This window comes from Pseudomonas sp. S3_C06 (assembly GCF_054667675.1).
The window spans coordinates 4,250,687-4,481,372 of the sequence record NZ_CP162747.1; the positions used below are offsets into that span (position 1 = coordinate 4,250,687).

Sequence of the window (230,686 nt, forward strand, 5' to 3'; positions counted from 1 at the left end):
GGCGGCTTTCAGCGCGTGGCCCGGCAACTCACCCACCGCGCTCAACTCAGCCGACAACGCCGCCAATGAGGCGAACGGCTCCGGCGCATCAGCAAGATCAGCAGGTTGGTTGTGAGCGTTTTCTGCGTCTTCCAGCGACCGTCCGCGTAGCCACAAGGCCAGCTCCGGGTAGGACGCTTCCCAGGCAAGCGAAAGATGAGTGAACGGTCGAGGTTTCCACAGCGCTTGATGGGCTGTGAGAAAATCATCCAGCGCCGTGAAACGGGCGAGTAAGTCCTCGCCCGTCAGCACGTGGGAAATGTCAGCGCCCTTGGCAGGCATCGACGCGCAGCCAGCGCTCCAGCAGCTTGAAGCCGCGTACGAGAACGTAAGCCATCAGCAGATAGAACACGCCAGCAGCGAAGAAGATCTCTACCGGCAGATAGGTGCGGGCGATGATTGTGCGTGCCATGCCGGTCAGCTCCAGCAAAGTCACGGTGCTGGCCAGCGCACTGGCCTTGAGCATCAGGATCACTTCGTTGCTGTAGGCCGGCAGGCCGATGCGCGCGGCACGCGGGAGGATGATGTAGAACATCGCTTTGGGCTTGGACATGCCCAAAGCCCGCGCCGCTTCGATTTCGCCGGGTGGAATCGCCTGAATCGCCCCGCGCAGAATCTCGGCGATGTACGCCGCCGTGTGCAGGGTCATGGTCACGGTCGCACACCAGAACGGATCGCGCAGGTACGGCCACAAGGCGCTTTCGCGCACCGCGTCGAACTGCGCCAGGCCGTAGTAGACCAGGAACAGCTGAACCAGCAACGGCGTGCCACGGAAAAAGAAGATGTAAGCGTAAGGCAGCGAGCGTACGTACCACAGCTTCGAAGAGCGGGCGATGCCCAGTGGAATTGCCAGCAACAGACCGGCAATCACGGCGATGGCCACCAGTTCCAGGGTCAGGGTCGCGCCCTGCGCCAGTTTCGGCAGCCACTTGATGATGACTTCCCAGTTCATTAAGCGCTCCTCGCAAAGCCGCGAGCGGCGCGTTTTTCCAGGAAGTGCATGCCGGTCATCGCCAGCACGGTCAGGCCCAGGTACATGATCGCGGCGACCATGTAGAAGGTGAACGGTTGTTTCGACACGGTCACGCCGATTTGCGCGTGACGCATGATTTCTTCCAGGCCGATCACCGAGACCAGTGCGGTGTCTTTCATCAGGATCATGAACAGATTGCCCAGGCCGGGCAGGGCGATGCGCCACATCTGCGGCATGATCAACCGGGTGAAGATCCGCCATTTCGATAGACCCAGGGCCTGGCCGGCCTCACGGTGGCCTTTGGGAATGGCGAGGATCGCACCACGGAACACTTCCGTGGCGTAGGCGCCGAAGCACAGTCCGAGTGCGATCACACCGGCGGCGAAGGCGTTGAGTTGCAGGTCGGGGTTGCCGAAGAACTCACCGAGGGCGCGCATCAGGTTGACCGTACCGAAGTAGATCAACAGCACCCAGAGCAATTCCGGGACGCCACGCACCAGGGTCGAATAAGTGCCGCCAAGCCATTGCAGCGGCTTGTACGGGGAAGTCTTGGCCAAGGCGCCGAGCAGGCCGAGCACCAGTCCCAGGCACAGGGCGGTGAGAGCCAGTTGGACGGTCATCAGCGCGCCGGCAGCGAGGGCCGGGCCGAATCCGTAGAGGTCGATAATCATGGGTTTCTGTTCAAATTGCGGCAGGCAAAGTCGGGAGATGGCGCCGTTGCATCACGGCGCCAGTCCCACAGGTCAGGATCAGTAGATGCTGAACGGGAAGTACTTGTCGTTGATCTTCTTGTAGGTACCGTCGGCGACGATTTCCTTCAGGGCGGCGTTCAGCTTCTCACGCAGTGGGTCACCTTTACGCACAGCGATGCCGATCTTGTCGCTTTCTACGACCGGGTCGCCTTTGAACTCGTAGTTCTTGCCGGCGTCGCTTTTCAGCCAGTCATAGTTGGCGTACTTGTCGGCGAGGATCGCGTCGACGCGACCGGAGGTCAGGTCGAGGTAGGCGTTTTCCTGAGTGTCGTAGAGGCTGACCTTGATGTCATCTGCGTAGGTGTCTTCCAGCCAGGTACCGGCCAGGGTCGCACGCTGGGTACCGATGGTCTTGCCTTTCAGCGAGTCCTTGTCGGTTTTGAAGTCGACGTTTTTCGGCGCGATGAACTGCAGCTTGTTCGAGTAGTACGGTTCGGTGAAGTCGACCGCGCCTTTGCGCTCGTCGGTGATCGACAGCGAGGAGATCAGGAAGTCGAACTTCTTCGCGTTCAGGGCCGGGATGATGCCGTCCCAGTCGGAAGTGACCACGGTGCACTCGACTTTCATCTTCGCGCATAGAGCGTCGCCGATGTCTTTGTCGAAGCCGACCACGTTGCCGCTGGCATCTTTATTGTTGAACGGCGGATAGGCCGCTTCAATGCCCATCTTCAGGGTTTCAGCCATGGCACCGGCGCTGAACGCGAGGGTGACGGCGGCGGCCAGGAAGACCTTCTTGAAATTCTGCATGCATGTTGCTCCGTTAGCGGTTGCTGGACATGAATTGTTTGCAGCGCGCCGAAAGCGGGTTTTCGAACACCTGCTGAGGCGATCCTTGCTCTTCTATAAGGCCTTGGTGAAGGAACACCACTTCGCTGGAAACCTGACGGGCAAAGCCCATTTCGTGGGTCACGAGCAGCATGGTGCGGCCTTCTTCGGCCAGTGCGCGGATGACACTAAGTACTTCCTGAACCATTTCCGGGTCAAGCGCCGAGGTGGGCTCGTCGAACAGGATAACCTTCGGTTGCATCGCCAGCGTGCGGGCGATTGCTGCGCGCTGTTGCTGGCCGCCGGACAGTTGCGCCGGGTAGGCGTGGCGCTTGTCGGCGATGCCGACCTTGGCCAGCAGCGCTTCAGCGACTTCGATCGCTTCGGCTTTGCTCTGGCCGAGCACGCGGCGCGGTGCCTCGATGATGTTGTCGAGGATGCTCATGTGCGGCCACAGATTAAAGTTTTGAAACACAAAACCAATCTCGGAGCGCAGGCGGTTGATCTGTTTGCCATCAGCGGCAACCAGTTCGCCATTCTTGGCGGCCTTGAGCTTGAGTTCTTCACCGGCCACCAGAATCTGGCCCTGGTGCGGGTTTTCCAACAGGTTGATGCAACGCAGGAACGTGGACTTGCCGGAACCGGAGGAACCGAGGATCGAGATCACATCGCCGTCGCGGGCGGTCAGCGAGATGCCTTTGAGCACCTCCAGCTGTCCGTAGCGTTTGTGCAAGTTGCGGATTTCAAGCGCGGGCGTGGCCTCAGCCATGTGCGTTCCTCATATATGTTGCGCTCCTGCTGTTGGATGGCCTTCCTGGCGAGGCGGCCAAGCTAGCATAGCGTTTCAATGGCAGCCAACAGCGCTACGAGCGGTTAACGGGTGGCATGTGGCAGGTTGTCGCATCGGCACAGCAGACTGTCGCCCCATCAACAACCGAACGGGTGTTTGATCGTGCAAACCCGTGGGTGTCGCGTAAAAAAAGGCGCGATGTTGCCAGCTTTGGCGGGGTGTTGGAAGCGCTATCCGGCCGAACGTTCCGGATTCGCCCTTTTATTGTGCATCCCACACTTTTTCAGTGTGTTTCTGGTGCGCGAATTCGTCTTGAAAGTGAGTCGCAGGGTAACGCTCTGGCGAATAGCCATTAATCTCAAGGACTTGCGATGACCATCCGGTCGCGCGCAAAGCCGCGAGCCAAAAGACTTTGAAACATTTTGGCGCATTTATTGCGTGCAGAATCCGGAACGCCCTGTTGGTTTCTTTTTACGAGAAAGAACACACCAGGCAGGACGGACTGAATCGCTTTCCTTGCAAAGGTAGTTTCGATGAGCAGTACCCCAAGCTCCAATGGCCTCGAACAGGGGCTCAAACCGCGTCATGTGACCATGTTGTCGATCGCCGGTGTCATCGGCGCCGGTCTGTTCGTTGGCTCCGGCCACGCCATCGCTGCCGCCGGCCCTGCCGTGCTGCTGGCTTACGCCGCCGCTGGTACCTTGGTGGTGTTGGTGATGCGCATGCTCGGCGAAATGGCCGTTGCCTCGCCGGACACGGGCTCCTTCTCGACGTACGCCGACCGTGCCATTGGGCACTGGGCGGGTTTCACCATCGGCTGGTTGTACTGGTGGTTCTGGGTGTTGGTGATTCCGCTGGAAGCCAACGCCGCTGCGACCATCCTGCACGCATGGTTCCCTGACGTCGGCATCTGGGCGTTCGCGCTGGTCATCACCATGCTCCTGACCATCACCAACCTGTTCAGCGTGAAGAATTACGGCGAGTTCGAATTCTGGTTCGCGCTGATCAAAGTGCTGGCGATTATCGGCTTCATCATCCTCGGTCTGGCGGCGATCTTTGGCTTTCTGCCGAACAGCCAGGTCAGCGGCGTTTCGCACCTGTTCGACAGCGGCGGCTTCCTGCCAAACGGTATGGGCGCGGTGCTGGGTGCAATCCTGACCACCATGTTCTCCTTCATGGGTACCGAAATCGTGACCATCGCGGCCGCGGAATCGAAGAACCCGGGCAAGCAGATCTCCAAGGCCACCAACTCGGTGATCTGGCGGATTGGCTTGTTCTATCTCGTGTCGATCTTCATCGTTGTCGCCCTGGTGCCGTGGAACGATCCTACGCTGGCCAACCTCGGTTCCTACCAGACCGTGCTTGAGCGCATGGGCATCCCGAACGCAAAAATGATCGTCGACATCGTGGTGCTGGTCGCCGTGACCAGTTGCCTGAACTCGGCGCTGTACACCTCGTCGCGCATGCTCTTCTCCCTCGGCAAGCGTGGCGATGCCCCGGCCATGGCGACGCGGGTGAACAAAAGCGGTACGCCTTACTGGGCGGTGATGCTGTCCACCGGCGCAGCGTTCCTGTGCACCTTCGCCAACTACGTGGCCCCGGCGGCGGTGTTCGAATTCCTGCTGGCCAGCTCCGGTGCAATCGCTCTGTTGGTGTATCTGGTGATCGCATTCTCGCAGCTGCGCATGCGTAAACAGCGTATGGCGCGCGGCGAGAAAATCGTCTTCAGCATGTGGCTGTTTCCGGGCCTGACCTACGCGGTGATCATCTTCATCGTCGCGGCTCTGACCATCATGCTGTTCCAGGAAGCGCATCGCGTAGAGATTCTCGCGACTGGCCTGCTGAGCCTGTTGGTGGTGGCAGCCGGTCTGCTGGTGGCACGCCGTCGCAAGCTGGAAAAACGTGGTGCGGTGGTGTTGAACTGATCCGTAACACGTAATGCAAAACGGCCGCTGTCAGTGATGACGAGCGGCCGTTTTTGTTTGTGAGCGTGGTTTATTCGCTCTTGTCTTCCTGCGCTTCCACCGACTTGCCATAAGCATCCAGCGCAACCCCGAAATCGGTGATGAACTGCGGTTCGCTCAGCCAAGCCTGGGCCTCTTCGATCGTTGCGCCTTCAGCCCACATGCGGTAGTCGATCAGCATGTCGGCGGCCAGGTGGGTGGCGGCCATGCCTTCGTTGTCGGCGTTTTCCATGTCCAGCAGCTCTGGATGGTCAACGATGACGAACGCCAGTTCGCGCAGCAGGGTCAGCAGCATTTCGTTGCGGCTGACGGCTTCGGCGTCGCGCATTTTGCTGAACATCGCCAGGACGTATTCCGGCACCGGCTCAGCGAGGTGGTCGAGGTCTTCGTCCTGCTCCAGCGGCTTGCGGCCGACCATACGGATTTGCTTGGCTTTGGCCTTGGCGCGTTTGGCGCGTTTCTGTTGCTTGTTCAGGGATGCCATGGGAACTCAGTTCTTCTGTTGGGTTTGCGCGGCGATCGCGTCGGACGCCGCTACATAGTCGGCCTGGAAGGCCGGGGATTCGATCCACGCCAGCGCGCCGGCCTCGTCGGTTTCCTGCGACCACTGGCGATACTCGATCAGCGCGGCGAGGATGAAATCCATCGCGCCTTCTTCGCCTTCCTGTTCGTAAACCAGTTCCAGCAGCGGGTCTTCGAGAAAGGCGGTGCACAGCGCTTGCTGGCTGATCTTCTCGGCGTCGATCATTTTCTTGAACAGCTCGGTCAGGTCTACCGATTCGAAATCAATGCGGTCGTCGTTCGGGTCCAGCTCGACCGGCGCCTCGGCGCGCTTGGTGCGGTTCTGCTTGGCCTTGGCTTTGGCCCGGGTGGCGCGTTTTTGCTGCTTGTTGGCGGAGGCCATGATGTGTTCCGTCGTGCGTTGAGAGGGCTCAGCTGCGCGGGACTTGCCGCCCCGGTGTGTCGGGGGCCAGTGCGCCGGTTTGCAGCCAGGTCAGAGCGATGGGCCATAGTGTGGCTTGGTATGCGCTGCGAAAAAAGGCGAAATGTCCGACTTGTTGTTCGCCGATGTCCTGCGGCTCGATGCGCAAGTGGGTTTTGGCTGCGTTGCTGAAGTAACCGAGCAGGCGTTCGATCGCCGCAATTGTGCCGTAGGGATCGTCGCTGATGCTGATCGCCAGTGTCTGTGCGCGGACGTTGGCGAAGGGCAGGGCGCCGCTCTTGTTCATCAGTGCGCGACCACTGGGGCGCCGTTCGTAACGTGCAGCAGGCGTGCTCCAATCGCGTACAACGCCGGTCGGCGTATCTTCCAGCCAGCCGAGTCGCTTGCCGGGGAAAAAGCCGCAGAACAGCGTCAGCAACGGCATCACGACGTGCCATTTGCCGAACATCCGCCAGCGATGTTCCGGCGCGTAGTCGCGCCAGTAAGCGAACTGCGCGCCGACTGTTACCAGCCGTCGGATAACCTGCCCGGATTCGCCCAGCCCCGCCGCGCAACCGCCAAAACTGTGGCCGACGACGTCAATTGGCTGACCGGGAAACTCCCGTTGCGCGCGTTTGAGCATCGCTTCGAAATCCAGTGCGCCCCAATCTGTCCACGAGGCGTTCAAGCCTTTGATCGACGCGGATCGTGATTCGCCGATGCCGCGGTAGTCGTAGGTCATCACGTCGAAGCCGTTTGCGAACAGATAAGCCGCGAAACGCGAGTAGTGGCGGCAACGTACCGACGTGGCGGCGCTGATGATCACTACCGGGCGTTGGCTATCAGGCAAGAACTGACGCCAGGTGAAACCGCCAAGTGCAAAACCGTCGGCGGCAGCTTCTTTGAAAGGCTCACCTTGCTCAGCAGTCAAGGTTGGCGACCCTGACTGCATGTCTTGCCTTGCGGGCGTGTCCTGACAGCTCATGACGCTCGACCTTGAAGAGTAAGCTGACAACGATAGTCTCAGCGCCGCCCGGCAACAATCCGCAAGTTTTACTCGGTGGATTGAGTGAGCCTGCGCTCTTCGATCAACGCCTGCTCGCGATTGAGTTCCGCGCGTAACTCGTCTTCACTCGGCAGGATCGTCTTGTAACTGCTGGCAAACAGTTGCTCATTGCCCTTGAGCATTGAGTAGCGCGCCACCGAGTCGTTGCTCTCGGCAGACAGAATAATCCCGACTGTCGGCTTGTCGCCCTCGCTGCGCATGAGTTCGTCGTACATGCGCACATACATGTCCATCTGCCCGACATCGCGGGCGCTGAGCTTGCCGCGCTTGAGATCAATGATCACAAAGCATTTGAGCAGGTAGTTGTAGAACACCAGATCGATGTACAGATCGACGCCGTCGGTACTGATGCGTTGTTGGCGGGCGACAAAGGAAAAGCCTTTGCCCAGCTCGAGAAGAAAGCTCTGGAGATGGTCGATGAGGGCTTGTTCGAGACCGCTTTCCCTGACCTTGCCTGCTGAGGGTAGACCGAGAAATTCGAGCATGACGGGGTCGCGAATGAACTCGCGTGGGTTGCATTTCAGCGCTTCGATGTTGGTGGTGGCTTCTTCGATCACATCGGCTTTGTCGCGACTCATGAGAAGCCGCTCGTAGTAGAGCGTGAGGATCTGGCGGTCGAGGGCGCGGCTCGACCAGTTCAGGTTGGCGCATTCGTCCATGTACCAGTGGCGGGCTTTTTCATTGGTCACACCCAAAAGCCGACGATAGTGGGTCCAACTCAATTCGGAACGCACTGCGTTCCAAATTGGAAACAACTGATAAAAGCTGCGCATGTATCGCAGATTACGATCGTCAAATCCTTTACCAAACTGCGCCGTCAGATTCTTCGCCAACAACGCTAGTAACTGTTTTCCATACCCCGCACGCTGGGCTCCCTCTTGTTCAAATTCGACAATATGCCTGCCGATCTGCCAGCAGGTCTGCACTTGAATCGTATCCACCGCACGCAGCACTTTTTGCCGCGCCTGGCGAATCAGTTCGCCCAACTCCCCCAGCAATGAATCGATTTTCGGGTCTTGCGTATCAGCAGGTTTTAGCGGGCTCATTGGCTCTTCCACATCGTTGGAAACAGGCGTCAAAGCATGCCAAGAGTCGCTGCGTGGGTATGTCGGGCGAGCCGGTGAAGTCGGAAGGAAGAGGGGATTGGTATTGCAGGACGTTGCCGGTGAAAGAGGCGTCAGACAGAAAGGGTCTGTAGTCCTTTTCGTACATGCTCGTGAGTCGTGGTGATTGCAAAGCCTAGGCGCGGGTACAATCCCGCGCCTCATCTTTTGTGACGTAGGGAAGTGCTGGTTTGAAAGGGATTTTGCGTGTTGTTGGTGTTGCAGGCCTCATGTTGCAGTTGGCCGGCTGCGGAACGTTTATCGGGCGTTTGAATGACGGTTTGTCCGATGCTCAGTATTACCGAGGCGTTGATGGCAACCTTCATCTACTGGGTGTGCGTGGCGGCGGCAGCGATGGCATGCCGGCGGCGATCGTCTGTTACATGATGATTGTCTGTCCGGTCATCACCGTCGTATCCCTGCCAGTGGATGCCGCGCTGGATACGGTTCTGCTGCCGATCGATTACATCAATACGCTTTAGGTTTTCTTTGCGCGGCGTTTGCTTTTCGGCGTGTGCACGGGCTCTTGAACCTTGCGATAGATCCACACGCCGAACACACCCACTGCCAGCAGAAACACTGTGCCAACGCTCTGCCAGACAAACTCGAACCAGAACAGCCGCGGTTGCAGGGCCAGGGTGTAAGTGCTGCGCGGGCCGCGATTATTGGTGGTGATAGAGCCGGTGATCCAGCTGTCGACCAGCATCCAGATCGACAACCCGATGGCTAAAGTGATCAGTAGAGCAACGAGAACAGTCAGCCAGTAAGTCACCCGACTTGGGCGATAGGGTGGCGGATGGGGCAATGGGATGCGCGTTTTCCTTTGGTTCATGACGCTTGTGACCTGTTTCCGGGATTGATGAACCGCGCTATCTCGCTTGCCAACTCCACTGCGCGCGGCGGGTTTTCCCTGAGCCACGTTGATACCGCGTGGTCGCAGCCTGGCAGGACGATTTTTTTCAACTGATCAGGTGCCAGGCTCTTTTCAATGGCCTCGATGACTTCGTACGGAATCGCGCTGTTGATCGCGCGAGCGCCCATTTGCTGCATCCCGGCAGACGTACCAGCGATCCCGCCAAAAGTGGTTGCCTGAAGACCATCGTATTCGCCGATCACCAGCAAGACTTCCCCGTCGAACGTGCGCAGGAACTCCAGCGATGGCGAGTCAAGAAAACCGTAAGGCACCGAAATGGCGCTTTTGAAGGGTGACCCAAACGCTTGCTGCCAGGCTGCCTCCGCGTACAGGGCGGGACAGAACAGCACGATGCGTCTGACTGAAGCGCGATGTGCTTGCGCTACCTTGAGCGCCAGTGCGCCCCCCAGACTGTGACCGATCACTGTGCTGAGTTCGGCGCCAAGATGATCGGCAAACTGCAAAGCCTCCTGAAGGTTCTGCGCCAGTGAAGTGTCTTCAAGGGCAACATCGGCGCTGGGGCCGTGGCCGGAAAGATTGAAGCTCAGGCTGGCAATTCCCTGCGCCTGCAAGGGATACAGGATGGCGTTGAGTCGCGAATAGTCAGAGCGGGCACCGTGAATGGCCAGCACTTTCGGCGTTGACGCTGCTGCGGCGGAACCGGCCAATACGCGACCTTCCAGTTGGTAGCCGGCGAAGGTTTGCGCAAAGAAAAACTCAGGGCCGGTTGGCGCCTCGTCAAACTGCAACCGAGAGCGAAGTCGCGACGCGCCGGTCAGCGCCAACCGATTGATCACAGGGCAGCCAGGGTGTGCAGGACTGCAACACGCAATGGATTGGTCTCCACACTCAGCAACTTGATCGCCAGGGCGCAGCAGACCACGATCAACATGGGTTTGATCAAACGTGGGCCGACGCGGACAGCCGCTCTGGCGCCCAGTTGTGCACCGAGGAAAGCTGCCAGAGCCATGGCAATCGCAATCGGCCAGATGATCACGCCTTTGGTGATGAAGACTGACAGCGAGCCCAGGTTGCACGACGCGTTGGCCAGTTTGGTGAAACTCATGGCCCGCATCATGCCAAGCCCGCAGAGCAGCACGAAACCGACGATAAAGAACGAGCCTACGCCCGGGCCGAAGATACCGTCGTAGAAGCCCAGGATCGGCGCCACGGTGAACGAGAACAGCAGAATGCCGATTCGCTTGCGTCGATCCTCATTGGCCAGTTTCGGCGAGAGCGCAAAGTAGATCGCCACCAGAATAAGCATGACGGGCACGCACACTTCCAGATAGCGCTTATCAATCGAACTGACCAACAGCGCCCCGCTGGCGCCACCCAGGAATGCGCAGATAACCAGGAAGCGTCCTTCGCGCCATTCAATCATTCCCTTGCGAGCGAAAGTGACAGTGGCCGAGATAGTGGCCGAAGCAGCCTGGAACTTGTTTGTGGCTATCGCACTGATCGGGTCGACACCGGCCAGAAACAGGGCAGGCAAAGTAATCAAGCCGCCACCCCCGGCAATCGCATCAAAAAAACCGGCGCAAAATGCCACAAGCGCCAACATGCCAATTACATCCCAAGCCATTACGTTTTCCCTTTTATAGTTATTGGCCAGTCATCCACATGACTGGCCATTCAACAGCCTTGCCGTGCGGTGAATATCAGCCCTGTATCAGCAGCGGATCGTCTGAAATGACAATCGGAGACGAGAACTTCGACAGGCCGAAGATGCGCACCAGCACACGTCGGTTGTCTTTGATGACATCGCGACAATGCAGCGCCCGGACGTTATTGATCACCATGGCCGACTCTTGCGTCAGTGTGTATTGAACCGGTGTTGCTTTACCCACGCTTTGGCAAAGTGCGGAATAAGCCTCTTTTACAAAATCCGAGGCGTTGTCGTTGACCGAAAAACGGTACGAGTTGAATCGCGCGGCGAATCCGACGTTGTCATCGAACTCCAGAATCGAAACATTGCGGCCATCCTCGCCCTTGCCGTTGACGAAAGAATCACTCCGTGTGAACTGGAAGCTGCCCGTTGTGAGTGCGAGGCATCCGGTGACGCCGATTTCATCCAGCAAGGGTGGCAATGGAATCACCGAGGTGGGCTCCAGGCTTGGATTCCATAGCGCCGACAGTATCAACGACGAGGGCGAGGGCGAATGCCCGTCCTGCGCGTTCACAGCACACCAGTACGGCGCTTCGGTGTGGGGGCCGAGGGCGAGACCGGAATGGGAGCTCAGCTCTTTGATTTCCGGTTCGTCATTGATTTTGGTCAGTCCGCCGCCCTTGAAGTTAGCGACGATTCGGACCAGTTTGCCTTCGTTGTCCATGTCGTAGGCAAAGGAGCTGTTATCCACCAGTTTCAACAGAATCTGATTGCGTGCCGCCAGACAAAGTACGTCGTAACGATTTTCCAGAGCGGCCAGCTCGGGCAGTTCATCCGGAGGGCTGGTGTCAGTGAATTTTTCCATGCCCTCAAAAATCAGCAGGGAAACGAGGCCGTCGGAGTACGCGCCAAGCAGTTCACACTGATCCTTGGAAAACGAAAACTTCAGCTCGGTCGCTGCCAGCGAGGCCTTGGACTTGGCGCCTGCGGCTTGTGGTCCGCCCATGGCTGCCAACGCTTCAGAGAAGGTGTGCAGCAGTTTTGCTTGTTGCTTATCAAAACTGAAAGTTCTGACTTCCTGTTCAACTAAAGACTCAACGGTTTTATTAGTGTGTTGTAGGACTTCGGTCATTGTTTACATCCCTGTCGTATCCGCTCCCCTTATATTTTTTGTGGGAGCTGTTGGCTGTTTCGATGCTGCAATGCGTGCCGAGCGCACGCAATGATGCGGACGTGGGCGAGTTGATACAGGTTTGGTTTTTTCAGGAGGGCACAGGGCGCTGTGACGCGACAGTTCAAACAAATGCTGAATGCCTGGTCAGTGTTTGCTGTCGCTTGCCTGACAGCTGAAACAACAGCAGATGACCTGCGCTGAGGTCTTGTCCTCCATGACAACTTTTTGATGGGTGTTAGTTCTGCGAGCGTTCCTGCTCGCAGACGCAACTGTCCGGGTGCCTGCAACAACCTCGGTAGATTCCCGATGCTGGAGGGCGCGGAGTGCGTTAATTGGGTGATGCGTTAAATGCTGATCGTCAGGGCTGAAGTGCCCGGCGATTATTCCGGGCAGTCAACAATGACCTGCCGGAAAAGCTGACGGAGCCTAACATCAAAATAATGGCCAGCAAAAGCACTGCAAGAGGGGGTGAGGGACGGCTTATCAAATCGCAGGCATAAAAAAACCCTGAATCTTGCGATTCAGGGTTTTCGGTATTTGGTGCCCAGAGACGGAATCGAACCGCCGACACGGGGATTTTCAATCCCCTGCTCTACCGACTGAGCTATCTGGGCAACGGGGCGCATTAAAAGGGTTTTTCGGATTTACGTCAACGACTTTTTTAAAATTTCTTAAATTAATTCCGTCGCTTACGATCCGACCCCCGATTTTGCAGGTTTTACTCTGCAGGCGGAACGTAGCCTTCGGCCTTGGCGTATTCCTCGCCGGAGAAGTACTTGTCCATTTCGCCCTGAAGATATTTGCGGTCTTCGGCGTTCATCATGTTCAGACGCTTTTCGTTGATCAGCAGGGTCTGGTGTTTCTGCCAGTCAGCCCAGGCCTTGGCCGAGACGTGGTCAAAAATGTCCTGACCTTTGGCGCCCGGGAAAGGGGCGCGTTCCAGCGCGGGCAGTTCTTCTTTGTACTTGCGGCACATTACGGTGCGGGTCATGGCGACACTCCTGCATTCAAGACGGCGGCCGCGCGTTCGAGCAAGGTTTTGACCGGGGCGGCGAGGCCCAGGCGCGGCGGGGTGGCGAGGTTATACCAGAGCCAGTCGGCCTCGGCCACGTGATGGGCGGCCTCCTGCACCTGAACCAGCCAGGGTTCGATGGACAACTGGAAATGGCTGAAGGTGTGGACAAGGCTCGGCAGCGCCTGCTGCTCGCCCATGGTCAGCGAGTGCTGAGCGGCGAGATGTTGCAGGTCGTTGAGGTCATCAAGTTCCGGCAGGCTCCACAGACCGCCCCACAAACCGCTCGAGGGGCGACGGTAAAGCAGAATCGCGCCGTCGCCGTTGGCGAGCATCGGCATCAGCGTGCGCTTCTGCGGGATCGTTTTGCGCGGCTTGGGGATCGGGTAGCGGGTTTCGAGGCCGAGCATGTGCGCCTCGCAACCCCGTTCCAACGGACACAGCAGACAACTCGGCTTGCTGCGCGTGCAGAGCGTGGCGCCGAGATCCATCATCGCCTGTGTGTAGGCGTTGACCCGATCGTGCGGCGTAAAGCGCTCAGCGTTGGCCCAGAGCTGTTTGGCGACCTTCGGCTCGCCGGGGTAGCCCTCTTGCGCGGTAAAGCGTGCCAGCACGCGCTTGACGTTGCCGTCGAGGATCGGCGCACGCAGGCCCATGCTGATGCTCGCGATGGCGCCAGCGGTGGACAGGCCAATGCCCGGCAGATCGGTGAGCTTTTCAACGTCACGCGGAAACTCGCCGCCGTACTGGCTGACGACGATTTTTGCGGTCTTCTGCAGATTGCGCGCACGGGTGTAGTAACCCAGCCCCGTCCACAGGTGCAGCACTTCGTCTTCCGGCGCTTCGGCCAGTGCTTCTACCGTTGGCAGCGCGGCCATGAAACGGTCGAAATAGTTGAGCACGGTGCTGACCTGGGTTTGCTGCAACATGATCTCCGACACCCACACCCGATACGGGTTGATGTCCTGCTGCCAAGGCAGATCGTGGCGGCCGTGGCGGTCGAACCAATCCAGCACCGCCGTGGAAAATTGCTCCGCTCTCATCGCTTGAACAGCCCCTTCAATGCGTTTTTCAGTTCCGGGCTGACCTTGTCACCGAGTTTCTCGTCGATCTTCTCACTGAGCTTGTCGCCGGCCAGTTTGGTCGCGACCTGACCGAGGCGATCGTTGTCGACGCGGCAGGCTTTGGCGCCCAATTCGAGCGGGCCACGGCAGCGCAGCGGCCATTCGACTCCGACGAATTTTTCGCCGACCTGACACGCCGGATCCGGCATGGCGCTGGTGTCGCCTTCGACGATGATGCCGACGCGGTAATCCATGCCGAGCACACGCAGGTCGATGTCGCCGTCACCGTTGACGGTCATGCCGGGGATGCGCACTTTCAGATCCGGGTTGCTGGCGACGCCGTTGCGGAAGGTCAGGTTGCCCTTGAGTTCCTGGAACGGTGTGTCCTTGCCGCGTGGCTCGCCGCTGAGGGTTTTGCGATTGAGCGTGGCGATGCCTTTGCACAGTTGCTGTTCAAGGTTGGCGTTGAGCAGCACGCCGTTGTTGATCACGAAACTGGCGTTGCCGTTGAGGGTGTCAATCAGCGCCTGCTGGCTGTTGCCGCTGCCGGTCACGTTGCTGGTCAGGGTCACCAGACCTTTGACCGGCGGATTCTTGCCTTGGCTTTCGAGAATTTTTTCAACAGGCACGCGGTTGAGTCTGGTCTGCAAATTCAGCACGGGTGCGTTCGGACGCACATCGAGGGTGCCGTTGGCTGCAAAACCACCGTTGTACAACTCGCCGCTCAGGTTGGTCAGGGTCAGCAAGCCGCCCTGGCCGGTAGCCTTGAGCGCTGCGTTCTGGATCGGCAGTTTGTCGAGGGTCAACTGGCCGAAGGTCAGGTCGGCGTCCACGTCGAGTTTGGCCAGGCGTTCAACCGGCAACAGGCGCTCGGTGCTCCAGGCGGTTTTGCTTGGTTTGTCCGGCAGAGGCGTGGAGCCCGCGCCGGCCATGGCATCGGCTTCAGTGCTGGCAACTTCGGCCTGACGCACCTGCGTGGCGCTATTGGCCTGCGCCGATTTTGGCGGCAGGTAACGGTCAGCGTTGAACGTGTCAGCCTTGAGGATCGCGCGCAGTGACTGCTTGGCGAAGTCTTCGACGGCGATGCGACCGCTGAAGCTGCTGTCGTCGAGTTTCAGGTTGATGTTGTCGAGTGCGATGCTGGTCGGCGTGGCGGCCACACGGCTGACCAGTTCGACCTTGCTCAGACTGCCTTCGGCCATGGCCGGGAGTTTCTGACCGATGCTGTCGACAAATTTCGCCAGGTCGAACTGGGCGATGGAGATGCCGCCGGTGATCTGCGGCGTCTTGTCGAGGTCGTTGACTTTCAGTTCGCCCAAGGCACGCAATTGGTTGGCCGAGATCTTGATGCCAGTCCATTCGGCGACGTTCGCCGCTTTATCCAGTAATAACTGCCCCTGGGCGGCAAAGGTCATGGTCTTGCCTTGTAGCGGGTCGCCAGCCAGTTCGCCGGACAGCTTCAGGTCTTCCAGCTTGTAGCGTTGCAGGGCGCGTTCAATGCGCAGTTCGCCGGTAAGCTCGGTACGCACGCGCAGAACGGGTTGATTGGTGCCGAGGAATGCGGTGGCTTTTACCGGGATATTGGTCGAATCGTGTACCGGGCCGGTGCTCAACTGGATGCTTTCGGCGCTGAACTGCTTGCCGGTCTTCTCGTCGTTGTACTCAACGCGGGCGTTGTTGACAGTCAGGCTGTCGATATCGAGGCGGATCGGCTGCGGTGGTTTTTCCACCGCAACAGGAGCTTCGCTGGCCGGTTGGCCAGCCGTAGCGGCTGGCGGCGTTGCACCCGCCGGGGCAGGCACCTTGCCGATGTCTTCCCAGTTGCCATGGCCGTCCTTGTCGCGATTGAGGCGCAGGTTCAGACCTTCGACGCGCACGTCGCTCATTTGCACTTCACGGCGCAGCAGCGGTAGCACGCGCACGGACAGGCCGAGCATCTGCAAGTCGGCGAACGGTTCGGCAGGTTTGATCAGGGTGGCGACGCTGGCCTCGTGCAATTCCAGGCCAAGCCATGGGAACAGGCTCCAGCCGATATCGCCATTGAGCGTCAGCTCGATGTGGGCCTTGTCGCGGGCAATCTGGCGAATCTCGTCTTTGTAGTCGTTGGGATCGAAGAGGTGGGTCAGGGCAAAACCTGCCGCCACAATGATCAGCAACAACCCGAGAAGTACCAGACCCAGGATTTTGCCGAACGCTTTCATGGGCGAGTCCTTGTAATTAGTCGAATTCGTAATTTAGCCGGGGAGTATAGCGCTGCAACCGCCCGGTTCGCTGTGACGTCATGTTGCCAGAACCTCCAGCGGCACCTGCAACCTGGCGGCGAGTGCCTGAGCTTCAAAATGCCCTTCAGGCGCCAGCAGACGCAGTTCGGCCCCCGCTTGCGACGCCATTTTCTGCGCTTGGTTCACCAGCCGTTCGGCTACCCCACGGCGACGGGTAACTTTTCGTACGCATAAATGGGACAAGTACCAAACGTTGTGGTGCCTTTGCAGAAGCGCTGCGCCAAGCAGGCGATCATTGAAGCGTCCGGCAATCAGAGTCCCGTCCGCGAGGGCGCTTTCAATCAGTTCAGCCTCCCCGGAAAACGGCGCAAACAGCCATTCTGGCGCATCGCGATAGATCTTCTGCAAATCCTGCTGATCCTGATAACTGGCGTCTTTCACGGCTTCAACAACGATCGGCATGGCGTTTTCCTGAGTGGTACGAGAACAGATGACATAAAAAAGGTGATATCAGTTTGGTTTTTCTGTCACGTGCAAATGGTAACCTTCGCCCGTTCGTCCGTCCTTCTGCGACTTAACGTCGCGCCTTCAAGGAGCTTCACCCAAAAAAACGGTCATGCCTGCGTGCATAAAGGCCGGGGGTGAACAGTGGCTGGCGAACCATACTAATAATTGGGGGATACACAATGAGCACGAGCATCACGGCGGACGGCCTCAGAGCCGATCAGCCCGCGTTCCTGTCCAAGGAACGCATCATCGCCAAGCCCGGTTTCAATCGTTGGCTAGTCCCACCGGCCGCTCTGGCCATCCACCTGTGCATCGGCATGGCCTACGGCTTCTCGGTGTTCTGGTTGCCGCTGTCCAAGGCGCTGGGCGTTACCGCTCCGGTGGCTTGTGCACCGGACATGAGCTTCATCGCACAAGTGTTCTCGTCGCAATGCGACTGGCCGATCTCGATGCTCGGCTGGATCTACACGCTGTTCTTCATCTTCCTCGGCTGCTCGGCAGCGATCTGGGGTGGCTGGCTGGAACACGCCGGGCCACGCAAGGCTGGCGTGGTATCGGCACTGTGCTGGTGCGGCGGTCTGCTGATCTCGGCGCTGGGTATTTATACCCATCAGATCTGGCTGATGTGGATTGGCTCCGGCGTGATCGGCGGTATCGGTCTGGGTCTGGGCTATATCTCGCCAGTATCGACCCTGATCAAGTGGTTCCCGGACAAGCGCGGCATGGCCACCGGCATGGCAATCATGGGCTTCGGTGGTGGCGCGATGGTCGGTGCACCGCTGGCAACCGCGCTGATGAGCCACTTCGGTTCGGCTGAAGGCGTTGGCGTCTGGCAGAGCTTCGTGGCCATGGCCGCGATCTACTTTGTGTTCATGATCGGTGGCGCACTGTCGTACCGCGTGCCACCAACCGGCTGGAAACCGGAAGGCTGGACCGCTCCGGCGAAAAAGGCTTCCAACTCGATGATCACTCATCGCCATGTGCACGTGAATGTGGCGTGGAAAACCCCGCAATTCCGTCTGGTCTGGCTGGTGCTGTGCCTGAACGTTTCTGCTGGTATCGGCATTCTCGGCATGGCTTCGCCACTGCTGCAGGAAGTGTTCGGTGGCAAGTTGTTGGGTGTTGACGTGCCATTCGGTCAGCTCGACGCCGGGCAACTGGCTTCGATCGCCGCGATCGCTGCCGGTTTCACTGGTCTGCTGAGTCTGTTCAACATCGGTGGTCGCTTCTTCTGGGCCTCGTTCTCGGACTACCTGGGCCGCAAAAACACCTATTTCGTGTTCTTCGCCCTGGGTTTTGCCCTGTACGCGCTGATTCCGAACATGGGTCACCTGGGCAACGTTGCGCTGTTCGTGGCGGCGTTCTGCATCATTCTGTCGATGTACGGCGGTGGTTTTGCCACTGTGCCGGCGTATCTGGCCGACCTGTTCGGTACTCAGATGGTCGGTGCAATCCACGGTCGTCTGCTGACGGCGTGGGCGGCGGCTGGCGTGCTCGGTCCCGTGCTGGTGAACTACCTGCGTGAATATCAGCTGAGCATCGGCGTTGAACGCGCTGCCGCTTACGACATCACCTTGTACATCCTCGCCGGCCTGCTGGTGTTGGGCTTCCTGTGCAACCTGATGGTGCGTCCGGTGGCCGACAAGTACTTCATGACTGACGCTGAGCTGGCTGCCGAACAGGCGCTGGGCCACGACAAGGGTGCTGACGCCAGCACCGTTCTGGAGTGGAAAGCGGCGCCGGGCAGCAAGCCGCTGGCAATCGCTGCCTGGCTGGCTGTAGGTATTCCGTTGGCGTGGGGTGTGTGGGTGACCCTGCAGAAGACGGCGGTACTGTTTCACTAAGGTGTTAGCTGAATAAACACCGAACCTGTGGGAGCGAGCCTGCTCGCGAAGACGGAATATCAGTCAACTTAATTGTTGGCTGACCCACCGCATTCGCGAGCAGGCTCGCTCCCACATTTGTTTTTGCGCTGCCTGTAATGGCTTGTATGGACATGTCTACCCGCGACAGCCGGGCGTTCTATCCGTCAGTCATCTCACCTCTCGTGTTTCTGTTTCGGCCCCGCGTGCCTATAATGGCTGCCTTTTTCGCCCAATGATTTTGCGGAGCTGGTGATGGCCGAACGTAAGGCGTCTGTCGAGCGCGACACTCTGGAAACCCAGATCAAAGCCTCGATCAACCTTGATGGCACCGGAAAGGCCCGATTCGATATCGGTGTTCCTTTTCTTGAGCACATGCTGGATCAGATCGCCCGTCACGGGTTGATCGACCTGGATATCGAATGCAAGGGCGATCTGCATATCGACGACCACCATACGGTGGAAGACGTCGGTATCACCCTTGGCCAGGCATTTGCCAAAGCCATTGGCGATAAAAAAGGCATCCGTCGCTACGGTCATGCCTACGTGCCGCTCGATGAAGCGCTGTCGCGCGTGGTGATCGACTTCTCCGGTCGTCCAGGCCTGCAGATGCACGTGCCGTACACCCGCGCTACCGTGGGCGGCTTCGACGTTGACCTGTTCCAGGAATTCTTCCAGGGCTTCGTCAACCACGCGCTGGTCAGCCTGCACATCGACAACCTGCGTGGCACCAACACCCACCACCAGATCGAAACCGTGTTCAAGGCTTTCGGCCGCGCGCTGCGCATGGCCGTCGAGCTGGATGAGCGCATGGCCGGGCAAATGCCATCGACCAAAGGCGTTCTGTAATGCAGACGGTTGCAGTTATCGATTACGGCATGGGTAACCTGCACTCGGTGGCCAAGGCCCTCGAGCACGTCGGCGCCGGCAAGGTGCTGATCACCAGCGATGCTGCGGTGATTCGCGAAGCTGACCGCGTGGTGTTCCCCGGTGTTGGCGCGATTCGCGATTGCATGGCGGAGATCCGTCGCCTCGGCTTCGATTCGCTGGTGCGTGAAGTCAGTCAGGATCGTCCGTTCCTCGGTATCTGTGTCGGCATGCAAGCGTTGCTCGACACCAGCGAAGAGAACGACGGCGTCGACTGCATCGGCCTGTTCCCGGGCGCGGTGAAGTTCTTCGGCAAAGACCTGCATGAAGACGGCGAACACCTGAAAGTCCCGCACATGGGCTGGAACGAGGTGAAGCAGAAGGTCAGCCACCCGCTGTGGCATGACATTCCGGACATGGCGCGTTTTTACTTCGTGCACAGCTACTACATCGCTGCCGCCAATGCGCGGCAAGTGGTTGGCGGCGGTCACTACGGCGTCGATTTCGCTGCAGCGCTGGCCGACGGCTCGCGTTTCGCCGTGCAGTTCCACCCGGAGAAGAGCCATACCCATGGCCTGCAATTGCTGCAGAACTTCGCCGCGTGGGACGGTCGCTGGTAAATGGCTGCCAAGAAGTCCAGACCGCCGATCCTGACCCTCACTCCCGAACAGGAGAACGAGGCCAATCGCAAGATCCAACGGTTCATGGAAGACCGTTTCGAACTCGACCTGGGTTCGTTCGAAGCGGCGGAAATTCTTGAACTGTTTACCCGCGAAATTGCTCCGCACTATTACAACAGGGCGATTTTCGATGTGCAGACCCACCTCAAAGAGCGGTTTGAAAGCATCGAAAGCGACCTGTGGGCGCTCGAAAAAAACTGATTTCCGAGCCAAGCTGAACATTCAAATTTGAAGGTTTGCCAGATGCTGATTATTCCCGCTATCGATCTTAAAGACGGTGCCTGCGTACGTCTGCGCCAGGGCCGCATGGAAGATTCCACAGTGTTCTCCGATGACCCGGTGAGCATGGCTGCCAAGTGGGTGGAGGGCGGTTGCCGCCGTCTGCATCTGGTCGATCTGAACGGTGCGTTCGAAGGCCAGCCAGTCAACGGCGAAGTCGTCACCGCAATCGCCAAGCGCTACCCGACATTGCCGATCCAGATCGGTGGCGGCATCCGTTCGCTGGAAACCATCGAACACTACGTCAAGGCTGGCGTCAGCTACGTGATCATCGGCACCAAAGCCGTTAAAGATCCGGCGTTCGTCGCTGAAGCGTGCCGCGCGTTCCCGGGCAAGATCATCGTCGGTCTGGATGCCAAAGACGGTTTTGTCGCCACCGATGGCTGGGCTGAAATCAGCACCGTGCAGGTCATCGATCTGGCCAAGCAGTTTGAAGCCGACGGCGTGTCCTCGATCGTTTATACCGACATCGCCAAAGACGGCATGATGCAGGGCTGCAACGTACCGTTCACCGCTGCGCTGGCCGCCGCCACCAAGATTCCGGTGATCGCGTCCGGCGGTATCCACAATCTGGGTGACATCAAGTCGCTGCTCGACGCCAAGGCGCCAGGCATCATCGGCGCCATCACTGGCCGGGCGATTTACGAAGGCACCCTCGACGTCGCCGAAGCGCAAGCTTTCTGCGATTCGTACCAAGGCTGAGGACTGACCATGGCGCTGGCCAAACGCATCATCCCTTGCCTGGACGTGGACAACGGCCGGGTCGTCAAAGGTGTGAAGTTCGAAAACATCCGCGACGCCGGTGACCCGGTGGAAATCGCTCGTCGCTACGACGAGCAGGGTGCCGACGAGATTACCTTTCTCGACATCACCGCCAGCGTCGATGGCCGTGACACCACGCTGCACACCGTCGAGCGCATGGCCAGTCAGGTGTTCATCCCGCTGACCGTCGGCGGTGGCGTGCGTACCGTGCAGGACATTCGCAATCTGCTGAATGCCGGCGCGGACAAGGTGTCGATCAACACTGCGGCCGTGTTCAACCCGGAATTCGTTGGCGAAGCAGCGCAGCATTTTGGCTCGCAATGCATCGTCGTCGCCATCGACGCGAAGAAGGTTTCTGGCCCGGGTGAAACCCCGCGCTGGGAAATCTTCACCCACGGCGGGCGCAAGCCAACCGGCCTCGACGCGGTCGAGTGGGCGAAGAAAATGGAAGGCCTCGGTGCCGGTGAAATCCTGCTGACCAGCATGGATCAGGACGGCATGAAAAACGGTTTCGACCTCGGCGTGACTCGCGCAATCAGTGATGCGCTGGGCATTCCGGTGATCGCGTCCGGTGGTGTCGGCAACCTGCAGCATCTGGCCGATGGCATTCTCGAGGGCCATGCCAGTGCGGTGCTGGCGGCGAGTATTTTCCACTTCGGCGAATACACCGTGCAGGAAGCCAAGGCCTATATGGCGCATCGCGGGATCGTGATGCGTTAGATGGTCGTCGGTGCTGTGGCGGACTTCGCGTCGAGCGAGACCCGCCACATGATTCATTCTGCTATCCGGGATTGCGTAGGGTGCAGGTGATCAGTCCGAACCTCTGAAACACTCAGGTTTCGATCCATCGTGTAACTGCATAGCGTCAATGGCAGCGCCTGAACGGGGGTGTAAAACCCGTCGTCGACTTTGCTGTAGTGCTCAGGATTGATCTCGGAGCAATTGGTTTCTTCTGCCGGGCCCGTGTAGATCTGGGTCCAGAGATTGCGATCTGCCTCTTCACGGTACTTTATAAAAAGATAATTTCCGTCTGGCTCAATGGTGAGCGTCGGCGCGGGTAGTTGCATCGGAACGGGCGTTACGACTCTTGCTGCGAGGATTTGGGCGTTTCCAAGCAGTCGGCTATCGGCTTGTTGATCGATTGAGTTCACGCCAATCAAGCATAAATAATGCAGTCCGGCTTCTCGGCCAATCTCTGATTGCACTTTTGCGCTGGTTGTATTGATTCGGTCGCTGTAGTTGTCAGGTGAATAACAAGCCTGTGCATCACGAACAGTCTTGAAGCGATAGAACTCGGTACTCATGGAAAAGTTGATATCCCACTTGGGTGTTGGTTGGCTGGTGCTGGTGGGCGCTTTGTGCAGTCCGATATCTGTAATTGCTCTTGAGTTTGATCTGAGCTGAAAGTTTGAGTTTGGAGTGAGTGCGCAGTTTTCTGTGTCGAGACGAAATGTTCCATTGGCGAAACAACCAGTCAGATAGTCGACAGGGAAACTTTGGCTCGCCTGATGCGGCAATAGAGATGGTGTCTTTTTATCGCCACACAGACCATGCCAGAAACACAAGTCATCCGAAGGAATACCGTAAGTAGTGCCGGATAATATGCCGGTCACTTGTCCCGTTTCAGCATCGATCACCGGGGCGCCCGATGAGCCAGGCTCAATTCCTTTGCAGTTCTGCTTTTGGTAGTCGGTGTGAATGTTCAAATACTTGATCAGGGTGGTGTGGGTCGGCTCTTGTGTGCAGGTCGAAAGCCTCAGGCCGGCTGCATTGGCGGGCGCGCTTACCAGGTTCACCTGACTGACGTTGCGGGGCGCTGCCGCCGCGAGCTTGAGTGGGGTTATTCCGTCTTTCAGCAGGCTGTCCAGTGAGGTGCCTAACTGCAATATTGCGATATCCGTACTGGCGAAACTGGCCCAGTTGACCTTGTCGATGTCATAACGCTTGGCGCCTGCGAGCGTGTCATGGAAAAAATTGAACTGCATCTGACCTTGATAAGCAATGTCAGCAATTGTGCCGACTCTGATGGAAGTGCAGTGCGCATTGGTCATTACGTAAGCAGGCCCGTTTGCTTCTTTACCTGTTCCGCGAGTATCGAGCAGGAATGCGCTGCAATAAGGCCTATCGTCTTTGAAGATCTTGCCAACACCGTTCCAGTGATTGAAGTCGCCACCCGCGTTACTTAGCAGAATTGCTTCCGGCGCTTCGGCTGTAGTGCCTGCGCAGGAGATTAAGGGAAGTGCCAGTGCTATTGTTGAGCACGCAAAAAATATTCGGACTTTATTAGTCATGATCAATCCTTGACCGTATTTCAGGAATTAATGGAGCAGCTGTGTTTCGCAGGTGAGTTTAATTCGTTGTGCTGTTCGGTATGTGCTGGCTAATGTGACTTGTTGTGAGTGCTGTTATCTGCAAGTTAAAAGTGTGAGGTCGGTGAATGCCGCAGGCATCTCTGATACGGCTGAAAACTGTTCTTTCGCATGCTCTTTTTTTGATTCTTCAGCACGTGCTGGTGCTTTTTAATCGGGTCAGGATGGAAAACCATACAGGCCAGTGGACAGCATGGCGCACCCAAGGCACTCTTGGGCACGCCATGGATTTCGGTAGCCCGACATGATCAAACGCCTGCTTCTTGTTCTCGCCAGCACATCAATGTTGCTCATCAACACTGTCCGCGCCGAAAACAGTCCCGACACCGATCTGGTGCTCCTCACCGAAAACTTCCCGCCCTACAACATGGCGAAAGATGGCAAGAACTTCGCCAAAGGCGAAAACATCAACGGCATCGCCGCCGACATCGTCCGCGAGATGTTCAAGCGTGCTGGTATCACCTACAGCCTGACGTTGCGTTTCCCATGGGAGCGCGTCTACAAACTCGCTCTGGAAAATCCTGGGTACGGCGCCTTCGTGATGGCGCGCCTGCCGGATCGCGAAAAACTCTTCAAATGGGTCGGCCCGATCGGTCCGGACGACTGGATCATGCTGGCCAAGGCTGACAGCAAGATCACCCTCGAAACCCTCAATGACGCGCGCAAGTACAAAGTTGGCGCCTACAAGGGCGATGCAATTGCCGAGACATTGGCCAAACAAGGCCTGAAGCCGATCGTGGTGCTGCGTGATCAGGATAACGCGAAGAAACTGGTCAATGGCCAGATCGACCTGTGGGCCACCGGTGATCCTGCCGGACGCTATCTGGCACGGCAGGACGGTGTCACCGGCCTCAAAACGGTGTTGCGCTTCAACAGCGCGGAACTGTATCTGGCGCTGAACAAGGACGTCTCCGACGACGTCGTTGCGAGGCTTCAGGCCGCGCTGGATCAGCTACGCAAAGAAGGCGTGGTGGACGAGATCATGGGGCGCTATCTGTAGCGCTCACGACGTCCTGCTCAGTCGACGCAGGGGTGGGTGTTTGCTCCATTTCGGCAATATCTACGGGCGTTTCTGTTGCGACCGGCTGCGTGGCAGGGACAATGTTTTCGGGTACCTCGGATGTGTATTGGCTGATGTGCAGGCTGCTGCCGGCGGTATAGCTGAAAAGGTTTGCCACGGCTGTGCCGTCGGCACGCAGCAGTCGGTAGTCGCTTTGAATCAGATAGGCCGCCACTGACTTTCCGCCGTCGACCACCGCGACGACTTCAATGGCCGCCGTGTTGAGCCATTCGTTCGAGTGCATTTCGCATTGTGTGAACTCATGCCCCAGCCTTGCCGAAAACAGGAAAGGAGTGCGCACATTGGTTTGCCATTGGGCTCCAAACTCGACTGAAGTGCTGTTGGTAAATGCGCGCAGGCCGTCGGTTCGCTGCTCGCGGTACGCCGTCCAGCGAAATGTCTGGCTGGTGCTTTCGCTGTTGTGAGCATGACCGACAAGCACGTATTTATCGGTGCGCTGCAGTGTATAGAACGGCGACGTGTGCAGTTGCTCAAGGGGGGCCAGCAGCGGGTCCTTCACCGTGAACCACGGTAGGCTGGCCATGAAGGTAGGCTGCTGCGGCAGGTCCAGTGCAGTCGGTGTTATCCCGCAAAGCAAAGGTGCCACAGGCCGTGGATTGATGATGAGCGGAATCTGCAGACGCAGCGAGTGGACCTGAAGATCCGCCGGTTTCGAATAACCATTGAATCCCACGAAAGTGCCGGGAGCCAGGTAGATCTCACCGGATGCTGCTGCTGGTGGCAGCGCGCCCCAGGCGCTGATGCTTTGTCGTGCGCCGCTGCCCTTGTCGTTCCACAGTGGGTCGCTGGCGCTCGAGGCAATCACCAGATCGGCGCGAACACAGCGAATCGAATTGAGCGAGGGTTTTTCGTGACCGTTGGAGCATACCGATCCCAGTGCCACGTACCCTGCGGGCGGAATCGGGCGCCAGACAGCGCCGTCCTTTTTCGATCCCGAACCGGAATCCCGCCAGATCAACTCAAAATCATCGGGGCTGCGCAAGGCTTTACCTTTGCCAGCGTCGACACTGGGCGTCGGCGATTCGCACACCACGGCCACCACTTTGTTGCCATTGATGTTGCCCAGACCTGGCGCAACCACGTCGCCCAGCGGGAAGTAACCGGGAAGCAAATCGGGGGCGGGGGTGGGGCGCCAGAACGCAGCAGGCTTGGCTCGCGAACCATCGGTATCCCACATGCGCAGAAATTCGCTCGTGAAATTGATCAGCAGGTTGTCGAGCCTGATCGGTTCCATTTGCCTGGCAGGCAATGGAGTAGTGTCAGTTGTGGTCATAGTCATTCCTGATAGTAAAAAACGACTCGGGGTGAGTCGCGACCTGTTGCAGGTCTTACTATCCGGAAAGGGCGAGGGTTTCTTGCGGTAACTATGTATGAGTCAATGTGACCGGGTATTACCGATAGATGCCGTCTTTACCATGCCCGAGCATGGCGCGATTGCTGCGCAGGCTGATCATCTGTCTGATATCGATCCACTCGATTCCCTGAGCTTTCAGCTTCGGCAGTTCGCGCTCCAGCACTGCCAATGTCTGTGGATACGGGTGCCCGATCATCACCGCCGAACCCTGTTTGTGCGCCAGGTTGATCGCCGTCTGCAACTGTGCGGAGATCGCTGCTTCAGTGCGTTCGTCATCCAGAAACACATCCCGCGACACACTCGCTAGGTCGATCTTCTGCGCCTGCTGCGCGGCGACAGTCTGTGCGCTGGTGCGGCTGTCGACGAAGAACTTGTGCCGGCGCTGCAATTCGCCCATCAACCACGCCATCGCTAGGGGTTGCGCAGTCATGCGGCTGCCCATGTGATTGTTGATGCCAGCGGTGTAGGGGACCATTTTGAACGCCGCGTTGAGGCGTTTTTCCAGCTCTTCGATCGGCAGTTCCGGATGCCAGGCATAAGGCCCGGTGGCGGGGTCCATCGGCATGTGCAGGATGACGATCTTGCCGGCGCGATGGGCTTCGCGGGCAAATTCAGTGGCGTGCGGGGTATCAGGCATGATCGCCGTGGTCACCGGGCCGGGCAGGGCCAGCACGCGGCGATCCCGGGGCAGGTTCTGCCCCAGGTCGTCGATGATCAGTGTCAGGTAGGCTTTGTGTGGTTTGGTGCTGGCGGGCTCTGCATGAACAGCACCCGCCAGACAGCACAACAGAACGAAGACGAAACGCAAAGACATCCTCAACGGCCGGAGGTGATGCTCAGCCCTTTGAGCAGGCTCAAGGCCTGGGCCAATTGGTAATCGTCATCCTGTGGCATGGCCTTGGCCTTGCTGCCAGACCCGGTCGGTTTGTCCGCGCCGCCGTTGCCGTTGCCCAAGTGTCCTTGCAGGTCGGCTTCCTTGAAGTATTCGCCATCGGCCTCGCTGGTGATCTTGGCCTTGCGTACTTCGATGTCCGGGACAATGCCCTGAGCCTGGATCGAGCGGCCATTCGGCGTGAAGTACAACGCGGTGGTGATCTTCAGTGCGCGGTCGTTGTTCAGCGGCAGCACGGTTTGCACCGAGCCTTTGCCGAAACTGGTAGTGCCCATGACTACCGCGCGTTTCTGATCCTGCAGGGCGCCGGCGACGATTTCCGAGGCCGAGGCGCTGCCACCGTTGATCAGCACCACCATCGGCACCGCTTCGCTTTCGTCTTTGCCGGTGGCCGAGAAGCGCAGTTCGGAGTTGGCGATCCGGCCTTTGGTGTAGACGATCAGGCCTTTGGTGATGAAGTGGTCAACCACTTCCACCGCTGCCTGCAACACGCCGCCCGGGTTGTTGCGCAGGTCGAGGATGATGCCGTTGAGTTTCTTGCCGTTGTCCTTGCGCATCTTCGCCAGGGCCTTGGAGACCTCATCGCCGGTCTTGACCTGGAACTGGGTGATGCGGATGTAGCCGTAGCCCGATTCAAGCAGCTGCGCCTTGACGCTCTTCACCTGAATCACCGCGCGTGCCAGCGTCACGTCGAACGGCGTGCCGCCATCGCGTACCAGCGTCAGGGTGATTTTCTGGCCGATCTTGCCGCGCATCTTGTCGACAGCTTCGGTCATGGTCTGGCCGCGCGTCGGCTGGCCGTTGATCTTGACGATGAAGTCGCCGGCCTGGATACCGGCCTTCGACGCCGGGGTGTCGTCGATTGGTGAAACGACTTTGATGAAACCGTCTTCGGCGCCGACTTCGATGCCCAGGCCGCCGAACTCACCGCTGGTGCTTTCCTGCAGCTCGGTGAAATCTTCAGGGCCCAGGTAGGCCGAGTGCGGGTCAAGGTTGCTGAGCATGCCTTTGATCGCGTTTTCCAGCAGGGTCTTGTCGTCCACCGGCTCGACGTAAGCGGCTTTGATCCGGTCCATGACCTCGGCAAAGGTGCGCAATTCTTCCAGCGGCAGCGGTGCCTTGGAGGTTGCGGCTGTGCCTGCCGGAGCGACGGCCGGGGCCGGTTGCGCGGCGAACGCCAGAGGCGCGCCGATCACCAGAGCGATCGTCAGGGCCAGCGAGGTAAGGCGGGACAAATGCAGCATGTCGAACGAACTCCTTAATTAGGCGGTGCGCTTATCCTTGCGCACGACACCATTGCGCCGGATCACTCGGGTGACCCTGCTGACGAATTGCGAAATACAGCGCTGATGTGTCCTGGCCGCCACTGTTACCGACAGTGGAGATGGACTCACCGGCTTTAACCACATCACCGGCCGACTTGAGCAGCGTCTGGTTGTGACCGTAAAGACTCAGAAAACCGTTGCCGTGGTCGAGGATCACCAGCAACCCGGCGCCCCGAAGCCAATCGGCGAACACTACGCGCCCCCCGTGTACGGCATGCACCTGGCTGCCGGCAGAGGCGCTGATCATCACGCCGTCCCACTTGGTGCGGGCGTCGTCGCCACGGCTTTCGCCGAAGCGTGCCAATAGTCGACCATCAACCGGCCACGGAAGTTTTCCCCGGGTTGCAGCAAAAGGGCCACCGAAGGTCTCGCCGCTGCTGGACACCAGCGCGCCGGGAGTAGATTTGACTGGTTTCCGTGGGGCGTCGCTGTTTTCAGCCTGCGCCTCACGCAAGCGCTTTTTTTCCGCTTCCTGCTGGGCGATCAGCGCTTTCTGCCGCGCTTCTTCTGCCTCACGGGCCTGGCGGGCCAGGGTTTCTTCAATGGTTTTAAGGACTTTAGACAGGTCTGCCTGATCCTGCTCGCGGGCGGCGAGTTTCTGATCGCGGGCTTTCACGTCATCGTTGAGCTTGGCGAGGACTTGCTGGCGTTCCTTGCGAACATTTTCCAGTTCGTCGCGCTGGGTGTCGAGGCTGCTTTTCTGCACCAGCAATTGTGCTTGCTGGGCGGCAATGTCTTTTTCGACATTGGCCAGCTGGCGCAGGGTTTCGTTGAAGTTCTTCAACTGCTCCAGGCGGGCCTGGCTCAGGTAATCGTAATAGGTGAGGGTGCGGGCGAATTTCTCGGGATTCTGCTGGTTGAGCAGCAGCTTGAGGTATTCCTGCCGGCCGTTCTGATAGGCCGCACGGGCTTGAATGGCGATCAGTCGCTGCTGTTCAGTGCGCGCGCTCTGGAGTTTTTTTTCTCTGCATCGAGTCGCTGTAGCTCGGATTCGCTTTTCTGCAGTTCTTTCTGCAGCGCGTCGACCTGCTTCTGCAGCTTGCCCAGCTCGGTTTCAGTGCCCTTGAGTTCTTTCTGTACGCCGGATTTTTCTTCCTGGACTTTGCTCAGCAGCTTTTTCAGCTCGGCAATGTCCTGACGCGTGGCGTCCAACTGCTGTTGGGTTTGCGCGCGCTCGTCAGCGAAGGCCGGTTGGAGCAGGCAGGTCAGAGCGAGGGCGATCAGGACGCGGAGCATAGAGGCGGGCGGCACCAGGGTAATGGACGGCCTAGTATGCCCGCCCGAGGCTGCAAAAAAAACGCCCAATTGGGGCTGTGTGATAACTGGCCTGAAAAACACCACAAACCAATGTAGGAGTGAGCCTGCTCGCGATGGCGTACTTACATTCAACAGAGTAGTCGACTGTCAGATGGCTATCGCGAGCAGGCTCACTCCTACAGGGTTTTGCGGTGTTTTCTGGACCGGGTCAGACCAGAATCGAGGTGCCGGTCATTTCCGCCGGTTTTTCCAGACCCAGCAGTTTCAGCATGGTCGGCGCCACGTCCGCCAGCACGCCGCCTTCACGGACTTTCAGGTCACGCTTGCCGACATAAATGAACGGCACCGGCTCGGTGGTGTGCGCGGTGTGCGCCTGGCCGGTGGATTCATCGGCCATCTGCTCGACGTTGCCGTGGTCTGCGGTGATCAGCGCTTCGCCACCGACTTTTTCCAGGGCGTCGACAATGCGACCGACGCAGGTGTCGAGGCATTCAACAGCCTTCACTGCCGCGTCGAACACGCCGCTGTGGCCAACCATGTCGCCGTTGGCGTAGTTGACCACGATCACGTCGTAACGCTGGTTTTCGATGGCGTCGACGATGCGGTCGGTCACCTCAGGTGCGCTCATTTCCGGCTGCAAGTCGTAAGTAGCGACTTTCGGCGACGGGATCAGGATGCGCTCTTCACCCGGGAACGGTTCTTCACGACCGCCGGAGAAGAAGAAGGTCACGTGCGCGTATTTCTCGGTTTCTGCGATGCGCAGCTGGGTTTTGCCGTTTTTCGCCAGATAGTCGCCCAGCACGTTTTCCAGGCTGCCCGGGGCGAATGCCGACGGTGCCGGAATGCTTGCCGCGTATTGGGTCAGCATGACAAAACCGGCCAGTTTCGGCTGGCGTGCGCGTTCGAAATCCTTGAAGTCGTCTTCGACGAACACGCGAGTCAGCTCGCGGGCACGGTCGGCGCGGAAGTTCATGAACACCACGGCGTCGCCGTCTTCAACCTTCACCGGCTCGCCGATGGACGTGGCTTTGACGAATTCGTCGCTCTCGCCGCGCGCATAAGCGGCCTCGAGACCTTCCTGCGCAGTGGCCGCGTTGAACTCGCTGTTGCCGTCGACGATCAGGTTGTACGCCTGAGCGACACGATCCCAACGGTTATCACGGTCCATGGCGAAGTAGCGACCAATAATGCTGGCGATGCGGCCCTTGCCGAGTGCCTGAAAGGTCGCATCGAGCAGTTCGATCGACGAGGCGGCGCTTTTCGGCGGTGTGTCGCGGCCATCGAGGAAGGCGTGCAGGTAGATTTTTTCGGCGCCGCGCTTGAAGGCCAGTTCGGCCATGGCGATCAGGTGATCCTGGTGGCTGTGCACGCCGCCATCGGAGAGCAGACCCATGAAATGCACGGCCTTGCCGGCGGCCACGGCTTTATCCACCGCGGCGCAGATGGTCGGGTTTTCGAAGAATTCGCCGTCGCGGATCGACTTGGTCACGCGCGTGAAGTCCTGATACACCACGCGGCCGGCGCCGAGGTTCATGTGACCGACTTCAGAGTTGCCCATCTGGCCGTCCGGCAGGCCGACGTCCATGCCGCTGCCCGAGATCAAGCCATTCGGCACGCTGGCCCAGAGGCGATCGAGAACAGGCTTCTTCGCCGCGAAAACGGCGTTGGATTCGGGGCTGTCGCTGTGACCGAAGCCGTCGAGAATCATCAGGACCAAAGGTTTAGGCGTAGTCGTCATGGAATCCACTCGTGGCTAATAAAGAAGAGGGCGATGGAAAAGGGAGTTGGAGTTTAAAGCTAAGTTCCGACCGCGTCACCGCCGGACGGGGTTTGGCCGACCATAGTGGCTGTGTATACTGGCCGACATTTTAACGCCCTGGAACCTCCTTCGATGGTTGCTCACCTGATTGAATTTGCCACTAACCACTACATTCTTGTCGGTATCTTCGTCGTACTGCTGGCTCTGCTGCTGGCGCACACGATGCAGGGCGGCGGTAAAAGCCTGAGCACCGGCGAGCTGACCGCGCTGGTCAACAAAGATGCAGGCGTGGTGGTGGACATCCGTCCGGCCAAGGATTTCGCTGCCGGCCATATCGTTGGCGCGGTGAACATTCCCCAGGACAAACTGGCTGCGCGCGTTGCCGAGCTGGAAAAGCACAAGGCCAAGACCATCATTCTGGTCGACGCCCTGGGCCAGACCGCCGGCACCCACGCCCGCGAACTGATGAAATCCGGCTTCACTGCCGCCAAGCTGTCCGGCGGGATTTCCAGCTGGAAAGGCGACAACCTGCCGCTGGTGAAGTGATATGAGCGAAGTCATCGTCTACTCCAGCGATTACTGCCCTTATTGCTCGCGAGCCAAGTACCTGCTCGAGAACAAAGGCGTGGCCTTCAAAGAGATCAAGGTCGATGGCAAGCCGCAGGTGCGCGCCGAAATGACCCAGAAAGCCGGACGCACGTCCGTGCCGCAGATCTGGATCGGCAGCCAGCACATCGGCGGTTGTGATGATTTGTATGCCCTGGAGCGCGCCGGCAAGCTCGACGCGCTGCTCAAGGCCTGAACGGCTGCACCCACGTACAGCACTCCCTAAAAGACCCAAGATCGATAAGGATCTGAGATGACTGACCAACAGAACACTGCAGCCAGCGAAGAAGAAACCGCACCGCAATTCTCCTTGCAGCGCATCTACGTACGCGACCTGTCCTTTGAAGCCCCGAAAAGCCCGGCGATCTTCCGCCAGCAGTGGGATCCGGCTGTCGCGCTGGATCTGAACACTCGTCAGAAAGCGCTGGAAGGCGATTTCTACGAAGTTGTGCTGACCCTGTCGGTTACCGTGAAAAACGGTGAAGAAGTGGCCTTCATTGCTGAAGTGCAACAGGCCGGTATCTTCCTGATCAAGAACCTGGACGCGGCTTCGATGAGCCACACCCTGGGTGCGTTCTGCCCGAACATTCTGTTCCCGTACGCGCGCGAAACCCTGGACAGCCTGGTGACCCGTGGTTCGTTCCCGGCCCTGATGCTGGCCCCGGTGAACTTCGACGCCCTGTACGCGCAAGAGCTGCAGCGCATGCAGGAAAGCGGCGAGACGCCAACCGTTCAATAAGACGGTTTAGCAACACCCCATGTGGGAGCGAGCCTGCTCGCGATAGCGGTCTGTCAGACACATCAAAGTTGACTGACACTCCGTAATCGCGAGCAGGCTCGCTCCCACATTTGTTTTGCGGTGTTACTTGAAGTCGTTCTGGCGCCAGGCTTCGTACACAGCGACCGCCACGGTGTTGGACAGGTTCAGGCTGCGGCAGCCTTCGCGCATCGGCAGGCGCAGGCGCTGTTCCGGCGGCAGCGCGTCGAGCACTTCCGGCGGCAGGCCACGGCTTTCCGGGCCAAACAAAAACGCATCACCCGGGACGAACGCGGCATCATGAAACGGCCGCGAGCCTTTGGTGGTGAACGCGAACAGCCGTGGATTGCCCAGGCTCTCCAGGCAACTGGCCAGATCCGCATGACGTTGCAGCGTGGCATATTCGTGGTAGTCGAGACCGGCACGGCGCAAGCGCTTGTCGTCCATCTCGAAGCCCAACGGTTCGATCAAATGCAGGTGGCAGCCGCTGTTGGCGCACAGCCTGATAACGTTGCCGGTATTCGGCGGAATTTCTGGTTGAAAAAGGATGACGTGAAACATGCACGGCTCCGAAGGTAAAGATGAGCGGCATTCTACGCCGCCTGTGGACAACCGTTCGAAACTATTCCCGCGGGTGATCGGTTCGCTGGCGATTGTCGGCGTGATGATCGGTTTGATGATCGGTCGCCTGACCACGCCGGACCCAAGCGTGCTGCAGCAAGTTGAAGTGCGCGATGGCGGCCTGGTGGTGTGGTTCAACAACGAGCCGAAGCTGCACGGCGAAATCATCGATGGCACCGTGGCGCTGCTGTTTCAGGCCGAAGGCCCGGCGCAGAACGGCCAGTTCAAACTCAGTGGCAAGGACGTGAACTGGCGCACGCGCAAGAGTGACGGCGGCTTGCTGTTGACGGTGCTGGCGGCGCGGCCGCTGCTGGGCGAGTGGGTCGGCAGCGAAGTCGATGATCGCTGGCGCCTGGAAGTCCGCTTGCAAGAACGCTAGCAGCGTCATTTTTTACAGATGTTCGCTCCGACGCTCTTGGGTGTCGTTTCCCACTGAGACTGTCTACTTTTCCGATCTCCATTCAACACCAGCGCACGCTATCGTTCGCACTTTCAAACGGCAGGATGCCGACCCCCTTCGTCTCTTGCCTGGATGCCAGGGACGTCTTTTCAAGGATGAAAATATGCCATTAAAACCACCTCGCGGTGGCAGCACTCGCGCGGATACGGATGTTCACACGCAGCCGAATCGAAGTGCGGACAAGGATTTTTCACAGGCTGACACGCTCGGCCGCGATGGCACGACCCCTTGGGCTCGCGTCGATGATCCGAAGCTGCGGAACAGCTCACCTGGCGATGATGCCGGCCGCGATACCAGCATGCCGGTGCCGATGGTCGAGATTCGTCCGGCGCCGCTCCCTGCTGAAACCCCTCCGGTCATGTACAAGTCGCTGGAGAATTACGGGATAAAGTCAGTGGCCGTGCTGCCGGACGCCGACAGCGACGGCTTCAGGGTGTACAAAAATCGCCAGTATGTGAATGTGCCTGACGGCGGCATCGTGTTGGTCGGGGTAGACCCGGACACGGGATTTCATCGCGCTCGACTGGCAAGCGAGTTACTGCCGTCCGGACCATTGCTGTTGCGTGACATCGAGAGCGGCATCTGGCATCCGCACAACGACTTTAACGCACACACCACTCCTCTGGCCGACGCAAGCTTGCAGGTCTTTCGTACCGGGCTTGATCTGCGCGGCGTAGCCCCCGGCAGCGACGGCCTGATACATCACGATGGCAAACTCTACGTAGCCATCGACGAACAGGTGTATCAGGTGATGCAGGATCTTGATGCATCCCGTCCCGAATACAGGGTGTGGCGTCTGGTCAATCCCAAGGATCCTGTTGCCACGGACAGCGCCAATATTTACCGCGCCAGTCGCAGCGGTGAAACCCGAGCCATCGTTCGAAACGAGCAGGGTACTTGGGTATCCATCCTCACTGGATTGAGGGGGGGCATGCAGCGAAATCCCGCCCCCGCCAACCCGCTCAACTTTCATCGACCCTGGCTCGACAGCCCCGGCCCCTCGGCAATCCTGCCACCGGCGGTTGCAACCACGCGGGCACAGGTCAAACGCTACTTTGCCGATGCAACCGATCAACATGCCGATGACTTCATTGCGCGTTTCGGTGAATCGACGGCGGCAGAGGTGGAGCTCAAGCGAATGCAGCTCGAGTTCCCGCTATTGGACCGTGAGATAACTGCGTGGGAGAGTGCTTATAAGGGTAACGACAGCGCCGAGCGCACTCGACGACTGGATATCGGTGCTCGCATGCGTCGGCTGTATAAATGGCAGGGGGAAGCTTCGGAAAAGGTCTACCGAGACGGACGGCTGGTCGGTTTCAGGCTGGATTTGCACTTGGGGCACCGCGGAAACCTGACGCTTCCCGTTTTCGTCACGCGACTTGGCTCTGTGGTTGCTCTTCGGCTAGAGGGGACCACATCGAACAACCTGGGAAATCTGTTTTCGAGGTTTTCGCACATTGAAACCCTCGAAGTACACGGACTCAGCGGTAAGAACAATGGGCTGCTTGCCGAGATCAACGTACTCGCAGCATTGCGAGTTCTGGAAATACGCGAAACCTCCCTCTGGCTGCCGTCGATCAGTCAGCAACATTTCACCGGTTTGAGCCGTTTGCAGGAATTGAGCCTTTCCAATTGCAGTATCTGGCCCAGGCTCTCAGTGATGGGGATGAACGAGTTGCGGGTACTGCGCCTGCGCTCCTGTGATCTGGAACTGTTTCCCTCCGGACTGACCTTCTTGCCCGTCGCGTCGCGTTTACGGGTGCTGGATCTGTATCACAATCCGAAGTTGCGGGATGCACCCAACGTCACCTTGATGTCCGAATTGCGCGAATTGAATTTGTCGCATACCAGTATACGTCAGCCGCCCGTCGGGCTTGGTCTTCCCAACGGTCCGACGCGGCTTGAGGTACTGAACCTGTCGCACAACCCGCTTGTCGTGGCGCCGACGCTCAGAGGAATGCCCGCATTGGTGGAGGTGGATCTCAGCCGGACGTTCATCCAGCATTTCCCGGAAGGCGTCACCTTCGAGGTGCCGAAAACACGGCTGGATCTTTCCTTGACCTCGATCCTGTCGATCCCCGAGACCGTTGAACTGAGGACGGGTATTGAGCTGGATGGCGCGCGGATATCCGATCCGACCTCCCTGCGACGACTGATTGCTGCGCGTCGACAGACAGACCGCGATGTTTGGCTTGATAGAGGACATCCAGGTGTGGGGATCAATCACTGGTTGCACAATGTTCCTGCGGCGCAACACTTTACAAAAATTGCCCTGTGGAACTCACTTGCCGATCAAGAGAATTCGACAATGATGAGACGCTTCGCTGAGCTGGTGCGCACACCGGAGTTTGTGGTCGAACGTCCGCTTTTACAGCGTCGCGTCTGGTCGTTTCTCGCGCATTTCAAAAAGACCAGTCTCGGCGAGCAGGAAGTTTTGCGGGACATGGCGGTCACCGAGCCCAGCCCAGGAAAGATGCTGGACAGGCTGGAAGAGGAAATAAAGAAGTTTGACCCGACGTGGCAGCATCAGCCGCTCCATCAGTTGCCAAAACACCCAAAACTTGGATGACGCTGAAGTGACGGCCTGAATGAAAGCGGAAATCCGAGAACTGCGTTTATGCGGGAGCTCGACAGAACGCTTGAACGGGATCAGCGGTCAGCAGTTTTGAAAAGAAGCTGGCCAGGACCACTAACCGGCAGGATGCCGAAACCATCGTCCCTTGCGTGAATGCCAAGGGCGAGTTCTTCAAGGATGAAAAACATGCCAGTAAAACCACCTCGCAGTGGCAATACCCACGTGAATGTTCCCGGTAGCCCGAGCCGCCCCGGTGATGTGGATACTTCGCTCCCCGATCCATCGATCCGCAGAAGCGTCGACTCAGGTCTTGCGCTCGATGACCTGCAGCTGCGAACCGGGCCATCCCGCGATACACACGCTGATGTCGTCCGCCCGGAGCCGGCCGTGCTGGTTCAAATGACTGCCGTTGACCTCCCATATCCGGTAGCCGCGCCGCTACTGGAGAATTACTTGATCGGCGCCGGGATAACGCTTCCAGATGCCGACAGCCGTGGCCTCAGGGCGTTTAACAAGCGTTATTACGTCGATCTGTCAGAGGGCGGCACTGTTCTGGTCGCAATGGATCCGGTCGATGCAACGTATCGAGCACGGTTGCCCAATGAGCGGCATCCTTCCGGCCCCGAGTTGGTGCGCGACATTGACAGCGGTTTCTGGCATCCACGGGAGGGCGTTGACTTGACCCTTCGAGCGCAGGTGAAAAAAAACCTTCCGGAACTGTCCGATCGACAAGCGGATGACGTTGTATCCCGGTTTGGTGACAAGGAGACGTTAGAGACTGAACTCAAACGCATTCAACTGGGTTTGCCGCAGTTGGAGCGTGAGCTCAGCACCTGGACGAATGCCCTCAAGGACTCTCCCGGCGCCGATTACGCGAGTCGACTGTCACTGAGTGCCAAGCTGATTCAACTGTACAAGTGGCAAGGCAGCAAGCTCGACCCTTGGGGGCGAATCTATCGCGGCGGGCGAATGGCGGGTTTCAGGATGGATATCGATCTAAGCGAATGGCCGATGCAAAGGGCCCCACTTTTTTCTACACCCATCAATTCCGTTGTTTCTCTTACTCTGAGAGGTTCTTCGTCACAAACACCGCAGGATTTCTTCGCCGGTTTTCCCAGCCTTGAAACACTGAGGACGTCAGGCCAAATGATGTATGGACTGCCCGACGGAGTCGGACGGCTCACGGAGTTGCGCGTGGCGGACTTGAGTAACCCTCTGCTCCACCTTTCGCGAGCCGATATTGAACAATTGAAACAGCTGTCACGTTTGCGCGAGCTGAACCTGGAAGGCCATCCCCTCGGGCATGGTTTTTCGATACGCGATATGACTGAGTTGCGGGTGTTGAAACTGGGTAATACCAGTCTTGTCGGCTTGCCTGCCGGACTGAACGAGTTGGCCGGATGGTCGCGGTTACAGGTATTGGATCTTCAACGAAATCCTTTTTTAGGGCGTGCGCCTGACGTTACCGGGATGTCCGAGTTGCGGGTTTTGAATCTGACGCAGACCGGTATCAGCCAGCTCCCTGACGGGCTGGGCGCCGAGAATGGCCCCAAAGGGTTGGAAGTATTGAAACTCGGCGAAAATTTGCTGTTTGATGCGCCTTCGCTCGAAGGAATGAGCAAATTGCGGGAACTAGATCTTTCCAGCACAGATATCGACAAGTTTCCCGAAGGCATCACGTCTGAAATTCCCGGGACAGTATTGAATCTCGCGAACAATCGAATCAGATCGATTCCCGAATCAGTGGAACTTCGAGCAGGCTTCAACTTGACCGGAAATCCTATTACAGACCCAGCGTCCCTGCGGCGATTGATATTTGCGCGTCGACAAACGGGCACCGATATCTGGTTGGGAGTAGAGAGCGTCGATACGTCGGCGGATCTCTGGCTACGATATGTGCCACACGCGCAAACTCCAGAGAAACTGGCGCTTTGGGACAGGTTGAACAGCTTTTCTGAAAGCAGTTTGTTCTCGCGGATTCGAAATCTGAGCCGTACGCCTGAATTCTTCGTAGAACGTCAGCTATTAGAGCGCCGGGTCTGGGCGTTTCTCGAAAGTTTCGAAAAGGCAGGCGCTGTTGAACGGTCTCGCCTCAGGGACGTAGCCAGGAAGGAAACGAGTCCAGGAAAGATGCTGGAAAGGCTGGAGGAGGAAATAAAGGCACTTGATCCCGGGCGACAGAATCAGCCCTTGCATCATCTACCCAAGCGTCCGAGGCTCGACTGATCCCGGGACTGCGGTGTAAAAGCGGGAATCCCTGACCTGCCTGTATCAGGGTTCCCAAAACGGGCGGACTTCGCTATGCGCGTCGGTCCGGTGTAAAGAGGGAACCCCCGGCCTGCCTGTACCAAGGATCCCAAAAGGGTGGACGCATCGCGTTGCGGTGTGCGCCCGGTGTAAAGAGGGGAATCCCCGGCCTGCCTGTACCAAGGTCCCCGAAACGGGTGGTGAATCGAATCACCTGTGAGAGGTATTGCAGGGGGCGTGCCAGGTTTTAAAATGTTGAAACAAAAAAGCTGATCAGAAACGCGAAAGCCCCGGAATTCGGGGCTTTCGTGTTTTTGAATAAAGGGTTCTTCAGTGTTTTCAGGAGTGGTTGTGGCGATACGGCTGTGCGCGATCACGGGTCATTGTGCATTGATGCGGTGCACGGTGGCCCTCACCCTGAACCTCTCCCAGAGGGAGAGGGGACTGACCGGGTCGCCCGGTCAAGTTACGCCGACCTGAGATACCGAGCCGAACTCAGGTTTCGAAACCACCCGAGATCGGCTCCCTTTCCCCTCTCCCCCTTGGGGGCGGTCCGACGTTTCGGGAGGGCTGGAGTGAGGGGGATCGATCCTGAGTACACGACAATCCTTAAGCGTTAACCCTCATCTCCCTCATCATCATCCCCACCATCAACCTTCATACCCAATTCCTTGATCTTGCGCGTCAGGGTATTGCGCCCCCAACCCAGCAACACCGCGGCATCACGCCGACGTCCGGCGGTATGCTTCAACGCCGTCTCGATCATGATCCGCTCAAACGCCGGCACCGCACTGTCGAGCAGGCTCGACTGACCGCGCGCCAATGCCTGATCCGCCCACTGACGTAGCGCCTGTTCCCAGTTGGTTACTGGTGCGGAGTCCTGTGGCAGGCTCAACAGTTCCGGCGGCAAGTCGCTGATATGTACCTCGCGCCCGGACGCCATCACGGTGATCCAGCGGCACGTATTCTCCAGTTGACGCACGTTGCCCGGCCACGGCAGATTTTTCAGGTATTCCTCGGTTTCGCTTTTCAGCAGTTTCGGCTCGACCGCCAGTTCCTGCGCGGCGCGGCTAAGGAAGTGCTTGGCCAGGGTCGGAATGTCTTCGCGACGATCCGACAGGCGCGGGATGTGGATGCGGATCACGTTGAGGCGGTGGAACAAGTCCTCACGGAATTTGCCGGCGTGCACCAGGGTTTCCAGATTCTGGTGCGTCGCCGCAATGATGCGCACGTCGACCTTGACCGGTACATGGCCGCCAACACGATAGAACTCGCCGTCGGCCAATACGCGCAACAGTCGAGTCTGTGTGTCAGCCGGCATGTCGCCGATTTCATCGAGGAACAATGTGCCGCCATCAGCCTGTTCAAAACGGCCGCGACGCAGGTTCGCCGCGCCGGTGAACGCGCCTTTCTCATGGCCGAACAGCTCGGATTCCATCAGATCCTTGGGGATCGCCGCCATGTTCAGTGCAATGAACGGCGAGGCCGCGCGTGGGCTGTGGCGGTGCAGAGCGTGGGCGACCAGTTCTTTACCGGTGCCGGATTCACCGTTGATCAGCACGGTGATGTTGGAGTGGCTCAAGCGCCCGATGGCGCGAAACACTTCCTGCATCGCCGGCGCTTCGCCGATGATTTCCGGGGTGCGGGTCAACGCCGGCACGACTTCCAGGCCTTGCTGTTCTTGGGCGTGCTGATTGGCACGCTTGACCAGCGACACCGCCTCATCGACGTCGAACGGCTTCGGCAGGTACTCGAACGCGCCGCCCTGATAGGAGGCGACAGCGCTGTCCAGATCGGAATGAGCGGTCATGATGATGACCGGCAACCTTGGGTGTTGCTCGCGGATTCGCGCCAACAGATCCAGACCACTGGCACCCGGCATGCGAATGTCGGAAATGATCACGTCAGGCTGCTGACGGGCCAGACGACTCATCACACCGTCGGCACTGTCGAAGCTCTGGGTGGTCATGCCTTCCTGCTGCAAGGCCTTTTCCAGAACCCAACGGATAGAACGGTCGTCATCGACGATCCATACGGTTTCACTACGGCTCATGTCGATGTGGCTCCTTGTTCCAGTGGCAGAAAGATCGAGAACGTGGTGTGGCCTGGGTGGCTGTCACACTCGATCAGGCCCTGGTGCTGGCTGATGATGTTCTGGGTAATGGCCAGACCGAGCCCGGTACCGTCCGGGCGTCCGCTGACCATGGGAAAGAAAATGGTTTCCTGAAGTTCCGCCGGGATCCCGGGGCCGTTGTCGATGATCTCGATCTTGGTCACCAGGCGATGGCGGATGTGGCCGATGGTGAACTGGCGCATGGCGCGGGTGCGCAGGCTGATGCGGCCCAGACGCAGCTCGTTCTGGCTGCTGATCGCCTGCATCGCGTTGCGCACGATGTTCAACACCGCCTGAATCATTTGCTCGCGGTCGATCAATACGTCGGGAATGCTTGGGTCGTAATCGCGCACCAAGGTGATGCAGCCCTGACTTTCCGCTTCGACCAGTTGGCAGACGCGCTCGAGCACTTCGTGGACGTTGCACATCGCCAGCGACGGCAGCTTGTTCGAGCCGAGCATGCGGTCGACCAGATTGCGCAGGCGGTCGGCTTCTTCAATGATCACGTTGGTGTAATCGCGCAGGCTGTCTTCCGGCAGCTCGCGGGCCAGCAATTGTGCTGCGCCGCGGATGCCGCCGAGCGGATTCTTGATCTCGTGGGCGAGACCGCGCACCAGCATCTTGCTGGTTTCCTGTTTGGACAGCTGCGCTTCTTCCTTGGTGATCCGCAGCAAGCGGTCACGCGGATGGACTTCCAGCAGAAGCATGGTCGCGCCATTGCTGAGGATTGGCGTCACTGCGTAATCCACGGTCAAGGTCTGGCCGGTGAGGGCAGTGAGCATCGCTTCGCGTTTAGTGAACGGATGCGCCTGTTCCACCGCCTGGCGCAGGGAATTGAGCGCCTCGGTGGATTCGGTGAACAACTCGCTGATGAATTGCCCATGGCTGCGCTGCCCGCTGATGGCGAGCAGCATCTCCGCCGCCGGGTTCATGTACTCGAGGCGCAATTCGGCGTCGAGCAGGATGGTGGCGGTGGTCAGGTTGTCGAGCAGCAAACGGTGGATTGCGTCGCTAATGGTCATCGGAGCCTCTTTTGGGGGCGGAGCGTGCGCAACAAGCAAGCGTCGGTGAACGGAAAATGCAAAAACCAAACCAAGGCTCTGAAAAGAAGCGTCAAACGCCTGAAACAGGCGTTTGACGCTCGTTTGAGTGGCAGGGTGCCAGCTCGAACGGGAAGTTTCGAACCAAAATGGGTTGGATTGTGGGTACGGTGCAATCTATTGCACCAATATAGTGCGCAAAGCTGAGCGGCGTTAGAAGAAACGCAGGAAGGGGTTTTTCGGCTCAGGCGGTTTGTCTTTCAGTGGGCATTCCGGGCGCACGCCGTAGTCTTCGGCGACGCAGGGTTTGATCTGGCGTTTTTGCGCGAGAGAAATGCGCTGCATGTGGAAAGGCTGGTTGGCGGTGCGTTCGACCGTTCGCCCCTGTGCATCGAGGATTTCCACTGAAAGGTTATGGCTGCCACGATCAATGTTGTTCAGCGGGAACACCGGACTCAGACCTGGTTCGCCGGTGGCCTGTCCATCCAGCAACAGCCGGTAGCGATGGCCTTTTTGCAGGCCCGGCTCGCTGGTGACGCTGACGATGATTTCGCCGGCACTGCTGCGAATCGTGGCATCGGGCTCGGGCACCAGAATGCGCAGCATGTCGTAGTGGAAGGGCGGCTGTTCCGGGGATTTTTTCGCCGTGGAAATCGGCGCAGCGGCGCTGGGATTGGCCGACATGCGATTGCTGGTCGCGATGGGCACCCGTTTGGCGTTGCTGCGGGGCTGGTCGGTGTAGACACGATTGCCCTGAGCATCGGTATAGGTGAAGACCTCTGCTGAGGCCAGCAGCGTCATCAGCGCCAACACGACGAACAAACATGCGCGGATCATGGCTTGTGCACCCGCTGCACGCTGAGAGGTACTGGTGGGCTCTGCTGGATGATCGTCTGTCCGTCGATCACCTGCACCGCGAGGCGATGTTCGCCGCGATCGACGTTCACCAGTTGCAGGATCGGCACGTTGCTCGGCTGACCGTAAGGCTCATCGTCCAATACCAGCCTCAACTGATGCGGCGGCTGTAGGCGCGGCTTGATCAGCACTTGGACGGTGAACGTGCCGTTATTGGCGCGCACGGCCTCTTCGGTGGGCAGGCCTGCGAGTTCAAGAATGTCGTAGGCGTTGCGCACAGGTTCACGGTTGTCGGTTTCGGGCGCGGGTGATGCGCCGGGTGCCTGCGGCTCGACACGATTGAGCGGCGGCAACTCCACGGGCTGCGCCTGCACACCGTCCGGCGAGTGATCGCTATACACCGTGTTGCCGTTGGCGTCGGTGTACTTGTAGATCTGCGCAGTGGCGGGCAGGACGATCAGCAGCAGTATGTAGAAAAAGGTGCGACCCATGAAATCGACCGGGATTGAAAGCGATGGGGTGCAGCATAGGACAGGGTGGGCGAGAGGCCCAAGCTGTTAACAATTGGAATTGAAAAGCAAAGTCAAAAGATCGCAATAAAAAAGGCCTCCCGAAGGAGGCCTCTTTCACTCACGCCACGTAACGCGGCGCTACCGGATCAGCAGCTGTAGTACAGCTCATATTCCAGTGGGTGTACGAAGGTGCGAACCTTGATTTCTTCTTCCGATTTCAGCGCGATGTAAGCGTCGATGAAGTCGTCGGAGAACACGCCGCCCTTGGTCAGGAACGCGCGGCCCTTGTCCAGCTCTTCCAGGGCTTCTTTCAGGCTGCCGCAAACTTGTGGGATCTCTTTCGCTTCTTCAGGCGGCAGGTCGTACAGGTTTTTGTCGGCAGCGTCGCCTGGGTGGATCTTGTTCTGGATACCGTCCAGACCGGCCATCAGCAGTGCAGCGAAGGCCAGGTACGGGTTGGCAGCCGGATCCGGGAAGCGTGCTTCGATACGGCGGGCTTTCGGGCTCGACACGTAAGGAATACGGATCGAAGCGGAACGGTTGCGAGCCGAGTAGGCCAGCATTACCGGAGCTTCGAAGCCTGGCACCAGACGCTTGTAGGAGTTGGTCGCCGGGTTGGTGAAGCCGTTCAGGGCCTTACCGTGTTTGATGATGCCGCCGATGAAGTACAGAGCGGTATCGGACAGGCCGGCATAACCTTCACCTGCGAAGGTGTTCTTGCCGTCTTTCCAGATCGACATGTGTACGTGCATGCCCGAACCGTTGTCGCCGTACAGTGGCTTCGGCATGAAGGTCGCGGTACGGCCGTAAGCGTCAGCAACGTTGTGCACAACGTACTTCAGGGTTTGGGTTTCGTCGGCTTTCTTCACCAGGGTGTTGAACTTGACGCCGATTTCGTTCTGGCCGGCAGTCGCCACTTCGTGGTGGTGAACTTCAACGGTCAGGCCCATTTCTTCCAGTGCGTTGCACATGGAGGTACGGATTTCGTGGTCGTGGTCGAACGGTGGCACCGGGAAGTAGCCGCCTTTGACGCCTGGACGGTGACCTTTGTTGCCGCCTTCGATGTCCTGGTCGGACATCCACGAACCTTGCTCGGAGTAGATCTTGAACATCGAGCCGGAGATGTCCGACTTGAATTTCACCGAGTCAAAGATGAAGAACTCAGGCTCTGGACCAGCGAACACGGTGTCACCGATACCGGTGGCTTTCAGGTGTTCTTCGGCGCGCTTGGCGATCGCACGTGGGTCGCGGTCGTAGCCTTGCATGCTCGAAGGTTCGATGATGTCGCACACCAGGATCAGGGTGGCGTCTTCGGTGAACGGGTCGAGAACGGCAGTTTCGTCAACCGGCATCAGGATCATGTCGGAGGCTTCGATGCCTTTCCAGCCAGCAATGGAGGAACCGTCGAACATCTTGCCGACTTCGAAGAAGTCTTCATCCAGCGCATCGCGAGCCGGCATGGTCACGTGGTGCTGAGTGCCTTTGGTGTCCGTGAAGCGCAGATCAATCCACTTGACGTCATGATCTTTGATGAGTTGAACCGTCTTCGACATATGTCCTCCGGGTGGCTTCGGGCTTGGTAGTGGATGCCCTTGAATTTGGGTGATGCCGGCGCGAATACTCTGCCAAGGCAACCTGCCTCACAAGGGAGCAAATTGCATGCCAGTGCCCCAGCATGGGTTTTTTGCCCCAGATTCACGCTTATTGAGGTGCAAAGCGCCTGAATGCGGAAAATCTCGCCCTTTAATGTAGCGTCGTAAAACGAAAATGACCTGTTTTGGTGCGTGCAAAACCTTCTGCACATTAACTGGTTAAACCTTGAGCAATTTCCGCTATAATCCGCGCCCCCCTTTTTCGGCTGGCCGTTCGCGCGCTGTTTTCATGAAACTAATCGTAAAAGTCTTCCCCGAGATCACCATCAAAAGCCGACCTGTCCGGACGAAGTTCATCCGCCAGCTGGCCAAGAACATCCGCACCGTGCTCCGTGACCTGGACCCGGCCGTGGTGGTGAACGGTGTGTGGGACAATCTCGAGCTGGAAACCCGCGTTACCGACCCCAAAGCCTTGAAAGAGATGGGTGAGCGCCTGACCTGCATGCCGGGCATCGCGCACTTCCTGCAGATCGACGAGTACCCGCTGGGCGACTTCGACGACATCACCGAGAAGTGCAAACAGCACTACGGCGATGCACTGGCCGGGAAGATTTTCTCGGTGCGCTGCAAGCGTGCCGGCAAGCACACCTTCAGCTCGATGGACGTCGAAAAATACGTCGGCAGCAAGCTGCGCCGTGAGTGCGGTGCCGCCGGTATCGACCTGAAAGCGCCGGAAATCGAAGTCCGTATCGAAGTTCGCGACAAACGGTTGTTCGTCATTCACAGCCAGCACAACGGCATCGGCGGCTACCCGCTCGGCGCCCTGGAGCAGACGCTGGTATTGATGTCCGGCGGCTTTGACTCGACGGTTGCGGCCTACCAGATCATTCGTCGCGGCCTGATGACGCACTTCTGCTTCTTCAATCTGGGCGGTCGTGCCCATGAATTGGGCGTGATGGAAGTCGCGCATTTCATCTGGAAGAAGTACGGCAGCTCGCAACGCGTGCTATTTGTCAGTGTTCCGTTCGAAGAAGTGTTGGGCGAAATTCTCGGCAAAGTCGATAACAGTCATATGGGCGTCGTATTGAAGCGTATGATGTTGCGCGCGGCCTCCAACATCGCCGACCGTCTGCACATCGAAGCGCTGGTCACCGGTGAGGCGATCTCCCAGGTGTCGAGCCAGACGCTGCCGAACCTGTCGGTGATCGACTGCGTGACCGACAAACTGGTCCTGCGTCCGCTGATCGTGGCGCACAAGCAGGACATCATCGACACGGCCAACGAGATCGGCACCGCCGATTTCGCCCGGCACATGCCGGAATACTGCGGGGTTATTTCGGTCAATCCGAAGACCGCCGCCAAACGCGGTCGCGTTGAGCACGAAGAGAAAGAATTCGACATGGCGGTCCTCGAGCGTGCGCTCGAAAACGCCAAACTGGTGCCGATCGATCGGGTGATCGACGAATTGGGCCAGGACGTACAGATTGAAGAAGTCAGCGAAGCACTGGCCGGCCAGATCGTGATCGACATCCGTCACCCGGATGCCGCCGAGGATGAGCCGCTGGAACTCGCTGGCGTAGAAGTACAGACGATGCCGTTCTACGCAGTGAACGCTCGTTTCAAGGAGCTGGATCCGACTCGCCAGTACCTGCTGTATTGCGACAAAGGCGTGATGAGTCGCCTGCATGCTCACCATTTGCTCAGTGAGGGGCATGCCAATGTGCGCGTTTATCGACCGAGCTAAGTGCCCGGGGCTGTTTGCCTGTGGCCTGCGTCACCGGCCCCCCGACACCGCCGTCAAGCTGTAACGGCCATGCCGGACACTACTGCTAATCGCTGCCAAGACTTGTCAGCAAACCGAATCCTCTGATCGAGATACACAAGTGATCGAAAATCTACGCAACATCGCCATCATTGCCCACGTTGACCATGGTAAAACCACCCTGGTAGACAAACTCCTGCGTCAATCCGGCACTCTGGAGCGCAACGAGCTCAACGACGAGCGCGTGATGGACTCCAACGACCAGGAAAAAGAGCGCGGTATTACCATTCTGGCGAAAAACACCGCCATCAACTGGAACGGCTACCACATCAACATCGTGGACACCCCGGGCCACGCCGACTTCGGCGGCGAAGTTGAACGCGTAATGTCGATGGTCGACTCCGTTCTGCTGCTGGTTGACGCTCAAGACGGCCCTATGCCGCAAACCCGTTTCGTGACCAAGAAGGCTTTCGAAGCCGGCCTGCGTCCGATCGTGGTAATCAACAAGGTTGACCGTCCAGGCGCGCGTCCGGACTGGGTTCTGGACCAGATCTTCGACCTGTTCGACAACCTCGGTGCTACCGAAGAACAACTGGACTTCCAGGTTGTGTACGCCTCGGCCCTGAACGGCATTGCCGGTCTGGATCACACCGCCATGGCTGAAGACATGACCCCGCTGTACCAAGCGGTAGTCGACCACGTTCCGCCTCCGGCTGTTGACCGTGATGGCGCGTTCCAGATGCAGATCTCCGCTCTGGACTACAACAGCTTCCTGGGTGTTATCGGCGTTGGCCGTATCGCTCGTGGCCGCGTCAAGCCGAACACCCCGGTTGTGGCGATCGGTGCCGACGGCAAGCGCCGTAACGGCCGTATCCTGAAACTGATGGGTCACCACGGTCTGCACCGCATCGACGTTGAAGAAGCTGCAGCAGGCGATATCGTTTGCATCAGCGGTATGGACTCGCTGTTCATCTCCGACACCCTGTGCCACCCGGACACTGTCGAGGCGATGAAGCCTCTGACCGTTGACGAGCCAACCGTTTCGATGACCTTCCAGGTAAACGACTCGCCATTCTGCGGTAAAGAAGGCAAGTTCGTGACGTCCCGTAACATCAAGGACCGTCTGGACAAAGAGCTGCTGTACAACGTTGCACTGCGCGTTGAAGAAGGCGACACCGCCGACAAGTTCAAGGTTTCCGGCCGTGGTGAGCTGCACCTCTCGGTATTGATCGAAACCATGCGTCGCGAAGGCTTCGAGCTGGCCCTGGGCCGTCCTGAAGTAATCATTCGTGAAGTGAACGGCGTTAAACAAGAACCGTTCGAAAACGTGACCATCGACATCCCTGAAGAAGCTCAGGGCAAGGTCATGGAAGAGATGGGTCTGCGTAAGGGCGACCTGAGCAACATGGTGCCGGATGGCAAAGGCCGTGTTCGTCTGGAATACAACATCCCTGCTCGCGGTCTGATCGGTTTCCGTAACCAGTTCCTGACCCTGACCAACGGTGCTGGCATCCTGACCTCGATCTTCGATCGCTACGACACCGTCAAGTCGGGCCACATGTCCGGCCGTCAGAACGGCGTTCTGGTTTCGGTTGAAACCGGCAAGGCACTGACCTACTCGCTGGAAACCCTGCAGGCTCGTGGCAAGCTGTTCGTAGAACACGGCCAGGAGATCTACAACGGTCAAATCGTTGGTCAGAACAGCCGCGACAACGACCTGGGTGTAAACCCAACCAAAGGCAAGAAGCTCGACAACATGCGTGCTTCGGGTAAAGACGAAACCATCGCTCTGGTTCCACCTGTTCGCTTCACTCTGGAACAGGCTCTGGAATACATCCAGGAAGACGAGCTGTGCGAAGTTACTCCTAAGTCCATCCGTCTTCGCAAGAAGATCCTGGACGAAAGCGAGCGTACCCGCGCTGCCAAGAAAGCCAAGGCGTAACTTAGCCCGAGCTTGAAAAAACGCCCCCGGTCGCGAGACCGGGGGCGTTTTTGTTTGTCTGGGGGAAATGCAGGTTGGGTCTTGAAGATCAAGAGCCCCTCACCCTAGCCCTCTCCCGGAGGGAGAGGGGACTGATTGGGGGATGTTTTAGAAATGCGTCGACCTGGTGGGGCTGTACCGAATCTATAATCGACTGGATTTTTCAGGTCGGTGTCAGGCGCAAGACACCTCGGTCGGCTCCCTCTCCCTCCGGGAGAGGGCTGGGCGGTCGGCGTTCCGATGAGGGTAAGCGTTTAAAACTTCTCGATTGCGCGGAAATTCTGCTCGCGCACGACTTCCTTCGGCTTGTACGCGCAATACCCCGGCCGCGGCCCGATCTTCGGGTGATTGCGGCAAGTGTCCGGGCGCTTGTCATAAATGGTGCACAGGCGGCTCTTACGATCCAGGTAGTAGCAATCGTTGTTGCTCATGCGCTGCAGGGTGAAGATGCCGGACTTCTGATTGAAACGTTCAACCAGGCCTTCCTTTTGCAGACGCTTGGCGATGTTCTTTGGCGGGTCACCCAGTTCGAACTCGTCGACCACACCGATGCGCACCAGATCCTTGATCTTTACCTCAACCGGCAGCGTGCAGCAGCTGGATATGCAGGAACCGCACATCGGGGCTGAGTATTTCGCCCACGTATCGAGACGATCGATCTCGGCGGCGGCAATCAGGTTGGGCTTCATCATCGGGAGTTACCAGGTGTGTATGCATCAGGGCGCGCGATCATACCGGGACTGGTGGATTTTTGAACAACCTTTCGCCAGATTTTTTCTGCGTGCAGGCACATTGCCGGACAATTCGGCACGGCCCCTGCATTCATTAGCTCACTCGCCAAGGTAATGCCGGGCTATCTCACAGTCTCGGGAAAAACTGCCGAACCAGAGCCGCTACCGTCGGTCAGACCGTCTAGGCTCAGACAATTCCCCGCTCGCTCGAGGTCCTATCGATGACTCAAGAACCACTAGTTCGCGAAGCAGAGGTGGCCGCATTTCGCGACGCCGTCCTGACCAAACTCACCTACGCCGTGGGCAAAGACCCCGATCACGCCTTCGACCATGACTGGTTCGAAGCCATCGCATTGGCTGCGCGTGATCACATGGTCGAACACTGGATGGACCACACCCGGCAGATCTACCGCAAAGGTCAGAAACGGGTGTATTACCTCTCGCTGGAGTTCCTCATCGGCCGCTTGCTCTACGACAGTCTGAGCAACCTTGGCTTGCTCGACGTCGCCCGTGAAGCGTTGACTGAGCTCGGTGTCGATCTGGAACGCATCCGCTTGCTGGAGCCCGATGCGGCGCTTGGCAACGGCGGCCTCGGTCGTCTGGCCGCATGCTTCATGGAAAGCATGTCGACCCTCGGCATCGCTGGTCACGGCTACGGCATTCGTTACGAACACGGCTTGTTCCGCCAGGCCATTGTCGACGGCTGGCAGCAGGAGCAGACCGAGCACTGGCTGGATTTCGGTAACCCGTGGGAGTTCGAGCGGCCGGAAGTGGTTTACACCATCGGCTTCGGTGGCAGCGTTGAAACCGTGACCGATGTCTCTGGTAAATCCAAGCAAGTCTGGTCGCCAGCAGAAACCGTTCGCGCCATTGCTTACGACACGCCGGTAGTCGGCTGGCGCGGGGCGAGCGTTAACACTTTGCGCCTGTGGCGTGCCCGCGCCATGGAAGATTTGCACCTGGAACGCTTCAACGCCGGTGACCACTTGGGCGCCGTTGCCGAAGTAGCCCGTGCCGAAAGCATCTCCCGCGTGCTTTACCCGGCGGACAGCACCGAAGCAGGGCAAGAGCTGCGCCTGCGCCAGGAATATTTCTTTGTCGCTGCGTCGCTGCAAGATCTGCTGCGTCGTCACCGCAATATGCACACCTCGGTATTGACCTTGGGCGATCACGCGGCGATCCAGCTCAACGACACCCATCCCTCGATTGCCGTAGCCGAACTGATGCGCCAACTGGTCGACGTCTACGACGTGGCGTGGGATGCGGCATGGCAAGTCACCGTCGATACGCTGTCGTACACCAACCACACGCTGCTGCCGGAAGCGCTGGAAACCTGGCCGGTGGGCCTGATGGAACGCATGCTGCCGCGGCACATGCAGATCATTTACCTGATCAACGCCCAGCACATCGACTCGCTGCGCGCCAAAGGTATTCATGATTTTGACGTGCTGCGTGCGGTGTCGCTGATTGAAGAGGACAACGGTCGCCGGGTGCGCATGGGCAACCTCGCTTTCCTCGGTTCGCACAGCGTCAACGGCGTGTCCGGATTGCACACGCAATTGATGCGCAAAACCGTGTTCGCCGAACTGCACAAGCTGTATCCGGAGCGGATCAACAATAAAACCAACGGCATTACCTTCCGCCGCTGGTTGTATCAGGCCAACTCTGAACTGACTTCGATGCTGGTCGATGCGCTCGGCCCGGATCTACTGGATAACCCCGAAGAGCGTCTGCTCGATCTCGAGCCGTTTGCCGAAAAAACTGCGTTCCGTAAAGCTTTTGCCGAACAACGGCTGCACAGCAAAAAAGCGCTGGCCTATCTGATTCACGAACGGCTGGGGATCGCGGTCAATCCGGCGGCGATGTTCGATGTACAGGTCAAGCGGATCCACGAATACAAACGCCAGTTGCTCAACCTGATGCACACCGTGGCGTTGTATCAGGCGATTCGCGCCGAGCCGGAAGTCGACTGGGTGCCACGGGTGAAAATCTTCGCCGGTAAAGCCGCAGCGAGTTATCACCAGGCCAAACTGATCATCAAGCTGACCAACGATATCGCTCGAGTGGTGAACAACGATCCGACCGTGCGCGGCTTGCTGAAAGTGGTGTTCCTGCCCAACTACAACGTCAGCCTTGCAGAGAGCATCATTCCGGCGGCGGACTTGTCCGAGCAGATCTCCACTGCCGGCTTCGAAGCGTCGGGCACCAGTAACATGAAGTTCGGTCTCAACGGTGCACTAACCATCGGCACGCTGGACGGCGCCAACGTGGAAATGTGCGAGCGCATCGGTGCCGAGCACATGTTCATTTTCGGCCTCAGCGCGCAGCAGGTTGAAGCGCGTAAACAGAACCACGAGTTCAGCGCGTTGCCGGACATCGCCGCCTCCCATCGTCTGAACGATGTGCTGCAGGCGATCCGCAGCGGGGTGTTCTCGCCGGACGACACGTCGCGTTACACCGGGCTGATCGATTCGCTGGTGGATTACGACCGCTTTCTGGTCTGCGCCGACTTCGACTCGTATTGGGAAGCGCAGAAGCGGGTCGAAGCGCATTGGCACGACTCCAACAACTGGTGGCGTTCGGCAGTGCTCAACACGGCGCGGATGGGCTGGTTCTCCTCGGACCGGACGATTCGCGAGTACGCCACGGATATCTGGAAAGCGCTGGAGTAACTTTCCGCAACAAATGTGCGCAAGGCCCAACGTTTGTTGGGCCGGATCGATATACTGAGCGCCGGTCACCACCAATCCAATGTGGGAGCGAGCCTGCTCGCGAAGCGGTTGTCATGTTAAACAGAAATGTTGGCTGACAAACCGCTTTCGCGAGCAGGCTCGCTCCCACAGGGTTTGTGCCTAGACTGAAGCAATCGCCGGACTCGCCCCGTCTTGGGGCTGCTTAGGGATATCGACCATGCAATGGATGTTCATGTTGATCGGGCTGGTGCTCGGCTGGCTGTTCGACGAGTCGTTCAGTGATGCGCTATTAGGCGCGTTGCTCGGGCTGGCTATCGGGCAGACGATCCGCATCGCGCGGCTTGGCTCGCTGGCGGCGGCGCAACAGCAGCAACTTGAGCAGGCGAAGGTCGCTTTGCAAGGCGTCGAGCAACGTCTGTTTTTGCTCGAAGGCGCGCCCCTTCATGCCGCGCCGCCACCGACTTCGGCGCCGGCCGCCGAACCTGTCGTCGAACCCCTCAAAGCAGTCGAAGAAGCCCCGGTCCCCGAACTGGTCTGGGAACTGCCGCCCGAACTCGAACCGATTTCCGCCGTCGCCAGTGAAACCAGTCAACCGCTGCCCGCTGATGTGTGGCGCCTCGACGCCGTCACGCCCGAACCGCAAACACCTGCCGAACCCCGTGGGCCGAACCTTTATCGAGCGTGGCATCAGCGCCGCGCGCAATTGGTTGTTCGGCGGCAACACCGTGCTGCGCGTCGGCGTGGTGTTGCTGTTCTTCGGTCTGGCATTCCTGCTGCGCTACGCCACCGAAGGCATGGTTGTGCCGATCGAGGTACGTTACGCCGGTGTCGCGGCAGCCGCGTTGGGCCTGCTGGCGCTGGGCTGGTGGCTGCGGCGGCGCAACAGCAGTTACGCCTTGATGCTGCAAGGCACCGGGATTGCGGTGCTGTACCTGACGGTGTTCGCGGCGATGCGTCTGCATCCGTTGCTCGATCCGTCCGCAGCGCTGGGATTGTTGGTCGCGGTGACGGTATTTTCGGCGATTCTGGCGATCACCCAAGACTCGCTGGCGTTGGCTGCCGTCGCCGCATTGGGTGGATTCGCCGCACCGATCCTGACCTCGACCGGCGCCGGCAACCACGTCGCACTGTTCAGTTATTTCGCTTTGCTCAATGCCGGCATTCTCGCTATCGCCTGGTTCAAGGCCTGGCGCTTGCTCAACCTGATCGGCTTTGTCGGCACCTTCGGTATCGGCTTCGCCTGGGGCCTGCGTTCGTATGCGCCGGAGCTGTTGTGGAGCACCGAGCCGTTCCTGATTCTGTTCTTCCTGATGTACCTCGCTATCGGCCTGTTGTTTGCCCGGCGCAAATTGCTCGATATGTCTGACGCGCCGGCAGACAGCGACCGTGATGCATTGCTGCACTGGTCGGCACGCAAGGGCGATTATGTCGACGGGACGATGCTGTTCGGTCCGCCAATCATTGGTTTCGGTTTGCAGTTTGCGCTGGTGCAGCATCTGGAGTTTGCCGCGGCGTTCAGTGCGCTGGCGTTGGGCATGATCTACATGGTGCTGGCCAAGGTATTGATGGGCGGTCGTGCGGTGCTGCTGGGTGAAACCTGTCTGGCGCTCGGGGTGATTTTTGCCAGTCTGGCGATCCCGCTGGGGCTGGATGCGCGCTGGACCTCGGCGGCATGGGCGGTGGAAGGCGCGGGGATTTTCTGGCTCGGTCTGCGTCAGCATCGACCGTTCGCCCGGGCCTTTGCCTTGCTACTGCAACTGGGTTCCGCGTTAGCCTTCCTCAGTCAGTTGCGGGTTGGCGAAAGCAGTTTGCTCGACGGTGCTCCGCTGGGCGCGTTGATGCTGGGCTTCGCGTTGCTGTTCAGTTTCTACCAATTGCGCAAGGCTTCGCCGCAACAGGCCTCGCCCTGGGAGCGTCAAGGCTTGCCGGTGCTGGCGTGTCTGGGCCTGACCTTCCTTTATCTGCTGGCGCCGCTGTTCTTCTTCGTTCAGGCCACGGCGATCAGTTGGGCACTGGCCGGGTTGGTGACGTTGTTTGTCGGCCTGCGAATTCAGTCGCGCACGTTCCTGTTCACCGCGTTTGCCGTGCAGTTACTCGGTGGCGCACTGTTCTTGTTGCGCCTGCAAGGCGCGGGCGAAGACTCGGCGGCGGTGTTCAGCGCCGGTTGGAGTGGCTTGCTCAGCGCTTCGCTGATCGGTCTGGCGTTGATTGCCGGCATGCTGTTGGCGGCTCGCGATGAAATGGTGCGCGGCGACGTGCGTCTGCTGCGCGGTCTGTCGGTGGTGTTGTTGGCCGGTCTGGTGCTGATCAATCTCGCGGTGTTGTTTGTCCTGCCGTGGCAGACCGCGAGCGCGGTGTGGGCGGCCAGTGGCCTGCTGATCATCTGGCTGAGTCTGTACCTCAAGCAGCGTGTGAGTTTTGTTTTTGGTCTGCTATTGCAGGTGATTGGCGGCGCGGCGTTCTTGCTGGCCGGTCCGGAACTGCTCGGGCCGCTGTCCAGCGAAGGGCTGAAGCCTTTGGCCCATGGCGGATTCTGGACGCCGCTGGTGCTGGGGCTGGCGGCAATGATCGGTGCGTGGCGCCTGCAACTGGGCAATCACGCCTCGGCATTCGATGCGTTGAGTTTGCAGCGCTTGTCCGAAATATTGCTGGTGTGGGGCGCGGGTTGGTGGGCGTTGGCGTGGGTCAGCGAGGTACTGCGTTTTGCTGCGCCGAATCTGCAAGGCACGTTGCTGCTCTTGGTTGCAGCCGTAAGCGTGGGGTTGTGGACTGTGTTGTCGCTACGTTTGAAATGGCCGGCGCTGGGCTTGCTCTGCACCTTGCTGATTCCGGCGGCGGCTCTTGTGCTGTTCGGCGCGTGGCATTCGCGTTATCACCCGGCAGCTGACTTCGGCTGGCTGGCATGGGCGGCGATATTCGCCGTGCATTTCTTCAGCTTGCGACGCTTGGCGCCGATGCTGCCGGCGCGCGCTTTGAGCACGGCACATGTGCTCGGCTGCTGGCTGCTGATCGGCGTGCTGGCGCTGGAATTGCGCTACGGCCTGCTGCTGTTGTCCGAGCAATACAACGCCTGGCGTTGGCTGGGTTGGGCGATTCTGCCAAGCGTTTACCTGCTGCTGGCAGCAGCACCGCGCAGCTGGCCGTGGCCGGTCGCAGCGTTTGCCCGCGAGTACCGCTTGTACGCCGCTGCGCCGTTGGCGGTATTGATGCTGGCGTGGTTCTGGCTGGCCAATGGCGTCAGCGATGGTAATGCCGAGCCACTTCCTTACGTGCCGCTGCTCAATCCATTAGAGCTGGGTTTGTTGTTCGCCTTGTTCGGCGTCTATGTCTGGTCGCGCAGTGCGATATCGCAGTTGTCGATTCGACAGGACTACGCCGATAACGCCACGCAATTGATTGCCGGGATTTCGCTGTTCGCCTTCTGCACCGCGCTGGTCACCCGCGCCGCGCACCATTGGGCCGGGATCCCGTTCGAGCTGGATACGCTGCTCGCCTCAATGCTGGTGCAGGCCGGATTGTCGATCGTCTGGACGCTGATGGCGCTCGGGCTGATGATCGGCGGCCATCTGCGTCATCGCCGCGAAGTGTGGCTGATCGGCGCAGCATTGATTGCGCTGGTGGTGGCCAAACTGATTTTTGTCGAACTGAGCAACCGTGGTGGCCTCGCCCGGATCGTCTCGTTTATCGGCGTCGGAGTGTTGCTGCTGGTGGTCGGTTATTTCGCGCCGCTGCCGCCCAAACGCGTCGATGCTGACCCGGCGGCGGACAAACCGGCCCCGGACACCGAAGGAGTTTCATCTTGAGTCGCATGCTGAATCTGGGTTGGTTGGCGTTGGGCGTGGTGATGGTGGCCGGCGCTCAGGAAAAACCGGCGGACTTCGCCACGCAGGTGACGTTGTCGGTCAGTGGCAACGGCCCGTGGTACCGCCTCGAATTGCCGTTGAGCGTGCAATTGCAGGCACGCCAGACCGATCTCAGTGATCTGCGTGTGTTCAATGCCGCCGGCGAACCGCAGGCTTACGCCTTGGCGCGCGAGTCGGCGCAGACCCGCGACGACGGTCAGTTGCACGAGGTTAAGTGGTTCCCGCTGTACAACGCCGCTGACGCCAGCGAACGCGCGCCGAATGTGCGTGTGCAAGCGACCACCAACGGCACATTGGTCGAGGTGCAGCCGTCCAGTCAGTTGGAGGCTGGAGAAGAGATTCTGCGCGGCTGGCTGTTGGATGCGAGTGCGATCAAGGCGCCGTTGCAGCAGTTGATCCTCGACTGGACCAGCGAGCGCGACGGTTTTCAGCGCTTCAGCATTGAGGCCAGTGACGACCTGCAACATTGGCAGCCATGGGGCGAAGGGCAGGTGGCACGGCTGACCTTTTCCGATGAGCGCATCGAGCAGCATGAAGTGACATTGCCGGGGCAATCGGCGCGTTATGTGCGGCTGTTGTGGGAGTCGCCGAATTCGGCGCCGATCCTGACGGCGGCACAACTGAAAAGCAGTGATCCGCGCAATGTGCCGCTGCCGTTGGTCTGGTCGCAGGCAGTGGCCGGCAGCAGCACCAAGGCCGGGGAATACACCTGGCAGTTGCCGATGGGGCTGAATGTCGAGCGGGTGCAGGTCGAAATCAAACAACCGAACAGTCTGGCGCCGGTGACATTGTCGGGCCGACGTGAAAGCAGCTTGCCGTGGCAGGAATTGAGCAGCGGTCTGCTCTATCGCCTGACCCAGAATGGTCAGGACGTGGTGCAGAACGAATTGCAGCTCTACGGGCAGACCGTGCAACAGTTGAAGCTGACGGTAGATGAGCGTGGCGGTGGTCTGGGCGAGCAGGCGCCAAGCGTGAAGTACGCGGTGCGAGCCACGCAGGTGATTTTCCTTGCACGGGGGGAGGGGCCGTACAGTTTGGCGTTGGGTAATCCGACGGTGAAAACGGCGAACTTGCCATTGGCGACGCTGATTCCCGATTTCAAACCGGAGAAGCTGGCGGCATTGGGTAAAGCTGTGGTTCAGGGTGATGCGGTGGCTACGCAGACTTCGACAGCGACCACGGTGGCGGTGGCTGAGACCAACTGGAAGAAGATCGGCTTGTGGGCGGTGTTGTTGTTGAGTGTGGTGTTCCTCGGGGCGATGGCGGCGAGTCTGTTGCGCAAGCCGCCGACCAACACCTGAGAATGGCTGGCGCTGCGCGCCATTCGCGAGCAGGCTCGCTCCCACATTGAATCTTCAATGGACGCCAATTCAGCGGTCACCCCCGATTCCCTGTGGGAGCGAGCCTGCTCGCGAAAGTGGCGTGTCAGCCAATACATATTCCGAACTGATCAATTAACCCCCAGCCACACCCGTCCGATTTCCAACTACGCTAAACCCGCTACCTGAACTCTCCCCCGACAATCACGTCTCATACAGGCAAATACACCCCAACGCACGTTACCGGGCGTCTTCGCTCGCTACGGTTTCAGACTCCCTGTAAACTGCGCGGGTTTTTAGCCCCCCATTCCACCGGAGCCGTCCATGTCCCGCGTTACCCTGAGTCGCTATTTGATTGAGCAGACCCGCAGCAATAACACTCCTGCCGATCTGCGTTTCCTGATCGAAGTGGTCGCGCGTGCTTGCAAAGAAATCAGCCACGCCGTGTCCAAAGGCGCCCTGGGTGGTGTTTTGGGCAGCATGGGCACTGAAAACGTCCAAGGCGAAGTGCAGAAGAAACTCGACGTGATCTCCAACGAGATCCTGCTCGAAGCCAACGAATGGGGCGGTCACCTGGCCGGCATGGCGTCCGAAGAAATGGACAATGCCTACCAGATCCCGGGCAAATACCCGAAAGGCGCGTACCTGCTGGTATTCGACCCACTGGACGGCTCGTCGAACATCGACATCAACGCCCCGGTCGGCACCATCTTCTCGGTACTGCGTTGCCCGAACGAATACCTGAGCCAGAACGAGCCGCTGAACGAGAAAGCGTTCCTGCAGCCAGGCACTCAGCAAGTTGCCGCCGGTTACGCAATCTACGGCCCGCAAACCATGCTGGTACTGACCCTGGGCGACGGCGTCAAAGGCTTCACCCTCGACCGTGAAATGGGCAGCTTCGTGCTGACCCACGAAGACATCACCATTCCTGAGTCGACCCAGGAATTCGCCATCAACATGTCCAACCAGCGTCACTGGGAAGCCCCGGTACAACGCTACGTGGGCGAGCTGCTGGCCGGTGAAGAAGGTCCGCTGAAAAAGAACTACAACATGCGTTGGGTCGCGGCGATGGTTGCCGACGTACACCGCATCCTGACCCGTGGCGGTCTGTTCATGTACCCGCGCGACAGCCGTGAGCCATCCAAGCCAGGCAAACTGCGTCTGATGTACGAAGCCAACCCGATGTCGTTCCTGGTGGAACAAGCAGGCGGCGCGTCGACCGACGGTCACCAGCGCATCCTCGACATTCAGCCAGAAGGCCTGCACCAGCGTGTAGCGGTGTTCCTCGGCTCGAAAGAAGAAGTCGCACGCGCTACGGCCTACCACAAGGAATAAACCATGACCGCGCCCTGGCAGCCGTTGCTCGATTGGTGGTTCGGACACGCCGAATCCCCGGACGAGATCTCGGCTGACAAGGGCAAGTTGTGGTTTGGCAAGCGAGACAGCCAAGACCTCGAAGCGCGTGAGCGTTTCGGGGTCTTTGTCGATCAGGCCCTGGCTGGCGAATTGACCGAGTGGACGCAACGTCCCGAAGGTTGGCTGGCGGTGGTGCTACTGCTCGATCAACTGCCGCGAATGATCTTTCGTGATACTCCCAAAGCGTTCTCCGGTGATCTGCGCGCGCAGAAACTCGTCGCGCAAGGTATTGCCGCGGATTTCGATCGGCAGTTGAAGCCGATTCAGCGTGTATTCATTTATCTGGTGTTCGAACACTGCGAAAACCTCGCGGTGCAGAATGAGGCAGTTTCCCGGTTTATCGAGCTGGTGGCTGAACAGCCGGAAGGTGAGCGCGCGGTGTTTGCCGATAATCTGGATTATGCTGAACGGCATCAGAAAGTGATTGCGCGGTTTGGACGGTTTCCGCATCGCAATGCGGTGTTGGGGCGGGAGTCTACGGCGGAGGAGTTGGTGTTTCTCGATCAGCCTGGATCACGGTTCTAAATCAAGGATTGCCTCGTAGAAGCCGTTTCATCAACAGTGCCGGTAGGCTTTTTCGCGTATCGACAATGATATGGATGAAAACCGTTTTTTCTCGCACCTCATAAATAATCCGGTTCCTTCCCAAAACAATCTGGCGGTATTGGCCGAGATTGAGCTTCTCGATTTCTTCGGGGATTGATCCTGAATAAGGCAGATCTGCGAGGCCGAGAATCGCAGTCTTGAGGTCGGCATAAGTGCTTTGCCAAATTTGAAATGAGAACTGTCTGACGAGGTAGGAGCGAAGTTCTTTGAGATCTGCTTGTGCGGACTGGAGAATAACGACCTTTAAACTCATTGATGATCGGCCTTGTCCAAATCGGCAAAGACATCTTCAGCATCACTGAACTTGCCTTCCTCAATCTCCCGATTACCCATCGCCAACAGTTTCAACAAGGCCATCGTGCCTTCTTGCTCTTCAAAGCTTTTCACATCCATCACCACTAGCTTGGCTTCACCGTTTTGAGTGATTACCAGCGGCTCGCGGCTTTCTGTGATTGATTTGACGATTTCGGCTGTGTGACTTTTCAGGTAACTGATGGGTTTGATTTGCGATGAAAGCTTCATGGTTGAGCCCCGCTAAATTGAATGGGACTGAGTTTAGTCTTAATTCAGTCCAGCGTCAGTTCGAGCAGACGAGCGTGTTTCAATTCCAAATTCTTTCGTTGCTGATGCCGCCATCGCGGGCAAGTCCGCTCCCACAGGATATCTGTGAACCATACAGAACCATTGTAGGGCCGAGCTTGCTCGCGAAGGCGCCAAAAGCAGCGCCGCTTAAATGCGGAAACTACCCACCAACTGCTTCAACCGCGCCGCCTGCTGCTCCAGATCCGAGCAAGCCCGCAACGTCGCCTGCAAGTTCTCCACACCTTCCTGATTCAGCGTGTTGATCTCGTTGATATCGACATTGATCGACTCGACCACTGCCGTCTGCTCTTCAGTCGCGGTGGCCACCGACTGGTTCATCCCGTCGATCTCGCCAATACGCTGAGTCACGCTGCCCAGACGCTCGCCGGCCTGGTTGGCGATGCCGACGCTGCTTTCGCTCTCGCGCTGGCTCTCGGTCATGATGCTGACCGCCTGGCGCGCGCCGACTTGCAGCTCTTCGATCATCTTCTGCACTTGCTGCGCCGAATCCTGGGTGCGGTGCGCGAGGTTACGCACTTCATCGGCGACCACAGCGAAACCACGACCGGCTTCACCGGCTCGTGCCGCTTCGATCGCAGCGTTGAGCGCGAGCAGGTTGGTCTGCTGGGAAATGCTGGTGATCACTTCGAGAATCTGACCGATGTTCACCGTGTTGCTGTTCAGGGTTTCGATGTTGCCGCAGGAATCGCTGATCTTCGCCGACAGCTGCTGCATGGCCTGGATGGTTTTATCCACAACCTGCTGACCGTCGACCGCAAGGCTGCGCGCGTCGCTGGAATGCTGCGAGGCGAGGGCGGCGTTCTGGGCGATTTCCTGCGCGGCGGCGCCGAGCTGGTTGATCGCGGCAGCGACGCTGTTGGTGCGTGAGGCTTGCTGGTCGGAGTTGTACATCGACGAGTTCGACGCTGCGACGACACGCAGAGCGACTTCGTTGACCTGGCCGGTGGCCGACGATACTTCGCGAATCGAGGTGTGGATACGTTCGACGAAGCGGTTGAACGAAGTGCCCAGCGCGCCGAATTCGTCGTTGCCGTGGATCACCAGACGCTTGGTCAAGTCGCCTTCACCTTCGGCGATGTCGTGCATCGCGCGGCCCATGGTCAGCAGTGGCTGCATCAGTACGCGGATCAGCATGCCGAGCAGGGCGATGATGATCACCACGGCAATGACCATGGCAATCAACGCCGAGGTGCGGAATTCGCTGAGCATCGAGAACGCGGTGTCTTTATCGAGCACCAGCGCCACGTACCAATCGGCCGACGGCACGCCGTTGACGCGGGTGAAGGAGATCAGTTGGGTCTTGCCATCGAACTCGACTTCTTTCAGGCCCGGGCTGACTTTCGGCGCGCCATTCGGGTAGGCCTCGGCGAGGGTCTTGAGCACCAGTTTGCTGTCCGGGTGGATCAGGATCTTGCCGTCGGCACTGACGATGAATGCATGGCCGTGGCCACCGAAGTTCAGCGAGTTGATGATTGCGCTGACGCTGGTCAGATCGATGTCGGCACCGGCGACGCCGAGCATCTGGCCCTGGCGCTGCACCGGGGTGGCGACGGTGATCACCAGTTTGCCCGAGGACGCGGCGATGTACGGTTCGGTGACGATGGTTTGCTGCGCGCTGTTCGCTGCTTTGTACCAGCCACGGGCGCGCGGATCGTAATCGGGTGCGCGGTTGCCGGCCGGTACCGAGAACATCACGCCGTCGGCACCGCCGAAATAGCTGAGCTGGAAATTGCCGGTGTAGGCGGGCAGGTCAATGATGCGTTTCAGGCTGGCCGGGGCGTTGCCGTCGACGGCCACTTGCTGCGACAGCGATTGCAGCAACTGAATGCGACTTTCCAGCCAGGTCTGGATATTGCTGGTGGTCAGGCTGCCCAGCTCCTGCATCGACGCTTCGGTGCTCGTGCTCAAGGCTTCGCGCTGTCGATAGTCGTTGAAGAAAATGAAACAGGCGAACGCAACGGCCACCACGAGGGCGGCAGCCAACAAAATCTTGTGGCTGAATTTCATGTTTCTGGTCATCGAATGAACTACCGCGAAGGGGCTGGTCAAGAAAGGGCGGCAATTTGCCACACTCGGGGGCTTTGCGCTGCTCTTATTTCGACCGCGGCGCGCCAAAGATTAGGCGTCTTTGGTGAAATGCGACGAAATGCTCAATAGCCCTACAAAGTGTCTGATTTACCGGCAAATGCCAGACGGGCGGGCTAATAAATAGCCATTCCCCCAGGGAACCAGATGAGGGTTTTCTCTTCTAAGCTTCTGGTTGGCACCATGCCATCCCCCCTCGTTCCAGGAGTTACACCATGTCGCTGCGATCTATCGCCCTTCTGACGTTTTGCGTGCTGTTGGCCGCATGCAGCAAGGTCAATCAGGAAAACTATTCGAAGCTCTCGGCCGGTATGGCCAAGGCCGAAGTCGAGACTCTGCTCGGCAAGCCCACCGATTGCTCGGGCGCGCTCGGCATGTCCAGTTGCACCTGGGGCGACAAGAACAGCTTTATCAGCGTGCAGTACGCCGGTGACAAAGTGCTGATGTTTTCCGGCCAAGGCCTGAAGTAAACCGGGGCTTCGCGCCCACGGAGAAGAAAAATGAAGCGGTTATTGCTGATCCTTTTTGCCGGCCTGGTACTGGCCGGCTGCGCCACTTCCGGCGTCGACCCGTTGGCGCCGAAAACCGTCAACAGCGTCAATCTCAAGCGCTATCAGGGCACCTGGTACGAACTGGCTCGCTTGCCGATGTACTTCCAGCGCCATTGCGCGCAATCCGAAGCCCATTACACCCTCAAGCCTGACGGTAATGTCGCGGTGCTCAATCGCTGCCTGACGCCGGACTGGCAGTGGGAAGAGGCCAAGGGCACGGCTTATCCACAGGTGCCGGGCAAGACCGACAAGCTCTGGGTCGAATTCGATACCTGGTTCTCGCGTCTGATTCCGGGTGTGGCGAAAGGTGAATACTGGGTGTTGTACGTCAGCGATGACTACAAGACCGCCATCGTCGGCGACCCGAGTCGCAAGTACATGTGGTTGCTGTCGCGCACGCCGACCGTCAACGGTGTGGTGCGTGAAGAGCTGCTGAGCAAGGCGCGTCAGCAGGGCTATGACACCACGCGCTTGATCTGGCGCGCGTCGGATCGGCAGATGGCCAAGACCTCGAATTAATCACCCATCCTGATCGCTCCCACGCTCCGCGTGGGAGTGTCTCAATGGACGCTCTGCGTCCGCTTGTGGGACGCAGAGCGTCCCGGGCTGCATTCCCACGCAGAGCGTGGGAACGATCAGCTGTCAGCCGAGGAGGTCGCGCAGAACCTGGGTGAAGGCACGAGCACTGTCCTCTTCCCCTGCATGCCGCCCATCGCGCACTACCCACTGGCCATTGACCAGCACATCGCGCACCTGCCGATCGCCACCGGCAAACAGCCAGCGATTCAAAATCCCGTCACCGCTCGCTGTCGCCAGATACGGATCGCTGCCATCGAGCACAATCCAGTCCGCCCGCTTGCCAACTTCCAGCGCACCAACCGGCTGACCCATCGCCTGCGCACCACCGTCCAGCGCCGCGTCATACAGCGTGCGCCCAACCATCGGCTGATCCGCGCCATACAAACGATTACGGCGCTGATCACGCAGACGCTGGCCGTATTCCAGCCAACGTAATTCCTCCACCACGCTCAGCGACACATGGCTGTCGGAACCGATGCCCATGCGCCCGCCCTGAGCGAGGAAATCTACTGCCGGGAAAATCCCGTCACCCAGGTTCGCTTCGGTGGTCAGGCACAGGCCGGCAATGGCGCGACTCTTGGCCATCAGCGTGACTTCTTCCGGATTGGCGTGGGTCGCGTGCACCAGGCACCAGCGCTGATCGACTTCGGTGTTTTCGTACAGCCATTGCAGCGGACGCCGACCGCTCCAGCTCAGGCAGTCGTCGACTTCTTTCTGTTGTTCGGCGATGTGAATATGCACAGGGCATTGCTTGTCGCTGGCCGCCAAGACTTCGCTGATCTGCTGCGGGGTCACCGCGCGCAACGAGTGGAAGCACAGACCCAGCGACTGCGCCTTTTGCTGCGCCAGTAACGGCTGCAAACGCGATTGCAGATTCAGGTAATTTTCGGTGCTGTTGATGAAGCGGCGCTGGCCGTCATTCGGCGTCTGGCCGCCAAAACCGGAGTGGCTGTAGAGCACCGGCAACAGGGTCAGACCGATGCCGCTTTCACTCGCCGCCTGACTGATGCGCAACGCCAGCTCAGCCGGATCGGCATACGGCTGACCATTGCTGTCGTGATGCACGTAATGAAATTCGGCCACCGATGTGTAACCGGCCTTGAGCATTTCGATGTACAGCTGACGGGCAATGACGCCGAGTTGATCCGGGCTGATTTTTCCGACGAGCCGATACATCAGATCGCGCCAGGTCCAGAAACTGTCGTTCGGGTTGCCGGCCACTTCGGCCAGACCCGCCATCGCCCGCTGGAACGCGTGGGAGTGCAAATTAGGCATGCCCGGCAACAGCGGGCCGCTCAGCCGTTCGGCGTCATCTGCGGTGGAATCGGCCTGAATCTGGGTCAGCAGGCCATCGGCGCTGACCTCAAGACGTACATTGTTGGCCCATCCGTTAGGCAGCAGTGCGCGTTCGGCAAAGAAGGCGGACATGGTTCAGCACCCCATCGTGTGTTATTTGTATATACATATACAGACGTTTGCCTGCCCGGTAAACTCCGGCAAGCTAGCAACCTTCATCCAATGAACAGGGATCAACCGTGCCGACTCCGCCTCCAGTCTCCCCGTTGGCCGCGAACATGGGCGACAGTCCGGCGCCCTTGTACGCCCGCGTCAAACAGATGATCACCCAGCAGATCGACAGCGGAAACTGGCCGCCGCACTACCGCGTGCCGTCCGAGAGCGAGCTGGTCAATCAACTCGGTTTCAGCCGCATGACCATCAACCGCGCGCTACGCGAGATGACCGCTGACGGTCTGTTGGTGCGCATGCAAGGCGTCGGCACCTTCGTCGCCGAACCGAAGAGTCAGTCCGCGCTGTTCGAAGTGCACAACATCGCCGACGAGATCGCCTCCCGTGGCCATCGCCACACCTGCCAGGTCATCACCCTCGAAGAGGAGGCCGCCGGTTCCGAGCGCGCACTGGCGCTGGACATGCGTGAAGGGCAGAAGGTGTTCCACTCGCTGATCGTGCATTACGAAAATGACATTCCGGTGCAAATCGAAGACCGTTTCGTCAACGCGCTGGTCGCCCCGGAATACCTCAAGCAGGACTTCACTCTGCAAACGCCTTACGCCTATCTCAATCAGGTCGCGCCGCTGACCGAAGGCGAGCACGTGGTTGAAGCGATCCTCGCCGAATCCTCCGAGTGCAAGTTGCTGCAGATTGAAAAGGGTGAGCCGTGCTTGTTGATTCGTCGCCGCACGTGGTCGGGACGTCAGCCGGTGACCGCTGCACGATTGATTCACCCGGGTTCCCGTCATCGTCTGGAAGGACGGTTTCATAAATAGAGAGCATAAATGAATGGTTTGAAGGTTTTACGCGCCGAGGGCTACCCGCGCATGCCGTGGAAAAACGGCGGCGGCAGCACTGAAGAAATCACCCGTGATGCGGGCGCCGGGCTGGACGGTTTTGGCTGGCGCCTATCGATTGCCGACATCGCCGAATCCGGTGGTTTTTCAACATTCGCCGGTTATCAGCGGGTGATCACCGTGTTGCAGGGTGACGGCATGACCCTGTGCGTCGACGGTGACGATACGCGACCATTGTTACCGCTCGACCCGTTCGCCTTCAGTGGCGAAAGCCAGGTGTCGTGCACGCTGCTTGGCGGCGCAATTCGCGACTTCAATCTGATTTACGCCCCGCAGCGTTACAGCGCGCGGTTGCAGTGGCTGGACGGTGAGCAGCGGCTCTTCAGTTCGGCGGGTACGGTGTTGGTGTTCAGTGTCAGTGAGCTGTTGGACGTTCAGGTCGGTGACACTGCATCGCAACTCGGTCGCCATGATTGCCTGCAATTGGACGGTAACGCCGGGTTGGCCGAAGTCTCCACCAATGCGGGTTGCTGCGTCATTGAACTGACTGCACGCTGATTCAGAAATCTTAAAAGATCGCAGCCTTCGGCAGCTCCTACAGGGTGTACATCAATCCCACTGTAGGAGCTGCCGAAGGCTGCGATCTTTTGCTTTTGGGATGTTCCCAACCCACGCACCAACTTGTTACCGAACGCCCCAGCGTGGCGCAAAACCACGCTTTCGTAACAATCTCTAACCCCCTTCCTCAAGACCCACGAAAAATTTCATCCACGCCAGAACCCTCGATTCAGGCGCCCTCCAGCCCTGTCCGCAATTTTTCTTGAACGACTCTCCAATAAGTTGGCAGCTCGATTGCATATGCTTGTATGTACAAGTAAAGACGTATGCGTATGAGTCGCTCGAGACTCTCCGCAGCGTCCACTGATTCGCTTGTCGCGCATCGAAGCGCACAGGCTGCTTGCCCACTGCCAGGGTTGGTTTGAATTGATCGCTGAGGAGTCTTTTTCGTGACTGACAATAAGCCTACAAAGTTTCGCAACGTTGAGATCCGCGCTGCCCGCGGCAACAAGCTGACCGCCAAGAGCTGGCTGACCGAAGCGCCGCTGCGCATGCTGATGAACAACCTCGACCCGGAAGTCGCCGAGAACCCGAAAGAACTGGTGGTTTACGGTGGTATCGGTCGCGCCGCGCGTAACTGGGAGTGCTACGACAAGATCGTCGAAAGCCTGACCAACCTGAATGACGACGAGACCCTGCTGGTGCAATCCGGCAAGCCGGTCGGCGTGTTCAAGACTCACAGCAATGCCCCGCGTGTACTGATCGCCAACTCCAACCTCGTCCCGCACTGGGCGAGCTGGGAGCACTTCAACGAACTCGACGCCAAAGGCCTGGCCATGTACGGCCAGATGACCGCCGGCAGCTGGATCTACATCGGCAGCCAGGGCATCGTCCAAGGTACTTACGAAACTTTCGTCGAGGCCGGTCGCCAGCACTACAACGACAACCTCACCGGCAAGTGGGTGTTGACCGCTGGCCTCGGTGGCATGGGCGGCGCACAACCTCTGGCGGCAACCCTGGCCGGCGCTTGCTCGCTGAACATCGAATGCCAACAAGTGAGCATCGATTTCCGTCTGAAAAGCCGTTACGTCGACGAGCAAGCCAAAGACCTCGACGACGCACTGGCGCGCATCGACAAATACACCAAGGAAGGCAAGGCGATCTCCATCGCCCTGCTGGGTAACGCCGCAGAAATTCTGCCGGAACTGGTCAAGCGTGGCGTGCGCCCGGACATGGTCACCGACCAGACCAGCGCCCATGACCCGCTCAACGGTTACCTGCCGGCCGGCTGGACCTGGGACGAATACCGCGCTCGCGCCAAGACCGAACCGGCCGCTGTGATCAAAGCCGCCAAGCAGTCGATGGCCGTGCACGTCAAAGCCATGCTGGAATTCCAGAAGCAAGGCATTCCGACCTTCGACTACGGCAACAACATCCGTCAGATGGCCCAGGAAGAAGGCGTCGAAAACGCCTTCGACTTCCCGGGCTTCGTACCGGCTTACATCCGTCCACTGTTCTGCCGTGGCATCGGCCCGTTCCGCTGGGCGGCACTGTCGGGCGATCCGCAAGACATCTACAAAACCGACGCCAAGGTCAAAGAGCTGATCCCGGACGACGCCCATCTGCACAACTGGCTGGACATGGCTCGCGAGCGCATCAGCTTCCAGGGTCTGCCGGCGCGTATCTGCTGGGTTGGCCTGGGCCTGCGCGCCAAGCTCGGTCTGGCCTTCAACGAAATGGTCCGCAGCGGTGAGCTGTCGGCGCCGATCGTGATCGGTCGCGACCACCTCGATTCCGGCTCGGTCGCCAGCCCGAACCGTGAAACCGAATCGATGCAGGACGGTTCCGACGCCGTGTCCGACTGGCCACTGCTCAACGCACTGCTCAACACCGCGAGCGGCGCGACCTGGGTTTCCCTGCACCACGGCGGCGGCGTCGGCATGGGCTTCTCGCAGCACTCGGGCATGGTGATTGTCTGCGACGGTACTGACGACGCGGCCGAGCGCATTGCGCGCGTGCTGCACAACGACCCGGCTACCGGAGTCATGCGTCACGCCGATGCCGGTTACCAGATCGCCATCGACTGCGCCAGGGAACAGGGCCTGAACCTGCCGATGATTACCGGAAAGTAATGCTTTCCCCTGTAGGAGTGAGCCTGCTCGCGATAAGGCCGGCACATTCAGCAAATGTGCTGACTGACCCATCGCAATCGCGAGCAGGCTCACTCCTGCAAAAGCCAAAAAGAACAAAACCCGGAACAATCCACAGAGGTTGAATCATGGCTGTCAACACCGATCGTGCAGGCAACAAACCGTTGATCGAAAGGCGTTCGATCGACTACATCCCGGAAGCGGAAAGACACGGTCGTCTGTTTAGCCAGTTCACCCTGTGGATGGGCGCCAACCTGCAGATCACCGCGATTGTCACCGGGGCCTTGGCCGTGGTGCTGGGCGGTGATGTGTTCTGGTCGTTGATCGGTCTGTTGATCGGTCAACTGCTCGGCGGCGGGGTGATGGCGCTGCATGCCGCGCAAGGACCGAAACTGGGCCTGCCGCAGATGATTTCCAGCCGCGTGCAGTTTGGCGTTTACGGCGCGGCAATCCCGATCGTGCTGGTGTGCCTGATGTACCTGGGCTTCACCGCGACGGGCACGGTACTTTCCGGCCAGGCGCTGGGTCAGTTGTTTAACGTCAGCGACAGCGTCGGCATCCTGATTTTTGCCAGCGTCATCGTGCTGGTCACGGTGCTCGGCTATCGGGTGATCCACTGGATCGGCCGTGTTGCCAGCGTGATTGGCGTGATCGCTTTCGTCTTCCTGTTCTGGCGTCTGATGAGCCAGACCGACGTCGGTGCACTTCTGCAAATCCGTCATTTCAGCTGGAGCAGCTTCCTCCTCGCGGTGTCGCTCGCGGCCTCTTGGCAGATCGCTTTCGGCCCCTACGTGGCTGACTATTCCCGTTACCTGCCGAGCAACACCTCGGCGGTCAAAACCTTCTTTGCTGCCGGTGCCGGTTCAGTGGTCGGCGCGCAAGTGGCGATGATCCTCGGTGTGTTCGCCGCAGCTTCAGCCAACGGCCAGTTCGCCGGTCACGAAGTTGCCTACATCGTCGGCCTGGGCGGCACCGGTGCCACCGCCGCGCTGCTGTACTTCAGCATCGCGTTCGGCAAGGTGACCATCTCGACGCTGAACTCCTACGGCAGCTTCATGTGCATCGCGACCATCATCAGTGGTTTCAAAGGCCATCTGACGGTTACCCGGATGCAGCGTCTGGTGTTCGTGCTGGTGATCGTCGGTGCGGCGACCCTGATCGCGCTGCTCGGCCAGCACTCGTTCCTCGGTGCGTTCAAGTCTTTCATCCTGTTCCTGCTCGCGTTCTTCACTCCGTGGAGCGCGATCAACCTGGTGGATTACTACTGCATCACCCGTGAGCGTTACGACGTACCGGCACTGGCCGATCCGAATGGCCGTTACGGTCGCTGGAACCTGCTCGGCATCAGCGTCTATGTGTTCGGCGTGCTGGTGCAGCTGCCGTTCATCTCCACCAAGTTCTACACCGGCCCGCTGGTGGCTGCCCTCGGTGACGTGGATATTTCCTGGATCATCGGTCTGGTGCTGCCGGCCGTCGTCTACTACGTGTGCGCGAAAAAATGGCACAGCGCGGTACCCGATCAACTGATTCTGCCGGTCGAGCAGAACAGCGTTGTACAACCTAAAACAAGCGGGGCCGGTCGCGCTGCGGCGCAGGCCTGATTTGGACGTGGACAGGGCTGGATGCCTCTTGACTGCCGTAAGCCAATTCATGATTAGGAGCGTCACAACAATGAAATCGAACAAGACCCTGCTGACCACATTGCTGTCCATGGGCCTGTTGGCCAGTGCCGGTGCGACGCAAGCCGCCGGCTGGTGCGAATCGGGCAAACCGGTGAAGTTCGCCGGTCTGAACTGGGAAAGCGGCATGCTGCTGACCGATGTCCTGCAAGTGGTGCTGGAGAAAGGTTACGACTGCAAGACCGACAGCCTGCCGGGTAACTCCATCACCATGGAAAACGCCCTGAGCAGCAACGATATTCAAGTGTTCGCCGAAGAGTGGGTCGGCCGCAGCGAGGTCTGGAACAAGGCCGAGAAGGCCGGCAAGGTCGTCGGTGTCGGCGCTCCGGTCGTCGGCGCGGTGGAAGGCTGGTACGTGCCGCGTTACGTGATCGAAGGCGACGCCAAGCGCAAGCTTGAGCCGAAAGCCCCTGACCTGAAAAACATCGCTGACCTGGGCAAATACGCCGCCGTGTTCAAGGACGCTGAAGAGCCGTCCAAGGGCCGTTTCTACAACTGCCCGGCCGGCTGGACCTGCGAGCTGGATAACAGCGAAATGCTGAAAAGCTATGGCCTCGAAAGCAGCTACACCAACTTCCGTCCGGGCACAGGCCCGGCGCTGGATGCGGCGGTGCTGTCGAGCTACAAGCGTGGCGAGCCGATCCTGTTTTACTACTGGTCGCCAACCCCGCTGATGGGCCAGGTGGATCTGGTCAAACTCGAAGAAAAACCGGGCGTCGACAAGACCGTAAGCATCAAGGTCGGCCTGTCGAAAACCTTCCACGACGAAGCCCCGGAACTGGTCGCCGTGCTGGAAAAGGTCAACCTGCCGATCGACTTGCTGAACCAGAACCTGGGCCGCATGGCCAAGGAACGTATCGAGTCGCCAAAACTGGCGAAAATCTTCCTCAAGGAACATCCTGAGGTCTGGCATGCGTGGGTCAGTGAAGACGCTGCCAGGAAAATCGACGCGGCGCTGTAGGTCGATACCTCCCGGTCAACCGTGAGGCTGGCCGGGAGATATGCCGTAAACGCTTGATTGAGATTTCTGATTGAGAGCCGCTTATGTTTCCCGAAAGCTTTACCTTTTCCATCGCCGACTGGGTCAACGGTTGGGTCGATTCACTGGTGACCAACTACGGTGATGTGTTCCGCCACATCTCCGACACGCTGCTGTGGGCCATCGTCAATCTTGAAGGCCTGCTGCGTGCGGCACCGTGGTGGTTGATGCTGGCCATCGTCGGTGTGGTTGCCTGGCATGCCACGCGTAAAGTCGTGACCACGGCGGTCATCGTCGGTCTGTTGTTCCTGGTCGGCGCCGTTGGCTTGTGGGACAAGCTCATGCAGACCCTAGCGCTGATGATGGTCGCGACGATCATTTCGGTGCTGATCGGCATTCCGCTGGGGATTCTCTCGGCGCGCAGCAATCGCCTGCGTTCGGTGCTGATGCCGCTGCTCGACATCATGCAAACCATGCCAAGTTTCGTGTACCTGATCCCGGTGCTGATGCTGTTCGGTCTGGGCAAGGTCCCGGCGATTTTCGCTACCGTTATCTATGCTGCGCCACCGCTGATTCGCCTGACTGATCTGGGCATTCGCCAGGTTGACGGCGAAGTGATGGAAGCGATCAATGCGTTCGGCGCCAACCGCTGGCAGCAACTGTTCGGCGTGCAACTGCCGCTGGCCCTGCCGAGCATCATGGCCGGGATCAACCAGACCACCATGATGGCCCTGTCGATGGTGGTGATCGCCTCGATGATCGGTGCCCGGGGGCTTGGTGAAGATGTGCTGGTGGGGATTCAGACCCTCAACGTCGGACGGGGCCTCGAGGCCGGTCTGGCGATCGTGATTCTCGCAGTGGTCATCGACCGCATTACTCAGGCGTACGGTCGGCCACGGCATGAGGTGAGCAAATGAGCAACGCAACCGTGAGCAAGATCGAAGTCAAAAACGTCTTCAAGATTTTCGGCAACCGCGCCAAGGATGCACTGGCCATGGTCGGCCAGGGCAAGACCAAGGATCAGGTGCTGAGCGAGACCGGTTGCGTGGTCGGCGTTAACGACCTGTCGCTGAGCATCGGCACCGGCGAAATCTTCGTGATCATGGGCCTGTCCGGCTCGGGAAAATCGACGCTGGTGCGCCACTTCAATCGCCTGATCGACCCGACCAGCGGTGCGATCCTCGTCGACGGCGTCGACATCCTGCAATACGACATGGACGCCCTGCGCGAATTTCGCCGGCACAAGATCAGCATGGTGTTCCAGAGCTTTGGTCTGCTGCCGCACAAAACCGTACTCGACAACGTCGCCTACGGCCTGAAAGTGCGTGGCGAGAGCAAGCAAATGTGCGCGGAACGCGCGCTGCACTGGATCAACACCGTCGGCCTCAAAGGCTACGAAAACAAATACCCGCACCAGCTCTCTGGCGGCATGCGTCAGCGTGTCGGTTTGGCCCGCGCTTTGGCGGCGGACACCGACATCATCCTCATGGATGAGGCGTTCAGTGCCCTGGATCCGCTGATCCGCGCCGAGATGCAGGACCAGTTGCTGGAGCTGCAAAAGACCCTGCACAAGACCATCGTCTTCATCACCCATGACCTAGACGAGGCGGTGCGTATCGGCAACCGCATTGCGATTCTCAAGGATGGCCGGCTGATTCAGGTCGGCACGCCGAGAGAGATTCTGCATTCGCCGGCGGATGAGTATGTTGACCGGTTCGTGCAGCGGCGGGCGGCGGTGGTCTGACGCTCGTTCCCACGCTCTGCGTGGGAATGCATCCCGTGACGCTCCGCGTCACCCTGCACAGAGCAGAAGTCGGGACGCGGAGCGTCCCAGGCGGCATTCCCACGCAGAGCGTGGGAACGATCTTGTTCAAGAGGTTTTTTAGATGTCCCAGGCTGAAAAAATCATTATCACCGGTGCCCCTCTGCGCTGGCAGGACGTGGTCGCCGTCGCCCGTCACGGTGCGCTTCTCGAGCTGTCCAGCGACACCTGGGCGCGCATCGAAAACGCCCAAGGCATCGTCCAGCGCATCGTCGAAAGCGGCGAGCGCGCCTATGGCGTCAATACCGGCCTGGGCGGTTTGTCCAACGTTTCCCTGAAAGACGAACAACTCAGCCAGCTCTCGCGCAACACCTTGCTCAGCCATGCCTGCGGCGTCGGTCCGGTACTCGCCGACGAGCAGACCCGCGCGATCATCTGCGCAGCGATTCACAACTACAGCCACGGCAAATCCGGCATCCACCGTCGGGTCGTCGAAGCGCTGCTGGCGCTGCTCAATCGCGGCATTACCCCGCAAGTGCCGTCGCAAGGTTCGGTGGGTTATCTGACGCACATGGCACACATCGGCATCGCGCTGCTTGGCGTCGGCAATGTCAGCTATCGCGGCCAGATCACCTCGGCGCAACAGGCGCTGGCCGAAGAAGGCCTGCAACCCGTGCAACTCGGCGCGAAGGACGGTTTGTGCCTGGTCAACGGCACGCCGTGCATGACCGGTCTCAGCTGTCTGGCGATTGCTGATGCGACACGATTGGTGCAGTGGGCTGATGTGATCGGTGCGATGAGTTTCGAAGCGCAGCGCGGTCAGATCGACGCGTTCGATGCCGAGATCATCGCGCTGAAACCACATCCGGGCATGCAGCAAGTCGGGATCAATTTGCGTGCGTTGCTCGACGGCAGTGAAGTGATCGCGTCGAGCAAAGGCATTCGCACTCAGGATGCGCTGAGTATCCGCTCGATCCCGCAGGTGCACGGCGCCGCGCGGGATCAACTGGAACATGCGATCAAACAGGTCGAAGCCGAACTTAACGGCTGCACCGACAACCCGCTGTTGCTCGGCACACCGGACAATTTCCGGGTGATGTCGCAAGCCAACCCGCACGGCCAATCGGTGGCGATGGCGGCGGATTTGCTGGCGATTGCCATGGCCGAAATCGGCTCGATCGCCGAGCGTCGTCTTGATCGTCTGGTCAATCCACACGTCAGCGGTCTGCCAGCGTTTCTGGTGGCCAATCCCGGGGTGAACTCGGGGATGATGATCGTCCAGTACGTCGCTGCGTCGCTGTGTGCGGAGAACCGCCAATTGGCGCAACCGGCGGTGCTCGACAACTACATCACCTCGGGCCTGCAGGAAGATCACTTGAGCATGGGCACCAACGCCGCGCTGAAGCTGCATCGTGCGCTGGAAAACTGCACGCAGATTCTCGCCATCGAATATCTGCTGGCGGCGCAGGCGTTTGAATTCCTCAAGGAACAGCGCTTTGGCGCGGGCACTGACCGCGCGTGGCGACTGCTGCGCGAAACGGTTCCTGCCTACGACCAGGATCGCTGGCTGGCGCCGGATATCGCCGCCGCCGCGAACGTTTTGAAAAACCCGAATTCGCTGCACAACGTATTACCGAATTTGCACTGAAAAATACCCACGCCAGCGTGCCAAGGCGCGACTCCCCAAAAGGCGAGACGCGACGGACAACGGACATCTCCGGAGCGTCTGGCGAGTTAATAACAAACTCTCAAAAGGAGCACAAAATGACTGCGCTGAACCTGATTCCCGGCCAACTGAGCCTGGCCCAACTGCGTGATGTCTACCAGAACCCGGTCAAGCTGAGCCTCGACAACAGCGCCTCGGCGCAGATCGAAGCCAGCGTCGCCTGCGTCGAGCAGATCCTCGCCGAGAATCGCACCGCTTACGGCATCAACACCGGTTTCGGCCTGCTGGCCTCGACGCGCATCGCCAGCGAAGACCTGGAAAACCTCCAGCGCTCGCTGGTGTTGTCCCACGCCGCCGGTGTTGGCCAGCCGATCAGCGATGAGCTGGTGCGGCTGATCATGGTGCTCAAGGTCAACAGCCTCAGCCGTGGTTTCTCCGGCATCCGTCGTGTGGTGATTGATGCGCTGATCGCCCTGATCAATGCCGAGGTCTATCCGCACATTCCGCTGAAAGGTTCGGTAGGTGCATCGGGTGATCTCGCGCCATTGGCGCACATGTCGCTGGTGCTGCTGGGTGAAGGCAAGGCGCGCTACAAGGGTGAGTGGATGGAAGCCACCGAAGCGCTGAAAGTGGCTGGCCTGACCCCGCTGACGCTGGCGGCGAAAGAAGGTCTGGCGCTGCTCAACGGTACTCAGGTTTCCACCGCGTTCGCCCTGCGTGGTCTGTTTGAAGGTGAAGACCTGTTTGCCGGTGCCTTGGCGTTGGGCGGTCTGACGGTTGAAGCCGTTTTGGGTTCGCGTTCGCCGTTCGATGCACGCATTCATGCGGCGCGTGGCCAGAAAGGGCAGATCGATGCGGCTGCTGCTTATCGTGATCTGCTCGGTGAGCGCAGCGAAGTCTCTGACTCGCACCAGAACTGCGAGAAGGTGCAGGATCCGTACTCGCTACGTTGCCAGCCGCAAGTCATGGGCGCTTGCCTGACCCAGTTCCGTCAGGCTGCTGAAGTGCTGGCCGTTGAAGCCAACGCCGTTTCCGACAACCCATTGGTCTTCGCCGCTGAAGGCGACGTGATTTCCGGCGGTAACTTCCACGCCGAACCGGTGGCCATGGCCGCTGACAACATGGCCCTGGCTATCGCCGAAATCGGCTCGCTGAGCGAGCGCCGCATCTCGCTGATGATGGACAAGCACATGTCCCAGCTGCCGCCGTTCCTCGTCGCCAATGGCGGCGTGAACTCCGGTTTCATGATTGCTCAAGTAACTGCGGCGGCACTGGCCAGCGAAAACAAGGCGTTGTCCCATCCGCATTCGGTGGACAGTCTGCCGACCTCGGCTAACCAGGAAGACCACGTGTCGATGGCCCCGGCGGCCGGCAAACGTCTGTGGGAAATGGCTGAAAATACTCGCGGCATTCTCGCGGTGGAATGGCTGGCGGCGGTGCAGGGGCTGGATCTGCGCAACGGTCTGAAGACCTCGGCGAAGCTGGAACAGGCGCGGGCGATTTTGCGTAAGGAAGTGCCGTTTTATGAGAAGGACCGGTTTTTTGCTCCGGACATCAATGCGGCGACTGAACTGTTGGCTTCGCGGTGTTTGACCGAGCTGGTTTCGGCAAAGCTTTTGCCTAGTTTGTAAGTGGACTGTCAGGGGGATTTTTGTTGTTCGAGACATTGATCCCCCTCACCCCAGCCCCTCTCCCCCAGGGGGGAGAGGGGGGAAGGGAGCCGATCTTCGTGGTTTTCAGAACCTGAGTTCGGCTCAAAATTTTCAGGTCGATGTACCTCGACAGAACAACACGGTCAGTCCCCTCTCCCTCCGGGAGAGGGCTAGGGTGAGGGGCTTTTCAAGACCACCCACCAAACCAACCCCAACGGAGGCCAACAGTGAAAACCCTCTGGCAACACTGCCACGTCGCAACCATGGCGCAAGGCGTCTACTCGATCATCGAGGATGCGGCCATCGTGACGTCCGGTGCGCTCATCGAGTGGATCGGCCCGCGCAATCAATTGCCCTCCGGTGAATACCCGGCGGTCAATGACCTGCAAGGCGCGTGGGTCACCCCCGGCCTGATCGACTGCCACACCCACACGGTGTTCGGCGGTAACCGCAGTGGCGAATTTGAAAAGCGCCTGCAAGGCGTCAGCTACGCCGAGATCGCAGCCTCCGGTGGTGGCATCGCCAGCACCGTGCGCGCGACGCGCGAAGCGACTGAAGACGAGCTGTTCGCCAGCGCCGCCAAGCGCCTGAAAAGCCTGATGCGCGACGGCGTGACCACAGTCGAGATGAAATCCGGCTACGGCCTCGATCTGGCCAATGAACGCAAGATCCTCCGGGTCATCCGTCGCCTGTCCAAAGAGCTGCCGATCAGCGTGCGCAGCACTTGTCTGGCTGCCCACGCGTTGCCACCGGAGTACAAGGATCGCGCCGACGATTACATCGATCTGATTTGCTCCGAGATGCTCCCGGCCCTAGCGGCTGAAGGTCTGGTCGACGCCGTGGATGCCTTCTGCGAATACCTGGCGTTCTCGCCAGAGCAAGTCGAGCGCGTGTTCATCGCCGCGCAAAAACTTGGTCTGCCGGTGAAGCTGCACGCCGAGCAATTGTCGTCGCTGCACGGCTCCAGTCTTGCTGCTCGATACAAGGCGTTGTCCGCCGATCATCTGGAGTTCATGGACGAGGCCGACGCCATCGCCATGGCTGAGTCCGACACCGTCGCCGTGCTGCTGCCAGGCGCGTTCTACTTCCTGCGTGAGACCCAGTTGCCGCCAATGGACGCCTTGCGCAAGCATCGCGTGAAAATCGCCATTGCCAGCGACCTCAACCCCGGCACCTCGCCGGCGCTGTCATTGCGGCTGATGCTGAACATGGCCTGCACGTGCTTCCGCATGACTCCGGAAGAAGCCCTGGCCGGCGCGACGATTCACGCTGCGCAAGCGCTGGGCATGGCGGCTAGCCACGGTTCGCTGGAAGTCGGCAAGGTCGCGGATTTCGTTGCCTGGCACATCGATCGTCCGGCGGACCTGGCCTATTGGCTCGGCGGTGATCTGGACAAACGCGTCGTGCGTCACGGCGTCGAATCAAGTCTGTAGGAGAGCGGTTGTGGATAAGGTTCTGAACTTCAAACAAGGTCGCGTGCCGCTGCTGATCAGCATGCCCCATGCCGGTGTGCGCCTGACCCCAGCGGTGGACGCCGGGTTGATCGCCGATGCGAAAAGCCTTCCGGACACTGACTGGCATATCCCCCAGCTTTACGACTTCGCCGAAGAACTGGGCGCCAGCACGTTGGCCGCAGAGTACTCACGGTTTGTCATCGATTTGAACCGGCCCTCCGACGACAAACCGCTGTACGCCGGCGCCACCACCGGACTGTACCCGGCGACGCTGTTCGATGGCATTCCGTTGTTCCGCGAAGGGCACGAGCCGTCGAAACAAGAGCGCGCAACTTACCTTGAGCAAATCTGGACACCGTATCACCGCACGCTTCAGGAAGAGCTGGCGCGGTTGAAAGCCGAATTCGGTTACGCGCTATTGTTCGATGCGCACTCGATCCGTTCGATCATCCCGCACCTGTTCGACGGCAAACTGCCGGACTTCAATCTCGGCACTTTCAATGGCGCCAGTTGCGATTCGCAGTTGGCGACGCAACTGGAAGCGATCTGCGCACGCCACGGCAATTACAGCCACGTGCTCAACGGCCGCTTCAAGGGCGGCCACATCACCCGCCATTACGGCAACCCGGCGCAGAACATCCACGCGGTGCAACTGGAATTGTGCCAGAGCACCTACATGGAAGAGTTCGAACCGTTCCGCTATCGCGCCGATCTGGCCGAACCGACGCAAGTAGTGCTCAAGCAACTGCTGCAAGGCTATCTGGCGTGGGCAAAGTCTCACTACGCCGCGTAACCCCTGTGGGAGCGAGCCTGCTCGCGAAGGCGTCCGTTCAGCCAACATCTACGTTGAATGACACACCGCATTCGCGAGCAGGCTCGCTCCCACAGGATGGTGTCCAGCCTGCGAAGTTTACGGCTGACAAACGGTGACTGCTCTGGAGCATGCTCATTGACGTAAATCGGGTTTATGATGCCCAACGGCAGAATAATAGAAGTCCCCCCAGGGATGACCTCGACCCCTTACGGAGCGCGCAATGCAGACTTTGTTTCCGCAGATCAAACCTCACGCCCGGCACGATCTGGCTGTCGATGACACCCATACGCTGTACGTCGACGAAAGCGGCTCACCGGAGGGTTTGCCGGTTGTGTTCATTCATGGCGGCCCCGGCGCCGGTTGCGACGCGCAAAGCCGTCGCTATTTCGATCCGAACCTCTATCGCATCGTTACCTTCGACCAGCGCGGCTGCGGACGCTCCACGCCGCATGCCAGCCTCGAGAACAACACCACCTGGGATCTGGTCGCCGACCTTGAGCGCATCCGCAAACACTTGGGCATCGATAAATGGGTGCTGTTTGGCGGCTCGTGGGGTTCGACCCTGGCGCTGGCTTATGCGCAGACACACCCTGAGCGTGTACACGGGCTGATCCTGCGTGGGATCTTTCTCTGCCGTCCGCAGGAAATCGAGTGGTTCTATCAGGCCGGTGCCAGCCGACTGTTCCCCGATTACTGGCAGGACTACATCGCGCCGATTCCGCTGGACGAGCGCGACGATCTGCTCAGCGCCTTCCACAAGCGCCTGACCGGCAACGACCAGATCGCCCAGATGCACGCCGCCAAAGCCTGGTCGACCTGGGAAGGGCGCACCGCGACCCTGCGGCCGAACCCGCTGGTGGTTGATCGTTTCTCCGAGCCGCAGCGCGCGCTGTCGATCGCGCGGATCGAATGCCACTACTTCACCAACAACGCCTTCCTTGAGCCGAACCAGCTGATTCGCGACATGGGCAAGATCGCTCATCTGCCGGGCGTGATAATTCACGGTCGTTACGATGTGATCTGCCCGCTCGACAATGCCTGGGAATTGCATCAAGCGTGGCCGAACAGCGAACTGCAGGTGATCCGCGACGCCGGTCACGCGGCCTCTGAACCGGGCATCACCGATGCACTGGTGCGCGCGGCGGGCAACATGGCCCGGCGCCTGCTCGACCTGCCGCCCGAAGAAGCATGAAGGGGCTTTTACAGCGCGTTCGCGGTGCGCGGGTCGAAGTCGCGGGTGAGGTGGTAGGCGCGGTAGATCACGGTTTGCTGGTGCTGGTGGCGGTCGAACCCGACGACACGCGTACCAGCGCCGACAAACTTCTGCATAAACTGCTTAACTATCGGGTATTCAGTGATGCGGAGGGCAAGATGAACTTGTCCCTCGCCGATGTCGGTGGCGGGTTGCTGCTGGTCTCGCAGTTCACCCTCGCGGCCGACACCAAAAGCGGGTTGCGCCCGAGCTTTTCGACGGCCGCGCCTCCCGCCTTGGGCGAGGAATTGTTCGACTATCTATTAAGCAGTGCGAAACAGGTGCATGGCACTGTGGCATCAGGTAGATTCGGCGCCGATATGCAGGTGCATTTGGTCAACGATGGCCCGGTTACCTTTTTGTTACAGACCTGAAAGCGCTTGAAACACCTTTTTGGGAAATTTCGACTGTTTTTAGGGTGTTTTCGCGATAAATACTTTGTTACCCCTGATGCGTTGTCATGCGGGCTACTAGATAATCGCGCGCACTGGGATCAGCGTTCGCTGATCCATTTTCACTTAGGTAGAGACTTGTCCGGATCCGATTGGGGAATCATTTTGCCCCAGCGGAGTCGGAACAATGCTCGCCAACCTGGCATATAGATAGCTGGCCGTTGGTTTTTTGATCTGTTTTCGGCGAGGGTTGCTCGTGATTGTTAGTCCCTGTAATGCAGCAAAAATGTCTGCCAAACGCATGCGAAGTGCCCTGGTAGCGGGTTCGGCGCTCCTGTGCCTGCTCAGCGCCGGCCAGCTTTGGGCGTTCAATCTTGACGATGTATCGGCGAAGGCTAAAGAACTGGCCGGGCAGAAGTTCGAAGCCCCGCGCAGCAACCTGCCGAACGAATTCCGCGACATGAAGTTCGCGGATTATCAGAAAATCCGCTTCCTCACCGAAAAGGCTGAGTGGGCTGATCAGAAGACCCCGTTCAAACTGTCGTTCTATCACCAGGGTATGCACTTCGATACACCGGTGAAAATCAACGAAATCACGGCGAACACCGTCGAAGAGATCAAATACGATCCGACGCGCTTCGATTTCGGCGACCTGAAATTCGATCCGAAAGCCACCGAACAACTGGGTTATGCCGGTTTCCGTGTGCTGTACCCGATCAACAAGGCTGACAAGCAAGACGAAATCATGACCATGCTCGGCGCGAGTTACTTCCGCGTTGTCGGCAAGGGCCACACCTACGGTCTCTCGGCCCGTGGTCTGGCGATTGATACCGCACTGCCGTCGGGCGAAGAATTCCCGCGTTTCCGCGAGTTCTGGATTCAACAGCCGAAGCCGGGCGACAAGCACCTGGTGATTTTCGCCCTGCTGGATTCGCCGCGCGCCACCGGTGCCTACCGTCTGATCCTGCGTCCGGGCAGCGACACCATTGTCGACGTCAAAGCGCAGATGTTCCTGCGTGACAAGGTTGGCAAACTGGGCATCGCGCCGCTGACCAGCATGTTCCTGTTCGGCGCCAACCAGCCGTCGAAAGTCCTCAACTACCGTCGCGAACTGCATGACTCCAGCGGTCTGTCGATTCATGCCGGCAACGGCGAGTGGATCTGGCGTCCCCTGAACAACCCGAAACACCTGGCCGTGAGCAACTTCAGCGTCGAGAACCCGCGTGGTTTCGGTCTGCTGCAACGTGGCCGCGACTTCAGCCACTACGAAGACCTCGACGACCGCTACGACAAGCGCCCAAGCGCCTGGATCGAGCCGAAGGGCGAGTGGGGCAAAGGCACCGTTGATCTGGTAGAAATTCCAACTGCCGATGAAACCAACGACAACATCGTTGCGTTCTGGAGCCCGGAAAAAATGCCGGAGCCGGGTCAGCCGCTGGACTTCGCTTACCGCATGCACTGGACCATGGACGAAGCGGCGATTCATGCGCCGGACAGCGCCTGGGTATCGCAGACCCTGCGTTCGACCGGTGACGTCAAGCAATCGAACCTGATCCGTCAGCCGGATGGCAGCGTTGCTTACCTGGTCGACTTCGAAGGTCCATCGCTGGCTGCTCTGGCACCGGATGCCGACGTGCGCAGTCAGGTCAGTGTCGGCGATAATGCCGAGCTGGTTGAGAACAGCGTGCGCTACAACCCGGAAACCAAAGGCTGGCGCTTGACCCTGCGGATGAAAATCAAGGACGCGAGCAAGTCGACCGAGATGCGTGCCGCTCTGGTGCAGCCGGTCGTGACCGCTGATCTGGCGAAATCGGTACCGGCGTCCAACTCGTCCGTCGCCAAGGCCGACAAGGTTGCCGCCAAGCAACAAGAGAAAATCGACAGGGAAGCCAAGGCAGCCGAGGCCAAACAGGCCGACGCCAAGCCAGCTGCAGATGCCAAGGACAAGGCCAACAAAGACGCCAAGCAGCCTGTTGCTGCCGACGCGGCCCCAGCCACACCGGAATCGGCACCGACTGAAGAAGTCCTGACCGAGACCTGGAGCTATCAGTTGCCTGCCGATGAGTAACTCTCAAGTACAGCCAGAGACTCTGTCCGAGTATCTGGCGCATCTGCCGATGACCGACGAGCAGCGCGCGGAACTCGCGGGTTGCCAGTCGTTCAGCGAGCTGCATGAACGCCTGTCGTCCTCGACGTTCGACGCCCCTGCCGAGGCCGCCCAGGCTTCGGTGGGCAAGCGCCTGACCCTGAGCACCGCCGAAGAACTTGAAGACGCGGAGATGCTGGTGCTCGACGCCAGTGGTCGCGTCAGCATGAAGGCCACGCCGCCGATCCGTCGGACCAAGGTTGTGCCGGAGCCGTGGCGCACCAATATTCTGGTGCGTGGCTGGCGCCGTATGACCGGCCGCACCAACCCGCCGCAACCGCCGAAAGACGAAAACGTCTTGCCGGCCGCGCGCTGGCGCACCGTCGGTTCGATCCGTCGCTACATCCTGTTGCTGCTGATGCTCGGCCAGACCATCGTTGCCGGCTGGTACATGAAAGGCATCATGCCGTACCAGGGCTGGTCGTTCGTCGATCTCGAAGAAGTCCTGCACCAGCCGCTGCTGCAAACCGCCACGCAAGTGCTGCCGTATGCGCTGCAAACCAGCATCCTGATTCTGTTCGGGATTCTGTTCTGCTGGGTCTCGGCCGGTTTCTGGACCGCGTTGATGGGCTTCCTCGAGTTGCTCACCGGTCACGATAAATACCGTATCTCCGGCAAAAGCGCCGGCAACGAGCCGATTGCCAAAGACGCGCGTACCGCGTTGGTCATGCCGATCTGCAACGAAGACGTACCGCGTGTATTCGCCGGTTTGCGCGCAACGTTCGAATCGGTCGCCGCCACCGGTGATCTGGATCGTTTCGACTTCTTCGTTCTCAGCGACAGTAACGACACCGATATCTGCGTGGCCGAGCAACAGGCCTGGCTGGATGTCTGCCGCGAAGCCAAAGGCTTCGGCAAGATCTTCTACCGTCGCCGTCGCCGTCGCGTAAAACGCAAGAGCGGCAACCTCGATGACTTCTGCCGTCGCTGGGGCGGTGACTACAAGTACATGGTCGTCCTCGACGCCGACTCGGTGATGAGCGGCGAGTGCCTGACCAGTCTGGTGCGCTTGATGGAAGCCACGCCGGACGCAGGGATCATCCAGACCGCGCCGCGTGCGTCGGGCATGGACACCCTGTATGCGCGCATGCAGCAGTTTGCGACCCGCGTTTACGGCCCGCTGTTTACCGCCGGTCTGCACTTCTGGCAGTTGGGTGAATCGCACTACTGGGGTCACAACGCGATCATCCGCATGAAGCCGTTTATCGACCACTGCGCCTTGGCGCCGTTGCCGGGCAAAGGCGCGTTCTCCGGTGCGATTCTGTCTCACGACTTCGTTGAAGCCGCGCTGATGCGCCGTGCCGGTTGGGGCGTGTGGATTGCCTACGACCTGCCGGGCAGCTACGAAGAACTGCCGCCGAACCTGCTCGACGAACTCAAGCGTGACCGTCGCTGGTGCCACGGCAACCTGATGAACTTCCGCCTGTTCCTGGTCAAAGGCATGCACCCGGTGCACCGTGCGGTGTTCCTGACCGGCGTGATGTCGTACCTGTCGGCGCCGTTGTGGTTCTTCTTCCTGGTGCTGTCGACCGCGCTGCTGGCGGTGAACACGCTGATGGAGCCGCAGTACTTCCTCGAACCGCGTCAGCTTTATCCGCTGTGGCCACAATGGCACCCGGACAAGGCGATCGCGCTGTTCTCGACGACCATCGTGCTGCTGTTCCTGCCGAAACTGTTGAGCATCATCCTGATCTGGGCCAAGGGCGCGAAAGAGTTCGGCGGCAAGTTCAAGGTGACCTTGTCGATGCTGCTGGAGATGCTGTTCTCCATGCTGCTGGCGCCGGTGCGGATGATTTTCCACACCCGTTTCGTTCTGGCCGCGTTCCTCGGCTGGGCCGCGACCTGGAATTCCCCGCAGCGTGACGACGACTCGACGCCTTGGAGCGAAGCGGTCAAACGCCACGGCCCGCAGACCCTGCTGGGCTTCTGCTGGGCGCTGCTGGTGATCTGGCTGAACCCGAGCTTCCTCTGGTGGCTGGTGCCGATCGTCGGTTCGCTGATGCTGTCGATCCCGGTATCGGTGATCTCCAGCCGTGTTGGTCTGGGCCTGAAGTCCCGTGACGAGAGCCTGTTCCTCATCCCAGAGGAATACAATCCGCCACAGGCGCTGCTGGCGACCGATCAGTACACCCACGAAAATCGTTACCACGCCCTCAACGACGGCTTTGTCCGCGCGGTGGTCGATCCACAGCAGAACGCTTTGGCGTGCTCGCTGGCGACTTCGCGTCACGGTCAGGCCGAGCCGATCGAGTGGCTGCGTCAGGAACGTGTGCGTCACGCGATCAAGGTTGGCCCGGCCGGGCTGAACAACCATGATCGTCTGCAATTGCTGAGCGACCCTGTGGCACTGGCGCGTTTGCACGAGCAGGTCTGGGCGGAAGGTCACACTGAGTGGCTGGATGCGTGGCGGGCTTCGGTGAAAGCTGATCCGCATGCGCCGCTGCTGCCGTTGCGACCGGTGAGCCTGCAGGCGCAACCGGCCTGATAAAGAAACCCCGTGATGTTGCGGGGTTTTTTTTGGCCTGCTGAAAAGCCCCTCACCCTAGCCCTCTCCCCGAGGGAGAGGGGACCGATTGGGGGATGCTGCAGAGGTACGCCGACCTGATCTTGCTGTGCTGAATCCATAATCGACTCGATCTTTCAGGTCGGCGTATAGCTTGAGACACCTCGGTCGGCCCCCTCTCCCTCCGGGAGAGGGCTGGTGAGGGTCAGCTCTTGATTGTTAAACAAATCGTCCATTAAACCTTGTGCAAAAAAACGAGTGCGTTAGCATCCGTCCCCGAATTGGCGCACCCGGGCTTTTTTGCCTGTCTCTGTTGGTTTTCGCGCCGCACACGCAATGGTTTTGGGGACTTGAAGATGAAGAAGTATCTGTCGATGCTGCTGGTCGGCGTCACGGCACTGGTTGCAGTCAATGCGGCGCAGGCCGGCGCAATCGATGACGCGGTCAAGCGCGGCACGCTGAAAGTCGGTATGGATCCGACCTACATGCCGTTCGAAATGACCAACAAGCGCGGCGAAATCATCGGCTTTGAAGTCGACATCCTCAAAGCCATGTCCAAGGCTATGGGCGTCAAACTGGAACTGGTTTCGACCGGGTACGACGGCATCATCCCGGCGCTGATGACCGACAAGTTCGACATGATCGGCAGCGGCATGACCCTGACTCAGGAACGCAATCTGCGCCTGAACTTCAGCGAACCGTTCATCGTGGTCGGCCAGACCCTGCTGATCCGCAAGGAGCTGGAAGGCACCATCAAGTCGTACAAAGACCTGAACACCGCCGACTACCGCATCACCTCCAAGCTCGGCACCACCGGTGAGATGGTCGCCAAGAAGCTGATCTCCAAAGCCAAGTACCACGGCTACGACAACGAGCAGGAAGCCGTGCTCGACGTGGTCAACGGCAAAGCGGATGCCTTCATCTACGATGCGCCGTACAACGTGGTTGCGGTGACCAAGGTCGGTGCCGGCAAACTGGTGTTCCTCGACAAACCGTTCACCTACGAGCCTTTGGCGTTTGGTCTGAAGAAGGGTGATTACGACAGCCTCAACTTCATCAACAACTTCCTGCACCAGATCCACGAAGACGGCACCTACGATCGCATCCATGACAAGTGGTTCAAGAGCACCGAGTGGCTCAAGGACATGGAATAAGCCCGGTCGCATAGACCGAGTCGCCCCATTCGCGAGCAGGCTCGCTCCCACATTGGAATGCATTCCCCTGTGGGGGCGAGCCTGCTCGCGAAGAGGCCCTCCAGAGCAACACAAAATCCGGAACTTGCAATGAAACATAAAAAAGCCCAATGGCCCTGGCACGTCCTCACCGTGCTGGTGCTGGTCGGCCTGGCTGGCGCGTTGTATTACGCGACGTCGCTGATGTCCTACGAATGGCGCTGGAACCGCGTGCCGCAGTACTTCGCCTATCAGGCTGAAGAAACCCAGCGTGCCACTGACATTTCCACCGTCACCGAACTGGTGCGCAAGGGCAGCAGCGCGCAAGTCACCCTGCGCAACGACGCCGGTGACGAGCAGCACCTGACCGTCGACGAGAACAGCCTGCAATTCGCTCAGGGCGACGATGTGGCTGAAGGCGACGTCGTGGGCGTGACCCGGCATTGGGCGGCAGGACCGCTGCTGTGGGGGCTGTGGACGACACTTTGGCTGTCGGTGGTGTCCGGGATTCTCGGCTTGCTGATCGGTCTGGTCACCGGCCTCTGCCGTCTGTCGAACAACCCGACCCTGCGCGACCTCTCGACGATCTACGTCGAGCTGGTGCGCGGCACGCCGCTGCTGGTGCAGATTTTCATTTTCTACTTCTTCATCGGTACGGTGATGAACCTGTCCCGCGAGTTCGCCGGGATCGCCGCGCTGTCGCTGTTCACCGGTGCGTATGTGGCGGAAATCATCCGTTCCGGCGTGCAATCGATTGCACGTGGCCAGAACGAAGCGGCGCGTTCGCTCGGCTTGAGCGCGGGTCAGTCGATGCGCCATGTGGTGCTGCCGCAAGCGTTCAAACGCGTGCTGCCGCCGCTGGCCGGGCAGTTCATCAGTCTGGTCAAGGACACCTCGCTGGTGTCGGTAATCGCCATCACCGAGCTGCTGAAAAGCGGCCGTGAAGTCATCACCACATCGTTCTCGCCGTTCGAAATCCTGTTCTGCGTCGCCGGTCTGTACCTGTTGATCAACCTGCCGCTGTCGAAAATCGCCAGCCGGCTTGAGCGGAGGCTCGCGCAAAGTGATTGAAGTCCGCGATCTGGTAAAAGTCTTCGACACCCGTGGGCAAGTGGTGCGCGCGGTGGATAACGTCAGTACCACGGTGGCCAAGGGCGAAGTGCTGGTAGTGATCGGCCCGTCCGGTTCCGGCAAGTCGACCTTCCTGCGTTGCCTCAATGGCCTGGAAGAATTCGATTCCGGTTCGGTGAGCATCGACGGCCTGCAACTGGCCGACCCGAAAACCGACGTCAACGCCTACCGCCGCGAAGTCGGCATGGTCTTTCAGCACTTCAACCTGTTCCCGCACATGACCGTGCTGGAAAACCTCTGTCTGGCGCAGAAAGTCGTGCGCAAGCGCGGCAAGCAAGAGCGCGAAGCCAAGGCGATGGAATTGCTTAAAAAGGTCGGGATTGCGCAGAAGGCCAACGAGTTTCCGTCACGCCTGTCCGGCGGTCAGCAACAGCGCGTGGCGATTGCCCGGGCGCTGGCGATGGAGCCGAAGGTCATGCTGTTCGATGAGCCGACCTCGGCGCTCGACCCGGAAATGGTCGGCGAGGTGCTGGACGTGATGAAGAACCTGGCCGTGGAAGGCATGACCATGGTTTGCGTCACCCACGAAATGGGTTTTGCCCGGGAAGTGGCGGATCGAGTGTTGTTCTTCGATCACGGCAAGCTGCTGGAAGATGCGTCCCCGGCGGAGTTCTTCGATGCGCCGAAGGATCCGCGCGCGCAGGCCTTCTTGCGTCAGGTCTTGTAGTACCAGATCGTTCCCACGCTCCGCGTGGGAATGCCGCCCGGGACGCTCCGCGTCCCTTTGTATGCGCGACGCGGAGCGTCGCAGGATGCATTCCCACGCAGAGCGTGGGAACGATCATTGGGCTAGACCTTGAAGCGCCCCACCAGCATCTGCAGATGCGTCCCCAGACGTGCCAGCTCAACGCTGGACGCCGCAGTTTCTTCACTCGCCGCCGACGTCTGATCCGAGACATCCCGAACATTCAGCACGCTACGGTTGATCTCTTCAGCCACCGCGCTCTGCTGCTCGGCCGCTGCCGCAATCTGTTGGTTCATCGCTTGAATCGCCGAAACCGTGCGGGTGATGCTTTCCAGTGAACCGCCCGCGCGACGGGTCAACTCAACGCTGCTGTCGGTGAGGGTGCGGCTGTTGTCCATGATCGTCGCCACTTGCTGGGTGCCGTTCTGCAGGCCGACGATCAGCTCTTCGATCTCTTCGGTGGACTTCTGCGTACGTTGCGCGAGGCTGCGCACTTCATCGGCCACCACAGCGAAACCACGCCCGGCTTCACCGGCACGCGCTGCCTCGATGGCCGCGTTGAGGGCCAGCAGGTTGGTTTGCTGGGCCACGGATTTGATCACGTCGAGGACGCTGCCGATCTTGTCGCTTTCGCGCTTGAGTTCGCCCATGGCTTCGGTGGAATGACCGACTTCAACCGCCAGACGCTCGATCTGCGCGATGGCTTCGCCGACGACCTTGTCGCCTTCGCGGGCTTGCTGGTCGGCAGCTACGGCAGCTTCAGACGCTTCCTCGGCGTTGCGCGCGACTTCCTGCACGGTGGCGGCCATTTCGTTCATGGCGGTGGCGACCTGATCGGTCTCGATTTTCTGATTATTGACCCCGGCACTGGTCTGCTCGGTCACGGCCGAGAGTTCTTCGGCAGCGCTGGCGATCTGGGTGACACCATCGCTGATGCCGCCCACCAGTTCGCGCAGACCCTGGGTCATGCTCTGCATCGAGCGTTGCAGTTGGCCCAGTTCATCGCGGCGCAGGGACACCAGATTGTGGGTGAGGTCACCGGCAGCGACGCGCTCGGCGACTTTCAGGGTCTGGTTCAGCGGGATGATGATTTGCCGGGTGATCGCCCAGGCGGCCAGCAAGCCGAACGCTACGGCCAGCGCGGTGGCGATCAGCAGCAGGTTCTTGGCGCGTGCAGCGTCGGTGTCGCGAACCACGGTCTGCGATTCGGTCAGTTTCTTGCTGACGGCGATCAAAATGTCGCCCTGAGCAGACATGTTGGCCAGTGCTGCGGCGTTTTTTACTTGAGAATCACGGAATTGAGCCACGGCTGCACGGTAAGCCTTAAGCGAGTCGGTGGCTTGCTGCAGGTTGGCGATATGCTGATCTGGGACGCGGGACGGCAGGCTTTCGAGGTTTTTCAGGGCATTGTCGATCGCGGTCAGGGCTGGTTGCTCGGCATCGGCCTTGCCGCTGTAGGTGTAACCGCGCACCTGATATCGCGCTTGCTGCAGCAGTTTGCTCAGTTCGATCACCGCGTTGTATTGCGCGACGCTGTCGCCTTGCAGCAGTGCGCTCTCGACCTCGCCGACCTTGGACACGGCATTGTCGGCATTGGCGCCTAGTTTGCTGCGTGCGTCTTCACGCTGCACGGTGGCCTGTGTCATTTCGCCGAAGGCACGCTTGTATTCGGCCACGGCAGCCAATTGTTGATCGACCATCGCCACATCGGACGGCTGCTCGATCATGCCGCGTGCCGATTGCAGACCGCTTTCGAGTTTGCTCAGGAATTCGTTGACCGTGCCCGGTCCCTGCTCGCCGCGACGCATGTCGTAGTCCATGCGCGCCAAGCGCAGGTCCTTGGTCAGCTCGTTGAGGCTGGAGATAAAGCCGAGTTTGTCACCACGGCTGATGATGCCGCTCATGCCGGTCCAGCCGGTGAAGGTGATCAACAGTGTCAGCAACAGCACCAGGCCGAAACCGATGCCCAGCTTGCGTTTGACGCTGACGTTTCCAAGACTCTCGGCTAACCAACGGTACATGCGACCACTCCCTTCGGACCACTAATTGGACTTATGGAGAAGGTATCGGCCGAATGATGGCAATCTGTAACACCATTTATCTGGTGCGAAGAATCAGAAGAGCCGGGCGAGCAGGGCGGTGACGGCGGTTTCGACGCGCAGAATTCGATCACCCAATTGCACTGGATGCAGGCCGGACTTGGCCAGCAGATCGATTTCGTAGGGAATCCAGCCGCCTTCAGGGCCGATGGCCAGGGTCACGGGTTCGTTGAGGGCGCGTGGGCACGGCGGATAGTTACCGGGATGGCCGACCAGACCGAGAGTGCCTTCGGTAATCGCCGGCAGTCGGTCTTCAACGAAAGGCTTGAAGCGCTTTTCGATGATGATTTCCGGCAACACGGTATCGCGGGCCTGTTCGAGGCCGAGGATCAAGTTTTCGCGAATCGCCTCAGGCTCAAGAAACGGTGTCTGCCAGAAGCTTTTTTCGACCCGATAGCTGTTGACCAGAATCACCTTGGACACGCCCATGGTCGCCACGGTCTGAAACACTCGGCGGAGCATTTTCGGCCGCGGCAGCGCCAGCACGAGAGTCAGCGGCAGTTTGGCCGGTGGCGGCTGATCGAGAGTGACGCGCAGCTCAGCTTCGCCTGCTTCCAGTCGCAGCAACTCAGCCGAACCCATCAGCCCGTTGATGCGCCCGACGCGCAGGCTGTCACCGACTTCCGAACGGTGAACTTCCTGCATGTGCGTCAGGCGTCGATCACGCAGCACCACGCGGTCGGCCGCGATAAAGTCGGCCTCTTCGAGCAACAGCAGGTTCATGCCTGGGTCGCTGGCGGCTGGTCGTTATGGTCGTCGGCCGGGTTCTCGTCCGGACGTTCGCGCTTGCTGATCAAACCACCGAACAGGATGCCGATTTCAAACAGCATCCACATCGGCACGGCCAGCAGGGTCTGCGAGAAGATGTCCGGTGGCGTCAGGATCATGCCGACCACGAAGCAGCCGATGATCACGTACGGGCGGATCTTCTTCAGGTAGGCGACGTCAACGACGCCGATCCACACCAGCAGCACCACGGCAACCGGGATTTCGAACGCCACGCCGAAGGCAAAGAACAGCGTCATGACGAAATCGAGGTAACTGGCAATGTCGGTCATCATTTCCACGCCGGCCGGGGTGGCCGCGGCGAAGAATTTGAAGATCAGCGGGAACACGAAGTAATAGGCGAACGCCATGCCGGTGTAGAACAGCAGGATGCTCGACACCAGCAGCGGCACCGCGATGCGTTTCTCATGCTTGTACAGGCCCGGCGCGATAAAGCCCCAGATCTGATGCAGGATCACCGGGATCGCGAGGAACAGCGAAACCATCATGGTCAGCTTCAGCGGCGTCAGGAACGGCGACGACACATCAGTAGCGATCATCGTCGCGCCGACCGGCAGGTACTGGCGCAGCGGCGTCGAGACGAAGGTGTAGATCTGCTGGGTGAAGGCGAACAGCCCGGCGAAGATGATGAAGATCGCCGCCACACAACGCAGCAGGCGGGTGCGCAACTCGGTGAGGTGCGAAACCAGCGGCATGTGCTGGTCGTTTTCGGGGAGATCGCTCATGGGGCTCGCGGCGGCAAAGTGGTGTCGTGAGGCGCGGGTGTGATCGGCGCGGCGGTTGGAGATACATGTTCAACCGAAGTTTCTGCAGTAGCAGGCACGGTTTCTGTCGGCGCTACAACGGCAGCAGGTGCAGGTGTCGGAGCCGGCGCATGAATCGTCTGCTGACCCACATGCTCAACCGGCGTCGGCTCTTGCTGAACCGGGCTGAAAATCTTCCGCGCCTCTTGCTCCAGCGACAGAATGTGCTCGTTGTGCAGTTGCCGACGGATCTCGTCGGCACCGATTTCACGTTCAACTTCCTGTTTGATCGCGTTGAAGCTGCGCTTCAGCCGACCGACCCACAGGCCAGCAGTGCGCGCAGCGCCCGGCAGACGCTCGGGGCCCAGCACCAGCAGGGCCACGAGGCCGACGAGCAGCAGTTCAGAGAAGCTGATACCAAACATTAGTCAGTGCTCACACGTCTTTGCGGATCGGCTCTTCGACTTTCTGCGCCTGCACGTCGATGGTGTGCGGCGGGTTGGCCTGAGCGGTGGCTTGCGGCTGCACCGGTGGCACTGGCTGTGCAGGCGTCACGGTAGGATCAGCGGCCGGTTTTTCGTCGTCGTTCATGGCTTTGCGAAAGCCCTTGATCGACTCGCCAACGTCGGTGCCGAGGTTTTTCAGTTTCTTGGTGCCGAACACCAGCACCACGACAACCAGAATGACGATCCAGTGTTTCCAGTCAAAAATGCCCATGTTGCTGTTCCTCTCTAAAAATTGTTCAGGCGGACGGACGCGAGGCTTTCTCGACGTGTCCGGACAGGCCGAAGCGACGGTCCAGTTCATCCAGCACGGCCTGCGGATGCTGCCCCAGTTGGGCGAGCATGACCATGCTGTGGAACCACAGGTCGGCGGTCTCGTAGATCACGTCGCTGCAGTCGCCGCTGATGGCGGCGTCCTTGGCGGCAATAATGGTTTCGACCGACTCTTCGCCGACTTTCTCCAGAATCTTGTTCAAACCCTTGTGATACAGACTGGCCACATAGGAGCTGTCGGCGGCTGCGCCTTTGCGCTCTTCAAGTACCTGAGCGAGGCGGGTCAGGGTGTCACTCATGTTTGTGTCCTGCGGAATAGATTGCGTGCGGATCTTTGAGGACCGGGTCGACTGTCTTCCAGTCGCCGTTTTCGAAGACACGGTAAAAGCAGCTTTGACGGCCGGTATGGCAAGCGATGTCGCCGATCTGTTCAACCATCAGGATGATCACATCGGCGTCACAGTCCAGACGCATCTCATGCAGCGTCTGCACATGGCCGGACTCTTCGCCCTTGCGCCACAGCTTGCCACGGGAACGTGACCAGTAGATTGCACGGTTTTCCGCAGCGGTCAGTTCGAGCGCCTCGCGGTTCATCCAGGCCATCATCAGCACGCGTCCGGTCTTGTGATCCTGGGCAATCGCCGGCACCAGGCCATCAGCGTCCCACTTGATCTCGTCCAGCCAGTTTTTCATCTTCAATTCCCGAAACGCAGCTACAAGCTTTGAGCTTCAAGCTGCAAGTAAAAGCAGATTGCGGTGTTCCAGTATCGTCAGGCTTGCAGCTCGCAGCTTATAACTTGCAGCTGATTCGTGCTATCGGCGAACGACCAGATACAAGCCGACTGCCACCATGATTCCCGCCGGCCAATGCCCCAATTCGTGCAGCGGGCCACCGATGGCGAGGATTACCCCGCCGGCCAGATGCGCGCAACCGAGCAGGCGCAGGAACCAGTCGTCCTTGCGTTTATGCCATGGCGGCGGTGGGTCGTAGGCGTGCGGCTGGGACATGCGTTCGAGCAGATCGCGAGCCATGTTGGCCAAATGCGGCAGCTGTTCGAACTGGCTCTGCACGTTGCCGAGCAAGGCTTTCGGGCTGACGCGCTCGCGCATCCAGCGCTCCAGAAACGGCTGCGCGGTGTTCCACAGATCCAGATCCGGATACAACTGGCGGCCGAGGCCTTCGATGTTCAGCAAGGTCTTTTGCAACAGAACGAGTTGCGGCTGCACTTCCATGTTGAAGCGTCGTGCGGTCTGGAACAGACGCATCAGCACCTGGCCAAATGAAATATCTTTTAACGGTTTTTCGAAGATCGGTTCGCACACGGTGCGGATCGCCGCTTCGAATTCGTTGAGCTTGGTTTCTGCCGGCACCCAGCCCGAATCGATGTGCAATTGCGCCACACGACGGTAGTCACGCTTGAAGAAGGCGAACAGGTTGCGCGCCAGATAGTCCTGGTCTTCCGGGGTCAGGCTGCCGACGATGCCGCAGTCGATCGCGATGTACTGCGGGCTCCACGGATTGACGGTGCTGACGAAGATGTTGCCCGGGTGCATGTCGGCGTGAAAGAAGCTGTCGCGGAACACTTGGGTGAAGAAGATCTCCACACCGCGTTCGGCGAGCATTTTCATGTCGGTGCGCTGATCGGCGAGGGTCGCCAGATCGGTGACCTGAATGCCGTAGATGCGTTCCATCACCAGCACTTTCGGCCGGCACCAGTCCCAGTAGACCTGCGGCACGTAGAGCAGCGGCGAACCTTCGAAGTTGCGCTTCAACTGGCTGGCGTTGGCCGCTTCGCGCAGCAGATCCAATTCGTCGTAGATGGTTTTTTCGTAGTCCTGGACCACGTCGACCGGGTGCAGCAAACGCGCGTCGGCCGAGAGTTTTTCAGCGGCGCGGGCGAGGATGAACAGCCACGCCAGATCCTGCGCGATGATCGGCTTCAGACCCGGACGGATCACTTTGACCACGACTTCTTCGCCGGTTTTCAGCTGCGCGGCATGTACCTGCGCCACCGATGCCGAAGCCAGCGGTTCGACGTCGAAACGGCTGAACACGTCGCTGATTTTTTTGCCCAGCTGTTCTTCGATCAGCTTGATCGACAGCTGCGAATCGAACGGCGGCACGCGGTCCTGCAACAGCATCAGCTCATCGGCGATGTCTTCCGGCAGCAGGTCGCGGCGGGTCGAGAGAATCTGTCCGAATTTGATGAAAATCGGCCCGAGATCCTGCAGCGCCAGGCGCAGACGCGCCCCCCGGCTAAGGTCCAGCGGCTTGCGCGGGAACCAGCGCCACGGCAGCACATAGCGCAGCGCCAGGAGAAACCAGGGCAGCGGCAGATCGAACAGCAGGTCATCTAGGCGGTAGCGGATCACGACAGACTGGATGCGCAGCAGACGGCGGACGGCGAGCAGCTTCATGCGTTATCGCTTGGGTCGAGGGATCGGGAAAGGCGCTCGAAACGCGCCTCGAGACGTTCCAGATCAAGTTTGATCCGGTCCAGTTCGCTGAACCGCGCTTCGGCTTCGCGCTGCCCGACGAGGGTGCGCGATTCTTCGGCGAGGTATTCGGCGAGGTTCTGGTTGAGGCTGGCAAATCCTTGTTGATACCAGCGTGCGCGGCTGCGCAGGTGGCCACCGACCAGTTGCGTGGCCACCGGGCCGAGCCAGCGCGAGAGTTCGTACTCCCAGTCCAGCTCAAGATCCTGCAGCACACCGGCCAGCTCCAGCAGCACGCCGCTGTCGCCATCGAGTTCGACTTCCGGGGCGTGCAACACCGCGGTCTTGTCTTTGCTCACGGCCAGTTTGATCAGGCTCGAGGCCGGCGCACGCAGGGTGCAGTCGACAGCGGTTTCCCAGTGCGAGGCCAGCATCAAACCTTCGTCGCTCGGCAAGATGAACAGTTGCAGCGCCGGGCTGCGGCAGTCGACGGCAATCACCTTGCCGGTCAAATGCGCCAGCCGCGGCAGCGCCGTGCTGTCGAGACGCAGCACCCGGTTGAGGCCGAGTTCAACGCTGGCGAGCAGCCCGGTGAGCAACATCAGGGCTTGATGCCACGGTGCAGGGCGACGATGCCTGCGGTCATGTTGTGATAGGTCACGCGGTCGAAACCGGCGTCGACCATCATCGACTTCAGGGTTTCCTGATTCGGGTGCATGCGGATCGATTCGGCCAGATAGCGATAGCTTTCCGAGTCGTTGGTGATCAGCTTGCCCATCAGCGGCATGAAGGCGAACGAGTAAGCGTCGTAGGCTTTCGACATCAGCGCGTTGGTTGGCTTGGAGAATTCCAGCACCAGCAAACGACCGCCGGGCTTGAGCACGCGCAGCATCGAACGCAGGGCATCTTCCTTGTGCGTCACGTTGCGCAGGCCGAAGGCGATGGTCACGCAGTCGAAGTGGTTGTCCGGGAACGGCAGTTTTTCCGCGTCCGCCTGAACGAATTCGACGTTGCCGGCGACGCCCAGATCGAGCAGACGATCACGGCCGACCTTGAGCATCGATTCGTTGATGTCGGCCAGCACCACCTGACCGGTCGGGCCGACCAGGTGCGAGAATTTTTTGGTCAGGTCACCGGTACCGCCGGCGATGTCGAGCACGCGGTTACCGCTGCGCACACCCGAGAGTTCGATCGCGAAACGCTTCCACAGACGGTGCATGCCGCCCGACAGAAGGTCATTCATCAGGTCGTACTTGGCGGCTACCGAGTGGAAAACCTCAGCGACTTTTTCCGCTTTCTGGCTTTCCGGAACGTTTTTGAAGCCGAAGTGAGTGGTGGGTTCGGCATCGCTGCCTTTGCGCTGATCAGTCATATCGCTGTCACCAAAAGAGAATGCGCGACATTCTAATCCCCAAGCCATGCTTTGTCTTGGAATGGCTAAAGGTAAGATGGGCAACCTTCGGGACGATTTGCCGCAGCGGCGGTCAAGATTTACCGACACATCTTTTTCGCCCCATTCAAAAAGCAGGAGTCAATCAATGGCCAAAATCACTGTTGAGCGTGCCCACAATCTGGGCAAGGAAGCCGCCCGCGAGAAGGCCGACAAGCTGGCGCAGAAACTCTCCGAGCAATACGGACTGGAGCCGCAATGGTCGGGTGACACCTTGAACCTCAAGCGCTCGGGCGTGAAAGGCGCGGTGCATGTGGCGGACGATTCGATCAAGGTCGACGTGGAACTGGGCATCATGATGTCGGCCATGAGCGGCATGATCAAAGCCGAGATCGAGAAGGCCCTCGATAAAGCCCTGGTCTGAAACACGATCCCCTGTAGGAGCGAGCCTGCTCGCGATAGCGGTCTGTCAGTCGACATCATTTTTGACTGATACACCGCTATCGCGAGCAGGCTCACTCCTACATTTGTTTAGTGGTGCCCCCTCTGTTTATGTCAGTTGTTAGGGTGCCGTTTCTAATTTTTCTGCCTACTTTGTGCCTGAGCCCGACACTTTCGCGGGCAGTTCCTCAAACCTTCTGCGCGTGAGGTGCACCATGGCCAAAGTAATTTTGAAGAAAAAAATCGACGCTTCGACTTCTGCTCTGAGCGACGTCAAATCCTATGCCCGCAAGATCTGGCTGGCAGGCCTGGGTGCCTACGCCAAGGTCGGCCAAGAGGGTAGCGAGTACTTTCAAGAGCTGATCAAGGCTGGTCAAACTGTTGAAAAGAAAGGCAAAAAAGCCGTCACCGAAAAACTCGAAGCGGCCAACGCCGAGATCGATGAAGCCAAGAGCGAAGTGAGTTCTTTCAAAGGTCGTGTCGAAGTTCAACTCGACAAGGTCGAGAAGGCGTTCGACTCCCGCGTAGCAAGCGCCTTGAATCGTATCGGCATTCCGTCTAAACATGACGTTGAGACACTCTCTGCTAAGCTCGATGAGCTGACGGCATTGCTCGAACGCGTCGCGCGTAAATCTTAAGGAGAACGGGATGGCTGGTAAAAAGAACACCGATAAAGAAGGCAGCTCGTGGATCGGGAAAGTCGAAGACTACTCCCGCAAGATCTGGCTGGCTGGTTTAGGCGTGTACTCGAAGATCGACACTGACGGCAGCAAGCTCTTCGATACATTGGTCAAAGACGGCGAGAAAGCCGAGAAGCTCACCAAGTCCGCAGTCGGCAAAAAAGTCGATGCCGCCAAGGACTCCGCTTCTTCGGCCAAGTCGCGCATCAGCGGCGTGAAAGATCGCGCACTGGGCAAGTGGGACGAGCTGGAAGGGGCTTTCGACAAGCGCCTGAACAGCGCGATTTCGCGCCTGGGTGTACCGAGCCGCAATGAGGTCAAGGCACTTAACAGCAAGGTCGACACACTGACCAAACAGATCGAAAAACTCACCGGTCTGAAGGCTCAACCTGTGGCGGCGAAAACCGCTGCGGCAAAACCGGCGGCGAAAACCGCAGCGGCCAAACCAGCGGCAAAATCCGCTGCCAAGCCATTGGCTAAAGCTGCCGCTAAACCCGCAGCAAAAGCAGCGGCCAAGCCTGCAGCGAAAACCGCTGCCGCCAAGCCAGCAGCCAAAGCAGCCGCCAAACCGGTTGCCGCCAAAGCCGCAGCCAAACCGGCAGCAAAACCTGCGGCCAAAACTGCAGCGAAACCAGCCGCCAAGCCAGCCGCGAAAACCGCTGCCGCCAAACCGGCTGCCAAGCCAGCAGCCAAACCGGCTGCGGCGAAAAAACCGGCAGTGAAAAAACCGGCCGCGCCGAAAGCCGCAGCGCCGAAGCCAGCAGCACCTGCTGCAGCCAAGCCGGCCACCCCGGCAGCTCCGGTGAGCGCGTCGAACTCCGCCGCGGCACCGACTCCGGTGGCTACCCCGACTGCTGCATCGACCCCGTCGACGCCAACCAGTCAGTCCTGATTCTTCAGGGCAAAACAAAACGCCCGGCCTGTGAAGGTCGGGCGTTTTTGTATCTGAATTCCAACAGCCCCTCACCCTAGCCCTCTCCCAGAGGGAGAGGGGACCGACCGAGGTGTCTCACGCTATACGCCGACCTGAAAGACCTTATCGATTATGGATTCGGTAACGCACTGTCAGGTCGGCGTACTTCTACAGCATCCCCCAATCAGTCCCCTCTCCCTCCGGGAGAGGGTTAGGGTGAGGGGCTTTTGATTTCAGTCGTGATCTTCAAGGTATTGCAGGGCCATCCGCTCCGTGGCGACCTTCACCGGCGGCAACAAATGCGGCGCCACCAGCATCATGATCTGATAAACCACCAGCCTCACTTCCCCCTCACGATCCAGAATCCGCTGATAATCCAGCGAAAACAGCAACGTCATGGTGATCTGCTCCACCAACTGCCCCAACGCCTGCGTATCACTGACCAACTGCCCCGAAGCCTTCAACCGTGCCAACAACGACGCCAGCGTGCGCTTCAACGCATTGAGCAGATGTCGAATCCCCTTGGCCAGCTTCGGCAAGCGCCCGGCGAGGTTCGACAGGTCCTGAAACAGAAAGCGGTACTGCGCCAGCCGCTCGACGATCAAATGCAGAAACAGCCAGTAATCTTCCGGCGCCAACTCCACATCCGATGGTGGATCAAGCAGCGGCGCCAGTTCATTCTGGAAGCGGTCGAACAACCCGAGAATCAGCGGTTCCTTGCCGTGAAAGTGGTAGTAGAGGTTGCCCGGGCTGATCCCCATTTCGTTGGCCACCTCCATGGTGGAGACGTTCGGCTCGCCCTTTTCGTTGAACAATTGCAGAGCACATTCGAGAATCCGGTCGCGGGTTTTCATCCAGTCTTCTTAGAAAAGTTCGGTTAAGCGTCAGCGCACACGCACGTAAGTACCGGGCGCGGCCTCCATCGGTGGATAGTTCGGATTGCCGAGGGTGAACGAGGTTTCGTGCTGGGCGCCGGAGCGTTGCTGAATCCACTCCAGCCACTGCGGCCACCAACTGCCATCGACGTGCTTGCCGTCGTAATACCAGGCGCGCGGGTCGCTGCTCATCTTGCCGTTTTCGACGTACGCGGCTTTCGGGTTGCTCGGCGGGTTGAGAATGCTCTGCACGTGGCCGCTGTTGGACAGCACGAAACGCCGGTCACCGCCAAGCAGCAGGGTCGAGCGATACACCGCATCCCACGGCGTGATGTGGTCGTTCATACCGGCGACACTGAAACTGTCGACGGTGACTTTTTGCAGGTCGATCGGCGTGCCGCACACTTCCAGTCCACCCGGATGGGTCAGTGGGTTGTGCTTGAAGAAGTCCAGCAGGTCACCATGAAACGCTGCGGGCAGACGCGTGTTGTCGTTGTTCCAGTAGAGAATGTCGAAGGCTGGCGGTTCTTTGCCCAACAGGTAGTTGTTGACGAAGTAGCTCCAGATCAAATCGTTGGGGCGCATCCAGGCGAAGATCCTGGCCATGTCGCGACCGTCGAGCACGCCTTTCTGATAGGAACGGCGCTTGGCGGCTTCAAGGGTCTGTTCATCGGCGAATAGCGTGGCCGGGGTTTCGATCTGGCTGTCGAGCAGGCTCACCAGATAGGTCGCGCTGGAGACGCGGCGCAGTTGCCGTTTGGCCTGCAAATGGCCTTGCAGGGCGGCAATGGTCAGGCCGCCGGCGCAGGCGCCCATCAGGTTGACCTCGCGGGCGCCGGTGATCGCCCGGCAGATGTTCATCGCTTCTTCCACCGCTTCCACGTAGGTCGACAGGCCCCATTCGCGATGGCGCACATCCGGGTTGCGCCAACTGATCATGAAGGTCTGCAGACCGTTTTTCAGCGCGTACTGGACGAAACTGTTGTGCGGGCTCAGGTCGAAAATGTAGTACTTGTTGATTTGCGGCGGCACCACCAGCAGCGGCTTGGCGTACTGCTTTTCGCTCATCGGCTTGTACTGGATCAGCTCAAGCAGATCGTTGCGGAACACCACCGAGCCGGTGGTGGTGGCGACGGTCTTGCCGACCTCGAAAGCCTGTTTGGTCACCTGGCGCGGCAGGCCGTCGTTGTGCAGCAAATCATCGAACAAATGGCTGAGGCCGCGCACCAGACTGTGCCCACCGGAGTTGAACAGCTCCTTGACCGCCAGCGGGTTGAGCAGGGTGTTGGACGGCGCCACGGCGTCGTTGAGCAGGGTGAAGGCGAAGTGCGCGCGGGCGCGATCGTCATCGCTCATGCTGCTTTCGTCGATCCAGCTTTTGACCTGCTTCTGCCAGGCCAGATAAGCCTGTAGGCTGCGCCGGTAAAACGGGTTCAGGCTCCACGCCGGATCAGCGAAACGGCTGTCGTTCGGATTGGTCGGGTGCAGGGTTTCGCCGAGCAGCACGCGGCCCAATTGACCGCCGAGTTTCAACGCGTGCTTCGCACTGTGAATCGGATTGCGCAGGCCATGGGCGGCGACGCTGCGCAAGGTCGAGATCAGGTCCCGGCCACGCAGGCCGGTGATCGCACTTTGTGCGTTGATGAACACGGCGGGGCTGGGCACTCCGCCCGTCGCTGGTTTGTCGCGCATGACTCAACACTCCTTCGTCTTCAGGCCAAAAACAAACTCACCGAACCAGAACACCATAGACGCTGTTGCGGGTTGCTGCCTGCGCGGCGTCCTGCCGCGCACTCTTTGCCAAAGGCCTGCATAAAGCCTGCCGCCGGGGTTAACCGCCGAGCGGTGTCGGATGCGGGTGCATCACCGCGCGCTGACGTTCCTCCTGGAGGAATTTCATGATGATCGGCGCCACCGCTTCGGCGCGGGTAATCAGGAACAGATGACCGTCGTCGATGATGTGCAGTTGGGCGTTGGGAATGCGCCAGGCGAGCATGCGCATGTTGATCAGAGGGATCAGCGGATCGTCATCGCCGGCCAGCACCAGCGTCGGCTGATGGATCTTGTGCAGCCAATGAATACTCGTCCAGCCAAGGCCAGCGAAAAGTTGCCAGTAATAGCCCAGCTTGCCCGCCGAACGGACTTTAGCCGCGTGGCTGGCGGCCAGGGTCGGATCGCGGCGGAACGAGCCGCCGTAGATCAGCGGGGCGATGCGGATCACGTGGGAAGGCTGAATGTAGCGCCGCGGACTGGCCATCATCCACAGCACTTTCGGTTTGCCCGGCACCATCACGGCACCGGCCGCGGTCGCCGCCAGCACCAGTTTCTTGCAGCGCTCGGGGTAGTCGTAGGCGAACTGCTGCGCGAGTGCGCCACCCCACGACACGCCGATGACGTTGACCTGGCCGTAGTCGAGGTAATCGAGCATCCGTGACGTCAGCTTGGCCAGCCCGGGAAAGCGATACGGACGGTTCGGCGTCGAGGAACCGCCAACACCGGGCACGTCGAAGGCGATCACTTCCAGATCCGGGTCCAGCGCCGCGACAAACGGAAACACCAGCTCCAGGTTGGCGCCGATGCCGTTGAAAATCAGCAAGGGCGTCAAGTGAGGCTTGCCGGGGCGTACCGCCGTGCGGAGGGTCTGGCCATCCAGATCGACGGTACGGAATATGAACGGTTGCGGCATGCTTCAGGCCCTGTGGATTTCAAGTACACCCCGCCCCCTGTGGGAGCGAGCCTGCTCGCGAAGGCGTCGTGTCAGCCAACATCGATGTTGATTGAATGAGCGCTTCGCGAGCAGGCTCGCTCCCACAATGACAAGGTGGGTGTCAGTTACCGCTCGTGAACGTAAGTGCCCGGCGAAGCTTCTCCGGCCGGATACGCCTTGTTGCCCAGTTTCACCGGGGCCTTTTTCAGGTTGCCCGAGCGCTCGGCCTGCCACGTCTGCCAGTACAGCCACCAGGAGTCGGTGTGCTTGGTCGAGTTCTCTTGCCATTCATCGGCATTGGCAGCCACTTCTTCGCTGGTCATGTAACGCGATTTCGGGTTGCCCGGCGGGTTCAGAATGCTCTGGATATGCCCGCTGCTCGACAACACGAATTCCACCTTGCCACCGAACAACTGCGCCGACTTGTAGCAGGACTTCCACGGGGTGATGTGGTCGTTGGTGCCGGCCAGCGAGAAGATGTCGGCCGTGACCTGCTTGAGGTCGATCGGCGTGCCGCACACTTCCAGTGCATTCGGGCGGATCAGTGGGTTGTTTTTGAACATCTCGATCAGGTCGCCGTGGAACGCGGCGGGCAACCGGGTGGTGTCGTTGTTCCAGAAGAGGATGTCGAACACCGGCGGCTCGTTGCCGAGCAGGTAGTTGTTGACCCAGTAGTTCCAGATCAGGTCGTTCGGGCGCATCCACGCGAAGACCTTGGCCATGTCTTTGCCTTCGAGCACGCCGGCCTGATACGAATGGCGCTTGGCGGTCTCCAGGGTCTGCTCGTCGACGAACAGGGCGACGTCGCTGTCCAGGGTGGTGTCGAGCACGCTGACCAGCAGCGTGAGGGCATTGACCTTCTTCTCTCCGATCGCCGCGTAGTGGCCGAGCAGGGCGGTGCAGGTGATGCCACCGGAGCAGGCGCCGAGCATGTTCACGTCTTTGCTGCCGGTGATCGCGGTGACCACGTCGACGGCTTCTTTCAGCGCATCGATGTAAGTCGACAGGCCCCACTCGCGCTGGGCCTTGGTCGGGTTGCGCCAGCTGACGATGAATGTCTGCACGTTATTGCGCAGGCAGAAGCGCGCCAGACTCTTGTCCGGGCTCAAATCGAATACATAGAACTTGTTGATCTGCGGCGGCACCACCAGCAAGGGACGCTCGTGGACCTGCTCGGTGATCGGCTTGTACTGGATCAATTCCAGCACGTCGTTGCGAAACACCACCGCGCCTTCGGTCACGCCGAGGCTCTTGCCGACCTCGAACGCGCCCATGTTGACCTGGCTCGGCATGCCGCCGTTGTGCACCAGATCCTTGGCCAGATGCGAGAGACCATCGAGCAGGCTCTTGCCGCCGGTTTCGAAGAAGCGTTTCACGGCGGCCGGGTTGGCGGCAGTGTTGGTCGGGGCCATGGCTTCGGTCATCAGGTTGATGACGAAGTGGCCGCGCGCGATGTCTTTGGGTGACAGGCTGCTGTCGTCGATCCAGGCATGGAGTTCCTTGCGCCACGCCAGATAAGTTTGCAGATAACGTTTGTAGAGCGGGTTCTGGCTCCACGCAGGATCAGCGAAGCGACGGTCATCGCCAGCCGGTTGCAGTTCGGATTTGCCAAACAGCACGTTCTTCAGTTCGAGGCCGAAATGAGTGACGTGCCTGACGCTATGGATCGGTTGTTTGATGGCCTGTTTCAGCACCATACGAGCAGAGGCCAGCAGATCCTTTCCGCGTAGCCCAACGACGGGATTAAGCCCCAGGGTGTTTTCCGAGGCTTGGTACTTCAGGTCATCGTTATTCTTGTTACTCATCTACGACGCTCCATTGTCCTGAGACGAGTACCCGGTTTTCTGCTGTGCAGTTCCACAGCCAATGCCAGGTACTACTGCTCGGGTGACCGTTAATTCTGCATAGCTGCTTTACAGTCGTAGAGCACTGCAGGGAACTTGCCAGCTCCATTGGTTACCCGAGTTTAATTTTTTTCGCAAGCGGGCCGATCCTCGGCCACACAGCAGAGCATTCAAACAGATGAATTTAGAAAATGCCCTCTAATGAGCGCAAGGCACGGGCTAGAGCATCAGCTTGACGACTGACTCGTTCGGATCGCGGGTCTTGCCCGCCGCTTTGAGCTCGGCCAGATAATCGGCCCAGAGTGCGTCATGACGTCGCCCCAGCTCGTAGAGATAATCCCAGGTGAACAAGCCGCTGTCGTGACCGTCGTCGAAGGTCAGTTTCAGTGCGTAGTGACCGGCCGGTTCCAGCTTGCTCAGACCGACGTTGAGCTTGCCGAATTGCAGGATCGGTTTGCCGTGGCCCTGGACCTCGGCGGAGGGGGAGTGCACGCGCAGGTATTCGGCGGGCAGGGTGTATTCCTCGCCGGACGCGTAGGTGAGCGTCAGGGTTTTCGAGGCTTTGTGCAGTTTGATGTCGGTGGGGATCATGAGCAGGTATCCGTCTGGTGCGGAACCTTGTGGGAGCGAGCCTGCTCGCGAAAGCGGTGGTTCAGCCAACACAAAGGTTGAATGTACCGCCGTCTTCGCGAGCAGGCTCGCTCCCACAGTTCCATTACATCTGTAAGAGTGGCTTACAGGATATAACGGGACAGGTCTTCGTTCTGCGCCAATTCGCCGAGGTGGCTGTTGACGTATTCGGCGTCGATCAGAATCGGCTTCTCATCGTGCGTGCTGGCCAGATCGCCGGCGCTGAACGACACCTCTTCCAGCAGACGCTCAAGCAGCGTGTGCAGACGACGGGCACCGATGTTCTCGGTCTTCTCGTTGACCTGCCAGGCGATCTCCGCCAGACGCTTGATGCCTTCGGGCTGGAACTGGATGTTCAGGCCTTCGGTTTTCAGCAGCGCACAATATTGCTCGGTGAGCGAAGCGTGCGGTTCGCTGAGGATGCGTTCGAAGTCTTCCGGGCTCAGCGCCTTGAGTTCAACGCGGATCGGCAGACGGCCTTGCAGCTCAGGCACCAGATCGCTCGGCTTGCTCAGGTGGAACGCGCCGGAAGCGATGAACAGGATGTGGTCGGTCTTGACCATGCCCAGTTTGGTGTTGACGGTGCAGCCTTCGATCAGCGGCAGCAGGTCGCGCTGTACGCCTTCACGGGAGACATCGGCGCCGCCGACGTTGCCACGCTTGGCGACTTTGTCGATCTCGTCGATGAACACGATACCGTGCTGCTCAACCGCTTCCAGCGCTTTGGCCTTCAGCTCTTCTTCATTGACCAGACGCCCGGCTTCTTCGTCGCGCACCAGCTTCAGCGCTTCTTTGACCTTGAGCTTGCGCGCCTTCTTCTTGCCTTTGCCCATGTTGGCAAACAGCGACTGCAACTGGTTGGTCATCTCTTCCATGCCGGGCGGCGTGGCGATTTCGATGCCGGCGACTTCGGCGACTTCGATTTCGATTTCCTTGTCGTCCAGCTGACCTTCGCGCAGGCGCTTGCGGAACAGCTGACGAGTGTTGGAATCGCTGCTTGGCGCTTCTTCATTGCTGAAGCCCATGCGGGCCGGCGGCAGCAGTGCGTCGAGGATACGATCCTCGGCGGCGTCTTCGGCGCGATGGCGCACGCGGGTCATTTCCTGCTCGCGGAGCATCTTGATCGCGGCGTCGGCCAGATCACGGATGATCGACTCGACGTCACGGCCAACGTAGCCGACTTCGGTGAACTTGGTCGCTTCGACCTTGATGAACGGCGCGTTGGCCAGTTTCGCCAGACGACGGGCGATCTCGGTTTTACCGACACCGGTCGGGCCGATCATCAGAATGTTTTTCGGGGTCACTTCAACGCGCAGCTCTTCAGGCAGCTGCATGCGGCGCCAGCGGTTGCGCAGGGCAATCGCGACGGCGCGCTTGGCATCGTCCTGGCCGATGATGTGGCGGTTGAGTTCGTGGACGATTTCGCGGGGAGTCATGGACATAATAATTGACGGTCCTCAAGCAGAAACAAGCCGTGGCACAGGGCCGCGTCAGGCTTATTCAGCGAGATCCTGCTCCTCAATGGTCTGAGTGTGGTTGGTGAATACACAGATGTCGCCGGCGATGCCGAGAGCGGTTTCGACGATTTCGCGGGCCGACAGGTCGGTCTTTTTCAGCAGCGCGCTGGCGGCGGCTTGCGCATAGGCGCCACCGGAACCCATGGCAATCAGGCCATCTTCGGGTTCGACCACGTCACCGTTGCCGGTGATGATCAGCGAGGCGTCTTTGTTGGCCACCGCGAGCATGGCTTCGAGGCGGCTCAGGGAGCGGTCGGTGCGCCATTCTTTGGCGAGTTCGACAGCGGCGCGCACCAGGTGGCCCTGATGTTTCTCAAGCTGGCCTTCGAAACGTTCGAAGAGGGTAAAGGCGTCAGCGGTGGCACCGGCAAAACCGGCGATGACCTGGCCGTGGTACAGGCGACGGACTTTTTTCGCGTTGCCTTTCATCACGGTATTGCCGAGAGAAACCTGGCCGTCGCCGCCCATGACGACTTTGCCGTGACGGCGGACTGAAACGATGGTGGTCAAGGGAAGAGTCTCCACACAGCGGGGCGAAAGTGCCTTATGCCCATTCATATGGGGGTGCTGGAGAGGATTTCAACCGTAGCACAGGAGATGGGACGAGCGGTGTCTTGTATTTTGATCGTTCCCACGCTCTGCGTGGGAATGCAGCCCGGGACGCTCCGCGTCCCTTCACTGCTGGGACGCAGAGCGTCCCTTGAGGCGTTCCCACGCAGAGCGTGGGAACGATCGGCCGAGCGTCAGCGGCTCTGGCGTTGTTGTAACAACAGGTTGCTGAAGCCGGCGCCGGCCAGTTGTTTCTGTGCGGTGGTCAGCTGTTCACGGTTGCTGAACGGGCCGACCAATACGCGGTACCAGGTTTCATCCTTCACTGTGCCGGATTCAACCGCTACCGCCTGACCGAGCAGAATGATCTGCGCGCGGACCTTGTCGGCATCGGTTTCCTTGCGGAACGAACCCGCCTGCAAGAAGAACTTGGTGACCGGCGCCGCCTTGCTCACCGGTGGCGCTGGCGGTGGGGTAATCCCGGCCAGTGCTGCCTGAGCGCGCGCCGTGTCGATCTTCGCCGCTTCCGCCGGGGTCACCGGCGTGGTCGGGATGGCCGGCACTTGTGGCGTCGGCAACGTCTTCTCCGGCACGGCGTCCGGCGGCACGATCACTTCCGATTCCGGCAGCAGCGTGTAGAAGTCGTACTTCGGCTTCACCGGTTGCGTCGGGCTCGGCGGGGTCTTGTTGGCCTCGGCGATCTTCGACGCTTTCTGCTGTTGTGCCTGTTCGACCTTCTCGCGCTTGACCGTATCGCTGCCCTTGCCCGGCTCGAGCTTCATCAGAAATACGATGAACGCGCCGACCGTGAGGCCGATGGCCATCCACAGCCAGCCCGGAATCGGTTGCTTCGCAGGAGCTTGGTAACGGCTGGCGCCACGCTTGGGTGCAGGTTTTTTCTTGGCGGCCAACTTACATACGCTCCAGAGTTTCCAGACCCAACAGCTCCAGGCCTTGCTTGAGGGTGCGACCGGTCAGCGCGGCCAGGCGCAGACGGCTCTGCATCTGGGCCGGGGTTTCGGCAGCGAGGATCGGGCAGTTCTCGTAGAAGCTGGAGAACAGACCGGCAACGTCGTACAGGTAGGTGCAGAGAATGTGCGGCGTGCCTTTGTCGGACACGTTGTTCAGCACTTCGCCGAACTGCGCCAGTTTCGCCGCCAGCTCTAGTTCGTGTTCCGCCTCGAGCACGATTTGGCCATCGACTTCGCTGAAGTCCTTGCCCAATTTGCGGAACACACCGGCCACACGGGTGTAGGCGAATAGCAGGTACGGCGCGCTGTTGCCTTCGAAATTCAGCATCAGGTCGAAGTTGAAGCTGTAGTCGCTGGTGCGGTGCTTCGACAGGTCGGCGTACTTCACCGCGCCGATGCCGACGACTTTGGCGATGTTGCGCAGCTCGTCTTCGGCCAGCTCCGGGTTTTTCTCTTTCACCAGGCTGTAGGCGCGTTCCTGCGCTTCGGTCAGCAGGTCGATCAGCTTCACGGTGCCGCCGTCACGGGTCTTGAACGGACGGCCATCGGCGCCGTTCATGGTGCCGAAGCCCATGTGTTCCATCTCCATCGGATGGGTGACGAAACCGGCCTTGCGCGCCACGGCGAACACTTGCTGGAAGTGCAGAGCCTGACGCTGATCGACAAAGTACAACGCGCGATCGGCTTTCAGCTTGCCGCTGCGGTAGCGCACGGCGGCCAGGTCGGTGGTGGCGTACAGGTAACCGCCGTCAGCCTTGACGATGATCACCGGCAGCGGGTCGCCGTCGGCGTTCTTGAACTCGTCGAGGAACACGCACTGCGCGCCGTTGCTTTCGACCAGCATGCCGGCAGCTTTCAGATCGTTGACCACGTTGATCAGGTCGTCGTTGTAGGCGCTTTCGCCCATCACGTCGGCCATGGTCAGTTTGACGTTGAGCAGTTCGTAGATCTTCTGGCAGTGCGACAGCGAGATGTCCTTGAACTTGGTCCACAGCGCCAGGCACTCGGCATCGCCCGCCTGCAGCTTGACCACCAGACCACGGGCGCGGTCAGCAAACTCTGCGGATTCGTCGAAGCGCTGCTTGGCGGCGCGGTAGAAGTTTTCCAGGTCGGACAGCTCGTCGCTGGTGATCGGGTTTTCCTGCAGGTACGCCATCAGCATGCCGAACTGGGTGCCCCAGTCGCCAACATGGTTCTGACGGATCACTTCGTCGCCGAGGAATTCCAGTACGCGGGCCACGCCGTCGCCAATGATGGTCGAGCGCAAGTGGCCAACGTGCATCTCTTTGGCCAGGTTCGGCGCCGACAGGTCGACCACGGTGCGCTGCGCCGGGCCAGCCTTGCGTACGCCGACGTGGGCATCAGCCAAGGCAGCGTCGAGACGCGAGGCCAGCGCCTGGGTGTTCTGGAAGAAGTTGATGAAGCCTGGGCCAGCGATTTCGGCCTTGGTGACGTTTTCGTCAGCCGGCAGTGCGGCGATGATTTTTTCCGCCAGATCGCGCGGTTTCATGCCCGCAGGCTTGGCCAGCATCATCGCGATGTTGCTGGCGAAGTCGCCGTGGGTCTTGTCGCGGGCGTTCTCCACCTGAATCGCCGGCGTCAGGCCTTCAGGCAACACACCTTCGTTGACGAGTTGGGTGAGGGCTTGTTGGATCAGCTGGCGAATGGTGTCTTTCATGGTCTTCTCTTTCGACCGCAAGCGCGGCGGGCGCATCGATGCGCGGGTGGAAAAACTGGGCATTATCCGTTGCGAAGACGGGCTTGCCAACCTTAGCAGGCAGCTTATGGATATGTGGTGACATTCAGATCAAAAGATCGCAGCCTTCGGCAGCTCCTACACGGGGATACGCATTTTCCTGTAGTAGCTGCCGAAGGCTGCGATCTTTTGATCTTCAATACAAATCGACGGGATCGACATCCAGCGACCAGCGCACCGCCCGCCCGCTCGGCATCTGCTCCAGCACCAGCAACCAGCTCGCCAGTAACCGGTGCAACGGTGCCCGCGCCGTTGCCTGCAACAAAAGTTGCGCGCGATAGCGTCCGGCGCGGCGTTCCATAGGTGCCGGCACTGGCCCGAGCAGTTCAATCCCGCTCAGATTCTGTTCTGCCAACAAGCGCTCGGCCTCGCTGCACGCCTCATCGAGAAAGCCTTCCGCCTGTCCCGGCTTGTGCGCTTCGGCACGCAACAACGCCAGGTGCGCAAACGGCGGTAACCCGGCAGCCCGGCGCTCGCTCAAGGCCTGCTCGGCAAAGGCGAAATAACCCTGCTCGGTGAGTTGCACCAATAAAGGATGGTCGGCGAGGTGCGTCTGAATGATCACCTTGCCCGGCTCTTCTGCTCGCCCGGCACGCCCGGCCACCTGCACGATCAACTGCGCCATGCGCTCGCTGGCGCGGAAGTCACCGGAGAACAAACCGCCGTCAGCATCGAGGATCGACACCAGGGTCACCCGTGGAAAGTGATGCCCCTTGGCCAACATCTGCGTGCCGACCAGAATGCACGGCTGACCTTTCTGAATTGTCGCGAACAACTGATTCATCGCGTCTTTGCGTGACGTGCTGTCGCGGTCGACCCGTAGCACCGGGTAATCAGGGAACAGAATCGCCAGTCGCTCTTCGGCGCGTTCGGTGCCCGCGCCCACGGGGCGCAAATCAACCTTGTTGCACTTCGGACACTGGCGCGGTGTGCGCTCGACGTAGCCACAGTGATGGCAACGCAGTTCGCCGTAGCGCTGGTGCACAGTCATCCGCGCATCGCAGCGCGAACACTCGGACATCCAGCCGCAGTCGTGGCAGAGCAACGTCGGTGCGAAACCGCGACGGTTGAGGAACACCAGCACCTGTTGGCCATTGGCGAGGGTCTGGCCGATGGCTTGTTGCATCGGCCCGGAAATACCGCTGTCCAGTGGACGGCTTTTTACGTCCAGACGCAGGAAACGTGGTTGCTTGGCACCGCCGGCACGCTCATTCAGGCGTAGGAGGCCATAACGACCGGTGTAGGCGTTGTGCAGGCTTTCCAGCGATGGCGTCGCGGAGCCCAGCACAATCGGGATGTTTTCCTGCCGTGCACGCACCAGTGCCAGATCGCGGGCGTGGTAGCGCAAACCTTCCTGCTGTTTATAGGAGCCGTCGTGCTCTTCATCGATGATGATCAGTCCGGGGTTTTTCATCGGCGTGAACAGCGCCGAGCGGGTACCGATAATGATGTCGGCCTCGCCATCGCGCGCTGCGAGCCAGGCATCGAGGCGCTCGCGGTCATTGACCGCCGAGTGCAGCAGGGCGATGCGCGCATTGAAACGCTGCTCGAAGCGCGCCAGGGTCTGCGGGCCGAGATTGATTTCCGGGATCAGCACCAGCGCCTGTTTGCCCGCTTCGAGGGTTTCGCGGATCAGCTGTAAATAGACTTCGGTCTTGCCGCTGCCGGTGACGCCGGCCAGCAGGAACGCATGATAACTGTCGAACCCGGCGCGGATCGCCTCGTATGCGGCGCGCTGTTCGGTGTTGAGCGGTAATTCCGGTTGCGCCAGCCAGTGCTCATGGCGCGCGCCGGGTGCGTGGCGGCGGATTTCCACTTGCACCAGACCTTTGGCCAGCAGCAGATCGAGACTGTCTTTGCTCAACATCAGTTTGCTCAGCAACTGATGGGCGACGCCGTGCGGATGCTGAGCCAGAGTTGCCAGTGCCTCACGCTGGCGCGGTGCGCGGGCGATGCGCGGGTCATCAAGGCTGGCGCCGGGGACGGCTGACCAGAAGCGCTCTTGCCGAGCCTCGGCCAGTTCGCCCTGGCGCAACAGCACCGGCAACGCCCAGCTCAAGGTGTCGCCGAGGCTGTGCTGATAATACTGCGACGTCCACAGGCACAGCTTGAACAGCGCCGGTGGCAGCGGCGGCGTGGTATCGAGCAGGGCCAGCGCCGGTTTGAGTTTCTCCACCGGCACTTCGCTGGTGTCCGTGACCTCGACCAGAATGCCAATCATCTCGCGCCGGCCGAACGGCACCCGCAGGCGCATGCCCGGCTGCAATTGCTCGCGCAGCACACCGGCCGGCGCCCGATAGTCGAACAGGCGGCGCAAGGGTGAAGGCAAGGCGAGGCGCAGAATGGCGTCGGGCACGCGGGGGGATCTCTATCAACAGGCGGGAGGGCTAGGCACATAACCTTGTAGGAGTGAGCCTGCTCGCGATAGCGGTCTGTCATTCAACATTTATGTCGTCTGAAATACCGCTATCGCGAGCAGGCTCACTCCTACAAGGGAATCGCGTATTGGGCCGGGAGCCTAGCAGACGGTCGGTCTCGGTGACAGCTTGCGTGTTTGAAAAGGTCTGGTAGAATCCGCGGCCTAATTACGTGCGGTATTCAACAATAGTGTTGGGTGGCGGCACGCTAGCTGAGGAAGACACCATGAAAGCTGATATTCACCCGAATTACCCAGTCATCGCTGTTACCTGCAGCTGTGGCAACAAGTTCGAAACTCGTTCGACTTTCGGCAAAGCTCTGCCAATCGACGTTTGCAACGAATGCCACCCGTTCTACACCGGTAAGCAGAAGACTCTGGACACTGGCGGCCGCGTTCAGCGCTTCGCAGACCGTTTCGGTGCTTTCGGCAAGAAACCTGCTGCTGCAGAGTAAGGTTGAAGAGCCCGGTGGGCTTTTCCTCGTTGCTGAAAAAGGCGTCCCTCGCGGGCGCCTTTTTTGTGTCTGCGATTTGGCTATCCGGCGCGCAGGCCTTCTGCCCGGCGCCTGCGGGACTGGCCAGCGTCACGGTGCAGCGCGTGGTCGATGGCGACACGCTGCGCTTGAGCGACGGTCGCAGCGTACGCATGATCGGCCTCAACACGCCTGAGCTGGGCAAGCAGGGCCGTGGCGATGAACCCTTCGCCGTGGCGGCGCGAAAACGCCTGCAAGCGCTGATCGATGCCAGCGGCGGACGTGTCGGTTTGCGCCCCGGCAAGCAAGCCAAAGACCATTACGGGCGTACGCTCGCGCATATTTACAGCGCCAGCGGCGCCAATCTCGAAGCACAAATGCTCGCCGATGGCCTCGGTTTCCAGGTCGCGGTGGCGCCGAATGTCGATCTTGTTGTCTGTCAGCAAGCCGCCGAACGCAGCGCGCGAAACACCGGGCTGGGCCTTTGGCGGCAGTCGCCTGTACTGAAAGCGGAGCAGATCCAGCGCTCGGGTTTCGCCGTGATCAGTGGGCGTGTGAGCAAGGTTCAGCGCAATCGCGGTGGAATCTGGATCGAGTTGCAGGACTCGCTTGTATTGCGCGTTGCACCCAATCTGGTCGGACAATTCGACAATGCTCGTTTGCAGGCCCTGAAAGGCAAGCAGGTCGAGGCTCGCGGCTGGATCGTTGATCGTTCCCGGCGCGGTGGATTGCAATCCGGTCAGTCACGCTGGCTACTTCCGTTGACGGATCCTTCGATGTTGCAAACACCGCGCTGAAGAAAAATTGTAGACATTTTTTCTGTCGATTGTGAACAGTCCAGCCCTTGTGCGCCGTGGCTCTTGGCCCAAAGTCGTAGGGCAGGGCGCTTGACAGGGGTGACCGCTCAGTCTTGTGGGGACTTTGCGAGGCGCGTATCCTCGCTGACCAGTCTGTCCAACAGTAAAAAGCGGAATGCCAAAATGTCTGATCTGAAAACTGCCGCTCTCGAATATCATGCCAATCCTCGTCCAGGGAAGCTGAGTGTCGAGCTCACCAAGGCCACTGCTACCGCTCGCGACTTGTCGCTGGCCTACAGCCCCGGCGTAGCTGAACCAGTGCGTGAGATCGCTCGCGATCCTGAACTGGCCTACAAATACACCGGCAAGGGCAACCTGGTTGCAGTCATTTCCGATGGCACCGCGATTCTCGGTCTGGGCAACCTCGGCCCATTGGCTTCCAAGCCAGTGATGGAAGGTAAAGGCGTACTGTTCAAGCGCTTCGCCGGCATCGACGTTTTCGACATCGAAGTCGACTCCGAAAGCCCGCAAGCCTTCATCGACACCGTAAAACGCATCTCCATCACCTTCGGTGGTATCAACCTGGAAGACATCAAGGCACCAGAGTGCTTTGAGATCGAGCGCGCTCTGATCGAGCAGTGCGACATTCCAGTATTCCACGATGACCAGCACGGCACCGCGATCGTGACCGCTGCGGGCATGATCAACGCCCTCGAAATCGCTGGCAAAACCCTGCCAGAAGCGAAAATCGTCTGCCTGGGCGCCGGCGCTGCTGCCATCTCCTGCATGAAATTGCTGGTGAGCATGGGCGCACGCATCGAAAACATCTTCATGGTTGACCGTACCGGCGTGATCCACTCCGGCCGTGACGACCTGAACCAGTACAAAGCGGTATTCGCACACGCTACCGACAAGCGCAGCCTGGCTGACGCACTCGCGGGCGCTGACGTGTTCGTCGGTCTGTCCGGCCCGAACCTGCTGAGCGCTGAAGGCCTGCTGTCGATGGCGGCCAACCCGATCGTGTTCGCCTGCTCGAACCCGGACCCGGAAATCTCCCCGGAACTGGCGCACGCCACCCGTAGCGACGTGATCATGGCCACCGGCCGTTCGGACTACCCGAACCAGGTCAACAACGTACTGGGCTTCCCGTTCATCTTCCGTGGTGCCCTGGACGTTCGCGCCAAGCGCATCAACGAAGAAATGAAAGTGGCTGCGGCCAACGCCCTGCGTGAACTGGCCAAGCTGCCGGTTCCTCAGGACGTGTGCGATGCCTACGGTGGCGCGCCGCTGGAATTCGGTCGTGAGTACATCATTCCGAAGCCAATGGACAAACGCCTGATCACCCTGATCTCCGACGCTGTGGCCAAAGCCGCAATCGAGACCGGTGTGGCGACCCTGCCGTATCCGAAGAACTACCCGCTGAAAAGCGTGGATGACGTGTTCAACGGCTAAGTCGTTGTAGCACTTCAAACAGAAGCCCCGGCTCGTGAGAGTCGGGGTTTTTTATTGCCCGAAGATCAAGAGCCCCCTCACCCTAACCCTCTCCCTGAGAGAGAGGGGACTGACCGTGGAAGATTCGCGAGATACACCGACCTGAAAGTGCATTAGCGCCTATGGATTCAACACAGCACGTTCAGGTCGGCATCACTCACCAGCATCCCCCAATCAGTCCCCTCTCCCTCCGGGAGAGGGCTAGGGTGAGGGGCTCTTGATCCTCAGGCAATAAAAAGCCCCGCACTTCAACCGAAGGCGGGGCTTTTCAATACCGCTGGATCAGAACAAATCGATCGGCGCCTGCTCATCCGCCGGCAGCGGGCTGCCCGGCGCAGTACCGTTGCCCAGTTCATTCACCGACGGTGGCGTGTCTTCAGACTTGAACAGTTCGAAGTACGCGCCTGGTGTGCTTGGTGTCGCCGCACGACCACTGACCGGATCCACGCGCAGGCTCAGCAAACCTTCCGGCTCAGGCTGAACATGCGGCGGCTTGTCCTTCAGCGCGGCCGACATGTAGTTCATCCAGATCGGCAGCGCCACGGTGCCACCGAACTCGCGACGACCGAGACTCTCCGGCTGGTCGAAGCCGGTCCACACCGTGGTCACGTAATCGGCGTTGTAACCGGAGAACCACGCGTCTTTCGATTCGTTGGTGGTACCGGTTTTACCGGCGATATCGCTGCGGCCCATGGCCAGCGCACGGCGACCAGTGCCGAGCTTGATCACGTCCTGCAACATGCTGTTGAGGATGTAGGTGGTACGACCGTCGACAATGCGCTCGGCCACGGCTGGCGCTTGCGGTACGGCAGCGTTGCCCGGCGCTTCACCCGGAACCGGCGCGGCATTGACCGTGAACGACTCAGTGCTCGGCGCAGCGATACCGTCCGTCGCCGAACCACCCTGAGGCACGGTCGGCGGGTTGGCGACGAACAGCGTGTCGCCGTTGCGGCTTTCGATCTTGTCGATGATGTACGGGGTGATCTTGTAGCCGCCGTTGGCGAACGTGCTCCAACCGGTGGCGATCTCCATCGGCGTCAGCGTTGCGGTGCCCAGGGCCAGCGACAGGTTCGGCGGCAGATCCTGCTTGTTGAAGCCGAAACGGGTGATGTAGTCGATGGTCTTGCCCACGCCCATGGCCTGCAGCAGGCGGATCGATACCAGGTTACGCGACTTGTACAGCGCCTCACGCAGGCGAATCGGGCCGAGGAAGGTGTTGGTATCGTTTTTCGGACGCCAGACCTTGTCCAGGTACTCGTCGACGAACACGATCGGCGCGTCATTGACCAAGGTGGCGGCGGTATAACCACTGTCCAGCGCAGCGCTGTAGACGAACGGCTTGAAGCTCGAGCCCGGTTGACGCTTGGCCTGCATCGCGCGGTTGTAGTTGCTCTGTTCGAAGGCGAAACCGCCGACCAGCGAGCGAATCGCCCCGTTCTGCGGATCCAGCGAAACCAGCGCACCTTGTGCCTGCGGGATCTGGCTGAACTTCAACGAATTGTCTTTCTGACGCTGCACGCGAACCAGATCGCCGACCTGCGCCACATCCGACGGCTGACGCGGGTTGGCGCCCATGCTGTTGGTGTTGAGGAACGGCCGCGCCCATTTCATGGTGTCCCAGGCAACGTGCTCTTCTCCAGTGCGGGTCAGCACTTGCAGGCCGTTCTTGTCGACCTGGGTAACGATGGCTGGCTCCAGGCTGCTGATCGTGCGCTGCTTGGTCAGTTCGCTGGCCCAGGCCTCGCGGGTTTTGCCCGGCAGGCGCGACTCGGGGCCACGGTAGCCGTGACGCTGGTCGTAGGTCATCAGGCCTTCGTGCAGCGCGGTGTTGGCCATTTCCTGCAGGTTGCTCGGCACCGTGGTGGTGACGCGGAAACCTTCCGTGTAGGCATCGCTGCCATAGCGGCCGACCATTTCGGCGCGGGCCATCTCGGCGATGTACGGCGCATTCACTTCCGGGGTCGGCACGTGATAGCTGGCGTTCAGCGGCTCGTTGATCGCGGCGGTGTAGTCCGCTTCGGTGATCTTGCCGAGCTTGTACATGCGCCCGAGGATCCAGTCGCGACGCTCTTTGCTGCGCGCCGGGTTGGCCAGCGGGTTGAAGCGCGACGGCGCTTTCGGCAGGCCGGCGATCATCGCCATCTGCGCCAGGCTGACATCGCGGATCGACTTGCCGTAATACACCTGCGCCGCCGCTTCGATGCCGTAGGCGCGGTTGCCCAGATAGATCTTGTTCACGTACAGCTCAAGGATTTCGTCCTTGGTCAGCTGCCGCTCGATCTGCAGGGCCAGAAGAATTTCGGTGGTTTTGCGCGAGAAGCTGCGTTCGCTGGTCAGGAAGAAGTTCTTCGCCACCTGCATGGTGATGGTGCTGCCGCCGGACTGAATGTGTCCGCTTTTGACCAGTTGGGTCGCGGCGCGCATCAGGCTGCTCGGATCGACGCCGTAGTGGTTGGCGAAATTGTCGTCTTCAGCACTTAGTAACGCATTAATGAAATTGGGTGGAATGTCGGCGAAACGGATCGGAGTCCGGCGCATTTCGCCAAATTCTGCGATCAACTTGTTGTCGCTGGAGTAAACCCGCAATGGAATCTGCAACTGAATGCTTCGCAGAGCCTCCACAGACGGCAAACCCGGACTAAGGTAAAGAAACGCGCCGCTGAGACCTAAAAGCAGTCCGCAGAAAACGGCGACGATGGACCAACCGAAAAATTTCAGCAGACGAATCAAGGCGTTTGGGCATCCAGGGCAAAGAATGAATTTGGCGACGGGGTTCCGGCTACACACAGAACAGCCCGCGCTTGCAGTAAAAAGCGGAAAAAAACGCTGGGCATTATAAGCACTTTTCTGCTGGGGGCGTCATTTGCGCTTCTGTCAAGACGGGGTGAAGGAACGCAATGCGTATTACAGAGTCCGTAACTCACGGAAAGTCATAGGGAATTGGTAGTGCTGGGACTCTTCAATAAAAAGGCCAATACGTTACTGGGGATCGACATCAGTTCCACGTCAGTGAAGCTGCTGGAACTGAGCCGTCAGGGTGATCGCTACCGGGTCGAGGCGTACGCGGTCGAGCCATTGCCGGCAAACGCCGTGGTCGAGAAAAACATCGCCGAACTCGAAGGCGTTGGCCAGGCCCTAAGCCGAGTGCTGGTCAAGGCGCGCACCGGACTCAAGGGCGTGGCAGTTGCAGTGGCCGGTTCGGCGGTGATTACCAAAATCATCGAAATGGACGCCGGGCTGTCCGATGACGAACTGGAAAACCAGCTCAAGATCGAGGCCGACCAATACATTCCCTATCCATTGGACGAAGTTGCCATCGATTTCGAAGTCCAGGGCGTTTCGCCGCGCAACCCTGAACGGGTCAACGTGCTGCTGGCTGCCTGTCGCAAGGAAAACGTCGAAGTCCGTGAGGCGGCGCTGGCACTCGCCGGGCTGACTGCGCGGGTCGTCGATGTCGAAGCCTATGCGCTGGAACGCTCTTTCGGGCTGCTCGCCACGCAACTGGCGGCCACGCAAGAGCGGCTCACTGTCGCCGTCGTCGATATCGGCGCGACCATGACCACCCTCAGCGTTCTGCACAACGGCAAGATCATCTACACCCGCGAGCAATTGTTCGGCGGGCGGCAACTGACCGAAGAAATCCAGCGCCGTTATGGCCTGACCATCGAGCAGGCGGGGCTGGCGAAAAAGCAGGGCGGTCTGCCCGATGATTACATCAGCGAGGTCTTGCAGCCGTTTCGTGAAGCGCTGGTACAGCAAGTGTCGCGCTCGTTGCAGTTCTTCTTCGCCTCCGGGCAATACAACGCGGTCGACCACATTCTGCTGGCCGGCGGTACGGCCTCAGTGCCGGGGCTGGACCGGCTGATCGAGCAGCGCCTGAAGACGCCGACGCAAGTGGCCAATCCGTTTTCCAATATGGCCTTGAGCAGCAAGGTCAATGCCGGAGCGCTGGCCAGCGACGCGCCGGCCCTGATGATCGCCTGCGGGCTCGCGCTCAGGAGTTTCGACTGATGGCGCGGATCAACCTCCTGCCCTGGCGTGAAGAGCGCCGCGAAGAACGGCGCAAACGCTTCCTGCTGGCCTTGATCGGTGTCGTCGTCGGCTCGGTCGGTGCGGTGTTGATTGCCGATCAGGTCATCAGCACCGCCATTGCACGACAAGTGGCGCGCAATGATTACATCGGCAAGCAGATTGCCGTGGTCGACGAACGGATCAAACAGATCAGCGATCTCAAGGCGCGTCGCCAGCAGCTGGTCGAACGCATGCGCATCATCCAGGATCTGCAAGGCAACCGGCAGATCAGCGGACGAATCTTCGATCAATTGGCACGCACGCTGCCTGACGGGGTGTATTTCACCGATGTGAAGATGGCCGGCAAAACCCTGTCGATCAGCGGTGCCGCTGAATCGAACAACCGGATTTCCGAGTTGATGCGCAATCTGGACGCCTCCGACTGGTTCGACGCGCCGGGCCTCAACGAGGTGAAGGCGACGACCGAGGGCCAGGTGGATCAGGCCAATACCTTTGAGCTGACGGTACGGCAAACCCAGCCCCGAACCGTGGAGGACGAGCAATGAAGCCGTCCGAATGGCTGGAAAGCTTGCGCGACATCGATTTCAACGACCTCGATACCAGCAACATCGGCTCGTGGCCGGGGGCAGTGAAAGCCATCGCCGGGGCGCTGTTGATGGTGCTGGTGTTGGCGCTTGGCTATAACTTTTTCATCAGTGATCTGGAAAACCAGCTGGATGCCAAGCGCGAAGAGGAGGCTACGCTCAAGGAACAATTTGCCAGCAAGGCGCGCCTGTCAGCCAATCTTGAGCTGTACACCCAGCAAATGAAGGAGATGGAAAATACCTTCGGCGTATTGCTGCGGCAATTGCCCAGTGACACCGAAGTGCCGGGCTTGCTGGAAGACATCACTCGCACGGGGCTGGGCAGCGGCCTGGAGTTTGAAGAGATCAAACTGCTGCCAGAAGTCACCCAGCAGTTTTACATCGAGTTGCCGATTCAGATTACTGTCACCGGTGCTTACCACGACCTCGCCACGTTCGTCAGTGGCGTGGCCGGGCTACCGCGCATCGTCACCCTGCATGATTTCGAACTCGCTCCGGCCAATAAAGACGGCGGGCCGAAGCTGCGCATGAGCATCCTTGCCAAGACCTACCGGTACAACGACAAGGGGCTGCAGAAATGAGCCCGGTTCGTTGCATCGCGTTGGCGATGACGCTGCTCGCGTTGAACGGTTGTGGTGGCAGTGATGACTTCAGCGATCTCGACGCTTACATGAACGAAGTGCGCCTGCGCCCGGCGGGCAGGATTGAACCAACCCCGACATTCCGGTCTTACCCCACATTCACTTACAGCGCGGCCAACCTGCGCAGTCCGTTCTCGCGCCAGGTGCGCGTTGATCTGGCCGGACAGAAACATGGCTCGCGCAACGTCAAACCCGACCCCAACCGGGTCAAGCAATACCTCGAAGGTTTCAATATCGAGCAGTTCGAGATGGTCGGCACGATCTCCAATGTTTCCGGCTCCTTCGCGCTGTTGCGCGGGGCGGGCGGGGTGCATCGGCTGAAAGTCGGCGATTACCTGGGGCGCAATGACGGTCGCATCGTCGCCATCAGCGCCACCCAGGTCGATGTCGTCGAAATCGTCCCCGACGGCGAAGGCGCCTGGCTGGAGCGTCCGCGCACCATTCCTTTGAAAGAGCACTCATAGTGGAAGTCGAACAATGAACAGGATTTTCTCCACCCTCGGTTTTTCGCTATGGATAGCGCTGATGTCGCCGATGGTACTCGCGGCCAATCTGAAGACGCTGGATGTGGCGGCGTTGCCGGGTGATCGCGTCGAGCTGAAGCTGTCGTTCGACGGCCCACCGCCACAGCCCAAGGGCTACACCACCGAATCACCGGCACGCATCGCCCTCGATTTGCCCGGTGTCGCCAGTCAATTGGCCAGCAAGAACCTTGATCTGGGCAGCGGCAATGCACGCACCGCTACGGTGGTCGAGGCCAAGGATCGCACGCGGCTGATCGTCAGTCTCACGCAACTGGCGCCTTACACCACGCGGGTCGCGGGCAACAATCTGTTCGTGGTGGTTGGGCAGGGCGCGCCGGCGGCAGCGCCGCGATCTGCTGTCGTTGCGCCACGCCCTGCGGCTGCAGCGCCGGCCAAGGCAGTTGTGCCGAAAAGCCGGGCTATTCGCGGCGTAGATTTCCAGCGGGGTACGGCAGGTGAAGGCAACGTGGTCATTGACCTCTCCGACCCGACCATCGCTCCGGATATCCAGGAGCATGACGGCAAGATCATCCTCAGCTTTTCCCGCACACAACTCCCGGAAAAGCTGCGGGTACGCCTCGACGTCAAGGATTTCGCCACCCCGGTGCAGTTCGTCAATGCCGGAGTGACCGCTGATCGCACGGTTATTACGGTTGAACCCAGTGGTACTTACGAGTATTCGACTTTCCAGACCGACAACAAACTGACCGTCAGCATCCGCCCGATGACCGTCGATGATCTGCAAAAGCGTAACGCCGATCGTCAGGCTTACGTCGGCGAAAAGCTCTCGCTGAATTTCCAGGACATCGATGTGCGTTCAGTGCTGCAACTGATCGCCGATTTCACCAACCTCAACCTTGTCGCCAGCGACACGGTGCAGGGTGGCATCACCTTGCGCCTGCAGAACGTGCCGTGGGATCAGGCGCTGGATCTGGTGCTGAAAACCAAGGGGCTGGATAAACGCAAGATCGGCAATGTGCTGCTGGTTGCTCCGGCCGATGAAATCGCTGCCCGCGAACGTCAGGAACTGGAGTCGCAGAAACAGATCGCCGAACTGGCACCGCTGCGTCGCGAACTGTTGCAAGTGAACTACGCGAAAGCAGCGGACATCGCCAAGCTGTTCCAGTCGGTGACCAGTGCCGAGGCTAAAATCGACGAGCGCGGTTCGATTACTGTCGATGAGCGGACCAACAACATCATTGCCTATCAGACTCAGGATCGTCTCGACGAACTGCGGCGGATCGTGGCACAGCTGGATATACCGGTACGTCAGGTGATGATCGAGGCGCGGATCGTCGAAGCTAACGTCGATTACGACAAAAGCCTGGGCGTGCGCTGGGGCGGTTCGATCCAGAACAAGGGCAACTGGAACGCCTCCGGGGTCAACGGATCGTCGACCACCATTGGTACTCCCGGCAGCACCAGTACCAACTCGCCGTTCGTCGACATGGGCACCGTCAACAATACTTCAGGAATCGGCATCGCTTTCATCACCGACAACGTCTTGCTCGATCTTGAACTGACGGCCATGGAGAAAACCGGTAACGGAGAAATCGTCTCGCAGCCGAAAGTGGTCACCTCCGACAAGGAAACCGCGAAAATCCTCAAAGGCACCGAGATTCCGTATCAGGAAGCCAGCTCCAGTGGCGCCACGTCGGTGTCGTTCAAGGAGGCCTCGCTGTCGCTGGAAGTCACGCCGCAGATCACCCCCGACAATCGCATCATCATGGAGGTCAAGGTCACCAAGGACGAACCGGATTACCTGAACAAAGTGCAGGATGTACCGCCAATCAAGAAAAACGAGGTCAACGCCAAGGTGCTGGTCAACGACGGCGAAACCATCGTGATTGGGGGCGTTTTCTCAAATACTCAAAGCAAGGTCGTAGATAAGGTGCCATTTCTTGGCGATGTGCCGTATCTTGGCCGCCTTTTCCGGCGTGATGTGGTTTCGGAGAAAAAATCCGAGCTGCTGGTATTTCTCACACCACGTATCATGAATAACCAGGCGATTGCTGTGAGTCGTTGATTCTGTGCGAAATTTGATTCTTGTAGGACCGATGGGCGCTGGCAAAAGCACCATCGGCCGGTTGCTGGCCAAAGAGCTGCGCCTGCCGTTCAAAGATTCCGACAAGGAAATTGAACTGCGCACGGGCGCCAATATCCCGTGGATCTTCGACAAGGAAGGCGAGCCCGGCTTTCGTGACCGTGAGCAGGCGATGATTGCCGAGCTGTGCGCGTTCGACGGCGTGGTGTTGGCGACCGGCGGTGGCGCCGTAATGCGCGATGCCAATCGCAAGGCGCTGTATGAGGGCGGGCGAGTGGTGTATCTGCACGCCTCCGTTGAACAGCAGGTCGGCCGCACGTCGCGCGACCGCAATCGGCCGTTGTTGCGCACCGCCAATCCGGAGAAAACCCTGCGCGACCTGCTGGCGATTCGTGATCCGCTCTATCGGGAAATCGCCGATCTGGTGGTGGAAACCGACGAACGGCCGCCACGCATGGTCGTGCTCGATATTCTCGATCGTCTGGCGCAGCTGCCTCCCCGTTAAAGCATCGCTCGAAATGCGCTATCCTCGGCGTCCTGTCACAGCCCGCCGAGGTTGTGGCGGATGGCGGGCGAGCGGCGTCATACCCGCTATAGGCCGCAGATAACCAATAATTCAGGGCAGGATGCCTGCTTCCATCTTCACTGTGGGGACACATGCAGACACTCAAGGTCGATCTAGGCGAGCGCAGCTACCCGATTCATATTGGCGAAGGTTTGTTGGATCAGCCCGAGCTGCTGGCTCCGCATATCCATGGGCGGCAGGTGGCAATCATCTCCAACGAGACCGTTGCGCCGCTCTATCTCGAACGTCTGACCCGCAGTCTGGCGCAGTTCTCGGTGATCTCCGTGGTGCTGCCGGACGGTGAAGCCTTCAAGAACTGGGAAACCCTGCAACTGATCTTCGACGGTCTGCTGACCGCCCGTCATGACCGTCGCACCACCGTGATCGCCCTCGGCGGCGGTGTGATCGGCGACATGGCCGGTTTCGCCGCTGCCTGCTACCAGCGTGGCGTTGACTTCATCCAGATCCCCACAACATTGCTGTCCCAGGTCGATTCGTCGGTGGGCGGCAAGACCGGCATCAACCATCCGTTGGGCAAGAACATGGTCGGCGCGTTCTATCAGCCGAACGTCGTGCTGATCGATACCGCGTCCCTGAAAACCCTGCCAGAACGCGAGTTGTCCGCCGGTCTGGCCGAGGTCATCAAGTACGGTCTGATCTGCGACGAACCGTTCCTGACCTGGCTCGAAGACAACGTCGATGCCCTGCGTGCGCTGGATCAGAAAGCCCTGACTTATGCCATCGAGCGCTCCTGCGCAGCCAAGGCTGCGGTGGTCGGCGCCGATGAGAAGGAAACCGGCGTACGCGCCACGCTCAACCTCGGCCACACCTTCGGCCACGCCATCGAGACCCACATGGGCTATGGTGTCTGGTTGCACGGGGAGGCAGTCGCCGCTGGCACGGTGATGGCGCTGGAGATGTCCGCACGCCTGGGCTGGATCAGTGACGCAGAGCGTGATCGCGGCATTCGGCTGTTCCAGCGTGCCGGTCTGCCGGTGGTGCCGCCGACTGAAATGGCCGAGGCCGATTTTCTTCAACACATGGCAATCGACAAAAAAGTGATCGACGGTCGTCTGCGCCTGGTGCTGCTGCGCCGGATGGGCGAAGCGGTAGTGACCGACGATTATCCGAAAGAGGTTCTACAGGCCACGCTGGGAGCGGATTACCGCGCCCTGGCTCAGCTTAAAGGTTAATAAGATTCCGATGACTAGTTTGCATGCCGACGAGGCGTTCCTCGGCCATTTCCAGTTAAGTCACGACCCGTTCGCGCCACGCGTACCGGGCTTCAAGTTCTTCCCGGCCCAGCGCAAACCGGTGCTGGGTCAATTGCATCATCTGGCGCGTTACAGCCAGTTGCTGCTGGTGGTCACTGGCCCGCAAGGCAGTGGCAAGACGCTGCTGCGTCAGGCGCTGGTCGCCAGCACCAACAAGCAGTCGGTACAGAGCGTGGTGGTTTCCGCCCGTGGCGCCGGCGATGCTGCTGGCGTGCTGCGCCAGGTGGCGCAGGCACTGAACGTCGCTCAGGCCGAAGTTGGCGCGATTCTGGATCAGGTGGTGCAACTCGCACTGACCGGTCAGGAAGTCTATCTGCTGGTGGACGACGCCGAGCAGCTCGATGAATCCGCCCTCGAAGCGCTGATGGCGTTGGGTGCCGGCGCACCGGAAGGTCGCCCGCACGTGTTCCTGTTCGGTGAGTCGTCGCTGATCGCGCAGCTTGAGGCTTTGCACCTTGAGGAAGAGCGCTTCCACGTCATCGAATTGCAGCCGTACACCGAAGAAGAGACCCGCGAATATCTCGACCAGCGGCTTGAAGGCGCAGGCCGGGGTGTCGAACTTTTCACCGCAGATCAGATCTCTGATATTCACGAAAGCGCCGAGGGTTGGCCGGGCAACATCAACCAGGTCGCTCGCGATGCTCTGATCGAAGTCATGATTGCCAGCCGCTCTGCGGTCAAGCGTCCAAGTATGGGGTTCAACATGCCGAAGAAACACGTATTGGCGATTTCCGCCGTCGTTGTGGTCGCGGTCGCTGCCGCCTGGCTGATGCCGGGTCGCAACAAGGCGCCGACTACCGGTGCACCGGCCAATGAACAGGCACAGTTGCCGTTGGGCCAGGGCGCAGCCAATGGCGGCGCACCGAACGTCGAGTTCGCTGGTAATACACAGCCGATGCCGTTGCCGCTGGTCGGCAACTCGCAACCGGTGATGCGCGGTCCGTTGGCCGAAGCGGCCGGTGGCATTACCGAAGGCGACGATGGCGTGCCGCTGGAAGGTTCCAGCGATACCCCGCCGACCTTTACTACTTCCGCACCGCCTGCGGGCGTTCCGGCCGGCCCTGCGCCGACACCGGTTCCGTTGCCTGCCGCCAAGCCGACCCCGGCGCCGACGCAAGTCGCCACCGCCAAGCCTGCTCCGGCAGCGCCTGCAGCGAAACCGGCTCCGGCACCGGCCAAGCCAGTCGCTGCAGCCAAACCGGCCGAGAAGCCGGTGACCGTCGCCAAAGCCGCCGGTGGCAGCTGGTATGCCGGTCAGCCGACCGGCAACTACGTGGTGCAGATCCTTGGCACCAGTTCGGAATCCGCAGCGCAAAACTTCGTCAAGGAGCAGGGTGGCGAGTACCGTTATTTCAAGAAAGTCCTCAACGGCAAGCCTCTCTACGTGATCACCTACGGCAACTTCGCCAATCGTGATGCGGCCGTTTCTGCCATCAAGGCCTTGCCAGCGAAGGTTCAGGCTGGTAAACCTTGGCCTCGCACTGTCGCCAGCGTCCAACAGGAACTGGCAACAACTCGCTGAAGATTCGGCGGCCTTACCCAGGCCGCCTCTCCAAGCACCTCAAAATTTCTACGAGTGCGCGCTTCCTTCCAGGTCGCGTGCCTTGTGGTGTCTGCGTCACAGTAGTCTTTGAGTCGTTGCGGTCAAAATTAAAAAAGTTTTGACTAGCACAGCAGATCGCTTTAAACCTTTCACAAATGCGACATGAATTTGCGACATTTCGTCGTCAAATTTGTGAGCCTCTGTGTCGCTGTGTACAATGACCACCCTTTTGCCCCTGCTAAGCTGGCGTACGTTCGGCGCGGGATGCAAGTGGTTGAATTGAAAAGAAATTTGCCTCGAAAAGAGGCAGCCTGGTGAGAAAGTGTCTATGAAAGCAGGTCTGTACCAACCAGATGAATTCAAGGATAACTGCGGTTTCGGCCTGATAGCCCATATGCAGGGCGAGCCCAGTCATACCCTTTTGCAAACGGCCATCGAGGCCCTGACCTGCATGACCCACCGCGGTGGGATTAATGCCGACGGCAAGACCGGTGACGGTTGCGGTCTGCTGATTCAAAAACCTGACGCGTTCCTGCGAGCCATTGCCCAGGAAACCTTCAGCGTCGAGCTGCCCAAGCAATATGCAGTGGGCATGGTCTTTTTCAACCAGGATCCGGCCAAGGCCGAAGCCGCTCGCGAGAACATGAACCGCGAGATCCTCGCTGAAGGCCTGCAACTGATCGGCTGGCGCAAAGTGCCAATCGACACCAGCGTCCTCGGCCGCCTGGCCCTTGAGCGCCTGCCACAGATCGAGCAGGTGTACATCGGCGGTGAAGGCCTGAGCGATCAGGATATGGCCGTGAAGCTGTTCAGTGCACGTCGTCGTTCGTCGGTGGCCAACGCCGTCGACTCCGACCACTACATCTGCAGCTTTTCGCACAAGACCATCATCTATAAAGGCCTGATGATGCCGGCCGACCTGGCCGCGTTTTATCCAGACCTGAGCGACGAGCGCCTGCAAACCGCGATCTGCGTGTTCCACCAGCGCTTTTCCACCAACACTCTGCCGAAATGGCCGCTGGCGCAGCCATTCCGCTTCCTCGCCCACAACGGCGAGATCAACACCATCACCGGTAACCGTAACTGGGCGCAGGCCCGTCGGACCAAGTTCAGCAATGATCTGATGGATCTGGAAGAACTCGGCCCGCTGGTCAACCGTGTCGGTTCCGACTCCTCGAGCATGGACAACATGCTCGAGCTGATGGTCACCGGTGGCATCGACCTGTTCCGTGGCGTGCGGATGATCATTCCGCCGGCGTGGCAGAACGTCGAAACCATGGACCCGGATCTGCGTGCGTTCTACGAGTACAACTCGATGCACATGGAGCCGTGGGACGGCCCGGCTGGTGTTGTGATGACCGACGGTCGTTACGCGGTGTGCCTGCTCGACCGTAACGGTCTGCGCCCGGCGCGCTGGGTTACCACCACCAACGGTTTCATCACCTTGGCGTCGGAAATCGGCGTGTGGGACTACAAGCCTGAAGACGTGATTGCCAAAGGTCGTGTCGGCCCTGGGCAGATCTTCGCGGTGGACACCGAAACCGGGCAGATCCTCGACACTGATGCGATCGACAACCGCCTGAAGTCCCGTCATCCGTACAAGCAATGGCTGCGCAAGAATGCCCTGCGCATTCAGGCGACCATGGAAGACAACGACCACGGTTCGGCGTTCTACGACGTCGATCAGCTCAAGCAATACATGAAGATGTATCAGGTCACGTTCGAAGAGCGCGATCAGGTCCTGCGTCCGCTCGGCGAGCAAGGCTACGAAGCCGTGGGCTCGATGGGCGACGACACGCCGATGGCCGTGCTGTCGCAGCGCGTGCGCACGCCGTACGACTATTTCCGTCAGCAGTTCGCGCAGGTCACCAACCCGCCGATCGACCCGCTGCGTGAAGCTATCGTGATGTCGCTGGAAATTTGCCTCGGTGCCGAGCGCAACATTTTCCAGGAGTCGCCGGAACATGCTTCGCGCGTGATCCTCAGCTCGCCGGTCATTTCCCCGGCCAAGTGGCGCTCGCTGATGAACCTCGACCGCCCGGGTTTCGAACGGGCGATCATCGACCTCAACTACGACGAAAGCGTCGGCCTCGAAGCGGCGATCCGCAACGTCGCCGATCAGGCTGAAGAAGCCGTGCGCGCCGGTCGTACCCAGATCGTCCTGAGCGACCGTCATATCGCTCCGGGCAAGCTGCCGATCCACGCATCACTGGCGACCGGTGCCGTCCACCACCGCCTGACCGAAAAAGGCCTGCGTTGCGATTCCAACATCCTCGTTGAAACTGCAACCGCCCGTGACCCGCATCACTTTGCGGTGCTGATCGGCTTCGGCGCCTCGGCGGTCTATCCGTTCCTGGCCTACGAAGTGCTGGGCGACCTGATCCGCACCGGTGAAGTGCTGGGCGACCTCTACGAGGTGTTCAAGAACTACCGCAAAGGCATCACCAAAGGTCTGCTGAAGATCCTCTCGAAGATGGGCATCTCGACCATCGCTTCGTACCGTGGCGCTCAGTTGTTCGAAGCCATCGGCCTGTCCGAAGAAGTCTGCGACCTGAGCTTCCGTGGCGTGCCGAGCCGCATCAAGGGTGCGCGTTTCGTCGACATCGAAGCCGAGCAGAAAGCACTCGCCACTGAAGCCTGGAGTCCGCGCAAGCCGATCCAGCAGGGCGGTTTGCTGAAGTTCGTCCACGGTGGCGAATATCACGCCTACAACCCGGACGTGGTCAACACCCTGCAAGCCGCTGTGCAGCAGGGCGACTACGCCAAGTTCAAGGAATACACCTCGCTGGTGGACAACCGTCCGGTGTCGATGATCCGCGATCTGTTCAAGGTCAAGACACTCGACACGCCGCTGGACATCAGTGAAATCGAACCGCTGGAATCGGTGCTCAAACGCTTCGACTCCGCCGGTATCTCGCTGGGCGCACTGTCGCCGGAAGCTCACGAAGCCCTGGCCGAAGCCATGAACCGCCTCGGTGCGCGTTCGAACTCCGGCGAAGGTGGTGAAGACCCGGCGCGTTACGGCACCATCAAGAGTTCGAAAATCAAGCAGGTTGCCACTGGCCGTTTCGGTGTAACCCCGGAATACCTGGTCAATGCCGAAGTGCTGCAGATCAAGGTCGCGCAGGGCGCCAAGCCGGGCGAGGGCGGGCAACTGCCGGGCGGTAAAGTCAACGGTTTGATCGCCAAGCTGCGTTACGCAGTGCCGGGCGTGACCCTGATTTCGCCACCGCCGCACCACGACATCTACTCGATCGAAGACTTGTCGCAGCTGATTTTCGACCTCAAGCAGGTCAACCCGAAGGCGCTGGTTTCGGTGAAACTGGTAGCCGAAGCAGGCGTCGGCACCATCGCCGCCGGTGTGGCCAAGGCCTATGCGGACTTGATCACCATCTCCGGTTACGACGGTGGTACCGGTGCTTCGCCGCTGACCTCGATCAAATACGCGGGCGCACCGTGGGAACTCGGCCTCGCCGAAACTCACCAGACCCTGCGCGGCAACGACCTGCGCGGCAAAGTCCGGGTGCAGACCGACGGCGGCCTGAAAACCGGCCTCGACGTGATCAAGGCAGCCATTCTCGGCGCCGAAAGCTTCGGCTTCGGTACCGCGCCAATGATCGCACTGGGCTGCAAATACCTGCGTATCTGCCACTTGAACAACTGCGCCACTGGCGTTGCGACTCAGAACGAGAAGCTGCGCAAGGATCACTACATCGGTACCGTCGACATGGTGGTGAACTTCTTCACCTACGTCGCCGAAGAAACCCGTGAGTGGCTGGCCAAGCTCGGCGTGCGCTCCCTCGAAGAGCTGATCGGTCGCACCGATCTGCTGGAAATCCTCGAAGGCCAGACCGCCAAGCAAAACCACCTCGATCTGACGCCGCTGTTGGGCAGCGATCACATCCCGGCAGACAAACCTCAGTTCTGCGGCGTTGAGCGCAACCCGCCGTTCGACCAAGGCCTGCTGGCCGAGAAAATGGTCGAGATGGCCTCGTCGGCGATCAACGACATGAGCGGCGCCGAGTTCGATCTGGACATCTGCAACTGCGACCGTTCGATCGGCGCGCGGATCTCCGGCGAAATCGCCCGCAAGCACGGCAACCAGGGCATGGCGAAAGCGCCAATCACCTTCCGCTTCAAGGGCACTGCCGGTCAGAGCTTCGGTGTGTGGAACGCCGGCGGTCTGAACATGTACCTCGAAGGCGACGCCAACGACTACGTCGGCAAAGGCATGACCGGTGGCAAGCTGACCATCGTGCCGCCGAAGGGCAGCGTTTATAAGACTCAGGACAGCGCCATCATCGGCAACACCTGCCTGTATGGCGCAACTGGCGGCAAGCTGTTCGCCGCTGGCACCGCAGGCGAGCGTTTCGCCGTGCGTAACTCCGGTGCTCACACGGTTGTGGAAGGCACTGGCGATCACTGCTGTGAGTACATGACCGGTGGTTTTGTCTGCGTTCTGGGCAAGACCGGTTACAACTTCGGCTCTGGCATGACCGGTGGTTTCGCCTACGTGCTCGATCAGGACAACACCTTCGTTGATCGGGTCAACCACGAACTGGTGGAAATCCAGCGGATCAGCGGCGAGGCGATGGAAGCCTATCGCAGCCACCTGCAAAACGTGCTGAACGAGTACGTCGCGGAAACCGACAGCGAGTGGGGTCGTGAACTCGCCGAAAACCTCGATGACTACCTGCGCCGTTTCTGGCTGGTCAAGCCTAAGGCTGCCAACCTGAAATCGTTGCTTTCCAGCACTCGTGCCAACCCGCAGTGATATGCGCCTGAAGAGTTTGATGAGGTTTTAACAATGGCTGAACGTCTGAATAACGACTTCCAGTTCATCGATGTCGGGCGCAAAGATCCGAAGAAGAAACTGTTGCGTCAACGCAAGAAAGAGTTCGTCGAAATCTACGAACCGTTCAAACCCCAGCAGTCGGCCGACCAGGCCCACCGCTGCCTGGGTTGCGGCAACCCGTATTGCGAATGGAAGTGCCCGGTGCACAACTTCATTCCCAACTGGCTGAAGCTGGTGGCCGAAGGCAACATCCTTCAGGCCGCCGAGCTGTCGCACCAGACCAACACCCTGCCGGAAGTCTGCGGCCGGGTCTGTCCGCAGGATCGTCTGTGCGAGGGTGCCTGCACCCTTAACGACGGTTTCGGCGCGGTGACCATCGGTTCGGTCGAGAAGTACATCACCGACACCGCGTTCGCCATGGGCTGGCGCCCGGACATGTCCAAGGTCAAACCGACCGGCAAACGTGTCGCGATCATTGGCGCGGGCCCGGCGGGTCTGGGCTGTGCCGACGTGCTGGTACGCGGCGGCGTGACCCCGGTGGTGTTCGACAAGAACCCGGAAATCGGCGGTCTGCTGACCTTCGGCATCCCCGAGTTCAAGCTGGAAAAGACCGTGCTGAGCAATCGTCGCGAAGTCTTCACCGGCATGGGCATCGAGTTCCGTCTGAATACCGAAGTCGGCAAAGACGTGACCATGGAGCAACTGCTCGCTGAATACGATGCGGTGTTCATGGGCATGGGCACCTACACCTACATGAAGGGCGGTTTTGCCGGTGAGGACCTGCCGGGCGTGTATGACGCGCTGGACTTCCTGATCGCCAACGTCAATCGCAACCTGGGCTTTGAAAAGTCGCCGGAAGATTTCGTCGACATGAAAGGCAAAAAGGTTGTGGTTCTCGGCGGCGGCGACACGGCGATGGACTGCAACCGCACGTCGATCCGTCAGGGCGCCAAGTCGGTGACCTGCGCGTATCGTCGTGACGAAGCGAACATGCCCGGCTCGCGCAAAGAGGTGAAGAACGCCAAGGAAGAAGGCGTGAAATTCCTCTACAACCGCCAGCCGATCGCTATCGTCGGCGAAGACAAGGTTGAAGGCGTCAAAGTGGTCGAGACCCGTCTCGGCGAACCGGACGCCCGTGGCCGTCGCAGCCCTGAGCCGATCCCGGGCTCCGAAGAGATCATCCCGGCCGACGCCGTGGTCATCGCGTTCGGTTTCCGCCCGAGCCCGGCGCCGTGGTTTGAACAGTTCGAGATCCAGACCGACAGCCAGGGCCGCGTCGTTGCGCCTGAGCAAGGTCAGTACAAGCACCAGACCAGCAACCCGAAAATCTTTGCCGGTGGCGACATGGTGCGCGGTTCCGACCTGGTGGTGACGGCCATCTTCGAAGGCCGCAATGCCGCCGAAGGGATCCTCGATTACCTGGGCGTCTGATTACATTTCAAGCTGAAATGCGATCAAAAATGTGGGAGCGAGCCTGCTCGCGAAAGCGGTCTGTCAGCCAACTTAAATGTTGGATGTGCCGGCCTCTTCGCGAGCAGGCTCGCTCCCACAGTTGTTTTTGGGGGCTGCAAATTCTGCATTCCAGCGCAATAAATTGACCCGATAGACAAAAGGCTGACCTGCATCCGTGCCTTTTGCGTCGCGCTCTGAGAAAATGCCCGCACTTTTTTTCCGGATGCCGACATGACTGCCCTGAAGAACGACCGTTTCCTCCGCGCCCTGCTCAAGCAACCCGTTGACGTCACCCCGGTGTGGATGATGCGCCAGGCCGGCCGCTACCTGCCGGAATACCGCGCCAGCCGCGCCCAGGCCGGTGATTTCATGAGCCTGTGCATGAATCCGGAATTCGCCTGCGAAGTCACGATGCAACCGCTCGACCGCTATCCACAACTGGACGCGGCGATCCTGTTTTCCGACATCCTCACCATCCCCGATGCCATGGGCCAAGGCCTGTACTTCGAGACCGGTGAAGGTCCGCGCTTCAAGAAAGTCGTCAGCACCCTGGCCGATATCGAAGCGTTGCCGATCCCGGATCCACACAAAGACCTCGGCTACGTCATGGACGCGGTCAGCACCATCCGTCGCGAGCTGAACGGTCGTGTGCCGTTGATCGGCTTCTCCGGCAGCCCGTGGACCCTGGCGACCTACATGGTCGAAGGCGGCTCATCCAAAGACTTCCGCAAGACCAAAGCGATGCTCTACGACAACCCGCAGGCCATGCACCTGCTGCTGGATAAACTGGCGCAGTCGGTGACCTCGTACCTCAACGGTCAGATCATGGCCGGCGCGCAAGCGGTGCAGATCTTCGATACCTGGGGCGGCAACCTGTCGGCGGCGGCGTATCAGGAGTTCTCGCTGGCCTACATGAAGAAAATCGTCAGCGGCCTGATCCGCGAGCACGACGGCCGCAAAGTGCCGGTGATCCTCTTCACCAAAAACGGCGGCCTGTGGCTGGAAAGCATTGCCGAGGCTGGCGCCGACGCACTGGGCCTGGACTGGACCTGCGACATCGGTAACGCCCGCGCCCGCGTTGGCGACAAGGTTGCGCTGCAAGGCAACATGGACCCGACCGTGCTGTACGCCAAACCGGAAGCGATCCGCACCGAAGTCGGGCGCATTCTGGCCAGTTATGGCAAGGGCAGCGGTCACGTGTTCAACCTTGGCCATGGCATCACGCCTGAGGTTGATCCGGAGCATGCCGGTGCGTTCTTGCGTGCGGTGCATGAGCTGTCGGCGCAGTATCACGAGTGATCGCCACACCATAAAAAACGCCCGGCTAAATGCCGGGCGTTTTTATTTGCACGATCCTACGTCGGACGCAGACCAATTGTAGGAGTGAGCCTGCTCGCGATAGCGGTGAGTCAGTCGCCCAATATGTTGGCTGACACACCGCTATCGCGAGCAGGCTCACTCCTACATGGGTTACGCGTCAGGCCTTTACACCCTGCAATGGCGGCAACTTCGCCAGCTTCAACGCCACCAGCAGCGCGATCAGCAACAGCGCGCCAATAAACAAGCCGATGCCATTCCACCCGCCAAGATGCCAGAACACCCCGCCCGCCGTGCCGGCAATGCTCGATCCGGCGTAATAACTGAACAGATACAACGACGACGCCTGACCCTTGGCCTTGGTCGCGCGACGGCCGATCCAGCTACTCGCCACCGAGTGCGCGCCAAAGAAGCCAAAGGTGAAAATCAACATGCCGACAATCACCAGCAGCAGCGGCGTAAACATCGTCAACGCAAGTCCCGCAAACATCAGCGCAATGGTCGCCCACAACACTTTGCGTCGCCCCAGTTTGTCTGCCAGCGAACCAATCTTCGCCGAGCTGTAGATCCCCGACAGGTACACCACCGACAGCAAGCCAACGAACACCTGATCGAGGTTGTACGGCGCAGCCAGCAAGCGATAACCGATGTAGTTGAACAGTGTGACGAACGCGCCCATCAACACGAACGCTTCAAGAAACAGCAGCGGCAGACCGGCATCGCGAAAGTGCATGGTGAAGCCGTCGAGCAAGCTGCGCGGGTGCAGCGAGCGTGAGCGGAAGTTGCGCGATTCGGGGAGGATCTTCCAGAACACCGCGGCGGCGATCATCGCCAGACCGCCAATCACCAGCATCGCCGTGTGCCAACTGACGAAGTCGATCAGCACGCCGGTGATCAAACGCCCGCTCATGCCGCCAATGGCATTGCCGCCAATGTACAAACCCATCGCCAGACCAATGTGTTGAGGGTGAATTTCTTCGCTTAGATAGGTCATTGCCACCGCTGCCAGCCCACTCAACGACAGCCCGATCAGCGCGCGCATGATCAGCACACCTTCCCAGCTCGGCATCATTGCGCTGGCCATGGTGCACAGCGCTGCCGCGAACAGCGCGGTCACCATCACCGGTTTGCGTCCGACCCGATCGGAAATCGGCCCGGTGATCAGCAGCCCGATGGCGAGCATGCCGGTCGCCACCGAGAGGATCAGGCTGCTCTGCGCCGCATTGATCCCGTACTCGTGGGACAGCAGCGGCATCATCGGCTGTACGCAATACAACAGGGCAAACGTCGCGAAGCCGCCGCTGAACAGCGCTAGCACCGTGCGCATGAACATCGGCGTGCCTTTTTCAATGTAGATCTCTTGCAGCTCGGCGACGACATCTTCCGCCGCAGCAGGCGGGACTTCATGGGCTAGGGGCGCGACAGCAGTTTTCACTTCAGACCTCGGAGGGCACGGCCAGGCAGGCAATGAAAAAATCATATAGCTGGCTAATGTTTCTATCCAATATATTGTTCGACCTGTTTGATAGCTTTAAAGACCTAATGGGGTTTCCATGGAATTGCGTCATCTGCGCTACTTCATCGCCGTCGCCGAAGAGCTGCATTTTGGCCGCGCCGCACAAGTGCTGGGGATTTCTCAGCCACCGCTGAGCCAGCAGATTCAGGCGCTGGAGCAAGAGGTTGGCGCGCGGCTGTTCGAACGCACCAATCGTCGTGTCGAGCTGAGTGAGGCGGGGCGATTGTTTCTGGAGGAGGCGCGGCTGGTGCTGGCGCAGGTCGACAAAGCAGCGGATGTTGCCAGGCGTGCGCAGCTCGGTGAATTGGGCGAGTTGAAGATTGGCTTCACTTCGTCGGCACCGTTCAACTCGACCATTCCGCAGGCGATCTTTTCCTTTCGCCAGCGTTTTCCGGCGGTGCACCTCAACCTTCGCGAGATGAGTAGCACGCAAGTCGCCGAGGGCCTGGTGGATGAGTCGATCGAGGTTGGCATCATGCGCCCGCTGGGTTTGCCCGATTCGCTGAGTGTGGTGGAGTTGATGCGAGAGCCGCTGGTCGCCGTGCTCGGTTCCAAGCATCCATTGGCGCAGGGCAGTGAAGAAGGGCTGTTCCTCTCGGCGCTGGCGCTGGAGCCGTTCGTGTTCTTTCCGCGCAGCTACGGCAGCGGGCTGTATGCCCAACTGCTGAGTCTGGCGCGCGATGCCGGGTTCAGCCCGCACTTCGCTCAAGAGGCGGGAGAGGCGATGACCATTATTGGTCTGGTCGCAGCGGGGCTTGGAGTTTCGGTACTGCCGGCGTCTTATCAGCGGATGCGCATCGACGGCGTGGTCTATCGCCCGTTGCTCGATCCGGAGGCGGTGTCGGCGGTGTGGCTGGTGCAGCGCAAGGATCAGAAATCGCCGATGGCCAAGGCGTTTGTCGACCTTCTTACGCGCAAGGTTGAACCTTCAAAGGCCTGATTGCTGCGCAATTCAAATCGCGAGCAGGCTCGCTCCCACAGGGGAACGCATTCCAAGGTGGGAGCGAGCCTGCTCGCGAAGGCGTCGGCCCAAACATCACCGATTTCAGGGCAACCGCACCAAATCCCCCCTCAACGCCACCCGCGTGACAAAAATCCCCGCCCGGCACTCGTACGTATTCAAATCCTTGCGCACATGCTGGTCGTAATAGCTGACGATATTGACCACCGCATTCGCCCCGACCCGCTTGGCATCGGCCTGCAACTTGATCAGATTCGACTGCAACACCCACTCGCAGGAGTTGTGGTCACTCTTGTTGAAGCCGTTGGTCTTCAAATCACTGACCACCCCTCGGCGAAGCAACTGCTGCGTGCCCTGCGGCCCATTACCGAGCAGATAGAACTTCACACTGCCATCCAGCCGCCCGGCGCGAAGCGCATCCGACAGCACGGTTTCGAAGGGCATGTACATGAGGTTGGTAGCGTGGCTGGCGCTGGGCAGTAGCGCGAAAAGTGCGACGGCGATCAGGGCTTTCACTTGCATGGTCATCTCCTTGACGGTGAAAGAGAACCGCGAGTGCAGGGCTGATGGGCTCGCCGTTCCACCAGGCGCGGTGCGACGGCCTGTCCGGACGAGTGTAGAGCGGAAATGAGCAGGGCGCCGAATGGTGCCCTTGTGGCGAGAAAATTTATCCTCGCGTTATCGCGGATTTAAGGTGATTGCGATCTGGACTACGCAAGGTCAGTGCATTCCCTACGAAAACTTCAGAAGTGAGTGCCTTGTATGAATAACCTAAGGACGCTAATTTTCTTAACGCCAGAAAACATCAAGAAAAAACATGATCGAAAAATTTACGAAATGGGACTCTATCGATTATTTGAAAACTGATGAGGACTTGGTGACCTATCTTGAGGTTTGCCTGGATGAGGCAGGGGAAGATCTTCGGTTCATCGCCAAAGTGCACGGGACGCTTGCCCGTGCCCGCCTCAGGATGTTGGGCGACGCCCCAAAATGCTCCCGCAAGGGGCTTGTGAGACTCTGAGGATCCTGGGTGACCAGCCATCGCAGAGCCAGACAGGTAATCGGCGATGACAAGCCAACCTGTTTGTGAAAGGGCGCCGAATGGCGCCCTTTGTCGTTTCTACAATCCCATCAATCCACGTGCGCCAAATCCCCGCGCAGCGCCACGCTCGACACCACCAGCCCGGCACGGCACTGGAATTTTTCGGTGTCCTTGTACAGATCACGCTGGTCGACGCTGGCGATGTTGATCACCGCATTGGCGTCAGCTTTTTTCGCAGCGTTCTGCAGGGTGGCCAGCGCCGATTGCAGGGCCCAGAAGCAGGCGTCTTCGTCGGACTTGTTCGAGCCGTTGGTTTTACGGCTGCTGCTCACGGTGTCGAGTTTGCGCACCTGTTTTGGCAGCGTTTCGCCGGCCAGGTAGAACTTCACGCTGCCGTCGAGCAGGCCGGCGTCGGTGGCGCGTTTGACGCCTTCGCGGAAGCTCAGGTAAGTCGGCTCGTCGGCACCCTGTTTGATGATGCCTAGGTTGTTGACGGCTTCGATGTCCGGGTTGATCGACAGCTCTTTGAGCACGTTGTCGCGCAGGCGATTGACCCAGCGGTTGTAGTTGCCGTGGATCTTGCCGTCCTTGGCGTCGAGGCCGTAGCTGCTGCGGTAATCGATTTCAAACGAAGTCGGGGTGAACGGAATATCGACTTCGGCGTGATGACGACCGCGTACGGTGATCGCCGCTTTGATCATGCCCGGACGTACAGATTGCACGACCCACTGGCGATCGTTCAGCGCAGTGACGATGGCGCGGCTCATCTGTTGCTGGGTGAAGCCGAGGTTGGGCGAGAACTCTTCCTTGGCGTTGTAAACCGGTTTGCTGGTGCAACCGCCGAGCACAAAAGCCAGTGCCAACAGAGCGGCGATGCGGTGAAACTGAGTCATTCCCTTCACTCCAAAGGTGTTGCGGTCAGTGCCAGCGGCGGAAAATCAACGAGGTGTTGACGCCACCAAAAGCGAAATTGTTGTTCATCACATAGTCGTGATGCATTTGGCGGAATTCGCCGCGCAGGTAATCGAGTTTGCCGCAGTGCGGATCGACCTCGTCGAGGTTGAACGTGTGCACGTACAGGTCGCGGTTCATCATCTCGATGCTGAACCACGACTCCAGCGCGCCGCAGGCCCCGAGGGTATGGCCGAGGAAACTCTTCTGCGAGCTGATCGGCATGCGTTCGCCAAACAAACTGCTGGTTGCCAGTGTTTCGGCAATGTCGCCCTGTTCTGTAGCGGTGCCGTGGCCATTTACATAACCGATGGCCTCCGGCGTCAGGCCGGCGTCTTCCAGCGCCAGTTCCATGGCACGGCGCATGGTCACTTGTTCCGGGCGTGTGGTGTGCTGGCCGTCGGCATTGCTGCCGAAACCGACTATCTCGGCGTGGATGTGCGCACCACGCGCCAGAGCATGTTCCAGCTCTTCAAGGACGAGCATGCCGCCGCCTTCACCGATCACCAGACCATCGCGGCCCTTGTCATACGGGCGTGGACTGGTCTGTGGCGCCTCGTTTTTCAGGCTGGTGGCGTAGAGCGCGTCGAAGACCATGGCTTCGGTCGGGCACAACTCTTCGGCGCCGCCGGCGAGCATCAAGGGCAGGCGGCCGAACTTGATCGCCTCGTAGGCGTAACCGATGCCCTGGCTGCCGCTGGTGCAGGCGCTGGACGTCGGGATCAGCCGCCCGGTCAGGCCAAAGAAGATGCTGATGTTGGCGGCGGTGGTGTGCGGCATCATCCGCACGTAGGAGTTGGCGTTGAGGCCTTCGGCGACCGAGTTGAGCAGCATGTTGCCGAACGCTTTGATCTCATCGGTGCTGCCAGTGGACGAGCCGCACGCGACGCCCATGCGCCCGTCCTTGATCGACTCGTCACCGAGCAAACCGGCGTCAGCCAGGGCTTTTTCCGCCGCCCGAACCGCCAGCCGCGACACCCGGCCCATGCTGCGCAGCTGTTTGCGCGTCCAGTGGGCGGGTACTTCGAAGTCATCGATCGGCCCGGCCAGGCGCGTGTTGAGTTCGCTGAAGCGATCCCACTCGTCCATCCGGCGGATGCCGCTGCGATTGGCCGCGAAATTGCCGGCGATGGTCTCCCAGTCGCTGCCCAGCGAAGTGATGCCGGCCATGCCGGTGACGACGACGCGCTTCATCAGCACAAGCCTCCGTTGACCGCCAGCACCTGGCGGGTGATGTACGAGGCTTCCGCCGACATCAGGAAATTCACCGCACTGGCGACCTCTTCCGGGATGCCCATGCGTTGCGCGGGGATCATTTTCATCAATTCTTCCACCGGCACGTTTTCGTCGAGCATCGCGGTGTCGATCAGGCCCGGTGCGACGCAGTTAACCGTGATTTTGCGCTTGCCCAGCTCGATCGCCAACGCCTTTGCCGCGCCGATCACGCCAGCCTTGGAGGCGCTGTAGTTGACCTGGCCACGGTTGCCGATCAGCCCCGACACCGAGGTGATGCAGACAATGCGACCAGCAGCACGGCGGCGGATCATCGGCATCATCACCGGGTGCAGCACGTTGTAGAAACCGTCGAGGTTGGTGCGCAACACCACGTCCCAATCGTCGTCACTCAGAGCTGGGAACGCACCGTCGCGGGTCAGGCCGGCATTCAACACAACACCGTAATAGGCGCCGTGGCTTTCGACGTCGGCTTCCAGGATGGTTTTGCAGGTTTCGCGATCGGCAACGTCGAATTGCAGGATGCGCGCCTTGCGCCCCAAGGCTTCGATTTCAGCCTGAACGCCTTGCGCATCAGTCACGCCGCTGCGGCAATGCAGGACGATATCGTGCCCGGCCTGCGCCAGACGCAAGGCAATGGCGCGGCCGATGCCACGGCTGGAGCCGGTGACCAGTACGGATTCAGTCATCGTTCGACTCCTGTGTCTGTTGCAGATATTGGGATGGCTGGGGTGGGCGGAACACGTTCAGCCGCGCGCTGGCATGGATGCCGGCGCCGTGGATATGACATTCGAATACGCCCATGCCGTTGTCGTCTTCCAGCGAGCGCAGACCATGAATGGTCAGATCGCTACCGGCGGGAAACGCTTCGACGTTGCATTCGAACTTGCGCGTGCCGAGCAGGAACCCCAGCTCCACCGGATTGCCTTTGAGTCGCGCGTGGCAACCGGCAAACGCGGCGACGCTCTGAGCCATCAGTTCGACGCCGACCCACGCCGGCAGGCTGCCGTCGGGCAGGCTGAACAAGCCTTCGGGCTTGACCGTGAGGCGGGTGAAAATCTGCTCCTCGTCAAAGCTGAGGATGCTATCGATCAGAATCATGTCGCCGGCATGGGGCAGCAGTTCGGCGAGCGGCCAGTCAGTCATGGGGCGTCTCCGATAATCAGGCTGACGTTGTTGCCGCCGAAGGCAAACGAGTTGCTCATCAGGTAGCGGGGTGCAATGGACGTCAGGCGCTCGCTCGCGGTCACCCACTTCAGCGGCGGCAGCGCGGGATCGGCCTGACCGTCCCAGACGTGCGGTGGCAAGGCGTTTTCGGGATTTTCGACGCTCAGGCTCAACCAGCAAAACGCCGCTTCCAGTGCGCCGGCTGCGCCGAGGGTGTGGCCGGTCAGCGGTTTGGTCGACGAGCAGGCGACGCCTTCTGGGAACAGTGCGGCGACCGCCAGACTTTCCATGGCGTCGTTGTGCTGGGTGGCGGTGCCGTGCAGGTTCAGGTAGTTGATCTGCGTTGCTTGCAGATGCGCGCGGTTCAAGGCTTTCTGCATGGCTTGCAGCGCGCCGCGCCCGGTCGGCTCAGGGGCGGAGATATGATGGGCGTCGGAACTGGCGCCGGCGCCGAGCAGGGCAATGGCCGGGCCTTCGCCTTGCTGTTTGCTCATTACGAACAGCACTGCCGCTTCGCCGATGTTGATACCGCTGCGGTTGGCCGAGAAAGGATTGCAGCGTTCGTCGGACATTGCTTCCAGTGACGAGAAACCGTTGAGGGTCAGTTTGCACAGGCTGTCGACGCCACCGCACAGCACCGCGTCGCACAGGCCCAGATCGAGCAAGCGCTGGGCGCTCATCAGCGCCCGGGCGCTGGAGGTGCACGCCGTGGAGATCACATACGCCGGGCCGCTCAGTTGCAGCCAGTCGGCGAGGAAATTCGCTGGCGCGCCGAGTTCCTGCTGACGGTAATCGTACTCCGCCGGAAACTGTTGCTCGCGGATGTAATGCGCCAGACCACGGCTGGCCTCGTCGATGCCCGAGGTGCTGGTGCCAAGCACCACGCCGATGCGCTCGCGGCCATAGGTCTGGATCGCTTGATCGATGTCATCGCGAATCTGCTGTGCCGCTTCCAGCAACAGCTGATTATTGCGGCTACGCTGATCGGCGAGTTCTGCCGGGATCGGCGCCAGTTTGCCTTGCACGGCAGCGACGGGTAACACACGTTCGGGCACCCAGCCGGACTCATGGCGCATGCCCGAGCAGTCGCCAGCGAACAAATTGTGCGCCACTTGTTGTTTGTCGCGACCCAGCGAACAGATCACGCCGAGGGCATTCAGATAGGCGGTCATGGCGTCGGTTCACCCAGCGGTGCAACCCGATAGTGCGGGCCTTGGGGCAGGTTCAATTGAAAGCTCAACGGTTGTGAATAGTGAATATCCCAGCGCGCAGGCAGGGAGCGTTGCCCGGCCTGTACCTGCGCAGTGGGGTAATTGCGCAGTAGTTCACCGGACGGGGTCAGGGCGAACAACAGCGCAGCAAACAATTCCCGGGCTTCCGGGTTCGGCGGCAGCAGACCATCGGCTTGCCAGTGGCCGTCGATCAATTGCTGACGCGCCTGAGGGATGCCCAGCGGATCCATCATCGACCAGCGGATGCCGGGACCTTCGCGCTGGATCACCAACAGCCAGTCCTGGCGTTGTTCGGCTTGCTGGCGTTCGATGTGCAGTTGCAGCGGCAGGGGCAGCGTCGGGTTGCTCGCCGGCAACGGCGCCTGGCTGGCGCAGGCACTCAACAGAAGCATCACGCCGACCACAAAAAGTCGCCACACCGCGGACACTGTAGGAGTGAGCCTGCTCGCGATAGCGGTCGGACATTCAAAATACAGGTTGGCTGACCCACCGCTATCGCGAGCAGGCTCACTCCTACAAGGATTTGTGTACATCAGGAAACCTCTGCCAGAGGCTTGCGCGCAACGACATTCACCAACGTCTCTTCGCGCTGCCCGAACGGCTTGGGTTTGAGTAAGCCGAACCGCTCCAGCAAGCCAAAATCCTTCGACCGGCTCCACCACAGATACGGGTACGAGACATTCTTCTCGCCAAACTCGAAACCCTGCCCGCGAATCATCTGCAGATACTGCGCCGCACTCTTCTGCACGTGCATCGGATGGCGGAACAGCCAGCGAATCACCCACGTATCAATGTATGCCTCGGTGGACTCGGCGAACAGCAGATAGCCACCCGGTTTCAGCACCCGATAAAACTCGGCCAGGGCCTTTTCCTGCTCGACCAGATGATGAAAAGTCTGGTGGCAGAACAGCAGGTCAACGCTGGCGTCCGCTACATTGAGCGTCGCGCAATCGCTGCCGATCAGTTCCACGTCCAGATCCAGGCGCGTCGCTTCTGCGCCGCTCAATTCAAGGCTGTGCGGATCAGCATCAACGCCGATCAAACGCTGTGGCGCAAAGGTCTGGCGCAGATGGCCGAACGACTTGCCCTGACCGCAACCGGCATCCAGCAACACCGGATTTTCCGGCAGGGCGTCACTGAACAATCCGCGCAAATCATTGATCGCAACGCGCAATACATGATGCTGCCAGGTGTGACTGCGCAGGAACCAGAAACCGAAGCGGGTTTCCTCGACGTAGCTGTCGCTCAGATAATTCATGTGGCGTCCTTTGCACAGAGTTCGGAAATCATCTTCAAGCGGCGACGCGCTTCGCTGACGAACGGATTGCGCTCATCCCAGGCGTAACCGGCGAGGATGGAGCAGATCATCCGACGGATTTCCGCCTGACTGTCTTCATAAAAAATCACGTCTTGAAAAGTGCCGGCGTACCAGCCCTCGACGTAGCAGCGGAAGGTGTCAACGCCGCGCTTGAGCGGCTCGGCGAACTCGCTTTGCCAGTCAACCGTTTCACCCTGCAACTGACGGTGCAGAACGGCAGCGGCCATGCTCGCCGAGCGCATGGCGATGGTCACGCCGGAGGAGAACACCGGGTCGAGAAATTCCGCCGCGTTGCCGAGCAGCGCGAAACCCGGACCGTGCAGGGTTTTCACATTGGCCGCGTAGCCGCCGAGGGTGCGCGCCGGGGTGTCCCACACGGCATTGTTCAGCACGCCGGCAAGGCTCGGCGTTTCGGCGATGAAGCCGCGCAGGCAGGCATCCAGATCGCTGTCGCGACCCTTGAAATGTTCCTCGGCCGCGACCACACCCACCGAGCAGCGTCCGTTGCTGAACGGGATCGTCCAGAACCAGATATCGCGATGCTCAGGATGGGTGGTGACGAGGATCTTTTCGCGGTCGAAGGCCGGGTTGTCGATGTGATCTTCCACGTGGGTGAACACCGCCTGACGCACCGGGAAATTCGACGGTGCTTCCAGGTCCAGCAGTCGCGATAACACGCGACCGTAGCCGCTGGCATCGAGGACGAAATCCGCTTCGACGCGATACTCGCTGCCGTCCTCGCGGCGCACGTCGAGCAACGGTTTTGTCCGGTCGAAATCGACGCTGACGATGGCATCGCCGTAGCGGATTTCCGCGCCTTGCAACGCCGCTTGATCGGCCAGCAGTTTGTCGAAGTCGGCGCGTTGCACCTGGAACGTGGTCGGTTTGCCGCCGGTAAAAGTCTCAGCGAAGTCGAAGGCGCTGTAACGCTCGCCCCAGGCGAATGCGGCGCCGGTCTTGCGCTGGAAACCGGCGGCGTTGACGGCGTCGAGCATGCCGGCCTCTTCGACGAAATCCAGGCAATGGCTGAGCAGGCTTTCACCGATGGAAAAGCGTGGGAAGTGCTGGCGCTCGAGCACCAGCACATCGTGGCCCTTGCGCTTGAGCAGCGCGGCGGCGATGGCGCCGGACGGGCCGGCGCCGATGATCACGACCTGACGGGATTCCATTTCAACGATTGGCACGTGAACTCCGGGGCAAAGGATGTTGCAGATTCAATGGTGCGCGATGCAGACCGATCAGGGCCGGTAGCAGCGTCGCGATCAGGCCCATCAGCATCAGCGCGAAGTACAGCGCCGGGGTGATGAGTTGTTGTTGCAAGAGCAGATTGAGAAAGACGATTTCGCTGAGGCCACGAATGTTCAGCAGCACGCATTCACGCCAACGGCTGGCGCCTTCGAACGAAGCACCGGCCCAGCCGAGACCGAGCCAGTTGCCGAGCAGTTTACTGGCAATCGGCAACAGCAGCAGCGCCGCCCATTGCACCGCGCCGAGGCTGGCGAGGGCGCTGTGCACGTCGATCTGCACAACGCCGAAGGTGAGGATCAGCGGAATCGCCAGCCACGTTTGCAAGCGGCTCATCCAGCGCGCCGGCAACGGTAGCACCAGTGGCACTTTCAATGCGGCCATACACAGCAGATAACCGATGCCGAAGATCAACGCGTTGAGTTTGTAATGCTCGGCCATCACCAAAAGCGCAAAGAACCCGAGGCTGTAGGTCAGCGGTCGACGCACACGCAACAGATTCAATAGCAACGGCACACAGGCGAGACCCAGCGGCAGCAGCAGACTGCTCAGATGCAGACTGCCCTGGGCGAGGCCGAACAGCGTCCAGCAGGTCAGATCAATGAGGATCGCGGTCTGCACCAGGCGGCGCGTGGCGGCGGGCGGGTAATCGATGTGGCGCAGATACAGGTAGAGCACCGGGATCGCAGTAATCGCGAACACCAGGCCGATGGCCAGCGAGTTGAGCCACGGTTGCGCCGGCAGTAGCCAATAAGCCGCGGCAAGACCACAGGCGAACGGCACGGCGAAACTCGGCACGGCGATTTTCACACTCTGCCGATCCAGTTTCAGATCGATCACATCGCTGAGGATATGCCCGAGCAGCAGGGCGAAACTCAGGCTGTAGAGGTTTTTCAGCCAGTCTGGTGCGATCAGTTCTGCGCCGCTGAGCTGCCAGCCTGGCTCGATCCAGAAGTACATCAGCAGCGGCAGGCCGAAGCTCGCCAGCAGCAACTGACTGACAATCGGAATCAGACCGAAGTGGCGTCCGACGCGGGTGGCCACGGCAAACAACGCCAGCGCCATGAGCCAGAAGGCGACGACCATCATGCTGCCGGCTCCGCGACTGTCGCGGTGTGTTCGTGGCGTCCGGCCCACGGTGCGAGCATGAAGCTGAACGCCAGACCGAGGCTCACCGACAGACCGAAGTTGCTCACCGCCGGCGTGCTGGAAACCGCCAGCAAACCGAACGACAGCCACGTCGTCACAGCCGCCAGCAAGGTGCCGAGCAGGCTCACCGCCGCGCCGCCGACTTGTTCACGCATGAGAATCGCGTAATCAACGCTGATCGCCGTGACCAGCAGCAGGCCGAACAGGCTGAACAGGGTCAGTGGCTGACCGAGCCAGCCCAGACTGGCGAGGCTGCACAGCGCGGCGAGCAACGGCAGGGCGACAATGCGCAGCGCACCGCCGAGACCGAACGGCAGCATCAGCACCAGCACGATCAATGCGCAGGAAGCGAGTTTCAGTTCGGCAGCGCTGATCTGCGTCGCGGCGAAAACCTCGTTCAATTCACCGAGACGATCGACCAGCATCACCCCCGGCAAATCCAACGCCTGCACCCGCAGCAGCGCCGGGTTGTTCAGACCTTGCAGACTGGTCATTGCCGCTACGCCGTCTTCGGTCGGGCCGAGCCAGAGTGTGCGATATGGCTCGCCGAGCGGGCCGGCCAATGCTGCGTCGATGTCTTCGGCGGGCACGGTCTGCAACTGTTGCAGTTCGCTTTGCAGCGCGGCGAGCGGTACGCCGAGGTCAAGCAGTGGCTGCCAGTATTGCGGCAGTTTGTTCAGCGCCGCGCGCACTTGCTCTTGCTGATTCGGCGGGCTGACCAGTTGATCGAGGGCCAGATAGCCTTGCAGCTTGTCGAGGTTGACCAGTTGCTCCAGACGCTCGCTCAGCGCGGCCTGACGCTCGAGCAATTGCTGCTGATTGTCGGCGCGCACAAGGAAAAACTGGCTGGTCGGCTGATAGCCGGTGATGCGCGCGATGGCCTGCGCTTCGTCGGTCAGCTGTTGTGGTGCGCCGACCCATTGGCGGATGTCATTCTTGCTTTGCAGCTGCACCAGACCGCCCACACAGAAGGCGATCAGCAGCGCCAGCAACACCGGCGTGCGTACGCGTTCGAGGAGTTTTTCGCGCAGCGCGATCATGCGCTCGGCCAGGTGCAGAGGCCATTGCGCGGGGCGCAGTTCGACATTTTTCAGCAACGCCGGCAACAGGCACACCGCCGACAGATAGGCGCCGAGCAATCCAGCGGCGGAGAACACGGCGATTTGCGTCAGCGCCGGGAACGGCGTCCAGGCCAGCGCCAGATAGCCGATGGCGCTGGTGATCAGGCTCAGGGTCAGTCCGGAAAGCGTTAAACGCAACGCCGGCCAGCTGCGCCACGGCGTCAGGCTCCAGCTCTTCGACAGATAATGCAGCGGATAATCCACGGCCACGCCGATCAGGCTGGAGCCGAGCACCAGCGTCATCACATGCATGTGGCCGAACAGCGCCACACACGCCACCGCACCGAACAACATGCCGACCAGCACCGGCACGAACGCCAGCAACACCCGCCAGCGGCGAAACGCGAGCAACAGCAGCAACAGAATGCCGACAGTGGCCCCGCCGCCGACCCAGGTCATTTCACGAGTCGCTTGCTGCTGACCGTTGGCCGCGTACAGCAAACCGCTGGCAGCCAGCAGTTGCACGTCGGATTTCGCGGCCTGCTCGCGGCTGGCTCCCAGCAGTGCGGCGACTTGCAGCGGCAAGTTCATGTCGAAGGCGTTGCCGGTGGTGCGCGCGCGCAGCAGCACCCAGCTCTTGCCGTCGGCATCGGCAATCAGCGCGCCGCTGCCGATGTCCAGTTGCACCGAACCGTGCTGCGGCTGGCTGTTCTGGATGCGCCCGGTCAGGCCGAGCCAGTCGTCCTGGCTCGGCACCAGAGTGAAACCGTTGAACGGGTCGAACAACGCCTGCACGCGTTGCTGAATGAACACGTCGGGGTGTTCGATCAGCAGTTGTCGATCGTCTGCCGAGAGCATCGCCAGCCGCCCTTGCAGCAGTTGCGTGCGCAGCGCTGGCAGGTCTGCCTGCAGGTTCCATTGCACTTTTTCGAACAGACCACTGGCCTGCCATTGCTCGCCCAGCGTCTGCGCCATGGCCACCGCTTGCTGGCGATCGGCGTGGCCGACCAGCACCAGCATCTCGCGGTTGAGCGGTTCCTGCATGCGCTGCTCGGCGCGCTGTTCAAGAGCGTCCGGGTGAGTGCCAGGCACCAGTTCCATCAGGTTCGCCGACAGCGGCGCACCGTCGCGCCATTGCCAACCGGCCAGCGCGACGACCGCCAGCAGCAGGATCAGAAACAGCCAGGGCAGCCTGCGTTCACTCGGCAAAGTCATGTTGCTCCGCGTCACTCAACGGTTGACTGGCGTTGCTGTCCTGCATGCGCAGCACGGTGCTGTCGCCCTGGGTTTCCAGCAATTCGATGGTCTGCACCAGCGCGCCGCCGTCGATATTGATTTGATTGAACACTTGCTTGAGCAGCAGCGAGCGCGGGGTCAGGGTGAGTTTCCACTGTTGTGCATCGCCACTCAGCGCCAGTTCGAAATCCCGTTGCAGGCCGCTGCTGTCGCCTTGCAGCACGGCGAGGAACAAACGGTTCTGTTCAGCCCCGGCGCTCTTGTTCGGCAGCAATTGCCAGCCGTTGTCGTCACGACGGGCGATGCCTTTGGCGTTGATGCGGTAATCCTGTTGCAGCGGTGTTTTCAGCAACCAGAGCAGGCCGTGGTTTTTGGCGAGGACGAAGCTGCCCTTGCTGATCAGCGGCTGCGGCAGGGCGCGCAGGTGTTTTTCCTGAATGAACTGGCCGTGGATCACGTCCGGTTTCGCCAGTTGCGCGCTCAGTTGTTGCAGGTCGAAGGCGTTGGCCAGCGCTGACATCGTCAGCAGCGCCAATACGCTCAGGCTTTTAACCAAAACATTCATCGCAGCATCCTTTCCACGGCATCGGTGAAGACCTTCGGCGAAGCCAGCTGCATCTCGCGACTGCTCACGTCGACGGCGACCTGCACCGAGCTGGCGCGAGTCAGGCGTTCGCCGCTGTGCAGGTCGGTGATCAGGTAATTGATCTTCAGACGGTTTTCCCATTCGACCAGACTGGCGCGCACATTCAGGCGCTGACCAAACACCGCGCCGCGCACATAGCGCAGTTGCAGGTCGATGATCGGCCAGGCGAAGCCGGACTCGGCCATCTGCGTGTAGTTGTGGCCGATCATGTCCAGCAGCGCACAACGGGCGACTTCGAGGTATTTGACGTAATGGCCGTGCCAGACGACGTGCATGGTGTCGATGTCGAAGAACGGCACGAGGATTTCGGTGTCGGCGTGAAGCACTCCGGCGCTACGCATGCAGCCTCCAGTGTTGCGCAGCGATGCGTTGCAGGCACAGGCGCAGTTCGCCTTCCAGAGCGCGGTCTTCGATGACCGGCGGGAAGTCTTTGGCGAGTTCTTCGTGCATCGCCGCCAGCGATGGCGGCAACGGTCGGGCGTCTTCGGCCTGGGCGCGCAGCCACACGCCTTGGTTGGCGGCGAGCAGGGTGGCGGCGGCGACCTGTTCGGTCAGCTCCAGCACGCGGATCGCATCGCGGGCAGCGATGGTGCCCATGCTCACTTTGTCCTGGTTGTGGCACTCGGTGGAGCGCGAGAACACGCTGGCCGGCATGGTGTTTTTCAGCGCTTCGGCGGTCCAGGCGCTGGTGCCGATCTGCACGGCTTTGAAGCCATGGTTGATCATTGCGCGATCCGCCGGAGCACCGGACAGGTTGCTCGGCAGGCCGTGGTTGTAACGCTCGTCGACCAGCAGCGCGAGCTGGCGGTCCAGCAGGTCAGCGACGTTGGCCACGAGGTTTTTCAGGCTGTCCATGGCGAACGCGATGTGGCCGCCGTAGAAGTGCCCACCGTGCAAAACGCGCTCGGCTTCGGCGTCGATGATCGGGTTGTCGTTGGCGCTGTTCAGTTCGGTTTCGATGAACGAACGCAACCAGTTCAGGCTGTCGGCCAACACACCGAGAACGTGCGGGGCGCAGCGCAGCGAGTAACGATCCTGCAGGCGATGCAGCGGTGCGGTCGGCGCGTCGATCGCCAGATCCTTGCGCAGCCACGCGGCGACCTGCATTTGCCCAGGATGCGGTTTTGCGGCGAACAGGCGCTCGTCGAAGTGCTCCGGATTGCCTTGCAGTGCGACCACATTGAGCGCGGTGATGCGCGTGGCCAGTTGCAGCAGATAGTCGGCGCGGGCGAAAGCGAGGCAGGCGAGGCCGGTCATCACCGCAGTGCCGTTCATCAGCGCCAGCGCTTCTTTCGGACGCAGCACCAGCGGCGTCCAGCCGAGTTCGCGATGCACATCGGCCGCCTGACGGCGCTCGCCACGGAACATCACTTCACGTTCGCCGGACAAGGTCGCGGCGACGTAAGACAGCGGCGTCAGATCGCCGCTGGCACCGACCGAGCCTTCTTCGGGAATCAGCGGCAGGATGTCGTATTCGAGAAACGCGTGCAGGCGCTCCAGCAATTCCACGCGTACTCCGGAAACGCCGTGGCACAACGACTGCAAACGTGCCGCGAGCACCGCGCGAGTGGCTTGCGCATCAAGCAGTTTGCCCAACCCGCAACCGTGGAAGGTGTAGAGGTGACGCGGCAACGCTTCGACGTGATGCAACGGCACCGCGACCACGCAGGAATCGCCGTAACCGGTGGTCACGCCGTAGATCACGCCTTCCTTGTCCAGGAGCGAATCAAGGAACCGCGCGCCCTTGGCGATGCGCTCGCGATAGTCGGCGTCGCTCTGCAACTGCACGGGCGCCTGACGGTTGGCCAGGGCCAGCACGTCTTCGATGCGCAATGGGCGTTCGCCGAAGGTTACCGGCTCATGGGTTGGCGTCGTCATCGGTCTTCCAGAAAGGGTAAAAGTTGAACCATTGTTGCGGCGCTTCGAGGCAATAGTGACTCAGGCGCTGCGCATAGCGGGTGGCCCACTGATGAATGACCTGCTCGCGCTCGCTGCGCTTCCACACCACGGCGTCGGCGAAGGGCTCGAGGGTCAGGCGATAGTGACCGTCCGGTTGCTTGAGGCACATCAGCAGGTTGACCGGGCATTTCAGCAGACCGGCGAGCAGCCACGGGCCTTGCGGGAATGGCGCCGGGTGGCCGAGGAAGTCCACGGTCACACTGCGCCCGCCGTGCAGCGGCACGCGGTCGCCAGCAATCGCCAGCCACTCGCCGCGCTCCAGCCGTTCGTGCAGTTGCAGCATGATCACCGGGTCGAGTTCGCTGACCTGAATCAGGCGCAGATTGGTCGCCCCGGCTTCACCGAGCAGGCGATTGAATTGTTCGGCGTGCTTGGTGTGCACCAGCACATTCATGGTGACCTTTTCGCCGATCTCCGCCAGTGCGCGACAGACTTCGAGATTGCCCAGGTGCGCGCCGACCAGCAGTTGCCCGCGACGGCCGCGCAACTGGTTGCGCAGCAGCGCCGGGTCGATGATTTCGATTTGTTCGATACGCAGTTTGCCGTTCCACACGTCAAGCTTGTCGAGCATCGAATCGGCGAAGGCCATGAACTGGCCGAACACCCGCCAATGCGTCGGGCGCAAATCGGCGCGCTGACTCCAGTCGGCCAGGCGCTGCTGGTATTGCCAGGCACTGCGCCGTGCGGTGCGGCCGAACAGGAAAAAGTACAGAACGATGCCGTACAGCAATGGACTGAGCAGGCGTCGGCCCAAAACCTTGGCGGCGAACGCGGTGAATTTCATCAGCAGGAAACTGCCGCGCTCTTCACGGTCAGCCCAGTGCTTCTTGTCGGTCTCGCCGGTCATGCGCGCCACCGTCGCCAGAGGATCAGCGGAAAGCGCAGCAACATGCCAAGAAACAGCCGCGTATGCATGCTGGAAATCAGCGCGTTGTCGTGGAACAAGCGGAAGTGCGACACACCGTCCAGCGGGTAATGCACGCTGGTTTGCAGCCAGCGCATCGGCTGATTGCGCCACGACAGGCGCACGAGAATGTCCGAGTCGAAATCCATGCGTTTGCCGACTTTCGCCGAGTCGATCACCGCCAGCGTCGGGGCCAGTGGATAGACGCGAAACCCGCACATCGAATCGCGGATCTGCAGCGACAGCGTGTTGATCCAGACCATCACGTGGGTCAGGTAGCGGGCGTACAAACGGCCTTTCGGCACGCTCTCGTCGAACAGCGGATAACCGCAGATCATCGCCTCGGGATGGGCGCGCGATTCATCGACGAAACGGGCGACGTCTTGTAAGTCGTGCTGGCCGTCGGCGTCGACCTGCAATGCGTGGGTGAAGCCCAGCAGCGCGGCCTCGCGCAGGCCCGTCATCACCGCGCCGCCCTTGCCTTGGTTGGCGGTGAGGCGTACCAGATGCACGTTGTCGCGCTCGGCCAGAGCGTCGAGGACCCTGGCGCAAGATGGCGTGCTGGCATCGTCCACCAGAATGCACGGCAGGCCTTGCGCGAGCAGGGCGTCGACCACCGTGGTGATCGCGGTTTCGTGGTTATAAACCGGGATCACGGCGCAAGGGTTATGCATACCGACGATCCCTGTAGGAGTGAGCCTGCTCGCGATTGAGTGCGCAGCACTCACCAAGGTCAATCATGATCAACACCCAAAAGAATCCGCCCACTGGAGCAGGTCGCCGTGTCATTGCGATAGGCAAAATACAACTTGCGCCGCTCCGGGTCGAAACGCAGGTGCAACTGGATTTCATCACCGGGCCGAACCAGCTGCTGGAACTTCAGCACTTCCATCCCGGCAAACGGGCCGGTCAGATTCAGCAACTGCCGCCCAAGGTTCAGCGCCCATTCCACCTGCACCACACCGGGCAATACGGGTGCTTTGGGAAAGTGACCACTGAAATAAGCCAGATCCGGCGGCACGCTCAGTTGCAGACTCCATTCACCCTCGGTCTCGACCTGCGACAGCACTTGCGGCGCTTTCGCTCGCGGGGCAATCAGCAAGGCTTCGACATCGGCCTGCGGCAGCTTGCCCTGGCTGTTCAACGGCAATTGCCGCACCAGCCGCCAGCGGCGGGGCAGCGCCAGCGCTTCACAGTGCTGGCGCAAATGCTGGCGCAGGGTTTCGGTCAGACTGCGGCGACCATGTTCACGCAAGGCAAACAGACCTGACTCGCTGAGCACCAGCAGAGCGCCGAGAGAGGCGCGATTTTCCTGGACCACACCCAAGCGCGCTTCGGCGACCCATTCGTGGGCGACCAAGGCTTGTTCGAGCATGGGCAGCGAGATGCGTTTTTCTTCGAGTTTGACGATCCGGTCCAGCCGTCCGAGCAGTTCGAAGCGGCCATCGGTAGCGATACGCGCGGCATCAGCGGTGTGCTCGATGTGCCCGGCAGGCAGGTAAGGAGAGGCGATCAGCAGGGCGCCTTCGCTGTCCTGGCTCAATTCAACACCGGCGAACGGTTGCCACAGTTGTTCGCCCTGACGCCAGGCAATGCCGCCGGTTTCCGAGCTGCCGAGGATTTCCGTCGGCCATTGCTGCAAGCGTTGCTGCAGGCTCTGCGCGGCTTCAAGCGGCAACGCGCCACCGGAGGAAAACACCCGACGCACGGTGCTCAGGGCTGGCCAGTCGAGGTTGTCGCCCATGCGCTTGAGCAGCGCCGGGCTGGCGACCCAGGCAAAGGCCTGATGTTCGCGGCTGGCACGCTGCAAGTCCTCGGGAAACGCCAGTTGCTTGCGCACGAACGGGCGCCCGGCGCACAGCGGCCACAGCACGCGAAAGAGCAAACCGTAGATATGCTGGGTGGCGACGCTGCCGATGATGCAGGCCTCGCCGAGGTCCGCGCCCCACAACTGCTCCAGCGCTTCGACTTCGTTGGCCAGTTGGCGCAGGGTCTTGTCGATGCGCTTGGGTTCGCCGCTGGAACCGGACGTGCACAGGCTCAGACGGCACTGGTCGAGGTCCAGTTCGGCGCCGGGCAGCGGTGGCTGCTGAAAGTCGTTCAGTTGCGCGTCATCGGCTTGATCCGTCAGCCACAGATCGACTTCAGCGGACCAGCGCTGGCGGGTTTGTGGCTGCAGATCCGCAGGCAGCAGAACGCTGACGCCAGCGCGCCATGCGCCCAGCAAGGCGATGGCCAGTTCGGCGGCATCTTCCAGATGCACAGCCAGGCGCTTCACGCCTTGCGCTTGCAGACCGGCGGCAACGCTCAACGCCTGTTCGCACAGTTGCGCGTGATCGAGTGCCGGTGCGTGGCTGATTGCCCGTGCCGGCCCAGCCTTGAGCAACAGCTGCTCAAGTTTTATCCAGTTCATGTACGGCCTCTTACCCGTTGTCGTATCAGCCATTCAATGGCAAACATCAGGCCGATCAACCCATAGGAGATCAGGCCGGTGTACAACATCCACCAATTCAGCGGCGCCCACAGGGTCAGGAGGGCGGCGCACAAACCGTTGCAGAAGAAAAACACGCTCCAGGCCACCGTGACCTTGCGCGTATAGCGGATCGCGATGTCCGGTAGTTCTGGCTCGCGCAAGCGCGCCAGGCGCTCGACCATCGGCGGGCCGTATTTCAGGCTCAGGCTGAACAGCACCAGCATGAAACCGCTGATCAGCACCGGATACCAGCGCAGCAACAGCGGACTGTCGAACAGCGCCAGCAGCAGACAAAAGGCGATCGCTACACAGGCCATCCACAGGCTGCCGGGTTTGCGCTCGCCGGTCAGTGCCCGCGCCAGCCACAGGCTGCCCAGCAGCAGACCGAACTGCCACGGGGCAAAGTGCTCCATGCCGAAATACACCGCAAAGGGGTACAGCAGACCGGCCAGCAGCAGGCCGAGGCCGATCAGTCGGCTCATGCGGCCGGTTGAACCAGACGGTAGACCGCCTCGACCACGTCGCCAACGGTGCGCACCGACTTGAATTCTTCAGCGGCGATTTTCTTGCCGGTCTGGCGCTTGATGTGATCGATCAGATCGACCGCATCGATGCTGTCGATTTCCAGATCCTGATACAGGTTGGAGTCCAGGCTCACACGGGCCGGATCCAGTTCGAACAGCTCGACCAAGGCATCGCGCAGGGTGTTGAAAATGTCGTCACGAGTTTGCATGGTCCGGTCTCAAGCTGCCTGTTTTGCCGTGACGAAAGCCGCAAGGCTGGCCACGTTGGTGAAATGGTTGCGGGTGTCTTTGGCGTCGGCGTCGATTTTGATGCCGTACTTTTTCTGGATCGCCAGACCCAGTTCCAGCGCGTCGACGGAATCCAGGCCGAGGCCTTCGCCGAACAGGGTCTGCTCGTCGCCGATGTCGTCGGCGCTGATGTCTTCGAGGCCGAGGGCGTCGATGATCAGCAGTTTGATGTCACGCACCAGGCTAGGGGTGTTCAGATCGCTCATCTTCGGCGAGCTCCTTAATAAAGTAGGTGTGCAAATAATCGTTGAGCTTGCGCGAGGCTTGCGGGGCTGGCCCCTGCGCGGCAAAGGTCTGTGGGTCTATATCGGCCCCGACGCGAAAACTGAAGTGCACGCGGCGACTGGGGATCCGATACCAGGGTTCGGCTTTGGTCAGCGTGGTCGGGCTGACCTTGATGATCACCGGCGTGAGGATTTTCGCACCGCGCAGGGCTATCGCTGCGGCACCCCGATGAAAGGCCGGCGCCTGCCCTGGCTGAGTGCGGGTGCCTTCGGGAAAAATGATCAGGGTCTGGCCGTTTTGCAGGGACTCGGCAGCGGCATCAAGCATGTCCATGCTGCCGTCATTGCTGATGTATTCGGTGCTGCGTAATGGCCCGCGGGTGAAGGGGTTTTCCCACAGGGTTTTCTTCACCACGCAATTGGCCTGCCGCACCAGGCCGATGAGGAACACAACGTCGATCAGCGACGGGTGGTTGGCGATGATCATTTGTCCGGGGCGACCGAGACGTTCGGCGCCCTGAATGTCATAGGTCAGTACGCCGGTGCGGGCCATGAACCGCACGAAAAACCAGAACAGGCGGCTGACGGTCTGTCGCGCGCGCCGGCGGTGCGTAACGGCATCACCAGGCAGGCAGGCCAGCAGCGGAAACACCAGCACGCGCAGGCACAGTCCGCCAAGCCCGAACAGGGCGAAGCTTGCGGCGGTGGCCAGCAGGCGCCAGTAATAGGCATCGCGGTTTTTTTCGGTCACGGGTTGCGTTGCCAGGTCCATACACGATTTTTCCAGGCATGTTGGCAATGGGGTTGCTGGCCGAGCAAGGTTCGCAGCAGATTCAGCGCGTGAGGCCAGTGCGCTTTTGACCGTGTTTCTGTGGTGCTGTTCAGGGTCAGCCGCCAGTCGGTACCGGGGGTCAGCAAAAGACCGACTGCGTAGGGAAACGGCACATCGTCGATCCACGCTGAATACGCTTCGGGCGGTTGTTCTTCGGTAATGATCAGCAGCACCGCCGGTGCGCCTTCATCGAGCAGTGCCGCGGCTTCGAGCATGCCGTGTTCGAGACCGTCGCCGGCAGCGGCGAGGGCAGTCATTTCGCTGGTCTCGCCGCGCATGATCGACCACAGGCCGATGATCGCGTTGTGCACCGAGAGGCTGAACTGGGTCGGCGACAACGGCTGCTCGTTCGCCAGATCGCTGAGAATCTCGTAAGTACGTGGGGTTTCGCCGTGTCGCGAGACAAACACCAACGGCAGATTGTCCCGTCCGTCGGCCAGGGGCCAGCCCACGCTGAACGCCATGCGCGCCAGTCGACTGAGGCGGCGGCGCTGCATGGCCGGCAAAAACGACACATCGGGCGCGGCATCACTGCTCTGAAGCACGACCGGTTGTCGGCTCCAGGCCTGCCAGGCGTCCACGCTGTCGAGGCCAGGGGCCCACGCGCGCCATTGGGCGATGTTGAAGTTGATCACGGACATTCATCCCGCCCCTGCGGGCTTTCGTTGACGCGTTTAGTGGCCAAAGCCGCAGCAGACTTGACGTGGCGCTTGGCGCCGGGTGGCGCGCATTATCCCGGTGCGACGAGTGTGTAGCAAATGCTGGTTACATTTTGTGCAATGAAATGTACCGAGTGGTTCGCAAGAAAACTGTCATTTGGCCATTATCCAGATCGCCAGCGGCTTGTCTGTCGGGTTTCTCGCCGATCAGTGGTGGTTATCGCACTGTCTGTCCGCAGATATTTGCACCTGACTCTGTAGTCCATGTCCATGAAGGTAGCGAAGCGAGCGCGCGCGCATCTACACTCGGTCATTCTTTGATACACGGAGGTTTTGTCATGCGGCGCGTGGTGTTCAATCAGAAAGGTGGCGTAGGCAAATCCAGTATTGCCTGCAATCTGGCGGCGGTCAGTGCCAGCGAGGGTTATCGCACACTGTTGGTGGACCTCGATGCCCAGGCCAACTCCACTCAGTATCTGACCGGGCTCACCGGCAACGACATCCCGATGGGAATTGCCGACTTCTTCAAGCAGACGCTGTCCTCGGGGCCGTTCTCGAAGAAGAATCAGGCCGATATCTACGAAACCCCGTTCGACAACCTGCACATCATCACCGCGACCGGCGAGCTGGCCGACTTGCAGCCCAAGCTCGAGGCCAAGCACAAGATCAACAAGCTGCGTAAGTTGCTCGATGAGCTGTCCGAGGATTACGACCGGATTTACCTCGACACGCCGCCAGCGTTGAATTTCTATGCGGTATCAGCGCTGATTGCCGCTGATCGTGTGCTGATTCCTTTTGATTGCGACAGCTTTTCCCGTCAGGCCCTGTACGGCCTGATTGCGGAAATCGAAGAGCTGAAGGACGACCATAACGAAGGTCTGGAAGTCGAAGGCATCGTGGTCAATCAGTTTCAGGCCCGGGCGAGCCTGCCGCAGCAGATCCTTGACGAGTTGATTGCCGAAGGTTTGCCGGTATTGCCGGTGTACCTGACCAGTTCGGTGCGCATGCGCGAATCGCACCAGGCCAGCATGCCGCTGATCCACCTCGACCCGCGACACAAGCTGACCCAGCAATTCGTCGAACTGCATAATCTGCTCGAAGATCACTGATCTCCCGGATTGCACCCAACCTACCTGTGGGAGCGAGCCTGCTCGCGAAGAGGCCAGTACATTCAACATCTGTGTTGACTGACCGGACGCCTTCGCGAGCAGGCTCGCTCCCACAATTGGATTTGTGTGGTGTCAGATACCCTGGCTACGCAGCCACGCCATCAATTGCGGCAGCGGAAACGCACCACTCTGCCGTGCCACTTCCCGGCCGTTCTTGAACAGAATCAGACTCGGAATCGAGCGAATCCCCAACTGCGCCGACAACTGCTGATTCGCTTCGCTATCAAGCTTGGCCAAGCGACACTTGCCCGCGAGTTGCGCCGCCGCCTGCTCGAACACCGGCGCAAACGACTTGCACGGCCCGCACCACTCCGCCCAGACATCCACCAGCAACGGCAGATCACCCTTGATCTGACTGGCGTAATCGCCTTGCTTGAGTTCGAACGGATTGCTCAGCAACACGGCGGATTTGCAGCGTCCGCACTTGGGCTGGTCCGCAAGGCGCTCGGCGGGGATGCGGTTGAGGCCGTTGCAGGAGGGGCAGGGGATGAGGAGTGGGTCAGTCATATTCGGCTCGTTGGCGTTCAGCGTTTCGTACGACTTATCTGGAGCCGTAAGAACTGTTTATCAAGATGAGGCGCTGGCACTCAGGAAGAACAACTAATCTCCAAATGCTTGCCCCACTCCGGTGGCCGCTCGGCATAAGCCTCCATTCCCGCCTGCTCTTCAAACGGTTTGCTCAGCACCGCGTGCAGCCGGCGTACTTCTGAGTAATCCCCTTGCTCAGCCGCGTCGATGGCTTTTTGCGCCAGGTAATTGCGCAGGATGTACAGCGGATTGACCGCGTGCATGCGGGGGCGGCGCTTTACCTGATCGGCGTCGCCATCGCGGGCAACCCGGGCGACGTAGCGTTCGCCCCAGGCATCAAAGCCCTTGATGTCGACGAAATCGTCGCGCAAACGGGCGACGGCCTGTTCGGCTGATTCTTCACCGAGTCGGCGGAAGAACAGCGTGTAGTCGACGCCGCTGTTCTGCATCAGTTGCAACAGGTCTTCCAGCAGCTTCTGGTCATCGTCCTCGGCCGTGGTGAAGCCGAAGCGGCGGCGCATCAGGTCGAGGTAGTGCGCCTGAAACAGCGGCAGGTACAAGCCGAGGGTTTCGCGCAGGGCTTCGACGCTGATGAACGGCGTCAACGCCTGAGCCAGTGCACTGAGGTTCCACTGGCCGACCGGCACCTGATTGCTGAACGAGTAACGCCCCTGATCATCCGAATGGTTGCAGATGAAGTTCGCGTCGAAGTCATCGAGGAAGGCGAACGGGCCGAAGTCGAAGGTGATGCCGAGGATCGACATGTTGTCGGTGTTCATCACGCCGTGGCAGAAACCGTAGGCCTGCCATTTGGCAATCAGTTCGGCGTTGCGCTCGACGATCTCGCGGAACATCGCCAGATACGGTTCCGGTTGCTCCAGGCACTCAGGGAAATGCATCGCCAGCACGTGCTCGCCGAGTTGCTTCTGCTGTTCTGGACGCTTGGTGTAGTAGAAATATTCGAAGTGGCCGAAGCGGATATGGCTTGGCGCCAGACGCAGGACCATCGCTGCGCGTTCCTGCTTTTCGCGCCAGACCGGGGTGTCGGAACCGATCACGCACGCAGCGCGCGACGAGGGGATGTTCAGCGCGTATAGCGCCTCGGAAGCAAGGAACTCGCGGATCGACGAACGCAACACCGCACGACCATCACCCATGCGCGAAAACGGCGTTTGCCCGGCACCCTTGAGGTGCAAGTCCCAGTGCTCGCCGGCCGCGTTGTACACCTCACCCAGCAGCAGGCCGCGACCATCGCCCAGTTGCGGCGTGTAGCCGCCGAACTGATGCCCGGAATAGACCATCGCCCGCGGTTCGGCATCGGCCCACAGCTTGTGGCCGCCGAACAGTTCGGCGAATTCCTGGGTTTCAGCGGTCGCCGGGTCGAGATCGAGCAAGGCCAGGGCCGCCGGGCTGGCGACGACCAGACGCGGATTGTCGATCGGCTCGGGCAGCACGTGAGCAGAGAACGCATCGCCCAGGCGGGCGAAGCGATTATCGAAGGTCAGTTCGTCGAGGGCTTTCAAGGGCCGGCTCCAGCAGAATGTCCGAGCATTCTGCTGGGATTAGACCGGTTAGTCGAGTTTGGCCGGCGGCGGCTCTTGCAGCGGTTTCTGATCGTCGGCGATCGGCACGATGGTTTTGGTTTCCGGCTCGATCGGCACCATCTTGTATTCCTGACCGTGAAGGTTCTTCAGGTAGACCTCCATCTGGCGGAACGAGATGTTGATGTGCTGCTTCTTGAACTCGCGGTTGATGAAGCGGTTGACCTCATCGAGCACCGGGTTACGGTCACCGAGGTCGCGCACGTGCATGCGCAACTCGTGGTCGAGGGTGCTTTCGCCGAAGTTGAGGAAGTACACGTGCGGCTCGGGTTCCTTGAGCACGCGCGGGTTCTCGCGGGCAGCCTTGAGCAGCAGTTCCTTGACCAGATCCAGATCGGAGCCGTAATCGACGCCGAGTTTCAGCGTGACGCGGGTGATGGTGTCGGTCAGCGACCAATTGATCAGTTGCCCGGTGATGAACGTCTTGTTCGGGACAATGATGTCCTTGCGGTCGAAGTCGGTGATGGTCGTGGCGCGGATGCGGATCTTGCTCACCGTGCCCGACAGGTTGCCGATGGTGATGGTGTCACCGATCCGTACCGGGCGTTCGAAGAGGATCATGATGCCGGAGATGAAGTTGGCGAAGATCTCCTGCATGCCGAAACCGAGGCCGACCGACAGCGCCGCCACCAGCCATTGCAACTTGTCCCAACTCACGCCGAGGGTCGACAGGGTCGAGACGAAGCCGACGCCAGCGATCACGTACGACAACAACGTGGTGGTCGCGTAGGCACTGCCCTGAGCCAGATTGAGCTTGGACAGCACAAACACTTCGAGCAAGCCGGGCAAGTTGCGCGCGAGGGCGAAGGTGATGCCGATGATGATCAGCGCACCAAGCATGTCGCCGATGCTGATCGGCACCATGCTCATGTTGGCGCCGGTGCCGCTGGTGTATTCGTAGAGGGTGATGTTGTCGAGGTACGAGAACACCGAAATCAGGTCCGACCAGACCCAGTACAGCGCGGCGATGAAGCCGCCGAGCAGGGCCAGGCGGATCAGGCGCAGGGACTGTTCGTTGACCTTTTCGATGTCCAGCGTCGGCTCTTCGATCACCGCTTCGCCATCGCCGGCTTCTTTTGCTGCCTGACGTTTGGCCAAGGCACGCTGATAGGCCAGACGCCGTGCGGCAACGCTCAGACCACGGACGAACGTGGCTTCGATCACCAGCCAGAACATCAGCAGGTACAGGGTATTGATCAGTCGGTCGCTGAGTTTCAGCGCGGTGTAGTAGTAGCCGAAGCACACCGCCACGAATAACGCGATCGGCAGCAGGGTGAACATCACGCCGACGGCTTTGCGGAACAGCGAAGTGTTCTCGTGGGCCGGGCTGCTGATCAGCAAACGGCTGAGCAGCCATGCCATCAGGGCGTAGCAGGTCAACACCACCGGCATGCCGAGCACATCATCGGCCAGGGCCGCCGGTTGCAGTTCGGCGACGGCAACAATGGTCACCAGCGCCATGACCACCAGACCCAGTCGACGAATCCAGCCTTGCAGGAATTCGACCTGAGGCTTTTCCCAACGGAAGTGCAGTTCCGCCACGCCGCCCGGCGCCAGAATCCGGTAAGCGGTGTAGAACACCAGCCACGCCTGACCCATTTGCAGCAAAGCCGCGCCCATGTTGGCGTTCTGCCCGCGAGCGTCGATCTGCAACGCCAGACCACACAAGGCCAAGCCCAACGCGACCGGCATCGCCAACAGGATATTGATCAGAATCGCCTGCGGCGTGTGCCACTGGCTGTCACGTTTGAAGTGACCGATGTCTTGGTGAACCTTGTTCAGCCGCGCGTACAGATTCTTGCGCCGCCACAGCAGTGCACCGATCAGCAGCGCCAGCGGCAGGAACAGCAACGGACGCTGGGTCAGGCCGTCGGTCAGTTCGCTCAGACTCGAGGCCCACGGCAGGGTGTCGACCTGGCGTTTCAGGCGCTCCGGCACCGCGCGCATCCATTCCAGATCCAGCGGCTTGTTGCTCGGAATCCAGAACATCTGCTCATCGAGCGTCGCACGCAGACCTTGCGCGGTGCTCAGCAGCTGTTTCTGGTTGAGTTGCAGGGTGATCGACTCGTTGAGCATGGCGCTCAGTTCGCGGTTCAACCGTTCCAGCAGATCGGCGCGGGTGTTGGCCAGATCCAGCAGGTTTTTGCGCAATTGCGGGGTGACCTGCTCCGGCGGCTGCGTGGATAGCAGGTTGTCGACATAGGCGGCCGGATTACTCAGCTGCTCACGCTGCTGGCTGACGTCGAATTGCCACAAGCGAATGTCGGCGATCTGATCCGCCAGGTCGCGGTCGACCTTGAGACGTGGCAGGGCTTGTTTCTGTTTATAGAGAATCTTCGACAGCAGCAGGCTGCCCTTGAGCACGCTGATCTGCTCGTCCAGCGCTGAATCGCTTTGGGTCAGGCTGTCGAGCTGTTGTTTGGTCTGCAGGTTCTGCTGGGTGACCTCGTTGAGGCGGTCAGTGCTTTTCAGCAGGTAGTCGGAGAGCTTGAGGTTGGCCGTGCTTTCGATGGCCAGCAGACTGCTGCTACCGGCCTTCTGCGCTTCGATCGACTGCTGGGTAACGGTTTCCTGCGACTGCGCCAGACGCTTCTGGTTGATCAGGGTTTGCAGTTCCTGAATCTCGCGGTCGAGGCGATCGGACTTCTCCGAGAGCAAGTCATGCTGGGCATTGCCCAAGTCCTGCAATTGGCTGTTGCCGGCCAGCTCCTGACGGCGCAACGGGATCAGCGCATTCAGCGCCGCCAATTCGGCGTTCAACTGATCGCGCTGCTCGGCGGTGACGGTTTTGCCCGCGTCCTTGCCGGACTTGAGGGTGTTGTTGATCTGCTGGATGCGCGTCTGGCTGGCGGAAATCTCTGCCTGAGCACGTTCGGGGCGAGTCTGCGCGGTGATGATCAGACTGTTGGCTTCGGCCAGCGCTTTTTGCAGATCACTTTGCTGGGTCGAGCGATCGGTGAGGATCTGCTCCAGCTGTTGGATCGACTCTTTGGGAAAACGCTGTGCCACCGGCACCACGGCCGTAGCCTTGAGGCGCGTCAGTTCACGGGTGCTTTCAATCGTCTGCTTGGGCGCGGTCGCCAATTGCTGCTTGAGATCGATCAGCTTTTGCTCGTAATCACGCTGATTGTTCAGCTGATTGAGCGTGTTCTGCAGGACGGTCTGCAGGGTCTTCTTATCGGCATCCGGCAGTTTGCTGTCGGCGAGCTTGTCGAGGCTGGCCTGCACGGCGTCGCTGGACGGTGGTTCGGCGGCATATAGCGGGCCGACAGTAAGACTCAGGCCCAGCAGGGCCGCGGCGAAAAAGGAGCGCAGGGTAGGCATAGAGACCGGTCAAGCAAGTGAGAGTGGACGCAGTTTAGAGGAAGAGCCCGGGGCCCGGGCGACTTCCTTCGGGGAATCTGACGCCCACTTTGCCGATCTTGTTCCCGTCCATGACCGCAACCGTCCAGTGGGTGTTGTTCCACTCCACCTGGTCACCGACGATGGGCGCACCGCCGACTTTCTGAGCAATGAAGGCGCCCAGGGTCATGTCCGGATCAATACCGTCGGCGGGTAGGCCATAGAGCGCTGCAACCGCTTTAAGCTGGGCGTCTCCTTCAAGCACGAAATCACCGAAGAAGCGCAGATCGAGGCCGCGTTGCGGTGCCTGGCTGAACAGTTTTCCGAGGGCGCCGAGGTTGTGTTCATGGCCGATAACACACAGCAAATCATCGACTTCCAGCACCGTACTACCCGACGGATGGAGCAGTTGCTGGCCACGAAACAGTGCCGCGATACGTGTGCCTTCGGGCATTTTCAGTTCACGCAGGGGCGAACCGATGCACCACTTCTCCGCGCCGAGCTTGTAAACGAACAGCTCCCACTCGCTGGTGACGTGGACTTCCAGTGCCGCCCGGGAAATCGGCGCGGGCTCTGGCGGCACCGTTACTTTCAGCAGTTTGGCGACCCACGGCAGGCTCGTGCCCTGCACCAGCAGCGACACCAGCACGATAAAGAACGCGAGGTTGAAGTACAGCTGCGCATTCGGCAGCCCGGCCATCAGCGGGAACACCGCAAGAATGATCGGTACCGCACCGCGCAGGCCAACCCAGGAAATAAAAGCTTTTTCGCGCCCGTGGAACGCCTTGAACGGCAGCAGGCCGACCATCACCGACAGTGGCCGCGCGAACAGAATCATCCACAGCGCCAGACCGAGAGCGGGCAGGGCGATTGGTAGCAAATCATGCGGCGTGACCAGCAATCCCAGCACGAGGAACATGCCGATCTGCGCCAGCCACGCCATGCCGTCGAGCATGTGCAGAATGCCGTGACGGCTGCGTACCGGACGGTTGCCGATGACCAGCCCGCACAGATAAACGGCGAGGAAGCCGCTGCCATGCAGGGCGTTGGTCAGGGCGAATACCACCAGACCGCCGGCAATCACCAGAATCGGATACAGGCCGGCTGCCAGATTGATCCGGTTGACCAGTTGCAACATCAGCCAGCCGCCGCCGAGACCGATCACGCCGCCGATGCCGAACTCGCGGATCAAGTGGGTCAGGAGACTCCAGTGCAGGCCGGTCTGGCCGCTGGCGAGCATGTCGATCAGGGTCACGGTGAGAAACACCGCCATCGGGTCGTTGCTGCCGGATTCGATTTCCAGGCTGGCGGTGACCCGTTCGTTCAGGCCTTTGCCGCCGAGCAGCGAGAACACCGCCGCGGCGTCGGTCGAGCCAACGATGGCACCGATCAACAAGCCTTGAATCAGATTGAGGTCGAACAGCCAGGCGGCGGCCATGCCGGTCAGCCCGGTGGTGATCAACACCCCGACCGTGGCCAACGATAGCGCTGGCCATAGCGCCACGCGGAAACTGGATACCCGTGTGCGCAAGCCACCGTCGAGGAGAATCACTGCGAGTGCGAGGTTGCCGACCAGATAGGCCGTCGGGTAGTTATCGAAAATAATGCCGCCGCCATCGACCCCGGCGGCCATGCCGACAGCGAGGATGATGACCAGAATCGGGATGCCGAGACGGGAAGAAAGAGAACTGACGAGAATGCTTGCGCCTACCAGCAACGCGCCGATCAAGAACAGGCTGTTGATGGTCGTCGCATTCAAAGGCAGTACTCCAGAAGCGTAAAGACGGGCACAAACTGACCATGCAGTCTGCGTGCCAGCGATTCTAACCTGTTGAAATGTGATGCTGTCAAAAAGCTTTTTCAGCGGAGCATCAGGTTTTGTGTTCGGCGGGCGATTGCTGCCCTCACCCTAACCCTCTCCCGGGGGGAGAGGGGACTGACTGAGGTGTTTGTGCGAGATACGCCGACCTGAAAGTCCGGAGTCGAACTCAGACTTTGAAAAGCATGAAAATCTGCCCCCTTCCCCCCTCTCCCGGGGTGAGAGGGAACTGATCGAGGTGTTTGTGCAAGGTACATCGACCTGAAAAGCCTGAGTCGAACTCAGGTTTTGAAAAACACGAAGATCTGCTCCCTTCCCCCTCGCCCCCTTGGGGGCGGTCCGACGTTTCGGGAGGGTTGGGGTGAGGGGGTAGCCTTTGATCTTAGAGGCTGAACCGCCCAACCATGTTGTTCAGGTCCAGCGCCAGACGCGACAGCTCATTGCTCGCCGCACTGGTCTGATTCGCGCCAGTCGCCGATTGCACCGACAGATCACGGATGTTCACCAGATTGCGATCCACTTCCCGCGCCACCTGCGCCTGTTCTTCGGCGGCGCTGGCGATCACCAGGTTGCGCTCGTTGATCTCGACGATGGCGGTGTTGATGGTGTCCAGCGACATACCCGCACCACGGGCGATGTTCAGGGTCGACTCGGCACGTTCGGTGCTGTTGCGCATCGAATCCACGGCGTGTTCGGTACCGCTCTGAATGCTGCCGATCATCCGCTCGATTTCGCTGGTCGACTGCTGCGTGCGGTGCGCCAGTGCTCGTACTTCATCCGCCACCACAGCAAAACCGCGACCGGCTTCACCGGCACGGGCCGCTTCAATCGCCGCGTTCAGTGCCAGCAGGTTGGTTTGATCGGCCAGACCTCGAATCACATCCAGCACCTTGCCGATGTCACGGGATTCATTGGCCAGATCGCCGATCAGGCTGGCCGTGCTCTGTACATCGGCGCTCATGCGTTCGATGGCGCTGACGGTTTCCTGGACCAGATCACGACCATCGCCGGCCGAGGTGGTGGCGTTTTTCGAGGCTTCCGAAGTGCTCACGGCGTTGCGTGCGACTTCTTCCACAGCGCTGGTCATCTCGTTGACTGCCGTGGCCGCCTGTTCGATTTCGTTGTTCTGCTGAGTCAGGCCGCGCGCGCTTTCGTCGGTGACGCTGTTCAGTTCTTCAGCCGCCGAAGCCAACTGAGTGGCCGAACCGGAAATGCGCTGCAGGGTGTCACGCAGCTTCGATTGCATCTTCGCCATGGCTGCGAGCAGGCGACCGGCCTCGTCTTCACCGTCAACTTGGATCGGCTGGGTCAGATTGCCTTCGGCGATGGTTTCCGCAGCGTCCAGTGCTTTGGAAATGGGCTTGGTGATGCTCACGGTCAGCAGCCAGGCGAACAGCAGGGTCAAGCCGCTGGCGATCACCAGCAAGGTGACCACCAGATCGAACGACATCGAATACTGATCTTTGGCGCCTTGATCGGTGTCGGCGATTTGCTGGGTGTTTATCTCCAGCAAGCGCGCGAGGGCGGTGTTTACCGCTTCAGAGTTGTTCAGCAGATCGCTGTTGAGCATTTGCCGCAACTCGTCGACCTGATTGTTGCGCGACAGGGTTTTCATGCGTTCTTCGAGCTGACGGTACTGCGCCAGCAGTTGCACGTACTGATCGTACGCCGTACGTTCGTCTGGGCTGGAAATCAGCGGCTCATAGGCACGCTGCGCCTCGGTGATCTGGCGGTTACGCATATCGAACAACTCGATGGTTTTTTGCTGCACATCGGGTTCGCGGTTGATCAGCAACCGGTACGACAGCACCCGCAGGCGCAGGGTCAGTTGGGTGAACTCGTCGAGGGCCTTGATGGAAGGCACACTGGCCGTGGCGATATCTTCGCCTGCTGCGCGGATTTTGCTCATCTGATTCAGCGCGAACACGCCGAGAATCAGCATCAGGCCGCCGATCAGGGCGAAACCGGTAAACGCCCGTGGGGCGATATTCATATTGCGGAGGGACATGGGCGGATACCAAGAGAGGGCCGCTTCCATGCGGGCTGAGACTGCTGTATGGATGACTTATCGGTCATACGACTAAAGTCTTGAGGCACTGTGCGTATTTGTCGCAGAAGGGCTTGGGCGACGAAGTGCAGGAACCAGATCGGCAGATCACAGTCTTTAAAACTCGCAGGAACGGTCCGCCACCAGGAAAATCAAGGCCTTGCGCCGGTTTAACCCTGGCATCCGTGGTGACTTTTCTTTATCGTACGCGCCCTTTGAAAAACGCTTGGAAGATCAAAATGTTGGAAGCATCCCTCAGCCAATTGGAACAGCTCGTCAGCGACCTGGTGCAACAGAACCAGACCCTCGCGCAAACCAACCAGACCCTGTCCACGGAACTGGCCCAGGCCAAGGATGAAAACGAAAGCCTGCAACTGAACCTGATGGAACAGGAAGAAAAGCACGGCGCCACCGCCGCCCGCATTCAGGCCCTGGTTGATCGCGTCAACGCAGGTCCTGTCAGCGCATGAACCACCACACAGCAGGGGTAAAGGTCGTCTCCATTCTCGGGGAGGACTATTCGATCAAGGCACCGGCCGGGGAAGAACAGACCCTGCTGGACGCGGCCATGATGCTCAAGGCAGCGCTGGACGACACCAAGCGCAAATACCCGACATTGATCGGTGACCGCTTGCTGGTGCTGGCGGCGATGAATCTGTGCTCGCAGCAGATCGAAATGAAGAAGCAACACAAAGAAGAACTCGACCGTTATCAAGAGCAAGTCAGCGCCACGGTCGACACCATCGCCAAGACCATCAACCAGGGTTGATGGAGCTGCGCACAACCAAAGAATAGATTGTCGACCGGGTTGTATACAATCGGCACGGCTGTTGCATTGTTTCGGCCACTTATTCTTTGGGGGTGCTCCATGCAGTTGTGGCGACGCAGTATTCAATGGCAGCTGATTCTCAGCATGGGCACCGCCCTGCTGGTCAGTATCCTGATCGTGGTTGGCATTTATACCCTGGTGGTCAACCGCCTCGCCCAGAGCTATCTGGTCGAACAAGCCCTGCCGTCGAGCATCGAAGCGACGCGCAACGATATCGAACGGATCCTCGTGCAACCGCTGACAGCGGCCAAAGATATCGCCAGTAATACGATGGTCCGCGACTGGCTCGCCTCGGGCGAAGACAGCAGCAAAACGGCTGGCTTCGCGCAGTATCTGGAAGGCATCCGCGCCGAACATAAAGCCTTCACCGCTTTGATAATCGGCACCGAATCCAATCATTACATCACCGAAAAAGGCCTGGACCGCACCCTCAGTCGCACCAAACCGGCCGACGCGTGGTTCTATTCCTTCCTCGACAGCAATCAGCCGCGCACTCTGAATATCGACAATGACGGGGCGACCGGAGAACTGGCGCTGTTCATCGATCTGAAGGTCGAGCAGGCCGGCAAAGTGGTCGGTGTGGCCGGGCTCGGACTGAGCATGAAAGAGCTGTCGGAACTGATTCACAACTTCAGCTTTGGTGAGCGTGGCAAGGTCTATCTCGTGCGTTCCGACGGTTTGATTCAAGTGCACCCGGAGGCGCAGTTCAGCGGTAAACGCACCTTGAGCGAGCAGATTGGCGCCAATGCGGCGCAGTCCGTCATGGGCCAGAAAACGGCGATCAGCAGCAGCTTCCAGAGGGATGGCGAAGACTTCCTCGCCTTCAGCCTGCCATTGCGCGATTTGGGCTGGACTCTGGTGGCCGAAGTGCCGCAGTCGCAGATCTACGCCGAAGCCCGTAAAGCGATGTGGATGAGCGGCGGCATTGGTCTGGCCGTGGCACTGGTGTGCCTCGCGTTGGTGGTGTGGCTGGCGCAAGGTCTGGTGCGGCCGATTCGCCAGGTAACAGCTGCGTTGGTAGCAATCGGTAGCGGTGGGGGAGATTTGACCCACCGGTTAGATTCCAGTCGCGCCGATGAGTTGGGCGACCTCGCGCGCGGCTTCAATCGTTTCCTCGACAGCCAGCGCGGGATGATCGCTGAAGTGCTGACCACCAGCGAGCGTCTGCGTACGGCTGTGGGGCAAGTGGCGAAAGTGGTGGAAAACACTGCCGAGCGTTCCGGCCGTCAGCAGGAAATGACCGACATGGTTGCCACCGCCGTTCACGAAATGGGCCTGACCGTGCAGGAAATTGCGCAGAACGCCGGCAACGCGGCACTGGCCTCGCAAACCGCGCGGGATGAAGCGATGCAGGCGCGGGAAGTGGTTGGCGGTTCGATCAAGCATATTGAAAGCATGTCGGATGAGATTGGCGTAGCGGCGGGCGCGGTCGGCGAGCTGGCGCATCAAGTGGCGTCGATTGATTCGGTGCTGGCGGTGATTCGCGGGGTGTCCGAGCAGACCAACCTGTTGGCGCTCAATGCCGCCATCGAAGCAGCTCGAGCCGGGGATATGGGGCGCGGCTTTGCGGTTGTTGCTGATGAAGTGCGCACCTTGGCGCGACGCACTCAAGCGTCTACTGACGAGATTCAACAGATGATCGGCAGCCTCAAACAAGGGGCGGAAAACGCCGTGTCGTCTATGCGCACCGGTCAAGCCGCAACCGGCACCGGGGTTGAGTCGAGCCAGCGCACCGGGGCATCACTGACGGCGATTACCGGGCAGGTAGAGCGCATCAGTGACATGAACCATCAGGTGGCGACGGCGACGGAAGAGCAGTCGGCGGTGACGGAAGAGATCAACCGTAATGTGCAGGGGATTTCCGATCTGGCGCGGGCGACGGCGGGGGAGGTTAGGGCGTGTCGTGAGGATTGTCAGATGTTGCAGAGGCTGGCGGATGATCTGGCGCGGCAGATGGGTGGGTTCAAGTTGACTTGAGTGTTGAGCCAGAAAAGCCCCTCACCCTAGCCCTCCCGAAACGTCGGACCGCCCGTAGGGAGAGGGGACTGACCTTGGGATGCTTGAGTAATACGCCGACCTGGGAGTGCAGTACCGAATCCATAATCGACGCGGTTTTTCCGGTCGATGTATAGCGTCAGACACCTCGGTCGGCCCCCTCTCCCTCGGGGAGAGGGCTGGGGTGAGGGTCGGCTTTCAGAACCAGGCATCCTGCATCGCCAGGCACGTATCGTCCCGCGCCTCCAGCAACGCCAGTTCATGGTGGCACCCCGGCACTTCCCACGTCAGGAAATACCGCGCCGCCTGCAGCTTGCCCTTATAGAAGTCAGCATCCACCAAATTGCCCTTGGCCAACCCTTCCTCGGCACGAATCGCCTGCTCCAGCCAGCGCCAGCCAATCACTGTGTGCCCGAACACCTTCAGGTACAGCGCTGAGTTCGCCAGGCTGCTGTTGATCTTGCCCTGTGCCAGATCGGTCAACAAACCGATGGTCACCGTTTGCAGGCGCGCCACCAGTTTCTCCAGTGGCTCCCGCAGTGCGGTCAGCGAATCGTACGCCGTAGCGCGTTCAGCAGTGGTGGCGATCAACCGAATCAACTGCTTCAGCCCGGCACCACTGTTCTGCGCCAGTTTGCGCCCGAGCAAGTCCAGCGACTGAATGCCATGGGTGCCTTCATGAATCGGGTTCAAGCGGTTATCGCGGTAGTACTGTTCAACCGGGTATTCGCGGGTGTAGCCGTGACCGCCAAGAATCTGGATCGCCAGTTCGTTGGCCTTGAGGCAGAACTCCGATGGCCAGGATTTGACGATCGGGGTCAGCAAATCCAATAGCTCATGCGCCTGTTTGCGCTCGGCTTCGGACTCAAGCGTGGTGGTGTCATCGAACAACCGCGCGGCATACAAGCCAAGGTCAAACGCCCCTTCAACATAGGATTTCTGCGTCAGCAGCATGCGTCGTACATCCGCGTGCTGAATGATCGCCACTGGCGCCGTGGTTGGATCCTTGCTGTCCGGCACCCGCCCTTGTGGACGCTCGCGAGCATACTCCAGCGAATACAGATAACCGGCATAACCGAGCATCACTGCACCCATGCCAACGCCGATCCGCGCTTCGTTCATCATCTGGAACATGTAGCTCAAACCGCGATGCGGCTCGCCCACCAGATAGCCGACGCACTCACCGTTATCGCCGAAGTTCAGCGCTGTGGAGGTGGTACCGCGCCAGCCCATCTTGTGGAACAGCCCGGCCAGCAGCACGTCATTGCGCTGGCCGAGGCTGCCGTCATCGTTGACCAGAAACTTTGGCACGATAAACAGCGAGATACCTTTAACGCCCGCAGGCGCGTCCGGCAGTTTGGCCAGGACCATGTGCACGATGTTTTCCGAGAGCGGGTGATCGCCGCCGGAAATGAAAATCTTGTTGCCCTTCAGGCGATAAGTGCCGTCGGACACCGGCTCGGCGCGCGTACGAATATCCGACAGTGACGAACCGGCGTGCGGCTCGGTCAGGGCCATGGTGCCGAAGAAGCGCCCGTCGATCATGGGCTGCAGGAAGCGCTGTTTTTGCTCGTCGGTGCCGAAGCTCTCGATCAGGTTCGCCGCGCCCATGGTCAGGAACGGGTAGGACGTCGAAGCGGCGTTGGCTGACTGGAAATGTGCGAAACAGGCTTGCGACAGCAGTGTAGGAAGTTGCATGCCGCCGGCGTCGAAACTTCTCGCGGCGTTGAGAAAACCGGCCTCGAGGAAGGCATCCACCGCCGGTTTCACTTCCGGAATCAGAATCGCCTTGCCGTCTTCATAGCGCGGTTCGTTCTCGTCGCCCTTGCGGTTGTGCGGTGCAAAGTACTTCTCGGCGATGTTGCGCGCGGTGCCGATGGCGGCGTCGAAGGTCTCGCGGTTGTGCTCGGCAAAGCGCTCACGCCGGGTCAGGCCCTCGGCATCGAGGACTTCATACAGCTCGAAAGCCAGATTGCGGGAACTGAGCAGCGTCTCGGACATGGCGGCCTACCTGAAATTGGGGTTGGGCCGAGTCTAAGGCGGGGGAATAGAGGCTGGATAGGATGATTGATGAGAGTGATGCAGAGGTGAGGGCGACACTAATCAAATGTAGGAGTGAGCCTGCTCGCGATAGCGGTCTGTCAGACACATTTATTCTAACTGACAGACCGCTATCGCGAGCAGGCTCACTCCTACAGGGGTTTACATTCCAGGCGACCATTGCGGTCGCCTGGATTTACAGCGGTTTAGCCGATTGTCATCAAGCTGGCATTACCACCCGCCGCCGCCGTGTTAACACTCAACGCCCGCTCAATCACCAGACGCTCCAGGGCAATATTGGTCTCGCCCTGGGACAAGCCCTGAACCCCAACAATCGCGCCGGCACGCTTGGCAATCTGCTGGCAGACGCCGCGCAACTGGTCGGAATGGCCGTGATGCAGAACCGCATCGAATACCACCTCATCCTTGTTCCAGTCAGCAACCAGCTTGATCCGCGCCTGAATGTCCTTCGGCAGGCGTGCGAACAAGGCCTTGCTGATGTCGGACTCTGGCCATACCGCCGAACCGCCTACGGCCAATACCGCGGCCAGTTGCGTCAGCAGATCACCTTCAACCTCGGCCAGGCACAGCACGTGCTCGCGCGGCAGGATCGCGTAGCTGTTTTTCTCGCCGGTCGGGCCGGCCAGCGTACGGGTAATGCCGCTCTGCGATTGCGCAGCGTACTGCACGCACAGCGTGCTCAGGTCGGCGTACTTGTTGCTTTCAGCCCAGGCTTTCAGCGCGTTCAACGGTTTGCTCATGGCATCGCGCAGGCGAACGTCCGGGGCGACAACAGCATCACCGCGAGCGAAGGATTGTTCGATGGCGTCGGTAGGCCGCGTCGACAGCAAGCGGTACAGGTACAGCGGGCCACCGGCTTTCGGGCCAGTACCCGACAGACCTTCGCCGCCGAATGGCTGCACGCCGACCACGGCACCGACGATGTTGCGGTTAACGTAGACGTTACCGGCGTTGACGTTGTCGATCACCTTGGCGATGGTCTCGTCGATCCGGGTGTGCACGCCCAGCGTCAGGCCGTAGCCGGAAGCGTTGATCTGGCCGATCAGTTGATCGATCTCTTTGCGCTTGTAGCGCACCACGTGCAGCACCGGACCGAAGATCTCGCGTTGCAGCTCGTCAAAGCTTTCCAGTTCGATCAGGGTCGGCATGACGAAGGTGCCGCGTTTGACTTCTTCAGTGTCGGCAATCGCCACTTGGTACACGTTGCGACCTTTGTCGCGCATGCCCTGGATGTGCTTGTCGATGCCAGCCTTGGCTTCGGCGTCGATCACCGGGCCGATGTCCACGGACAGGCGCTCAGGGTTGCCGAGACGGCTTTCAGCCATGGCACCTTTGAGCATTTCGATGACGCGATCGGCGGAATCTTCCTGCAGGCACAGTACGCGCAGCGCCGAGCAACGCTGACCAGCGCTGTCGAAGGCCGAGGAAACGACGTCGATCACCACTTGCTCGGTCAGAGCCGACGAATCGACGATCATCGCGTTCTGGCCACCGGTTTCGGCGATCAGCGGAATCGGACGGCCCTGGTTGTCGAGACGGCCGGCGATGTTGCGTTGCAGCAGACGCGCGACCTCAGTGGAACCGGTGAACATCACGCCCTTGACGCGCTCGTCACCCACCAGACCGGCACCAACGGTTTCACCGCGACCCGGCAGCAATTGCAGCACGCCTTCCGGAATCCCGGCTTCGAGCAGCAAGCGCACGGCTTGAGCGGCAACCAGCGGAGTCTGCTCGGCCGGTTTGGCCAGTACCGGGTTACCGGCAGCCAATGCGGCAGCCACTTGGCCGCTGAAGATTGCCAGCGGGAAGTTCCACGGGCTGATGCATACGACTGGGCCCAATGGGCGGTGGGCGTCGTTGCTGAAATCATTGCGAGCCTGCACTGCGTAATAACGCAGGAAGTCGACGGCTTCGCGGACTTCGGCGATGGCGTTGGCGTAGGTCTTGCCGGCTTCACGAGCGAGCAGGCCCATCAGCGGCTGGATCTCGCCTTCCATCAAATCAGCGGCACGTTCCAGAATCGCTGCACGTTCGGCGGGCGGGGTGGCCTGCCAGATCGGCGCAGCGTTCAGCGCGCATTGAATGGCGTTGTCGACGTCTTCAACCGTGGCTTCTTGAACGTGACCCACCACATCGCGGTGATCCGCCGGGTTCAGCACCGCTGCCGGGGTTTCAGTGCTGGACGCGCAACCGAGCATCGGCGCCGCTTTCCAGTCGGTGTGGGCAGTGGCGAGCAAAGCGCAGGACAGCGAAGCCAGGCGATGTTCGTTGGCCATGTCGATGCCGCTGGAGTTGGCGCGTTCGGCACCGTACAGATCACGCGGCAGCGGGATGCGCGGGTGCGGCAGGCCGAATCCACCTTCCACGGTCGCCATCTGCTCGATCTGCGCCACCGGATCGGCCACCAGCTCCTGAATCGAGATCGACTGGTCGGCGATGCGGTTGACGAATGAAGTGTTCGCGCCGTTTTCCAGCAAGCGACGTACGAGGTACGCCAGCAGCGTCTCGTGGGTACCGACCGGCGCGTACACGCGGCACGGACGGTTCAGCTTGCCTTCGGAAACTTTGCCTACAACCTGCTCGTAGAGCGGTTCGCCCATGCCGTGCAGACACTGGAATTCGTACTGGCCCGGGTAATAGTTCTGACCGGCAATGTGGTAAATCGCCGACAGGGTGTGGGCGTTGTGCGTGGCGAACTGCGGATAGATGACTTCCGGCACCGACAGCAGTTTGCGTGCGCAAGCGATGTAGGAAACGTCGGTGTACACCTTGCGGGTATAGACCGGATAGCCTTCCAGGCCTTCGACCTGGGCGCGCTTGATTTCGCTGTCCCAGTAGGCGCCCTTCACCAGACGGATCATCAGGCGATGACGGCTGCGGCGAGCCAGATCGATCACGTAGTCGATCACGTACGGGCAACGCTTCTGGTAAGCCTGGATGACGAAACCGATGCCGTTCCAGCCGGTCAGCTGCGGCTCGAAGCACAGGCGCTCAAGCAGATCCAGCGACAGTTCGAGACGGTCGGCTTCTTCGGCGTCGATGTTCAGACCGATGTCGTATTGCTTGGCCAGCAGGGTCAGCGACAGCAGGCGCGGGTACAGCTCGTCCATCACACGCTCGTACTGCGCACGGCTGTAACGCGGGTGCAGTGCCGACAACTTGATGGAAATGCCCGGGCCTTCATAAATCCCACGGCCGTGGGACGCTTTGCCGATCGAGTGAATGGCTTGTTCGTACGACGCCAGGTACTTCTGCGCATCGTGTTCGGTCAGTGCCGCTTCACCGAGCATGTCGTAGGAATAACGGAAGCCCTTGGCTTCGAACTTGCTCGCGTTGGCCAAGGCTTCGGCGATGGTTTCGCCGGTGACGAACTGTTCGCCCATCAGGCGCATGGCCATGTCGACGCCCTTGCGGATCATCGGCTCGCCGCTCTTGCCGATGATGCGGCTCAGCGAAGAGGTCAGGCCAGCTTCGTTGTGCGTCGAGACCAGTTTGCCGGTCAGCAGCAGCCCCCAAGTGGCCGCGTTGACGAACAGCGAAGGGCTGTTGCCCAAGTGCGGATGCCAGTTGCCAGTGCTGATCTTGTCGCGGATCAGTGCATCGCGAGTGCCTTTGTCCGGGATGCGCAGCAGCGCTTCGGCGAGGCACATCAGCGCCACGCCTTCCTGGGACGACAGGGAAAATTCCTGCAGCAGACCCTGAACAATGCCTGCACGACCGCCGGCACTTTTCTGGTTACGCAGTTTTTCCGCAATGGAGGCGGCGAGTTTGTTGGTGGCTTCAGCCATGGCGACCGGCAGGCGAGCCTGCTCGATCAGCATCGGTACCACTTCCGGCTCAGGGCGACGGTAAGCGGCGGTGATCGAAGCGCGCAGTACGGACTGCGGCAGGATGCTTTCAGCAAATTCGAGGAAGCATTGGTGGGCGTGATCGGTGTGGACTTCGCCCGCCTCATCGGCGTCCTTGGCGGTCAGACCATTCAGCTCGGTCAGGGTTGCACCACCCTCGAGTTTTTCCAGGTAATTGAAAATTGCCTGCTTGATCAGCCAGTGCGGTGTGCGATCAATCGAGGTCGCGGCCGCCTTCAGGCGCTCGCGGGTCGGGTCATCGAGTTTGACCCCAAGGGTGGTGGTAGCCATATTTTTATCCTCATGGTTGCCACAGTTGCGTGGCATCAGCTGGCGGCAAGATTAGCCGTGCGCCGAAAGAGGTGCAACCGGGTGCAACCCTTTTTTTGTCGGAAAAATAAACGCTTCGTCAGGAATTATTTTCTGGTACGGAAGTGCCGCACTTGCTTGGTGCTTTTGCTTCTAGCAATGCGCTTTGACTGCGCTAAAAGGGAGCAAAAACTGCCTGTTTCTCGGAATATCCGACTAGGTGCAACTAATTCGCGCGAAACTGGTTGCACCTTTTTTGGTTTGTTGCATAGCATTCGCGCCCTAGGTGCAACCGGGATAACCCGGTGCATCGGCTGGTGGCTTTCCTGGGGAAACATCAGTCCTAAATGCGCGGGATCGCGAATCGTCTGCCAAACGTCATCGTTTGCGCGCTGTTCATCACCGCTGCTACATAAAAACAAAGCCAGGGCGTAACTTAATGAGCGTAAGCAATCCAACACTGATCACGTTCGTGATCTACATCGCAGCAATGGTGCTGATCGGCTTCATGGCCTATCGCTCCACCAATAACCTTTCCGACTATATTCTCGGTGGTCGCAGCCTCGGCAGCGTCGTCACCGCGCTGTCTGCCGGTGCTTCCGACATGAGCGGCTGGTTGTTGATGGGCCTGCCGGGCGCCATCTACATGTCCGGTCTGTCCGAAAGCTGGATCGCCATCGGCCTGATCGTCGGTGCCTACCTGAACTGGCTGTTCGTTGCCGGCCGTCTGCGTGTGCAGACCGAACACAACGGCGACGCCCTGACCCTGCCGGACTACTTCTCCAGCCGTTTCGAAGACAAAAGCGGCCTGCTGCGCATCATTTCGGCGATCGTGATCCTGGTGTTCTTCACCATTTATTGCGCTTCCGGCATCGTAGCTGGCGCCCGTCTGTTCGAAAGTACCTTCGGCATGTCTTACGAGACAGCGTTGTGGGCCGGTGCTGCGGCGACGATTGCCTACACCTTCGTTGGCGGTTTCCTCGCGGTGAGCTGGACTGACACCGTACAAGCCACGCTGATGATTTTCGCGCTGATCCTTACGCCGATCATCGTCCTGCTGGCCACCGGCGGCGTCGACACCACGTTCCTGGCCATCGAAGCCAATGATCCAAGCAACTTCGACATGCTCAAAGGCACCACTTTCATCGGCATCATCTCGCTGATGGGTTGGGGTCTGGGCTACTTCGGTCAGCCGCACATCCTCGCGCGTTTCATGGCGGCGGATTCGGTGAAGTCGATTGCCAACGCCCGTCGCATCTCCATGACCTGGATGATCCTGTGCCTGGGCGGCACCGTGGCCGTGGGTTTCTTCGGTATTGCTTACTTCTCGGCACACCCTGAAGTTGCCGGCCCAGTCACCGAGAACCATGAACGTGTGTTCATCGAACTGGCCAAGATCCTCTTCAATCCATGGATTGCCGGTGTGCTGCTGTCGGCGATTCTCGCCGCTGTAATGAGCACCCTGAGCTGCCAGTTGCTGGTGTGCTCCAGCGCCCTGACCGAAGACTTCTACAAAACCTTCCTGCGTAAATCCGCCTCTCAGGTTGAACTGGTCTGGGTCGGCCGCGCCATGGTGCTGTTGGTTGCGCTGATCGCGATCGCGATGGCAGCCAACCCGGAAAACCGCGTACTGGGTCTGGTGTCCTACGCCTGGGCCGGTTTCGGTGCTGCGTTCGGTCCGGTTGTGCTGATCTCGGTGATCTGGAAAGAAATGACCCGCGACGGCGCACTGGCCGGTATTCTGGTCGGCGCGATCACCGTGGTGGTCTGGAAGCATTTCGAACTGCTGGGTCTGTACGAAATCATCCCGGGCTTCATCTTCGCCAGCCTGGCCATCTACATCGTCAGCAAGATGGGCGAGCCGACCAGAGGCATGGTGCAGCGCTTCGAAGCGGCGGAAAAAGATTTCCACCTGAACAAGTAATTGTTCTGAGCTGAAGCTCACCGGAAAACGGCCCGTTTCCTACAGGAGGCGGGCCGTTTTTTTGTGCCTCCGATTTCTCTGATTCACCGTGCTCCCCTGTAGGAGTGAGCCTGCTCGCGATAGTGGTGTGTCAGTCGACATCAATGCTGAATGTCAGACCGCTATCGCGAGCAGGCTCACTCCTACAGGGGGGCGGTGGTGGTTTTGGAGGATTTGTCTGTAGTTGAAGGCGCCGATTTTTGCAGGGTTTTTCGTCAATGAAGGTAGGGCAAATCTGATTTTTCCGTCACCCACTCATCACCCCTTGCCCCTCATGCAGAATCGCCCGCCCTTCATTTTGCAGAGAGACATCGGATGTTCGCGCCTGCCAATCAACCGCGTTTCACGTTGACCCTCGAAGGCGCCCAGCATGACCTCAAGGTCCTTGAGTTCACGGGCAAGGAAGCCATCAGCCAACCGTTCCGCTTCGAGCTGGAACTGGTCAGCGAGCGGCCGGATCTGGACCTTGAAAGCCTGCTGCACTGTCAGGCGTTTCTGCGCCTGGATGCGCAGGGTTCCGGTATCCATGGTCAGATTTATCAGGTCGGGCAGGGCGATTCCGGGAAACGTCTGACGCGCTATCATGTCAGTCTCGTTCCGCGTCTGACGTACCTCGGGCAGCGGATCAATCAGCGGATCTTCCAGCATCTGACGGTTCCGCAGATTGTCGCGCAAGTCCTCAAGGATCATTCGATCTTGCGTGATGCCTTCGAATTTCGCCTCGGCAGCGAATACCCGGTGCGCGAGTATTGCGTGCAATACGCCGAGAGTGATCTGGCCTTCATTCAGCGGTTGTGTGCAGAGGTCGGCATTCACTACCACTTCCAGCACAGTCCCGAAGGCCATCTATTGGTGTTCGGCGACGACCAGACGGTGTTTCCACGTCTGGCTGAGTCGACGCTATATCTGCCGGGCAGCGGCATGGCGGGCGGAGCGCGGGCGATTCAGCGTTTCAACGTGCGGGTGGAAACCCGCACCAGCGTGGTGACCCGGCGCGATTACAATTTCATCAAGCCGCGACTGCAGTTGGAAAGTCGTGTCGACGCTGAGCAGCGCCCGGTGCTGGAGGACTATCACTTCCCTGGCCAATTCAACGATCGTGAAACCGGCAAGCATCACGCTCAGCGGGCACTTGAGCGACATGTCGCCGACTACCGTCAGGCCGAAGGCATCAGCGACGAATCCGCATTGGTTTGCGGACATTTCCTGCAACTGACTGAGCATCCGCGCCATGACTGGAATGACCTGTGGCTGCTGACTGCCGTTGAACACCATGGCCGCCAGCCGCAAGTGCTGGAGGAATCGGTGACCAGCGATGGGGAAGGCTTCCAGGGTTACCGTAATACCTTTCTCGCCACGCCGTGGGACGTGTTCTTTCGCCCGTCGCTGGGGACGGAAAAGCCACGGATGCCCGGTTACCAACCGGCTGTTGTGACCGGGCCGAAAGACACTGAAATCCACTGCGACGAGCACGGCCGGGTCAAGGTGCAGCTCGCATGGGATCGCGACGGAGAATTGAACGAGCATTCCAGTTGCTGGCTGCGCGTTGCCACTAATTGGGCCCACGACCGTTACGGCAGCGTTCTGATTCCGCGAGTCGGCATGGAAGTGCTGGTCGGCTTCATCGATGCCGACGCTGACAAACCCTTGGTCGTGGGCTGCCTGCCCAACGCCGCGACACCGATCCCGCTGGATCTGCCAGCGGACAAGACCCGCAGCATTTTCCGCACTCAGAGCAGCCCCGGCGGTGGCGGCTACAACGAACTGCGCATCGAGGATCGCAAAGGCTCCGAGGAAATCTACCTGCGCGCCCAGCGCAACTGGACGCAGCATGTGTTGAATGATCAACAGGTGCAGGTCGACAACCAGCGCAGCATCGTCGTCACCGGCACCGCCCGCCATGAGTTAAAGGCTGATGAGCAGCGCATCACCCACGGACAGCGGCAGACCGAAGTGAAGCAGGACGACCATCTGAGCGTGATCGGCGACCGGCATATTCGCGTGAGCAATCAGGCGATCAGCGCCAGTGGGCAATTCCACGTCAGCGCCGGTCAGCAAGTGGTCATTGATGGCGGGGCGAGTGCGACCATTCAGGCCGGTGGGCAGTGGATCAACATCGGTCCCGGCGGCATTTTCAGCAGCGTGCCGATTGTCGTGGGCGGCGCACCGATGGCGGCGATGAGTGCCGCACCTGTGGCGCCGGGATTGCCGGAGAAACTCACCGCCGCGCCGACAGCCATGCTGACCGCCGCACAAATCATGAGCCTCAAGGGTGATGCGCCATTCTGCGAAGAGTGTGAGCGTTGCAAGGACGGTCTCTGTGCAGCCTGATTTTCTTTTGCCTGCCGAATGGTTGGCGCGGGAACCGTTGAGTGCATCCGAGCAATTGTACGTGGTGTTCAGCAATGCCAGCGAGGCGAAGCCGCTTGAGGCCTGGCCAGAAATGGCGAGTCCGATCTGGGCCGAGACGATCTATGCCGAGTGGGATGCGGTGATGCCTTACGTGGGAATTGTCGCCGCTGACAGTGAGTTTCTGCATTGGGTCGCCACTACCGAGTCGCAGGATTGGGGATGGCTGGCGGTGTCTTCGGCAAGCCTTGAAGAGGTGGTGGCGCACTTTCGCAGTCTCACCCAAGTGCTGATGCCGGGCGGCAAAACGGTGTTTTTCCGTTTCTGGGACGGGCGCTTTCTGTTGCCGATTCTTCAGGCCGATAAGGTGGATGCGGCACAACTGTTTCCGCTGATCGGGCGTTGTTTGATCAATGGTCAGGCGCTGGGAATTGGCGGCAGGGCGCAGGTGTCGGGGCGGGCATTTCCGTGGTGGCAGGTGCCGGCTTCGGTGCTGGCGCAGCAGGGCAATGACGTTCGAACGGCCAATGCGTTGCAGTGGTTGAGCGAGGAACATCCGACACTTTTCGAAGCCTTTTCAGAGGCAGTTTTGCGTTGCAAGGTGAGGCGGTTTTTTCATGTTTCAATGTCGGAAGAATCGTCGAGATCGGCGTTGCTGGCGTTTTTGCTGGCAGAGTCAGAGTGAGTTTTCGGGGCGAAGGTCTCGGACGATTCCTTCAAGTTGCGGCGGTTTTCATGAACGGGTGGGCGGTGGGTTGCAGGGATAGTCTTTTCGTTGTCACTGCGAGAGTGGTGGCAGGGTGAAAGATCTTTTGACTTTGATGGGTGGAATGTACGCATCCTGAGTGTTGATAAAACTGTTGAACGCCTCGGAGTTGTAGACCTTCAGGCAGCCAAAAAACACGACTTTTTCATTCGAGTATTTGCTGTTTGAAGGTGTCTGCTCGTAAGCCGTCAATACGTAGTTTCTGGTTTCTTTATAGGGGTCGTGCAGCACTTGCAGTGTGTCTTCATTTTGCAGGATGGAATGCATGCCTGTGCCCATGAACGAATAGGCATTGGCGGACAGTGCAATGTCTTTTTTAAGCGCGGAGTGTTCGTTGAATGACGCCAGAATGCAGTGGCTCAGGCCATGGTTTTTGAGTGTCTGGCGTGCCTGTTCAATGTGGGTTTCGTCGGCAAGGGCGAGGTATGGGCTAAGCAGGCTGAATAAGCAGATGATCAGATATCGCATGAGCTTTTGACTTCCTGTCGTTCATGGTTAGCCAGTTTAACGCCATAAAAGCAAAGCCCCTCACCCTAGCCCTCTCCCAGAGGGAGAGGGGACTGACCGAGTTGTCTGGGGGATGTACGCCGACCTGCGACTTCAGCGGCGCACTTTGCTTCGCCAGGCTTGAGTTCGCGCTGATCTTTCAGGTCGACATAAGCCGCAAGATCACCACCGTCAGTCCCCTCTCCCTCCGGGAGAGGGTTAGGGTGAGGGCAGGCTTTTGTCCGCTCGGCTGCGAACCCCTGACTTGCCGCGCGGTAAAAGGTAAACTTTGCGCCCTTCGCAGGAGCAGCCATGAATTATCGTCACGCCTTCCATGCCGGCAATCACGCCGATGTGTTCAAACACCTGACCTTGACCCGCCTCATCGCCCTGATGTCGCGCAAGGAGCAGCCGTTTGCCTATCTCGACACACACGCCGGCATCGGTCTGTATGACTTGCAGGGTGATCAGGCCAACCGTACCGGTGAGTACCTGGAAGGTATCGCGCGCTTGTGGGATCAGCCGGATCTGCCGGCGCTGACCGCCGACTACATGAAGGTGCTGCACGAGATGAACCCGGATGGCCAGTTGCGCTATTACCCGGGGTCGCCGGAGCTGGCGCGGCGTCTGACGCGGCCGCAGGATCGGGTGATGCTCAACGAGAAGCACCCGGAAGACGGCGTACTGCTCAAGGACAACATGGCCGGTGATCGTCGGGTCAAGGTTCATCTGGGCGAGGGTTGGCACGTCGCACGGGCGATGTTGCCGGTGCAGGAGAAGCGTGCGGTGATGTTGATTGATCCGCCGTTCGAGCAACTCGACGAGATGCAGCGTTGCGCAGCGTCGTTGAAAGAGGCGATTGGCCGCATGCGTCAAACCGTGGCGGCGATCTGGTATCCGGTGAAGGACCAGCGTGCGTTGCGTCGCTTCTATCAGGATCTGGCCGGTACCGGTGCGCCGAAGTTGCTGCGCGTGGAACTGCTGGTGCACCCGCTGGATACGCCGAATAGCCTGAACGGCTCGGGCATGGCGATTGCCAATCCGCCGTGGGGGCTGGAAGAGGAATTGCGTGAGCTGCTGCCGTGGTTGTCGAAGAAGCTTGGGCAGACCCAGGGCGGGTGGCAGATGGATTGGTTGATTGCCGAGAGCTGATCACTGACTGATCGTTCCCACGCTCCGCGTGGGGACGCAGCCCGGGACGCTCCGCGTCCCAACAGCGGACGCAGAGCGTCCATTGAGGCATTCCCACGCAGAGCGTGGGAACGATCCGTCGACGGGGTCAGTTACCCGCCAGGCTCGGTGGCATGCACACGCCGGTGCCGCCAATCCCGCAGTAACCCTCAGGATTCTTCGCCAGATACTGCTGGTGATACGTCTCGGCGAAGTACACGGTCGGAGCCTGTTCGATCTCGGTGCTGATTTCACCCAGACCTGCTTTCGACAGCTCAGCCTGGTAGGTCGCTTTGCTTTTCAGCGCCGCATCCAGATGCTCAGGCGAGGTCGCGTAGATCACCGAGCGGTACTGCGTGCCGATGTCATTGCCCTGACGCATGCCCTGCGTCGGGTTGTGCAGTTCCCAGAACATCGCCAGCAGCTCTTCGTAGCTGACTTTATCCTTGTCATACACCACCAGCACCACTTCCGCGTGGCCGGTCAGGCCCGAGCAGACTTCTTCGTAAGTCGGGTTCGGCGTGAAACCGCCGGCATAACCGACGACCGTGCTGACCACGCCTTCGCGCTGCCAGAAGCGGCGCTCGGCGCCCCAGAAGCAGCCCAGACCGAAAATCGCAAAGTCGACGTCCTGGAAAAACGGGCCAAGCAGTGGGGTTTCTTCGAAGACGAAGTGCTTTTCAGGCAGGGTCATCGCAGTTTCGCGGCCGGGCAAAGCTTGTTCTTTAGTCGGGAGCACGTTTTTGTTCACCAGAATTTCCGAGCGCAGAACCATGATCGTTCCTCTCAGTCAGGTTGGAGGTAAAAAGTCAGACCGCCAGTGTGCCCAATGATGCCCGACTTCGCACTATCCAAATGTGGGAGCGAGCCTGCTCGCGAAAGCGGTATGTCAGGCAATGTTGATGTCGACTGACTCTCCGTCTTCGCGAGCAGGCTCGCTCCCACAGGGGGAGTGTCTTCTAGAGGAACAGCTTGTGGTGATCAGAGGCAGAGCGGGCCGCGCGGGTAGCGTTTGAGGGCCTGGATCAGTTCGCCACCGGGGATCGGCCGGTCGAACAGGTAACCCTGGCCGACGTCGCAACGATGCCGACGCAGGAACGCCAGTTGTTCGGCAGTCTCGATGCCTTCCGCCACGACCTTGAGTTTCAGGTTGTGGGCCATGGCGATCACTGCTGAGGTGATTTCCATGTCGTCCTGATTGTCGGGGATTTCGTGGATGAAGCTGCGATCGATCTTGATGATGTCGATCGGGAATTTCTTCAGATAGCTCAGCGACGAGTAACCGGTGCCGAAGTCGTCCATGGCCAGCGTCAGCCCGAGGCGCTTGAGCTGGTCGAGCTGCAAGTGCGTGTCTTCGGTGGCTTCCAGCAGCAGGCCTTCGGTCAGCTCCAGTTCAAGCAGATTGGCCGGCAGCGCTTCTTCCTTGAGAATGTTGGCGATGGAGGCGACCAGATCCGGGTCGGAGAACTGTTTCGGCGACAGGTTGATCGCCACCTGCAGATTGCCCATCCCAGCAGCGGTCAGCGCTTTGCTCATGCGGCAGGCCTGACGGGCGATCCACTTGCCGATCGGAATGATCAGGCCGGTTTCTTCGGCGACGCTGATGAACTGGTCCGGGCGGATCATGCCGCGTTCCGGGTGATTCCAGCGCAGCAGCGCTTCCATGCCGAGCAGACGACCGCTGCGCAGGCACAGCTTGGGCTGATAGAACACGTCCAGCTCGTTCTGGGTCAGGGCGCGACGCAGGTTGTTCTCGACGAACAGTTTGTAACTGGCCTCGGCATTCAGCGCTTCGGTGAAGACTTGCACCTGATGTTTGCCGTTGGCCTTGGCCTTGTGCAGCGCCAGACCGGCGTTACGCATCAGGGTTTGCGGGTCGCGACCGTGCAGCGGCGCGCAGGCCAGGCCGACCGAACCGGTAACGCTGATCAACTGGTTGTCGACGAACATCGGTTTATCCAGCGTCGCCAGCAATTGGTTGGCGATCTGCTGGCCGGTCGCCAGATCGGTATCGTCGAGCAGCACCGCAAACTCGTTACTGGCGAAGCGCGCGAGGCTGCCGCTCGGGCTCAGACTATTGCGCAGACGCCGGGCCAAACTGATCAGCAGCTTGTCGCCGGTCTGGTGACCGAGGCTGTCGTTGATCCGTTTGAAGTTGTCGATGTCCACCAGCAACAGGCTGATCGGGGTATCGCTATCGCGGGCGAAGCGTTCGTCCAGATTGCGGATAAACGCCGGGCGATTGCCGAGGTTGGTCAGGTTGTCGGTGTAGGCCAGACGCTCGATGCGCTGCTGCGCCAGTTTGGTCTGGGTGATGTCTTCGTAGATGCCGATGTAATGCGTCAGCTCGCGGTTGTCGCCGTAGACCTTGGAGATCGACAACTGGCCCCAGTACGGTTCGAGGTTCTTGCGGCGGCTCTTGAATTCGCCCTGCCAACTGTTGCTCTTGGCCAGCGCCGAGGGCGCGTCGAACAACAATTCACTGAGGTTTTCCAGCGCCGGCAGCTCGGACAGGCGCTGACCGTGGACTTCCTCGGTGGTGTACTGGGTGATCGCGGTAAAACTTGGATTGACGTACTCGACCACGCCGTCGCAATTGACCAGCAAAAACGCGTTGGCGCTTTGCTCGACCGCACGCTGGAACAGGTGCAGGGCGCTGGTGGCGGTGCGGCGGTTGTGGTTGTTGATGACTTGCGCGAACTGGTCGGCCAGTTCCCCGGCAAAGGCGATTTCGTCGGACTGCCAGGCGCGGGTGACGCCGGTCTGCTCCAGACACAGTACGCCGACGACCTGACCGTCGACGCGGATGCTGGCGTCGAGCATCGCGTTGACGTCGCGCGGGCGCAGGGCCTCGGCCATCTCACGGGTACGCGGGTCACGCATTGCATTGTGCGCATCGATGGCGCGGCTGCCGTGCAGGGCGTCCATGTAGTCGGGAAAGCCGCTGATGTCGATCACGTCCGGGAGAATGTACTCCTGGGTCGCGCGGTGATACGCGGAGATCGGCACCAGATGCTGGCCTTCGAGGTTCCACAGGCTGGCGCAGTCGATCTCATAGATATCGCAGGCGCAGCGGGTGATCAGTTCGGCGGCTTCTTGCAGCGAGTTGTGCGTGCTGTAGCGCTGGCGCGCGAGCAGCAGAATCAGGTCCTGCTGGGCGCGTACGCGTTCCAGGTGCTGCAGTTGTTCCTGCTGGGCGCGCTGGTTGAGTTCCAGAGCGATCTGCAGGCGGGAATTCTGGGTTTCGAGGTCAACGGAGGGCAGTGGCGGCGCTTCGTCGAAGACGTGATCGACCGCCAGCAGATAGCCGCGCAGCAGATGACGGTTGTGTTGTTTGTAAGCTTCGCCCAGTTCCAGAATGTTCAGTGCACCAGCTGCCGTGTGCAGGGTATAACGCACCAGATAATGCGGGCTGGCGGTCAGCTGTTGCTGGATCGCGTCGTGCAGTTGATAACGCGCTTCGGGTTCCATCAGGCTGGCGTAGGGGGAGCCGACCAGCGCGCAAAGCTCGACAGCCGGCTGACCGAACTGGCGTTCACAGTTGGGATCGAGAAACAGCATGGCCCAACTGGCTTCATTCAAGCGCTCGAAACGCAGCATGCCGAGCCGCGAGGGCACAGGCAACTGCGTCACTACCTCGGCCGCCATACGGCTGGCGGCATCGGGTTGGCTCTTCATGAAGGGAACTCGCTTGGAAATATGCTGAACGCGCCGGGCTCGCGCCCTCTTTACTGTTGCCTGCGGCAAGGTTGCATCATTGCGGCACCGACTGACAAGAGAGATGAAGGCCAAGTGCTATAAGAATATGTCGGCTGCACTGAACATTTCTCCAGCGTGCGCTGAAAAGTAATCCAGTTGAATTGAAAGAACGCCGTTCCAGAGCGGTTCGTGCCCCGCAACGGCGTCCTTTGACTGGAAACTCAGCGCAGAGGAATGCTGATCGATTGCATGCGTTTGCCATCGCGGTCGTGGTAATTGACCTGAATCTGCCCGGCCTCGACCACCATGTGGGCGAAATTGTCTTCACTGACCACCGTGCTGGTCAGCTCATGCCGGTAATCGCCCGCCGCCGTGCGCACCAGCGGCTGATTCAGAATGAACGTGGACGCCTTGGCGTAAGGCAGCAGTTTGCTGTTGCACAGCGGCGAGGAGACCACGGTGTGGACTTCGAAGTCCGGGTCTTCGCTGTGACTCAGGCGGGCGGTCAGTGAGCCATGCACGTCCCCCGAGATGAACACGACATTCTTGATCCGCCGGGTGCGGATAGTTTCCAGCAGGCGCAGGCGCTGTTCCGGGAAGGCTTTCCAGGCATCGTCACCGTGGAGTTTGCGATCCGGATAGAACATCACGCTGGTGACCACGAACTTGACCCGCGCGGTGCTGTTGCTCAGCCATTTGAGCAGGGCCTGTTCCTGTGCCTCGTCGAGGATGCGTCGATCATCGGCTGACAAGTTGCGGCGGGTACGACTGTCAGTCACAAACCATTCGATATCGCCGTCGCTGAATTGATACCAGTAATGCTCAAGTGTCGAGTGATCGACTTCACCGTTAGTTGTCAGCGGATGTGCCGGACTATGACTGGCCTGATACAGATCATAAGCGGCCATGGCGTTACGGTATAAGTCGTCGTCGGATGTGCTGGCATTGGCGGGCCAGTTATCTTCGATTTCGTGATCGTCGAGAATCATGTAAGTCGAAGTGCCCGACATCAAACGTTGAATATTCGGTTGGGAAAACGCGGCGCGGTACTTGCTGAGGATATCTTTGTATTCGCGATCGGGTGCGAGCAGATTCAAATCGTCGACGTAGATTTGGTCGCCGGTCATCATTACTGCGCTGATCGGCGGTTGTATGCCTTCGATCACCTGATTGATGGACGCGAAGATCCGGTCGCCCAGTTGTGGCAGGGAAGCGATGCCGGCGGTCATGCGCAGATAGCGGCAGGAGCCGACGATATAGGCTCTGGGCTGCCGGGCTTTGCTGGAACGAGTGCGCAGGCGATAAATCTCGCGCGGCCATTGCAGCGGCAGTTCGGCGACGCTGTCCGGGGTATGCACGGGACTCATCGGACTGAACCAGCCGGCCTGATATTCATACTCGGTATCGCTACTCAAGTTATTGATTGCGAACACATGCGACATATCACGCCACTCGCTCAGGCGCGCAAAGTTACCTTTTGACCACGGTTGTGCACCGGCGGCGCGATAACGTACGCCGGCAAATACCAATGCATTGTTCTGCCGGTCGCCACGCATGAATATGCGTGCGTGATTAGTTGTAATGTGGCCGATAATCGGGCCGATAGTTGGTTTTAACATGTCGAATCCATTCGAATGAATTTTAATAAATATGTAAGTTTGCAAGTGTTGCTTAGTTGAATTGGTTGCGCCTAGGTTAGTTGCGTATTGAATAAAAAAGATCGGGGCCAAGTCGACTAGGGCTGTGGCCGAAATCAGCGCAGCTTGTGGGAAAAAGACGAGAAAGGATTTTCTTCAGGCAAAAAAAAGCCCCGCCAAACTGACGGGGTTGAGGTACGAGCGTGTGGCGCTCGAAAGGGTGCAGCAATCGGCCCTCCGTCGCCGGAGGGCCGATCGAGTTACAGCAGGATCGTGCGAATGTCCGCCAGCAGGCTGCCCAGACGCTGGGTGAAGCGTGCGGCAGCGGCGCCGTTGATCACACGGTGATCGTAGGACAGCGACAGCGGCAGCATCAGTTTCGGCTGGAAGGCTTTGCCGTCCCAGACTGGCTGGATGGTTGCCTTGGAAACACCGAGGATCGCCACTTCCGGCGCGTTGACGATCGGCGTAAAGCCGGTGCCGCCAATGTGGCCGAGGCTGGAAATGGTGAAGCAGGCGCCTTGCATGTCGTCAGCGGTGAGCTTCTTGTCGCGGGCTTTGGCGGCCAGCGCAGCGGCTTCGGCTGCCAGTTGCAGCAGGCTCTTCTGGTCGACGTTCTTGATGACCGGTACCAGCAGGCCATCCGGGGTATCGACGGCGAAGCCGATGTTCACGTATTTCTTGCGGATGATCGCTTTGCCGCTTGGCGCCAGCGAACTGTTGAAGTCCGGCAGCTCCTTGAGCATGTGCGCGCACGACTTGAGCAGCAGCGGCAGGATGGTCAGCTTGACGCCGGCCTTCTCTGCAACGGCTTTCTGCGCCACGCGGAACGCTTCCAGCTCTGTGATATCAGCCGAATCGAACTGAGTCACGTGCGGGATGTTCAGCCAGCTGCGGTGCAGGCTCGACGCGCCGATCTGCATCAGGCGAGTCATCGGCACTTCTTCGATTTCGCCGAAACGGCTGAAATCGACGACCGGAATCGGCGGGATGCCCGCGCCACCGGTTGCGCCAGCAGCAGCGGCCGGTGCTTCCTTGGCCTTCTGCATCATCGCTTTGACGTAAACCTGCACGTCTTCTTTCAAGATACGACCGTGCGGGCCGCTGGCACCGACAGCGTTCAGCTCGACGCCGAACTCGCGGGCCAGTTGACGCACGGCTGGGCCGGCGTGAACTTTCGCGCCCGGCTTGGCCGGTGCGGCGGCTGGAGCGGCGGCAGGTGCAGGTGCTGCGGCAGCCGGAGCTGCAGCGGCAGGAGCACTTGGTGCAGCAGCGGTAGCTGGCGCCGGGGCAGCAGCAGGAGCCGCGCCTTTGACTTTCAGCTTCAGAATCAGGTCGCCGGTACCGACTTCGTCATCCAGCTTGATGGAAACGCTTTCCACCACGCCAGCGGCAGGCGATGGAATTTCCATGCTCGCCTTGTCGGATTCCAAGGTGATCAGCGATTGATCAGCTTCGACGGTGTCGCCAGCCTTGACCAACACTTCGATGATCTTGGCTTTGCCAGCCGAACCGATGTCCGGAACGTGGATGTCCTGAACACTGTCAGCAACCGGTGCTGCTGGCGCGGCTGCCGGAGCAGGCGCGGCGGCAGCGGCCGGTGCAGCAGCCTGAGCCGGAGCGGCCGCAGCAGGGGCCGCAGCACCCGCCACTTCGAGGTCCAGAATCAGGTCGCCAGTGCCGACTTCGTCGTTGAGCTTGACGCTGATGGCCTTGACCACGCCAGCGGCAGGCGACGGGATTTCCATGCTCGCCTTGTCGGATTCCAGAGTGATCAACGATTGATCAGCTTCGACGGTGTCGCCGACCTTGACCTGAATCTCGATGATCTGCGCCTTGCCCGACGAGCCGATGTCCGGCACGTGCACTTGCTGAACCGAAGCGGCAGCAGGGGCAGCCGCTGGCGCGGCAGCTGCAGGAGCGGCAGCCGGTTTGGCTTCAGCTTTTGCAGCCGGCGCAGCAGCCGGAGCAGGGGCCGCTTCAGCGGCGCCCTCGACTTCCAGCTCAAGCAGTTCGTCGCCTTCTTTGAGACGGTCGCCCAGCTTCACTTTCAGGCTCTTGATGACGCCGGCTTTCGGGGCCGGCACTTCCATGCTGGCCTTGTCCGATTCCAGGGTCAGGATGCTCTGGTCGGCTTCGATACGGTCGCCGACCTTCACAAACAGTTCAATTACTTCACCTTCACCGCTGCCGATGTCAGGTACGCGAATGAGTTCGCTCACAAAATGTCTCCTCAGCAGTCCAGTGGGTTGCGTTTTTCCGGGTCGATGCCGAACTTGACGATGGCCTCAGCCACCACCTTAGGTTCGATATCACCACGGTCAGCCAGTGCTTCCAGGGCTGCCAACACCACGAAATGACGGTCGACTTCGAAGAAATGACGCAGTTTCTTGCGGCTGTCGCTGCGGCCGAAACCGTCGGTGCCCAGGACTTTGAATTCCTTGGACGGTACCCACTGACGGATCTGCTCGGCGAACAGTTTCATGTAGTCGGTAGAGGCGATGACCGGACCTTTACGGCCGTTCAGGCACTCTTCGACGTAGCTCAGCTTAGGCTTCTGGCCAGGCTTCAGACGGTTGCTGCGCTCGACAGCGAGGCCGTCGCGACGCAGTTCGTTGAAGCTGGTAACGCTCCACACGTCAGCGCCAACGTTGAACTCTTCACGCAGAATCTTCGCCGCTTCACGGACTTCACGCAGGATGGTGCCGGAGCCCATCAGCTGTACGTGGTGCGCCGCATCGCGGGTGTCTTCTTCGAGCAGGTACATGCCTTTCTTGATGCCTTCTTCGGCACCGGCCGGCATGGCTGGCTGCTGGTACGACTCGTTCATCACGGTGATGTAGTAGAAGATGTCCTGTTGCTCTTCGGTCATCTTCTTCATGCCGTCCTGAATGATCACCGCCAGCTCGTAGCCGTAGGTCGGATCGTAGGTGCGGCAGTTCGGGATGGTCGCGGCCAGCAGGTGGCTGTGACCGTCTTCGTGTTGCAGACCTTCACCGTTCAGGGTGGTACGGCCGGCGGTGCCGCCGATCAGGAAGCCACGGGTACGGCTGTCGCCAGCGGCCCAGGCCAGGTCGCCAATACGCTGGAAGCCGAACATCGAGTAGAAGATGTAGAACGGCAGCATCGGCTGGTTGTGGCTGGAGTACGAAGTACCGGCAGCGATGAACGAGCTCATGGCGCCTGCTTCGTTGATGCCTTCTTCAAGGATCTGACCTTTCTGGTCTTCCTTGTAGAACATCACCTGGTCTTTATCGACTGGCTCGTAGAGCTGGCCGACGGACGAGTAGATGCCCAGCTGACGGAACATGCCTTCCATACCGAAGGTACGGGCTTCGTCCGGGATGATCGGAACGATGCGCGGGCCGATTTCCTTGTCCTTGACCAGTTGCGCGAGGATCCGCACGAAGGCCATGGTGGTGGAAATTTCACGGTCGCCGGAGCCGTCAAGGATGGCCTTGAGGGTGTCCAGGTCCGGAGTCGGCACGCTGAAGCTTTGTGCGCGGCGCTGAGGTACGAAACCGCCCAGTGCAGTGCGACGCTCGCTGAGGTAGCGGGCTTCGGCGCTGTTTGGCTCTGGCTTGAAGAACGGCAGGTTCTCCAGCTCTTCGTCCTTGACCGGGATGTCGAAACGATCGCGGAACAACTTCAGGCTGTCGACGTCGACTTTCTTGGTGTTGTGCGCAGTGTTTTTCGCTTCGCCGGCACCGGTGCCATAACCCTTGATGGTCTTGGCGAGGATGACGGTTGGTTGTTCTTTGTGGTTGACCGCTTCGTGGTACGCCGCGTAGACCTTGTACGGGTCGTGGCCGCCACGGTTGAGTTTCCAGATCTCGTCGTCGGACAGATCAGCAACCATCGCCTTGAGTTCTGGCGTGTTGAAAAAGTGTTCACGGACGAACGCGCCGTCTTTGGCTTTGTAGTTCTGGTACTCGCCGTCGATGACTTCGTCCATGCGACGTTGCAGGATGCCGTCGACGTCTTTGGCCAGCAGTGGGTCCCAGAAACGGCCCCAGATGACTTTGGTCACGTTCCACTGAGCACCGCGGAACACGCCTTCGAGTTCCTGGATGATCTTGCCGTTGCCGCGAACCGGGCCGTCGAGGCGCTGCAGGTTGCAGTTGATGACGAAGATCAGGTTGTCCAGCTTCTCGCGGCCGGCCAGGGAGATCGCACCCAGGGATTCCGGCTCGTCGCACTCGCCGTCGCCCAGGAAGCACCAGACTTTCTGTTTGCCCGGCTGGATGAAGCCGCGGTGTTCCAGGTACTTCATGAAGCGTGCCTGGTAGATCGCCTGAATCGGACCCAGACCCATGGATACGGTCGGGAACTGCCAGAAGTCAGGCATCAGCCAAGGGTGCGGGTAGGACGACAGGCCCTGACCGTCGACTTCCTGGCGGAAGTTGTTCATCTGGTCTTCAGTGATGCGGCCTTCCATGAATGCGCGGGCGTAAACGCCTGGCGAGGTGTGGCCCTGGAAGTAGATCAGGTCGCCGCCGTGTTCGTCGGTCGGGGCCTGGAAGAAGTAGTTGAAGCCGATGTCATACAGGGTCGCACTGGAAGCGAAGCTGGAGATGTGACCACCCAGGTCAGAATCTTTCAGGTTCGTACGCATTACCATGGCCATCGCGTTCCAGCGTACCAGCGAGCGAATGCGGCGTTCCATGAACAGGTCGCCAGGCATGCGTGCTTCGTGGGTTACCGGGATGGTGTTGCGGTAAGGCGTGGTGATGGCGTAAGGGAGCTGCGAGCCGCTGCGGGTCGCGAGTTCGCCCATACGGGTCATCAGATAGTGAGCACGGTCTTCGCCTTCTTTGTCGAGAACCGATTCCAGGGCGTCCAGCCATTCCTGGGTTTCGACGGGATCGAGGTCTTGCATGGCTTGCTCCAGGGCGGAAAGGCTTCCAGAATCGGTTGCCTGAGTTTGCGACTGGCCTTGTGGGCAGACGATTTAAAATTCTTGGATTGCCGATAGGTTGTTCCGGCGGCGTGTAGTTTTACTACAAATCTTCCGGCATTTCAGCCTTTCGAATGTATAGACGAGTAGTAAAACTACAGAAGAATGGCTTGTGGCCTCCGGCTGCGTTGTGAGAATAATCGTTAAGGTTGGTCTTTTGCCATCCGAAAAAGGTGAAACTTTGATGTTCGCTGCCAAAGAGAAAGAAATTTCAGCTATTTCTAACTTTTGTTCGACAGTCCTCCGGGTAGCGGGTTTTCACCAATCACTACAAGCGGCCATTTACACGCCGATCAAGGATAGACCATGACCCTGCCCGTGCTTGCCGAACTGCCCGCCATTCTCCTGCCGTTGGTCACTCGATCCGAGCAGTCGTTCCGTACGGCCGTCGCCGCGCTGGAAGACGATCATGGCTTTGTGAACTGGACGCCAGAGCGCTGGGCGCAGTTCGCCCGCGTCACCGCCGCCAGCGAATTTGTTATTGAACAGAGCGTTCGTGACCCTTTGATGTTGTTGTCGCTGGTGCAGTCCGGCGAACTCGACCGGGCCTTTGCGCCGGGTGAATTGTGTGCGCAGATTGCCGCCGCGGTGAATGCTGCGCAGAGTGAAGATGAACTCGGCCGCGCCCTGCGCCGCCAGCGCGCTCGCCATCAAGTGCGGATCATCTGGCGTGACCTCACCCGTCAGGCCGATCTGGTGCAGACCTGCCGCGATCTCTCGGACATGGCCGACGCCACCATCGATCAAGCCTATCAATGGTTGTACAGCCGTCATTGCGAACAGTTCGGCACGCCGACCGGCCGCCGCAGCGGTGAGCCGCAGCAAATGGTCATCCTCGGCATGGGCAAGCTCGGCGCGGTCGAGTTGAACCTGTCTTCGGATATCGATCTGATCTTCGCCTACCCCGAGGGCGGCGAAACGGTGGGCGTGAAACGCTCGCTAGATAATCAGGAGTTTTTCATTCGCCTCGGCCAACGCCTGATCAAGGCGCTGGACCCGATGACCGTTGACGGTTTCGTCTTCCGGGTCGACATGCGCCTGCGCCCGTACGGCTCGTCCGGCGCGCTGGTGCTGAGCTTCAATGCGCTGGAGCAGTATTACCAGGATCAGGGCCGCGACTGGGAACGCTACGCGATGATCAAGGCGCGGGTGGTGGCCGGCGATCAGGTGGCGGGCGCGCAGTTGCTCGACATGCTGCGGCCGTTCGTTTATCGGCGTTATCTGGACTTCTCGGCAATCGAAGCGCTGCGCACCATGAAGCAGCTGATCCAGCAGGAAGTGCGGCGCAAGGGCATGGCTGACAACATCAAACTTGGCTCGGGTGGCATCCGCGAGGTCGAGTTCATTGCTCAGGCCTTTCAACTGATCCACGGCGGTCGCGACTTGAGTTTGCAACAGCGTCCTCTATTAAAGGTGCTGAGCACGCTGGAGGGGCAAGGCTATCTGCCGCCGGCAGTGATCAGCGAGTTGCGCGAGGGCTACGAATTTCTCCGTTACACCGAGCACGCCATTCAGGCGATCGCCGACCGCCAAACGCAGATGCTGCCGGATGGCGCGCAGGATCAGGCGCGCATTGCCTTCATGCTCGGCTTCGCCGATTGGGATGCTTTCCACGAAAACCTGATGTTCTGGCGCGGTCGTGTCGCTTGGCACTTCGCTCAGGTGATCGCCGATCCCGATGACGATGAAGGCGCCGAAAGCGAAGTGGTGGTCGGCGGTGAATGGCTGCCGCTGTGGGAAGAGGCGCAGGACGAAGAAGCGGCCTGCCGTCAGTTGGAAGAGGGCGGTTTTGCTGACGCGAGCAAAGCCCTGAAAGCGTTGGCCGGATTGCGCAGCAGCCCGCAGTTGCGCGCGATGCAGCGGTTGGGGCGTGAGCGTCTCGATGCCTTTATTCCGCGTTTGCTCGCGCAGGCAGTGGAACACGCCAACCCGGATCTGGTGCTTGAGCGGGTGTTGCCGCTGGTGGAGGCGGTTGCCCGGCGTTCGGCTTATCTGGTGTTGCTGACGGAAAACCCAAGTGCCTTGCGCCGCTTGCTGACGCTGTGCGCGGCGAGCCCGTGGATCGCTGAGCAGATCACCCGCTTCCCGCTGCTGCTCGACGAATTGCTTAACGAAGGTCGCCTGTTCAAGCCGCCCTTGGCCCCAGAGTTGGCTGCCGAGTTGCGCGAGCGCCTGACGCGGATTCCCGAAGACGACCTCGAACAACAAATGGAAGCCCTGCGTCATTTCAAACTGGCGCACCGCTTGCGCGTCGCCGCCTCGGAAATTGCCGGCAGCCTGCCGCTGATGAAAGTCAGCGATTACCTGACCTGGCTGGCCGAGGCGATTCTCGAGCAAGTGCTGGCCCTGGCCTGGCGCCAGACCGTGGCCAAGTACGGCACGCCGCTGCGCACCGACGGCACCTTGTGCGATCCCGGTTTCATCATTGTCGGTTATGGCAAAGTCGGCGGTCTGGAACTGGGGCATGGTTCGGATCTGGATCTGGTGTTCATTCACGACGGCGATCCGCAGGCGGAAACCGATGGGCCGAAGTCGATCGATGGCGCGCAGTTCTTTACGCGGCTGGGGCAGCGAATCATTCACCTGCTGACGGCGCAGACCAACTCCGGTCAGCTCTATGAAGTGGACATGCGTCTGCGCCCATCCGGTGCTTCCGGGCTGTTGGTGAGTTCCCTCGGCGCGTTTGCCCGCTATCAGGAAAATGAAGCCTGGACGTGGGAACATCAGGCCTTGGTGCGTGCGCGAGTGCTGGTCGGCAGTCAGGATGTCGGCCAGGCGTTCGAGAAAGTTCGTGCCCAAGTGCTGGGCAAGGCGCGCGATCTGGCCACGCTGCAACAGGAAGTCAGCGAGATGCGCGCGAAGATGCGCGATAACCTTGGCACCAAGAGCACCGCAGCCGGTACGGCAGCAAATGCCTTCGACGCCACGGCGCCGTTCGACCTCAAGCAGGACGCCGGTGGTATCGTCGATATTGAATTTATGGTGCAATACGCGGCTCTGGCGTGGTCGCAAAGCCACCCGCCACTGCTGCGCTGGACCGATAACATCCGCATTCTGGAAGAACTGGAACACGAAGGGCTGATGCCTGCCGAAGATGCCAGCCTGTTGCGCGAGGCCTATAAAGCCTACCGCTCCGCCGCCCACCGGCAGGCCTTGCAGAAGGACGCCGGGGTAATTGCGGGAGACCAGTTTGCCGACGAACGTCGGCAGGTTTTGCGGATCTGGAAAGAGATGGGGCTAAGCTGATCCGCAGATGTATGAATGAATGCAAAACCCTGTGGGAGTGAGCCTGCTCGCGATAGCGGAGTATCAGACGACAACGATGTTGAATGTAACGACCCCATCGCGAGCAGGCTCACTCCTACAATAGATCTGCGGTGAGTCGCAGATGTGTGAATAGATGCAAAACCATGTAGGAGCGAGCCTGCTCGCGATAGCGGAGTAACAGTCGACAGAAATGTTGAAGGTAATGACCCATCGCAAGCCGCCGGTGTTCCCACAGTGATTATCGAGGCGGGGAGGCGTAAATGCCTCCCCGGTTCGTTTATGGAAACCACATGAATATTCTGATCGTTGGGCCCAGTTGGGTCGGTGACATGGTGATGGCGCAGACACTGTTTCAGTGTCTCAAGCAGCGCCACCCGCAATGCGAAATCGACGTGCTGGCCCCCGAGTGGAGCCGGCCGATCCTTGAACGCATGCCTGAAGTGCGCAAGGCCTTGAGCTTCCCGCTCGGCCACGGCGCGCTGGAATTGGCGACGCGTCGGCGCATCGGTAAGTCCCTGCGCGGCCAGTACGATCAAGCGATCCTGCTGCCCAACTCGCTGAAGTCGGCGCTGGTGCCGTTTTTCGCCGGCATCCCGAAACGCACCGGCTGGCGCGGTGAGTTTCGCTACGGCCTGCTCAACGACGTGCGCACCCTCGACAAAGAACGTTATCCGCTGATGATCGAGCGTTTCATGGCGTTGGCCTTTGAAGCGAACGCCGAGCTGCCGAAACCGTATCCACGTCCGAGCCTGCAAATCGACCCGGTGACCCGCGAAGCGGCGCTGGCCAAATTTGGTCTGACCCTCGATCGTCCGGTGTTGGCCCTGTGCCCCGGCGCCGAGTTCGGCGAGTCCAAGCGCTGGCCGTCCGAGCACTACGCCAAAGTCGCCGAAGCGCGCATTCGCGAAGGCTGGCAGGTGTGGTTGTTCGGCTCGAAAAACGATCACGCGGTGGGCGAAGACATTCGCGCCCGGTTGATACCGGGCCTGCGTGAAGAATCGGTCAACCTCAGCGGCGGCACCTCGCTGGCCGAGGCCATCGACCTGATGTCCTGTGCTGACTCGGTGGTGTCCAACGACTCCGGCCTGATGCACGTTGCCGCCGCGCTGAACCGCCCATTGGTGGCGGTCTACGGCTCGACGTCGCCGGGCTTCACCCCGCCGTTGGCCGAACACGTCGAAGTCGTCCGGCTGGGCCTCGATTGCAGCCCGTGCTTCGACCGTACCTGCCGCTTCGGCCATTACAACTGCCTGCGCCAGCTGATGCCGGACGCGGTCAACGATGCCTTGCAGAAGTTGCAGGGCTCTGTGGTCGAGGTTCAATAAGTTGCGGGTACTGTTGATCAAGACGTCATCGCTGGGCGACGTGATTCATGCGTTACCGGCGCTGACCGATGCCGCCCGGGCCATTCCCGGGATCAAATTCGACTGGGTCGTGGAAGAAGGCTTCGCCGAGATTCCGACCTGGCACCCGGCCGTTGGCAAGGTGATCCCGGTGGCGATCCGCCGCTGGCGCAAAAACATCTGGAAAACCATCACCAGTGGCGAATGGAAACGCTTCAAGCAAAGCGTGCGTGCCAACAAATACGATTTGGTCATCGACGCTCAAGGCCTGCTGAAAAGTGCCTGGCTGACCCGTTACGTCAAAGCCCCGGTGGCGGGTCTCGACAAAGGTTCGGCCCGCGAGCCGATGGCTTCGCGTTTTTACGATCGCAAATTGGCCGTGGCCCGTGGTCAGCACGCCGTCGAGCGGGTGCGGCAGTTGTTCGCCATCGCCCTCGGTTACGACTTGCCCAAAGGTCTGGGCGATTACGGCCTCAACGTTGAACGTCTGGTCGAATTGCCGCGCAAAAACGCCTTTGTGGTGTTCCTGCATGGCACCACGTGGGACACCAAGCACTGGCCGGAAGCCTACTGGCGTGAACTGACCGAACGCGTCGGTTACCTCGGCGTCGGCGTCAAACTGCCGTGGGGCAACCCGCAGGAAAAGGCTCGCGCCGAGCGGATTGCCGCAGGCTTCAAACACGCCGAAGTGCTGCCAAAACTCAATCTGGCCGGCGTGGGCAAAGTCCTCGCCGGCGCGCAAGCGTGCGTAGCGGTGGATACCGGTCTCGGCCATTTGGCCGCAGCACTCGACGTGCCGACCATCTCGCTGTTCGGCCCGACCAATCCGGGCCTGACCGGCGCTTACGGCAAATTGCAGATTCACCTGGCCAGCGATTTCCCGTGCGCGCCGTGCCTGCAAAAGAAATGTACCTATCAACCGACCGCGCAGGATGCCCGTCAGTTTGACCTGAAGCGTGAACAGCCGCTGTGCTTCACGCGTCTGAACCCCGAGCGTGTCGCCAGCCGACTGAGCACGTTGTTAATGGCTGAGGAGCTGCGCTGATGCAATTGGCATTCGTCCTGTACAAATATTTCCCGTTCGGTGGCTTGCAGCGCGACTTCATGCGCATCGCCCTCGAATGCCAGAAGCGTGGTCATCAGATTCGCGTCTACACACTGATCTGGGAAGGCGACGTGCCGCCCGGTTTCGAGGTGCTGGTGGCGCCGGTCAAGGCGTTCTTCAACCATCGTCGCAATGAAAAACTCAGCGCATGGATGGAAGCGGATCTGGCCAAGCGCCCGGTCGATCGCCTGATCGGTTTCAACAAGATGCCGGGGCTGGACGTCTACTACGCCGCCGACGGCTGCTTTGAAGACAAGGCGCAGAACCTGCGCAACTCGCTGTACCGCCGCTGGGGCCGTTATCGTCACTTCGCCGAGTACGAGCGCGCGGTGTTCGCCAAAGACGCGAAGACTGAAGTGCTGATGATTTCCGAAGTGCAGCAACCGTTGTTCATCAAGCATTACGACACGCCGATCGAACGCTTTCACCTGCTGCCACCGGGCATCGCTCAGGATCGCCGCCGTCCGGCAGATGCCGACGAAATCCGCGCCGGTTTCCGTGCGGAATTCAATCTGAAGGATGACGAACTGCTGCTGGTGCAGATCGGTTCCGGCTTCAAGACCAAAGGCGTTGATCGCAGCCTGAAAGCGCTGGCCGCATTGCCCGCTGAACTGAGAAAGCGTACGCGGCTGTTTGTAATCGGCCAGGATGACCCCAAATTGTTCCAGATGCAGAGTGCGACTTTAGGTCTGGGCGACAACGTGACGTTCCTCAAGGGCCGCAGCGATATTCCGCGTTTCCTGCTCGGTGCCGACCTGTTGATTCACCCGGCGTACAACGAAAACACCGGTACCGTGTTGCTTGAAGCGCTGGTCGCCGGTTTGCCGGTGCTGGTCAGCGCGGTCTGCGGTTACGCCCATTACATCGCCGAGGCCGATGCCGGGCGAGTGCTGGACGAGCCGTTCGATCAGGCGCAACTGACGCAATACCTGACTGACATGTTGAAAGATGACGCTGCACGGGCGGCCTGGAGCCGCAATGGTCTGGCTTTTGCCGAGACGGCCGACCTCTACAGCATGCCGCAGCACGCGGCCGATGTGATTCTGGCGGAGCACGCTTAATGAAGTTGATGCTGGCTGAACCGTTCAAAAGCCTTTGGGCCGGACGCGACCCGTTCGCCGAAGTCGAAGGCTTGCAGGGCGAGGTATACCGCGAGCTGGAAGCGCGTCGGACACTGCGTACGGAAGTCGATGGCAACGGATTTTTCGTCAAGATCCACCGCGGCATCGGCTGGGGCGAAATCTTCAAAAACCTGCTGACCGCCAAGCTGCCGGTACTCGGCGCAGGCCAGGAGTGGAAAGCCATCCAGCGTCTGCAGGAAGTCGGCGTGCCGACCATGACTGCCGTCGCGTACGGCGAGAAGGGCAGCAACCCGGCGGATCAGCACTCGTTCATCGTCACTGAAGAACTGGCGCCGACTATCAGCCTGGAAGACTTCAGCATCGACTGGGTCAAGCAGCCGCCCGAGCCAAAACTCAAGCGCGCTCTGATCGCCGAAGTCGCGCGCATGACCGGCATGATGCACCGCGCCGGCGTTAACCATCGCGACTGCTACATCTGCCACTTCCTGCTGCACACCGATAAACCGGTGACACCGGAAGATTTCAAGCTCTCGGTGATCGACCTGCACCGCGCCCAGACCCGCGCAAAAATCACGCAGCGCTGGCGCAACAAGGATCTGGCGGCGCTGTACTTTTCCGCGCTGGACATCGGCCTGACCCGCCGCGACAAGCTGCGCTTCCTCAAAGGCTATTTCCAGCAACCGCTGCGCCAGATTCTCGCTGAAGAAGCGCCGTTGCTGAACTGGCTGGAAGGCAAAGCCAACAAGCTCTATGAACGTAAGCAGCGTTACGGGGATGCGCTCTGATGGCGGGTTGGACTCTCGAGCCGCAATACAGCGAACTCGCCGAAGACTTTGGCAGCCTCGAAGCCGTATTCGCATTGCAAGGCGAACGCCTGACCCGCGACCCGCTGTCGGAAGTGATTCGCGTGCAGCGCAATGGCGTCAACTATTACGTCAAACGCTATGTCGGCGCCGGTAAAGGCCTGCGCCGTTACCTCGGCAAGCCGCGGGTGAAGATGGAATGGCAGAACCTCAAGCGCTTCGCCAAGTGGGGCATTCCCACCGCTGAAGTGGTGGCCTGGGGCCTGGAGCGTCGAGGTGCGGCGTATGATCGTGGCGCGATGATCACCCGCGAACTGCCGCACACCGAAGACCTCTCGGCGCTCGCCGAGCGCAAGGATCCGAAGCTCAAGGATCGCGCCTGGGTCGACGCTGTCAGTCGGCAACTGGCCGGTTATACCCGGACGATGCATGATCACCGATTTACCCATAACGATCTGAAATGGCGCAACCTGTTGATCGATGACCAGGCGCGGATATTTCTGATCGATTGCCCTAACGGCGAGTTCTGGCGTGGCTTCTGGCTCAAGTATCGGATCACCAAGGATCTGGCCTGTCTCGATAAACTCGCCAAATACCACCTGTCCAATACCCAACGCCTGCGCTTCTATAAGCAATACCGCCAGTGCGATCGGCTTGATAGCGCCGACAAGAAACGGATTCGGCACGTGGTGAGATTTTTCGAGGGACGCGAATGACTGATTTTCTCGCCGCTGAAGACCGCGCATTGCTTGAGCGCCATGGCCTCGGCACTTTCGACGCATTGTGGGCCAAGCAGCTTGAGGCTGTGGACGAGCCCAATACCGCCCGTGGTGGCTGGAGCAGCGTCTTCCGCCTGGACCTGGAAGGGCAGGGTTATTACCTCAAGCGCCAGAGCAATTACCTGACGCGCACCTTGCACGCGCCTTTCGGTGAACCGAGTTTTGCCCGCGAGTTTCGCAACATCAGCCGCTATCGCAAGCTCGGTATCCCGGCGCTGCAAGCGGCGTTCTTCGGTGAACGCAAAGTCGACGGCGAAGTCCGCGCGATCCTGCTGACCCGCGCGCTCGATGGCTGGAGCGATCTGGAATCGCTGTTGCAGCGTTGGGTGCAACTCAGTGCTGCACAGCATTCAGCCATCCTCAAGGCTTGTGGCTTGCTGGCTCGGCATCTGCACGGTGTGCGTCAGGTACACGGCTGTTTCTACCCCAAGCATATTTTTCTGCGGGCCACCGGTGACGGGTATCAGGCGCAATTGATCGACCTGGAAAAAACCCGTCCTTTATTGTTCGGCATGCGTGACCGGATCAAGGATCTGGAGCCGCTGCAACGCCGCGCGCCGGAATGGAACGAGGCGCAACTGCGTGAATTGCTGGCGGCTTATCTCGATCAGCCCACTGATAGCTCGCTGCTCGACAGCTGGCTGGCCCGGCTGACCGCGCGCCGCAGTCACAAGGAGACGCGTTGATGCAATTGTCCGAGCTGGCCGGTGTCGGGCGAACCCCGCAACTGCCACTGACTGTGACCCTGGCCGATGCTGCCGGCAGTGCGGATCTGCAATTGCTCAGTCTGCTGCGAGTGCTGCCGGGGCAGCGTTACGTCGGTGCCGGTGTCTGGCGCGGTCGTCCGGTGTTGGCCAAATTGCTGGTTGGCGGCAAGGCGGCGCGGCATTTTCAGCGTGAGCTGGAAGGCGTGCGCTTGCTGGCCGCACAAGGCCTGACGACACCGCTGTTATTGGCCGATGGTTTGAAGAATGGCGAAGGTGGCTGGCTGCTGTTCGATTTCCTTGAGGGTGCCGAAAGCCTTGGTGATGCCTGGGCGAAAGTCGAGTCGCTGCCGGTACTGGCCGACGAGCAATCGGCGGTGTTGGCCGAGGCGCTGGGCGCCATTGCCCGGTTGCACGGCAAGGGGCTTTGGCAGGAAGACCTGCATCTGGACAATCTGCTGCGTCACGGCGGCCAGTTGTACTTGATTGATGGTGCCGGTATTTGTGTCGAGACCGCCGGCCAGCCGCTGTCGCGACAGAAAGTCCTGGAAAACCTCGGGGTATTTTTCGCCCAGTTGCCCAAAGCGCTGGAGCCATTTACCGAAGAGCTTTTGGTGTATTACCTGTTGAGCAACAGTGAGCACGCGTTGCCGCTGGAAGCCTTGCAGAAGCAGATCGACAAGGTGCGCCGCTGGCGTTTGAAAGACTTTCTGACCAAGGTCGGTCGCGAGTGCACGCTGTTCAGTGTGCAGCGTGGAGCGTTCGGACTGCGCGCAATTCGTCGCGAAGAAGAGCCGGCCATGCTGCCGGTGCTTGCGCAGGCCGATGCGTTGCTCGATCAGGGGCATCTGTACAAGACCGGTGGCGCGGCGAGCGTTGGCAAGGTTCAGGCCGGTGCGCGTACGCTGGTGATCAAGCGCTACAACATCAAGGGCTTTGCGCATTGGCTCAAGCGTTTCTGGCGGCCGAGTCGGGCCTGGCATTCGTGGCGCGAAGGCAATCGCCTGGCGTTTCTCGGTATCGCCACACCGAAACCGCTGGCGGTGCTGGAGAAGCGCTTTTTCTGGCTGCGCAGTCGGGCGTATCTGGTGACCGAGTACCTCCCCGGGCCGGACATCATCGAGCGTTTTGCGCCGTACGTTGAAAATGGTGACGCACCAGAAGTGGAGTTGCAGGCGCTGGACCGACTGTTCGCGCGCTTGATTGACGAGCGCATCAGCCATGGCGACTTCAAGGGCCACAACCTGTTCTGGCAGCAGGATCGCTGGGCGCTGATCGATCTGGATTCGATGTGCCAGCATGGGACTGTGGGCAGTTTTGCCCCGGCCTATGCCCGTGACCGTGCGCGATTCATGCGTAACTGGCCGGAAAGCAGCGCGCTGTATCAGGTTATTGATCAGCGTTTGCCGAAAGACATTTCCAGCGCGGCTTGAATCAAACGCCGGAGGACAAGATTTAACGACTTGTCCTACGGCTTCTACAGAAACCATGAACTGTGCCCTGCACAGCGCCGATGCTAATTTGCCCGACGACCTTGGAGGGCAAATCTTGACCATCAAACAGGCTGTAACGCTGGGTGTTTTTTCATGGCTTTTAGCCGGTTGCGGCAGCGTCCTGAGCGTACTGCAGGACGATGCCGACGTCGCCCGTGACCTGCGCAAACAAAAAACCTACTGCCAATCCATTCCGCGTATTTACAGCGGTCTGGCCTTCGATTTCTGCGTGTTGAACGCGCCTCCCGATCCGAGTGGGGTTCTTTTGCCATTCGTGCTGCTGGATCTGCCACTGTCCGGTGTATTCGATACGGTAGCGCTGCCCTATACGGTTTATCGTCAGGTCACTGACGGCAATCTTGGTATTTACTGGCGCAAGGGTGGTTATTGAGTGCGGATAATGCATGGAAAGCCGGTCACGCAGGCTATCCATGCAGGGCTATTCAGCGAATGTCAAAAAAGGAAATTCCGGTGCTCCACAGAAGTCGCGAGTCGATCTCGGTGCCCAATTGAATCCAACACTGGAATTCTCCCTTGAAGCCTTTGAAGGGGCTGTAGGCTTGAGCCGGGAGGGAATACATGAACGCTTCTTCAGGTCGGTTGGCCTGGAGCTCGACGGACTGATCGAACACCTTTTCGTTTCCAGCGTAGATACGCCATTGAAGCAGGAGCGTGTTGTATGGACGCAAGTGTTCGATGACCGGAATGGTAATGAGGCGTCCCTGAGGATGGGTGCCGGCATCGATGCCACCATCCACCAGACCCTCAATGATTGCAGGCTGATAGTTCAGTTCACGTGTGACGTCTGTCAGCAGGGCAGGAGAGTTTTCGATCACTCCATTGGGTAGTTTGATTTCAGCGGTGACGTTCACGGACTTGCCGCTGAACGGCTCCAGTTGTTCGAGTGAGAGTCTGATGAACTCAACATTTCCGGCTACTGAAACATCGAAGGGGCCGAATGATGCTTTTGCGAGATCATCAGTACTGACCCAGTGAAGGGTAATGCGTGCGCCGATATCAGATTTTCGTGTACTGACAGCCATCATTACTGGCAGGGTTTTGATGATCTCCATTGGCAAAACTGCACCCCATTTTTCCGTTTCTCTGAGGACCACAAATTCGCCTGAAATAAATGCCAGGAAGCCTAATGCAGGTTTTTCCCGTTGTTCACGCGTGGCGCTTTTATCAAATTGGGGGGAGCTCAGCTTGCTCGAAAAGCCGACGTCCTTATTGCTGTAAATGAGAGTGTCCATGCATTGCTCCTTGTTCTCGGTTGCCCGGTATTTCCGGGTACAGGGAGTAAGCCGCGCAGGTTCAATTTGCGTAACTGTCAAAGTTGACAGGTTTTTAGTTTTTTTTGTTCTAATCAAGACCGCTTTGATGCTCACTGGATCCTTTTTGAACAAACGGAAATCGAGCCGCAACTTCATGGTGACTTTCTTTTTCAGAGGTTCCACCTCTGCGCAGTGGGCGCATTGGATTGCTGGCATCAGGTTAGCGATTGCGAATCCCAAACCCGGCGGGATTAACGCTATAATCCCGCCCTTTAGCTGTCACTCGCCCTGTGCGAGGGCACATCAATATTCAAGGCGCATCGCGCCTGCACGCAGACTAAAGAGGCTAGACCCCTGTGGCATTGACGATTCTTGGCCTGTCCGGCGCCCTTAGCCATGACCCTTCAGCAGCCTTGTACATCGACGGCAAGCTGGTGGCGGCGGCTGAAGAAGAGCGTTTCGTACGTGATAAGCATGCAAAGAACCGCATGCCCTACGAATCGGCGAAGTTCTGTCTTGAACAGGCCGGCATCAAGCCGTCCGATGTTGACGTGGTTGCGATTCCATTTGCCCCGATCAGCCTGTTCGGCAAGGCGCGCTGGCACTACGCCAAGCGTTACTGGTACGCGCCGGATCGTGCCCTCGATGCGATCCTGATGGGCAACCGTCGCTACAAGCGCTATCGCAACAAGATCGTCTGGTGCCTTGAGCAACTGGGTTTCGATCCGAAAAAAATCAAGATCGAGCCGGTCGAACACCATTTGGCTCACGCCTCCAGCGCTTACCATTGCTCCGGTTTCAAAGAAAAAACCGCGATTCTCGGTATCGACGGCAAAGGTGAGTACGCCACGACCTTTTTCGGCTACGGCGAAAACGGCAAGATCCACAAGATCAAGGAATTCTTCGATCCTGACTCTCTCGGCGGCCTGTATGGCGCGATCACCGAGTTCCTCGGTTTCGAGATGCTCGACGGTGAGTTCAAGGTCATGGGCATGGCGCCGTACGGCGATGCCAGCAAATACGACTTCTCACGTCTGGCCTCGTTCGAGAACGGCGAGCTGGTGATCAACACCGACTACGCCAACGTCATCGGCCTGCGTCGCTACAAAGAGAAGGGCAAAGGCTTCTACTTCTCGCCAAAGCTGATCGAATGGCTGGGACCGAAGCGCGAAGGTGACATCGCTGACGAACCGTACATTCACTACGCCGCGAGCATGCAAGCGCTGTTCGAGAAACTGGCGTTGCAGATGATCGACCACTACCTGGGCGACGTACTCAAGGAAACCGGCAAGCTGGCTTTCGCCGGTGGCTGTGCATTGAACGTCAAGCTGAACCAGAAAATCATTGCCCGCGACGACATCACGGAGCTGTTCGTGCAACCGGCGTCCGGCGATGCCGGCACTGCGGTTGGCGCTGCTGCCTATGTGTCTCACGCTCGTGGCGTACCCGTCGAGAAGATGGAACACGTCTACCTCGGCCCGTCGTACAGCAACGAAGACGTCATCGCCGCCTGCGCCCGTCACGAGAGCAAGCCGACCTGGCGCAAGCTCGACAACATGCCTGAGCAGATCGCCAAAATCATGGTCGACGGCAACCCGGTTGCCTGGTTCCAGGGGCGCATGGAATTCGGTCCGCGTGCATTGGGTGGTCGTTCGATCATCGGTTGCCCGAGCGTGGCCGGTGTGGCTGACCGGATCAACCACCAGATCAAGTTCCGTGAGCGCTGGAGGCCTTTCTGCCCGTCGATGCTCGACACCGTTGCGCCACAGATGATCAAGATCGATCACCCGGCGCCGTTCATGACCTTCACGTTCGAAGTGGCAGAAGAGTGGAAGACCCGCGTGCCGGAAGTCGTCCACGAAGATGGCACCTCTCGCGCTCAGGTGCTCAAGCGTGAATACAACCCGCGCTACTACGACATGATGAAGGCGCTGGAAAACCTGACCGGTAACGGCGTATCGCTGAACACCTCGCTCAACCGTCGTGGCGAACCGATGATCTGCTCGCCGACCGACGCACTGAACATGTTTTTCGGTTCTGACCTGGAATACCTGATCATGGAAGATATTCTGGTCGTAAAAGAGGGTGTGAAAGGATACGAACTTGACTGAAACACTGATCAGCGTCGTCATTCCTGTTTACAACTATGCGCGAACCCTGCCACGTGCAGTGGAGTCGGTGTTGGCGCAGCTGGATGAGACGACGGCGGATCTGCTGGTCATCGATGATGGGTCGACGGACGATACGCCTGAGGTGGTGGAAAAGCTCCTGCTCAAGCATGGCGGGCGTTTTCGTGCGCTGCGCAAAAGCAATGGCGGCTTGTCGTCGGTGCGCAATCGTGGGCTTGAGGAGACGACCGGGCGGTATCTGGTATTCCTCGACTCCGATGACGAAATGGCTCCCGGCGCACTGGCTGCGCTTTCTCAGCACATTGCCAGTCATCCGCACAGCCTGATGGTGATCGGTGCGCACTGGTCGGTGTTCGCTGACGGACGACGCAGCCTGCAGGCGGCCAAGCCGTTGCCTGTGACACCGCGGCAGCGCTTGCAGGGCTACCTGTTGAGCAAGACTGTGTCGATTTCAAACGGCGCCTGCGCGATGCATCGCGATGTTTTTGTTTTGGGTAACTACCCGGAACATTTGCGCAACGTCGAGGATTTGCCAGTGTTTGCCCAGGTGCTGGCGCGCTATCCCTGCACCGTTCTGGACAAGCCTTTGGCGCTGATCTACAAGCATGCCGACAGCATGCGCCATGACTTGCGCCAAAGCCTTGCCGCCGGTACGGAGCAGGTGGTCAGCGAAGTCTTTTCCAGTCGACGAATGCCCGAGGAAATGAGTGATTTGCGCCAGGCATTTCTGGCGCAGCGCTGTTTGTCGTTGTTTCGTGACTGTTATTCCCATGGCGAGTACAAGCTGGCCAAGTCATTCTATTTTCAGGCCTTGCGCGCAGACTGGCGGACGTTTTCGCGTTGGTCATACACGCGCAAGGCGTTGCGGTTGCTGTTTCGGTAAGCGGGTCGCGCTGATGTGTGCGTACCTTGTAACGAGTGTCGATGAGGTGGCTGGGTGAAAGGTACGGGCGGCAAGGTAGGGGCTCAAGTCTCCAGAATCATCGACGAATACCCGGTTTGGCTGGCGTTTTTGGGCAGTGCACTGTTATCGCTGATTGCGGTTCTGGGCACTGCGACGGTGGGGCGTGATGCCGCGCTGTACATTGATATTGCGCAACAGGTCACCGAGCACGGGCCAGATGTGGCCTGGGCAACTTTCGACTGGCCGTGGTTTTCCTTTCTGCTGGCCGGTACGCACGCCGTCCTCCATCTGCCGCTGGAGCTGAGTGCCTACCTTTGGTGCGCGCTCTTTTTCGCCGGCACCAGCGCGCTGATGGTGGATTGCGTTCGTCAGCGGTCTGCACATCTCGCCGGTTGGGCCTGCCTCGTGGTACTGGCCATGCCTGCGGTGAATGCCTTTCGCAATGACATCATTCGCGAATGCGGTTTCTGGTTCTTCTGCACACTGACGCTCTGGCTTGCGCTGCGCTGGCAAGCGCGTGGCGGCTGGCTGCGGGCGGCATTGATTCATTTGGCGATCGTTGCGGCAGCCTTGTTCCGGTTGGAAGCCTTGCTGCTGGTGCCGGCGTTGGCGCTGTGGCAGTTGCCCAACCTGTGGTCGTCGACCCGACGGATGCAGTTCGCTCAGTTTTCGCTGCTACCGGTTCTGGGGCTGCTGGCCGTTTCGGTGTCGGGTGTGCTCATGTCGGCGCGCGTGATGCTGTATCTGGACATGATTGCGCCGCACAGTGTGTTTGCCGCCTTCCAGATGCTGAGCGATCAGTTCGCCAACTCGCTCATCAACAAGTATTCCCAGGATGAAGCCAGCCGGATCATTTTCTTCGGCATTCTGGCGACCATGACCATCAGTTTCGTGAAATTGATGGGGCCTTTCGCGGTGCCCTTCCTTCTGCGGCGCAACTGGGGAGTTCTCGGTACTTACTGGCGTGATTATCGTCCTTTTGCCTGGGCGGCCGTGTTGTATCTGGTGGTGCTGGTGCTGTTTTTCATCAAGCAACAGTTCATGAACACGCGTTATCTGAGCTTTCTGAATCTGTTGTTTGTGCCTGTGCTGGCCATGGGGCTGGCCGCGTTTGTTCGCGAGTTCCCGCGTTGGGGCAAATGGCTGGTGGTCCTCGGGTTGCTGGTGATGCTGTCCAACGTCATTTCCACCGGCGCCGGTAAAACGCACTACGTGGAGGCCGGTCGCTGGTTGTCTGCTCATGTCGAGCCGGGTGCGAAGACGTATTTCGAGGATGGGCGGATCAGCTATTACGCCGGACGCGGTTACGTGTTGCCGGTACTGACTGCGGATGAGGCGATGTCGGCAGCGCATGCTGGCGACTATCAGTATTTCCTCATTGAAGCCAAAGGTGACGAGCCGTGGCTGAGCGAATGGCTGGTGGCGCACAAGCTGCGCATCATCGAGCATTTCGCCAATCGCAAAGGTGCCACCGTGGTGGTCATCGGCCGCTGAGATTCAACCGAGCAGCGGACGCAGGCGCGAGATCAGCGGCGCTTGTCGGTTGCTCGGCAGCGCCTGCCGATAACCTTCGATAAACGTGTCGCCGGTGTCCTGGCCCAGCAGCCATTGGCGGTCTTCCTTGTAGCGCAGCAAGTGCGCGAAGTTGCGCAGGCGTTTGCTATCGCTGAGTGCGCGTCGCTGGCAGCGCAGGTCGGCGATATCGATCAGGCCCAAATGGTTGTCCGGCGTCAGCACCACGTTGCCGAAGTGCAGCGATCGAAAGTACACGCCTTTTTCGTGCAGAAGGGCGAAGTACCCGCCCAGCTGGAATCGCAATGAGTCAGCCTCATCGTCAGTGCCTTGTAACTGACGCACTGTATTGCCTTCCAGCGGGCTGTAATACACGCAGTCACGTTCAATGCTCGGGATGCGATAGACCGCGATGACTTTCGGGCAGAGGATGCCGCGTTGTTCGAGGGCGCGGGTGTTGTCGGCAAAGCGTTGTGCATAGGGGTAGAACAGCGCCGAACTGAGCAGCCGCTTGCGGCGGAACAGCTTGAGCATGCGTCCATCGGCCAATCTGAGCACTTTGTCGCCGGAACCGTCGGCCTCCAGTACGTGTGCACCTTTGCGCAGTGCCTCGTAAGTGCTGTGATCAATCGATTGCATATCGGGCTCCCCATCATTAGCCGGGTATCTTAACCGACTTGGCCGAAGGCTGGCTTGAAGTCATGTTTATCGGGGCAAAAACGCGTGTGATATCATCGGCGCCTCACTGAATTGCGCGGATCACCATGAGCAGTCCTGAACCGAAAGCCCAGTCCACGCTGGCGATCTATTTCCGCCTTTTGGCTTACGTGCGGCCTTATGCCGGCCTTTTCCTTCTCAGCATCGTCGGGTTTCTGATCTTCGCATCGACTCAACCGATGCTCGCTTACATCCTCAAGTACTTTGTCGACGGTCTGGCCAATCCTGAAGCCAGTCTGTTCCCGGGCAATCCTTATCTGGGCAAGCTGCAGTTGCTCGAAACCGTGCCACTGATGATCGTTTTCATTGCACTGTGGCAGGGTGTGGGTTCGTATCTGGGCAACTTCTTCCTGGCGCGGGTTTCGCTGGGGCTGGTGCATGACCTGCGGGTGGTCCTGTTCAACAAATTGCTCGAGTTGCCCAATCGCTTCTTCGACAAGAACAATTCCGGCCACCTGATTTCCCGGATCACTTTCAACGTGACCATGGTCACCGGCGCGGCAACGGATGCCATCAAAGTCGTCATCCGTGAAGGCATGACCGTGATTTTCCTGTTCTGCACGCTGTTGTGGATGAACTGGAAGCTCACCCTGGTGATGGTCGCGATCCTGCCGTTGATCGGCTTGATGGTGAACAGCACCAGCAAGAAATTCCGCAAGCAGAGCAAGAAGATCCAGGTCTCGATGGGCAACGTCACGCACGTCGCGTCCGAGACCATTCATGGCTACCGGGTTGTGCGCAGCTTCGGCGGCGAGCAGTACGAAAAGGATCGCTTTCGCGATGCCAGTCAGAGCAACACCGACAAGCAGTTGACGATGACCAAGACCGGCGCGGTTTACACGCCGATGCTGCAACTGGTGACGTACAGCGCCATGGCCGTGGTCATGTTCCTCGTGCTGTACCTTCGCGGCGATGCTTCGCCGGGCGATCTGGTGGCCTACATCACCATGGCTGGCCTGCTGCCCAAGCCGATCCGTCAATTGTCGGAAGTCAGTTCGACGATTCAGAAAGGCGTGGCCGGTGCCGAAAGCATTTTCGAGCAACTGGACGAGCCGGCGGAAGTGGATCAGGGCACGGTCGAGCAGGATCGTCTCGAAGGCCGTCTGGAAGTGCGTAACCTCAGCTTCCACTATCCCGACACCGACAAAGCGGTACTCAACGACATCAGCTTCGTCGTCGAACCGGGGCAGATGGTCGCTCTGGTGGGGCGCTCGGGCAGTGGCAAGTCGACCCTCGCCAGCCTGATTCCACGCTTTTATCAACATGATCATGCGCAGGGCCAGATCCTGCTTGATGGCGTGCAGGTGCAGGATTTCACCCTGCGCAGCCTGCGTCGGCAGATAGCTCTGGTGACCCAGCAGGTCACGCTGTTCAACGATACGGTGACCAACAACATCGCTTACGGCGATCTGGCCGGCGCACCGTTCGATGAGGTCAAGCGCGCGGCCACCGAAGCCTATGCCGATGAGTTCATCATCAAGATGCCGCAGGGTTACGAAACCATGGTCGGCGAAAACGGCGTACTGCTGTCCGGCGGCCAGCGTCAACGCATCGCCATTGCCCGGGCCCTGCTCAAGGATGCGCCGCTGCTGATTCTCGACGAAGCCACCTCCGCGCTCGATACCGAGTCGGAGCGGCACATTCAGGCTGCGCTGGATCATGTGGTGCAGAACCGCACGACACTGGTGATCGCTCACCGTTTGAGCACCATTGAAAAAGCCGACCTGATTCTGGTCATGGACGAGGGCCGCATCGTTGAGCGTGGCTCTCACACGCAATTGCTCGAGCAAAACGGCTATTACGCGCGTCTGCATGCCAAAGAGTTCGAAGAGGGTGACGAGCCACAACCGGCACACGTGACCAACGTATGCTGACGATGTTTCGCAGCTTTCGCGAGCGTGGCTGGAGCGAAATTGACCGTGACAGCTACACCCGGGCCTGGCAGCGTTTCGGCGGCAGTTTTGCCACGCATCCGGAAGTCGTCGAGCGCTTGTCGACATTCCTGGGCATCGAGTTGCGCTACCTGGGCTGGGTGATTGGCGGTGAAGTGCTTGCCGCCGTTCCCTGCTGGGGGCGGCATGTCGCCTTGTCCAAGGAAGTGCTCAAGCGCGAGGGCAAGCGCGGTTTGCTCGATATGGGCAATGCGGAAATCATTCTGCCGATCGCGCCAGATGTCATCGTGCCGGTGCGCCAGCGCATGGCGTATGTGTCTCAGCTCAATGCCGAGCAGATCAGCACGTTGAAGCCGCAGCCTGAGGGTTTGGCGCTGGCGCGGTTGCCGGAAGAGTATTCGAAGAAATTCCGCTACAACCAGCGTCGCGAGCAGCGCCTGCTGGAAGAAGCGGGCGGATCGCTGGTGCCGATGTCCGATTTTACGCCGCAGGAACAAGCCGCTGCTTACGCTGATCTGTTTCAGCGTCGCTGGGGCTTCGAGGTGCCGGGCAAGGCCGGGCTGGTTGAGGTTTTTACCTTGCTGCGCGAATTCATGACCGGTTCGGTGGCAATGCTCGATTCAGCGCCAGTTGCCTTTCAGGTGCTGTATCGCGTTGAAGCCCCGCAATGGGTTTCGCTCGAATACATCAACGGTGGCGTCGACCCGCAGAGCCGCGAGTTCAGTCCTGGCAGTGTGCTGAGTTTCGTCAACACCCAAGAGGCCTGGGCGCACGCGCAGGCGCTGGGCAAACCTCTGCGCTATTCATTCGGTCGTGCCGACCGTGAGTACAAGGATCGCTGGTGCCACACGGTGCCGGTCTACAAGGTCTGAATCCATGAGCGCTCGCAAGCAACAGCTTCTCAAGGCCCATCGACGCAACAAACGTCTGTTCCTGATTGCCTTTATGGTGGCGCTGTTGTTGATCGGCTTCCTGATCGCCTGGTGGCTGGTGCCGGTATTGCTGGTGCTGGCCTGGGTCGCTCACGAGGCCTGGTTTGCCGATCATCTGTTTTACCGGCCTTCTGACGACTATCAGTACAACTTCCCGGCGCAAACCGCGCGGCAGGTCGTGAGTCTTGAGGGCGGCGTTTTGCGCCTGAGCGAGCTGCTGGCGCAGGGCGAGACGTTGGTACTCGAACTTGAAGTGAAATCCACTTGGCTGGGGCGCTGGTTCGACCCCCATGTTGAAGTGGGCGATGATCGCCAGGACTTCGAGCGCGGGGTCAATGGCCGGCGTTTCCTCAATTTGTCTGGTCAGGCCGATGCGCTGGCGCAAGGCGTTCTGGCACTGCGTGGTCAATATTGCGTGCCCGCCGCGACGGGCGTGCTGTGGGTCATGGCCAATCCTGACTACAGCCGCCAGCGGGTGATGGTCATCGCTCCCCATGCCGACGATGCCGAACTCGCTGCATTCGGCCTTTACAGTCGATGTGAAGACGTCAGTATCGTCACCCTGACCCAGGGTGAGATCGAGGCCGAAGACTTTCAGCGTCTGGGCCTTGATCAAGCCGCAGCCGCGCGATTGAAGGGCCGTTTGCGCAGTTGGGACAGTCTGGTGATCCCGTTGTGGGGCGGCGTGCCTGCCGATCGCTGCGTGCAATTGGGTTATTACTGCCTGCAACTGCCTTCGATGGCCGAAGAACCTTCCCAGGTGTTCGGCTCCCGTGAGTCGCAGGAAAACGACGTGCGCAGTGTGCGCCGGCACAATCCGTTGACCCTGCCCGCCGACATCGATGGGCAGCCGACCTGGCAAAATCTGCTGGGCGATCTGAAGGCCCTGCTTGAGCACTATCGTCCGGAAGTGGTGGTGACGCCCCATCCTGAGCTCGATCCTCACAGCGATCACGTAGCCTCGACCCAGGCGTTGCTTGAGGCTATCGCGCTGAGTAGCTGGAAACCGACAACCCTGCTGATGTACGCCAATCACCTGCACGACAACGATCGCTGGCCGATGGGCCCTGCCGGTGCCGGTATCGCGCTGCCGCCTGCTATCGAGCCATTGCCGGCCGACCGGTTGTGGAGCCCGCTGTTGTCGGCAGACGTGCAACTGGACAAAGCCATGGCCCTGGCGATGGAACACGATCTGCAGGGCGAGCAAGTGTTCAAACGGCAATTGCGCCGCTGGATCCAGCAAGGCCTGGCGGGTCGTCGCTGGCCTGCAACAGGCAGTAACGAGTTTTTCCGCAAAGCGGTCCGGCGCCACGAATTGTTCTGGGTACGCGACCTTTCAGATTGAGGCGGACGGCGCTTTACCCTGTGTTAATATCGCGCCCCTGTTCATTTTGTATGTGGGTTGCTCCATGAAGTTGTCCATGCCGCGTTTCGATCAAGCCCCGGTCTTGGTAGTCGGCGATGTCATGCTCGACCGTTACTGGCATGGCGGAACCTCACGGATTTCCCCTGAGGCGCCGGTGCCGGTCGTTAAGGTCGAGCAGATCGAAGATCGTCCGGGCGGTGCCGCGAACGTTGCCTTGAACATTGCCGCGCTGGGTGCGCCGGCGTCGCTGGTCGGTGTGACCGGCGATGACGAAGCCGCCGACAGCCTGAGCAACAGTCTCAAAGGCGCGGGCGTACGTGCCCTGTTCCAGCGCATTGCGCACCAGCCAACCATCGTCAAGCTGCGGGTCATGAGCCGGCACCAGCAATTGCTGCGGATCGACTTCGAAGAACCGTTCGCGACCGACGCTCTGGCCCTCGGCTCGCAGGTCGACGACCTGCTCGAAGGCATCAAGGTGCTGGTGCTCTCCGACTACGGCAAAGGAGCCCTGAAAAACCATCAGGCGCTGATCCAGGCTGCACGCGCGAAGAATATTCCGGTGCTGGCCGACCCGAAGGGCAAGGATTTCTCGATCTATCGCGGCGCCAGCCTGATCACCCCCAACCTCAGCGAATTCGAAGCCATCGTCGGCGGTTGCGTCGATGAGCATGAGCTGGTGAACAAGGGCGCTGCGTTGATGCACGACCTTGAACTCGGCGCGCTGCTGGTAACTCGTGGCGAGCACGGCATGACCCTGCTGCGTCCGGACCAGCCGGCACTGCATTTGCCGGCCCGTGCCCGCGAAGTGTTCGACGTCACCGGTGCCGGTGACACGGTGATTTCTACCCTGGCCGCAGCGATTGCCGCCGGTGAAGACCTGCCTCATGCCGTTGCCCTGGCCAACCTGGCCGCAGGCATCGTGGTTGGCAAACTCGGTACAGCCGCCATCAGTGCCCCGGAACTGCGTCGTGCGATCCAGCGCGAAGAAGGTTCCGAGCGTGGTGTTCTGGGTCTGGAGCAATTGTTGCTCGCCGTGGCCGATGCCCGCGCGCACAACGAGAAGATTGTCTTCACCAACGGCTGTTTCGACATCCTGCACGCCGGGCATGTGACCTATCTGGAGCAGGCGCGGGCACAGGGCGATCGTCTGATTGTCGCGGTCAACGATGATGCATCGGTCAGCCGCCTCAAAGGCCCGGGCCGACCGATCAATAGTGTTGACCGGCGCATGGCCGTTCTCGCTGGACTCGGTGCTGTGGACTGGGTGATCAGCTTCCCTGAGGGCACCCCGGAAAACCTGCTGTGCGAGGTCAAGCCGGACGTGCTGGTCAAGGGTGGCGATTACGGCATCGATCAGGTGGTCGGCGCAGATATCGTTACGGCTTATGGCGGCACCGTGAAGGTCTTGGGACTTGTCGAAAACAGCTCGACAACTGCGATTGTCGAAAAAATTCGCAGTCGTTGACCAGATGAATTTTTACCGTTGTGTACTGCGTGTGAACGGATTTTGCCTTGGGGATTTTGCCGTTTCCGTTGATTTGGGCAGCCTTGAATCCGATGCGCTTGCCTGCCTACGTCGCGTGGTCAATTAAACTATGAAAGTCATGCTCCTGGTGATGGACGAGCAGCGGGTCATTCTCGACCGGCTCTACGACATCGTGCAGCAGAACTGTGATGAATGTTTCATCTATCGTTTGAGCAAACAGCAGCAGTTGAATCTGGGGTCGTTTCTCGCCTCGGTCGATTACCAGACCTTCGATCGCGTGGTGATTTTCTCCCGGGTCAAGCGTCTGGCCACGCAACTGCAAGTGCTCAAATGTATACCGGGGCTGGTCTTTCTCGAGCACGACGCGTACCAGAACTACATGCCGGCGAGTAAGTACCGTGGCGTGTATTCACGGCTCTATCGTCGTCTGCCAAGTTGTCGGGCGCTGGTGTCCGGTGCTGTTGTCGCTCGCAAGATGCTGGCGGAAGGTATCGACACGGTGTTCGTCTCCAAGGGTTATGACGAACAGATGCTGCACAACACTGGCGTTGATCGGGACATTCCCGTCGGCTTTCTTGGCAGCCTGAAAAGCACCGAGTATGCCGAGCGCAAAGCCATGCTCGAATCGCTCTCGCAGCGTACCGGGATGCTGGTGACCCGCACCAAGTCGGGCGCGGAATATCTGCAGACGCTCAATCGCATCAGGATTTTCGTCAGCGCCGACATCGGCATGAACGAGTTCATGATCAAGAACTATGAAGCCATGGCCTGCGGCTGTGTGCTGCTGGCCTGGAGTCAGGGCGAAGAAGACCGCTTGCTCGGCTTTGAAGACATGCACAACACCGTGTTCTATCGCAGCGAAGAAGAGGCGGTGGAAAAGATCAAGCTGCTGCAAAGCGATCCGGAACTGGCAGAGCGCATTGCCCGCAACGGCCAGGAGTTCGCGCAAAGCCGCTATTCCTTTGCCCGTGTCGGTCAGGCACTGGCCACGGAAATCCAGCGTGAGATGCGCCCATGGCAGCCGCCCTCGGCGTTCACGCGATTCTGGGTGAAGTTGCGTTACGGGATGAAGGTGCCGGTCTGAATGAAGGACGAACACATGGCGCTGGATGCGCTGCCCGGTGGTGATCAGTCCGTACTGGGTGCTTTACCCACAGAGCTTCTCGACTGTCTGAGCCGTGCGCCTCGGGTCGTGCTGATTGCCAACAACCCGGCCATCACGGCGGCGGACTTTCAGGCGTTGAACATTGGCGTCGATGACGTCGTTGTTAGCTTCAATACCTGTATCAAAGCGGCGCTGCTCAACGAGCACAGCGTCAATGTTTTCGTGCATGGCTACAACGCGCCGGATGCATACTTTTTTGGTCTGCCTTACGCGCCGCCGGTACAGCGAATGTTCGAGCAGGCGAGTGAACGCTGTTTCAGCATGCTGGTGGGCTGCGCCGCACCCATGTGTCCTTTGCCACGTGTGGCCATGTACTGGGATCGCATTCCATTGCCGCCGCTGTGGAACTACCCGGTCGACCGGCCGGGCGGCAAGCGCTATGTCGGGCCGTCCACCGGTTTCAACACGCTGGTGTTGTTCGACTGGTTGCGCGGCCATGTCGGTTATACCTATCAGCTCATGACTCTGGGGTTTTCCAACGAAGCAGGAAAACTGTGGGGCGGCCATGCCTGGGACTATGAACGTGACTGGCTGCAGAAGTCGGACATCATCGTGGTGCCGCTGCAACCCCGTCGCTGGTGGCAAAAACTGTTTCGACAGAAGTAAGCGACATCGTCTGTCCGGTTGCCAGCAGGCCCGAACTACTTTCAAAAGGTGCTGTTGAGTGTTGAAAATTGCCGTGGCTTTTTTCGGGATCCCGAGAAATTCGCCGATCTGTTTCCCCTCTATCGAACAGAACGTTCTGGCGCAGTTGCCTGCAGGCAGCGACATAAAGTGCTTCTACCATCTGTACAAGATTGATGAGGTGCAGAACTCGCGGTCCGGCGAGAAAGGCGAATTGACGGCGGACAACTACCAGCCTTTCGAATCGATGATCGGCACGCTGACCTCGACCGAGGGCGTCCTGGAGCGCTGGGATTTCGAGCAGGTCAAAGCTCAGGGCGACACCTGGGCCGATGACTATGCCTCGTTGCGTAATCTGATCTATCAGCTCAACTCGCTGCACACCGTGACGACCATGATCGAGTCCTTCAATCCGGATTTCGTCGTGTTCGTGCGCCCGGACAATTTCTTTCACAGCGCATTGCCTGGCTATGTCTTCGCTCACCCTGAGGCTCGCAAGCACAACGCTTATATTCCGGACTGGCAGTGGTGGGGCGGCTTGAACGACCGCTTTGCGGTTTGCGGGCGCGATACCTATGTCGCGTACGGCAAACGGGTCGAGCGTATCTTCGATTTCTGCAAGGCGACAGGCCGAAAGCTGCATTCCGAGCGCTTGCTCAAATATGCCCTGCAACAGGTGGACGCCAAAGTCTGCACGCTGCCGACCCAAGCGTCTCGGGTACGTATTACCGGTGCATTCGCCGAAGAATCGTTCTCGCCCAAACGCGGCATGGGCAAGCGCGAAAATCGCTACTTCCATTTATTTGCCGCGTTGCGTACGTGGTGGGATCGCCGCCGCTAAACCGCTATTTAGCGGTTTTTTTGCCCAGCCCGACTAATCGCAGCGCCTTGATACTCAACTGCTTGAGCCCCTGACGTGGGGCTTTCGCCGGTTGCAGACCCTGCTGCACCAACCAGTCCTTCCAGCGAATCCGCTCCTCGCGCACGACCCAGCCGGTTTGTGTGGCAAAGCTCTCGGCCAGATAAAGACCACGGGTACTGGCAGGAACGAGTTTGTCGCGCTTGAGGGTGTACAACTCGGCCAGTGGCGCGCCGTCCTTGAGTGGCATCAAGTACAGATCGGGGCGCTTGCGGTCGAGTCGGGCAACCAGTTGATCACCTTCAAGGCGCTCATCGACATGGAACAGGCTCAGGGATTTGGCTTCCTTGGGCACATCCAGGCGCAAATCGTAGATCAATTGCAATGAGGCGGTCGGCAGATGCACATAGGCCCGAGGCCGTTCGAGCAATTGCAGGTTGGCGCAGCGTATTGGCCGTGCCGAGCCGGACAACGGGGTCAGGCGAAACGGCAGGGCCTCGCGATAATGCAATGCGGCCGAATAGGGCGCAGGCAGCCAGGTGTCGTTGAAGCGTCCGCCGAGCCAGCCTTCCGGGGTTTCCAGCAAGCACTCTTCGGCAATTTCCTGAATCGCCGTGTGCAGCGGAATATTCAGTTCATGGGCCGGTACGTAACCGGAAATCAACTTCAGGACGACGTCACCGCGATCCTGCCGGCGCTGGCGCACCAGCACCCAATAATCGCGATTCTGCCAATGCAGGGTCAGGCGCACTGAAACGCCGAGGTTGGCCAGTTCCAGCGAGAAGCGCTCGGTGTCGGCCACGCTCACCGGTTTGCGCCGCTGCAAGGTTTGCGCGAAGTTCAGCGGCATGCCGACGCTTTGGTAGGTCAGGCCTTCCGGGGTAGCTTCGACGAACAGCGGCAGGGTCTTGAAGTTGCTCGGGTTCTTTCTGATGAGCGTGCGCGGCATATCGGCTCCTGCTTAAGGCCGCGAGGCGGCGTCAGTGACCACGCAGGACCTGGGCAACGGTCGCAACGTTGTGGGCGAGGTGCAGCGGGTTGATCGTGCCGACAATAGCACTGGCTACGCCAGGCTGGGCGAACAGCAATTCGAAGCTGGCGCGTACCGGATCCACGCCCGGACTCAGACACACGTGACCGCTGGCCAAGGCTTTTTTCACCAGAATGGCTTTGCCGTGGGCAGCAGCATAGTCAATGACAGCCTTCTCGTTTTGTTCGTTCAGATTGTAGGTGACCATCGCGCAGTCGCCTTGCTCCAGAGCTTTCAAACCACCTTCGACGGTTTTGCCGGAGAAGCCGAAGCCGCGAATCTTGCCTTCGGCCTTGAGCGCCGCGAGTGTCGCATAAACCTCTTCGTGCTCGAGAATGGCCATGTCGTTGCCATCGGAGTGCACCAGCACCAGGTCGATAAAATCGGTTTCAAGACGTTGCAGGCTGCGTTCCACCGACATCCGCGTGTGCGCTGCGCTGAAGTCGTGATGCGAGAGGCCTTCTGCAAACTCTTCGCCGACTTTGCTGACGATCACCCAGTCTTGACGCTGACCCCGTAGCAGCGGGCCAAGGCGTTCTTCGCTGCGGCCATAGGCCGGGGCGGTGTCGATGAGGTTGATGCCCAGATCGCGTGCCTGCCGCAGCAGCATCCGCGCTTCATCGTCGCCGGGAATCTGGAAACCGTTGGGATATTTCACCCCTTGGTCGCGGCCAAGTTTGACCGTACCCAGGCCCAGTGGCGAAACCGTCAGGCCGGTGCTGCCCAGTGGGCGATGAAGGTCGTGCAGGGTGGCGATAGTCATGGCAGCAATTGCTCCCAGGCGGGAACGCCCATCGGTGGTTTTGGCAGCGCCGGCAAGGGCTCGGCGGCTTGTGGCTGGACGCCGTCGCGTTGCAGGGAGGCGATGACCCGGTCTGCGAAGTCCGGCGCCAGCGCCAGTTTGGTTGGCCAGCCGACCAGCAAGCGGCCCTGTTCGGCGAGAAATGCGTTGTCCGGGCGGCTCAGCCCGGTTTGCAGCGGCTCGGCACGATCAACGCGCAGGGTTGCCCATTGCGTGGTGCTGAGGTCGATCCACGGCAATAACTGGGCGATTTCCTTTTGTGCGGTGGCGATCTGCTCGGCCGGCTCGCGGTGCACGCCTTCGCTTTCGGCGATGTCACCGCCCATGTACCAGACCCACTGGCCGTCAGCAGCCGGGTGGGTGGTCACGGTGATGCGCGGTTTGGTGCCGCCACCGAGGCAGTGGGCGTACAGCGGTTTGAGGCCCGGGCCTTTGGCGATGATCATGTGCAGCGGCCGGCGCTGCATGGCCGGTTGGCTCAAACCGAGGTCTTCGAGCAGTTGGGCAGTACCGGCGCCGGCGCTGAGGACGATGCGCTGAGCGCGAATCTCGCGGCCGTCGACCTTCAAGCCGACCAGCACACCCGCTTCCAGCAGCGGCTCGATGGTCTGCCCCGCGAGCAAGCCATCACCGGCCAGATCGGCCAGACACTGCACCAGGCTCGGGACATCAACGACGAGTTCGGCGAGGCGGTAGACCTTGCCCTTGAAGCGTTTGTCTTGCAGGGCCGGCGGCAGCTGCGCGCCCTTGACCTGATCAACGCGACCACGCACGGCCTTACTGGCGAAGAAACTGGTGAGGTTGCCGGCGAGGGTGCCCGGCGACCACAGGTAATGGGCTTCGGACAGCAGGCGCACGCCGGACAGATCCAGCTCGCCATTGCCGGCCAGCGCTTCACGCCAGCGGCGCGGCATGTCGGCGATGGCTTCCGAGGCGCCGGTCAGTGCACCGTGCAGCGCGTACTTGGCGCCGCCGTGGATGATGCCCTGGGACTTCACAGTCTGCCCGCCGCCGAGGCTGGCGCTTTCCACCAACACGGTCGAAAAACCCTGACGACGCAGGCGCGCATTCAGCCAGAGGCCGGCGACACCAGCGCCGACAATCAGAACGTCGGTGGAAATAACGGATGGCATGCAGCGACCTCAGTGTTCAAGACGAGGGCGCAGTATACAGACTCGGGAAAGAGGCGGATTTGTCGATGATCAACAGGCCGAACATAGGGGCCAATGTGGGAGCGAGCCTGCTCGCGAAGAGGGAATGCCAGTCGACATATCTGTTGACTGATATACCGCATTCGCGAGCAGGCTCGCTCCCACAGGGGATTGGGGCTGGCGGTTAATGGCCGGCAGTTTTCGAGAACAGCTGAATCACAACGACGCCCAGTACGATCAACGCCATCCCCAGCATTGCCGGGATATCCAGTTTCTGCCCGTAGATGAACAGCGCCGCGACGCTGACCATCACGATGCCCATCCCGGCCCACACCGCATAGGCCACGCCGACCGGAACGGTGCGCACCACCAGCGTCAGCATCCAGAACGCAATCGCGTAGCCGACGATGACCAGCACCAGTGGCAGCGGTGTGCTGATGCCTTTGACGGCCTTCATCGACACGGTGGCGATCACTTCAGCGCAGATGGCGATGGCCAGGTAGGCGTAGGCGTTCATGGTTCAAATCCTCATGTGAAACGTTGCTTGCTGAGTCGGCATTCTAGTGATTCGCCAGATGGGGTAAAGTCATTACCTATCTGTTTTGAAGATGGGTTGGTAAGCCAGTATGCAGTGGAATCTCGATCAGCTACGGGTGTTTGTCGGCGTCGCTGAGCAGCGCTCGTTTTCCGCCGTGGCGCGGCAGCAGCGCAAGGCCCAGTCGGCGATCAGCAGCGCGATTGCCACGCTTGAGGACGACTTGGGCGTAAATCTGTTTGAGCGTAGCAGCGGTCGCCAGCCAACCCTCACCGAAGCGGGTGAAGCGTTGCTGGAAGAAGCACGAGAAGTCCTGCGCCAATGCGAGCGCCTCAACGGTCGTGCCATGGCGATGATGCGCGGCCAGGAAGCGCAACTGCGCGTGGCTCAGGATGAGGCGATGCCGTATCAGGCGCTGGTGGAAAGTTTCGGTGAACTGGCCGAGCAGTTCCCCAGCCTTGAAGTGCAACTGACCAGCGCTGCGCAAGGTGAAGTGTCGCGCAAACTGGTCGAGCGTCGCGCCGACCTTGGCCTGCTGTTTTATCACGATGAAATTCCCGAAGCGCTGGAGCGCCGCGTGCTGGGGAGCGTGGAAATGGTCACGGTGTGCGGTATCAATCATCCGCTGGCGCAGCAGTCTTATGTGACCTGCCAGCAGCTGGCGCAACACCGACAATTGCTCATGTCGACGCAAACCAGCGTCTATCCCGGCAACGAACCGGCCAGCCCGCAGGTGTGGCGCGCGGACAGTTTCTACGTCATGTCCGAATGGCTGGTGCGCGATCTCGGTTGGGCCTGGTTGCCGCGTCATGTGGTGCAGTACTCGGCGTATCAGGGTTTGATGGTTGAACTGGACAGCGAATGGACGCCGCCGGCGCTGGTGGTTGAACTGGTCTGGCGCCGCGACGAACCCCTCGGCCCGGCCGCGCGTTGGCTGGCCGAACGTTTTGCCGTGCACTTGCGCGCGATCAGCGGCAAAAGCCGATAAACTCCGCCGCCATGAATAGAACTCTCTACACCGCGCTGTTTTACCTGGGGCTGCCATTGGTGGCGATTCGGCTATGGCTGCGAGCGCGCAAGGCGCCGGCGTATGCCAAGCGGATTGGCGAACGTTTCTCCTACGGCATGCCGACGCTGCAACCCGACGGCATCTGGGTGCACGCGGTGTCGGTGGGCGAAAGCATCGCCGCGGCGCCGATGATTCGCGCCTTGCTGCAACGTTATCCACAGCTGCCGATCACCGTGACCTGCATGACCCCGACCGGATCGGAGCGGATTCAGGCGCTGTTCGCCAACGAGCCGCGCATCCAGCACTGCTATCTGCCGTATGACTTGCCGTGTGCGGCGGCGCGGTTTCTTGACCGCGTGCAGCCAAAGCTTGCGGTGATCATGGAAACCGAGCTGTGGCCCAATCACATTCATCAGTGCGCCAAGCGTGGAATCCCGGTGGCGCTGGCCAATGGACGTTTGTCCGAGCGTTCGGCACGCGGCTATGGCCGCTTCAACAAGCTGACCGCACCGATGCTCGCCGAAATGAGTCTGTTCGCCGTGCAGACCGAAGCCGAAGCCCAGCGCTTCCGTGATCTGGGGGCGCGCCCGGAAACGGTCGAGGTCACCGGTTCGATCAAGTTCGACCTGACTATCAACCCGCAATTGCTGCAACGCGCGGCCGACCTGCGCGGCCAATGGCAGGCACTGGAGCGCCCAGTGTGGATCGCCGCCAGCACCCACGAAGGTGAGGACGAAGTGGTGCTCGATGCCCACCGTCGCTTGCTGGCCAATCACCCGGACGCGTTGCTGATTCTGGTGCCGCGTCACCCGGAGCGTTTCAACTCGGTGTTCGAGTTGTGCCAGCGCGAAGGCTTTGCCACGGTTCGGCGTTCGACCGAAGCCGATGTCGATGCGCAGACGAGCGTACTGCTCGGCGACACCATGGGTGAATTGCTGTTTCTCTACGCACTGGCGGACAGTGCGTTTGTCGGCGGCAGCCTGGTGGCCAATGGTGGGCACAACCTGTTGGAGCCGGCAGCCTTGGCGAAACCGGTGATCAGTGGCCCGCACCTGTTCAACTTCCTCGACATCGCCGCGCAGTTGCGTGAAGCCGGGGCGTTGGCGGAAGTGGATGATGCCGAAGGGCTGGCGGTGGAGGTGCAACGCTTGTTCGAGTTGCCGCGTGATGCGCAGCGTATGGCCGAGGCCGGGCTGGCGGTGATGCGCCGCAACCAGGGCGCGTTGCAGCGTTTGCTGGATGGTTTGGGCAGACTGATCAAGTAAGCAAAAAGATCGCAGCCTTCGGCAGCTCCTACAGGAAACGTATTCCAATGTAGGAGCTGCCGAAGGCTGCGATCTTTTGTTTTTAAGGCTTAAGGCCGGGCCTTGAGCTGCGCCTCGGCCGCTTTGGCCAGATCCGGCGGGAGAAAATCCTTGTCCGGGTTGTAGTCGGCTTTCAGATAACGCCGCAGATCTTCCAGATCCCCCGGATTCAACGTCCCCGCCGCCTGCTTCAAGCGCAGGTTGTCGAGAATGTAGTCATAACGCGTGTTGTTGTAATTGCGCACCGAGGTGTACAGCTGACGCTGCGCATCGAGCACGTCAACGATATTGCGCGTACCAACCTGATAACCGATTTCCGTGGCTTCCACTGCGCTCTGGTTGGAAATGATCGACTGACGACGCGCCTGCACCTGCTCGACGTCGGTGTTCACGGCGCGATGAAGGTTGCGGGTGCTTTCGACGATCTGCCGACGCAGCGATTCGCGCTGTTGTTCGCTCTGATTCAGTTGCTCATACGACTGGCGCACCTGTGAGCTGGTCAGCCCGCCGCTGTAGATCGGGATGTTCAGTTGCAAGCCGACTGTGCTCTGCTCAACGTTGTCGCGGTATGGCACACCGAAAGCGTTCGGGTTGGAAAACCCCAGGGCGTCGTTGTCACCCTTTTCGTATTTGGCCACGGCATCGAGGGTCGGCAAGTGGCCGGCCTTGCGCTGCTTGAGGGTCTGCTCGGCGGAGCTGACGGCAAAGTTGCTCGCCAGCAAATTGAGGTTCTGTTTCGCTGCAGTATCGACCCACGCCTTGGCGTCGTTCGGCGCCGGCGGCAGGATCGGCAGCGTGTGGACGATGCCTTGGATCGAGTTGTACTGACGGTTGGTCAGGGTGATCAGCGCTTCGAAGGCATCATCGACCTGACGCTGCGCAACAATACGGTTGGCCCGCGCGGTGTCGTAACTGGCTTGCGATTGCAGCACGTCGGTCTTGTCCGACAGGCCGACATCGAAGCGTTCGTTGGACTGGTCGAGCTGGCGCTTGAATGCGGCTTCTTCAGCCTTGGTCGAGGCGAGGTTGTCCTGGCTGCGCAGCACGTTGAAATAGCTCTCGGCCGATTGCAGGATCAGGTTCTGCTCGGTCGCTGACAGTTGCAGCGCGGCTTGCTCGTTGACGTCCTTCGCGGCCTGGTACTGGAACCAGCGATCGGCGCGGAACAACGGCTGGGCCAGAGTCGCCTGATACGAGTGAGCGCTGCGGTTGGCAGTGGCCGAGGGCTGATCGATCGACGTCCGCACATTGGCCACTTCGGCACCGCCCGACAGGTTTGGCAGCAGCCCGGCGCGGGCCTGCGGCACCACTTCTTTCTGCGCGCCGTACTGGGCGCGGGCGGCGGCCAGATCGGCGTTGTTGTCGACTGCCTCCTGATAGACGCTGACCAGATCGGTTTTGGTCGACAAGGGCGCTTCTGCTGCCCAGGCCATTGCGTTGGACGCACAAGACACGGCAACAGCCAGTGAGAGTTTGCGCAGCATGAGGCGATCCCTAGCATTAATATTATGGAAGTAATCCGGGCGCCAAAGGTAAGGCGCAGGCCCCACAGCGTCAAGGCATGGCAGGGCAAAGCGAGTGTAGTTGCGCATTTGCCTCACAACAATCGGCCAAGCCCCTGTATTTATGCCATTCATCATGGTGTTTGCTGCGGTGTTGGCGTTCTTTGCCAGTTGTGTCTAGACTGGCCGGGTTCTTGTCGGGGTGCCTTGCTATGAGGCTGAGATCGAATAATTTCGGATCCCGTTGAACCTGATCAGGTTAGCGCCTGCGTAGGGAACAAGATTTCTCGTCACCCGGCGAGTCCTCTTGTGCTTCGTCCGGGAAATTGTTCGACAATCGAACGCTCGACGACGATGCACAGCACCGGTCCTGGTGCGTCCGTGCCTTTCAGGTTCTGCTCCGACAATCCACTGCCTGGATGCTGTCTGGAGAGCCCGTGATGACTACAAAATCAAAAAACGCGATCAACCTGAGTGACTCGGCCAAGGTCGACGAGCAATCGGTCAAGCCGTTCACCCGTTCGCAAAAAGTCTACGTTCAGGGCTCGCGCCCGGACATCCTCGTGCCGATGCGCGAAATCACCCTCGACGTGACGCCGACCGATTTCGGCGGTGAAATCAACGCGCCGGTGACCGTCTACGACACCTCTGGCCCGTACACCGATCCGAACGTGGTGATCGACGTACGCAAAGGCCTCGCCGATGTGCGTTCGGCGTGGATCGACGACCGTGGCGACACCGAGCGTCTGGCCGGCCTGAGCTCCAACTTCGGTCGCGAGCGCCTTGCCGATCCGGAACTGACCAAACTGCGCTTTGCCCACGTCAACAACCCGCGTCGCGCCAAGGCTGGTGGCAACGTCACGCAAATGCACTATGCGCGTCAGGGCATCATCACGCCCGAGATGGAATTCGTCGCCATCCGCGAAAACATGAAGCTTGAGGTGGCCCGCGCCGCCGGCCTGCTGGATCAGCAGCACCCGGGCCACAGCTTCGGCGCCAGCGTGCCGAAAATCATCACCCCGGAATTTGTCCGTGAAGAGATCGCCCGTGGCCGCGCAATCATTCCGGCCAACATCAACCACACCGAACTGGAACCGATGATCATCGGCCGTAACTTCCTGGTGAAGATCAACGGCAACATCGGCAACAGCGCGCTGGGTTCGTCCATCGAAGAAGAAGTGGCGAAACTGACCTGGGGCATTCGCTGGGGCGCGGACAACATCATGGACTTGTCCACCGGCAAGCACATTCACGAAACCCGCGAGTGGATCATCCGCAACTCGCCGGTGCCGATCGGCACGGTGCCGATCTATCAGGCGCTGGAAAAAGTCGGCGGCGCGGCCGAAGACCTGACCTGGGAGCTGTTCCGCGACACGCTGATCGAGCAGGCCGAGCAGGGCGTCGACTACTTCACCATTCACGCCGGCGTGCTGCTGCGTTACGTGCCGCTGACCGCCAAACGCGTGACCGGTATCGTTTCCCGTGGCGGCTCGATCATGGCCAAGTGGTGCCTGGCGCATCACAAGGAAAACTTCGCCTACACGCATTTCGAAGAAATCTGCGAAATCATGAAAGCCTATGACGTCAGCTTCTCGCTGGGCGATGGCTTGCGTCCGGGGTCGATTGCCGACGCCAACGATGCCGCGCAATTCGGCGAACTGGAAACTCTCGGCGAACTGACCAAGATCGCCTGGAAGCACGACGTGCAAACCATGATCGAAGGCCCGGGCCACGTGCCGATGCAGTTGATCAAAGAGAACATGGACAAGCAGCTGGAATGCTGTGACGAGGCGCCGTTCTACACCCTCGGACCACTGACCACCGACATCGCGCCGGGCTATGACCACATCACCTCGGGTATCGGGGCGGCGATGATCGGCTGGTTTGGTTGCGCGATGCTCTGCTACGTGACGCCGAAGGAACACTTGGGCCTGCCGAACAAGGATGACGTGAAGACCGGGATCATCACCTACAAGATCGCCGCCCACGCAGCGGACTTGGCCAAAGGGCATCCGGGCGCGCAGATTCGCGACAACGCCTTGAGCAAGGCGCGTTTCGAATTCCGTTGGGAAGACCAGTTCAACCTCGGTCTGGATCCGGACACCGCGCGTTCGTATCACGATGAAACCCTGCCGAAGGACTCGGCCAAGGTCGCGCATTTCTGTTCGATGTGCGGACCGAAATTCTGCTCGATGAAGATCACTCAGGAAGTCCGCGAGTACGCGGCCAACCAGCGCATCGACGCGGTCGACGTGGACGTCGCCCAAGGCCTGGCGGAACAGGCCGAGCGGTTCAAGAAGGAAGGCAGTCAGCTGTACAAAAAAGTGTAAGCGGCAAGCTGCAAGCTGCAAGACTGATCGTTCCCACGCTCCGCGTGGGAATGCAGCCCGTGACGCTCCGCGTCACTGGACGCAGAGCGTCCCTAGAGGCATTCCCACGCAGAGCGTGGGAACGATCACAACACAACAACAAATGTCCCTCTGAGATAACACCCTTGAGCATTCAACCCAGCACTTATTCCCCCGACCTCGTCGTGCCCGCCGACAAGCGTGTATTCGGCGGTCGCGATCTGTTTTCCCTGTGGTTCTCCCTCGGCATCGGCCTGATGGTTTTGCAGACCGGCGCATTGCTCGCGCCAGGCCTCGGCCTGTCCGGTTCGCTGCTGGCGATTTTCCTCGGCACGCTGGTCGGCGTACTGTTGCTGGCCGCCGTAGGCGTGATCGGCAGTGACACCGGCCTGTCGTCGATGGCCGCGCTGAAACTCAGCCTTGGCAGCAAAGGCGCGAGCCTGCCGGCGTTGCTTAATCTGCTGCAACTGATCGGCTGGGGCTCGTTCGAAATCATCGTCATGCGCGATGCGGCCAGCCTGCTCGGCACCCGCGCGTTCAGCGAAGGTTCGCTGTGGTCGAGCCCGCTGTTGTGGACGCTGTTTTTCGGTGCGTTGGCGACGTTGCTCGCGGTGAGCGGGCCGCTGACCTTTGTGCGGCAGATTCTGCGCAAGTGGGGCATCTGGTTGCTGTTGGCGGCGTGCCTGTGGCTGACCTGGAACCTGTTTGCCAAAGCCGATCTGGCCGATCTCTGGTCGCGCGCCGGTGACGGTTCGATGCCGTTTGCCGTGGGCTTCGACATCGCTATTGCGATGCCACTGTCGTGGCTGCCGCTGATCGCCGATTACTCACGATTCGGCAAGCGGGCGAAGAACGTTTTCGGTGGCACCGCTGTGGGTTTTTTCATCGGCAACTTCTGGCTGATGAGCCTCGGCGTCGCCTACACCCTGGCCTTCGCGCCAAGCGGTGAAGTCAACGCGCTGTTGCTGGCACTGGCCGGCGCCGGGCTGGGCATTCCGCTGTTGCTGATTCTGCTGGATGAGTCGGAAAACGCCTTCGCCGATATTCACTCGGCAGCGGTTTCCAGCGGGATTCTGTTGCGCCTGAAAGTCGAGCATCTGGCCTTGGCCATCGGCGTGATCTGCACGCTGATCGCACTGCTCGCGCCGTTGGCGCAGTACCAGAATTTCCTGCTGTTGATCGGCTCGGTGTTTGCGCCGCTGTTCGGCGTGGTGCTGGTCGATCACTTCATTCTGCGCAAGCGCAGCGCTCAGGTCGCGTCGGCCGCATTGCGCTGGCCGGCGTTGTTGGCGTGGCTGGGTGGCGTGAGCACCTACCACTTGCTGGCGAATCTGTATCCGGATGTCGGCGCAACCCTGCCGGCGCTGGTGCTGGCAGGGCTGTTGCAACTAGTGCTGGGCCGGGCCTTCAGTTACGGCCGGGAAACAGCTCAGGCTTGAGAATGCCGTTCAGACGCGGATAAGGAATCTTCAGTTCGACGTGGCCCAGCGCGTAAGGCGCGATGGTGGTCACGTCGTACTTGAGGATCACGCCGCCATAGGTCAGCGCCACGTTCGGGGTTTTCACGAACGGCCAGTTCGCCACGAACTCCGGCTCCTGATCGAGCTTGGTGCTGATCAACCAACTGTTGTGCGCGACTTGCGCCGCCTTCCAGAACGCCTCTTCCTGACCCGGCACAAGCATGTCGGACAGGTTCAGCACCTTGTGCTGCTGGCGCGAATAGTTGATGAAGCCGCGACCCGGTGTGCCATGCGCACCGCCGGTGTCGAGGTAGCTCGACACCTCGATGATCACCAAGCCGTCATGCTGCTCGCGTACTTTCGCTTGCAGGTAGCTGCTGTTGCGTGGGCCGGCGCTGGCCAGAAACTGATCGCGATAGGCCGCCAGAGTCGGCGCAACCGGGGCGTTCTTCTCGGTGCGGGTCATTTGCAGCAGGCGTTTTTCGATGATGCCGTCCAGCGCAGGTTCGTCCGGGAAGCGCAAGGTGTCGATGTTCACCAGCGGGCAATCCGGGTTGGAACAGCCCGGTTTCAGTTGCTCTGATGCATCGCGGGTGGTTTCCAGCGGCGTGCGGTAGTTGGGCTGGAACAGGCTGGCACACGCGCCCAGGGTCAGGGCAATGGCGGCCACGGAGGCAATTTTGAAAAGCGACATGGGCGTCCTTTCGAAAGCAGGGGAAGGCAAAAAGTTACCGCTTCGACTCTCAACGAAGCAGTCAGTTCGCCACTAAGCTAATTAGAGTGGGTTTCGCCTCCACCGTCCATCCCGCTGACGGTAAAGGGGCTGCATCAAACGGTGCGGGCGCGTTAGGATGGCGCGAAGTCGAGGTTGCCAGCGACCAAAAGCAACTTCGTGATGGATGTGCAGTAAAGAGGATGCTTATGACTGATTTTGCCAATGCCATTCCGACCACCGTCGACGTCGTGCGGCGCGAACGTTGCTATGAGGGCTTCTACAAGCTCGACCGTTTGCACCTGCGCCATGAATTGTTCGCCGGTGGCATGAGCCGGGAGATCAACCGTGAAGTGTTCGTGCGCCACGATGCCGTGTGCATGCTGCCCTACGATCCGCAGCGCGACGAAGTGGTGTTGATCGAACAGTTCCGCGTCGGCGCCATGGGCAAGACCGATAACCCGTGGCTGGTCGAACTGGTCGCTGGTCTGATCGACAAGGATGAACAACCGGAAGAAGTTGCTCACCGCGAGGCGCAGGAGGAAGCTGGGCTGGACATCAAGGCCTTGTGGCCGATGACCAAATATTTCCCGTCGCCGGGCGGCAGCAACGAGTTCGTGCATTTGTACTTGGGGCGTTGCAGCACCGACGGCGTTGGCGGCCTGCATGGCCTGGAAGAAGAGGCAGAAGATATCCGTGTCACGGTCTGGGCCTTTGAAGATGCCTTGCAGGCCGTCCGTGACGGACGCATTGCCAACGCGGCGAGCATCATCGCCTTGCAGTGGCTGGCGCTCAATCGCGCCGAAGTGAGGGGGTTATGGTCGTAAACAAGTTGCGCGATCGCTATCGAGTCGACCTCGTGGGGCTGCAAGCCGCCTGCGAGGCCAACTACGCGCGCCTGATGCGACTGCTGCCGGACATGCGCAACGAGCCCGAGGCGCGGCGCATCGCCGTGACCCAGGGCGAGCAGATGCTCGGCGTGCTGGCCCTCGAAGTGCTGCAAACCTGCCCGTACACCACCACTTTGCAGGTGCGTCAGGAGCACAGCCTGCCATGGCTGCCGGTGCCGCAACTGGAAGTGCAGGTCTATCACGACGCGCGCATGGCTGAGGTCGTCAGTGCCGAACATGCACGACGCTTTCGCGGCATCTATCCTTACCCGAACGCGGCCATGCATCAGCCGGATGAAAAGGCCCAGCTCAATCTTTTCCTGGGGGAATGGCTGAGTCATTGCCTGGCGTTGGGGCACGAGTACGAAGTCGTTCGTTAGTTGTGAACTGCGTCCGGTTCGCCGCTTTCCTCTTTCACTGATCCCCCAGCATAATTGCGGCACTTGATCGATTCCGTGCTTTTGCCTTGGGAGAACGCCTTGCCGAGCGTATCCACATTGACCCCCGCCGATCCGGCGTTGCTGGTGCAGTTGTCCGACAGCCATTTGTTCGCTGAAGCGGACGGCGCGCTGCTGGGCATGAACACCCGCGAGAGCCTGCAAAAGGTCATCGAACTGGTGCTGGGGCAGCAGCCGCAGATCGATCTGATTCTGGCCACCGGCGATATCTCGCAGGACGGCACGCTGGAGTCGTATCAGCAGTTTCGCCAGATGAGCGCGCAGATCGACGCACCGGCGCGGTGGATTCCTGGCAATCACGACGAACCGATGATCATGGCCCAGGCCGCCGTGCAGAGCACGCTGCTGGAACCGGTGGTCGATATCGGCAACTGGCGGGTGACGATGCTGGATTCGGCGGTGCCGGGTTCGGTGCCGGGGTATTTGCAGGACGATCAACTGCAACTGCTGGCCCGCTCGCTGAGCGAAGCGCCGGAGCGCCATCATCTGGTGTGCTTCCACCATCATCCGGTTTCGATTGGTTGCGCATGGATGGAGCCGATTGGCTTGCGCAATCCCGAGGC

At 59.9% G+C, this 230,686-nt stretch carries 193 protein-coding genes, 1 tRNA gene, 5 pseudogenes and 1 riboswitch (2 of these 200 cut by a window edge); of the genes and pseudogenes, 96 read left to right on the plus strand and 103 right to left on the minus strand.

Going from position 1 to position 230,686, the window contains the following annotated elements:
• The 5 genes from AB4N44_RS18925 to AB4N44_RS18945 form a co-directional block, all read right to left on the minus strand.
• Positions 1-321: the 5' end (the start) of a methyltransferase gene (locus tag AB4N44_RS18925; RefSeq protein WP_460108002.1), read on the minus strand. 915 nt of this gene lie to the left of the window's left edge; 321 of the gene's 1,236 nt are visible here — the first part of the coding sequence; it begins with the start codon at positions 319-321; its stop codon lies beyond the left edge, outside the window.
• Positions 302-991 (minus strand): ABC transporter permease, encoded by a 690-nt coding sequence (locus tag AB4N44_RS18930; RefSeq protein WP_007909164.1) that lies wholly within the window; start codon positions 989-991, stop codon positions 302-304. Before AB4N44_RS18930 ends, AB4N44_RS18925 begins: the two co-directional genes overlap by 20 nt.
• Positions 991-1,683 (minus strand): ABC transporter permease, encoded by a 693-nt coding sequence (locus tag AB4N44_RS18935; RefSeq protein WP_007909165.1) that lies wholly within the window; start codon positions 1,681-1,683, stop codon positions 991-993. Before AB4N44_RS18935 ends, AB4N44_RS18930 begins: the two co-directional genes overlap by 1 nt.
• Before the next feature lie 78 nt (positions 1,684-1,761).
• Positions 1,762-2,511 carry an ABC transporter substrate-binding protein gene (locus AB4N44_RS18940; RefSeq protein ID WP_127925476.1) on the minus strand — a complete coding sequence of 250 codons (750 nt, stop codon included), beginning with the start codon at positions 2,509-2,511 and terminating at the stop codon, positions 1,762-1,764.
• A gap of 13 nt (positions 2,512-2,524) precedes the next feature.
• Complete coding sequence (locus AB4N44_RS18945) at positions 2,525-3,298, minus strand: ABC transporter ATP-binding protein (RefSeq protein WP_007909167.1); 774 nt, start codon at positions 3,296-3,298, stop codon at positions 2,525-2,527.
• 554 nt (positions 3,299-3,852) lie between these two features.
• On the opposite strand from AB4N44_RS18945, the gene gabP reads away from it, so the two are divergent.
• Entirely contained in the window at positions 3,853-5,244 is a 1,392-nt protein-coding gene (gene gabP, locus AB4N44_RS18950; protein ID WP_316917470.1) for a GABA permease, read from the plus strand.
• Between the two features lie 70 nt (positions 5,245-5,314).
• On the opposite strand, the gene AB4N44_RS18955 is transcribed toward gabP, so the two are convergent.
• From AB4N44_RS18955 to AB4N44_RS18970, 4 genes are all read right to left on the minus strand, one after another.
• Positions 5,315-5,767, minus strand: a complete 453-nt coding sequence (locus AB4N44_RS18955; protein ID WP_160037876.1) for a hypothetical protein — start codon at positions 5,765-5,767, stop codon at positions 5,315-5,317.
• 6 nt (positions 5,768-5,773) lie between these two features.
• Positions 5,774-6,187, minus strand: coding sequence for a hypothetical protein (locus AB4N44_RS18960; protein WP_008080543.1), 414 nt, complete (start codon positions 6,185-6,187; stop codon positions 5,774-5,776).
• A gap of 28 nt (positions 6,188-6,215) precedes the next feature.
• On the minus strand, positions 6,216-7,190 hold the full coding sequence (locus AB4N44_RS18965) for an alpha/beta hydrolase family protein (RefSeq protein WP_160037878.1): 975 nt from the start codon (positions 7,188-7,190) through the stop codon (positions 6,216-6,218).
• A 68-nt stretch (positions 7,191-7,258) separates the two neighbouring features.
• On the minus strand, positions 7,259-8,317 hold the full coding sequence (locus tag AB4N44_RS18970; RefSeq protein WP_460107996.1) for a PDDEXK nuclease domain-containing protein: 1,059 nt from the start codon (positions 8,315-8,317) through the stop codon (positions 7,259-7,261).
• Positions 8,318-8,604: 287 nt separating this feature from the next.
• On the opposite strand from AB4N44_RS18970, the gene AB4N44_RS18975 reads away from it, so the two are divergent.
• Complete coding sequence (locus AB4N44_RS18975; RefSeq protein WP_238786318.1) at positions 8,605-8,856, plus strand: YceK/YidQ family lipoprotein; 252 nt, start codon at positions 8,605-8,607, stop codon at positions 8,854-8,856.
• On the opposite strand, the gene AB4N44_RS18980 is transcribed toward AB4N44_RS18975, so the two are convergent.
• The 9 genes from AB4N44_RS18980 to AB4N44_RS19020 form a co-directional block, all read right to left on the minus strand.
• The gene (locus tag AB4N44_RS18980; RefSeq protein ID WP_150750181.1) at positions 8,853-9,206 is read right to left on the minus strand and encodes a hypothetical protein; all 354 of its coding nucleotides are present in this window, start codon (positions 9,204-9,206) and stop codon (positions 8,853-8,855) included. The two genes, AB4N44_RS18975 and AB4N44_RS18980, sit on opposite strands and share 4 nt — an antisense overlap.
• Positions 9,203-10,072 (minus strand): alpha/beta hydrolase, encoded by an 870-nt coding sequence (locus AB4N44_RS18985; RefSeq protein ID WP_460107992.1) that lies wholly within the window; start codon positions 10,070-10,072, stop codon positions 9,203-9,205. The genes AB4N44_RS18980 and AB4N44_RS18985 overlap by 4 nt, the downstream gene beginning before the upstream one ends.
• Positions 10,073-10,080: 8 nt before the next feature.
• Positions 10,081-10,872: a TSUP family transporter gene (locus tag AB4N44_RS18990; protein ID WP_007909181.1), complete on the minus strand. Its 792-nt coding sequence runs from the start codon at positions 10,870-10,872 to the stop codon at positions 10,081-10,083.
• A 76-nt stretch (positions 10,873-10,948) separates the two neighbouring features.
• Positions 10,949-12,028, minus strand: coding sequence for a hypothetical protein (locus AB4N44_RS18995; protein WP_127925485.1), 1,080 nt, complete (start codon positions 12,026-12,028; stop codon positions 10,949-10,951).
• A gap of 580 nt (positions 12,029-12,608) precedes the next feature.
• Positions 12,609-12,684: transfer RNA gene (locus tag AB4N44_RS19000), tRNA-Phe, on the minus strand.
• Positions 12,685-12,788: 104 nt separating this feature from the next.
• Positions 12,789-13,061 carry an oxidative damage protection protein gene (locus tag AB4N44_RS19005; RefSeq protein ID WP_016772129.1) on the minus strand — a complete coding sequence of 91 codons (273 nt, stop codon included), beginning with the start codon at positions 13,059-13,061 and terminating at the stop codon, positions 12,789-12,791.
• Positions 13,058-14,125 (minus strand): A/G-specific adenine glycosylase, encoded by a 1,068-nt coding sequence (mutY, locus tag AB4N44_RS19010; protein WP_150750179.1) that lies wholly within the window; start codon positions 14,123-14,125, stop codon positions 13,058-13,060. The genes AB4N44_RS19005 and mutY overlap by 4 nt, the downstream gene beginning before the upstream one ends.
• Complete coding sequence (locus tag AB4N44_RS19015; RefSeq protein ID WP_127925487.1) at positions 14,122-16,347, minus strand: AsmA family protein; 2,226 nt, start codon at positions 16,345-16,347, stop codon at positions 14,122-14,124. The genes mutY and AB4N44_RS19015 overlap by 4 nt, the downstream gene beginning before the upstream one ends.
• Positions 16,348-16,425: 78 nt before the next feature.
• Entirely contained in the window at positions 16,426-16,830 is a 405-nt protein-coding gene (locus tag AB4N44_RS19020; RefSeq protein ID WP_127925488.1) for an acetyl-CoA sensor PanZ family protein, read from the minus strand.
• A gap of 224 nt (positions 16,831-17,054) precedes the next feature.
• Between AB4N44_RS19020 and AB4N44_RS19025 the strand changes: the two genes are divergently transcribed.
• The 6 genes from AB4N44_RS19025 to hisF all read left to right on the plus strand — a co-directional run bounded on the left by AB4N44_RS19025 (position 17,055) and on the right by hisF (position 22,045).
• Positions 17,055-18,719 carry an OFA family MFS transporter gene (locus tag AB4N44_RS19025; RefSeq protein ID WP_150649975.1) on the plus strand — a complete coding sequence of 555 codons (1,665 nt, stop codon included), beginning with the start codon at positions 17,055-17,057 and terminating at the stop codon, positions 18,717-18,719.
• 273 nt (positions 18,720-18,992) lie between these two features.
• Positions 18,993-19,586 carry an imidazoleglycerol-phosphate dehydratase HisB gene (hisB, locus tag AB4N44_RS19030; RefSeq protein WP_007909204.1) on the plus strand — a complete coding sequence of 198 codons (594 nt, stop codon included), beginning with the start codon at positions 18,993-18,995 and terminating at the stop codon, positions 19,584-19,586.
• A complete protein-coding gene (hisH, locus tag AB4N44_RS19035) occupies positions 19,586-20,224 on the plus strand; it encodes an imidazole glycerol phosphate synthase subunit HisH (protein WP_007909206.1) in 639 nt (212 codons plus the stop codon). Before hisB ends, hisH begins: the two co-directional genes overlap by 1 nt.
• Positions 20,225-20,485, plus strand: coding sequence for a DUF2164 domain-containing protein (locus AB4N44_RS19040; protein WP_122609200.1), 261 nt, complete (start codon positions 20,225-20,227; stop codon positions 20,483-20,485).
• 42 nt (positions 20,486-20,527) lie between these two features.
• Positions 20,528-21,265: a 1-(5-phosphoribosyl)-5-[(5-phosphoribosylamino)methylideneamino]imidazole-4-carboxamide isomerase gene (gene hisA, locus AB4N44_RS19045; protein WP_003220753.1), complete on the plus strand. Its 738-nt coding sequence runs from the start codon at positions 20,528-20,530 to the stop codon at positions 21,263-21,265.
• A 9-nt stretch (positions 21,266-21,274) separates the two neighbouring features.
• Positions 21,275-22,045 (plus strand): imidazole glycerol phosphate synthase subunit HisF, encoded by a 771-nt coding sequence (gene hisF / locus AB4N44_RS19050; protein WP_007897430.1) that lies wholly within the window; start codon positions 21,275-21,277, stop codon positions 22,043-22,045.
• Positions 22,046-22,098: 53 nt separating this feature from the next.
• Here hisF and AB4N44_RS19055 read toward each other — a convergent pair whose 3' ends face one another.
• Positions 22,099-23,616, minus strand: a complete 1,518-nt coding sequence (locus AB4N44_RS19055; RefSeq protein ID WP_460107985.1) for a trypsin-like serine peptidase — start codon at positions 23,614-23,616, stop codon at positions 22,099-22,101.
• A gap of 322 nt (positions 23,617-23,938) precedes the next feature.
• On the opposite strand from AB4N44_RS19055, the gene AB4N44_RS19060 reads away from it, so the two are divergent.
• Positions 23,939-24,694 carry a substrate-binding periplasmic protein gene (locus AB4N44_RS19060; protein WP_127925492.1) on the plus strand — a complete coding sequence of 252 codons (756 nt, stop codon included), beginning with the start codon at positions 23,939-23,941 and terminating at the stop codon, positions 24,692-24,694.
• Here the strand turns inward: AB4N44_RS19060 and AB4N44_RS19065 are convergent.
• The 5 genes and pseudogenes from AB4N44_RS19065 to gpmI all read right to left on the minus strand — a co-directional run bounded on the left by AB4N44_RS19065 (position 24,675) and on the right by gpmI (position 31,341).
• Positions 24,675-26,048 (minus strand): Vps62-related protein, encoded by a 1,374-nt coding sequence (locus tag AB4N44_RS19065; RefSeq protein WP_224790087.1) that lies wholly within the window; start codon positions 26,046-26,048, stop codon positions 24,675-24,677. The two genes, AB4N44_RS19060 and AB4N44_RS19065, sit on opposite strands and share 20 nt — an antisense overlap.
• 118 nt (positions 26,049-26,166) lie before the next feature.
• Positions 26,167-26,943: a divergent polysaccharide deacetylase family protein gene (locus tag AB4N44_RS19070; RefSeq protein WP_127925493.1), complete on the minus strand. Its 777-nt coding sequence runs from the start codon at positions 26,941-26,943 to the stop codon at positions 26,167-26,169.
• A 2-nt stretch (positions 26,944-26,945) separates the two neighbouring features.
• Entirely contained in the window at positions 26,946-28,265 is a 1,320-nt protein-coding gene (locus AB4N44_RS19075; protein ID WP_127925494.1) for a S41 family peptidase, read from the minus strand.
• Between the two features lie 31 nt (positions 28,266-28,296).
• Positions 28,297-29,582, minus strand: a pseudogene (locus AB4N44_RS19080) (murein hydrolase activator EnvC family protein).
• Positions 29,583-29,811: 229 nt separating this feature from the next.
• Complete coding sequence (gene gpmI, locus AB4N44_RS19085) at positions 29,812-31,341, minus strand: 2,3-bisphosphoglycerate-independent phosphoglycerate mutase (RefSeq protein WP_127925495.1); 1,530 nt, start codon at positions 31,339-31,341, stop codon at positions 29,812-29,814.
• Positions 31,342-31,494: 153 nt separating this feature from the next.
• On the opposite strand from gpmI, the gene AB4N44_RS19090 reads away from it, so the two are divergent.
• Genes AB4N44_RS19090 through secB form a run of 3 tightly spaced genes read left to right on the plus strand, consistent with a single transcriptional unit; the run spans position 31,495 to position 32,707 of the window.
• Positions 31,495-31,908, plus strand: coding sequence for a rhodanese-like domain-containing protein (locus AB4N44_RS19090; protein ID WP_016986346.1), 414 nt, complete (start codon positions 31,495-31,497; stop codon positions 31,906-31,908).
• Between the two features lies 1 nt (position 31,909).
• Positions 31,910-32,164: a glutaredoxin 3 gene (gene grxC / locus AB4N44_RS19095; RefSeq protein ID WP_025110925.1), complete on the plus strand. Its 255-nt coding sequence runs from the start codon at positions 31,910-31,912 to the stop codon at positions 32,162-32,164.
• Positions 32,165-32,221: 57 nt separating this feature from the next.
• The gene (gene secB, locus AB4N44_RS19100) at positions 32,222-32,707 is read left to right on the plus strand and encodes a protein-export chaperone SecB (RefSeq protein ID WP_007909233.1); all 486 of its coding nucleotides are present in this window, start codon (positions 32,222-32,224) and stop codon (positions 32,705-32,707) included.
• A 123-nt stretch (positions 32,708-32,830) separates the two neighbouring features.
• Here secB and AB4N44_RS19105 read toward each other — a convergent pair whose 3' ends face one another.
• Positions 32,831-33,286 carry a tRNA (cytidine(34)-2'-O)-methyltransferase gene (locus tag AB4N44_RS19105; protein WP_127925496.1) on the minus strand — a complete coding sequence of 152 codons (456 nt, stop codon included), beginning with the start codon at positions 33,284-33,286 and terminating at the stop codon, positions 32,831-32,833.
• Between AB4N44_RS19105 and AB4N44_RS19110 the strand changes: the two genes are divergently transcribed.
• The 3 genes from AB4N44_RS19110 to AB4N44_RS19120 all read left to right on the plus strand — a co-directional run bounded on the left by AB4N44_RS19110 (position 33,285) and on the right by AB4N44_RS19120 (position 38,607).
• Positions 33,285-33,725 carry a hypothetical protein gene (locus tag AB4N44_RS19110; protein WP_127925497.1) on the plus strand — a complete coding sequence of 147 codons (441 nt, stop codon included), beginning with the start codon at positions 33,285-33,287 and terminating at the stop codon, positions 33,723-33,725. The two genes, AB4N44_RS19105 and AB4N44_RS19110, sit on opposite strands and share 2 nt — an antisense overlap.
• Positions 33,726-33,909: 184 nt before the next feature.
• On the plus strand, positions 33,910-36,375 hold the full coding sequence (locus AB4N44_RS19115) for a leucine-rich repeat domain-containing protein (protein ID WP_460107981.1): 2,466 nt from the start codon (positions 33,910-33,912) through the stop codon (positions 36,373-36,375).
• A 192-nt stretch (positions 36,376-36,567) separates the two neighbouring features.
• On the plus strand, positions 36,568-38,607 hold the full coding sequence (locus tag AB4N44_RS19120) for a leucine-rich repeat domain-containing protein (RefSeq protein ID WP_460107978.1): 2,040 nt from the start codon (positions 36,568-36,570) through the stop codon (positions 38,605-38,607).
• Between the two features lie 637 nt (positions 38,608-39,244).
• Here the strand turns inward: AB4N44_RS19120 and ntrC are convergent.
• The 5 genes from ntrC to glnA form a co-directional block, all read right to left on the minus strand.
• On the minus strand, positions 39,245-40,681 hold the full coding sequence (ntrC, locus tag AB4N44_RS19125; RefSeq protein ID WP_007961729.1) for a nitrogen regulation protein NR(I): 1,437 nt from the start codon (positions 40,679-40,681) through the stop codon (positions 39,245-39,247).
• The gene (gene glnL / locus AB4N44_RS19130) at positions 40,678-41,763 is read right to left on the minus strand and encodes a nitrogen regulation protein NR(II) (RefSeq protein ID WP_064117045.1); all 1,086 of its coding nucleotides are present in this window, start codon (positions 41,761-41,763) and stop codon (positions 40,678-40,680) included. Before glnL ends, ntrC begins: the two co-directional genes overlap by 4 nt.
• 231 nt (positions 41,764-41,994) lie before the next feature.
• Positions 41,995-42,618 (minus strand): DUF4124 domain-containing protein, encoded by a 624-nt coding sequence (locus AB4N44_RS19135; protein ID WP_150750175.1) that lies wholly within the window; start codon positions 42,616-42,618, stop codon positions 41,995-41,997.
• The gene (locus AB4N44_RS19140; RefSeq protein ID WP_150750174.1) at positions 42,615-43,127 is read right to left on the minus strand and encodes a DUF4124 domain-containing protein; all 513 of its coding nucleotides are present in this window, start codon (positions 43,125-43,127) and stop codon (positions 42,615-42,617) included. Before AB4N44_RS19140 ends, AB4N44_RS19135 begins: the two co-directional genes overlap by 4 nt.
• Before the next feature lie 167 nt (positions 43,128-43,294).
• On the minus strand, positions 43,295-44,701 hold the full coding sequence (gene glnA, locus AB4N44_RS19145; RefSeq protein WP_007909254.1) for a type I glutamate--ammonia ligase: 1,407 nt from the start codon (positions 44,699-44,701) through the stop codon (positions 43,295-43,297).
• A gap of 328 nt (positions 44,702-45,029) precedes the next feature.
• Between glnA and thiI the strand changes: the two genes are divergently transcribed.
• The gene (gene thiI, locus AB4N44_RS19150; protein WP_095047172.1) at positions 45,030-46,484 is read left to right on the plus strand and encodes a tRNA uracil 4-sulfurtransferase ThiI; all 1,455 of its coding nucleotides are present in this window, start codon (positions 45,030-45,032) and stop codon (positions 46,482-46,484) included.
• A gap of 139 nt (positions 46,485-46,623) precedes the next feature.
• Complete coding sequence (typA, locus tag AB4N44_RS19155) at positions 46,624-48,444, plus strand: translational GTPase TypA (protein WP_034153003.1); 1,821 nt, start codon at positions 46,624-46,626, stop codon at positions 48,442-48,444.
• 293 nt (positions 48,445-48,737) lie between these two features.
• Here typA and AB4N44_RS19160 read toward each other — a convergent pair whose 3' ends face one another.
• Positions 48,738-49,175, minus strand: a complete 438-nt coding sequence (locus tag AB4N44_RS19160) for a YkgJ family cysteine cluster protein (protein ID WP_008080573.1) — start codon at positions 49,173-49,175, stop codon at positions 48,738-48,740.
• Between the two features lie 260 nt (positions 49,176-49,435).
• Between AB4N44_RS19160 and AB4N44_RS19165 the strand changes: the two genes are divergently transcribed.
• The 5 genes and pseudogenes from AB4N44_RS19165 (at position 49,436) to AB4N44_RS19185 (ending at position 59,030) form a co-directional block, all read left to right on the plus strand.
• Positions 49,436-51,886, plus strand: a complete 2,451-nt coding sequence (locus tag AB4N44_RS19165) for a glycogen/starch/alpha-glucan phosphorylase (protein WP_150750172.1) — start codon at positions 49,436-49,438, stop codon at positions 51,884-51,886.
• A 238-nt stretch (positions 51,887-52,124) separates the two neighbouring features.
• Positions 52,125-55,710, plus strand: a pseudogene (locus tag AB4N44_RS19170) (DUF2339 domain-containing protein).
• Positions 55,707-57,071 carry a DUF3999 domain-containing protein gene (locus tag AB4N44_RS19175; protein WP_460107972.1) on the plus strand — a complete coding sequence of 455 codons (1,365 nt, stop codon included), beginning with the start codon at positions 55,707-55,709 and terminating at the stop codon, positions 57,069-57,071. Before AB4N44_RS19170 ends, AB4N44_RS19175 begins: the two are co-directional and overlap by 4 nt.
• 342 nt (positions 57,072-57,413) lie before the next feature.
• Positions 57,414-58,424, plus strand: a complete 1,011-nt coding sequence (locus tag AB4N44_RS19180; protein ID WP_007909265.1) for a class 1 fructose-bisphosphatase — start codon at positions 57,414-57,416, stop codon at positions 58,422-58,424.
• 3 nt (positions 58,425-58,427) lie between these two features.
• Positions 58,428-59,030, plus strand: coding sequence for a DUF924 family protein (locus AB4N44_RS19185; protein WP_127925503.1), 603 nt, complete (start codon positions 58,428-58,430; stop codon positions 59,028-59,030).
• A gap of 1 nt (position 59,031) precedes the next feature.
• Here the strand turns inward: AB4N44_RS19185 and AB4N44_RS19190 are convergent, their stop codons facing one another.
• The 4 genes and pseudogenes from AB4N44_RS19190 to AB4N44_RS19205 form a co-directional block, all read right to left on the minus strand.
• Positions 59,032-59,364: a type II toxin-antitoxin system RelE/ParE family toxin gene (locus tag AB4N44_RS19190; RefSeq protein WP_127925504.1), complete on the minus strand. Its 333-nt coding sequence runs from the start codon at positions 59,362-59,364 to the stop codon at positions 59,032-59,034.
• Positions 59,361-59,633, minus strand: coding sequence for a type II toxin-antitoxin system Phd/YefM family antitoxin (locus AB4N44_RS19195; RefSeq protein ID WP_127925505.1), 273 nt, complete (start codon positions 59,631-59,633; stop codon positions 59,361-59,363). The genes AB4N44_RS19190 and AB4N44_RS19195 overlap by 4 nt, the downstream gene beginning before the upstream one ends.
• A gap of 207 nt (positions 59,634-59,840) precedes the next feature.
• Positions 59,841-60,605, minus strand: a complete 765-nt coding sequence (locus AB4N44_RS19200; protein ID WP_371920137.1) for a methyl-accepting chemotaxis protein — start codon at positions 60,603-60,605, stop codon at positions 59,841-59,843.
• 141 nt (positions 60,606-60,746) lie between these two features.
• Positions 60,747-61,733, minus strand: a pseudogene (locus AB4N44_RS19205) (cache domain-containing protein); the annotation flags it as partial.
• Between the two features lie 281 nt (positions 61,734-62,014).
• Between AB4N44_RS19205 and AB4N44_RS19210 the strand changes: the two are divergent.
• Complete coding sequence (locus AB4N44_RS19210) at positions 62,015-62,269, plus strand: hypothetical protein (RefSeq protein ID WP_003220802.1); 255 nt, start codon at positions 62,015-62,017, stop codon at positions 62,267-62,269.
• Positions 62,270-62,299: 30 nt separating this feature from the next.
• Positions 62,300-62,869 carry a lipocalin family protein gene (locus tag AB4N44_RS19215; RefSeq protein ID WP_122609145.1) on the plus strand — a complete coding sequence of 190 codons (570 nt, stop codon included), beginning with the start codon at positions 62,300-62,302 and terminating at the stop codon, positions 62,867-62,869.
• Between the two features lie 123 nt (positions 62,870-62,992).
• Here AB4N44_RS19215 and AB4N44_RS19220 read toward each other — a convergent pair whose 3' ends face one another.
• Entirely contained in the window at positions 62,993-64,357 is a 1,365-nt protein-coding gene (locus AB4N44_RS19220) for a formimidoylglutamate deiminase (protein WP_460107967.1), read from the minus strand.
• A gap of 146 nt (positions 64,358-64,503) precedes the next feature.
• On the opposite strand from AB4N44_RS19220, the gene hutC reads away from it, so the two are divergent.
• The 18 genes from hutC to AB4N44_RS19310 all read left to right on the plus strand — a co-directional run bounded on the left by hutC (position 64,504) and on the right by AB4N44_RS19310 (position 87,212).
• Positions 64,504-65,214, plus strand: a complete 711-nt coding sequence (hutC, locus tag AB4N44_RS19225; protein ID WP_162130175.1) for a histidine utilization repressor — start codon at positions 64,504-64,506, stop codon at positions 65,212-65,214.
• Between the two features lie 9 nt (positions 65,215-65,223).
• Positions 65,224-65,793 carry a HutD/Ves family protein gene (locus tag AB4N44_RS19230; protein ID WP_150750166.1) on the plus strand — a complete coding sequence of 190 codons (570 nt, stop codon included), beginning with the start codon at positions 65,224-65,226 and terminating at the stop codon, positions 65,791-65,793.
• Between the two features lie 449 nt (positions 65,794-66,242).
• Positions 66,243-67,925, plus strand: coding sequence for a urocanate hydratase (gene hutU / locus AB4N44_RS19235; protein WP_127925509.1), 1,683 nt, complete (start codon positions 66,243-66,245; stop codon positions 67,923-67,925).
• Positions 67,926-68,071: 146 nt separating this feature from the next.
• Positions 68,072-69,544, plus strand: a complete 1,473-nt coding sequence (locus AB4N44_RS19240) for a purine-cytosine permease family protein (RefSeq protein WP_150692952.1) — start codon at positions 68,072-68,074, stop codon at positions 69,542-69,544.
• Positions 69,545-69,614: 70 nt separating this feature from the next.
• Entirely contained in the window at positions 69,615-70,583 is a 969-nt protein-coding gene (locus tag AB4N44_RS19245; protein WP_095120748.1) for an ABC transporter substrate-binding protein, read from the plus strand.
• Positions 70,584-70,666: 83 nt separating this feature from the next.
• Positions 70,667-71,518: an ABC transporter permease gene (locus AB4N44_RS19250; protein WP_007949591.1), complete on the plus strand. Its 852-nt coding sequence runs from the start codon at positions 70,667-70,669 to the stop codon at positions 71,516-71,518.
• Positions 71,515-72,345 carry a quaternary amine ABC transporter ATP-binding protein gene (locus AB4N44_RS19255; protein ID WP_064117063.1) on the plus strand — a complete coding sequence of 277 codons (831 nt, stop codon included), beginning with the start codon at positions 71,515-71,517 and terminating at the stop codon, positions 72,343-72,345. The genes AB4N44_RS19250 and AB4N44_RS19255 overlap by 4 nt, the downstream gene beginning before the upstream one ends.
• Positions 72,346-72,487: 142 nt before the next feature.
• Positions 72,488-74,011 (plus strand): histidine ammonia-lyase, encoded by a 1,524-nt coding sequence (hutH, locus tag AB4N44_RS19260; RefSeq protein WP_460107963.1) that lies wholly within the window; start codon positions 72,488-72,490, stop codon positions 74,009-74,011.
• A 116-nt stretch (positions 74,012-74,127) separates the two neighbouring features.
• On the plus strand, positions 74,128-75,660 hold the full coding sequence (gene hutH, locus AB4N44_RS19265; protein ID WP_095047186.1) for a histidine ammonia-lyase: 1,533 nt from the start codon (positions 74,128-74,130) through the stop codon (positions 75,658-75,660).
• A 248-nt stretch (positions 75,661-75,908) separates the two neighbouring features.
• On the plus strand, positions 75,909-77,114 hold the full coding sequence (hutI, locus tag AB4N44_RS19270) for an imidazolonepropionase (protein WP_316917485.1): 1,206 nt from the start codon (positions 75,909-75,911) through the stop codon (positions 77,112-77,114).
• A gap of 10 nt (positions 77,115-77,124) precedes the next feature.
• Complete coding sequence (hutG, locus tag AB4N44_RS19275) at positions 77,125-77,928, plus strand: N-formylglutamate deformylase (RefSeq protein WP_150750160.1); 804 nt, start codon at positions 77,125-77,127, stop codon at positions 77,926-77,928.
• Positions 77,929-78,169: 241 nt separating this feature from the next.
• Positions 78,170-79,141, plus strand: a complete 972-nt coding sequence (gene pip, locus AB4N44_RS19280) for a prolyl aminopeptidase (RefSeq protein ID WP_008080611.1) — start codon at positions 78,170-78,172, stop codon at positions 79,139-79,141.
• A complete protein-coding gene (gene dtd, locus AB4N44_RS19285) occupies positions 79,138-79,575 on the plus strand; it encodes a D-aminoacyl-tRNA deacylase (RefSeq protein ID WP_007909321.1) in 438 nt (145 codons plus the stop codon). The genes pip and dtd overlap by 4 nt, the downstream gene beginning before the upstream one ends.
• A 304-nt stretch (positions 79,576-79,879) precedes the next feature.
• Positions 79,880-81,661 carry a glucan biosynthesis protein G gene (locus tag AB4N44_RS19290; RefSeq protein ID WP_174245038.1) on the plus strand — a complete coding sequence of 594 codons (1,782 nt, stop codon included), beginning with the start codon at positions 79,880-79,882 and terminating at the stop codon, positions 81,659-81,661.
• Positions 81,654-84,224: a glucans biosynthesis glucosyltransferase MdoH gene (gene mdoH / locus AB4N44_RS19295; protein WP_316917488.1), complete on the plus strand. Its 2,571-nt coding sequence runs from the start codon at positions 81,654-81,656 to the stop codon at positions 84,222-84,224. The genes AB4N44_RS19290 and mdoH overlap by 8 nt, the downstream gene beginning before the upstream one ends.
• 374 nt (positions 84,225-84,598) lie before the next feature.
• Complete coding sequence (locus AB4N44_RS19300; RefSeq protein WP_034152980.1) at positions 84,599-85,396, plus strand: transporter substrate-binding domain-containing protein; 798 nt, start codon at positions 84,599-84,601, stop codon at positions 85,394-85,396.
• Between the two features lie 129 nt (positions 85,397-85,525).
• Complete coding sequence (locus AB4N44_RS19305; RefSeq protein ID WP_150650004.1) at positions 85,526-86,485, plus strand: amino acid ABC transporter permease; 960 nt, start codon at positions 85,526-85,528, stop codon at positions 86,483-86,485.
• Positions 86,478-87,212, plus strand: coding sequence for an amino acid ABC transporter ATP-binding protein (locus AB4N44_RS19310; protein WP_150750157.1), 735 nt, complete (start codon positions 86,478-86,480; stop codon positions 87,210-87,212). The genes AB4N44_RS19305 and AB4N44_RS19310 overlap by 8 nt, the downstream gene beginning before the upstream one ends.
• Positions 87,213-87,334: 122 nt before the next feature.
• Here AB4N44_RS19310 and AB4N44_RS19315 read toward each other — a convergent pair whose 3' ends face one another.
• The 11 genes and pseudogenes from AB4N44_RS19315 to ubiE all read right to left on the minus strand — a co-directional run bounded on the left by AB4N44_RS19315 (position 87,335) and on the right by ubiE (position 95,442).
• On the minus strand, positions 87,335-88,207 hold the full coding sequence (locus tag AB4N44_RS19315; protein ID WP_371857741.1) for a methyl-accepting chemotaxis protein: 873 nt from the start codon (positions 88,205-88,207) through the stop codon (positions 87,335-87,337).
• Between the two features lie 30 nt (positions 88,208-88,237).
• Positions 88,238-89,251 (minus strand): annotated as a pseudogene (locus tag AB4N44_RS19320) (methyl-accepting chemotaxis protein); the annotation flags it as partial.
• A 93-nt stretch (positions 89,252-89,344) separates the two neighbouring features.
• Positions 89,345-90,052, minus strand: a complete 708-nt coding sequence (locus AB4N44_RS19325) for a 16S rRNA (uracil(1498)-N(3))-methyltransferase (RefSeq protein WP_460107957.1) — start codon at positions 90,050-90,052, stop codon at positions 89,345-89,347.
• The gene (gene tatC / locus AB4N44_RS19330) at positions 90,049-90,840 is read right to left on the minus strand and encodes a twin-arginine translocase subunit TatC (protein WP_007909342.1); all 792 of its coding nucleotides are present in this window, start codon (positions 90,838-90,840) and stop codon (positions 90,049-90,051) included. The genes AB4N44_RS19325 and tatC overlap by 4 nt, the downstream gene beginning before the upstream one ends.
• Positions 90,837-91,283, minus strand: a complete 447-nt coding sequence (gene tatB, locus AB4N44_RS19335; protein WP_150750154.1) for a Sec-independent protein translocase protein TatB — start codon at positions 91,281-91,283, stop codon at positions 90,837-90,839. Before tatB ends, tatC begins: the two co-directional genes overlap by 4 nt.
• 10 nt (positions 91,284-91,293) lie before the next feature.
• Entirely contained in the window at positions 91,294-91,575 is a 282-nt protein-coding gene (locus AB4N44_RS19340) for a twin-arginine translocase TatA/TatE family subunit (RefSeq protein ID WP_003220847.1), read from the minus strand.
• Positions 91,576-91,600: 25 nt separating this feature from the next.
• Complete coding sequence (locus tag AB4N44_RS19345) at positions 91,601-91,933, minus strand: phosphoribosyl-ATP diphosphatase (protein ID WP_003220849.1); 333 nt, start codon at positions 91,931-91,933, stop codon at positions 91,601-91,603.
• Complete coding sequence (hisI, locus tag AB4N44_RS19350; RefSeq protein WP_007909357.1) at positions 91,926-92,327, minus strand: phosphoribosyl-AMP cyclohydrolase; 402 nt, start codon at positions 92,325-92,327, stop codon at positions 91,926-91,928. Before hisI ends, AB4N44_RS19345 begins: the two co-directional genes overlap by 8 nt.
• Positions 92,328-92,447: 120 nt before the next feature.
• Positions 92,448-94,052: a ubiquinone biosynthesis regulatory protein kinase UbiB gene (gene ubiB, locus AB4N44_RS19355; RefSeq protein WP_038360035.1), complete on the minus strand. Its 1,605-nt coding sequence runs from the start codon at positions 94,050-94,052 to the stop codon at positions 92,448-92,450.
• Positions 94,049-94,672, minus strand: a complete 624-nt coding sequence (locus AB4N44_RS19360) for a ubiquinone biosynthesis accessory factor UbiJ (protein ID WP_034152973.1) — start codon at positions 94,670-94,672, stop codon at positions 94,049-94,051. The genes ubiB and AB4N44_RS19360 overlap by 4 nt, the downstream gene beginning before the upstream one ends.
• Positions 94,672-95,442, minus strand: a complete 771-nt coding sequence (gene ubiE / locus AB4N44_RS19365) for a bifunctional demethylmenaquinone methyltransferase/2-methoxy-6-polyprenyl-1,4-benzoquinol methylase UbiE (protein ID WP_008080626.1) — start codon at positions 95,440-95,442, stop codon at positions 94,672-94,674. Before ubiE ends, AB4N44_RS19360 begins: the two co-directional genes overlap by 1 nt.
• A gap of 166 nt (positions 95,443-95,608) precedes the next feature.
• Here ubiE and AB4N44_RS19370 point away from each other — a divergent pair, with 166 nt between their 5' ends.
• The 3 genes from AB4N44_RS19370 to AB4N44_RS19380 all read left to right on the plus strand — a co-directional run bounded on the left by AB4N44_RS19370 (position 95,609) and on the right by AB4N44_RS19380 (position 97,473).
• Positions 95,609-95,884: a polyhydroxyalkanoic acid system family protein gene (locus AB4N44_RS19370; protein WP_077570393.1), complete on the plus strand. Its 276-nt coding sequence runs from the start codon at positions 95,609-95,611 to the stop codon at positions 95,882-95,884.
• A gap of 232 nt (positions 95,885-96,116) precedes the next feature.
• Positions 96,117-96,539: a phasin family protein gene (locus AB4N44_RS19375; RefSeq protein WP_025110281.1), complete on the plus strand. Its 423-nt coding sequence runs from the start codon at positions 96,117-96,119 to the stop codon at positions 96,537-96,539.
• A 10-nt stretch (positions 96,540-96,549) separates the two neighbouring features.
• Complete coding sequence (locus tag AB4N44_RS19380; RefSeq protein WP_095120733.1) at positions 96,550-97,473, plus strand: phasin family protein; 924 nt, start codon at positions 96,550-96,552, stop codon at positions 97,471-97,473.
• Between the two features lie 254 nt (positions 97,474-97,727).
• On the opposite strand, the gene AB4N44_RS19385 is transcribed toward AB4N44_RS19380, so the two are convergent.
• From AB4N44_RS19385 to argS, 9 genes are all read right to left on the minus strand, one after another.
• Positions 97,728-98,348 (minus strand): TetR/AcrR family transcriptional regulator, encoded by a 621-nt coding sequence (locus AB4N44_RS19385; protein WP_137218580.1) that lies wholly within the window; start codon positions 98,346-98,348, stop codon positions 97,728-97,730.
• Positions 98,349-98,378: 30 nt separating this feature from the next.
• Entirely contained in the window at positions 98,379-100,061 is a 1,683-nt protein-coding gene (phaC, locus tag AB4N44_RS19390; RefSeq protein ID WP_455806396.1) for a class II poly(R)-hydroxyalkanoic acid synthase, read from the minus strand.
• Between the two features lie 139 nt (positions 100,062-100,200).
• Positions 100,201-101,055, minus strand: a complete 855-nt coding sequence (phaZ, locus tag AB4N44_RS19395) for a poly(3-hydroxyalkanoate) depolymerase (RefSeq protein ID WP_034152967.1) — start codon at positions 101,053-101,055, stop codon at positions 100,201-100,203.
• Positions 101,056-101,201: 146 nt separating this feature from the next.
• Entirely contained in the window at positions 101,202-102,881 is a 1,680-nt protein-coding gene (phaC, locus tag AB4N44_RS19400; protein ID WP_150750149.1) for a class II poly(R)-hydroxyalkanoic acid synthase, read from the minus strand.
• 258 nt (positions 102,882-103,139) lie between these two features.
• Positions 103,140-103,511, minus strand: a complete 372-nt coding sequence (locus AB4N44_RS19405; protein WP_174245039.1) for a gamma-butyrobetaine hydroxylase family protein — start codon at positions 103,509-103,511, stop codon at positions 103,140-103,142.
• Between the two features lie 143 nt (positions 103,512-103,654).
• A complete protein-coding gene (gene hslU, locus AB4N44_RS19410; protein WP_064117085.1) occupies positions 103,655-104,992 on the minus strand; it encodes an ATP-dependent protease ATPase subunit HslU in 1,338 nt (445 codons plus the stop codon).
• Between the two features lie 54 nt (positions 104,993-105,046).
• On the minus strand, positions 105,047-105,577 hold the full coding sequence (hslV, locus tag AB4N44_RS19415) for an ATP-dependent protease subunit HslV (protein ID WP_003186641.1): 531 nt from the start codon (positions 105,575-105,577) through the stop codon (positions 105,047-105,049).
• A gap of 233 nt (positions 105,578-105,810) precedes the next feature.
• Positions 105,811-106,527 (minus strand): SPOR domain-containing protein, encoded by a 717-nt coding sequence (locus AB4N44_RS19420; RefSeq protein WP_007909385.1) that lies wholly within the window; start codon positions 106,525-106,527, stop codon positions 105,811-105,813.
• 1 nt (position 106,528) lies between these two features.
• On the minus strand, positions 106,529-108,265 hold the full coding sequence (gene argS, locus AB4N44_RS19425) for an arginine--tRNA ligase (RefSeq protein WP_316917493.1): 1,737 nt from the start codon (positions 108,263-108,265) through the stop codon (positions 106,529-106,531).
• Here argS and AB4N44_RS19430 point away from each other — a divergent pair.
• Positions 108,264-108,386, plus strand: coding sequence for a hypothetical protein (locus tag AB4N44_RS19430; protein WP_256579857.1), 123 nt, complete (start codon positions 108,264-108,266; stop codon positions 108,384-108,386). The two genes, argS and AB4N44_RS19430, sit on opposite strands and share 2 nt — an antisense overlap.
• 93 nt (positions 108,387-108,479) lie before the next feature.
• Here AB4N44_RS19430 and AB4N44_RS19435 read toward each other — a convergent pair whose 3' ends face one another.
• Positions 108,480-110,699: a primosomal protein N' gene (locus AB4N44_RS19435; RefSeq protein ID WP_316917494.1), complete on the minus strand. Its 2,220-nt coding sequence runs from the start codon at positions 110,697-110,699 to the stop codon at positions 108,480-108,482.
• Positions 110,700-110,986: 287 nt separating this feature from the next.
• On the opposite strand from AB4N44_RS19435, the gene rpmE reads away from it, so the two are divergent.
• The 3 genes from rpmE to AB4N44_RS19450 all read left to right on the plus strand — a co-directional run bounded on the left by rpmE (position 110,987) and on the right by AB4N44_RS19450 (position 113,481).
• On the plus strand, positions 110,987-111,214 hold the full coding sequence (gene rpmE, locus AB4N44_RS19440) for a 50S ribosomal protein L31 (protein WP_016984589.1): 228 nt from the start codon (positions 110,987-110,989) through the stop codon (positions 111,212-111,214).
• A 14-nt stretch (positions 111,215-111,228) separates the two neighbouring features.
• The gene (locus AB4N44_RS19445; RefSeq protein WP_460111694.1) at positions 111,229-112,029 is read left to right on the plus strand and encodes a thermonuclease family protein; all 801 of its coding nucleotides are present in this window, start codon (positions 111,229-111,231) and stop codon (positions 112,027-112,029) included.
• Positions 112,030-112,212: 183 nt separating this feature from the next.
• Positions 112,213-113,481, plus strand: a complete 1,269-nt coding sequence (locus AB4N44_RS19450; RefSeq protein WP_064117089.1) for a malic enzyme-like NAD(P)-binding protein — start codon at positions 112,213-112,215, stop codon at positions 113,479-113,481.
• A gap of 321 nt (positions 113,482-113,802) precedes the next feature.
• On the opposite strand, the gene AB4N44_RS19455 is transcribed toward AB4N44_RS19450, so the two are convergent.
• Positions 113,803-116,247 carry a penicillin-binding protein 1A gene (locus tag AB4N44_RS19455; protein WP_371929253.1) on the minus strand — a complete coding sequence of 815 codons (2,445 nt, stop codon included), beginning with the start codon at positions 116,245-116,247 and terminating at the stop codon, positions 113,803-113,805.
• A gap of 219 nt (positions 116,248-116,466) precedes the next feature.
• Here AB4N44_RS19455 and AB4N44_RS19460 point away from each other — a divergent pair, with 219 nt between their 5' ends.
• The 11 genes from AB4N44_RS19460 (at position 116,467) to hemE (ending at position 132,273) form a co-directional block, all read left to right on the plus strand.
• Positions 116,467-117,531, plus strand: coding sequence for a pilus assembly protein PilM (locus tag AB4N44_RS19460; RefSeq protein ID WP_127925526.1), 1,065 nt, complete (start codon positions 116,467-116,469; stop codon positions 117,529-117,531).
• Complete coding sequence (locus AB4N44_RS19465) at positions 117,531-118,097, plus strand: PilN domain-containing protein (RefSeq protein WP_150650018.1); 567 nt, start codon at positions 117,531-117,533, stop codon at positions 118,095-118,097. The genes AB4N44_RS19460 and AB4N44_RS19465 overlap by 1 nt, the downstream gene beginning before the upstream one ends.
• Positions 118,094-118,717, plus strand: coding sequence for a type 4a pilus biogenesis protein PilO (gene pilO / locus AB4N44_RS19470; protein WP_127925528.1), 624 nt, complete (start codon positions 118,094-118,096; stop codon positions 118,715-118,717). Before AB4N44_RS19465 ends, pilO begins: the two co-directional genes overlap by 4 nt.
• On the plus strand, positions 118,714-119,241 hold the full coding sequence (locus AB4N44_RS19475; protein ID WP_127925529.1) for a pilus assembly protein PilP: 528 nt from the start codon (positions 118,714-118,716) through the stop codon (positions 119,239-119,241). Before pilO ends, AB4N44_RS19475 begins: the two co-directional genes overlap by 4 nt.
• Before the next feature lie 13 nt (positions 119,242-119,254).
• Complete coding sequence (gene pilQ, locus AB4N44_RS19480) at positions 119,255-121,327, plus strand: type IV pilus secretin PilQ (protein ID WP_127925530.1); 2,073 nt, start codon at positions 119,255-119,257, stop codon at positions 121,325-121,327.
• 4 nt (positions 121,328-121,331) lie between these two features.
• Complete coding sequence (gene aroK, locus AB4N44_RS19485) at positions 121,332-121,850, plus strand: shikimate kinase AroK (RefSeq protein WP_045122915.1); 519 nt, start codon at positions 121,332-121,334, stop codon at positions 121,848-121,850.
• Between the two features lie 152 nt (positions 121,851-122,002).
• Positions 122,003-123,103 (plus strand): 3-dehydroquinate synthase, encoded by a 1,101-nt coding sequence (gene aroB / locus AB4N44_RS19490; RefSeq protein WP_150776185.1) that lies wholly within the window; start codon positions 122,003-122,005, stop codon positions 123,101-123,103.
• 10 nt (positions 123,104-123,113) lie between these two features.
• Positions 123,114-124,706: an AAA family ATPase gene (locus tag AB4N44_RS19495; protein WP_460107944.1), complete on the plus strand. Its 1,593-nt coding sequence runs from the start codon at positions 123,114-123,116 to the stop codon at positions 124,704-124,706.
• Between the two features lie 349 nt (positions 124,707-125,055).
• Positions 125,056-129,501 carry a glutamate synthase large subunit gene (gltB, locus tag AB4N44_RS19500; RefSeq protein ID WP_460107941.1) on the plus strand — a complete coding sequence of 1,482 codons (4,446 nt, stop codon included), beginning with the start codon at positions 125,056-125,058 and terminating at the stop codon, positions 129,499-129,501.
• Positions 129,502-129,534: 33 nt separating this feature from the next.
• The gene (locus AB4N44_RS19505) at positions 129,535-130,953 is read left to right on the plus strand and encodes an FAD-dependent oxidoreductase (RefSeq protein ID WP_007909438.1); all 1,419 of its coding nucleotides are present in this window, start codon (positions 129,535-129,537) and stop codon (positions 130,951-130,953) included.
• A gap of 252 nt (positions 130,954-131,205) precedes the next feature.
• On the plus strand, positions 131,206-132,273 hold the full coding sequence (hemE, locus tag AB4N44_RS19510; protein ID WP_008077242.1) for a uroporphyrinogen decarboxylase: 1,068 nt from the start codon (positions 131,206-131,208) through the stop codon (positions 132,271-132,273).
• A gap of 178 nt (positions 132,274-132,451) precedes the next feature.
• Here the strand turns inward: hemE and AB4N44_RS19515 are convergent, their stop codons facing one another.
• Positions 132,452-133,726, minus strand: a complete 1,275-nt coding sequence (locus AB4N44_RS19515) for an MFS transporter (RefSeq protein ID WP_460107938.1) — start codon at positions 133,724-133,726, stop codon at positions 132,452-132,454.
• A gap of 118 nt (positions 133,727-133,844) precedes the next feature.
• Here AB4N44_RS19515 and AB4N44_RS19520 point away from each other — a divergent pair, with 118 nt between their 5' ends.
• Entirely contained in the window at positions 133,845-134,747 is a 903-nt protein-coding gene (locus AB4N44_RS19520; protein WP_016983863.1) for a LysR family transcriptional regulator, read from the plus strand.
• 105 nt (positions 134,748-134,852) lie between these two features.
• On the opposite strand, the gene AB4N44_RS19525 is transcribed toward AB4N44_RS19520, so the two are convergent.
• Positions 134,853-135,290 (minus strand): excinuclease, encoded by a 438-nt coding sequence (locus AB4N44_RS19525; RefSeq protein WP_150750139.1) that lies wholly within the window; start codon positions 135,288-135,290, stop codon positions 134,853-134,855.
• Positions 135,291-135,585: 295 nt separating this feature from the next.
• Here AB4N44_RS19525 and AB4N44_RS19530 point away from each other — a divergent pair, with 295 nt between their 5' ends.
• Positions 135,586-135,789: a helix-turn-helix domain-containing protein gene (locus tag AB4N44_RS19530; RefSeq protein ID WP_316917500.1), complete on the plus strand. Its 204-nt coding sequence runs from the start codon at positions 135,586-135,588 to the stop codon at positions 135,787-135,789.
• 110 nt (positions 135,790-135,899) lie between these two features.
• Here AB4N44_RS19530 and AB4N44_RS19535 read toward each other — a convergent pair whose 3' ends face one another.
• The 21 genes from AB4N44_RS19535 to AB4N44_RS19635 form a co-directional block, all read right to left on the minus strand.
• Entirely contained in the window at positions 135,900-136,703 is an 804-nt protein-coding gene (locus AB4N44_RS19535) for a hypothetical protein (RefSeq protein WP_038360091.1), read from the minus strand.
• A gap of 25 nt (positions 136,704-136,728) precedes the next feature.
• Positions 136,729-137,955, minus strand: coding sequence for a beta-ketoacyl-ACP synthase (locus AB4N44_RS19540; protein ID WP_460107934.1), 1,227 nt, complete (start codon positions 137,953-137,955; stop codon positions 136,729-136,731).
• A complete protein-coding gene (locus AB4N44_RS19545; RefSeq protein WP_460107932.1) occupies positions 137,955-138,683 on the minus strand; it encodes a 3-ketoacyl-ACP reductase FabG2 in 729 nt (242 codons plus the stop codon). Before AB4N44_RS19545 ends, AB4N44_RS19540 begins: the two co-directional genes overlap by 1 nt.
• Positions 138,676-139,140: a hotdog family protein gene (locus AB4N44_RS19550; protein ID WP_316917501.1), complete on the minus strand. Its 465-nt coding sequence runs from the start codon at positions 139,138-139,140 to the stop codon at positions 138,676-138,678. Before AB4N44_RS19550 ends, AB4N44_RS19545 begins: the two co-directional genes overlap by 8 nt.
• Positions 139,137-140,333 carry a beta-ketoacyl-[acyl-carrier-protein] synthase family protein gene (locus AB4N44_RS19555; protein ID WP_460107930.1) on the minus strand — a complete coding sequence of 399 codons (1,197 nt, stop codon included), beginning with the start codon at positions 140,331-140,333 and terminating at the stop codon, positions 139,137-139,139. The genes AB4N44_RS19550 and AB4N44_RS19555 overlap by 4 nt, the downstream gene beginning before the upstream one ends.
• Positions 140,330-140,785, minus strand: a complete 456-nt coding sequence (locus AB4N44_RS19560) for a hypothetical protein (protein WP_460107928.1) — start codon at positions 140,783-140,785, stop codon at positions 140,330-140,332. Before AB4N44_RS19560 ends, AB4N44_RS19555 begins: the two co-directional genes overlap by 4 nt.
• Before the next feature lie 140 nt (positions 140,786-140,925).
• Positions 140,926-141,651, minus strand: a complete 726-nt coding sequence (locus AB4N44_RS19565; protein WP_460107925.1) for a class I SAM-dependent methyltransferase — start codon at positions 141,649-141,651, stop codon at positions 140,926-140,928.
• On the minus strand, positions 141,648-142,895 hold the full coding sequence (locus AB4N44_RS19570; protein ID WP_160037946.1) for an NAD(P)/FAD-dependent oxidoreductase: 1,248 nt from the start codon (positions 142,893-142,895) through the stop codon (positions 141,648-141,650). Before AB4N44_RS19570 ends, AB4N44_RS19565 begins: the two co-directional genes overlap by 4 nt.
• Positions 142,882-144,045 (minus strand): cation:proton antiporter, encoded by a 1,164-nt coding sequence (locus AB4N44_RS19575; RefSeq protein ID WP_460107923.1) that lies wholly within the window; start codon positions 144,043-144,045, stop codon positions 142,882-142,884. The genes AB4N44_RS19570 and AB4N44_RS19575 overlap by 14 nt, the downstream gene beginning before the upstream one ends.
• Positions 144,042-146,381, minus strand: coding sequence for an MMPL family transporter (locus AB4N44_RS19580; protein WP_460107921.1), 2,340 nt, complete (start codon positions 146,379-146,381; stop codon positions 144,042-144,044). The genes AB4N44_RS19575 and AB4N44_RS19580 overlap by 4 nt, the downstream gene beginning before the upstream one ends.
• On the minus strand, positions 146,365-146,967 hold the full coding sequence (locus AB4N44_RS19585; protein ID WP_150750131.1) for an outer membrane lipoprotein carrier protein LolA: 603 nt from the start codon (positions 146,965-146,967) through the stop codon (positions 146,365-146,367). The genes AB4N44_RS19580 and AB4N44_RS19585 overlap by 17 nt, the downstream gene beginning before the upstream one ends.
• Positions 146,964-147,389 carry an acyl-CoA thioesterase gene (locus tag AB4N44_RS19590; RefSeq protein ID WP_150775534.1) on the minus strand — a complete coding sequence of 142 codons (426 nt, stop codon included), beginning with the start codon at positions 147,387-147,389 and terminating at the stop codon, positions 146,964-146,966. The genes AB4N44_RS19585 and AB4N44_RS19590 overlap by 4 nt, the downstream gene beginning before the upstream one ends.
• The gene (locus tag AB4N44_RS19595; RefSeq protein ID WP_077570462.1) at positions 147,382-148,926 is read right to left on the minus strand and encodes an HAL/PAL/TAL family ammonia-lyase; all 1,545 of its coding nucleotides are present in this window, start codon (positions 148,924-148,926) and stop codon (positions 147,382-147,384) included. Before AB4N44_RS19595 ends, AB4N44_RS19590 begins: the two co-directional genes overlap by 8 nt.
• Positions 148,907-149,854 carry an LpxL/LpxP family acyltransferase gene (locus AB4N44_RS19600; RefSeq protein ID WP_150775535.1) on the minus strand — a complete coding sequence of 316 codons (948 nt, stop codon included), beginning with the start codon at positions 149,852-149,854 and terminating at the stop codon, positions 148,907-148,909. Before AB4N44_RS19600 ends, AB4N44_RS19595 begins: the two co-directional genes overlap by 20 nt.
• Positions 149,851-150,585 (minus strand): glycosyltransferase family 2 protein, encoded by a 735-nt coding sequence (locus tag AB4N44_RS19605; protein ID WP_150775536.1) that lies wholly within the window; start codon positions 150,583-150,585, stop codon positions 149,851-149,853. The genes AB4N44_RS19600 and AB4N44_RS19605 overlap by 4 nt, the downstream gene beginning before the upstream one ends.
• A gap of 59 nt (positions 150,586-150,644) precedes the next feature.
• Positions 150,645-152,324 (minus strand): AMP-binding protein, encoded by a 1,680-nt coding sequence (locus AB4N44_RS19610; RefSeq protein ID WP_460107918.1) that lies wholly within the window; start codon positions 152,322-152,324, stop codon positions 150,645-150,647.
• Entirely contained in the window at positions 152,321-152,866 is a 546-nt protein-coding gene (locus AB4N44_RS19615; RefSeq protein ID WP_093430103.1) for a COG4648 family protein, read from the minus strand. The genes AB4N44_RS19610 and AB4N44_RS19615 overlap by 4 nt, the downstream gene beginning before the upstream one ends.
• A complete protein-coding gene (locus AB4N44_RS19620; RefSeq protein WP_064388843.1) occupies positions 152,863-153,117 on the minus strand; it encodes an acyl carrier protein in 255 nt (84 codons plus the stop codon). Before AB4N44_RS19620 ends, AB4N44_RS19615 begins: the two co-directional genes overlap by 4 nt.
• 9 nt (positions 153,118-153,126) lie before the next feature.
• On the minus strand, positions 153,127-153,402 hold the full coding sequence (locus AB4N44_RS19625; protein ID WP_116029224.1) for a phosphopantetheine-binding protein: 276 nt from the start codon (positions 153,400-153,402) through the stop codon (positions 153,127-153,129).
• Positions 153,380-154,192, minus strand: coding sequence for a lysophospholipid acyltransferase family protein (locus tag AB4N44_RS19630; protein WP_127925551.1), 813 nt, complete (start codon positions 154,190-154,192; stop codon positions 153,380-153,382). The genes AB4N44_RS19625 and AB4N44_RS19630 overlap by 23 nt, the downstream gene beginning before the upstream one ends.
• Entirely contained in the window at positions 154,168-154,893 is a 726-nt protein-coding gene (locus AB4N44_RS19635; RefSeq protein ID WP_127925552.1) for a beta-ketoacyl synthase chain length factor, read from the minus strand. The genes AB4N44_RS19630 and AB4N44_RS19635 overlap by 25 nt, the downstream gene beginning before the upstream one ends.
• 356 nt (positions 154,894-155,249) lie before the next feature.
• Between AB4N44_RS19635 and AB4N44_RS19640 the strand changes: the two genes are divergently transcribed.
• Positions 155,250-156,020, plus strand: a complete 771-nt coding sequence (locus AB4N44_RS19640; protein ID WP_460107914.1) for a ParA family protein — start codon at positions 155,250-155,252, stop codon at positions 156,018-156,020.
• Between the two features lie 132 nt (positions 156,021-156,152).
• On the opposite strand, the gene trxC is transcribed toward AB4N44_RS19640, so the two are convergent.
• The 6 genes and pseudogenes from trxC to AB4N44_RS19670 form a co-directional block, all read right to left on the minus strand.
• A complete protein-coding gene (gene trxC / locus AB4N44_RS19645; protein WP_316917507.1) occupies positions 156,153-156,587 on the minus strand; it encodes a thioredoxin TrxC in 435 nt (144 codons plus the stop codon).
• A gap of 80 nt (positions 156,588-156,667) precedes the next feature.
• Positions 156,668-158,131 (minus strand): protein adenylyltransferase SelO, encoded by a 1,464-nt coding sequence (selO, locus tag AB4N44_RS19650; protein ID WP_460107912.1) that lies wholly within the window; start codon positions 158,129-158,131, stop codon positions 156,668-156,670.
• A gap of 48 nt (positions 158,132-158,179) precedes the next feature.
• A complete protein-coding gene (gene mscK / locus AB4N44_RS19655; protein WP_127925555.1) occupies positions 158,180-161,533 on the minus strand; it encodes a mechanosensitive channel MscK in 3,354 nt (1,117 codons plus the stop codon).
• Positions 161,534-161,567: 34 nt separating this feature from the next.
• On the minus strand, positions 161,568-163,310 hold the full coding sequence (locus tag AB4N44_RS19660; RefSeq protein ID WP_137218538.1) for a potassium/proton antiporter: 1,743 nt from the start codon (positions 163,308-163,310) through the stop codon (positions 161,568-161,570).
• Between the two features lie 442 nt (positions 163,311-163,752).
• Positions 163,753-164,625 carry a methyl-accepting chemotaxis protein gene (locus AB4N44_RS19665; RefSeq protein ID WP_371042268.1) on the minus strand — a complete coding sequence of 291 codons (873 nt, stop codon included), beginning with the start codon at positions 164,623-164,625 and terminating at the stop codon, positions 163,753-163,755.
• A gap of 30 nt (positions 164,626-164,655) precedes the next feature.
• Positions 164,656-165,408, minus strand: a pseudogene (locus AB4N44_RS19670) (MCP four helix bundle domain-containing protein); the annotation flags it as partial.
• A 248-nt stretch (positions 165,409-165,656) separates the two neighbouring features.
• Between AB4N44_RS19670 and AB4N44_RS19675 the strand changes: the two are divergent.
• From AB4N44_RS19675 to AB4N44_RS19685, 3 genes are all read left to right on the plus strand, one after another.
• A complete protein-coding gene (locus AB4N44_RS19675; protein WP_007909525.1) occupies positions 165,657-165,887 on the plus strand; it encodes a hypothetical protein in 231 nt (76 codons plus the stop codon).
• Complete coding sequence (locus AB4N44_RS19680) at positions 165,884-166,186, plus strand: cell division protein ZapA (RefSeq protein WP_064117128.1); 303 nt, start codon at positions 165,884-165,886, stop codon at positions 166,184-166,186. Before AB4N44_RS19675 ends, AB4N44_RS19680 begins: the two co-directional genes overlap by 4 nt.
• 99 nt (positions 166,187-166,285) lie before the next feature.
• Positions 166,286-168,223, plus strand: coding sequence for a methyl-accepting chemotaxis protein (locus tag AB4N44_RS19685; RefSeq protein ID WP_150775543.1), 1,938 nt, complete (start codon positions 166,286-166,288; stop codon positions 168,221-168,223).
• A gap of 216 nt (positions 168,224-168,439) precedes the next feature.
• Here the strand turns inward: AB4N44_RS19685 and AB4N44_RS19690 are convergent, their stop codons facing one another.
• A complete protein-coding gene (locus AB4N44_RS19690; RefSeq protein ID WP_160037968.1) occupies positions 168,440-170,242 on the minus strand; it encodes an acyl-CoA dehydrogenase in 1,803 nt (600 codons plus the stop codon).
• A 245-nt stretch (positions 170,243-170,487) separates the two neighbouring features.
• A complete protein-coding gene (gene putA, locus AB4N44_RS19695) occupies positions 170,488-174,441 on the minus strand; it encodes a trifunctional transcriptional regulator/proline dehydrogenase/L-glutamate gamma-semialdehyde dehydrogenase (protein WP_160037970.1) in 3,954 nt (1,317 codons plus the stop codon).
• Between the two features lie 457 nt (positions 174,442-174,898).
• Here putA and putP point away from each other — a divergent pair, with 457 nt between their 5' ends.
• From putP to AB4N44_RS19710, 3 genes are all read left to right on the plus strand, one after another.
• Entirely contained in the window at positions 174,899-176,383 is a 1,485-nt protein-coding gene (putP, locus tag AB4N44_RS19700) for a sodium/proline symporter PutP (protein ID WP_160037972.1), read from the plus strand.
• 354 nt (positions 176,384-176,737) lie between these two features.
• A complete protein-coding gene (locus AB4N44_RS19705; RefSeq protein ID WP_455807480.1) occupies positions 176,738-178,753 on the plus strand; it encodes a type VI secretion system Vgr family protein in 2,016 nt (671 codons plus the stop codon).
• Positions 178,743-179,456, plus strand: a complete 714-nt coding sequence (locus tag AB4N44_RS19710) for a DUF4123 domain-containing protein (RefSeq protein ID WP_455807481.1) — start codon at positions 178,743-178,745, stop codon at positions 179,454-179,456. Before AB4N44_RS19705 ends, AB4N44_RS19710 begins: the two co-directional genes overlap by 11 nt.
• A 93-nt stretch (positions 179,457-179,549) precedes the next feature.
• Here the strand turns inward: AB4N44_RS19710 and AB4N44_RS19715 are convergent, their stop codons facing one another.
• The gene (locus tag AB4N44_RS19715; protein ID WP_137219307.1) at positions 179,550-180,005 is read right to left on the minus strand and encodes a hypothetical protein; all 456 of its coding nucleotides are present in this window, start codon (positions 180,003-180,005) and stop codon (positions 179,550-179,552) included.
• A 330-nt stretch (positions 180,006-180,335) separates the two neighbouring features.
• Here AB4N44_RS19715 and AB4N44_RS19720 point away from each other — a divergent pair, with 330 nt between their 5' ends.
• Entirely contained in the window at positions 180,336-181,175 is an 840-nt protein-coding gene (locus tag AB4N44_RS19720) for a 23S rRNA (adenine(2030)-N(6))-methyltransferase RlmJ (protein ID WP_007915674.1), read from the plus strand.
• 127 nt (positions 181,176-181,302) lie between these two features.
• Here the strand turns inward: AB4N44_RS19720 and msrA are convergent, their stop codons facing one another.
• The 5 genes from msrA to aceE all read right to left on the minus strand — a co-directional run bounded on the left by msrA (position 181,303) and on the right by aceE (position 191,408).
• Positions 181,303-181,968 (minus strand): peptide-methionine (S)-S-oxide reductase MsrA, encoded by a 666-nt coding sequence (gene msrA / locus AB4N44_RS19725; RefSeq protein WP_127925565.1) that lies wholly within the window; start codon positions 181,966-181,968, stop codon positions 181,303-181,305.
• A 206-nt stretch (positions 181,969-182,174) separates the two neighbouring features.
• Entirely contained in the window at positions 182,175-184,871 is a 2,697-nt protein-coding gene (locus tag AB4N44_RS19730; RefSeq protein WP_460107902.1) for a putative bifunctional diguanylate cyclase/phosphodiesterase, read from the minus strand.
• Positions 184,872-185,113: 242 nt separating this feature from the next.
• A complete protein-coding gene (locus AB4N44_RS19735; protein WP_460107899.1) occupies positions 185,114-186,511 on the minus strand; it encodes an alkaline phosphatase D family protein in 1,398 nt (465 codons plus the stop codon).
• A 278-nt stretch (positions 186,512-186,789) separates the two neighbouring features.
• On the minus strand, positions 186,790-188,751 hold the full coding sequence (gene aceF, locus AB4N44_RS19740; RefSeq protein ID WP_127925568.1) for a dihydrolipoyllysine-residue acetyltransferase: 1,962 nt from the start codon (positions 188,749-188,751) through the stop codon (positions 186,790-186,792).
• A gap of 11 nt (positions 188,752-188,762) precedes the next feature.
• Positions 188,763-191,408, minus strand: coding sequence for a pyruvate dehydrogenase (acetyl-transferring), homodimeric type (aceE, locus tag AB4N44_RS19745; protein ID WP_007915682.1), 2,646 nt, complete (start codon positions 191,406-191,408; stop codon positions 188,763-188,765).
• 384 nt (positions 191,409-191,792) lie between these two features.
• On the opposite strand from aceE, the gene glnE reads away from it, so the two are divergent.
• From glnE to AB4N44_RS19790, 9 genes are all read left to right on the plus strand, one after another.
• Positions 191,793-194,732 (plus strand): bifunctional [glutamate--ammonia ligase]-adenylyl-L-tyrosine phosphorylase/[glutamate--ammonia-ligase] adenylyltransferase, encoded by a 2,940-nt coding sequence (glnE, locus tag AB4N44_RS19750; RefSeq protein WP_160037980.1) that lies wholly within the window; start codon positions 191,793-191,795, stop codon positions 194,730-194,732.
• A gap of 311 nt (positions 194,733-195,043) precedes the next feature.
• Positions 195,044-196,078: a lipopolysaccharide heptosyltransferase II gene (waaF, locus tag AB4N44_RS19755; RefSeq protein WP_160037982.1), complete on the plus strand. Its 1,035-nt coding sequence runs from the start codon at positions 195,044-195,046 to the stop codon at positions 196,076-196,078.
• A 1-nt stretch (position 196,079) separates the two neighbouring features.
• A complete protein-coding gene (gene waaC, locus AB4N44_RS19760) occupies positions 196,080-197,141 on the plus strand; it encodes a lipopolysaccharide heptosyltransferase I (protein WP_123448344.1) in 1,062 nt (353 codons plus the stop codon).
• Positions 197,141-198,262: a glycosyltransferase family 4 protein gene (locus tag AB4N44_RS19765; RefSeq protein WP_160037984.1), complete on the plus strand. Its 1,122-nt coding sequence runs from the start codon at positions 197,141-197,143 to the stop codon at positions 198,260-198,262. Before waaC ends, AB4N44_RS19765 begins: the two co-directional genes overlap by 1 nt.
• Complete coding sequence (gene rfaP / locus AB4N44_RS19770; protein WP_127925572.1) at positions 198,262-199,068, plus strand: lipopolysaccharide core heptose(I) kinase RfaP; 807 nt, start codon at positions 198,262-198,264, stop codon at positions 199,066-199,068. The genes AB4N44_RS19765 and rfaP overlap by 1 nt, the downstream gene beginning before the upstream one ends.
• Positions 199,068-199,802, plus strand: coding sequence for a lipopolysaccharide kinase InaA family protein (locus tag AB4N44_RS19775; RefSeq protein WP_150750111.1), 735 nt, complete (start codon positions 199,068-199,070; stop codon positions 199,800-199,802). Before rfaP ends, AB4N44_RS19775 begins: the two co-directional genes overlap by 1 nt.
• The gene (locus tag AB4N44_RS19780) at positions 199,799-200,551 is read left to right on the plus strand and encodes a lipopolysaccharide kinase InaA family protein (protein WP_127925574.1); all 753 of its coding nucleotides are present in this window, start codon (positions 199,799-199,801) and stop codon (positions 200,549-200,551) included. The genes AB4N44_RS19775 and AB4N44_RS19780 overlap by 4 nt, the downstream gene beginning before the upstream one ends.
• A complete protein-coding gene (locus AB4N44_RS19785) occupies positions 200,551-202,002 on the plus strand; it encodes a lipopolysaccharide kinase InaA family protein (RefSeq protein WP_127925575.1) in 1,452 nt (483 codons plus the stop codon). The genes AB4N44_RS19780 and AB4N44_RS19785 overlap by 1 nt, the downstream gene beginning before the upstream one ends.
• A gap of 115 nt (positions 202,003-202,117) precedes the next feature.
• Positions 202,118-202,453 carry a YceK/YidQ family lipoprotein gene (locus AB4N44_RS19790; RefSeq protein ID WP_127925576.1) on the plus strand — a complete coding sequence of 112 codons (336 nt, stop codon included), beginning with the start codon at positions 202,118-202,120 and terminating at the stop codon, positions 202,451-202,453.
• A gap of 52 nt (positions 202,454-202,505) precedes the next feature.
• Here AB4N44_RS19790 and AB4N44_RS19795 read toward each other — a convergent pair whose 3' ends face one another.
• The gene (locus AB4N44_RS19795) at positions 202,506-203,315 is read right to left on the minus strand and encodes a hypothetical protein (protein ID WP_127925577.1); all 810 of its coding nucleotides are present in this window, start codon (positions 203,313-203,315) and stop codon (positions 202,506-202,508) included.
• Positions 203,316-203,692: 377 nt separating this feature from the next.
• Here AB4N44_RS19795 and AB4N44_RS19800 point away from each other — a divergent pair, with 377 nt between their 5' ends.
• Genes AB4N44_RS19800 through AB4N44_RS19810 form a run of 3 tightly spaced genes read left to right on the plus strand, consistent with a single transcriptional unit; the run spans position 203,693 to position 207,863 of the window.
• On the plus strand, positions 203,693-205,447 hold the full coding sequence (locus AB4N44_RS19800; protein ID WP_127925578.1) for a carbamoyltransferase family protein: 1,755 nt from the start codon (positions 203,693-203,695) through the stop codon (positions 205,445-205,447).
• A complete protein-coding gene (locus AB4N44_RS19805) occupies positions 205,440-206,348 on the plus strand; it encodes a glycosyltransferase family 2 protein (protein ID WP_127925579.1) in 909 nt (302 codons plus the stop codon). Before AB4N44_RS19800 ends, AB4N44_RS19805 begins: the two co-directional genes overlap by 8 nt.
• A 54-nt stretch (positions 206,349-206,402) precedes the next feature.
• Positions 206,403-207,863 carry a hypothetical protein gene (locus tag AB4N44_RS19810; protein WP_127925580.1) on the plus strand — a complete coding sequence of 487 codons (1,461 nt, stop codon included), beginning with the start codon at positions 206,403-206,405 and terminating at the stop codon, positions 207,861-207,863.
• A 3-nt stretch (positions 207,864-207,866) separates the two neighbouring features.
• Here the strand turns inward: AB4N44_RS19810 and AB4N44_RS19815 are convergent, their stop codons facing one another.
• On the minus strand, positions 207,867-208,520 hold the full coding sequence (locus tag AB4N44_RS19815; RefSeq protein WP_127925581.1) for a protein kinase family protein: 654 nt from the start codon (positions 208,518-208,520) through the stop codon (positions 207,867-207,869).
• A gap of 125 nt (positions 208,521-208,645) precedes the next feature.
• Between AB4N44_RS19815 and msbA the strand changes: the two genes are divergently transcribed.
• From msbA to AB4N44_RS19850, 7 genes are all read left to right on the plus strand, one after another.
• Positions 208,646-210,472 carry a lipid A export permease/ATP-binding protein MsbA gene (gene msbA, locus AB4N44_RS19820; RefSeq protein WP_127925582.1) on the plus strand — a complete coding sequence of 609 codons (1,827 nt, stop codon included), beginning with the start codon at positions 208,646-208,648 and terminating at the stop codon, positions 210,470-210,472.
• Positions 210,466-211,362, plus strand: coding sequence for a GNAT family N-acetyltransferase (locus tag AB4N44_RS19825; RefSeq protein WP_127925583.1), 897 nt, complete (start codon positions 210,466-210,468; stop codon positions 211,360-211,362). The genes msbA and AB4N44_RS19825 overlap by 7 nt, the downstream gene beginning before the upstream one ends.
• A 4-nt stretch (positions 211,363-211,366) precedes the next feature.
• The gene (locus AB4N44_RS19830) at positions 211,367-212,767 is read left to right on the plus strand and encodes a PIG-L deacetylase family protein (protein WP_127925584.1); all 1,401 of its coding nucleotides are present in this window, start codon (positions 211,367-211,369) and stop codon (positions 212,765-212,767) included.
• A 64-nt stretch (positions 212,768-212,831) separates the two neighbouring features.
• Entirely contained in the window at positions 212,832-214,253 is a 1,422-nt protein-coding gene (gene hldE / locus AB4N44_RS19835) for a bifunctional D-glycero-beta-D-manno-heptose-7-phosphate kinase/D-glycero-beta-D-manno-heptose 1-phosphate adenylyltransferase HldE (RefSeq protein WP_127925585.1), read from the plus strand.
• A 130-nt stretch (positions 214,254-214,383) separates the two neighbouring features.
• Positions 214,384-215,358, plus strand: a complete 975-nt coding sequence (locus tag AB4N44_RS19840) for a glycosyltransferase family protein (RefSeq protein WP_127925586.1) — start codon at positions 214,384-214,386, stop codon at positions 215,356-215,358.
• Positions 215,359-216,045, plus strand: a complete 687-nt coding sequence (locus AB4N44_RS19845) for a hypothetical protein (protein ID WP_127925587.1) — start codon at positions 215,359-215,361, stop codon at positions 216,043-216,045.
• Positions 216,046-216,103: 58 nt separating this feature from the next.
• Positions 216,104-216,904, plus strand: coding sequence for a hypothetical protein (locus AB4N44_RS19850; RefSeq protein WP_460107888.1), 801 nt, complete (start codon positions 216,104-216,106; stop codon positions 216,902-216,904).
• 4 nt (positions 216,905-216,908) lie between these two features.
• On the opposite strand, the gene AB4N44_RS19855 is transcribed toward AB4N44_RS19850, so the two are convergent.
• The 4 genes from AB4N44_RS19855 to AB4N44_RS19870 all read right to left on the minus strand — a co-directional run bounded on the left by AB4N44_RS19855 (position 216,909) and on the right by AB4N44_RS19870 (position 220,422).
• Positions 216,909-217,871 (minus strand): metal ABC transporter ATPase, encoded by a 963-nt coding sequence (locus AB4N44_RS19855; protein ID WP_150651801.1) that lies wholly within the window; start codon positions 217,869-217,871, stop codon positions 216,909-216,911.
• A 31-nt stretch (positions 217,872-217,902) separates the two neighbouring features.
• A complete protein-coding gene (locus tag AB4N44_RS19860) occupies positions 217,903-218,715 on the minus strand; it encodes an aldo/keto reductase (RefSeq protein WP_127925588.1) in 813 nt (270 codons plus the stop codon).
• Entirely contained in the window at positions 218,712-219,887 is a 1,176-nt protein-coding gene (locus AB4N44_RS19865; protein ID WP_460107886.1) for an NAD(P)/FAD-dependent oxidoreductase, read from the minus strand. Before AB4N44_RS19865 ends, AB4N44_RS19860 begins: the two co-directional genes overlap by 4 nt.
• Before the next feature lie 202 nt (positions 219,888-220,089).
• Positions 220,090-220,422 carry a DMT family transporter gene (locus AB4N44_RS19870; RefSeq protein WP_007915730.1) on the minus strand — a complete coding sequence of 111 codons (333 nt, stop codon included), beginning with the start codon at positions 220,420-220,422 and terminating at the stop codon, positions 220,090-220,092.
• Between the two features lie 109 nt (positions 220,423-220,531).
• On the opposite strand from AB4N44_RS19870, the gene AB4N44_RS19875 reads away from it, so the two are divergent.
• Both AB4N44_RS19875 and waaA read left to right on the plus strand, forming a co-directional pair.
• Positions 220,532-221,428, plus strand: a complete 897-nt coding sequence (locus AB4N44_RS19875) for a LysR family transcriptional regulator (protein ID WP_460107883.1) — start codon at positions 220,532-220,534, stop codon at positions 221,426-221,428.
• Positions 221,429-221,439: 11 nt separating this feature from the next.
• On the plus strand, positions 221,440-222,714 hold the full coding sequence (gene waaA / locus AB4N44_RS19880; protein ID WP_460107880.1) for a lipid IV(A) 3-deoxy-D-manno-octulosonic acid transferase: 1,275 nt from the start codon (positions 221,440-221,442) through the stop codon (positions 222,712-222,714).
• Positions 222,715-222,803: 89 nt separating this feature from the next.
• Here the strand turns inward: waaA and AB4N44_RS19885 are convergent, their stop codons facing one another.
• Positions 222,804-224,237: a TolC family outer membrane protein gene (locus AB4N44_RS19885; RefSeq protein ID WP_127925592.1), complete on the minus strand. Its 1,434-nt coding sequence runs from the start codon at positions 224,235-224,237 to the stop codon at positions 222,804-222,806.
• Between the two features lie 206 nt (positions 224,238-224,443).
• Positions 224,444-224,549, plus strand: a riboswitch (TPP riboswitch).
• A 146-nt stretch (positions 224,550-224,695) separates the two neighbouring features.
• On the opposite strand from AB4N44_RS19885, the gene thiC reads away from it, so the two are divergent.
• Positions 224,696-226,585, plus strand: coding sequence for a phosphomethylpyrimidine synthase ThiC (gene thiC, locus AB4N44_RS19890; RefSeq protein WP_077570562.1), 1,890 nt, complete (start codon positions 224,696-224,698; stop codon positions 226,583-226,585).
• Between the two features lie 164 nt (positions 226,586-226,749).
• On the plus strand, positions 226,750-228,042 hold the full coding sequence (gene cytX, locus AB4N44_RS19895; protein ID WP_150750096.1) for a putative hydroxymethylpyrimidine transporter CytX: 1,293 nt from the start codon (positions 226,750-226,752) through the stop codon (positions 228,040-228,042).
• Here the strand turns inward: cytX and AB4N44_RS19900 are convergent.
• The gene (locus AB4N44_RS19900) at positions 228,011-228,757 is read right to left on the minus strand and encodes an RsiV family protein (protein WP_134175867.1); all 747 of its coding nucleotides are present in this window, start codon (positions 228,755-228,757) and stop codon (positions 228,011-228,013) included. The two genes, cytX and AB4N44_RS19900, sit on opposite strands and share 32 nt — an antisense overlap.
• A 227-nt stretch (positions 228,758-228,984) precedes the next feature.
• Between AB4N44_RS19900 and AB4N44_RS19905 the strand changes: the two genes are divergently transcribed.
• From AB4N44_RS19905 to cpdA, 3 genes are all read left to right on the plus strand, one after another.
• Positions 228,985-229,602, plus strand: a complete 618-nt coding sequence (locus AB4N44_RS19905) for an NUDIX domain-containing protein (protein WP_034151670.1) — start codon at positions 228,985-228,987, stop codon at positions 229,600-229,602.
• On the plus strand, positions 229,593-230,045 hold the full coding sequence (locus AB4N44_RS19910) for a DUF1249 domain-containing protein (protein WP_016985685.1): 453 nt from the start codon (positions 229,593-229,595) through the stop codon (positions 230,043-230,045). Before AB4N44_RS19905 ends, AB4N44_RS19910 begins: the two co-directional genes overlap by 10 nt.
• A 99-nt stretch (positions 230,046-230,144) precedes the next feature.
• Positions 230,145-230,686, plus strand: partial view of a 3',5'-cyclic-AMP phosphodiesterase gene (gene cpdA / locus AB4N44_RS19915; RefSeq protein WP_127925595.1) — the 5' portion only. It continues 274 nt past the right edge of the window; the window shows 542 of its 816 coding nt (coding positions 1-542); it begins with the start codon at positions 230,145-230,147; its stop codon lies beyond the right edge, outside the window.

Coding starts and splice junctions, on each gene's coding strand:
- AB4N44_RS18930 (WP_007909164.1), bottom strand. CDS start 991: ATGAACTGGGAAGTCATCATCAAGTGGCTGCCGAAACTGGCGCAGGGC.
- AB4N44_RS18935 (WP_007909165.1), bottom strand. CDS start 1,683: ATGATTATCGACCTCTACGGATTCGGCCCGGCCCTCGCTGCCGGCGCG.
- AB4N44_RS18940 (WP_127925476.1), bottom strand. CDS start 2,511: ATGCAGAATTTCAAGAAGGTCTTCCTGGCCGCCGCCGTCACCCTCGCG.
- AB4N44_RS18945 (WP_007909167.1), bottom strand. CDS start 3,298: ATGGCTGAGGCCACGCCCGCGCTTGAAATCCGCAACTTGCACAAACGC.
- gabP (WP_316917470.1), top strand. CDS start 3,853: ATGAGCAGTACCCCAAGCTCCAATGGCCTCGAACAGGGGCTCAAACCG.
- AB4N44_RS18955 (WP_160037876.1), bottom strand. CDS start 5,767: ATGGCATCCCTGAACAAGCAACAGAAACGCGCCAAACGCGCCAAGGCC.
- AB4N44_RS18960 (WP_008080543.1), bottom strand. CDS start 6,187: ATGGCCTCCGCCAACAAGCAGCAAAAACGCGCCACCCGGGCCAAAGCC.
- AB4N44_RS18965 (WP_160037878.1), bottom strand. CDS start 7,190: ATGAGCTGTCAGGACACGCCCGCAAGGCAAGACATGCAGTCAGGGTCG.
- AB4N44_RS18970 (WP_460107996.1), bottom strand. CDS start 8,317: ATGAGCCCGCTAAAACCTGCTGATACGCAAGACCCGAAAATCGATTCA.
- AB4N44_RS18975 (WP_238786318.1), top strand. CDS start 8,605: ATGTTGCAGTTGGCCGGCTGCGGAACGTTTATCGGGCGTTTGAATGAC.
- AB4N44_RS18980 (WP_150750181.1), bottom strand. CDS start 9,206: ATGAACCAAAGGAAAACGCGCATCCCATTGCCCCATCCGCCACCCTAT.
- AB4N44_RS18990 (WP_007909181.1), bottom strand. CDS start 10,872: ATGGCTTGGGATGTAATTGGCATGTTGGCGCTTGTGGCATTTTGCGCC.
- AB4N44_RS18995 (WP_127925485.1), bottom strand. CDS start 12,028: ATGACCGAAGTCCTACAACACACTAATAAAACCGTTGAGTCTTTAGTT.
- AB4N44_RS19005 (WP_016772129.1), bottom strand. CDS start 13,061: ATGACCCGCACCGTAATGTGCCGCAAGTACAAAGAAGAACTGCCCGCG.
- mutY (WP_150750179.1), bottom strand. CDS start 14,125: ATGAGAGCGGAGCAATTTTCCACGGCGGTGCTGGATTGGTTCGACCGC.
- AB4N44_RS19015 (WP_127925487.1), bottom strand. CDS start 16,347: ATGAAAGCGTTCGGCAAAATCCTGGGTCTGGTACTTCTCGGGTTGTTG.
- AB4N44_RS19020 (WP_127925488.1), bottom strand. CDS start 16,830: ATGCCGATCGTTGTTGAAGCCGTGAAAGACGCCAGTTATCAGGATCAG.
- AB4N44_RS19025 (WP_150649975.1), top strand. CDS start 17,055: ATGAGCACGAGCATCACGGCGGACGGCCTCAGAGCCGATCAGCCCGCG.
- hisB (WP_007909204.1), top strand. CDS start 18,993: ATGGCCGAACGTAAGGCGTCTGTCGAGCGCGACACTCTGGAAACCCAG.
- hisH (WP_007909206.1), top strand. CDS start 19,586: ATGCAGACGGTTGCAGTTATCGATTACGGCATGGGTAACCTGCACTCG.
- AB4N44_RS19040 (WP_122609200.1), top strand. CDS start 20,225: ATGGCTGCCAAGAAGTCCAGACCGCCGATCCTGACCCTCACTCCCGAA.
- hisA (WP_003220753.1), top strand. CDS start 20,528: ATGCTGATTATTCCCGCTATCGATCTTAAAGACGGTGCCTGCGTACGT.
- hisF (WP_007897430.1), top strand. CDS start 21,275: ATGGCGCTGGCCAAACGCATCATCCCTTGCCTGGACGTGGACAACGGC.
- AB4N44_RS19055 (WP_460107985.1), bottom strand. CDS start 23,616: ATGACTAATAAAGTCCGAATATTTTTTGCGTGCTCAACAATAGCACTG.
- AB4N44_RS19060 (WP_127925492.1), top strand. CDS start 23,939: ATGATCAAACGCCTGCTTCTTGTTCTCGCCAGCACATCAATGTTGCTC.
- AB4N44_RS19065 (WP_224790087.1), bottom strand. CDS start 26,048: ATGACCACAACTGACACTACTCCATTGCCTGCCAGGCAAATGGAACCG.
- AB4N44_RS19070 (WP_127925493.1), bottom strand. CDS start 26,943: ATGTCTTTGCGTTTCGTCTTCGTTCTGTTGTGCTGTCTGGCGGGTGCT.
- AB4N44_RS19075 (WP_127925494.1), bottom strand. CDS start 28,265: ATGCTGCATTTGTCCCGCCTTACCTCGCTGGCCCTGACGATCGCTCTG.
- gpmI (WP_127925495.1), bottom strand. CDS start 31,341: ATGACGACTACGCCTAAACCTTTGGTCCTGATGATTCTCGACGGCTTC.
- AB4N44_RS19090 (WP_016986346.1), top strand. CDS start 31,495: ATGGTTGCTCACCTGATTGAATTTGCCACTAACCACTACATTCTTGTC.
- grxC (WP_025110925.1), top strand. CDS start 31,910: ATGAGCGAAGTCATCGTCTACTCCAGCGATTACTGCCCTTATTGCTCG.
- secB (WP_007909233.1), top strand. CDS start 32,222: ATGACTGACCAACAGAACACTGCAGCCAGCGAAGAAGAAACCGCACCG.
- AB4N44_RS19110 (WP_127925497.1), top strand. CDS start 33,285: ATGCACGGCTCCGAAGGTAAAGATGAGCGGCATTCTACGCCGCCTGTG.
- AB4N44_RS19105 (WP_127925496.1), bottom strand. CDS start 33,286: ATGTTTCACGTCATCCTTTTTCAACCAGAAATTCCGCCGAATACCGGC.
- AB4N44_RS19115 (WP_460107981.1), top strand. CDS start 33,910: ATGCCATTAAAACCACCTCGCGGTGGCAGCACTCGCGCGGATACGGAT.
- AB4N44_RS19120 (WP_460107978.1), top strand. CDS start 36,568: ATGCCAGTAAAACCACCTCGCAGTGGCAATACCCACGTGAATGTTCCC.
- ntrC (WP_007961729.1), bottom strand. CDS start 40,681: ATGAGCCGTAGTGAAACCGTATGGATCGTCGATGACGACCGTTCTATC.
- glnL (WP_064117045.1), bottom strand. CDS start 41,763: ATGACCATTAGCGACGCAATCCACCGTTTGCTGCTCGACAACCTGACC.
- AB4N44_RS19135 (WP_150750175.1), bottom strand. CDS start 42,618: ATGATCCGCGCATGTTTGTTCGTCGTGTTGGCGCTGATGACGCTGCTG.
- AB4N44_RS19140 (WP_150750174.1), bottom strand. CDS start 43,127: ATGGGTCGCACCTTTTTCTACATACTGCTGCTGATCGTCCTGCCCGCC.
- glnA (WP_007909254.1), bottom strand. CDS start 44,701: ATGTCGAAGACGGTTCAACTCATCAAAGATCATGACGTCAAGTGGATT.
- thiI (WP_095047172.1), top strand. CDS start 45,030: ATGAAACTAATCGTAAAAGTCTTCCCCGAGATCACCATCAAAAGCCGA.
- AB4N44_RS19160 (WP_008080573.1), bottom strand. CDS start 49,175: ATGATGAAGCCCAACCTGATTGCCGCCGCCGAGATCGATCGTCTCGAT.
- AB4N44_RS19165 (WP_150750172.1), top strand. CDS start 49,436: ATGACTCAAGAACCACTAGTTCGCGAAGCAGAGGTGGCCGCATTTCGC.
- AB4N44_RS19180 (WP_007909265.1), top strand. CDS start 57,414: ATGTCCCGCGTTACCCTGAGTCGCTATTTGATTGAGCAGACCCGCAGC.
- AB4N44_RS19185 (WP_127925503.1), top strand. CDS start 58,428: ATGACCGCGCCCTGGCAGCCGTTGCTCGATTGGTGGTTCGGACACGCC.
- AB4N44_RS19190 (WP_127925504.1), bottom strand. CDS start 59,364: ATGAGTTTAAAGGTCGTTATTCTCCAGTCCGCACAAGCAGATCTCAAA.
- AB4N44_RS19195 (WP_127925505.1), bottom strand. CDS start 59,633: ATGAAGCTTTCATCGCAAATCAAACCCATCAGTTACCTGAAAAGTCAC.
- AB4N44_RS19200 (WP_371920137.1), bottom strand. CDS start 60,605: ATGTACAACTCCGACCAGCAAGCCTCACGCACCAACAGCGTCGCTGCC.
- AB4N44_RS19210 (WP_003220802.1), top strand. CDS start 62,015: ATGTCGCTGCGATCTATCGCCCTTCTGACGTTTTGCGTGCTGTTGGCC.
- AB4N44_RS19215 (WP_122609145.1), top strand. CDS start 62,300: ATGAAGCGGTTATTGCTGATCCTTTTTGCCGGCCTGGTACTGGCCGGC.
- AB4N44_RS19220 (WP_460107967.1), bottom strand. CDS start 64,357: ATGTCCGCCTTCTTTGCCGAACGCGCACTGCTGCCTAACGGATGGGCC.
- hutC (WP_162130175.1), top strand. CDS start 64,504: ATGGGCGACAGTCCGGCGCCCTTGTACGCCCGCGTCAAACAGATGATC.
- AB4N44_RS19230 (WP_150750166.1), top strand. CDS start 65,224: ATGAATGGTTTGAAGGTTTTACGCGCCGAGGGCTACCCGCGCATGCCG.
- AB4N44_RS19240 (WP_150692952.1), top strand. CDS start 68,072: ATGGCTGTCAACACCGATCGTGCAGGCAACAAACCGTTGATCGAAAGG.
- AB4N44_RS19245 (WP_095120748.1), top strand. CDS start 69,615: ATGAAATCGAACAAGACCCTGCTGACCACATTGCTGTCCATGGGCCTG.
- AB4N44_RS19250 (WP_007949591.1), top strand. CDS start 70,667: ATGTTTCCCGAAAGCTTTACCTTTTCCATCGCCGACTGGGTCAACGGT.
- AB4N44_RS19255 (WP_064117063.1), top strand. CDS start 71,515: ATGAGCAACGCAACCGTGAGCAAGATCGAAGTCAAAAACGTCTTCAAG.
- hutH (WP_460107963.1), top strand. CDS start 72,488: ATGTCCCAGGCTGAAAAAATCATTATCACCGGTGCCCCTCTGCGCTGG.
- hutH (WP_095047186.1), top strand. CDS start 74,128: ATGACTGCGCTGAACCTGATTCCCGGCCAACTGAGCCTGGCCCAACTG.
- pip (WP_008080611.1), top strand. CDS start 78,170: ATGCAGACTTTGTTTCCGCAGATCAAACCTCACGCCCGGCACGATCTG.
- dtd (WP_007909321.1), top strand. CDS start 79,138: ATGAAGGGGCTTTTACAGCGCGTTCGCGGTGCGCGGGTCGAAGTCGCG.
- AB4N44_RS19290 (WP_174245038.1), top strand. CDS start 79,880: ATGTCTGCCAAACGCATGCGAAGTGCCCTGGTAGCGGGTTCGGCGCTC.
- mdoH (WP_316917488.1), top strand. CDS start 81,654: ATGAGTAACTCTCAAGTACAGCCAGAGACTCTGTCCGAGTATCTGGCG.
- AB4N44_RS19300 (WP_034152980.1), top strand. CDS start 84,599: ATGAAGAAGTATCTGTCGATGCTGCTGGTCGGCGTCACGGCACTGGTT.
- AB4N44_RS19305 (WP_150650004.1), top strand. CDS start 85,526: ATGAAACATAAAAAAGCCCAATGGCCCTGGCACGTCCTCACCGTGCTG.
- AB4N44_RS19315 (WP_371857741.1), bottom strand. CDS start 88,207: ATGCAGAGCATGACCCAGGGTCTGCGCGAACTGGTGGGCGGCATCAGC.
- AB4N44_RS19325 (WP_460107957.1), bottom strand. CDS start 90,052: ATGAACCTGCTGTTGCTCGAAGAGGCCGACTTTATCGCGGCCGACCGC.
- tatC (WP_007909342.1), bottom strand. CDS start 90,840: ATGAGCGATCTCCCCGAAAACGACCAGCACATGCCGCTGGTTTCGCAC.
- tatB (WP_150750154.1), bottom strand. CDS start 91,283: ATGTTTGGTATCAGCTTCTCTGAACTGCTGCTCGTCGGCCTCGTGGCC.
- AB4N44_RS19340 (WP_003220847.1), bottom strand. CDS start 91,575: ATGGGCATTTTTGACTGGAAACACTGGATCGTCATTCTGGTTGTCGTG.
- AB4N44_RS19345 (WP_003220849.1), bottom strand. CDS start 91,933: ATGAGTGACACCCTGACCCGCCTCGCTCAGGTACTTGAAGAGCGCAAA.
- hisI (WP_007909357.1), bottom strand. CDS start 92,327: ATGAAAAACTGGCTGGACGAGATCAAGTGGGACGCTGATGGCCTGGTG.
- ubiB (WP_038360035.1), bottom strand. CDS start 94,052: ATGAAGCTGCTCGCCGTCCGCCGTCTGCTGCGCATCCAGTCTGTCGTG.
- AB4N44_RS19360 (WP_034152973.1), bottom strand. CDS start 94,672: ATGTTGCTCACCGGGCTGCTCGCCAGCGTTGAACTCGGCCTCAACCGG.
- ubiE (WP_008080626.1), bottom strand. CDS start 95,442: ATGACTGATCAGCGCAAAGGCAGCGATGCCGAACCCACCACTCACTTC.
- AB4N44_RS19370 (WP_077570393.1), top strand. CDS start 95,609: ATGGCCAAAATCACTGTTGAGCGTGCCCACAATCTGGGCAAGGAAGCC.
- AB4N44_RS19375 (WP_025110281.1), top strand. CDS start 96,117: ATGGCCAAAGTAATTTTGAAGAAAAAAATCGACGCTTCGACTTCTGCT.
- AB4N44_RS19380 (WP_095120733.1), top strand. CDS start 96,550: ATGGCTGGTAAAAAGAACACCGATAAAGAAGGCAGCTCGTGGATCGGG.
- AB4N44_RS19385 (WP_137218580.1), bottom strand. CDS start 98,348: ATGAAAACCCGCGACCGGATTCTCGAATGTGCTCTGCAATTGTTCAAC.
- phaC (WP_455806396.1), bottom strand. CDS start 100,061: ATGCGCGACAAACCAGCGACGGGCGGAGTGCCCAGCCCCGCCGTGTTC.
- phaZ (WP_034152967.1), bottom strand. CDS start 101,055: ATGCCGCAACCGTTCATATTCCGTACCGTCGATCTGGATGGCCAGACC.
- phaC (WP_150750149.1), bottom strand. CDS start 102,881: ATGAGTAACAAGAATAACGATGACCTGAAGTACCAAGCCTCGGAAAAC.
- AB4N44_RS19405 (WP_174245039.1), bottom strand. CDS start 103,511: ATGATCCCCACCGACATCAAACTGCACAAAGCCTCGAAAACCCTGACG.
- hslU (WP_064117085.1), bottom strand. CDS start 104,992: ATGTCCATGACTCCCCGCGAAATCGTCCACGAACTCAACCGCCACATC.
- AB4N44_RS19430 (WP_256579857.1), top strand. CDS start 108,264: ATGGTCTTCTCTTTCGACCGCAAGCGCGGCGGGCGCATCGATGCGCGG.
- argS (WP_316917493.1), bottom strand. CDS start 108,265: ATGAAAGACACCATTCGCCAGCTGATCCAACAAGCCCTCACCCAACTC.
- rpmE (WP_016984589.1), top strand. CDS start 110,987: ATGAAAGCTGATATTCACCCGAATTACCCAGTCATCGCTGTTACCTGC.
- AB4N44_RS19450 (WP_064117089.1), top strand. CDS start 112,213: ATGTCTGATCTGAAAACTGCCGCTCTCGAATATCATGCCAATCCTCGT.
- AB4N44_RS19465 (WP_150650018.1), top strand. CDS start 117,531: ATGGCGCGGATCAACCTCCTGCCCTGGCGTGAAGAGCGCCGCGAAGAA.
- pilO (WP_127925528.1), top strand. CDS start 118,094: ATGAAGCCGTCCGAATGGCTGGAAAGCTTGCGCGACATCGATTTCAAC.
- AB4N44_RS19475 (WP_127925529.1), top strand. CDS start 118,714: ATGAGCCCGGTTCGTTGCATCGCGTTGGCGATGACGCTGCTCGCGTTG.
- pilQ (WP_127925530.1), top strand. CDS start 119,255: ATGAACAGGATTTTCTCCACCCTCGGTTTTTCGCTATGGATAGCGCTG.
- aroB (WP_150776185.1), top strand. CDS start 122,003: ATGCAGACACTCAAGGTCGATCTAGGCGAGCGCAGCTACCCGATTCAT.
- AB4N44_RS19495 (WP_460107944.1), top strand. CDS start 123,114: ATGACTAGTTTGCATGCCGACGAGGCGTTCCTCGGCCATTTCCAGTTA.
- gltB (WP_460107941.1), top strand. CDS start 125,056: ATGAAAGCAGGTCTGTACCAACCAGATGAATTCAAGGATAACTGCGGT.
- AB4N44_RS19505 (WP_007909438.1), top strand. CDS start 129,535: ATGGCTGAACGTCTGAATAACGACTTCCAGTTCATCGATGTCGGGCGC.
- hemE (WP_008077242.1), top strand. CDS start 131,206: ATGACTGCCCTGAAGAACGACCGTTTCCTCCGCGCCCTGCTCAAGCAA.
- AB4N44_RS19520 (WP_016983863.1), top strand. CDS start 133,845: ATGGAATTGCGTCATCTGCGCTACTTCATCGCCGTCGCCGAAGAGCTG.
- AB4N44_RS19525 (WP_150750139.1), bottom strand. CDS start 135,290: ATGCAAGTGAAAGCCCTGATCGCCGTCGCACTTTTCGCGCTACTGCCC.
- AB4N44_RS19530 (WP_316917500.1), top strand. CDS start 135,586: ATGATCGAAAAATTTACGAAATGGGACTCTATCGATTATTTGAAAACT.
- AB4N44_RS19535 (WP_038360091.1), bottom strand. CDS start 136,703: ATGACTCAGTTTCACCGCATCGCCGCTCTGTTGGCACTGGCTTTTGTG.
- AB4N44_RS19540 (WP_460107934.1), bottom strand. CDS start 137,955: ATGAAGCGCGTCGTCGTCACCGGCATGGCCGGCATCACTTCGCTGGGC.
- AB4N44_RS19545 (WP_460107932.1), bottom strand. CDS start 138,683: ATGACTGAATCCGTACTGGTCACCGGCTCCAGCCGTGGCATCGGCCGC.
- AB4N44_RS19550 (WP_316917501.1), bottom strand. CDS start 139,140: ATGACTGACTGGCCGCTCGCCGAACTGCTGCCCCATGCCGGCGACATG.
- AB4N44_RS19555 (WP_460107930.1), bottom strand. CDS start 140,333: ATGACCGCCTATCTGAATGCCCTCGGCGTGATCTGTTCGCTGGGTCGC.
- AB4N44_RS19560 (WP_460107928.1), bottom strand. CDS start 140,785: ATGCTTCTGTTGAGTGCCTGCGCCAGCCAGGCGCCGTTGCCGGCGAGC.
- AB4N44_RS19565 (WP_460107925.1), bottom strand. CDS start 141,651: ATGAATTATCTGAGCGACAGCTACGTCGAGGAAACCCGCTTCGGTTTC.
- AB4N44_RS19575 (WP_460107923.1), bottom strand. CDS start 144,045: ATGATGGTCGTCGCCTTCTGGCTCATGGCGCTGGCGTTGTTTGCCGTG.
- AB4N44_RS19580 (WP_460107921.1), bottom strand. CDS start 146,381: ATGACTTTGCCGAGTGAACGCAGGCTGCCCTGGCTGTTTCTGATCCTG.
- AB4N44_RS19585 (WP_150750131.1), bottom strand. CDS start 146,967: ATGAATGTTTTGGTTAAAAGCCTGAGCGTATTGGCGCTGCTGACGATG.
- AB4N44_RS19590 (WP_150775534.1), bottom strand. CDS start 147,389: ATGCGTAGCGCCGGAGTGCTTCACGCCGACACCGAAATCCTCGTGCCG.
- AB4N44_RS19595 (WP_077570462.1), bottom strand. CDS start 148,926: ATGACGACGCCAACCCATGAGCCGGTAACCTTCGGCGAACGCCCATTG.
- AB4N44_RS19600 (WP_150775535.1), bottom strand. CDS start 149,854: ATGACCGGCGAGACCGACAAGAAGCACTGGGCTGACCGTGAAGAGCGC.
- AB4N44_RS19605 (WP_150775536.1), bottom strand. CDS start 150,585: ATGCATAACCCTTGCGCCGTGATCCCGGTTTATAACCACGAAACCGCG.
- AB4N44_RS19610 (WP_460107918.1), bottom strand. CDS start 152,324: ATGAACTGGATAAAACTTGAGCAGCTGTTGCTCAAGGCTGGGCCGGCA.
- AB4N44_RS19615 (WP_093430103.1), bottom strand. CDS start 152,866: ATGAGCCGACTGATCGGCCTCGGCCTGCTGCTGGCCGGTCTGCTGTAC.
- AB4N44_RS19620 (WP_064388843.1), bottom strand. CDS start 153,117: ATGCAAACTCGTGACGACATTTTCAACACCCTGCGCGATGCCTTGGTC.
- AB4N44_RS19625 (WP_116029224.1), bottom strand. CDS start 153,402: ATGAGCGATCTGAACACCCCTAGCCTGGTGCGTGACATCAAACTGCTG.
- AB4N44_RS19630 (WP_127925551.1), bottom strand. CDS start 154,192: ATGGACCTGGCAACGCAACCCGTGACCGAAAAAAACCGCGATGCCTAT.
- AB4N44_RS19635 (WP_127925552.1), bottom strand. CDS start 154,893: ATGTCCGTGATCAACTTCAACATCGCCCAATGGCGCGCGTGGGCCCCT.
- AB4N44_RS19640 (WP_460107914.1), top strand. CDS start 155,250: ATGCGGCGCGTGGTGTTCAATCAGAAAGGTGGCGTAGGCAAATCCAGT.
- trxC (WP_316917507.1), bottom strand. CDS start 156,587: ATGACTGACCCACTCCTCATCCCCTGCCCCTCCTGCAACGGCCTCAAC.
- mscK (WP_127925555.1), bottom strand. CDS start 161,533: ATGCCTACCCTGCGCTCCTTTTTCGCCGCGGCCCTGCTGGGCCTGAGT.
- AB4N44_RS19665 (WP_371042268.1), bottom strand. CDS start 164,625: ATGGCGAAGATGCAATCGAAGCTGCGTGACACCCTGCAGCGCATTTCC.
- AB4N44_RS19675 (WP_007909525.1), top strand. CDS start 165,657: ATGTTGGAAGCATCCCTCAGCCAATTGGAACAGCTCGTCAGCGACCTG.
- AB4N44_RS19680 (WP_064117128.1), top strand. CDS start 165,884: ATGAACCACCACACAGCAGGGGTAAAGGTCGTCTCCATTCTCGGGGAG.
- AB4N44_RS19685 (WP_150775543.1), top strand. CDS start 166,286: ATGCAGTTGTGGCGACGCAGTATTCAATGGCAGCTGATTCTCAGCATG.
- AB4N44_RS19690 (WP_160037968.1), bottom strand. CDS start 170,242: ATGTCCGAGACGCTGCTCAGTTCCCGCAATCTGGCTTTCGAGCTGTAT.
- putA (WP_160037970.1), bottom strand. CDS start 174,441: ATGGCTACCACCACCCTTGGGGTCAAACTCGATGACCCGACCCGCGAG.
- putP (WP_160037972.1), top strand. CDS start 174,899: ATGAGCGTAAGCAATCCAACACTGATCACGTTCGTGATCTACATCGCA.
- AB4N44_RS19705 (WP_455807480.1), top strand. CDS start 176,738: ATGTTCGCGCCTGCCAATCAACCGCGTTTCACGTTGACCCTCGAAGGC.
- AB4N44_RS19715 (WP_137219307.1), bottom strand. CDS start 180,005: ATGCGATATCTGATCATCTGCTTATTCAGCCTGCTTAGCCCATACCTC.
- AB4N44_RS19720 (WP_007915674.1), top strand. CDS start 180,336: ATGAATTATCGTCACGCCTTCCATGCCGGCAATCACGCCGATGTGTTC.
- msrA (WP_127925565.1), bottom strand. CDS start 181,968: ATGGTTCTGCGCTCGGAAATTCTGGTGAACAAAAACGTGCTCCCGACT.
- AB4N44_RS19730 (WP_460107902.1), bottom strand. CDS start 184,871: ATGAAGAGCCAACCCGATGCCGCCAGCCGTATGGCGGCCGAGGTAGTG.
- AB4N44_RS19735 (WP_460107899.1), bottom strand. CDS start 186,511: ATGTTAAAACCAACTATCGGCCCGATTATCGGCCACATTACAACTAAT.
- aceE (WP_007915682.1), bottom strand. CDS start 191,408: ATGCAAGACCTCGATCCCGTCGAAACCCAGGAATGGCTGGACGCCCTG.
- glnE (WP_160037980.1), top strand. CDS start 191,793: ATGACCCTGCCCGTGCTTGCCGAACTGCCCGCCATTCTCCTGCCGTTG.
- waaF (WP_160037982.1), top strand. CDS start 195,044: ATGAATATTCTGATCGTTGGGCCCAGTTGGGTCGGTGACATGGTGATG.
- AB4N44_RS19765 (WP_160037984.1), top strand. CDS start 197,141: ATGCAATTGGCATTCGTCCTGTACAAATATTTCCCGTTCGGTGGCTTG.
- rfaP (WP_127925572.1), top strand. CDS start 198,262: ATGAAGTTGATGCTGGCTGAACCGTTCAAAAGCCTTTGGGCCGGACGC.
- AB4N44_RS19775 (WP_150750111.1), top strand. CDS start 199,068: ATGGCGGGTTGGACTCTCGAGCCGCAATACAGCGAACTCGCCGAAGAC.
- AB4N44_RS19780 (WP_127925574.1), top strand. CDS start 199,799: ATGACTGATTTTCTCGCCGCTGAAGACCGCGCATTGCTTGAGCGCCAT.
- AB4N44_RS19785 (WP_127925575.1), top strand. CDS start 200,551: ATGCAATTGTCCGAGCTGGCCGGTGTCGGGCGAACCCCGCAACTGCCA.
- AB4N44_RS19795 (WP_127925577.1), bottom strand. CDS start 203,315: ATGGACACTCTCATTTACAGCAATAAGGACGTCGGCTTTTCGAGCAAG.
- AB4N44_RS19815 (WP_127925581.1), bottom strand. CDS start 208,520: ATGCAATCGATTGATCACAGCACTTACGAGGCACTGCGCAAAGGTGCA.
- msbA (WP_127925582.1), top strand. CDS start 208,646: ATGAGCAGTCCTGAACCGAAAGCCCAGTCCACGCTGGCGATCTATTTC.
- AB4N44_RS19825 (WP_127925583.1), top strand. CDS start 210,466: ATGCTGACGATGTTTCGCAGCTTTCGCGAGCGTGGCTGGAGCGAAATT.
- AB4N44_RS19830 (WP_127925584.1), top strand. CDS start 211,367: ATGAGCGCTCGCAAGCAACAGCTTCTCAAGGCCCATCGACGCAACAAA.
- hldE (WP_127925585.1), top strand. CDS start 212,832: ATGAAGTTGTCCATGCCGCGTTTCGATCAAGCCCCGGTCTTGGTAGTC.
- AB4N44_RS19840 (WP_127925586.1), top strand. CDS start 214,384: ATGAAAGTCATGCTCCTGGTGATGGACGAGCAGCGGGTCATTCTCGAC.
- AB4N44_RS19845 (WP_127925587.1), top strand. CDS start 215,359: ATGAAGGACGAACACATGGCGCTGGATGCGCTGCCCGGTGGTGATCAG.
- AB4N44_RS19855 (WP_150651801.1), bottom strand. CDS start 217,871: ATGCCGCGCACGCTCATCAGAAAGAACCCGAGCAACTTCAAGACCCTG.
- AB4N44_RS19860 (WP_127925588.1), bottom strand. CDS start 218,715: ATGACTATCGCCACCCTGCACGACCTTCATCGCCCACTGGGCAGCACC.
- AB4N44_RS19865 (WP_460107886.1), bottom strand. CDS start 219,887: ATGCCATCCGTTATTTCCACCGACGTTCTGATTGTCGGCGCTGGTGTC.
- AB4N44_RS19870 (WP_007915730.1), bottom strand. CDS start 220,422: ATGAACGCCTACGCCTACCTGGCCATCGCCATCTGCGCTGAAGTGATC.
- AB4N44_RS19875 (WP_460107883.1), top strand. CDS start 220,532: ATGCAGTGGAATCTCGATCAGCTACGGGTGTTTGTCGGCGTCGCTGAG.
- waaA (WP_460107880.1), top strand. CDS start 221,440: ATGAATAGAACTCTCTACACCGCGCTGTTTTACCTGGGGCTGCCATTG.
- AB4N44_RS19885 (WP_127925592.1), bottom strand. CDS start 224,237: ATGCTGCGCAAACTCTCACTGGCTGTTGCCGTGTCTTGTGCGTCCAAC.
- thiC (WP_077570562.1), top strand. CDS start 224,696: ATGACTACAAAATCAAAAAACGCGATCAACCTGAGTGACTCGGCCAAG.
- AB4N44_RS19900 (WP_134175867.1), bottom strand. CDS start 228,757: ATGTCGCTTTTCAAAATTGCCTCCGTGGCCGCCATTGCCCTGACCCTG.
- AB4N44_RS19905 (WP_034151670.1), top strand. CDS start 228,985: ATGACTGATTTTGCCAATGCCATTCCGACCACCGTCGACGTCGTGCGG.
- AB4N44_RS19910 (WP_016985685.1), top strand. CDS start 229,593: ATGGTCGTAAACAAGTTGCGCGATCGCTATCGAGTCGACCTCGTGGGG.